Origin of the sequence: Streptomyces sp. Y7, assembly GCF_043195415.1 — a bacterium.
Taxonomy (GTDB): domain Bacteria; phylum Actinomycetota; class Actinomycetes; order Streptomycetales; family Streptomycetaceae; genus Streptomyces.
The window spans coordinates 57,672-222,820 of record NZ_JBIDDQ010000012.1 but is presented as its reverse complement, the minus strand read 5'-3'; the positions used below and the strand labels follow the sequence as shown (position 1 = coordinate 222,820).

The following is a 165,149-nucleotide window of genomic DNA, read 5'->3' as shown; positions in this document are numbered from 1 at the left end:
CACCCGCCCACCCGTGCAACACTCGTCGCCGACTGCGGGTGGCCCCGGAGGGTGCTGGTCACCGTCGGCGACTGCGGGTTCGAGGGGCCGGCCATCTGTCGCGGGCGCGTGGGCTTGCCCCTCCGCCACGGAGTCGAGGCCGACTGTCCGCCGAGGGCTCGTCGGCGGCGGCTGCGGACGAGCGAGGCCGACCGGTCGTCGAAGGCTCGCCGGCGGCAACCGCGGGTTCAGGGACGGCCGGCCGGTCGTCGAAGGCTCATCACCGTGGACGACCGCGGGTGCAAGGGGCGGCCGACCGGCCATCGAAGGTTCATCGCCGTGAACGACCGCGGGTTCGAGGGGCGGCCGACCGTCCGTCGAAGGCTCATCACCGTGGACGACCGCGGGTTCAAGGGGCGGCCGGCGGGCCGTCTGAGGCTCAGCGCCATCGGCGGCCGCGGGCGCGTTGGCCGGTCATCCCGGCGGGGTTCGTCGCCGTGGCGGGGTGCCTCGGGCCTGTTGGCCCGCCGTTTGCCGGGTGTTTGCCGAGCGCTGGGGCGCGGGGGCTGAACATGGGTGCGGGCCGGCCCGTACGAGGAGATGGCGGGCCCTCAGCCTCCCCAGCGAGGCCCGCCACAACTCCAGCAGGGGCCTCGCACGGAAGGACCTTCGGGTGCCTGTCTTCACGCGCTTTCGTCAATCCACCAGCACGAACGACGACTTGACCGACGAGGCCCCCACCGAGAAGAAGTCCCCGGAAGACCCCCCACCGGACGAGCAGCCGAACGAGCCCGCAGCGGCCGGTGACGAGCCCCCGACAGCCGCTGAGCCTCACCAGCCCACGGCGGACGAACCGCCTCAGCAGCCCACGGCGGACGAACGGCCTCACGAACCCGCGTCGGCAGACGGTCAACCCCACGCACCCGCGACAGACGACCGGGCCCTCGAACCCGCAGTCGCCGACGGCGACGAGCCCCCCACGGACCAGCAGCCCCACACACCCGCAGCCGGCGCCGGCGACCAGCCCGCCACGGACCAACAACCAGCCCACACCCCCGCGGCCGCCGACGGCGATCAGCCCCCTGTGGGGCCACCCGCAGTCGGCGACGAGAGTGGCACGGGTGGGGCGGGTGGGCCCCGTGGGGGTGCGTCGGGTGAAGGCGGAGCCGAGGAGGTGCGGGCCCGGCGTCCCTACCTCCGCTGGACGCTCACCCTCCTCGCCGCCGCCCTCATCTACCTCTGCCTCCAGATGCCGAACACCCTCGGCAACCTCAGGCTCAGGGAGTTCGTACGCCTCCCCGCGGAGGCCGTCATCGGCGCCGCGATCCTCCTCAGCCTCCCCCGCCGCCCCCGCATCGTCGTCGCGGCGACGACCGGCGCGTTCCTGGGCGCCCTCACCATCCTCAACCTGCTGGACATGGGCTTCAACGAGTACCTGGGCCGGCACTTCAACATCGTCCTGGACTGGGAACTCCTCGACGACGCCCAGTCGTACATGAAGGACTCGATGGGCGACACGACGACCGTGCTGCTCACCGTCGGCCTAATCGTCCTCGCCGTACTCCTGATAGCCCTGGTCGCCCTGTCCACCGTCCGCGTCGCCGACGTACTGGCCCGCCACAAGGCGGACGCGTCCAAGGGCGCCCTGATAGCCGGCACCGTCTGGATCACCTGCACGGCGTTCGGCATCCAGGTCGCCGGCGTGCCGATCGCCGCCGACCACACCGCCGGAGTCGTCAAGGTGCACGCCCGCCGGGCGATGGACACCCTGCGCGACGAGGCGCAGTTCGCGAAGGACGCCAGGGCGGACACCTTCGGCAGCACCCCGCCCGCCCAGCTCGTCCCCGACCTGCGCGGCAAGGACATCGTCTTCACCTTCATCGAGAGCTACGGCCGCAGCGCGATCGAGGACCCGGAGATCGCCCCCGGCGTCACGAGCACCCTCGACACCAGCACCGAGGCCCTGGCGAAGGCCGGCTTCCACGCGAAGAGCGGCTGGCTGACGTCGGCGACGTTCGGCGGCAACAGCTGGCTGGGCCACTCCACCACCCTGTCCGGGCTGTGGATCGACAACCAGCAGCGCTACCGCACGGTCATGGCCAGCGACCACCTCAGCCTCACCAAGGTCTTCAAGAAGACCGGCGCATGGGACACGGTCGGGGTGATGCCCGGCGTGCAGAAGAGCTGGCCGGAACAGAAGTACTACGGCCTGGACAAGGTCTACAACGCCTTCCAACTCGGCTACAAGGGACCGAAGTTCAGCTGGTCGACGATGCCCGACCAGTACGCCCTGGAAGCCTTCCAGCGCCAGGTGCACGGCAAGGAGCGCGACAAGCCCCTGATGTCGGAGATCATCCTGACCTCCAGCCACCAGCCCTGGGCGCCGATCCCGAAGATGGTCGACTGGGACGACCTGGGCGACGGCTCGGTCTTCAAGGCCATCCAGAAGGCGGGCGTCGAGCCGGCGGACATCATCTCCGACTCCACCCGCTCCAAGCAGGAGTACGGCAAGTCCGTCTCGTACTCCGTCACCAGCCTCACCCAGTGGCTGGAGCGCTACGGCACCGACGACACCGTCCTCGTCTTCCTCGGCGACCACCAGCCGATGTCCCGGGTCAGCGGCGTGCGGGCCAGCCGGGACGTGCCGATCTCGATCGTCGCCAAGGACCCGAAGGTGCTGGACAGGATCGCCGACTGGAACTGGACGGACGGCCTCCAGCCCGCGCCGAAGGCCCCCGTGTGGAAGATGAGTTCCTTCCGGGACCGCTTCCTGACGGCCTACGGCTCCACGCCGAGCCCGACGAAGTAGCCCCGCCGCAGCGCACCCGGCCCGTCAGCCGCCGGAGGTGTCCAGCTCCGCGTCCTCGCCGACGCCCGCGCAGTCGTAGGGGTCCTTCAGCCAGCCGTCCGGCAGCACCACCCGGTTGTTGCCGGACGTACGGCCGCGGGGCCCGTCGGCGCCGGCGGGCCAGGGCTGGTCGAGGTCCAGCTCGTCCAGACCGCCGCGCAGTTCCGCCAGCGAGGACGTGATGGCGAGCCGCTTGCGCATCTCGGAGCCGACCGCGAAGCCCTTGAGGTACCAGGCGACGTGCTTGCGGAAGTCGATGACGCCCCGCGCCTCGTCGCCGATCCACTCGCCGAGCAGGGTGGCGTGCCGGACCATGACGTCGGCGACCTCGCGCAGGGTCGGCCTCGCGATGTCTTCCGTACGTCCTTCGAAGACGGCGACCAGGTCGGAGAACAGCCAGGGCCGCCCGAGGCACCCGCGGCCGACGACCACGCCGTCGCAGCCGGTCTCGCGCACCATGCGCACCGCGTCCTCGGCCGACCAGATGTCGCCGTTGCCGAGCACGGGGATCTCCGGCACATGCTCCTTGAGCCGTGCGATGGCCTCCCAGTCGGCGGTGCCGCCGTAGTGCTGGGCGGCGGTGCGCCCGTGCAGCGCGATGGCCGTGACGCCCTCCTCGACGGCGATCCGGCCGGCGTCGAGGTAGGTGATGTGGTCGTCGTCGATGCCCTTGCGCATCTTCATCGTGACCGGCAGGTCGCCCGCGCCGCTCACGGCCTCGCGCAGGATCGCGCGCAGCAGGTTCCGCTTGAACGGCAGCGCGGAGCCGCCGCCCTTGCGCGTCACCTTCGGGACCGGGCAGCCGAAGTTCAGGTCGATGTGATCGGCCAGGTCCTCCTCCGCGATCATGCGGACGGCCTTGCCGACGGTGGCGGGGTCGACGCCGTACAGCTGGATCGAGCGGGGCTTCTCGGTCTCGTCGAAGTGGATCAGCTGCATGGTCTTCTCGTTGCGCTCGACCAGCGCACGAGTGGTGATCATCTCGCTGACGAACAGCCCCTTGCCGCCGCTGAACTCCCTGCACAGGGTGCGGAAGGGCGCGTTGGTGATCCCGGCCATGGGGGCCAGGACGACGGGCGGCCGGACGGTGTGGGGGCCGATCTGCAAGGGCGAGGCGGTCGTGGGCATCCACCCATTCTCACGTACCGGACCGGGTGCGGCGAAATTCATTAGTTAGGCGTACTATTCAAGAATGCCGGAGCTCAGCCCCCGCCGCCGGATGCTGGTCCTCGCGATCTGCTGCATGAGCCTGCTGATCGTGAGCCTCGACACCACGGCCCTCAACGTCTCCCTCCCCGCGATGCAGCGCGACCTCGGCGCGAGCACCTCGGGTCTGCAGTGGACGATCGACGCCTACACCCTCGTCCTGGCCTCGCTGCTGATGCTGGCCGGCTCCACGGCGGACCGGATCGGCCGCAGACGCGTCTTCATGACCGGCCTGGTCCTGTTCACCATCGGCTCGGCCCTGTGCTCCCTCGCACCGAGTCTCGACTGGCTGATCGTCTTCCGGATGGTGCAGGCGGTCGGCGGTTCGATGCTCAATCCGGTCGCGATGTCGATCATCACCAACACCTTCACCGACCCGCGTGAGCGGGCGCGGGCGATCGGCGTGTGGGGCGGGGTCGTCGGCATCTCGATGGCCGCGGGACCGCTGGTCGGGGGCCTGCTCGTGGACGCGGTCGACTGGCGCGCGATCTTCTGGGTCAACCTGCCGGTGGGCCTGACGGCCCTGCTGCTCACCCTGCGGTTCGTCCCCGAGTCCAGGGCCCCCAAGGCCCGCCGCCTGGACCCGGTGGGACAGCTGCTGGTGATCGCGCTGTTCGGCGCGCTGACGTACGCGATCATCGAGGCGCCGAACACCGGGTTCGCCTCGGTGCTGCCGTTCGCGGCGGTCGCGGCGGCGGCCCTGCTCGGCCTCCTCTGGTACGAGCCGCGCCGTGCCGAGCCCCTGATCGACCTGCGGTTCTTCCGGTCGGTGCCGTTCAGCGGGGCCACGCTCATCGCGATCGGCGCGTTCGCCGCGCTGGGCGGGTTCCTGTTCCTGTCGACGCTGTACCTGCAGAACGTGCGCGGCCTCGACGCGCTGCACGCCGGTCTGTGGATGCTGCCGATGGCGACGCCGATGTTCCTGTGCGCGCCGCTGTCCGGGCGGCTGGTGGGCACCCGGGGGCCGCGGCTGCCACTGCTGGTGGCGGGCGTGGCGATGACGACGAGCTGCGCCATGTTCGCCCTGTTCGAGGCGGAGACGTCCAATGTCACGCTGCTGCTCGGGTACGTGCTGTTCGGCATCGGCTTCGGGTTCGTGAACGCGCCGATCACCAATACGGCGGTGTCGGGGATGCCGCGGGCCCAGGCGGGGGTCGCGGCGGCCGTCGCGTCCACGAGCCGGCAGCTCGGGCAGACGCTGGGGGTGGCGGTGATCGGGGCGGTGCTGGCGGCGGGCGTCGGGACGTCGTCGTACAAGGAGTCGTTCGTGTCCGCCGCGGGGCCGGGGTGGTGGGTGCTCACGGGGTGCGGGCTGCTGGTGCTCGTCGTGGGGGCGGTCACGAGTGGGCCGTGGGCGCGGAGGACTGCTGAACGGACGGCCGAGACGCTGGAGTCGGCCGAGATTCGCCATGCGTCCCGGGTTGTCGCGTAGTCCGTCGGCCATCGGTGCGTCGGGGCTGGTCGCGCAGTTCCCCGCGCCCCTTCAGGGCCGCGCCCGGCGCCGTTCCGTGCCCTTCAGGGCGTTGCCCTCGTCAGCGTCAGTGCGTGCAGCTTCTCCAGACGTACCCTCGACTCCTCGTCCGCCGGGACGTACGTCACCATCCTCGGGCCGACGTCCGGGCTCAGCCACAGGTCGGTGTGGTCGACCAGGATGCGGCCCACGTGGCGGTTGAGGAACTCCTTGCGCTTGCTGCGGTGGGACACCACCTCGTGGCGCTCCCACACCTCGCGGAACTCGGGGGACTCCGTGCGCAGGCGTCCCAGGAGCATCTTCCAGGCGGGCTCGCCGAGATGACCGGCCATCGCGGCCCGGAAGCGGGCGGCCATCAGGCGCTGGGTCTCCTCCAGGTGCACGATCGAGGACTGCCAGTCCTGGTGGGTGTACGACAGGATCATGCAGTTGCGGTCCTCGGGCGGCACCGCCTCCAGGTCGCACAGCAGCAGGCCGTAGGTGCGGTTGTGGGCGAGGATGTCGTACCGGCTGTTCTGCAGGCACGCCGGATACGGCTCCAGCTGCTCCAGTACGGCACGCATCGCGGGCGTCACCGACGGGCAGGCCGTCGCGGGAGTCGGGTCCACCGCACCGGCGAGCTGGAAGAGGTGCGACCGCTCGCTGGGGTCCAGCATCAGGGTGCGGGCGAGGGCGTCGAGGACCTGGACGGAGACCTGGATGTCCCGGGCCTGCTCCAGCCACGTGTACCAGGTGACCCCGACCGCGGCGAGCTGCGCGACCTCCTCGCGGCGCAGGCCGGGTGTGCGGCGCCGGCTGCCCCGGGGCAGGCCGACCTGCTCGGGGGTGATGTGCTCGCGGCGGTGGCGCAGGAAGGCGGCGAGTTCATGGCGCCGGATCTGCGATGCTGCCGGAGCGCGAGGGCCTGTCGTCTCCTGTGCCACGGTCGTCATGCCTCCAGCCTGCAGCCGCTCGCACCCTGTTTCCAGGTGCTTCCGCTACCAGGATAAGGACACTCTGGTACCCGTCTCGGAACGGGCGCAGGCTCGAGAGCGTGACCGAAACCATCATTCCGCTCAAGGCCCGGACCGCCGACGCACCACCCGCACTCGGCACTCTCGGCCTCTTCACGGTGCTGCTCGCGGCAGCGCTCCCCCTCATCGACTTCTTCATCGTCAACGTGGCGCTGCCCACCATCGGCCACGACCTCGCGGCGAGCGAGGCCGTGCTCGAACTCGTCGTCGCGGGCTACGGGTTGGCGTACGCCGTACTGCTCGTCCTCGGCGGGCGGCTCGGTGACCTCTTCGGCCGGCGGCGGCTGTTCCTCGGCGGTATGGCGGCCTTCGGGCTGACGTCGCTGGCGTGCGGTCTCGCGCCCAGCGCGTGGACGCTCGTCGCGGCGCGGGTCGCGCAGGGCGCGGCGTCAGCGGCGATGCTGCCGCAGGTCCTGGCCACCATCCAGGCGGCCACCAGCGGCCCGCGGCGCGCGAAGGCCATGGGGCTGTACGGCGCGACGGCCGGCCTGTCGATGGTCGCCGGGCAGATCCTCGGCGGCGTCCTGGTCGCGGCGGACATCTGGGGCACCGGCTGGCGCTCGGTGTTCCTGGTGAACGTGCCCGTCGTCCTGGTCGGCCTGTTCCTGGCCGCCCGCGCGGTCCCCGAGACCCGCTCCCAGCACCCGGAGCCGCTCGACGGCCCCGGCACGGTCCTGCTCGCCGCCGCCCTGATCACGCTGCTGGCCCCGCTCACCGAGGGCCGCGCGGCGGGCTGGCCGCTGTGGACGTGGCTGTCGCTGGCGGCGTTCCCGTTCGTGGCGGCGGCGTTCTACGCGGTGGAGCGCAGGGCGGACCGCAGGGGCCGTACGCCGCTCGTGCCGCCGAGCCTGTTCGCCCTGCTGTCGCTGCGCCGCGGTCTGGTGATGATCGTGCCGTTCTCGATCGGCTTCAGCGGCTTCATGTTCGTGATCGCGGTGGCGTTGCAGCAGGGCGCGGGGCTCGGTCCGGTCGGGGCGGGGCTGGCGCTGGTGCCCATGGCGGTGGCGTTCTTCTGCGTCTCGCTGGCCGGCCCGCGGCTGGTGGCCCGCCACGGCACCCGGATCGTGACCGCCGGCGCCGCGATCCAGGGCGTCGGCGTGGCCCTGATCGCGCTGGCCGTCTGGCGTTCCTGGCCCGACCTGAGCCTGCTCGGACTGCTGCCCGGCGCGGCGATCGCCGGTGCCGGTCAGGCTCTTCAGCTGCCCGTCGTCTTCCGGATCGTGCTCTCCGAGGTGCCGCCGGCCAGGGCGGGCGTGGGCAGCGGCGTGATGATCACGACCCAGCAGTCGGCGCTGGCGCTGGGCGTGGCGACCCTGGGCACGCTGTTCCTCTCCCTGGTCCCCGGGGCGGGCATGCGGGACGCGCTGGTGACGACGCTGCTGGTCCAGCTGGCCGGGGTGGCGCTGACGGGCCTGCTCAGCCTGCGTCTGCCGCGCACGATCTCCTGATCGAGTTGTGAGGGTGTGGCCACAGGTTGGTCAACTCGCCGGGGCGGAGTCCCTGTTGATGTTGGTCTTGCTGCACACTCCTTGCTGCGCAAGGCCGCGCACACAGACTCGATGTCCTCGGACGCTGGAGGCGTCATGCTGGAGATCAACACGAGCAAGGTGAGCCGCTGGGACCACCACGGACGAGAGCACGTCGTACGGGTACTCCGCAGGGGCACGCAGCGCACGGTCAGATGTGACACCTGTGGCTGGCGCAAGGGCGCGCAGTTCCTGCCCTGGCTGAAGGCCGAGGAGCATCTGGCCGAGGCGCACCAGGCCACGGTGGACCCGAGCGAGGAGCATTCCGACGGATGACGCACGTCCGCCTCTACCGGCCGGGGGACCGCGAGGCCGTCGAGGACATCTGTGTCCGCACGGCGCACGTGGGCGGCGACAGCCGACCGCACTACCGGGACCCCGGCATCTTCCCCGCGACCTTCGCGATCCCGTACGCCGTCCTGGAGCCGGAACTGTCGTTCGTCCTGGACGACGGGGACGGGCGGGCGGTCGGCTATGTCGTGGGCGCCGCGGACACCGCGCGCTTCGTGACGGCGTTCCGCACCGAGTGGCTGCCGTCGGTCGCCGGCCGGTATCCCCTGCCGGACGGGCCGCCGCGCACGCCGGACGAGGAGATGGTCGGGCTGCTGCACCACCCGGAGCGGATGCTCGTCCGGGAGGTCGCGGCCTACCCGGCCCATCTCCACATCGACCTGCTGCCCGACTGGCAGGGCCGGGGCCACGGGCGCGCGCTGATGCGCGCCCTGCTGCGGGCCCTCGGGGACAGGGGCGTCGCGGCCGTGCACCTGTCGATGGTCACGGCCAACAAGCCCGCGCGGGCGTTCTACGACCGTCTCGGCTTCCATGAGATCGCCGTAACCGACCCGGGTCCGGTGACCTACCTCGGCCGCGGGACGGGCGCACTCGACGCCCTGTGACGGCTCAGCCGCGCACCCGCAGTCCGCGCAGCAGCAGGTCGACGAGGGCCTCGAAGTCGTCCTCCGCGCCCGGCTGTTCCCACTCGCGCGCGTAGTGCGGGTCGTGGAAGGGGGCGGTCGCCCGGAACAGGGCGCCCGCGGTGACGGCCGGGTCCTCGGCGGTGAAGGCTCCGGCGGCGACGCCCGCGCGCACGATCTCGGTGAGCTGGCCGGTGAGTTCGGCGATGTGCTCGCCGACGACCGTCTCGGCGGTCTCGGTGGTCAGCACCGTGTACGTGGCGAACAGTTCCGGGTCGTCGAACGCCTTGCGGCGCTTGGCGGCGAAGAGCGCCGCGAGCCACTCGCGCACCCGGCTCTCCGGTGCCGGGCCGGGTGCCGCGACGATGGCCGCGAGGACCTGTGTGGTCCGGTCCAGCCACCGCTTGGTGACCGCTTCGCGCAGCGCCGCCTTGGTCCGGAAGTGCCGGTAGACGCTGCCATGGCTGACGCCGAGCGCGCGGGCCACGTCGACCACGGTGGCCTTGGCCGGGCCGTGGCGGCGCAGCACCTCCTCGGTGGCTTCGAGGATGCGCTCGGCGGTCAGGGTCTGGGGCGTCGGTGGCATGCCCTAGACCGTACCTGGCACGGGACTGGTCACTTGCTGCCCAGGTGGGCCATCTGCGGGGCCGGGTAGCGGTCGCCGGCCGCCGCGTCCGCCGGCACCGCCCGCTCGATCGCCGCGAGGTCGGCGTCGTCCAGCGTGACGTCCAGGGCGCCCAGCGACTCGGTGAGCCGCTCGCGGGTGCGGGCGCCGACGAGCGGCACGATGTCGTCGCCGCGGGAGAGCACCCAGGCGATGGCGATCTGGGCGACGGAGACGCCCTTCTGCTCGGCGATCTTCCGCAGCGCCTCGACGAGGTCGAGGTTGTGCTGGAGGTTCTCGCCCTGGAAGCGGGGCGAGTAGGCCCGGAAGTCGTTGGCGCCGAGCTGCCGGTCGCGGGTGAAGTGGCCGGAGATCAGCCCGCGGGACAGCACGCCGTACGCGGTGATGGAGATGCCCAGCTCACGGGTGGTCGGCAGGACCGACTCCTCGATGCCGCGGGAGATGAGCGAGTACTCGATCTGGAGGTCGGCGACGGGGGCGGTGGCGGCGGCCCGGCGGATGGTGTCGGCGCCCACCTCGCTGAGGCCGACGTGGCGGACATAGCCCTTCTCGATCAGTTCCGAGATCGCGCCGACGGTCTCCTCGATCGGTACGTCGGGGTCGAGCCGGGCGATCCGGTAGACGTCGATGTGGTCGACGCCCAGGCGCTGGAGGGAGTAGGCGGCGAAGTTCTTCACGGCGGCCGGGCGGCCGTCGTAGCCGGCCCAGTCGCCGTCCGGGGAGCGCAGGGCGCCGAACTTCACGCTGACCAGGGCCTGTTCGCGCAGGGCTGCGGGCGCGGTGCGCAGGGCCTCGCCGACCAGCATCTCGTTGTGGCCCATGGCGTAGAAGTCGCCGGTGTCGAGCAGTGTCACGCCCGCTTCCAGGGCGGCGTGGACGGTGGCGATCGACTCGGTCCGGTCCGCGTCGCCGTACAGCGCGGACATGCCCATGCAGCCGAGGCCGAGGGCGGAGACCTGGGGGCCGGTGGTTCCGAGGGTGCGGGTGTGCATCGTCATGCCTCCACCATGCCCTAACAGCTGACAGATTTCAATATCTGTCATTCCATATTTGTCCGCGACCTCTCCCGGCGCACCTCGTGTGGTCCAGACCTATTGACGAAAGGTCTGGACCACGAGCACTGTCATGCCTACGACATCGCCCGCCCCGACCCCCACCGGGAGGCCCCGTATGCTCCGACGCGCCCTCAGCCTGCTCACCGCGGCACTGGCGACCGCCTGTCTCACCCAGCTCCCCACTGCGGCCCCCTCGTCCGCCGCCGACACCTGCGCGGTCAGGTCCAAGCCGTCCGGCAAGGTCCTTCAGGGCTACTGGGAGAACTGGGACGGCGCCGCCAACGGCGTCCACCCGCCCTTCGGCTGGACCCCGATCACCGACTCCCGGATCGCCGCGCACGGCTACAACGTGATCAACGCGGCGTTCCCGGTCATCCGCTCCGACGGCACCGCCCTGTGGGAGGACGGCATGGACAGCGGGGTGAAGGTGGCCACCCCTGCGGAGATGTGCGCGGCCAAGGCGTCCGGCCAGACGATCCTGCTGTCCATCGGCGGCGCGACCGCCGGCATCGACCTCAACTCCACGGCCGTCGCGGACAGGTTCGTCGCGACGATCGTGCCGATCCTGAAGAAGTACAACTTCGACGGCATCGACATCGACATCGAGACGGGCCTGGTGGGCAGCGGGAACATCAGCCGGCTCTCCACGTCCCAGGCCAACCTGATCCGCATCATCGACGGGATCCTGGCGCAGATGCCGTCCAACTTCGGCCTGACGATGGCCCCGGAGACGGCGTACGTCACCGGCGGCAGCGTCGTCTACGGCTCGATCTGGGGCGCGTACCTGCCCGTCATCAAGAAGTACGCCGACAACGGCCGCCTGTGGTGGCTGAACATGCAGTACTACAACGGCAGCATGTACGGCTGCTCCGGCGACTCCTACTCGGCGGGCACCGTCGCCGGCTTCACGGCCCAGACGGACTGTCTCAACAAGGGCCTTGTAGTGCAGGGCACCACCATCAAGGTGCCCTACGACAAGCAGGTGCCCGGCCTGCCCGCGCAGCCCGGCGCGGGCGGCGGCCACATGTCACCGTCCCTCGTCGCCCAGGCCTGGCGGCACTACGGCACCTCGCTCAAGGGCCTGATGACCTGGTCGATCAACTGGGACGGCTCGAAGAACTGGACCTTCGGCGACAACGTCAGGTCGTTGCAGGGCCGTTGATCAGCCCGGGGTGCCCGCGTGCAGGGCGGCGAACAGGCCGTGCGCGCGGGTGCCGTCCGGCAGCTGCCAGGCGCCGCCGACATGGCCCAGGGCTCCTTCGGGCAGCAGCGGCTCGCCCTGCGGGGCGGGCCGCAGGACGCGGTGCAGCCGCAGGGTCGTCCCGTCCGGCGCGGCCAGCAGCGTGCCCTCCGCCGAGTCCTCCACGGCCGGAACGGCACCCTGCCCCGTCGCGAGTCCCGAGCCCGTGTACGAGCGGGTGACCTCGCGGTCGACGGCGTCGGTGACGCTCTGCGCCTGCGCCTGCACCCGCCCCTCGATCAGCGCCCACAACTGGGCGGCCAGCACCGGGTCGTGGCAGCCGTCGTAGGCCCAGCGCGGTCCCAGCACCCCGTGTTCCATGGTCCCGACGAGGGCGTGCTCGGCGCCGTCGAGGGGCGCTCCGCGATAGGTCAGCGGGGTCAGATGGCAGACCGCCTCGGGACCGGAGTCATCGCTGATCACCATGAACTCGATCCCGACCTCGCCGTCGGGGTCGTCCAGCCGGAAGCCGCCGGCCTTGGCGAGCCGGGGTTCACCTGCACCGGCGTACCAGGGGCGGGAGGGCAGCCACGCGGTGAGCAGTTCCAACTTCGTCGGCTTGAGGGTGGTGTGGTGGATGATGGCCATGCCGCAGGCTCTCACGGAAACCTGTCCGACTGATACGCTTTTCGATCATGATGACGACCTCCTTCTTCCCCCTGCGCTAGCCGCTCCGTCGGCACGACGCGGAACACCCCGGCGCCGGCGATGCGGGACGGTCCTCCACCGTCCCGGGCTTCGACGTGGGAGAAGACGGCATCATGCGCACACCGCGCGTGTTCCTGGTGGCTCGGTGCGTACGCGGGCTGGAGTCCGCCCTCGGCACCGAGATTCTGCGGACGGGTTCCGCGACCATCGACTGGATCGGCCACCGCGAGGTGGGTTTCTCGTCAGCGGACGGCATCGCCCTTCGGCTTCGGACCGCCGACGATGTCTTCCTGCTGGCCCACCGCCGGCACGACGTCGGCCCGCACCGGAGCGACCTGACCGGACTGACCGAACTGGCCCGCGCGGTCGACCTGGAGGGACTGGTGCGGGAGCGCGTCAGGCACGGCGGCCCGCCCGGCCTCGGCGACGGCATCGAGATCTCGGCGTCCTTCCTGGGACGCCGGACGTACAACCGGTACGACGTCGAGGACACCGTCGGCCGGGTGCTGGCCGAGCGGGCGGGGCTGCCGTACCACTCGCGGCGGCACGGCGAGCCGCCCCCGCCCGGTCACAGCGGCTGGCGGCTGACCCTGGACGGCACCCACGCCGGCCTGCTGCTGCGCCTGGGCCGGCGTCCGGCGCACCGGCGCGCCTACAAGAACGCGACGATCCCGGGGACCCTGCATCCGCCGGTCGCCGCCGCGATGGCCCAGGCGGCCGAACTGCGGCCGGGACAGCGGGTGCTGGACCCTTGCTGCGGCGCGGGCACGCTGCTGATCGAGGCCCACCACAGGGCGCCGGGCACCACCCTGCTCGGTTTCGACCTCGACCCGACGGCGAGAAGGACGGCGCGGCAGAACGCGGCCGGGCTCCCGATCACCGTCGATCACGGCGACGCCGGCGCCCTCCCCCTCCCCGACCGCAGCGTCGACCGGGTCCTGTGCAACCCGCCCTGGGGAGAACAGGTCGGCGCGGGCGGCCGGCTCGCCGGGCACCCGGAGCGCTGGTGGCACGAACTCGCCCGCGTCCTGACCGACGAGGGCCGCGCCGTCGTCCTGCTCCCCGAGGCGGCCGGCCTGGGCCACGCCCTGCCCCTCGGCCTTTCGCCCGTGCACGTCCAGCGCCTCAGCCTGTTCGGCAGCAGCCCACTGCTGATCCACTTGGAACGCGGGCGCGGGATCGGGCGCAGGCGGAGGCTCGCCAAGCGGACTTGACGAACCACCGCACCGCCGCCACCACGGCATTCCTCTTGTAGTGGGCCGTGACCCCGAGGGTGACGATCTTGTAGCTCGCGTCGCACCGCAGGGTCTCGCGCTCCACGGCCTTCAGGATCCTGTCGGCCGACTCGGTGACCGGGACGACATTGGCGCGGTGGCCCGCACCCTTGACGCCGGCGGGGATCATCCGCGCGCCGGCGTGCCAGAGAGGGAATGAAAGGGGAAGAGGCTTCTCGCTACCGCGCCGCGCGGTAGGCGGCACCCACACGGTTGGCCCTCGTGCCGTTGTAGAGGCCGGTGCCATGGCCTCGCTGCGTGGAAAGCGTGAACCACGCATACCGCTTGACGTACGGCAGCTTCTCCAGCATCGCGGTCGACTTCTTCACGAAAGCGGCCTGCCGTTCCTCGGTCGGATACTTCGGCGTACCACTGGAGAAGTCGATCAGCGCGTACTCGGTCAGCCAGATGGGCTTCTTGTAGCGCTGGTGCACGGCACGGAGATAGCTCTTCAAGTGACCGGTCGCGGCTTGGGCGTTGAAGTCCGAGCCGTACCAATGCAGGGGAATGAAGTCGACCCGGTAGCCGCGGGCGGCGGCGCCTTTCATGAAGCGGTCGAGCCAGCCGCCGGCCAGGTCACCGCCGGTGGCCACCGCGGGTGCTCCGAGGCGCATTCCGGTCGACTGCAGCCGGGGCCACAGATCGAGGGCCTCCTTCACGGACATCCCCGCCTGGTCCGCCCGGTCGGGTTCGTTGAATCCGAGCAGGGTCCTGCCCTGTGCCTTGGCTCGTGCGAGATGTGGTTCGGTCACGAAGTCACGGCCCCAGATCATGGGTACGAACTCGACGCCGGGCGGGGGCTTGATCTTCTGCTTGTCCGAGGCCCAGGTGTAGAACCAGCCGACGTTCGCGTCGGCCATCGCCCCGGTGACGCCGTTGAATTTCCAGGCGCTGACGCCCTTCTTCTTCGCAGCGGCGGTGGACGCGCTCGCGTCGGCCTGGTTGCTCCCGGTGGAGGCGAACGTGGCCAGGACGGCGAGCAGCACCACGAGTAAGCGCAGCTTGCGCATGGCTTTCACGCTCCCGTGTCAGAACTTGGCGCCGAAGTCCTGCGTCCCGTACGTCCCGTGCGCGGTACCGGCCCTGACCCGTTCGACGTTCGTCAGCTTGAACACGTCTGCTCGCAGCGATGCAGCGGACGGTGCCGTCGAGGCCGAGCCGGCGGAGGTGGCCGACCACGCGGTGGTGGCCGCGGTGACCGTAGGAACCGTGGCGAGGTACCTGGATATGCGCATTCTTTTCCGTTCCCATCCGGTCGGAGTTCGGGTGATGAGCAGCCCGAACGGCGCGAGCCGAGGACTGATTCGACTCATTCGAGCTTTCCATTCCAGATCGAATGCGGTCAATTAAATCCGGTTCTGCCGGTCTTTAATTCGCGCGCAGCCCGCCCGACATTCCGACCGCCGCGCCAAGTCCTTTTCCGACGGCATGTGAAGGAGCCCTGCCGGGCTGCCGCAGGAGTGCCGCGGCCCCGAGGGCGGCGGCATGGTCGCCCAACTCCGCGGGCCGGACGAGCGGCGACGGCCGCGAGCCGCACCGTACGACGTTCGCCAGCAGTTCACGCCGCACCGACTCCATCAGGGTCGGGCCGACGGTGACGAGTTCGCCGCCCACGACGACGATGCCGGGTTCGAGCGCGTTGACCAGACCCGCCAGGACCCTTCCCACGTGGGTGCCCGCCCGGCGTAGCACCGCATGGGCGGCCGGGTCCCCGGAACCCGACGCGGCCAGCAAGTCAGGTAGGTCCGCCCCGGGTCGGTACGCGTCCAGCATGGCCGTGGTCGAGGCGACGGTCTGCAGACAACCCCGCCCACCGCAGGGGCACTTCGCGCCTCCGGGCTCCGCGGTGATGTGCCCGAACTCCCCCGACCGGCCGTGTGCGCCACGGTGCAGCACGCCACCACTGACCAGCGCCCCACCGACCGGGTCCGAGAGTTCCAGGTACAGCACGTCTCGCTGTCCGCGCGCCGCACCCCAGACCGTCTCGGCCAGGGCCGCGAGCCGCGCGGCGTTGTCGATCCGCACCCGGGTGCCGAGGCCCCGCCCCATCATCACCGCCATGGCCCGCTGGTCGAGCGGGGCGCGCGCGTCGGTCGCCGGGCCCGTCACCGCGACTCCCACACCGCTCAGGGCATCGAGTCGCGGTCGTCCGCCGGTCAGGGTGCCGACGAGCCGACGCGCGATGACGAGACGGTCCTGCCACCGGGCCGTGGGGGAATGCGCTTCACTCGCCGTACTGATGGCGTCGTGGTGCTCCAGGGAGTCGCGCCCCGAGTCGTCGCGGTCTCCCGCCACCGCGACCACGCGAACCGCCCGCCGTCCGAAGTCGACCCCGAGCACGCGGCCGGCCTCCGGGTTCACCATCAGCTTCTCCGCCGGACGGCCCCGCCCGCGCGGAGTGCTGTCCGGCACCGCGGCGATCACCTGGCCACTGTCCACGAGCCTGCTGACGACCTCGTACAGGGTGGTGCGCGACAGTCCTGACAGCTCCCCCAACTCGCTCCGCGTCAGCGGGCCGAACTCGCGGAGCAGGCCCAGCATCCGGTCCCCGTACTGCCCCCGTGCCCATGTGGTGTTGCGTGTCGCGTTCGGCATGTCTCCCCCCTCCTCGCGGCAACCCCCGCCGCCGCAAAGAGGAAAGTAGGGACCGTTCTTGTGGAATCTTTGTGATCGCGACCCGCCCCTCCTGAACCGCCCCTCCCGGCACGGTGGACGGGCGGTCAGCTCGGGCCGTTGTCCACCCGCAGCACGAAACCGACACCGCGCACCGTGTGCAGGATGCGGGGACGCCCCGCTGCCTCCGTCTTGCGCCTCAGATAGCTGACGAACGTGTCCACGGCGTCCGTCCGGACACGGGCGTCGTAGCCCCAGACGTGTTCGAGCAGTTGGCCGCGGGTGAGGACCAGGCCCGCGTTCCGGGCCAGCATCTCCAGGAGGTGGAACTCGCGGGGCGTCAGGTGCAGGAGCTGCCCGTCCAGCCACGCCTGGCTGGCGGACGGTTCCACGACCAGGCCGCCCACCCGGACCCGGTCCGTCGCGGCGGGGGGACGCCGTCGCAGGAGGGCGTGCAGGCGCAGCGTCAGTTCTTGCAGAGCGAAGGGCTTGACCAGGTAGTCGTCGCCGCCGGCCTGCAGCCCGGCGATCCTGTCGGCCACCTCGTCCAGTCCGGAGAGCATGAGCACGGGCACGTCGTCCCCGTTCTCGCGCAGTGTCCGGCACACGTCGATGCCGCTCAGGTCGGGCATGCAGACATCGAGGACAACGATGTCCGGACGGAGTCTGTTCATCGACTCCATCGCGGAACGGCCGTCACCGGCCAGCGTCACCTCGAAACCCCCCAGCCGGAGTCCGCGTTCCAGCGAACGTCGTGTGCTGACGTCGTCGTCGGCCACGAGAACTCGTCCGGCCCTGCCGGCCATGCGTCGCTCCTCTCAGGGCGTTGCCCACGCCTGCGGGCGCAACGCCTCGCGTGGCCCAACCGATCCCCGGTTCACTGCCCGTTGGTCCGAGACCGCTCGCCACTCATCGCGTGCATCCCGCTGCCGCGATAAGCGTATGCAGGGGAGGCAACGCTCCGAAGCGACGGGGACTCTACGCTGGAGCGTGCCCCGCCGCAGGCGATGCGAGCCGTGTCGCGCGGTACTGCGACGGTGTGCAGCCCATGACCCGGCGGAAGCTCCGGGAGAAGTGCTCGGAGCCCGAGAAGCCGCAGCGCTGGCCGATGGCCGCGATGGTCTCGGTGCCGTTCTCCAGGTGTGTTCGCGCCGACGCGATCCTCAGCTCGGTGAGATACCGGTAGGGCGTGGCGCCCGTGGCGTTCTTGAAGCAGCGCAGGAAGTGGAAGCGGCTGAAGGAGACCAGGGCGGCGAGGTCGTCCAGGGTGACGGGCCGCGCGAAGTTGGCCCTCATGTACGAGGTGACGGTGTCCAGTTGCTGGTGGGTGAGACCGCGCGCCGGCTCCTTCGGGGCGGCGGCGCGCGACCGCGGAATGCCGAGGTGGGCGAGGATGAAACGCGCCGCCGAGTCCGCGTACACGTCGTCGGCGCCGAGTTCACCGGCAGCCACCACCGCCTTCACCATCTCGGCGAGCACCGGGTCGGAGGTGACAGCGGGACAGGGGTGCGGGGACTGCCGCTCCCCCATCCGGAATTCCTCGCCGGCGAACCGGCGCACCATCGCCTCGGGAATGGCGAGGGAGGCGATCACGGCGGGCCTGTTCCCTCTCGGGGACACGACCAGCGGCCGGTCCTGTTCCGCGGGGGTGAGGCAGACGTCCTCCGGCAGCAGGACCGTCTCCCGCGTGTCCCCGCGGCCCCCGTGGACGGCGAGAATGCCGCTCACCTGCACACTCAGCCCGATACCCGTCGTCGGCGGCACCGGAAGTGTGTGCACGCCCTTGCCCAGCGTCCGCTTCCACACATGCAGCGCCCGCCACATCGTGTGGGCCACCGCGGTGGTTCCGTCCAACGTCGGCGTTCCTCTCTTCCCGGGATCCGACCGTGTCTCTGAAACCATGACGAGGAGGAGGTGCCGTTCTCAAGGAATCCGCGCGGGAAAAATCGACGCCGGGCGGGATTAATTCAGCGCAGTAATGACCGATCCCTCATTCGTCGCCCCCGGGTGAGGCGAATTCGAGCCGGAATTAATCAGTCTCGGCCGGGATTAATTCCGGATGCCTCCGCCGTGCCGCTCAACCAGTCGCGGCGCAGCAACGGCAGTGTGTGCTCGAACTCCCGCACGCCGGTCAGCGGCAGCCGTACCTCGCAGCGGGTGCCGCGCTGCCCGTCCGGACGGTCCGACATCGAGACCTGCCCCTGGTGCAGGGTGACCTGCTGGGCGACGAGGGTGAGGCCGAGGCCGGAGCCGGGGCTGTCCGGACCGTGCCAGAAACGCTCGAAGATCTTCTCCCGGCGTTCGGGCGGGACGCCGGGGCCGTCGTCGTCCACGGTGAGTACCGCGGTCCGCTCACCCGGCCGGCCGGACTGCCGCAGGGTCACCGCGATGGTGGCGGCGCGTTCGCCGACCCTGCCGTGCACCCGGGCGTTGGTCAGCAGGTTGTCCACGGCCGAGCGCAGCCCCTCCGCCCAGCCGTGCGCGATCAGTCCCGACGCCGCCCGCACGGACACCTCGGTCTCGGGATGGGCGCGGCGCAGTCCGGCAACGCAGGAGTGCACCAGCTCCCCCAGGTCCAGCGGCGCGAACGCCTCCGCCTCGACCAGATCGCCCTGCGCCAGGGTCCGCAGCATGGTGAGCAGGCCGACCAGCCTCTCCTGCTCGACCACCAACTCGGCCAGTACCTCGGCCCGTTCCGCCGGATCGAGCTCGAACGGGCCGGCCAGGACGTCCAGGTTGGCGCGGATGCTGGTCAGCGGATTGCGCAGCTCATGGGAGGCCGCCGCCGCGAACGACCGGGCCGTGGCCAGAGCCTCCCCGGTGCGTGCCACCTGCTCGTCGTAGCGGTTGAGCACGGTCTGCAGGGTGAGCGCGAGGTCGTCGACCTCGGCGATGCGCGTGGGGCGGTGCTCGAGGCGGGCCGAGCTGATGCGCGGGTCGAGTCCGCTGGTACGCCGTTGCAGCCGGCGCAGCGGCAGCACGGCCTGGTTCGCGATGGCCCAGGCCGCCGCTCCCGCCGGCGGCAGGGCCAGCGCGGCCCCGACGTAGACACGTCGGCGCACCAGCGCCAACTCCTCCTCGACGGTGTCCGGTGCGTACAGCCAGAGGTTGGGCCGGTCCCGCTTCCGGTCGATGGCGACGGGCAGCGACAGGACCAGCCAGTCCCGGCCTTCGACGGTCACCTCCAGCGGCTTCGGGGCGCTGTACGGCAACTGCGCGGGCGGGAGTTGGGGACCGGCTCGCAGCGTGGCCGTGGGTCCGGTGACCCGTACGCCCATGCCGCTGGTGGACTTGATGAGCCGCTGCCGGCGGGCCTTCTCGACCACCGGCTGCCCGGTCCCGGCCGCGTCCAGGTAGTTCTTGGTGTTCTTGGCCACGACGGTGGCACGGGCTTGCAGCTGAGCGTCCTGCTGCTGGCGCAGGTCATCGCCTATGACGCTCAGCAGCAGCCAGCCGCAGGCCATGACCAGCACGGGTACGCCGCCGCCGACGGTGAAGGCGAGCCGGGTGGAGAGCTTCACCGGCCGCCACCGGACGTCCGCTCACCGGCATCCGTACGCAGGACGAGTCCTCCGTCGACCATCAGCACTCGTCACCCGCACTCCGCCGCCCCGGCCTGTCCCGTGCCTGCGGACGGCCCCCGCCCACACTACGCGGCGGGGGCGTCCCAGGGAGAGGATCTACGGGTTCCCGGCGCTCCAACAACCGTCGCCACGGCAGTTCTTGAGTCGGGTCAGCGCGTCGTGCAGGGTGTCGAGGCGGGCCCCGCTCAGCTGCCTCACGGTGTTGTGGAGCTGGTAGGGGTCGGTGCGGAGGTCGTAGTACTCCTTCTCTCCGCTGCCGTACTCGACGTAGGTGTGGGAGTTGGTGCGCAGGGCGTGGTAGTTCGGCGGGCTGATGCTCTCCCCGCCGTCGTTGTCGGGGTCGCCCGGCGACCTGTCGGCGTGGCGGTGCTCGATCAGGTTGGTCGTGCGCCAGCTGGAGTCGGGGCCTCCGTCGAGGAGCGGGAGCAGACTGTGCCCGTCCACCCGGGACGACACCGGGGCGCCGCCGATCCGCTGGAAGGTGGGCGCGAGGTCGATGTTCGACACCTGGGCGTTGCTCGTCCTGCCTTGCGCGACACCGGGTCCGGCGATCACCAGCGGTACCCGGACATCGGTGTCGAAGGCGGTCTGCTTGCCCGCCTTGAGGCGGTACTCGCCCAGGTGGAAGCCGTTGTCGGAGCCGAAGACGAGGTAGGTGTCGTCGGCGACGCCGGCCCGGGTCAGGGCGCCTCGCAGCTTCCCGATCATCTCGTCGACCGACTGGAGCGCCTGGGCGCGCTTGCGGAACTTCCGGTCGATCGTGTTCTTCTCCTGCTGGGTCAGCCGGTCCTGCCGGGCCAGCCATGGCGGGGCGTTGGTGGGCAGCTTGTCGAACGCGGGGCTGCGCGGGGCCTCGAGGCCGGGGAAGGCGTTCTCGTGGCGGGGCGCGGGCGTGGAGGGGCCGTGCGGCGTGAAGAGCGCGATCTCCAGCAGGAACGGCTTGTTCGCCGCCGCGGACTTCCTGACGAAGGCCGTGCCCTTCTTGCTCAGCACGTCGGTCAGATAGTCCTTGGGCCGGTCGCCGTGCGACTCGATCCTGTGGTTGTGGGCGAGCTTGTAGTCGTAGCCCTCATAGCCACCGCCGACGACGTCCCACTGGTTCCAGCCCGGCGGTACGTACGGCTTCTGACCCGCGACGGTGTCGCTGGGGCTGTAGCCGTTCAGGTACTTGCCCATCATGGCCGTGCGATAGCCCTTGGCCTGCAGGGCCGTGGCGAAGGTGTCCCGCTCCTCTCCGGCGTCGTGGAAGGCGCCGAATCCGCCGTTCGGCCCCTCGTTGCTGAGGACTCCGGTGTTGTGGGGGTACCGGCCGGTGAAGAGGGACGCCCGGGACGGGCAGCAGAGCGAGTTGCTGACCACGAAGTCGCTGAACGTCATGCCCTGCGACTGGAGTTTCCGAACCTCCGGCATGTACGGCAGGAGATTCGAGGACATGTCGTCGGTGAGGACGAAGACAATGTTCGGCTTTTCCGCAGCGGCCGCGACCGGCTGTGTGGTGACGGCGGAACTGTTCTTTGCCCCGGCCATTCCACTCGGGGCCGCCAGAGCCAGTGCCGCTGCGCCGACCATCAGGGTCAGCAATTGACGAGTACGAATCATATCGAAAGCGTGGCAGCCGAATTCCGCGCCGGTCAACACCCATAAGTGCCGGGGTATTTATTCCGGGATTTATTCCGGCTCCGCGGCCAGTGGTTCCGGCACGCACATGAGGAACACCGGGCGCCGGCACGAAAACCCGTGCCGGCGCCCGGTGTTCCGGGAAGCCCAGAGGCGGGGAAGGGAGAGGAACGCCGCCCCGGGCGGGAATCAGGCCCTGCTCGCGGCCCGGTAGAGCTTGCGGGCGCGGTCGCCGAGACGCGGGTGGTACTCGCTCACGTCCGTGCCGACGGCGATGTTGCCGACCAGAACACCGACCCCCTTGTCGGCCTTGAACTCGGCGAGGAAGGCACCGCCGCTGGACCCGCCGGTCTGCACGCAGTCGATGCCCCACATGGTGGAGCCGGGGCGCCCGAGGTCGCGGTGTTCCTTGCCCTGGCAGTGGTTCAGCCGCTCGCCGTTGCCCTCGGCGCGCGAACCGCCGTAGCCGAAGGAATGGACGTAACGCCCGGTCGGCGCATTGAACTTGATGCCCTGCGCACCGCCCACGATCCTGGCCACCGGGCGGCCGTCACGCTTGCGCAGGGCGGCGAAGGCGACATCCCAGTTGGCGCGGTGGTCTCCGCGTCGGGGTGGACCACCGGCGGGACGGACAGTCGAGGCCCTCCGTCGTCGGTGGCGGACGACGTGACGGCCGGGGCCCGAGGGACGGTGACGGGCGCGGCCATCGCCTTGGCGGCGTTCAGCCGGGCGTCGGTCCAGAACTCCAGGGCCCTGTCCTGCTCCTGGTCGGAGAAGGAGGTGGCACGGGTCTCGTTGGCGGCGGGTGCGGGCGCCGCCTGCGCCGGCCCGACGGTGGCGCCCAGGGCGGCGAGGCTGAGGACGCTGACCAGCATCGCGGTACGTCTCATGGATTCGGCTCCGATGAAGGTGGGGGGTGCTACGGGCATGGTGTGGCGTCGGGGTGCCGACGCCCGGGGATTTCACGGGCGTCCGGCACCGGCTCAGCGGGTCAGCAGCTGAGATTCTTGCCCGGCTTGACGTCGAGGATCCTCGTGAACTTCTTGTACGTCTTCACCCGGCTCTGCACCTGGGCCGGGTTGCCCCCGTTGCACTCGATGGCGCCGTTGATGCTGCGGATCGTCTGGCCGAAGCCCTTGCCCTTGACCATGGCGTTGTGCGGGGTCATGGTGCCCGCGCCGGACTGGGTCATCCAGAACCACAGTCCCGTCTTCCACGCCACGACGGGGTTCTTCTGCACCAGCCCCGGCTTGTGGAGCAGGTCGATACCGAGCGCGTCACCGGCGGCCTTGTAGTTGAAGTTCCAGCTGAGCTGGATCGGCCCGCGACCGTGGTACGCGGACTGCCCCGCCGGGCAGCCGTACGGCTGCGTGGTGTCGCAGTACGACGGCCAGTTGGCCTCGTTCTGCTCGACGATGTAGCGCCCGCCGCCGGTCTCGTGGTGGACGTTGGCGAGGAAGGCGGCCGCCTCCCGCTTCTTGGTCCTGGCGTTGCCCTTGTCCGCGAAGGCCGGGTACTTCTTCATCGCCTTGACCAGGGCTTCGTAGTTGTAGAAGGGCTTGTGGTTCGGGAACATCCTGTTGTACTCCGCCTTGCTGACGACGAAGTCGCCCTGGGCGGCGGGCGCGGCGAGTTCGGCAGGCGCGGCGGAAGCGGTCGCCGCGGTGAGCCCGGCACCTGTCGTCGCCAGCAGCACGGCGGTCAGAAGGGCATGGGCGGTACGTATCTTCGGCATGGTGGAAACTCCCTGACTGAATGGGCTGTTGAACGGATGGAATGAATCGGTGGTCAGCGGGCGAGGGAGCGGGCCGGTCAGCGGACGAACTTCCACTTGACCTTGTGAATGACGCCCTTGGCGGGATTGGCCAGCTTCGCGAAAGCCGGCTGGCTGAGGTCGATGTGGTGCGGCCCGCATTCCATGCACTTGTCCTTGACCGGGACGGTGATGGTCTTTCCGCGGAAGGTCAGCCGGACCTTGGCGTGGCAGAGCGGGTCGCGGTTCGGGTTCTCGGCCTTCCACCACTTCGGTGAGACCGCCACGAGCATCTGGGTCGCGGCGTCGAGCGGCTTTCCGCAGGCCCCGGTGCCGGCGTCGTTGTAGAAAGTCGCCTTGCCCTGATGGACCTTGCCGAACGGGACGGCGGACGCCGGCGACGCCTGGGCGACTCCGAGAACGGCCGCCGCCAGGGTGACGGCGAGAACCGACTGCGTACGACGGATGACGGGCATGACAGATCGCCTTTCGTCAGTGGATCGGGAGAGGAGAGCGGCCGTACCGGCCCGTCAGAACGGGGTCAGCGTCAGGTGCATGGCCTGCGGCTGGGTGTCCTGGATGTACGACGCCCACTCGGCCACGTCGTCGAAGGCGAAGCCGTACGCCTTGCCGTTGCCCATCTGGGCGTGGATGGCCCGCGCGTAGTGGTTGGTGATCTCCGGCTTGTAGAAGTCCGCCGCGCGCGTGGTGGGCTGCCTCGGGTGGCTGAGCAGCGTGGAGCGGTTGAAGCCGGCGCCCAGGATCGCGGCGACCGGACCGGTGACCCCGTCGTTGGGCGCGGCGAGCGCGCCGTCGCAGAACAGCACGTCGCGGGTGGAGGGCTTGGCGAAGGAGACCGTCGCCGGGCCGTGAAAGGTGAGCCTGCCGTTGTCGACCCGGCCGGTGAACGCACCCGCGACGGTGCGGACATGGAGCGGCTGCTGCCGATAGGCCTGCCAGACCTTGTCGATGTACGGGTCGAAGTAGTGCTTGCCGAACCGGCCCGCGTCGAGGCCGTGACTCGGCGCGATGACCCGCCGTTCGCCGACGACCAGCCTTCCGAAGCCGGCGGTGTTCTCCATGGCCCGGAAGATGCGGGCCCGGCCGCCCTGCCGCATCCTGCCGGTGGTCTGGTCCCGGTTCCCGGAGAGCCGGATCATCAGCGGCACGCTGAACATGTCGACCATGGTGGTGTTGCAGAACATGCCGGACTCGTTGTGCGTGAACTCCACGAAGTCGTGCAGCACGGGGAAGTTGGGGTCGTTCTTCACCCAGCCCGCCGGATGCTGGAGCGCGGGCCGCCCGGCCCCGTCCTGGACGGCCTTGAGCTTGAGCTTGCCGCCCAGGGAGACGTAGATCCGGCCGGACATGTGCGGCAGCCGGATCCGCGTGGTGCCGCGGGCGTCGAGCGGGATGGCGTAGTCGGTGAAGCCGTTGTCCTTGTTGTCGGAGACCTTGACCGGCTCGACCGTGCCGCGGGGTGTGACCCGGACCTGACGGTCGCCCCGGCTGCCGACTATGTACAGGTGGATGTTGCGGTTGGCGTACTCACCGCTGTTGTTGTGGATGACCAGAGGCAGGCCGCCGGCGCGCTCCTCCGGCGGGGTCGGGCCGTCCCCGTCCGCGGCGAGGGCCGGAGGCGCACCCGCGGCGAGCGCGGCGCCGGCCACGGCGGCACCGGCCAGCGACGTGAGTGCCCTGCGGCGGGAGAACACCGGTGAATCAAGCGGCACCGTGCGGGAAATCCCTTTTTTGACCACGGACATGTCCTTTTCTTTTCTCGAACACTCCTTGCGTGAACGCGGTCAAACCTAGCCAGCGGTGTCCGGCGACAGTCATCAGAAATTGCTGTGGGACGGACGGTTGTTGCGGAGATCGCGAACAACAAAAGGGCTGTGCCTGCCCGGGGAATTTCCTGCACAAGGCCCATGCGCGCGGGTCAGCGACGCGCGGAGCTCGCCGCGTTCACCGTGTTCGCCATCCACCCGCTAACGCGCACTGACCGCCAGCTTCGCCCCCAGCAGCACGAACGATCCCGCGAAGGTCCGCCGCAGCCACGTCATCACCCGGGGCCGGGAGGTGACGTGGCTGCTCACGGAGGCCGCGAGGACGCCGTACGCCGCGAAGACCACGAACGTCACCGCCATGAACACCCCGCTGAGCGCGAGCATGCGCGCGGTTGCGTCCGCCCGGCCCGGGTCCACGAACTGCGGGAGGAAGGCGAAGAAGAACATCGTCAGCTTCGGATTGAGCACATTGATCAGTACCCCGCGCACGATCACCCGCCCCGCGGACAGGGACTCGCCGTCCTCCTCCACCACGAGGGCCTCCTTGTCCCGGATCGTCGCCCACGCCATGAACAGCAGATAGGCGACCCCGGCGAACTTCAGCACCTGGAACGCGGCCGCACTCGCGTGCAGCAGCGCGGCGACGCCGGTGACGGTGGCCACCATGTGCGGCACGATCCCGAGCGTGCACCCGAGTGCGGCCACCGCACTCGCCCGCCGCCCACGGGAGAGTCCGGCGGCGAGCGTGTAGACGACACCGGTGCCCGGAGTGGCCACGACGACAAGGGTGGTGAGAAGGAAGGCGAGACTCATGCGGCCGAGCCTGCCGCGGCAGCCGCATCCCCCTACAGGGCCAATCGACGACCTGGCTGCCGGACCAATCGGCTCCGTTGGACACCCCTGCGCACCCCTCGGACAATGGAAACTGTCGGCGTGCAGTGATCGCGGCGGCGCCTGCCGCCGGCCGCGCGGTAGTTCTGCGCCGCCCGAGGAGGCGCGCCATGGCCGTCCGTATCGCCACCTTCAACACCGAGAACCTCTTCCGCCGGCTCAAGGTCTTCGGGATGCAGGACCACAAGGAACAGCAGGAAGTCCTGGAGCACTACGCCGAGTTGGTCTCCCTTCTGGAGAAGGCGGACTACAAGCCCGACAAGGACCGGATCGCCGAACTCATCAAGAAGCACGGGATCTACGACGGCGACAAGGACAGCACTCGGCACTTCGTCATCAACGAGACCCGCGGCCAGCACACGCTGTTCACCTCACGGCGGGTGCAGGACGACATCGCCATCACCCTCAAGGCGAAGGGCCGCGCCGACTGGACGGGATGGGTGGACCTCGTCCGCGACAACCTCGACTGGACCGCCGTGCACAACACCGGCCGGGTCGTGGCGGAGGTCGACGCCGACATCCTGCTCACCGTCGAGGTCGAGGACCGGCTCACCCTGGAGCGCTTCAACACCCAGGTCCTGGGCGAGTCCCTGGGCAGGCGACCGTACCCGTACAGCATGCTGATCGACGGCAACGACCCGCGCGGCATCGACATCGGGATCCTCAGCCGCCACCCGATCACGACCATCCGCTCCCACGTCTTCGACACCAACCCCGAGCGCGCCGACAAGCGCCTCTTCAGCCGCGACTGTCCCGAGTTCGAGATCGAACTGGACGACACGAACCTCGTGGTCCTGGGCAACCATCTGAAGAGCATGGCCGACGACAACCCGTTCCTGCGGCTGGCCCAGGCGAAGCGCGTCGCGGAGATCTACCGGGCCGCGCTGGAGCGCTCCCCGCACGTCATCGTCGCCGGGGACCTCAACGACTTCCCCGACAGCGAACCGATCGCGGTGCTGCGGGACACCGGTCTGCGCGACGTGATGGACCACCCCGCCTATCACGGGAAGCCCGGCACGCACGGGCAGTGCAAGAGCGAACGGGACAAGCTCGACTACCTGATGCTGCCGCCGTCGTTGTGGAAGGAAGTGCAGCACGTGGGCCTCGAGACCCGTGGGATCTCCGCCACGGGCATCGATCACTTCGACACGGTGAAGACCAGGGCGGATGCGGCCTCCGACCACGCCGCCCTCTACACCGACCTGGACCTGTGAACGCAGAGTTCCCCGCGCCCTGAGGGGCGCGGGGAACTCTGCGACCGGCCGCGTCGAACCCGCGGCCTGCACATGAACCGAGCTAGCAGCCGATCAGGCGGCTCGCCAGGTAGCCCTCGATCTGGTCCAGGGAGATGCGTTCCTGCTTCATGGAGTCGCGCTCGCGCACCGTCACGGCGTTGTCCTCGAGGGTGTCGAAGTCGACCGTCACGCAGTACGGGGTGCCGATCTCGTCCTGGCGGCGGTAGCGGCGGCCGATGGCGCCGGCGTCGTCGAACTCGATGTTCCAGTTCTGCCGCAGGGCCTGGGCGAGGCCCTTGGCCTTGGGCGAGAGCTCCGGGTTGCGGGACAGGGGCAGGACCGCGACCTTCACGGGAGCCAGGCGGTGGTCCAGGCGCAGCACCGTGCGCTTCTCCATCTTGCCCTTGGCGTTCGGCGCCTCGTCCTCGACGTAGGCGTCGAGGAGGAACGCCAGCATCGCGCGGCCGACACCGGCCGCGGGCTCGATGACGTACGGCGTCCAGCGCTCGCCGGCCTCCTGGTCGTAGTAGGCGAGGTCCTGGCCGGAGGCCTTGGAGTGGGCGTTCAGGTCGTAGTCGGTGCGGTTGGCCACACCCTCCAGCTCGCCCCACTCGTTGCCGCCGAACTGGAAGCGGTACTCGATGTCAGCGGTGCGCTTGGAGTAGTGGGAGAGCTTCTCCTTCGGGTGCTCGTACCACCGCATGTTCTCCTCGCGCAGGCCCAGGCCGGTGTACCAGTTCCAGCGCTGCTCCATCCAGTACTCCTGCCACTTCTCGTCCTCGCCCGGCTTGACGAAGAACTCCATCTCCATCTGCTCGAACTCGCGGGTGCGGAAGATGAAGTTGCCGGGCGTGATCTCGTTGCGGAAGGACTTGCCCATCTGCGCGATGCCGAACGGCGGCTTGCGACGGGAAGTCGTCTGCACGAGGGAGAAGTTGGTGAAGATGCCCTGGGCGGTCTCGGGGCGCAGGTAGGCGATGGAGCCGGAGTCCTGCGTCGGGCCGAGGTGGGTGGAGAGCAGGCCCGAGAACTGCTTGGGCTCGGTGAACTGGCCCTTGTTGCCGCAGTTCGGGCAGTTCACGTCCGCGAGGCCGTTCTCCGGGAGGTGACCCTTCTTGGCCTCGTACGCCTCCTCCAGGTGGTCCGCGCGGAACCGCTTGTGGCAGGAGGTGCACTCGGTGAGCGGGTCGGTGAACGTGGCGACGTGGCCGGAGGCGACCCAGACCTCGGGGGCCAGGATCACGGACGAGTCGATACCGACGACGTCCTCGCGCGACGTCACCATGTAGCGCCACCACTGGCGCTTGAGGTTCTCCTTGAGCTCGACACCCAGCGGCCCGTAGTCCCAGGCGGCGCGCTGGCCGCCGTAGATCTCACTGCAGGGGAATACGAAGCCACGGCGCTTGCTCAGGCTGACGATGGTGTCGATCTTGTCGGCGGCCACGGTGCTCTCTTCATTACGACGACGGGCGACGAAGCGAGGCGCTTCACAGCGAATGCTTCAGGGTACCGGCGGGCACTCCCCCTCAATCAAATCGGTAGCCCTCTGTGGACGGCCGCTCACGCTTGTTGACAACCGTTTCCAACTTTGCTGAAAATGACTGTCATGAACGTACGACGACCTCACATATCCGGGATCGCCCTCGCGGCCGTCACCGCAGTCGGTATCGGCACCCTCTCCGCCTGTTCCTCGGACAGCGCCGCCGCGGGCAACACGGACAAGTTCGACGTCGTCGCGTCGTTCTACCCGATGGCCTTCCTCGCCGAGCAGATCGGCGGCTCGCACGTGAAGGTCACCAGCCTCACCGAGCCCGGCCAGGAGCCGCACGACCTGGAGATCAGCGCCCAGCAGCGGGCCCAGCTCGAGGACTCCGACGCGGCCCTCTACCTCAAGGGCCTCCAGCCCTCGGTCGACGAGGCCATCGGCCAGGCCGGCCTCGACACGAAGATCGACGCCGCCACGCTGACCGCGCTGGAGGACCACGGCGACGTCGAGCACGACCACGCCGGCGAGGAGGCCCACTCCGAGGAGGAGGGGCACGCCCTCGACCCGCACGTCTGGCTGGACCCGGTGAAGTACGCCGAGATCGCCAAGGGTGTGGGCAGCGCCTTCGAGAAGGCCGACCCGGACCACGCCGCGGACTACAAGAAGAACACGGACGCCCTGGTCAAGAAGCTCGGCGAGCTGAACACCGAGTTCGCGGACGGGCTCAAGGACACCAAGTCCAAGGTCTTCTTCACCAACCACTCCGCCTTCGGCTACCTCGCCGAGCGCTACGGCCTGACCCAGGAGGCCATCACCGGCGTCGACCCGGACAGCGAGCCGAGTCCGGCCCGGATGAAGGAGCTCCAGAAGGAGGCCAGGGCCGACGGCGTGACCACCGTGTTCTACGAGACACTCGTCTCCGACAAGACCGCGAAGACCCTCGCCGACGACGCCGGCTTGAAGACGGACGTCCTCGACCCGCTCGAGGGCATCACCGACAAGTCCAAGGGCGACGACTACTTCCAGGTCATGGAGGCCAACCTCACGGCCCTGAAGACCGCCCTGGGAGCCAAATGACCGACCCTACGGAGGACGGCATGACCGAGCCCGTCATATCGCTGCGCGGCGTCCGCGCCGAGCTGGGCTCGCGCCCCGTCCTGCGCGGCATCGACCTCACCGTGCGCCGCGGTGAGGTCGTCGCGCTGCTCGGCGCCAACGGCTCCGGCAAGTCGACGGCCGTGCGCAGCGTCATCGGCCAGGTGCCGGTCAGCGCCGGCGAGATCGAGCTGTTCGGCACCGCGCGGGCCCGGTTCCGCGACTGGGCGCGGGTGGGCTACGTCCCGCAGCGCACGACGGCCGCCGGCGGCGTGCCCGCCACGGTCGGCGAGGTCGTCTCCTCGGGCCGCCTGTCGCGCACCCGCTTCGGCGTCTTCCGCAAGGCCGACCACGCGGCCGTACGGCACGCCCTGGAGCTGGTAGGCATGGCGGACCGGGTGAAGGACTCCGTGAACGCCCTGTCCGGCGGCCAGCACCAGCGGGTGCTCATCGCCCGCGCCCTGGCCTCCGAGCCCGAGCTGCTGATCATGGACGAGCCGATGGCGGGCGTGGACCTGGCCAGCCAGGAAGTACTCGCGCGCACGCTCACCGAGCAGGTCGCGGGGGGTGCGACGGTCCTGCTCGTACTGCACGAGCTGGGCCCCCTGGAGCCCTTGATCGACCGGGCGGTCGTCCTGCGCGACGGCTGCGTCATGCACGACGGGCCGCCCCCGAAGGCGCTCGGCCAGCACGCGCTGCCCGGCCACGACCACGTACACCCGCACGCGGCTCACGACGCCGAACCGATCCGGACGGGACTGCTGAGCTGATGGACTTCCTGAACTACGCATTCATGCAGCGGGCGCTGCTCGCCGCCGTCCTGGTCGGCATCACCGCCCCCGCCGTCGGCATCTACCTCGTCCAGCGCCGTCAGGCCCTGATGGGCGACGGGATCGGCCACGTCGCGATGACCGGCGTGGGCCTCGGCTTCCTGCTGTCCTGGTCACCGGTGTGGATGGCGACGCTGGTGTCGGTGCTCGGCGCGGTGCTGATGGAGCTGATCCGCTGGTACGGCCGCACCCGAGGCGACATCGCCCTCGCGATGCTCTTCTACGGCGGCATGGCCGGCGGTGTGATGCTGATCAACCTCGCACCGAACGGCTCGAACGCGAACCTGACGTCGTACCTCTTCGGCTCCCTGTCCACGGTGAGCGAGTCGGACGTGACGGCGATCATCACCCTCGCCGCGTTCGTGGTGCTCGTCACGCTCGGCCTGCGCCGCCAGCTGTTCGCGGTGAGCCAGGACGAGGAGTTCGCGCGGGTCACCGGGCTTCCGGTGCGCGCCCTGAACCTGCTGACGGCGATCACCGCGGCGGTGACCGTGACGGTCGCCATGCGCGTGGTCGGCCTGCTGCTGGTCAGCGCGCTGATGGTGGTGCCGGTGGCGGCGGCGCAGCAGCTGACCCGCAGCTTCGCGGCGACGTTCGCCATCGCCGTCGCGATCGGCATCACGGTGACCATCGGCGGCACCGTGACCTCGTACTACCAGGACGTGCCGCCCGGCGCGACGATCGTGCTGCTGACCATCGGGGCGTTCATCGCGCTGACCGCGCTGGCGACCCCGCTGGCCCGGCGCAGGGCCCGCGCCCTGGCGGCGGCGCAACCTTCCGGCGACCCGGCGGAGTGCGCGATTCCGGCCAGCAGGGAGAGCGACGGGAAGGTGAGCGTCTGACCGCGCTCGGCCCGGGCTGGCACAATGGCCCGGCAAGGCGCAGACGTGAGGAGGCATACCGGTGACGACCGCTGGACCGCCCGTGAAGGGCCGCGCGACGCGGCAGCGGGCCGCCGTGGCGGCGGCCCTGGACGAGGTCGACGAGTTCCGCAGCGCGCAGGAGCTCCACGACATGCTCAAGCACAAGGGCGACTCGGTCGGCCTGACCACGGTCTACCGCACCCTGCAGTCCCTCGCCGACGCCGGCGAGGTGGACGTCCTGCGCACGTCCGACGGCGAGTCGGTCTACCGCCGCTGCTCCAGCGGTGAGCACCACCACCACCTCGTCTGCCGCATGTGCGGCAAGGCCGTCGAGGTCGAGGGCCCGGCCGTGGAGAAGTGGGCGGACGCGATCGCCGCCGAGCACGGCTATGTGAACGTGGCGCACACGGTGGAGATCTTCGGCACCTGCGCGGAGTGCGCGGCCGCCAACAACTGAACAATTTCGGCCAGCTGGCCAGAACATGAACTCCCAGTGACCTCTTCGCGATCTCTTCACGGCGGCGGCGACGGCAACACCGCCACCACGAAGGCCGGCATGGACGGCAAGTACGACCTGGGTCGAGCCGGACACAGCCGAAGGGCCCCGCTCCACCTCGGTGGAGCGGGGCCCTTCGGCTGTGTCCGGGAGATCAGCTCTCCTCGGTGCGGCCTTCCATGGCGAGCAGTTCCTCGTTCGGGATCGCGCCGCCGAACCGCCGGTCGCGCGAGGCGAACTCCACGCACGCGCGCCACAGGTCACGCCGGTCGAAGTCCGGCCACAGCACGTCCTGGAAGACCATCTCGGCGTAAGCGCTCTGCCAGAGAAGGTAGTTGGAGGTGCGCTGCTCACCGCTCGGGCGCAGGAACAGGTCCACGTCCGGCATGTCCGGGTAGTAGAGGTACTTCGCGAAGGTCTTCTCGCTGACCTTGGAGGGGTCCAGCCGCCCGGCCCGTACGTCCTCGGCCAGGGCCTGCGCGGCGTCCGCGATCTCGGCCCGGCCGCCGTAGTTCATGCAGAAGTACAAGGTCAGCTTGTCGTTGTCCTTGGTCTGCTCCTGGGAGATCTCCAGCTCCCTGGCGACCGACTTCCACAGCTTGGGCATCCGGCCGACCCAGCGCACCCGCACCCCCAGCTCGTCGAGCTGGTCCCGGGTCTTGCGGATGAAGTCCCGGTTGAAGTTCATCAGGAAGCGCACCTCGTCGGGCGAGCGCTTCCAGTTCTCGGTGGAGAAGGCGTACAGCGAGATCGCGCCGACGCCCATCTCGATGGCCCCCTGGAGGACGTCCAGCACACGCTCGGCGCCGACCTTGTGGCCCTCGGTGCGCGGCAGACCGCGCTCCTTGGCCCAGCGGCCGTTCCCGTCCATGACGATCGCCACATGCTTCGGGATCAGCTCACCCGGGAGCTTCGGCGCGCGGGCGCCGGACGGGTGCGGCTCCGGCGTGCTGTACTCGCGTCGCCGGCGCCCGAGGAACCCACTTACCGCCATGTGCTTGTCGTCTCCCTCTACTTTTCCACGTACCGAAGCGACCGCAGCCCGCGCTCCAGGTGCCAGTGCAGATAGGCCGACACCAGCCCGCTGCCCTCCCGGACGTGCCGCGGCTCGCAGGCGTCCGCGGTCTCCCAGTCTCCCGTAAGCAGCGCCCCGAGCAGTTCCAGGGTCTGCGGCGACGGTACGACGCTACCGGGCACCCGGCAGTCGACACAGACCGAGCCCCCGGAGGCGACCGAGAAGAAGCGGTTCGGGCCGGGCATGCCGCACTTCGCACAGTCGCTGAAGGTCGGGGCGTAGCCGTTGACGGCGAGCGACCGCAGCAGGAAGGCGTCGAGAACGAGGTGCGGCGCGTGCTCGCCGCGGGACAGGGTCCGCAGGGCCCCGACCAGCAGCAGATACTGCTGCACCGCCGGCTCGCCCTCATGGTCGGTGAACCGCTCGGCGGTCTCCAGCATGGCCGTCCCGGCGGTGTAGCGGGTGTAGTCGCTGACGATCCCGCCGCCGTACGGAGCGATGGTCTCGCTCTGCGTGCACAGCGGCAGACCGCGCCCGATCAGCTCGCTGCCTCGCGCGAAGAACTGCACGTCGACATGGGAGAACGGTTCGAGCCGGGCACCGAACTTGGACTTCGTGCGCCGCACGCCCCGCGCCACGGCCCGCACCCGCCCGTGCCCCCGGGTGAGCAGCGTGATGATCCGGTCCGCCTCACCGAGTTTCTGGGTGCGCAGCACGATGCCGTCATCCCGGAAGAGACTCATCGCCCGCCTCCGCGCTGTTCCGGCCGGGGGTCCGGGGGTTGTCCCCCGGGAAAGCACAGCATGATCCGGTCCGCCTCACCGAGTTTCTGGGTGCGCAGCACGATGCCGTCGTCGCGGAACAGACTCATGGGGTCATTCTCGCGTACGGCACGACTCAGCGGGTGCGGTCGGGGTGGCTTATGGCGTCCCAGGGGGCCTGGTTCCACGGGCTGGCGCGGTTCGCCGGGTCCAGGAGGGCCCTCAGATGCTCGTCGGCGACCGCCTGCGAGGCCGGCAGATCGGACTCCGCCGCGTCCCGCAGCCCCTCCCGCCACACCCGCCGCCCGAGCAGATAGTGATCGGCGTACTCCTGCCAGGAGGCGTACTGCCGCACCACCGTCGGCACGATGTTCTTCAGCGCGGTCCAGGCGTCGCCCTCGCCGATCAGCCCGCAGGCGAAGCCACGCCGGGTGATGTCCACGTACAGCGCGGCGTCCCAGGCCAGCGGCGAGACGCCGATCTGCCGGTACGCCCGCGCCCGGTAACCACTGCGCGACAGGTCGTCCAGCCGACCGACCAGCTCCTCACGTGAGGTGATCTCCCACTGGTCGGCCAGCCAGCGCCGGGCACTGTCGTCGTCGATCCGCACATACGGGTACAGCGTCGTCCGCGAGGCGCTCCTGTCCCGGCTCACCGGCGCGCTCAGCGACACCATCCACAGCTGGTGCGTGGTGAGCGGCACGGGGTAGCGGCGGGCCGCCTTCACACCACGCCTTCTCCATCTCCACAAGGCCATGCCGCCGCACCCTATGCGCACCCCCCTACGTCAAGGAACCTCACCCCTGCTGCGTGCGTTCGCGTAGGCCGTCGCGGCGCGCAGCCGCTCGGCGGGCGTCGCGTTGCGCACGGCCGCCGGCTCCGCGTCCCACTCCTTGCCGCCGCCGTACGGTCTCAGCTGCACATACGGTCCCTCGTGTCCCATCACGATCCCGATCCGACCCGAACGAGTGTCGATCACGTACGACCCGATGGGCGGCTTCATCGCAGTGCCGCCGCGAGCCGCCTCGCGGTCTCCACGGAACATCGGCCCAATTCGACGAGCGGGCAAGGAGCTTCTCGCGCAAGACTCGCCGGATCGATCCGGAGTGTCGGGAGCGTAATTCCTGCCTTCTCCAGCGCCGCCCGCAATTCCTTCACTACTTCCTCCGCTTCTTCGACGCAGCGCGCCGAGTGTCGTGCCGTCACCTGACTCCCCTCGAATTCGGGTTTCACCCTTTCCATCTCCATGGTGACCTGCGGCGCCTACACTCGGCAGGAGTCTGTGCCCTACAAGTGCAGGGCAGCGCAAGGGGGTTGGCCATGGCCAACGGTTCACGTCAGGCGGCGTGGGAGTTCTTCGGAGCGGAACTGAAGCGGCGCCGGGAGAACGCCGGGATCACTCAGGTGGAACTGGGTTCCCGGGTATTTGTCTCCGGTGGATACATCGGCCAGTTCGAACAGGCAATTCGAAAGCCACAACGAGATGTCGCCGAGCGGATTGATGAGGCCCTGCAAACCGACGGTATTTTCGAGCGACTTTGGCGAAAGCTCATCAAGGAACAGCGGTACGCGGAGTATTTCGCGCACGCTGCCGAGTTGGAGCGACTGGCAACCAGGATCTGCGACTGGGCGCCGGCTGTCGTGCCAGGGCTTCTCCAGACGCCCGCCTACGCCCGCGCCATCTACTTGGCGAGCAACCCGCTCGCGACGGATCAGTACATCGAGCAGATGGTCGGGCTGCGCCAGGAACGCGCACAGATCCTCTCGGACGCCGCCAGGCCGGTGTACTGGGCGATCCTGCACGAGACGGTCCTGCGCGTCCCTGTCGGCTCCTCCGCAGTGATGGCCGAGCAGTTGGATCATGTGGCGACGATGGTGCGGGAGCGCAAGGTACTGGTCCAGGCGCTGCCCTTCTCGGCGGGGGCCCATCCCCAGATGGGCAAGATGATGACCCTGATGCGGTTCGAGGACGCCCCACCAACTGCCTATACAGAGGGCGTGTTTTCGGGGAGTCTGTTGGACGATCCGGCTGTAGTGAACCAAACACAGGCGGATTACGATCTTCTGAGGGGCGCTGCACTGTCGTTGGACGCGTCCCTGGCACTGATCGAGTCGGTGGCGGAGGACTACAGACGATGCAGGCGTACGACCTGAGCAAGGCCCGTTGGCGCAAAAGCACCTACAGCGGGGGCAGCGGCGGCGAATCCTGCGTCGAGGTAGCCGACGGAGTCCCCGGCATCATCCCTGTCCGAGACTCCAAACTGGCCTCGGACAGCCCCGTACTCCTCGTCCCCGCCTCTGCCTGGGCAGGTTTTCTCACATCTCTGAGGTGACCCGCGGAGCCGTCTGCTGACGTTCCGCCTCCGCCCACAGCTCGGTGAACTGGGTGATGTGGTCCTCGATGTGGTCCGGCTCTGTGCTCAGCAGCGTGCTGTCCGGGTTGTTCTCCTGGTCCGGCTTGGTCTCGTGGCAGAGCTCCCCGTCGAAGACGATGAAGTCGCTCACCCTGGGGTTGGACTGCATCAGGGACCGCACCGCGATCCGCGCGTCGATGCCCCGCCGGCGATGGCTGTCGCACAGCGCTCTGAGTTCGGGCGTGACCTCGTCGGGGTCCCGCACGATGAACAGCCGCCGGATCTCCACACCGCGCCGCTTGATCGCCTTCTCCTGCGCGGCGAGGTACCGCTCGGCCGGCCCGCTGTTCCAGAACTCCCGGTCCACCGAGGTACTGGTGGCGTCGAGGGTCATCTTCACGCAGTCGGTGATGTCGATCAGCCACTCGTGGTTCTCGCCGGGGCAGTCCGCGCTGCCGCTGCCGAGCCCCTCCATCATCTTGGCGAGCCGGCCGAGCTCCTTCTCGGCGAAGGCCTGCACGATGTCGCCGCCCTGCTCCCGGACCTTGGTGTAGCCGAGGACCAGCCGGGTCACCTCGTCGGACCGCAGCACCGAACCGTCGACCTGGCTGAACAGCGTCGTCGCCGCCAGAATCTCGTTGAAGCGGGTGTCGACCTTCTCGAAGCGCTCGCCGAAGTCGATGAGGAACTGCACGATCAGCGCCGCGCTGCCGATGACGATGGACGCCACCCACTGCCAGATGTTGCCGTCGTCCTCGCTGAGAATGCTGGTGAGCAGGAAGGCGCCGCCCGCCGCTCCGGCCGTGATCAGGATCCGCCAGAACATCTTCGGCATGCGCTGATCCTGGCGCGGTACCGCGTGTCCGTTACTTCCCGCTCCTAACGATGACGCTCCACTCATCTCTCTTCCCCCGTCGGGTGTCTCTTCCGGTACCGGTCCCTCAGCGTGCGCTCAGCGCCTGGTGCGGCGTCGCCACGGCCTGGAGGGCCAGTCGATCTCGGATGCGCCGGCTCAGGTTCTCCCACTGTCGGGAGAACCCCGGTTTCTCTTCCAGCACGTCCCACACATGACCCAGCGCGGGGTCCACGTGCGCGCGCGGCATCCACAGATGCAGCAGATGTACGACGACCGGTTGCAGCGTCTCGACCACCGAGGGTCCGTCCGCCGCACCGAGCCGACTGTTGTCAAGCATGTGCTGAACAGTCGTCAAAAGCCAGTCGTGCAGGGCGAGATCTTCGCAAATGCCCGCCACGGATGCCGCCGGAACATGCTCCGGCAGGCGTAGCTCGATCATGCGCAGCCCGCCCTCGGCCACCGTGAAGTTCACCAGCGACGCCCGCTCCCCGTCGGAGGTGCGCCGCGCGACCCACCGCAGCCTCGTGGGACTGGACTTGAACGGCACCCGGCGATCCAGCAGCGGGTGCCGGCGCAGCTCGGCCAGCAGCCCTTCGGCGATCATCCCGAGGTCCAGCTCGCCACGCCCCGCTCCCCGCAACACCCCGTCGGCGGTGGCCTGTTGGGGCAGCTTGCCGAAGGGCTCGACCAGACCGGGGCGGACCAGATACTGACCCCAGGGGCGACGTGTGTCGGGGCCGGAGGCCGGCAGGCTGAAGTAGGCCGTCGACTGCAGCAGTCGGCCCTCGGTCAGTGCCGCGCGGGCGGCCACCGTACCGACGGCCCGGACCTTGGAGCCGTTGGCGGCGGGCAGCCTGCAGTCCACGCCGGTCAGCACCTCGGGCGACACGGCGTACATCGACGGCCGCTCGGAGACCCGGACGTGTTCGTCGGCGCGCAGCCTGAGCAGCTGGGCGGCGGCCCGGATGTCCAGCGCCTGATGGGACGGCAGCAGACAGGTGCGCACCTCGCCGCAGGCGAGGACCGAACGCGCGGGTTGTCCGAGGGCCGCCGTCATCTCAGGTCCCCTCAGCCTCGGAGGAGTCGCCGGGCTCCTCGTAGAAGACGTAGGTGGCGCGCTGGGCGACCGCCGGGGGCACCGGCATCCCCTCACCGGCGGACCGCTCGGCGACCTGCTGGAGCGCGCCGGCGTCGACGTCTATCTGGTCCAGGATGAGCCGTACGGCGTCCTCGACGGCGAGGAAGCGGTTCGGCATCAGGGTGCAGGTGCGGTAGGCGCTGAAGGCCGCCTTGGTGTCGGTGAGCCTGATCAGCGGATCCAGCCGGTCCCAGTCCTGCGGGAACTCGCCGCCCTCCCACTGGGTGGGGGTCAGCACGGCGTCGCCGAGGTGTCGTAACAGGCCGAGCCGGGCGAGCTGCCAGACGGCGGCCAGGAACGGGCAGGACCACAGGCGCCGGCCGTCCTTCTCGGACCACAGCTCGACGTCCATGAAGATGGAGTGGTTGCGGGCCGCGGTCTCCTGGGGTGGCTCCCAGCCCTTGACCTGGCCGAGCGCGCTGCGGGACGTCGAGGGGGTGCGCTGGCCGTTGGCGAGCCAGCCGCTGTGGCTGACGGACGGGCGGGAGCCGTAGCTGCCGGGCGGCGGTGACTCGACGAGGCGGTGCATGACCGATTCGGCGAGCTCGATGCGGTCGGCCACCGCGCAGGCCGACTCGCGGGCCAGGTAGTCGATGGCCAGGCCCGCCTTCTCGGCCTCCTTGAGCACCATCGGGATCAGCTCGGCGGGGGTGGAGAAGCGGGTGAAGTAGTCGTCGACGAGGAAGCAGGTGCTGATCCGGGGGCGCTTGCTGCGGCGGGCCGCCGAGGCGCGCACGGCGTCCACCCAGATCCGCACTTCGGCGAAGTGCTCGGCCAGTCGCTCCGGACCCGCCTCGAAGTCCTCCATGTAAAGGTGGCCCAGCTCCAGCGAGAGGTGGGCCAGCGGAACGGACTGGGTGCGCCGCTCCGCGGTGGTCTCCTGGAACACGGCCTCGCTCACGCCTGCTCCCAGTACTTGTCGTCGGTCAGGCGCCCGGCGAGCTGGCTGAGCGCCTGCCAGGTCTCCTGGTTGGCGATCTGACTGTCGAGGACGTCCTCGTCGGTGATGAGCTGCTCACGCCACTGCAGGACCGGTTCGAGCGGCACCGAACCGAGGACCTGGCTGTAGCCGATGCCGTGCGTGGAGGCGAGCTGCTTGAGGTCGCCGTCGGTCTTGCGCATCCACGCCGACTGGGTGGGCGAGACCTGCGACCACAGCGGCGACTCGGGGTCGGGTACGGCGGCCCGCACGAAGCGGATCGAGTTGCGCAGGGCGTCCTCGCCGTGGCCGCGCTCGACCCCGCCGGCGACGATGCCGCGCTTGCCGAACACCAGGCTCGCGGCGGCTCCGACGTGCTGGCGGGTCCAGCGGTGGAAGACCAGCCAGCGGGCCGTGACCTCGCTCATCTCGGACTGTGCGGTGGCCTCCAGGACCATGTCGACGGCGTAGGAGCGGCCGGCGCTGAGGTCGACGATCACCAGGTCGAACTCGTAGTACAGCGTCATCAGCAGGTCGACGCAGCGGCGCAGGTTGTCGTCGCTGGTGGCGAACTCGCCGCCGCTGACGTCACCCGGCATCAGCACCAGACGGCCGCTGCCCGGTGGCGGGAACCGCAGCACCTGGTGCTCCGTCTCGGCCCACACGTCGATCCGGGCCGGTTCGCTGACCTCTCCTATGAGGTAGGCGTGCAGTCCGCGGTCCTCGGTGGCCTGACGGGCGTCGCCCACGTCGAAGACGGCCGCCGCGGTGGGTGAGCCGAAGTCGAAGTCCAGGTAGCAGACGTCGTCCCCGGCCATCGCGCGGTGGTAGGCGAGGTTGGCGCTCGTGACGGAGCGGCCCGTGCCTCCTTTGTCGGAGGCGGCGAAGATCAGCACGGTTCACACTCCCCGGTCCGCGGCTTCGCGGGCGCGGGCGAGCGAGTCGAGCTGTCCCAGCACGTCGAGCGTCAACGCGTAGGCGGTACCCGGCTGTTCGTCCACCAGGCTGCGGGCCCGGCGCAGCTTGACCTCGATGTTCCTGAGCTGCATGCCGTGCCGGCCGGCGTCCGAGGGCGCGGGTTCCATCTGTTCGTTGCCCAGCAGGTGCGCGGACTCACTGAGCAACGCCCTTGCCAGCTCGGTGAGTTCGAGGCTGCGGATCGGGGGCTGGCGGTACATGGCGTGGGCCTGCACCATGACCTCGGTGACACGCTCGGTGATGCTCCAGGACACCGGTACGCGCCGTTTGTGGATCTCCGCCTCGGGATACGCGGCGTGCACGTTGTCCCACAGACCGGCGCCCTCGCCGTCCCGGATACGGCGGCGCCACATGTGGTCGAAGATGTCCTCGGAGAGCCGCAGCAGCCGGTCGTGCGAGCCGAGGTTGCGCGACAGCGTGCACAGCTGGACGGTCCGCTTCAGCAGCTGGGCCGAGAAGTCGGTCATGGCCCAGGTCATGGGCGGCCCGAGCCGCTCGCTGCCCTGCAGCGGCAGCGCGACGCCGACGTTGTGCAGCTGGTGCACCATGGGGTCGTCGCGGGTCATCCGGCTGGTGATGCGGCCGCGCTCGGCGAGGCGCTCCATGATGCCGACGGTGCGGGTGAGGTCGTCGTCGGTGGCCCGGCGGCGCATCAGGTCGTGCACGAGGATGGCGGCGACGGAGAGGGAGAAGTACTCGGACTCCAGCTTCTGTCCCGTCGTACGCCAGGGGATGTCCTCCAGGGGCCAGCGGTCGTCGTCGAAGCGGGCGATGCGGGACCAGTACTGCTGGGTCAGTTCCCACCGCAGGCGGAGCGCCTCCGCGAGACGCTGCTGTTCGTTGTTGAGCAGGCCGAGGGTGAGGGTGCGGTCGGAGAAGAGGTCCTGGATACCGTCGAGGGCGACCACGGTGAAGTACAGGTACGGCACCGCGTTGGCGACGCCCTCGGGCTGCGGTCCGACCGGTTCCGTCGTCTCGACCTCGGGCGAGTCCTTGACCATGGTCCAGGCCCAGCCGCACTCGAACAGCTGGTTCTCGTCCTTGAGGCCCTCCTGGACGTCGATGCCGAGGTACACGCTCTCGACGATCGCCGCGCGTAGCGCGCGGAACCGGCTCTGGAACATGTTCAGCACCTGGCGCTGCGACAGCCGCCCCTGGCCGAGGAGTTCGGAGAGCGTGCGGCCCTGCGAGGAGTCGGTGTCGAAGACGTTGACGACGAAGGAGCGCAGCAGGCTCACCATGGCGGCGGTCAGCCGGTTGCTGGTGGCCTGGCGCAGTTCGGCGATGGTGTCCCGGACGTCGCTGCGCCGGGTTCTGGTCTCGTAGACCTTGAGGAAGCCGAGGGTCGCCAGGCACAGGGTGATCGACATGGAGAAGGAGTCGACCACGCCCAACTGGCGTTGTTCCTCGGTGACTTCCTTCTTCTTGTCCGCCGAGCCGAAGTAGTAGCCCCCGGCGAAGGTGGGCCGCTTGTCGTCACCGGTGTGGGTGCGCATGAAGTCGGCGGCGGCCGTCACGAGGTTGGCCGGGATGTCCAGCCGTCCGCCGGCCTTCTTCAGGACCTGCTGGACGTCCTCCTGGGTGGTGTCGGGGTCGTCGAGCCGGAACGCGGGGATCTCGGTTGCCGGGTACAGCAGGCAGAGCAGCCGCTCGGCGTCGGCCACACTGCTCTCTCCGCCCCATTCGCCCCATTCCCACTCTCCCCCGTCGAAAGAGTGGCGAGCGACTCCCTGCCAGATGTCCAGCAGATGCTGGCGTGGCTTGATCTGCATCCCATGCCCCTCACACAGGCCGCACTGCCATCAGTTGAGGAATATCCCTCTTCTGTTGTGAAGATTCACTGCGACGATTCACTGGTCAGTCGATCGGAATGATCGAGTCCGAATTATTGCGCCATCCGTAGGCGATGATCATTCCTGAATATCCGTCCCGTACTTCGGCCGCGGATTCGAGCCGCTGGACCTTGACGTCGCCCACGAACTCCTCAAGACTCGCGCGCACCTCGGATTCTCCCACGTCACAGGCCGGGAAGAAATGCTCACCCGCGTGATAGCCCTTCGAATGTTCCATGAAGGCCGCCGCGAAGGGCGCGCCCGGGGCCAGGGCGCGCAGAAAACGCTCGACGCCGAGGCGGAACTCCTGGTGGGACGTGGTCATGGACTCCGCGACGAAGAACATGGTCCCCATGGACCACCGCCGCTCGTGCCGCGCCAGGTCGAAGAGGTCGCCCTGCTCGACCGAGACGACCTTGGAGAACCGCTCACGCGGGTCCACACCAAGGGAGTTGTACGCCTCGTGCTCGCACAGAGAGGTCCAGAACTGGTCCCAGTTGCGGTCGTAGGACCCGACCTGGCTTCTGAGGTAGCCGACGTTGGCGGACGAGCGCTCGAAGAGCGTGATCTCGTCGCACCACGGCATCATGGAGAGAGCGGGATAGAGATTGGCGCCGGCACCCACATCGATACCGGATACGGGGCCGCTGCCCTGCTTCCGGAAATGATCGCCGAAATGATCCCGTAGCATGTGCAGGATCTCCGCGTCCTCTGCCTGTAAGTCGCGGTAGTTGTGATCAACGTAGGCGATCGGGTCGAATGCCGCCCAGCGCACCTCAGCGTTCTTCAACTGGACGCCCCCCGACGATCTCTGGGTCATTCACTCACGGTACCAAAGGAAGGCGCACTGGGAGCGCGTCGAGGCATAAGCATCTCGCACTCTTGAACCACCGGATTGCCCTGCTCAAGATGGGCGGATCTCCAACTGAGCACCCAAAACGACCGGCAACGGGTGCTCACCCGCACGAGTGACACCATTCCATCACATAGGGGGCAGTTGATGGCTGTACCGGAGGAACGTTTCCCTCTTCTGGGTCGCCGCGCTGATCAGGCATTCCTCGCCGACAGCAGCGATCGACCGCTGACGATGAGGGGCGTCACCGATACGGACCTGCCCGAGCTCCTCAGGGTCGACCGGGAGGTCTTCCCCGAGGACCCGTACCCGTACTTCGTGCTGCGCCAGCACATCGACGTGCACGGCGACCGGATCCTGGTCCTCGACGACGGGGAGTACCTGCACGGCTATGTCCTCTTCGTGACCACGTCGGACGGCTATGTGTGCTGGGTGCTGAGCCTGGCCGTCAGCGCCGACCAGCGCGGACGCGGGCTGGGCAAGCGGCTGATGCTGGAGGTGCTGCGGCAGCTGCGCAGGGAGCGGGTGCACGAGGTCCGGCTGACGGTCGAGCCGACCAACGCCGCGGCGATCATGCTCTACCGCACCCTGGGATTCGGTACCGACGGAGGCGTCCACCGGGACTATCTGGGACCCGGCGAGGACCGGATCATCATGGTGCTGGGGTTGGGTTCCGCGTAGCGCGGGCCGGGGGTAATCCCCAGGGAGGATCCGGGAGTTGGCCGGATGTGACGCTCCGTCACGGTCCGTCAGGCTGCTGTGCATGAAGCAGATCACGAAGAGTGCCGCCCTGATCGCCGCCGCCTCCGGGGTCGTCTTCGGACTCGTCACCCCGCTCACCGCGTCCGCCACCGGCGCGCCCGCGCCGCTGAAGTGGACCAAGTGCGAGGGTGACGGGCTCGACCCGCGCCAGGAGTGCGCGACCGTGTCCGTGCCGATGGACTACGCCGACCCCGGCGGCCCGAAGATCGACATCGCCGTCTCCCGTCTCCGCAGCGAGAACCCCTCCGCCCGCCGGGGCGCGCTGCTGATGATCCCCGGCGGGCCAGGCGGGGACAGCCTCGCCCATCCGTCCGACAAGGGAAAGCTGATGCCGCGCGAGGTGCGGGACGCCTACGACCTGGTCGGGTTCTCACCGCGCGGCAACGCGCCGTCCACGCCCGTCAGTTGTGAGGTCGACTCCGGTGACCTGTCCGCGACCAGCCTGCTGCCCTGGCCCGCGCCCGACGGTTCCGTCACCGGGAACATGGCGATGGGCCGGCGGCTGGGGGACGCCTGCGCCCGCAACGGCGGTGAGCTGATGCGGCACATCACCACCCTCAACAACGCGCGGGACGTCGACAGCATCCGGGCCGCCCTCGGCGAGCGCAAGCTGTCCGCCTGGGGCGTCTCCTACGGCACGTATGTCGGCGCCGCCTACACCGAGCTGTTCCCGCAGCGCACCGACCGGATCGTGCTGGACAGCAGCGACAACCCCGACCCCGTGCAGGCGGAGCGCGCCTGGCTCCGGGCGTTCGAGGTGGGCGTCGAGGACAACTTCCCCGAGTTCGCCAAGTGGGCGTCCAGGCCCGGCAATCCGGACCGGATCGCCGGTACGCCGGACCGGGTGCGCTCCCGCTTCCTCGCCCTCGCCGCCCGCCTGGACCGCGAGCCGATTCCCTGGCCGGGTGCGAACCCGGCGGAGCTGAACGGCAACGTGCTGCGGCAGACCATGCTGAACAGCCTCTACGACCCGGACGACTATCCGGTGCCGGCGAAGCTGATGCGGGCCGCCGAGAGCGGCACGCTGCCGGCCGCTCCGCCGCGCCCGCCGGAGTCCGCGCTCCAGAACTACCTGGCGGTCGGTGCCGCGACGATCTGCAACGACGTCGCGTGGCCGAAGTCGGCGGCCGTGTACGAGAAGGGTGTCGCCGAGAGCCGGGCGAAGTACCCGCTCACCGCGGGCATGCCGCGCAACGCCCTGCCGTGCACGGCGTGGCCGTGGCAGCCGCGGGAGGCGCCGCTGCGGGTGACGGACCGAGGGCCGTCGAATGTGCTGATGATCCAGAACGAGCGGGATGTGGCCACGCCACTCAGTGGGGCGTTGCAACTGCGTGAGGCTCTTGGGCGGCGGGCCGTCATGGTCACCGTGAACTCCACGGGGCATGACGCCTATCTGGAGAACGGCAACGCTTGTGGGGACGCTGCGGTGTCCCGGTATCTGGTGACGGGGAAGCGGCCGGGGCAGGACCTGTACTGCGAGTGAGGGTCGTCGGTCGGGTGCGGCGCCGCTGTGGCTGGTCGCGCCCGCGCGGCGGAGCCGCATATCAATACAGCCCCGCGCCCCTAGGGATGCTGTGCGTAACGGTGTGCCAGGGCGCTGTGGGCCTCCTTCGGTTCCCAGTGCCAGGGTGAGTTCGGGTCGTTCGGGTCCTTTCTGATCGGCTTGGTGATGGCGTAGCTCGCCAGGTCCAGGTCGTAGCGGGGGTGGTCGGGGCGGTGGGGGGCGTCGGGGGTGACGAACTCGAAGGCCATCGCCCCGTAGAGGTCCATCGCCCCGTAGAGGTCCATCGACTCGAAGACGTCCAGCAGATCGAGCAGGTAGGCGGCCTGGGTGCGCGTGCAGGTCGTCGCGGATGAGGCGGACGTCCCGGCGCATCCGCGCGGCGCTCCAGGCCGTGCCGGGCGTCTCCCCCGCGCCGACGACGGTGTAGACGACGCCCCGGTGCTTCAGGCCCCGCCGCTCCCGGGGGGCCGCGACGGCCCGCCCCGCGGGCAGCGCCACCGCCCCCGCCAGTCCCGCGGTGGCCCCCCCCCGCGAGAAACCGTGCCCTGCTGATGCCCTTGGTGTTCTCCATACCGGCCACTTTGGCGGGCGCGGGCACCGTCGACTGTCGGCCGATGGTCTACGACACGGCAACCAAGGAATGACGTACGGCGTCGATCACTGAAGAGATCGTCACCACCGTCGGACGAGATCGTCACCATCCGTCTGACGAAATCGAGCGAAGGAGACCGAGATCCTAGGCCGACGCACCCTGCTCACCGCGGGCACCGCCACCGCCGCCGCGCTCCTCACCGGCGCCCCTGCCCACGCCACCCCCGACCGCCTGCGCGAACTGGAGCGGCAGCACGGCGCCCGGCTGGGCGTGTTCGCGTACAACGTCCGTACGAGAAAGACCGTCACCCACCGCGCCGACGAGCTGTTCCCGATGTGCTCGGTGTTCAAGACGCTCGCCTCCGCGGCCGTCCTGCGGGACCTCGACCGGGACGGCGCGTTCCTCCGCCGCCGTATCCACTACACGGAGGCGGACCTGCCGAAGTCCGGCTCCGACAAGACCAGGGAGCACCTGGCCGAGGGCATGACCGTCGCCGAGCTGTGCGAGGTCGCCATCACCTTCAGCGACAACGGCGCGGGCAACCTCCTGCTGCGCGAACTCGGCGGCCCCACCGCCATCACCCGCTTCGCCCGCTCCCTGGGCGACCCGGTGACCCGCCTCGACCGCTGGGAGACGGAGCTCAACTCGGCGGAGCCGTGGCGGGTCACGGACACCACGAGCCCCCGCGCGATCGGCCGCACCTACGGCCGGCTCGTCCTCGACGACGACGCCCTGAACCGCCCGGACCGCGGCCTGCTCACCCACTGGCTGCTGAGCAACACCACCAGCGGCAAACGCTTCCGCGCGGGGCTGCCCAAGACCTGGACCGTCGCGGACAAGACGGGTTCGGGCTCGTACGGCACCACCAACAACGTCGGCGTCGCCTGGACCCCCGACGGCGCGCCGGTCGTCCTCGCCGTCCTGTCGACCAAGCCCGCGCAGGACGCGGCGTGGGACGACGCCCTGATCGCGGAGACGGCCGCGCTGCTCTCGGACATGCTCGTCTGACCCACCGGGCAACCGATTCCTCGCCCTCGGTGGTCTGGAGGGCGAGGGAGGGTGCTTGATGAAGGCCGAACAAGAGGCCCAGTTCCAGGAGTTCGTCAGGGCGCGGTGGTCCCACCTGGTGCGGACCGCGTATCTCCTCACCGGTGACGCGCACCACGCCGAGGACCTGACACAGACGGCGCTGGCGAAGGCGTACCGCTCATGGCGGCGGGTGGCGCGGGCCGACAACCCCGAGGCGTACGTCCGGCGGATGCTGGTCAGCTGCAACAGCGACCGGTTCCGCAAGCGGCGGGTCGCCGAGGCGCTGACGGCCGCGCCGCCCGAGGTGGCGGGGCGCGACGAGGGCTACACGGGTGTGGACGAGCGCGGTGCGCTCGTGAGCGCGCTGGCCCAACTGCCGCCCAGGCAACGGGCGGTGGTCGTCATGCGCTACTGGGAGGACCTGTCGGAGTCGGAGGTCGCCGAGGTGCTCGGCTGCTCCGTCGGCACGGTCAAGAGCCAGGCGTCGAAGGGGCTGGCGAAATTGCGTGCGTGTCCGGGGCTCGACCGGATGACGCCGTCCGGGCAGGGAGGCACCAGGTGAACGACGACGAGCAGCGGCAGGAAGCGGACGACGAGCGGGACTTCGAGGGGCGGCTGCGGGAGCTGCTCGCCGAGGACGCGTACACGATCCGGCCCTCGCCGGCGCCGTATCCGGCGATCCGCGGGCGGGGCGTGGTCGAGCGGCGGCGCCGGGTGGCCGCGGCGGGGGCGGTGCTGGTCACGCTGGTGGCGATGCCGGTCGGGGCGTACGCGCTGAGCGGCGGGGGGCCGGGCACGCACACGGCCGCGACCCCGACGCCGTCGGCCAGTGCCTCGCGGGCCACCACGCCCCCACCGTCCCCGACACCGACCGGGCCGGCGCGGCCGGCCACGCCGGGGCAGTTGCTGGACGGCATCACCTTCGAGCAGGCGACGGACGGGCTGGAGAGCTGCCTGGACTACAGCCGGTCCGGGCCCACCCACCCCGGCGACACCGACCTGGGCGGGGCCGACGGCTACCGGATCGTCCTGGCGATGAACTCGACCGGTGACTCCAACGCGCCGGGCGACGGCATGTACGTCGTCGCCGTGAAGGACGAGCCGCGGATGACCCGGCTGATCTGCAACATCAAGGACGGCGAGACCCAGGGCCTGAACACCAGCGTCGGCAACGACGCCGACGCCATCCCGGACGAGGGCCCGGTCTTCGTCGACCCCAACAACGGCAAGCTCTACCAGCAGTCGTTCCTCGACCGAGGGAACTGGAAGCTGCCGTTCCGCTGGGGCCTGATCGGCACGGTCAAGCCGTCGGTGGCCAAGGTGACGGTCTCCTACGGCGACTCCGCCGCCGAGGCCGTCCTCGACCATGGCTGGTTCGTGGCGTCCGGCGTCCTCGACGAGCAGGTCACCCTGGCACCCCACATCAAGGGCTACGACGCGGGCGGCAAGCTGATCTACGACTCCGACGAGGACAAGTACTACGAGCGGACCCTGCCGTAGCGGCACTGCGCGCACGGCACCGACGGGTCGGGGGCGCCGCACCGGGGACGGCGCCCCCGACCCGTCGTCATGCCGAGCGCTGACCGTCGTCCGGCGCCACTCCGTTGACCGCGGCCGCGAGGCTGAACGGCGCCGGCCGGTTCCTGAGCGGCCTGGTCACCTGCTTGGCCACGCACGACGGCATGCCGTCCGTCGCGTCCGCCGCCTGCCGCCGGTAGGCGCTGGGCGACATGCCGACCAGCTCCGTGAAGCGGGTGCTGAAGGTGCCGAGGGACGAACAGCCGACCTCGAAGCACACCTCGGTGACGCTGCGGTCACCGCGGCGCAGCAGGGCCATGGCCCGCTCGATGCGCCGCGTCATCAGGTAGCTGTAGGGCGACTCGCCGTACGCGGCCCGGAACTCGCGGCTGAGGTGGCCCGCCGACATGTGCACGCCCCGTGCCAGCGCCTCGACGTCCAGCGGCTGCGCGTACTCCCGGTCCATCCGGTCACGGACGCGGCGCAGCGCGACGAGGGTGCTCAGGCGCTGTTCGTCGGACGTCGATCGGCTGGATCCCACACCCGTATCCTCCCGGGCCGGCTCCCACCCCGTCCACTCCCGCGACCGGCGGGAGCGGGACGAGAGCAGGGCCAGCACCGGTGCGGCGTCTATGCACATCGCCGCTCAGCCGCCGACGTAGGCCGCGAGGTGCTCACCGGTGAGGGTGGAGCGCCCTGCGACGAGGTCGGCGGGGGTGCCCTCGAAGACGATCCGGCCACCGTCGTGACCGGCGCCGGGACCGAGGTCGATGATCCAGTCGGCGTGCGCCATCACGGCCTGGTGGTGCTCGATGACGATGACCGACTTGCCGGAGTCGACGAGCCGGTCGAGCAGGCCGAGCAGTTGCTGGACGTCGGCGAGGTGGAGGCCGGTGGTCGGCTCGTCGAGGACGTAGACGCCGCCCTTGTCCCCCATGTGCGTGGCCAGCTTCAGCCGCTGCCGCTCACCGCCGGACAGCGTGGTCAGCGGCTGGCCGAGGGTGAGGTAGCCGAGCCCGACGTCCGCCATCCGCTCGACGATCTTGTGCGCGGCAGGGATGCGCGCCTCGCCCGCGCGGAAGAACTCCTCCGCCTCGGTCACCGACATCGCGAGCACCTCGCTGATGTCCCGGCCGCCGAGGTGGTACTCCAGCACCGAGGCGTCGAACCGCTTGCCCTCGCAGTCCTCGCAGGTGGTGGCGACGGACTGCATGATCGCCAGGTCGGTGTAGATGACGCCGGCGCCGTTGCAGGTGGGGCAGGCGCCCTCGGAGTTGGCGCTGAACAGGGCCGGCTTGACGCCGTTGGCCTTGGCGAAGGCCTTGCGGATCGGGTCGGCCAGTCCGGTGTACGTCGCCGGGTTGCTGCGCCTGGAGCCGCGGATCGGGGTCTGGTCGACCGACACGACACCCTCGTCGGAGGGGATCGAGCCGTGCACGAGCGAGCTCTTGCCGGAGCCGGCGACGCCGGTGACGACGGTCAGCACGCCGAGCGGGATGTCGACGTCGACGTCCTGGAGGTTGTTCGCGCCCGCGCCGCGGATCGCCAGCGTGCCGGTGGCCTTGCGGACCGTGTCCTTCAGGGTCGCCCGGTCGTCGAGGTGGCGCCCGGTGACCGTGTCACTCTTGCGCAGCCCCGCCAGCGTGCCCTCGAAGCACACGGTGCCGCCCGCCGTGCCCGCGCCGGGGCCGAGGTCCACGACATGGTCGGCGATGGCGATCGTCTCCGGCTTGTGCTCGACCACGAGCACGGTGTTGCCCTTGTCCCGCAGGCGCAGCAGCAGGTTGTTCATGCGCTGGATGTCGTGCGGGTGCAGACCGATGGTGGGCTCGTCGAAGACGTACGTGACGTCGGTGAGCGAGGAGCCGAGGTGGCGGATCATCTTGGTGCGCTGCGCCTCACCGCCGGACAGCGTGCCCGAGGCCCGGTCGAGGGAGAGATAGCCGAGACCGATCTCCACGAACGAGTCGAGGGAGTGCTGGAGCTTGGCGAGCAGCGGCGCGACCGAGGGCGCCTTCAGCCCGCGCACCCATTCGGCCAGGTCACGGATCTCCATCGCGCAGGCGTCGGCGATGTTCACCTTGCCGATCTTCGAGGAGCGGGCCAGCTCGCTGAGCCGGGAGCCGCCGCAGTCGGGACACTCGGCGAAGGTGACCGCCCGGTCCACGAAGGCCCTGATGTGCGGCTGCATCGACTCGCGGTCCTTGGACAGGAAGGTCTTCTGCAGCTTGGGGATCAGGCCCTCGTAGGTGAGGTTCACCCCGTTGATCTTGACCTTGGTCGGCTCCCGGTACAGGAAGTCGTGCCGCTCCTTCTTGGTGTACTTCGCGATCGGCTTCTCCTTGTCGAAGAAGCCCGACTCGGCGATGACCCGCACGACCCACCCGTCTCCCGTGTAGGTGGGGATGGTGAACGGGTCCTCGGACAGCGACTTGGTCTCGTCGTAGAGCTGCGTGAGGTCGATGTCGGAGACCCGGCCCCGGCCCTCGCAGTGCGTGCACATGCCGCCGGTGCGGCTGAAGGAGACCTTCTCGGTCTTGGTCTTGTCGGCGCCCCGGTCGACGGTGAAGCCGCCCTGCGCCGAGACCGAGGCGACGTTGAAGGAGTACGCGGCCGGCGGGCCGATGTGCGGCTTGCCGAGCCGGCTGAAGAGGATCCGCAGCATCGCGTTGGCGTCGGTGGCGGTACCGACGGTGGAGCGCGGGTCGGAGCCCATGCGCTGCTGGTCGACGGTGATGGCGGTGGTCAGGCCGTCCAGGACGTCGACCTCGGGCCGCGCGAGGTTCGGCATGAACCCCTGCAGGAACGCGCTGTACGTCTCGTTGATCAGCCGCTGCGACTCGGCGGCGATCGTGTCGAACACCAGCGAGCTCTTGCCCGAGCCGGAGACCCCGGTGAACACCGTCAGCCGGCGCTTGGGGATCTCGATGCTGACGTCCTTGAGGTTGTTCTCCCGCGCGCCGTGCACCCGGATCAGTTCGTGGCTGTCGGCAACGTGCGGCTCGGTCATCGTGAGGTCTCCATCTGCAACTCGGTCGGGAACGCGGCCGGCGAGGGCGCGGGGCGGGACGGGCTCAGCCCCGCTGCTGGATACGGACCAGGTTGCCCGCGGGGTCGCGGAAGGCACAGTCGCGGATGCCGTACGGCTGGTCGGTGGGCTCCTGGACGACCTCGGCGCCGCTCGCCTGCACCTTCTCGAAGGTGTCGTCGACGTTCCCGGTGGCCAGCAGGATCCAGCCGTAGGTGCCCTTGGCCATCATCTCGGCGATGACGCGGCGCTCGTCGTCGGTGACGCCGGGGTCCGCGGCGGGGGGCGCGAGCAGGATGGACGTGCCGGGCTGGCCGGCCGGCCCGACCGTGATCCAGCGCATCTTGTCCTGTCCCACGTCGGTGCGCACCTCGAAGCCGAGGGCGTCACGGTAGAAGGCCAGGGAGGCGTCCGGGTCGTCGTGCGGAAGAAAACTGGCGTGAATGCTGATGTCCATGCCCGTCACGCTAGCCGTGGCCCGGTGGCAGCGCTTCTCGATTCCTGACCCCCTTCTCCCCGGGGGCTGGCGCCCCCGGACCCCCGCATCGGCCTGAACGGCCTCGTCCTCAAACGCCGGACGGGCTGAAGAAACCCAGCCCCTCCGGCGTTTGAGGAGCGGGGTCCGGGGCGGAGCCCCAGAAGGACGGGACGGGTAGGGGCGGCGGGGGCGAGGAGGACTCCCGGGGGCTCTGGTTCACCCCGGCTCGCGCCCCGCCCTCGCCGCGATCCCCCGGAAATGGACGGCCATCGCCCGCTGCGCTCCCTCCACGTCCCCGGCCCGCAGCGCCGTCACGATGTCGCGGTGCCATCGGGCCGTGAGGTCGGGGGACGGATCGTCCGGACGGCCGCGGGCCCCGTTCACACGACGGAAGACCGTCCAGAACGCGGCGAGCAACTGCGGCACCAGGTCGTTGCCGAGACAGGCGTAGAGCAGCTCGTGGAACTCGCGGTCCAGCTCGGGAAAGGGCCGCCCGGCCCGCCCCGCCGCCTCCATCCGGGACACGACCGCTTCCAGCCGGTCCAGCTCGCCCTCGCTCACCGTCGCCGCCACCCGCCGGATCAGCCCCTCCTCCAGTACCTCGCGCACCTGGAGGATCTCGGCGAGGGCACCGGTGTCGTGGTCGTGCCGGGCGAGCGTGCGGAAGGTCAGCCCGTCGATCAGCGGAGTGAGCGAGGCCTGGCCGACATACGTCCCGTAGCCGTGCCGGATCTCGACGATGTCGAGGGCCTGGAGCGCCTTGAGCGCCTCGCGCACGGAGTTGCGGCTGACGCCGAGGTCCTCCATGAGCTCGGCCTCGGTGGGCAGGAGAGCGCCCGCCTGGAGCCTGCGGTCGATGATCAGCTGCATGACCTGGCGCTGGATCCGGCTGTTCCTGGACTCCTCGGACGTACGACTGTTCCTGGGCTGCCCGGGCATGCGGCGCATCGTACGCGCACCCGGACGTCCCACGTCCCATGTCTCCCGTAAACGCCCCTGACGGGGGGTCAACTCGCGCCATTTCACTACGCCATTGGTCCGACCTGTGGCAGATGCGCCATTCGTGTGAGATCCCTTGACCGCCCTCATCGCCCCACCTATGGTCGCGCTGACCGTCAGGACGTAGGACGTCGTATCTCCTCGCTTCTCCTCGCACCACCCATCGCCGGAGCACACCACCCACCGCTGGAGGAACCGTGCGCGACGTGACCCACGACGTGCCGGCGCTGCACCGCCGGTCGTTCCTGAAGTACACCGGCGCGCTGGGCGCGGCCGCCGCCGTCTCCGCGTCGCTGTCGGCCTGCTCGTCGGGGCCGGAGTCCACGAACGAGACCGGTGGGGGCGGTGGCGCGAACCGGACCCTCACCGCAGTGATCGGCTACGGCAACGACGGCAGCTGGGACCCCACCCAGACGGCGTCCGCCTTCTGCATGGCCGCCAACAACCACATCTACGAGGGTCTCCTCGACACCGACCCGATCTCCCGCGAGCCGTACGCCGCGCTCGCCACCCAGGTGCCGGCCGACCCGAACGCCACGTCGTGGAAGTTCACCCTGCGCGCCGGCGCCAAGTTCCACGACGGCAAGCCGGTCACCGCCGACGACGTGGTCTTCGTCTTCGACCGGATCCTCGACCCGAAGACCCAGACCCTCGCCAAGGGCTTCTTCGTGAGCTGGCTGAAGGAAGTGCGCAAGATCGACGCGCAGAACGTCGAGCTGGTGCTGAAGTTCCCGTTCCCGGACGGGCTCTCGCGGCTCACCCTCGCCAAGATCATGCCGAAGCACGTGTTCTCCCAGCCGGGCGCCTGGGACGAGGCCATCAAGGGCAAGGCGATCGGCTCGGGGCCGTACATCCAGTCCGCGCACCACCCGAAGTCCAACACCACTTTCGAGGCGTTCGCGGACTACAACGGTCCGCGCAAGGCCGCCTTCAAGAAGATGAACTGGCTGACGATCGTGGACGCCGCGCCGCGCGTGGCGAGGATCTCGGGGGCCAGCGCCGGCGCGCAGATCGCCGACAACATCCCGTACGCCAACGTCGGGCAGCTGGAGAGCGGCGGGCTGACGGTCGCGGGCGGCGCGGGGATGAACAACCTGTTCCTGATGTTCAACACCAAGCACAAGCCCTTCGACGACGTGCGGGTCCGCCAGGCCCTGCACTACGCCATCGACACCGGCAAGATGATCGAGGTCGCCCTCAAGGGGCACGGGAAGCCGTCGTCGTCCTTCCTCAACCAGTCCAACCCCAGCTTCCGGCCCGCCAAGACGGTCTACGACTACGACCCGGACAAGGCGAAGGCGCTGCTGAAGGAGGCCGGGGTCAGCGGGCTGGAGATCGAGATCCTGGCGGTGAACGTCAGCTGGATCGTGGACTGCCTGCCGACCATCAAGTCGTCCTGGGACGCGATCGGCGTCAAGACGACCCTCTCCCCGCAGGAGACCACGGCCGTCTTCACCAAGATGGACCAGAAGCAGGACTACCAGGTCGTCGCCGCCGCCTCGAACCCCAACCAGTTCGGCCTCGACGCCGATCTGATCATGCATTACAACTACGGGCCCGAGAACCTGTGGATGCAGTACACGCGGTGGGCCGACAACTCCGTCGCCAAGGCGCTGTTCAAGGACATGGACCGGGCCACCCAGGAGTCGGACGCCGAGAAGAAGAAGACGATGGTCCAGGACTACATCGACATCGTCGCCGAGCAGGCCGTCCTCTACCCGGTCGTGCACAACGAGCTGATGACCGCGTGGAACCCGAAGGAGCTCACCGGGATAAGGGCACAGCCGTACCCCGGCATCAACCTCCTCCAGGCCAAGTGGGCCTAGGAGCCACTGAGTGATCACCGTCGTCAGGATCCTGGCCAGGCGCGTTCTGCTGCTCGTGCCGCTGATGCTGGGCATCGTGCTGTTCGTGTTCCTGGTCATGCGGTTCTCGGACGTCGACCCGGCGTCCGCGTTCTTCCAGGGCGCCAACCCGACGCCCCAGCAGCTGCACGACTTCCGTGAGCAGAACGGCCTGCTGGATCCCCTGCCCGTCCGCTACGTCGCCTTCATCGGTGACCTGCTCCACGGCGACATGGGCACCAGCGCCCTGACCCGGGGCGCGGTCGTCGACCAGGTCATGACCGCGCTGCCGCTGACCATCCAGCTCACGTTCCTGGGCCTCGGCATCGCGGTCGTCCTGTCGCTGGTCGGCGGCGTCACCGCGGCCATCTACCGCGACCGCCTGCCCGACCAGATCATCCGCGTCGTCTCCCTCACCGGGGTCGCCGCCCCCGGCTTCTGGCTGGCGCTGCTGATGATCCAGTACCTCGCCGTCGACCTCGGCTGGTTCCCGACCGGCGGCTACATCAACCCGGCCGACTCCTTCACCGGCTGGCTGAAGACGATGACCCTGCCCGCCCTGGCGCTGTCGCTGCCGGTGGCCGCGCAGCTGACCCGGATCGTGCGCACCTCGGTGGTGGAGGAACTGGACAAGGACTACGTCCGCACGGCGATCGGCAGCGGCCTGCCGCCGCGGGTCGTCGTCGGCCGGAACGTGCTGCGCAACGCCCTGATCAATCCGCTGACCGTGCTCGGACTGCGCGTCGGCTATCTGCTGGGCGGCGCGGTCGTCATCGAGACGATCTTCTCCCTGCCCGGGATGGGCAAGCTGATGATCGACGCGGTGAAGAACGGTGACCCGGCCGTGGTCCAGGGCGTCGTCATCACCACGGCGATCGGCTTCGTCGTCGTCAACCTCGTCATCGACATCCTGTATCTGCTGGTCAACCCGCGACTGCGGGAGGCGACGTGACGTTCAACCGCAAGCGCCTGGCCGAGGCACTGTCCCGGCCAGGCATCCGGCTGCGCGGCTGGCGCAAGCTGCCGCCGCTGTCGAAGGTGGCCGTCTGCTTCCTGGCCGTCGTCGTCCTGGTGGCGCTGTTCGCCCCGCTGCTCGCCCCGCACGACCCGCTCGACCAGCAGCCGCCGGTCGACGGCACCGGTCATCCGTCCGCCGAGCACTGGATGGGCCAGGACAGCCTGGGCCGCGACATCCTGAGCCGGCTGATGTACGGGGCCCGCTGGTCGCTGGCGATCGGGCTCGGCGCGACCGCGCTCGCGCTCGTCGTCGGCGCCCTGATCGGCGCCGTCGCGGCGACTTCGCGCAAGGCGGTGGACGAGACGCTGATGCGCTGCCTGGACGTGGTGATGGCGTTCCCGGGCATCGCGCTGGCCGCCGTGCTCGTCGCCGTCTTCGGCGGCGGCATCACCGTCCTGATCTGCGCAATCGCCTTCCTGTTCACCCCGCCCGTGGCCCGGGTGGTCCGGGCGAACGTCCTCGACCAGTACGGCGAGGACTATGTGACGGCGGAACGGGTCATCGGCGCCCGCACCCCGCACATCGTCATCAAGCACGTGGCGATCAACTGCGCCGCGCCGGTGCTGGTGTTCTGCACCGTGCAGGTGGCGGAGGCGATCGTCTTCGAGGCGTCGCTGTCCTTCATCGGCGCGGGCGTGCGGCCGCCGGACCCGTCCTGGGGCAGCGTCATCGCGGACGGCAAGAACATGGTGCTCACCGGCGGCTGGTGGGCGACCGTCTTCCCCGGGCTGCTGATGCTGGTGACGGTCCTGTGCCTGAACATCCTCTCCGAGGGCGTCTCGGACGCGTGGGCGGCGCCGTCCGCGCGCGAGGTCGACGTGCAGGAACAGCACGACCGGCTGGAGGCACCCGAGCCGGGCAGCGGTGAGGTGCTCCAGCTGCCCGGGCTCACGCAGGCGGCGGCCCGGCTGCGGTCCCGGGCCCGGCCATTGCCCGCGGGCCGGCTGCCGGTGCTCGCGGTGGAGCACCTGGCCATCGGGTTCGAGGGCCGGCACAACGGTGTGGACATCGTCGACGGCATCAGCTTCGAGGTGCAGCCGGGCGAGGTGCTGGGCCTGGTCGGCGAGTCGGGCTGCGGGAAGTCGCTGACCGCGCTCGCGGTGATGGGCCTGGAGCCGAAGGGCGCCCGGGTCCGCGGCCATGTGCGGTTCAACCAGCGCCAGTTGGTGGGCGAGCCGATGCGCGTACGGCGCAAGCTGCTGGGCCACGAGATGGCGATGATCTACCAGGACGCCCTGTCGTCCCTGAACCCGGCGATGACGATCCGCTCACAGCTCAAGCAGGTCGTGCGCCGCGGCGGCCGGCGCGGCCCGCACGAACTGCTCACGCTGGTCGGACTCGACCCCGAACGCACCCTGCGCAGCTATCCGCACGAGCTCTCCGGCGGCCAGCGCCAGCGCGTCCTGATCGCCATGGCCCTGTCCCGGGACCCGAAGCTGATCGTCGCCGACGAACCGACGACCGCGCTGGACGTCACCGTGCAGGCGCAGATCATAGAGCTGCTGCTCAGGCTGCGGGAGGAGCTCGGCTTCGCCCTGATCCTGGTCTCGCACGACCTCGCGCTGATCGCGGACGTCACCGACCGGGTGGTCGTGATGTACGGCGGGCAGATCGTGGAGACCGGCGTGACCTCCGACCTGGTGGAGGCGCCGGCGCACCACTACACCCGCGGTCTGCTCGGCAGCGTGCTGTCGCTGGAGTCGGCGCAGGAGCGGATGACACAGATCAAGGGCGTGGTCCCCTCCCCCGCCGACTTCCCGGCGGGCTGCCGCTTCGCGGACCGCTGCCCGCTGGCGAGCGAGGAGTGCCGTACGAACGCGCCGGTCCTGGTGGGGACACCGACGCACACGGCGGCCTGCCATCACCCGGCGATCCTTCTGGCGCCGACGGACCGCTCGGAGAGCGAGGCGGTGACATGAGCGCGAGCGAGATCGACGCGGACGGCACGGGCGACGTGGGCGGCACGGGCGACGTGGCCCTGGGCAAGGTGGGCACGGCCGGCGCGGAGCGGGGGGCGGGCGCGCTGGTGGAGCTGTCCGACGCGCACGTCGTGCACAAGGCGCGCAGCGGCGGGCTGTTCACCCGGGACAAGGTGTACGCCCTGACCGGCGCCGACCTCACCATCGCGCCCGGCGAGACGGTGGGCGTGGTCGGCGAGTCGGGGTGCGGCAAGTCGACGCTGGCGAAGGTCCTGGTGGGCGTGCAGCGGCCGACGTCGGGGAGCGTGGCGTTCCGGGGGCGTGACCTGTGGGCGATGACGCCGGCCGAGCGCAGGACGGCGGTGGGGGCCGGCACGGGCATGATCTTCCAGGACCCCTCGACGGCGCTGAACCGCCGGCTGCCGGTCCGCCAGATACTGCGGGACCCGCTGGACGTGCACGAACGCGGCACGAAGCGCGAGCGTGAGGACCGGGTGCGGGAACTGATGTCCCTGGTGGGCCTGCCGCGCGCGCTGACCGACGCCCTGCCCGGCCAGTTGTCGGGCGGTCAGCGCCAGCGCGTCGCCATCGCCCGCGCGCTGGCCCTGGACCCCGACCTGGTGGTGGCGGACGAGCCGACGAGCGCCCTGGACGTGTCGGTGCGCGCCCAGATCCTGAACCTCCTGCTGGACCTGAAGGAGCGGCTGGGTCTGGCGCTCGTCTTCGTCTCGCACGACATCCAGACGGTGCGGCGGATGAGCGACCGGGTGATCACGATGTACCTGGGCAGGATCGTCGAGGAGGCCCCGGCGGCCCGCGTCACCGACGGCTCCCGGCACCCGTACACCCGCGCCCTGTTCTCCGCCACCCCCGGCCTGCTGGACCCGATCGACCCGATCCCGCTGGTCGGGCCGGTCCCGTCGGCGACCCGGCCGCCGAGCGGATGCCCCTTCCGGACGAGATGCTGGAAGGCGGACGGGGTATGTGCGGACGTGATGCCCGAGTTCTCGGCCACGTCGAGCCCCGCGCACCGTTACAGGTGTCACCATCCAGTGGAGGAGGGCGAGGCCACCCGCGACCTCGTACGACAGAGCCACAGTTCCAGGGAGCCCTGACCATGATCCCCACCCCGCTCACCGGTGTCGTCCCGCCTGTCTGCACGCCCCTGACACCGGACCGCGAGGTGGACGTCCCGTCACTGCGCAGGCTGATCGACCATCTGACGGACGCCGGGGTGCACGGCCTGTTCGTGCTGGGCTCGACGTCGGAGGTGGCGTATCTGACGGACCGGCAGCGGCGGCTGGTGGTGGAGACGGCCGTGGAGCACACAGCCGGCCGGCTCCCGGTCCTGGCCGGCGTGATCGACATGACGACGCCGCGGGTCCTGGACCACGTACGGCAGGTCACGGAGGCGGGCGCGGACGCCGTCGTGGCGACCGCGCCCTTCTACGCGCGCACCCATCCCGCCGAGATCGCCCACCACTACCGCCTGATCGCGGCCGCCTGCCCGGTCCCGGTCATCGCCTACGACCTGCCGTCCGCCGTGCACACCAAGCTGCCCGCCGAGGTGGTCCTGGACCTCGCCGCCGAAGGCGTGCTGGCGGGGCTGAAGGACTCCAGCGGCGATCTGGCCGGTTTCCGCGAGGTCGTCATGGGCGTGCGCAACCGGCCCGGCCTCAAGGGCTTCAGCGTGCTCACCGGCTCCGAGCTCATGGTCGACGCGGCCCTCGCGGTCGGCGCCGACGGGGCGGTGCCGGGGCTCGCCAACGTCGACCCGGCCGGGTACGTCCGCCTCGACCGCCTGTACCGCTCCGGCGACCGGGAGTCGGCCCGTGCCGAGCAGGAACGCCTGTGCGCCCTGTTCGGCATGGTGACGGTCGGCGACCCGGAGCGGATGGGCGGCAGCTCGTCCGCGCTGGGCGCGTTCAAGGCGGCCCTGCACCTCAGGGGCGTCATCGACTGCCCGGCGACAGCGGAACCCCAGGTACCGCTGTCGCCGGAGGAGGTGGAACGGGTGGGGAAGTTCCTGGCCGGAGCGGGGCTGCTGTAGCCGCTAGCCCAGATCGCTCACCGGCAGCCGACGGAACTCGATGGTCTCGTACGTGCCCGCCTGCCCCGTCTCGTACAGCAGCCCCACCGTGTGCCGGTCGAGCCGCACCAGGTCGGAGTAGGCCGCCCGCTGCTGGGACAGCGTCAGCACCTTCGTGAAGGTCGCCCCGCCGTCCGTGCTGCGCCACACCGCCATCGACTGGCGGGCGGTGGGGACGGACGGGCCGGAGAAGAGCAACGGGGCCCCGGTGCCCGGGAGTTGGAGGACGCTGCCCTCCACCACCGGCACGTCGTTCAGCGTGGGCTGGACCGTGTAGGGGCGGTCCAGGGTCTCGCCGCCGTCGCTGGAGACGCTGTCGAGGCGGTTGCCCGCGCTCGTGCCGAGCTGGTCGCGGGAGTTGAAGTACACCCTGCCGTCGGGGAGTTCGGCGGCGGTGGACTCGTTGGCGTTGCTGTAGCCGTCATAGGTCTCGTCGACGAAGCCGGTCTGCCAGGTGCGTCCGCCGTCGTCGCTGTAGATGGCGTGGGCGCCGTAGTACTTGGCTTCCTGCCCCGTGTCGGAGGAGCCCGCCGGCGGGGCCACCGAGTGGTTCGACGGGACCACCAGGCGCCCCGCGTGCGGGCCGCGCCGGAGCGCGATGGCGTGCCCGGGGCCGGTCGCGTACCAGCGCCAGTTCGCCGGCTTCACGTCCGTCGTGACATCGCGCGGGGAGCCGAAGGTGCGGCCGTCGTCCGTGCTGCGCTGCACGAACACCCGGCGGCTCTGCTCCGCCGTCGCCTCGCCCCGCATGATCTGGGCCTCCGTCACATCCCCGCTGTTGTAGGACGTGACCAGTACGACCGCGCCGGTGCGCGGATCGACCACCGGCGCCGGGTTGCCCCGCGTGTCGCCCTCCCCGGCGGCGACCACGGACTGCGCACCCCAGGTGCAGCCGCCGTCGAGGGACCGTCTGAGGACGACATCGATGTCGCCGGTGTCACCGGCTCCGTCGTGCCGGCCCTCGGCGAAGGCCAGCACCGTGCCCCGCGCGGTCGTGATCGTGGCCGGGATGCGGTACGTGTCGTAGCCGCCCTCTCCCGAGACGTACGGGACGGAGGACGTGCAGCCGGTGTCCGCCGAGGCGGTTCCGGCGGCGGTGAGCGGAGTGGTCAGGAGTACTGCGGTGGCCAGGAGTGTGCGGCTCAGGATGGTCATCGAGCTCCCTTGACGGAGGGTCAGACATTACCTGTCCGTCACAGGCTCCCCGGTGTCACCATCCCTGACTCATACGCCACGATGACCAGCTGTGCCCGGTCCCGCGCCCCCAGCTTGCCCATGATGCGGCTGACATGGGTCTTGGCCGTGAGGGGACTGAGTCCCAACGCTTCCGCTATCTCCGTGTTGTTGAGTCCACGCGCGACCAACGTCAGCACTTCGCGTTCACGTTCGGACAGACATTCGGGTCCACCGGCCGCCGGTGCGGAAGGGCTGCGCAGGAACCGCTCGATCAGCCGTGCCGTCGGCCCCGGCGACAGCAGGGAGTCGCCCGCGGCCACGGTACGGATGGCGTCGAGGAGTTCGGCCGGGCGGGTGTCCTTGACGAGGAACCCGGAGGCGCCGGCGCGCAGCGCGTCCACGATGTTCTCGTCGGTGTCGTAGGTGGTCAGGACCAGCACGCGCACCCCGGCCAGGTCCTCGTCGGCCGCGATCAGCCGGGTCGCCTCGATGCCGTCGAGGTCGGGCATGCGGATGTCCATGACGACGAGGTCGGCGCGCGAACCGCGGGCGAGTTCCGCGGCTTCCCGGCCGGTGGCCGCCTGGCCGACGACCTCCATGTCCGGGGCCGACTCGACCAGCATGGCGAACGCCTCCCGCACGAGCGTCTGGTCGTCGGCGAGCAGGACGCGGATCACCGCTCCCCCTCCGGGCCGGTCCCGACGGGCAGTCCGGTCTCCCTGGGCAGTCCGCTGCCGCCGCGCGGCCCGGTCTCCGTGGGCAGTCGGGTCCCGCTGTGTGGCCCGGTCTCCTTGGGCGGTCCGGTGCCGGTGTCCGACTCGGCCTCCTTGGGCACTCCGGTCCCGCTGCCTGACCCGGTCTCCTTGGGCGGTCCGGTGTCCGACCCGGTCTCCTTGGGTGGTCCGGTGCCGGTGGACGGGCCGGTGCCCGTGGGCAGTACGGCGCTCACCTCGAAACCCCCCTCGTCGCGCGGCCCGGCGTCGAGTGTGCCACCGACGCTGCGGGCCCGCTCACGCATCCCGACCAGGCCGTAGCCCGGGGACCGTCCGGCGGGGGCGGGGCAGGGGCCGTCGTCGGTGACCGACAGACGCAGGGCGCCCCGCTCCTCGTACAGCGCGACGCGCACGGCCGGTTCGGGCCCCGCGTGCCGGACGGCGTTCGTCAGCGCCTCCTGCACGATCCGGTAGGCCGCGGCGCCCACGGCGGGCGGTGCCTCCCGCACCCGTACGTCCGAGACGACCCGCGCTCCCGCGAGCCGCGCCGTCTCCACCAGGTCCGGCACTCCGTCCAGCCCGGGCAACGGGCCGCGGGTGTCCCCCGAGACGCCCTGTTCGCGCAGCACGTCCAGCGTGCCGCGCACCTCACCGCGTGCCGTCCGGCAGGTCTCGGCGATGTCGTCGAGCGCCTTGGCGATCGTCGCGCGGTCCAGCCGCTCCGGGTCGGCCGCCAGTACATGTGCGGCCACCGACGTCTGCACGCCGATGAGGGTGATGCTGTGGGCGAGCAGGTCGTGCAGGTCCCGGGCGATGCGCAGGCGCTCCTCGGCGACGCGCCGGCGGGCCTCCTCCTCGCGGGTGCGTTCGGCGCGTTCGGCGCGCTCGACGATGGCGGCGACGTACTGGCGGTAGTAGCGGACGTCGATGCCGCAGAAGAGGACGGCGATGATCCAGCCGGAGATGCGCAGGAGTTCGAGGGCCTGGTGCGTGTTGACGGTGAGCATCACGCTCAGGGAGACGCCGAGCACCGTGGCCCCGGTCAGGACCGTGCGCAGGGGGCGCTGGGTGACGGCGACCGTGTAGAGCGCGACGTAGGACGCCGGGGTCGGCGCGAGGTGGTTGTTGTCGAGGCCGTGGTACGGCACGACCAGGGCGACGAGCGCCGCGAGCACGAGCAGCGGGTGCCGGCGCCGCCACACCAGCGGCACGTTGCAGGCGATCAGCAGCGTCCAGCCGAGGGCGTCGGGGCGCCGGCCGTCGTCGGTGAACAGGGCCATGCACACGGCGACGACGACGAGCACCGCCGCGAGCACGGCGTCGTTGCGGGTGCCGTGCGGGGCGGTGCGGGGGTCGCGGTTGATCGCCGCCATGATCCGGTCGCCGACGCCGGGCCGTTCCTGTGTCCTGTCTGCCTGCACGGGCTCATCCTCCGCGATGGGGGCGCCCCTCCGGGAGGGAGGGGCGCCCGTGGGTTCAGTGGGCGGACGCGGCCATGCGCTCCGGTTCCTTCGGCGGAACCGGCTGCTGCACCCGGGACAGCGGGCCCGGCCACCACACCTTGCGCCCGAGCGCGACGCTGGCGCTGGTGACCAGGTAGGTGCGGACCAGGAAGGTGTCCAGGAGCACGCCGACCGCGATGACGAAGCCCAGCTCGACGAGTGGCACCAGCGGCATGCTGGTGAGCACGGCGAAGGTGGCGGCGAGGACGAGTCCGGCGGAGGCGATGACGCCGCCCGTGGTGCGCAGCGCGGTGAGTGCCGCGGAGACCGGTTCGGCGCCGTTCAGGCACTCCTCGCGCATCCGGTGCATCAGGAAGATGCCGTAGTCGACGCCGAGGGCCACGAGGAACACGAAGGAGAGCAGTCCCAGCCCCGGATCGGTGCCCTCGAAGCCGAAGACCGGCCCGAAGACGAGTCCGCCGATGCCGAGCGCCGCGGCCCACACCGCGACCACGGCCGCCACCAGGATCAGCGGGGCGACGACCGAGCGCAGCAGGGCGACGAGGATCAGCAGCACGGACAGCAGCACGATCGGTACGACGACGAGGCGGTCGCGGGCGTTGGTGTCCTTCAGGTCGAGTTGCTGGGCGCTGGGCCCGCCGACGTAGGAGCCGTCGAGCCGCTCGCGCAGGGCCTCGATGGTGGCGGTCTCCCCGGCGGACTGGGGCGGTGCGGTGGCCAGGACGGAGATCTCGGTCCAGCCGTCTCCGGTACGGCCCTTCTGTGCGCTGTCGACGCCCCGCGTGTCCCGGATCGAGGCGAGGCCGGCCTCGGCCCGGTCCTCGGGTGTGATGACGCTGATGGGCTGGGTGCCGCGCTCGGGGTAGGCCCGGGCGAGGGTCTCCATGGCGGCGACCGCGTCGGGCTTGGAGGTGAAGGAGTCCTCCTGCTTGAGGTTGCCGGGCAGGCTGAGGGTGCCGAGGGCGAGGGCGCCGAGCAGGACGGCGCCGCCCGCGAGGACGGTGAGGGGCCGGCGTCCGGCCGAGCCGCCCATCGCCGTGAACAGGGACCGGCGGGCCTTGGGGGTGCTGCCGAAGCGGGGCACGAGCGGCCAGAACACGCGCCGGCCGAGCAGCACGAGGAGCGCGGGCAGCAGCGTCAGCATGGCGAGCAGGGCGCACAGCACGCCGACGGTGCCGAGCGGGCCCATCCCCCGGCTGGAGTTGAGGTCGGCGGCGAGCAGGCACAGCAGTCCGGCGGCGACGGTGCCGGAGGAGGCGAGCACGGCGGGGCCGCAGCCCTTGAGCGCGGCGACCATGGCGTCGTGGGGCCGCTCGATGCGCCGCAGTTCCTCCCGGTAACGGGAGACGAGCAGCAGCGCGTAGTCGGTCCCCGCTCCGAACACGAGAATCGTCATGATCCCGGAGCTCTGGCCGGAAACGGACGTCCCGAATCCCTGGTTGAGCCCGTAGGCGACGCCCATGGACAGGTAGTCGGCCATGCCCGCGACGGCGAGCGGCACCAGCCACAGGAACGGGCTGCGGTAGATGAGGATCAGCAGCAGCGCGACGACAGCGGCGGTGGTGTAGAGCAGCGGCCCGTCGAGCGAGTTGTAGACCTCGCTCGCGTCGGTGGCGAGCGCCCCCGACCCGCCGACGTCCACGCTCAGCCCGTCGTTCCCCCGCGCGATGTCCCTGATGTCGTTGACGAGCCGGTCGCGGGCGTCCTCGTCGGTACCCGGCTCGGTGCTGGCGACCGGGTACATCACCGTGGTCCCGTCCCGCGACGGCACACCCCGCGGCTCACCGGTGAGCTTGTGCTCCCCCGCGATCCGCTCGATCTGCGCGGCGGCGGTCGCCCTGTCCTCCGCGGTCAGCCCGCCGTCGCGGTGATACACGACGACCATCTCGGTGGCCTCCCCGCCGGGCAGCCGCTCCTGGATCCTGGCCACCTGCGTGGAGTCGGCACTGGCCGGCAGATAGTCGACGGCCCGGTCCCGCTGCACGTCCGCGAGCTTCGACGCGAACGGCGACACGACCGCCAGCACCACGATCCACAACCCGAGCACGAGCCAGGGCACACCCCGCCGCCGCACACTCGTCCCTACGGCCCCCATGAGACGGGCCCCCTTCCGGTCGGATGTCTGAGTCACTTCAAGACTTCCGGCCGGGGGGTGGTGAATCGTCGGGCGGGAGGGCGAGTTGGGGGCTACTGCGCGGGGTGTCCCGGCGCGGGGGTTACTCCCTGGGGAGTACTGCGACGGAACGCGGCAACCGCTTGGCGGGGGTGGCCGGTGGCCAGCGCGAGAAGAGCGAGTCTGCGCGGGCCCCAGCGTGCGTCGGGGTGATCTGCACCGAGCGTGCGGATGCCGTCGGCGTGATTCCCAGGCTTCGTTGCCGCGGGGGCTGCCGACAGAGGAGCGCTACGGGGCTGCGTTGCGTGGGCGGCCGGCGGAGCGTCAGGCTCCGCCACTCTTCACGGCGTTGCCCGCCAGGAGAAGCGCAGCAGCTGTCTCGATACCGCGGATCTCATGCCCGATTTTGCCGAGTGCTTCCGTCAGCGGCAAGGAGCACACGCTCATATCGAAATACTTCTCGATCAGCGTGTCACCGGGAGGAGCTGTGGTACCGACAAGTACAGAGGGGGCGAGAAAGAGATGGGCGTTCCTATTCGTCTCCGAGGGGAGGACGAAGTAGTCGCCGAGATCAACCAGGGTAGATTCGCGGGCTAGTTTGAACCCGGTTTCTTCCCATAGTTCGCGGAGGGCGGCGTCCCTGGGACTTTCTCCGCGCATGACAGTGCCAGCCGGAAGCTCAAGGGTGTACTTCTTGAGGTTGTAGCGGTATTGGCGGATGAGCACGACGTCTCCGTCGGCCGTGATCGGAACGATCATGACGCTGTGCGGCGTGTCGACGTAGTACCAGTCGATGTCTTCGCCGTCTGGCATACGGAGCTTCTCGCGGATGAACCGCTTGGGCCCTCCGGTGATCACCTCGGACTCCACCAATTCAGCATCGTGCATGGTGAGACCCGCAGCCGACTTGCGTGAGCGCCGTTTCAAAATATTCATCTTTCACCCCTTCCATGGCCTTGAATCGTCCCATACTTTCCGAAAGTGGCGGGCATAACGACCGAACATGCCATTGGATTCCGCGCTTTCTAGCTCAAATGTGGGCGTATTGTCACCCGAGATGTATCGAACATACGGCGTGATGAGAATGCGGTCGTCGCCTCGCACGATACTGACTGTGGGTGGCCCTTCATACACGTGCACCTGCATGGCGTCGCCGCATTCGCCGGCCATGACTTGGAAGCGGGCTAAGGCTGCCCTGATCCGCGGCGCAATGGTTCCCGAGGGATTCCCCTCTTCTCGATCAACCATCAGGGTTCCACTGTGAGCCGGGTCCAGGAGAAGTACACGAATTTTGCACCCCCTCCGGGCCGCGCTAGCCAGGAGTTCTGGGACGTCGTCGTCGTCAGCGTAACCGTGCTCGGCCATGCCGTAGAGCCAAATGTGCTGGCTGGCGCCACGCAATATCTCGTTCCACGTATACCGCGTCACTGACTTGCGTATCGGGTACGCCTTGATCAGGTCCGGAACACCGGGTGCTCGCACAGGAGATATCTTCGCCGCCTCCAGACCTCTCAAGACCTGATCTGCGGCGCCGCGGACTGCATCCGTCAGTTGCTTCAAGTAGGCGATCGGATCCGTTGCCGAGGAGGCCCCGTTGCACCGCGGGTTGTAGAACGTGAGCCACGTGACACCCAGGAGGTCAGTGGGTAGGGCCAGGGTGTTGGCGCAGTGGCTGCACATCAGCCCGAACGTACGGTCCCTGCCTACGGCTCCGATAAAGAGCCCCAGCTCGAATATGACGTTATCGCGGGGCGTCAGGGTCGCGTTTCCATCCCGCTCGCGAAGGTCATCGGCGGTCAGGACCAGGACGGCGCCGTCGATCTCAGACTGCGCGATTTCGTCCAGTCGCTCGATGGTGGTCTTGGAGACGGTGAAAGCGTTGTCGAACCAGGCGATTGGGGCCGCTGAGACAGATAATGCTTGGCGAAGCGAGTGCGCGATGTCCTTGGCTTCACCCGAGGAGCCGATGAAGATCCTCGGCTTGAATGTCACCATCGTCAGCGCCCCCTCGCCCGATGCCAGTACTCAGCCCACCTCGACAGTCTCACACCCAGGTGCCCGTTTTATGCATTTGAGAGAGAAGTGGAAGACAGGCTTAACACTGCTCGAGGCCCCGACCAGCTTGTCTGTCGACTTGGCGACCATGATCAGTCCTGTAAGGACGGCTGCCCCTGAGGCTCTAACCATCAATCGGCCGGCGCAAGCCGCATGACGCCTCCGTCGCGGGCGGAGCCGCACGAGGCAGAGCAGCCCACGTCTTCGGCGCGCTGAGGACCTTCCGGACCTCGACAAGGCGCTCAGGCAACCGTGACGCGATCGCCCCTCCGGCGCACGGCACGATTGTGCGGGAGCGTGGGCGGCTCAGGAAGGCGAACGGCCAAGACGGACCTGTGAAGCTCAGGACGGTGTTCGGGCCGCTGCCGCCAGGAGGCTTGTCACGTCGTCCGTGCAGATGGTGAGGGCCGCTCCCACCGTCGCGAGGGCGTCGCGTTCGGCGGGGGTGTAGGGGCCGTCGGCCAGGGCGATGCGAGCTCCCTGGAGGAGGATCGATTCGCGGCCGGCGGGGGCCAGGTGGGGGGCGAGGGGGTCCAGGGCCTCGTGGAGCTCTATGGCGAGGCCGGCGCCGCACGGCTCGGAGAAGACGCGGCCGGTGTCGGCGGCCAGGGCCTCGACCAGGGCGTTCAGCTGGTCCTCCGTGCAGTCCTCGAAGCCGGCCGCGCGCACGGTGGCCGCGGCGGTCTCCAGGGAGGGGCGGGCGCAGGTGCCGCCCGCCGCCAGCACCGCGAGGGCGACCGTGTGGACGGCGTCGCGGAGCATCGCGGAGAAGCGGGTGGTGGTCGGATGGTCGAGGACCTCGGTGCCGAAGTGACGGCGGCAGGCCGCGCACTCCACGACGGGGGCGGTCTCGCCGCGCGGCAGCACGGGCACGCCGAGCAGCGTGAAGCGGCGATGGCCGGTCAGCCGCTGGTAGTTGCGGTCGCCACCGCACCCGGGGCAGAAGAACTCACCGTCGCCCACGGCCGACCATGCGGTGCGGGTGCCCAGGATGCGCGCAAGCCTGGCGGCACGGCCGTCTCGTCCCCGTCCTGGCAGCACGTCGCACCTCCGTAACGCCGCGGCAACATCGCCGCGCTTGCGTGATGTTAGCCACATCGTGGACGTGGAGTCAGTACCCCGGACGAGACCTTTCCGTGACCTGCACCGATCGATGGCCGGAAATGAGCGGGCCCCGCCCACCGAAACATGGTGGACGGGGCCCCGGAAACTCCGGGTGCGACTACGCCCTCGAGGGGCGCGGGGAACTGCGCGACAAGCCACGACGGCGCCGCGGACGGCCGACCGGGCGCGCCCCCGCGGAGCGAACCGTCAGCGAGCCGCCCGGTTGACGGCCGACACGACCGCCTTCAGCGAGGCGCGCGTGGTGTTGGCGTCGATGCCGATGCCCCACAGGACCTTGCCGTCGATCGCGCACTCGATGTACGAGGCGGCCTGCGCGGACGCGCCCTCGCTCATCGTGTGCTCCTGGTAGTCCAGCAGCCGCGCGTCGATGTCGATCTTCGCCAGGGCGTCGAAGAAGGCCGAGATCGGACCATTGCCGGTACCGGTCAGAACCGTGTCGACGCCGTCGACCGTGGCCTCCACCTTCAGCGTGTCCACGCCGTCCGTGTCGGTCGTCGACTGACCGTTCTTGACCTGGACCCGGCCCCACGGGTTCTCGGGGTTCGGCAGGTACTCGTCCTGGAAGACCGCCCAGATGTCGCCGCCGGTGACCTCGCCGCCCTCGGCGTCCGTCTTGGCCTGGATCAGCTTGGAGAACTCGATCTGCATCCGGCGCGGCAGGTCCAGCTTGTGGTCGTTCTTCAGGACGTACGCGATACCGCCCTTGCCGGACTGCGAGTTGACGCGGATGACGGCCTCGTAGGAGCGGCCGACGTCCTTCGGGTCGATCGGCAGGTAGGGCACGGCCCACTCGATGTCGTCGACGGTGACGCCGCGGGCGGCCGCGTCGGCCTCCATCGCGTCGAAGCCCTTCTTGATGGCGTCCTGGTGGGAGCCGGAGAAGGAGGTGTAGACCAGGTCGCCCACGTACGGGTGGCGCGGGTGGACCTCCATCTGGTTGCAGTACTCCCACGTACGACGGATCTCGTCGATGTCGGAGAAGTCGATCTGCGGGTCGACGCCCTGCGAGAACAGGTTCATGCCCAGGGTGACCAGGTCGACGTTGCCGGTGCGCTCGCCCTGCCCGAACAGGCAGCCCTCGATGCGGTCGGCGCCGGCCATCAGCGCCAGCTCGGCGGCCGCCACGGCCGTACCGCGGTCGTTGTGCGGGTGGACCGACAGCACGACGTGCTCGCGGCGGGACAGGTTGCGGTGCATCCACTCGAAGCGGTCCGCGTGCGTGGACGGCGTCGAACGCTCCACCGTGGCGGGCAGGTTGAGGATGATCTCGCGGCCGGGACCGGGCTGGTAGACGTCCATGACCGCCTCGCAGACCTCCAGCGCGAAGTCCAGCTCGGTGTCGGTGAAGATCTCCGGGCTGTACTGGTAGCCGAACTCGGTCTCCGGGCCCAGCAGCTTCTCGGCGTACTCGATCACCAGGCGGGTGCCGTCCACGGCGATCTGCTTGATGTCGTCCTTGGAGCCGCGGAAGACCACGCGGCGGAAGACGGGGGCCGTGGCGTTGTACAGGTGGACGGTCGCGCGCTTGGCGCCCTTGATGGACTCCACGGTCCGCTCGATCAGGTCCTCGCGGGCCTGGGTCAGGACGGAGATGGTGACGTCGTCGGGGATGGCCCCGGGCTCCTCGATGATGGAGCGCACGAAGTCGAAGTCGGTCTGGCCCGACGCCGGGAAGCCGACCTCGATCTCCTTGTAGCCCATCTTGACCAGCTGGTCGAACATCCGGCGCTTGCGCTCGGGCGACATCGGGTCGATCAGGGCCTGGTTGCCGTCACGCAGGTCCGTGGAGAGCCAGCGGGGGGCGGTGGTGACGCGCCGGTCCGGCCAGGTCCGGTCGGGGATGTCGACCTGCTCGTAGCGGCCGTACTTGTGGATCGGCATGGTGCTGGGCTGCTGGCGGTTCGCCATGTCTGCGGGGCTCCTCAGGATGTCCGAAAGGACGGCCGACGACGCAACGCGAAGCTCCGCGGGGAGGGAGTCGACCTGGACTACAGGCCCTCGCCGCGGCAGCTAAGAAGAAGCAGCCCGAAACGCATGATGCGAAGCATGCTAGCCGAGCCTCTCCGGATGCGGGGCGCTGTATCAGTATGCGGGACCCCGGGGACGAAAAGGGCAAAACGTGCGCCATACCACTTCGTCACGGAGAGTGCTGCTCCCTATCCGCATATTTCACCAATCATGGTTGCGACTAGTGACAGCGAGCTAACGCAGTGCAATGGTGCCGCACATGACGACCAACGGGGGCTTCGAGCCCGTCTTCTGCACCGTCGTACCGCCACACGTCCTGGACAAACTGGCCCGCAACGACGACCCCGCACTGTCCGGCCCGGCTCGCCGGACCCTGATGCGCGACAGCGAGCTGCGCGGCAGGCGCCGCGTCACGACCGAGTTCGCCCTCGCGGCCGCCCCGACGGCGAAGGCACCGTCGGACCAGCCGCTGCGCACCATCTACGACGCCGGGCACGGCACCGCCCTGCCCGGCACCGAGGTCCGCGGCGAGGGCGCGGACCCCGGCCAGGACGCCACGGTCAACCGCGCCTTCTCCGGGCTCGGCGCCACCTTCGAGCTCTTCCTGAAGGCCTACGCCCGCCACTCCATCGACGGCGACGGCCTGCCGCTGGACGCCACCGTCCACTACGACGAGAACTACAACAACGCCTTCTGGAACGGCGAGCAGATGGTGTTCGGCGACGGTGACGGCGAGATCTTCCTCGACTTCACCATCCCGATCGACGTGATCGGCCACGAGCTCACCCACGGCGTCACGCAGTACACGGCCAACCTCACGTACTACGGCCAGCCGGGCGCGCTGAACGAGTCGATGTCGGATGTCTTCGGCGCCCTGATCAAGCAGTACACGCTCGGCCAGACCGCCGCCGAGGCCGACTGGCTGATCGGCGCCGGACTCCTCGCCCCGAGCGTCTCCGGCAAGGCCCTGCGCTCCATGAAGGAGCCGGGCAGCGCGTACGACGACGACGTCCTCGGCAAGGACCCGCAGCCCGCGACCATGGCCGACTACGTCCGCACCGGCCGCGACAACGGCGGTGTCCACATCAACTCCGGCATCCCGAACCACGCCTTCTACCTGGCCGCGACCGCGCTCGGCGGCCACGCCTGGGAGAAGGCGGGCCAGGTCTGGTACGACGTGCTGACCGGCGGCGAGCTGTCGGAGAGGGCGATGTTCACCGACTTCGCGGCGCTGACCGTCAAGGCCGCGCGCGAGCGCTTCGGCGACGGCGGCGAGGAGCTCCAGGCCGTGTCGAAGGCGTGGGAGCAGGTCGGGGTGCGGATCCCGTAAGTCCGTACTAGACAGGGACCCATGCGTATTCAGGTACGGCGCACGGGCGGCTTCGCGGGCATCGAGCGGTACGCCGAGGTGGACACCTCGGGACGGCCCGACGCGGCGGAGTGGCAGGCCCTGGCCGAGAGCGCGGTCGCGTCCGGCCGGGGCACACCCCCGGTCGGGGTTCCGGACGGCTTCAGCTACCAGATCACCGTGGACGGCAGGACGGTGTACTGCGCGGATCCCCGGCTCACCGAGGAACAGCGCAGGCTGATCACCAGGGTGCTCAAGGAAGGCGCGTAACGGGCAGTTCACGCCGGGGCGTTGACTTCCGTTACCGCCGGTACGGATGATCCGGCGCATGGCGATCGATGAGCGCGACGCGCAGAGTCCGATACCCCGTTTCCCGGCCGGTTTCCTGTGGGGCGTCTCGACGTCCGCCCACCAGATCGAGGGCGCCACGGACGAGCGCGAGCGGTCCGTGTGGGACGCCTTCACGGCCGAGCCGGGCACGGTGAAGGACGGCTCCACGGCCGAGGTGGCGTGCGACCACTACCACCGCTACCGCGAGGACGTGGCGCTGCTGGCGGGCCTGGGGGTGGACGCGTACCGCTTCTCGGTCTCCTGGCCCCGGGTGAACTCCCCGCAGGGCCTCGACTTCTACGACCGCCTGGTGGACGAGCTGTGCGCGGCGGGCGTACGGCCGGTCCCGACGCTCTTCCACTGGGATCTGCCCCTCACGCTGGACTGGCTGGAGCGGGACACGGCCGCCCGGTTCGCCGAGTACGTGTCCGTCGTCGCCGAGCGCCTCGGCGACCGGGTGCAGAAGTGGATCACGCTCAACGAACCCGCCGAGCACACCCTGCTCGGCCACGCCCTCGGCACCCACGCGCCGGGCCGGCGGCTCCTCTTCGACGCCCTCCCGGTCGCCCACCACCAGCTGCTGGCCCACGGCCTGGCGGTACGGGCGCTGCGCACGGCCGGCGCCACCGACATCGGCATCGCCAACTCGCACGGGCCGACCTGGCCGGCCTCCCGCGAGCAACCGGACCTGGAGGCGGCCGACTTCTACGACCTGCTCCTGAACCGGCTCTTCGCCGACCCGCTGCTGCTCGGCCGGTATCCGGACGGCATCGGCGAGTTGATGCCCGGGGACGTCGAGTCGGACCTGAAGGTCATCGCCGAGCCGATCGACTTCTACGGCGTCAACTACTACGCCCCGACCCGCGTGGGCGCCCCGCAGGGCACCGAGATCGAGTTCGGCGGAGTGACGATGCCCGCCGAACTGCCCTTCTCGGTACGGGAGATCGAGGGCGTGCCGACGACGGACTTCGGGTGGCCGGTGGTCCCCGAGGGCCTGACGGAGCTGCTGACCGGCTTCCGCGACCGCTACGGCGACCGACTCCCGCCGATCGTCATCACCGAGAACGGCTGCTCGTACGAGGGCGTCGACGACCAGGAGCGGATCGCCTACCTGGACGGCCACATCCGTGCCCTGCACCGGGCGGTGGCGGCGGGCGTGGACGTACGCGGGTACTTCGTGTGGTCGCTGCTGGACAACTTCGAGTGGGCCGAGGGGTACGCACGCCGGTTCGGGCTGGTCCACGTGGACTACGCGACGCAGGAACGGACGCCCAAGGCGTCGTACGGCTGGCTGCGGGACGTGCTCCGGGCCCAGGGATGACGGCCGGCGCCCTGGCCGAGCCGACCGACCGGGTCGGCGGGGGCTGGACGACGGCGCTGGGGCTGGCCAACGTGGCGATCTGGGTGGGCTGGTACGGGCCGCTCCAGATCCTGCTGGCCCGGCAGGCGGAGGACTTCGCGCCCGGCACGGGGATGTCGAAGGAGACCCTGCTGGCCTGGGTGACGGGTGCGGGCGCGGTGGTGTCGCTGGCGGCGAACCCGTTCTTCGGCGCGCTGTCGGACCGCACCACGGCCCGCTGGGGCCGCCGTACGCCGTGGATCGTGGCCGGGGCGGCGGGCGGCGCGCTGTCGTTGCTGCTGCTGGCGGGCGCCGACGGGCTGTGGCTGATGACGCTCGGCTGGTGCCTGGTCCAGCTGACCCTGAACGCGGCCTTCGCGGCGGTGACGGCGGGTGTGCCGGACCGGGTGCCGCGGCTCCAACGGGGTGTCGTGGGCGGCTGGCTGGGGGCCGCGCAGATCCTCGGCGCGGTCGCCGGGACGGGCCTGGCGACGGCCGCGGGCGGGATCGCGGCGGGGTACGCGGCGTGCGCGGTGTTCGCGATGGCGGGGGTGCTGCCGTATGTGCTGCGGTACCGGGACCTCCGGCTGGACGCCGCGGACCGGCCGGCGTGGTCCTGGCGCTCCTTCGTCCGCGGCTTCTGGCTGAGCCCGCGCCGCCATCCGGACTTCGGCTGGGCCTGGCTGACCCGCTTCCTGATCAACCTCAGCAACGCGCTGGTGATCCTCTACCTGCTCTACTACCTCCGCGACCGCCTCCACCACGACGACCCCGAGCAGGGGGTGCTGATCCTGACCGCGGTGAACGCCGTGTCCCTGCTGGCCACGGTCGTGGTGGGCGGGGTCTGGTCGGACCGGGTGGGCCGCCGCAAGCCCTTCGTGCACTGGTCCGGCGTCCTGATGGCGGCGGCCACCGCCCTGCTCGCCGCCTGGCAGACCTGGCCGAGCGCGATCCTCGTGGCGGCCCTGCTCGGCGTCGGCCTCGGCGTCTTCATGTCGGTCGACTTCGCCCTGATGACGGACGTCCTCCCGAAGGCCCGGGACCGCGGCAAGGACCTGGGCGTCATCAACGTGGCCAACGCCCTGCCCCAGGTCGCAGCGCCCGCCCTGGCCGCCCCGATCGTCACGTACCTCGGCGGCTACCGGGTGCTGTACGCGGTGGCGGCGGTGATCGGGGTGGCGGGGGCGGTGCTGGTGGGAAGGATCAAGGGCGTGGACTAGACGGTTCCGTCCGGATGGCGGCCGGCGGCGAACCGGCTAGGGGCGCTGCCTCAAGCGGTCGACGATCGCCCAGTCCACCACGTGCGACAGCTGGATGTACGTCTTCTTCCCCGAACGCGAGGTCCGCTCGCCGCGGAAGCCCAGGAACGCGTACGACTCCGGGTCGAAGATGAGGTACTTGCCCCTCTCGGACGCGTGCCCGGGGTAGGAGATCCCCACTCCGGTGCGCCCGGCGGAGTCCTTCATCCCCGGGGTCGCCTTGACCCCGGGCACCAGGGCCAGCGCCTCGTACGCTGCGGGGCGCAGTCCCTCGGGCAGCACCGGCCACTTCAGGAGCTCACCGAGCATGAAGTAGGCGTCGTACCAATCCCACGCGGTGAAGTCGTCGATCGACTTGTCGGACGTGCCTACGCCGACGATGCCCGAGAGGAGTTTCTCCGGGTCGGTGGGCAGCTTGCTCAGCCCGCTCCACTGCCGAGGCGGCCACACGCCCTCGTTCTTGCCCATGGGCTCCTCCCAGATCACCCGGCCGAGCTCCATGGTCAAAGATCGCTTGGAGCCGTCCACCGAGTCCCAGTTCACGTCCACGTAGGTCTTGACGGCGCCGGTCCCCCGCTCCGTCTCCTCGATGATCCGCTTCGAGTAGATGAACTGGTCGTCGCGCGGCGCCACGGGCTTCTCGTACTTGCTCTCCCGTGCCGCCGCCCCGTTCAGCACGGTCACGGCGGCGACGTTGCGCATGGGCGGAGTGTTCGTGCCCGCGCGGCCGCCCGTGCCGGGCCCGTCCTCGGCGATCAGCACCGCCGTGCCCGTGAGCGCCACGGCGGCCACCGCGGCTGTCGCGAGGCGCAGCGCGTGGCGGCGGCCGGGCGCGGGGGCGGAGCGCTGCTCCGTGCGCGCAATGGTGTTGAGCAGCCGGTGGCGGGCCTGTGCTCGGGCCGGTTCGGAGAGCGGGGACGCGTCCGCGTCCCAGTCGCGCAGGAGTTCGAGTTCGTCAATCATGGCCGGATACCTCTCGCAGTCTCGTCGGATCGGATCCGCCCAACGCTTCGCGCAGTTTGCTGCGAGCCCGGTGCAGCCGTGATCTGACCGTGCCGATGGGGACACCCAGGGCCTGGGCCACCTCCTCATAGCCGAGGCCGCCCCACGCCACCAGCAGCAACACGTCCCGGTGACGCGCGGGCAGTGCGGCCAGCGCCGCCGCCAGTTCGCGGCGCACGGCCTGCGCCCCTACCCGGGCCGCAGCCCGGTCGGCCAGCGGCTCCTCGTGGTCGGCGGGAGCCGGGACGCGGGACAGCGCCTTGAACCGGCGGGCCTCGGCCCTACGGTGCCGGCCGACCAGGTTGGTCGCTATGCCGAGCAGCCACGGTCGGGCGTCGTCACCCGTGGCCCGGGCGGGGTCGTACCGATGGCGCTGCTGGAAGGCAGTGGTGAAGGTCTCCGCCACGAGGTCGTCGGCCGGCTCGCCGCCGAGCCTCCGTGCCAGATAGCGGTGTACCGCATCCGCGTGCCGGTCGAACAGCACGGCGAACGCCTCGGGCTCATCCCGGGACCGTGCAATCACCGAGGCATCTCTCTCCGCCCCCGTGCGGACGCCTGGCTCGACGGTCATCGGGGCTCCTCTCGTCCTGAGCAACGCTTCGAAGGTTTGGGCTTTCATCTCTCCTTCGCCGGTCGCCCACGACGAGTTCCCTCAAGGCCGCTGACTGCCGGCCCTCAGCGTGCCAGTCCCCCGCGCCCCGGCAAGATCCCCGGTCACCCAGGGTTCGACGACGCCACTGAAGGCGCGGGGAACTGCGCGGCGAGCCGCGACGCACCGGCAGGCGCCCGATGGCCGGTCGCGGCGCTGTCTCACAACGCTCCGGCCTCCCGCGCCGCGTAGACCGACGGGAACACCGGTCGGTATCCCAGATCCCGCCGGATCCGCTCGGTGGACATGACCGCCAGCCACGGGTCGGGGTCCGTGCGGGTGTACAGCTCCTCGGGGATCTCGGCCCCGTTCAGCTGGTGCAGCTCGACCGCCGTCACCGGCACGTCGTCGGCGATGTTGTACACCCGGCCCGCGATCCCCGGCGCGTGCAGCAACCGCAGCAGTCCCTGCGCGACATCCACGTGGTGACCCATGTGCAACCGCTGGGTCGCCGCCCAGTTCCCGGCCCACATCAGCGACTGGGCAAGATGCGGATCGCCCTCGCCGTAGACGAAGGGCAGCCGGCCGACGCGTACGTCCATCCCGTCCAGAGCCAGCAGCGCCCGCTCGGCCTGCGCCTTCGACTCCGGATAGGCGCCCCACATCGTCCCGCCGGGCCGGCTCTCGTCGTCCTCGGTCAACGCCCGGCCCCTCCCCGTGCCGTACACCAGTCCCGTGCTGACCTGCACGAACCTGCGCACACCGGCGGCCTGGGCGGCGCGGCCCAGTTCGATGGCCGCGTCCCGGTTGACCGCCCGCGCCTCCTCGTCGGGCACGCCCCGGAAGGCCGCGGCCACGTTGACGACGGCGTCGACCCCGGCGACCGCCTTGCCGAGCACCTCCGCGTCCCGCAGGTCGCCGACGACGACCTCGGCGCCGAGATCGGCGAACGGCTCGCCGCGCGCCGCGTCCCGGACCAGCACCCTGACGCGCTCCCCCGCCCTTGCCTGCGCCAGCAGCCTCGGTACGAAGCGCCGGCCGACCTGTCCCGTCGTACCCGTCACCAATGTCTGCATGATGTGCTCCTCTCGTCACCGACCACCCTCGGACGGCGCCGGCGGGGGCGGGAGAGACCCGTTGATCAGGGGATCGGCAGTCCCTGGATAACGCGCGCGCCGTGCCGCAGGCTGGAGGGGTGAACCGAGCCGAACTCGCCGACTTCCTGCGCCGCGGCCGCGCCCGGCTGACCCCGTCGGACGTGGGCCTCACGCCCGGCTCCCGGCGCCGCACGCCGGGCCTGCGCCGCGAGGAGGTGGCGCAGCTCGCGGGCATGTCGGTGGACTACTACACCCGGCTGGAACAGTCCCGGGGTCCGCGCCCGTCCCGGCAGATGCTGACCGCGCTGGGCCGCGCGCTGCGGCTGACCGCCGTCGAGCAGGACCACCTGTTCCACCTGGCCGGCGAGGAACCCCCGCGGCGCGAGACGGCGTCGGCGCATGTGCGCCCGGGACTGCTGCTGATCCTGGACCGGCTGCACGACACCCCGGCGCAGGTGGTGAACGACATCGGTGAGGTGCTGGCGCAGAACGCGATGGCCAAGGCACTGGTCGGCGACGTGATGTCCCGCCCGCGGCGCGAGCGCAATCTGATCCGGCTGTTCTTCCTCGACCCCGCCGCGCGCACCCTCATCCCGGAGGAGGACTGGGCGGGCCACGCCCGGGCCCATGTGTCCAGCCTGCGCGCGGTGGCCGCGGCCCGTCCCGACGACCCGGAGCCGGCCGAGCTGGTCGCCGAACTGCGCGCCGGCAGCGCGGAGTTCGCCCGGCTGTGGGACGAGCACGAGGTGTCCCGGCGCGACCAGGCGACCAAGCGCTTCCTGCACCCGCTGGTCGGCCTGCTGGAGCTGGACTGCGAGGTCATGGTCAGCCATCAGCACCACCACCTGCTGGTCGTCCACTCCGCCCGCCCCGGCACGGACGCCCACGAGCGCCTCCAACTGCTGCGCGTGGTGGGCCTGCAGGACATGTCGCCGAGCAGGACCTGACCACCTCGGTACCCGTTGGTTGACCCGTCGGTAGTTGAGGCCGGAAATCACCCTTGCCGACCCACGTCCCAGGCGCATCAATGGAAACGACGGATCCGACGGACCGTCAGATCCCGGTTCCCGGATCCGGCTGTCAGCTCTCGGAACTCAGCTCGCCTCGCAGTGTGTCCGCACCCACCTGCCGAGCTGTCCCCCCACGGAATTCCCCCACCCCGAAAGGGAGCAATCCCATGAGACGCACACGCATCGGAGCAGGTGCGGCCCTGACCGCCGGGGCCCTCGCCCTCGCCGGCCTCGCCTTCGCGCCCGCCGCCCTCGCCGTCACCCCCGCCACCGCGACGATCACCGCCGACTGCGGCAGCTTCGGCGGCGGCGAGGCGAGCATCACCGCGACGCAGAGCGGCACCTCCGCCACCGTCACCGTCAACTCGTCCGCGATCACGGCGCCGATCGCGCTGTCCGAGGACTCGATCGCCTCGACGCTCACCCTGGTGAGGGCGAGCGGCGGCACCGTCGCCTTCTCCGGCACCGAGAACCCGGCGATGGCCGCCGGCGACCCCGTCCAGGTCGGTCCGCTCAACGGCACCGTCGCCTCCCGGGACAGCCTGGAGGCCTTCGGCGGCTCGCTGCAGATGACCGTCTTCGGCATCACCATCACCTGCACGGCGACCGGGCCGCAGTCGCCGGGCCCGTTCGTGTTCGACTGAGGCCCACGACGTACCGAGGGCGCGGTCCCGGCGCCGTTCTGGCCGCTACAGCGCGTCGGGGCCGCGCTCGCCGGTGCGCACCCGTACGACGGTGTCCACGGGCAGCGCCCAGACCTTGCCGTCGCCGATCTTGCCGGTGTGGGCGGCCTTCACGATGGCGTCGATGACGTCCTCGGCCGCCGCGTCGTCCACGACGACCTCGATCCGGACCTTCGGCACCAGGTCGACCTGGTACTCCGCGCCCCGGTACACCTCGGTGTGGCCGCGCTGCCGGCCGTAGCCGCTGGCCTCGGTCACGGTCAGGCCCTGCACGCCGATCTCCTGGAGAGCGGTCTTGACCTCGTCGAGCCGGTACGGCTTGACGATCGCGGTGATGAGCTTCATGCCTGCTTCTTGACCTTCTGCGCGGCGGGAGCGGACGAGGACACGGACGCGGTGACCGGGGCTCCGTGCCCCAGGACCCCGTGATCGTAGGCGGTCTCGGCGTGCACCGTAAGGTCCAGGCCGGTGTGCTCCTGCTCCTCGCTCGCCCGGAATCCCATGACCTTGTCGATCAGCTTGCCGATGCCGTAGGTGACGAGGAAGGCGTACGCCGCCACCGCCACGACCGCCACCAGCTGCTTGCCGAGCTGCCCGAACCCGCCGCCGTGCAGCAGGCCCTCGGCGCCGCCCGTCATGGTGGCCGTCGCGAAGACGCCGATCAGCAGGGTGCCGACGACGCCGCCGACCAGGTGGACACCGACGACGTCCAGGGAGTCGTCGTAGTTCAGCTTGAACTTCCAGCTCACGGCGTAGGAGCAGACGACGCCCGCGGCGAGGCCGATGACCAGCGCGCCCAGCAGGGAGACCGAGCCGCAGGACGGTGTGATGGCGACGAGTCCGGCGACCGCGCCGGACGCCGCGCCCAGGGTGGTGGGGTGGCCGTCGCGCTTGTGCTCGACCAGGAGCCAGCCGAGCAGACCGGTGCAGCCGGCGGCGAGGGTGTTCAGGAAGACGGCGGCGGCCACACCGTTGGCGCCGAGAGCCGACCCGGCGTTGAACCCGAACCAGCCGAACCAGAGCAGACCGGCGCCGAGCACGACCATCGGCAGGTTGTGCGGCCGCATCGCGTCCTTCTTGAAGCCGAGCCGCGGGCCGAGGACCAGGCACAGCGCGAGGCCCGAGGCGCCCGAGGTGATCTCGACGGGCAGACCGCCCGCGAAGTCGAGGGCACCGAGACCGTCGAGGATCCAGCCACCGGGACCCCAGGTCCAGTGGGCGACGGGAACGTATACGAGCAGCGCCCACACCGGCACGAAGACCAGCCACGCCCCGAACTTGGCCCGGTCCGCGACGGCACCGCTGACCAGGGCCGCGGTCACGATCGCGAAGGTGAGCTGGAAGGTGGCGAAGAGCAGGGTCGGGACGGTCCCCTGGACGCTGTCCGGTCCGATACCGGCCATGCCGAGGTGGTCGAGACCGCCGATCAGCCCGCCGCCGGCGTCGTCCCCGAAGGCGAGCGCGTACCCGCAGGCCAGCCATACGACGGTGACCAGCGCGATGGACACGAAGCTCATCATCAGCATGTTGAGGACGCTCTTCGTGCGGACCATGCCGCCGTAGAACAGGGCCAGGCCCGGGGTCATCAGCAGGACGAGCGCGGTGGCGGCGAGCAGCCAGGCGGTGTCGCCGGTGTCGACGCTTGCGGCGGCGAGGGGCACGATGGTCTCCAACGGTGTGGGGGCTCGTCAGAGATTCACGGGCGCGGGTTTCCGCTCGCGTACGGATGTGTTTCCGCGAGGTTTCGTTGCGCGAGGGTTTCCGGAAGCTCACACGACGGGGTGCGGTCGCTCCCTTGTGCGGCGGGGGGTTGTGGATCAGGGAGAATGGGCCCCATGAGCGTTCGCCATCAGTCATCCGAGCCGTCCGAGGCCTCCCACCGCGCCGGCTTCGCCTGCTTCGTGGGCCGCCCCAACGCGGGCAAGTCCACCCTCACGAACGCTCTGGTCGGCCAGAAGGTGGCGATCACCGCGAACCAGCCGCAGACGACGCGGCACACGGTGCGGGGCATCGTGCACCGGCCCGACGCCCAGCTGATCCTGGTCGACACCCCCGGACTGCACAAGCCGCGCACGCTGCTGGGCGAGCGGCTCAACGACGTGGTGCGCACCACCTGGGCCGAGGTCGACGTGATCGGCTTCTGCCTGCCCGCGAACGAGAAGCTCGGTCCCGGCGACCGGTTCATCGCGAAGGAGCTGGCGTCGATCAAGAAGACGCCGAAGATCGCGATCGTCACGAAGACCGACCTGGTGGACAGCAAGACCCTGGCCGAGCAGCTGATCGCGATCGACCAGCTCGGCAAGGAGCTCGGCTTCGAGTGGGCCGAGATCGTGCCCGTCTCGGCGGTCGGCGACATGCAGGTGGGGCTGCTGGCCGACCTGATCGTCCCGCTGTTGCCGGAGGGGCCCGCGCTCTACCCCGAGGGCGACCTCACCGACGAGCCCGAGCAGGTCATGATCGCGGAGCTGATCCGGGAGGCCGCGCTGGAGGGCGTCCGCGACGAGCTGCCGCACTCCATCGCCGTCGTGGTGGAGGAGATGCTCCCCCGCGAGGACCGCCCCGCCGACAAGCCCCTCCTCGACATCCACGCCTTCGTCTACATCGAGCGCCCCAGCCAGAAGGGCATCATCATCGGCCCCAAGGGCAAGCGCCTGAAGGACGTCGGCATCAAGTCCCGCAAGCAGATCGAGGCGCTGCTGGGCACCCCGGTCTTCCTGGACCTGCACGTGAAGGTGGCCAAGGACTGGCAGCGGGATCCCCGGCAGCTGCGCAAGCTGGGCTTCTGAGAGCCCGCCCGCGTCCCCGCTGCCCTGGGTGACCGCGGGCCCACCCGGTGTGCGCCGGGGCGCGGCTCGTGAAAACCCTCCCCGCGAAAAGCCCTACGGCACTGTCAGTCCCCCGGCGTACCCTTGAAATCGCCAGGCCGCCCATGTGGCGGGCGAGTCATATCGAGGAGGACGAGCAAGGCCTACGAGCCGGCCCATGACTCAGACACCCACAGCTCACACACCCGCGCAGGGGCAGGCGAGAGCACATTTCACCGTCCCCGCCCAGCACCCCATGGTGACCGTGCTGGGGTCCGGCGACTCCCTGCTGCGCGTGATCGAGACGGCCTTCCCGGCGACCGACATCCATGTCCGGGGCAATGAGATCAGCGCCGTCGGCGACTCAGCGGAAGTCGCCCTCGTACAGCGCCTGTTCGACGAGATGATGCTGGTGCTCCGCACCGGGCAACCGATGACGGAGGACGCAGTGGAACGCTCGATCGCGATGCTCAGAGCCAGTGACAACGGGGAGGGGCCGGAGGAGACCCCGGCCGAGGTGCTCACGCAGAACATCCTCTCCTCCCGCGGCCGCACGATCCGTCCGAAGACCCTCAACCAGAAGCGCTATGTCGACGCCATCGACAAGCACACCATCGTCTTCGGTATCGGCCCCGCCGGCACGGGCAAGACCTACCTCGCCATGGCCAAGGCCGTCCAGGCCCTGCAGTCGAAGCAGGTCAACCGCATCATCCTGACCCGCCCCGCGGTGGAGGCGGGCGAGCGGCTCGGCTTCCTGCCCGGCACGCTCTACGAGAAGATCGACCCGTACCTGCGTCCGCTGTACGACGCGCTGCACGACATGCTCGACCCGGACTCCATCCCCAGGCTGATGGCCGCCGGGACGATCGAGGTCGCGCCGCTCGCGTACATGCGCGGTCGCACGCTGAACGACGCCTTCATCATTCTCGACGAGGCCCAGAACACGAGCCCCGAGCAGATGAAGATGTTCCTCACCCGCCTCGGCTTCGACTCGAAGATAGTCATCACCGGTGACGTGACCCAGGTCGACCTCCCGGACGGCACCAAGTCCGGTCTGCGGCAGGTGCAGGACATCCTGGACGGTCTGGACGACGTCCACTTCTCCAGGCTGTCGTCGCAGGATGTCGTCCGGCACAAGCTGGTCGGCCGTATCGTCGACGCCTACGAGAAGTACGACAACACGCACGGCACCCAGAACGGCACGCACAAGGGCCGCGGCAAGGCCGGGCACAAGGGGAAGTAGAAACCGCACGACCATGTCGATCGACGTCAACAACGAGTCCGGAACCGAGGTCGACGAGCAGGCGATCCTCGACATCGCCCGCTACGCGCTCGCGCGGATGCGCATCCACCCGCTCTCCGAGCTCTCGGTGATCGTCGTGGACGCCGACGCCATGGAGCAGCTCCACATCCAGTGGATGGACCTGCCGGGGCCCACGGACGTCATGTCCTTCCCGATGGACGAGCTGCGCCCGCCGTCGAAGGACGACGACGAGCCGCCGCAGGGGCTGCTCGGCGACATCGTGCTCTGCCCCGAGGTCGCCGCCAAGCAGGGAACCGAGGCGCCCACGCAGCACACCATGGACGAGGAGCTCCAGCTGCTCACCGTCCACGGTGTGCTGCATCTCCTCGGGTACGACCACGAGGAGCCCGACGAGAAGGCCGAGATGTTCGGTCTCCAGGCGGCCATCGTGGACGGCTGGCGTGCGGAGAAGGGCCTGACCGGTCCTTCCCCGGCCCCGACCGTGTCATGAGTCTCGCACTCGTCTCCGGCGCCATCGCCCTGGTGGTCGTCGCCTGGCTCGCCGCCTGCGCGGAGGCGGGACTGGCGCGCGTCTCCAGCTTCCGCGCCGAGGAGGCCGTACGCGGCGGGCGGCGCGGCAGCGAGAAGCTCGCGCTCGTCGCCGCCGACCCGACGCGCTATCTGAACGTGGCGCTGCTGGTGCGCGTGGCCTGCGAGATGGCCGCCGCCGCGCTGGTGACGTACGCCTGCCTGCAGGAGTTCGACAGCACCACCGAGGCCCTGCTGGTCGCCATAGCCGTCATGGTCCTGGTGTCGTACGTCGCCGTCGGGGTCTCCCCGCGCACCATCGGCCGCCAGCACCCGCTGAACACGGCGACGGCGGCGGCGTACGTCCTGCTGCCGCTGGCCCGCATCATGGGCCCGATCCCGTATCTGCTGATCCTCATCGGCAACGCGCTCACCCCCGGCAAGGGCTTCCGCCGCGGCCCGTTCGCCTCCGAGGCGGAGCTGCGCGCCCTGGTGGACCTCGCCGAGAAGGAGTCGCTGATCGAGGACGAGGAGCGCCGCATGGTGCACTCGGTCTTCGAGCTCGGCGACACCCTCGTCCGTGAGGTCATGGTCCCGCGCACCGACCTCGTCGTCATCGAGCGCTACAAGACCATCCGCCAGGCCCTCACCCTCGCCCTGCGCTCCGGTTTCTCGCGGATACCGGTCGTCGGGGAGAGCGAGGACGACGTGGTCGGGATGGTGTATCTGAAGGACCTGACCCGCAAGACGCACATCTCCCGGGACGCGGAGAGCGAACTGGTGTCGACGGCGATGCGGCCCGCGTTCTTCGTGCCGGACACCAAGAACGCCGGTGACCTGCTGCGCGAGATGCAGAAGGAGCGCAATCACGTCGCGGTCGTCATCGACGAGTACGGCGGCACCGCCGGCATCGTCACCATCGAGGACATCCTCGAGGAGATCGTCGGCGAGATCACCGACGAGTACGACCGTGAGCTGCCGCCGGTGGAGGAGCTGGGCGAGGACCGCTACCGCGTCACCGCCCGCCTGGACATCACCGACCTGGGCGAGCTGTACGGCCTCGACGAGTACGACGACGAGGACGTGGAGACGGTCGGCGGTCTGCTGGCCAAGGCGCTGGGCCGGGTCCCGATCGCCGGGGCGTCGTCGGTGGTCGAACTGCCCGACGGGCGCACCCTGCGGCTGACGGCGGAGGCGGCGGCCGGCCGCCGGAACAAGATCGTGACCGTGCTCGTCGAGCCGGTGGGTCCCCTGGTGCCCCCGGAGGAGCAGAAGGAGTCCGAGTGACCCCCCAGGAGCTGCGCACCTTCTGCCTGTCCTTCAACGCGGCCGTGGAGGACTTTCCCTTCAACCCGGAGACCTCGGTCTTCAAGGTCCTCGGCAAGCTCTTCGCCCTGACGAACCTGGACGCCCGGCCCCTGACGGTCAACCTCAAGTGCGACCCGGACGACGCGGTCCGCCTGCGCGGCGAACACCCCGGCCTGATCGTCCCCGGCTACCACATGAACAAGCGTCACTGGAACACCGTCACGGCCGACGGCGAGCTCCCGGACCAACTGCTCAGGGAGCTGGTGGAAGACTCGTACGACCTGGTGGTGGCGGGTCTGCCCAGGGCCGACCGACTCCGGCTCGACCGTCCTTGAGGGCCTTTCGCGGTGGCCCGGAAGGGTGCTTTCCGCGCCACACCTCACCAACCCACTTGCGATGCCTCGCCATAGCGCGTGGAGAGCGGCAGAATGGAAGGACTGGCGGAACCGAGACAGTCCCACTCCGGGCTGCCGGCCAGGGAAACTCGGAGTGGAACATATGCGTTGGCGTCCGCCTACTTGGCCCCGGCCGTCAGGTCGGGGCCACTTTCGTCACACGCGGGGTAGCACCCAGTCCACCATCTGCTGGATCGCGATGAGCAGACTGAACCAGGGAAGCGCGAGTGCGAGCCTCTGGTTCCATGTGCGATTGTTGCGACGCCCCGGCGGCTCTTCCTCGGCCATGGGGCTGCTCTCCTTCCTGGTCCCCATAGGTCACGGAGACCGCGGCGCTCCATGACGCTCGCGACCTGAGGGGATGAGACGCCCGACGGCTGAGCCGACGTCAACTTCGATGCTGCTGTCCTCAACCTCCCTTTGGGTTCCGCCGGTTGGGGTCATACGACCGGTCCAGTCCAGCGTAGCCGGGCCGTGCTCACCTGGGTAGGGCTCTTTGCCAGGTCGCCAATGTCACCCGGATGACTGATGGGTCACGTCCGCGAGTTGACAAACTGCCATGTAGCTTTCTGCTACCTGATGGGCAGGAACGGCTGTGGTGTACACCGAGTTGCCGACCTGCACCTTTCGGGTTCCGCTGGAAAGAAGACAACCGGACCGGAAGGTCTCGATGAGTAAGCAGCTATTCTGCTATGTTGCACCCCGCCAGGTCCATTTGGGGGTGGAGCCAACATGAGCGCGCCAAGTGCGGCACTGCAGCGGCTACGACTGCGCACGGAGCTCCGCAGGGCGCGGACCAGTGCGGACCTCACGCAGCGCGAAGTGGCGAAGATGATGGAGTGGAGCCCTTCGAAGCTCATCCGCATCGAAGCCGGCGAGGTCGGCATCTCGATCAACGACCTCCGCTCACTGTTGGCCGCCTACGGGATCACCGACCGCCGCAAGATCGACGCACTGCTCGACCTCGCTCGCGGCAGCCGCAAGATGCCGTTCACCGAGTACCGGGACCTCTACGGCAAAGAGGTCCTGCAGTTCCTCGCACTGGAGTCGGCGGCCACGATCATCCGTCAGTACAGCTCCCTGGTACTTCCCGGCCCCCTGCAGACCGAGGAGTACGCTCGCGCGATCATGCGTGCCTACGACAAGGGAATCGCCGACGAGAAACTGGACCGGGCCGTCGAGGCCAGGCTCGCCCGGCAGGAACAGCTCACGTCGGGCGCAGGCAGCGACCGTCAGCTCTTCTACATCCTCGACGAGGCCGTCGTGCGGCGTCAGGTCGGTGGACGCGGCGTGATGCGCGCCCAATTGGAGCGGCTCTCCGAACTGGCGACTCAACCCGGGATCACCCTGCAGATCCTCCCACTCAGCGTCGGAGCGCACCCCGGCATCATGGGTCCGTTCACGCTCTTCGAGTTCGAGACCGACGAGATGCCGGACTCGCTCTTCATCGAGAACTCCCGCGGCGACACCTACAGCACCAACGCCCCCGAGGAGAGCGGGCGTTACCTCGAAAGGTTCTGGGAACTGGAGGACCTCGCGCTCAAGGACGGCGTCGACAGCCTGTTGCGTCTGCTGGCCGCTCGAGTGGACGCCGGCTCCGACGACCTGGAAGCGCTGCTGCGTACCGAATCAGGAGAGGCCGCCTAACCCACGCTGTCACAGGGGACGTTGGCGAGAATTGGGTCATCCACATTCCAATGGCGGCCCGATACTCTGGAAGAGGTGCTGCGTGTACCTGCACCAGCCGTGGGGAAGACGACCGAGCCGAGTCCCAGATGTCGTCCTTCTCTCCCGCTGACAGCCGCGGCTGGCCTTCCGCACCCGGGCTGGAGGAGAGGCGTGGGCGGTTCGTGGGCGTGGCGCAAGAGCAGCGCGAGCAATCCCGACGGGCCGGCGTGTCTGGAAGCGTCCTGGACCGGTGAGGAATTGCTGGTGCGTCATTCGACCCGCCCGCAAGCGGCGGTGCTCGCTTTTCGCCGCGCGGCCTGGTGCGCGTTCCTCGATCACATGAAGGATTCCGCCGAGCCCTCGTCCGTGGGCCGCAGTTGACGCGATGGCCCGCCTCCTCCGTCGGAGGTGGGCCGTCGCGTCTACGGGCCCTCGGTCAGCGGCGAGCCGCGCCCCGCAAGCCCAGCGCCACCAGGGCCGCCGCGGTCAGGACGATCGCCGCGTTCAGGGCCATCGTCGTGCGGGTGCCGGAGAGGAGGTCGTCGGCGGTGGTGGCGAGGACGCCGAGCAGGGGGATGCCGACGGTGAGGCCGATCTGCTGGGTGGAGGTGACCAGGCCGGTGGCCAGGCCCTGTTCCTCGTCGGGGACGCCGGAGGTGACCGTCAGGCCGTAGGAGATGATCGCGCCCAGGTGGAACATGCTCGCCAGCGAGACGGCGGCCGTGGCGAGCCAGACGGACCAGGTGGCGGTGTTCAGGAACACCAGGGCGGAGATGAAGGCGCCCTGTCCCGCGAGGGAGACAACCAGCGTGCGGCGGGCGCCGAGACGGCTGACGAACCGCGGGGTGAGCGCGCCCGCGACCACCGAGACCATGCCCTGGACGCCGAAGACCAGACCCGTCTCCCAGGCCGACAGGCGCAGGATCTCCTGCAGGTACAGGGTCAGCACGAAGATCACCGTGGACATCATCGAGAAGGTGACCAGCCCGCCGATGTTGCCCCATGCCACCGTGCGGCGGCGCAGCATGGGCAGCGAGACCAGGGGCGCTGTGGTGCGGGACTCCACGACCACGAAGGCCGCCAGGAGCGCGAGGCCGGCGATCAGGGTCGCGATGACGTCGGCGCGGGCGAAGCCGTGGTCGGCGGCCGTCGTCAGGGCGTAGATCAGGGACAGCAGACCGCCGGTGACGGTGATCGCGCCGGGGATGTCGAGGTGCGGGCGCTGAGGGGTGCGGGACTCGGGCAGCAGGCCGGGGGCGAGCGGCAGCACGATCAGGGCGAAGACCGCGAGCAGGCCCATCGTGGAACGCCAGCCGAGCGCGTCGGTCAGGATGCCGCCGGCCACCATGCCGATGGTGAAACCGAGGGACATCAGCGTCCCGGAGATGCCGAGCGCGCGGTCCCGGGCGGGGCCCTCGGCGAAGGTGGTCGTCAGCAGGGACATGCCGGTCGGGACGATGACCGCCGCGCCGAGGCCCTGCAGGGCGCGTCCGGCGAGGAACGACGCCGGGTCCCAGGCGAACGTCGCGAGCACCGAGGCGGCGGCGAACAGGGCGAGGCCGGTCAGGAACAGCCTGCGGCGGCCGTAGAGGTCGCCGATGCGGCCGAACAGGAGCAGGAAACCGCCGGACGGCAGCGCGAACGCGGTGACCGCCCACTGCAGGGCCGACTGGCTCATGCCGAGGTCGGCGCCGAGGACGGGCAGGGCGACGTTCAGCACGGAGAAGTCGAGCGCGACCATGAACTGGGCGGCGCACAGGACGAACAGGACGAGCCTGTCGCGCGTCGACATCCCGGGGGTGTCGAACGGGGGCGCGGGGGTGGGTGTGGAGGTGGGAGAGGGAGTGTCGATCGCCATGGGCAAGAGCCTGCTGGCATCGGAATAGCCGTGGGGAGCGGGAAGTTGTCCTGGTGGTGGCACCACCAGCCGACAGAACCGGGGGGATCCGTACGTGTCCGAGGGCACGCTGAAGAGTCATCGGCGGCGCGAGCTGCGCGAGTTCCTGATGAGCAGGCGGGCCCGGGTGACCCCGGGCGAGGCGGGACTGCCCGACGGTGGCGCGCGGCGCCGGACACCGGGGCTGCGGCGCGAGGAGGTCGCCGTGCTGGCCGGGGTGGGCGCCTCCTGGTACCAGTGGCTGGAGCAGGGGCGGGAGATCTCCGTCTCGCCGCAGGTGCTGGACTCCGTCGGGCGGGTGCTGCGGCTGAGCAACGCCGAGCGCCGGCACCTGTATCTGCTGGCCGGGCTGAATCCGCCGGCGCCGGAAGTGGCGCCCGGGAAGCAGGACATGTGCGACGGGCTGCGGCGGCTGATCGACGCGTGGATGCCGTATCCGGCGCACATCATGGACAAGTACTACAACGGCGTGCTGCACAACGACGCGGCCGCGACGGTGCTCGGCATGCGGCCCGGCAAGCGGTGGAACTGCCTGATCGACTTCTTCACCGACCCGATGTATCGCTCGCGCTCCCGGAACTGGGAGGCGAACGCGGCGACGGTCGTGGCGCAGTTCCGGGCCGTGTGCTCGGCCTCCCCCGACGACGAGGGGTTCCAGGCCGTGCTGGCCGAGGCGAGGGAGTCCAGCGCGGAGTTCACCGCGCTGTGGGAGCGGCGGGACATCGAGGACGCCGGGCAGATCCGCAAGGAGCTGGATCATCCGCTGGTCGGCCTGCTGTGTATGGAGTCGAGCGTGATGCAGATGCCGGTGCGGCCCGATCTGTCGATCGTGCTGCACACACCGCTGGACGAGGCGGACACGGCGGCCAAGCTGGAGTGGCTGGCGTCGCCGGAGGGACGGCGCGGGGCGATGTACCCCGTGGCCGGATAGGGCCGGTGGCGCTCCGTATGCTCAGCTCATGACCGACAACAGCGCGCTCGACCCCGAGGACCGCAAGATCGTCACCCTGGCCCGTTCCGCGCGGGCCCGCAACGGTGTGCCCGAGGGTGCGGCCGTGCGGGACGAGACGGGCCGTACGTATGTCGCCGGGACGGTCGCCCTGGACTCCCTGAAGCTGAGCGCGCTGCAGACGGCGGTGGCGATGGCGGTGGCGTCGGGGGCGACGTCGCTGGAGGCGGCCGCGGTCGTGACGGAGGCGGAGAGCGCCTCGGACGCCGATCGGGCCGCGGTGCGCGATCTTGGCGGGGCGCAGACGCCGGTGCTGGTGGCGGGGCCGGACGGCGCGGTACGTACGACGGTGACGGCGGGCTGAGGTCCTGAGCGCCTCGCCCCGCCGGGGGCGAGGAAGGCCGACGGGCGAGTGTCGGTGGGCGATGTCACGCTGAGGGCATACAGGATCGGCGGAAGGGAATCTTCATGATCACCACCGACCAGGCCCCGGGCTCCCCCTGCTGGCTCGACCTGGGCGCTCCCGACGTACGGGCCTCCGCGGCCTTCTACGGTGCGGTGCTCGGCTGGGAGTACGAGTCCATGGGTGAGGACGAGGAATTCCAGGGCGGCATGTTCAAGAAGGACGGCAAGACCGTCGCCGGACTCGGCAAGCTCACCGAGGAGGGCGCGCGTTCGGCCTGGATGATCTATTACACCGTCCCGGACGCGGACGCCACGACGCAGGCGGTGCAGAGCGCGGGCGGCACGGTGCGGGTGGCGCCGATGGACCTGGAGGACTGGGGACGGATGGCGCAGTTCACCGATCCCCTGGGCGGGCAGTTCGCCGTGTGGCAGCCGGGGAAGAACGCGGGCTTCGAGTTGGCGGACGCATCGGGTTCGCTGTCCTGGACCGAGCTGTACACGACCGACGCCGCGGCGGCGAAGGAGTTCTACGGCGGCGTCTTCGGCTGGCAGTACAGCGACATGGAACTGCCGGGCGGCGGTGGCGCGTACACCATCATCACGCCCGCCGGGCTGCCCGAGGAGCGGATGCAGGGCGGCCTGATGGAGCTGCCGCCGGAGAACCTCGCGCTGGCGGGCGGACGGCCGTACTGGCACCCGGTGTTCAACGTCGACGACTGCGACGCGGCGGTCGCCAAGGTCACCGAGAACGGCGGCAGTGTGCAGATGGGCCCGGAGGATGCCGAGGGCGTCGGCCGCCTCGCCGTGTGCGTGGACCCGTCGATGGCGGACTTCGTGGTGCTGACCCCGGCGACACCGAGCTGACCCCGGCGACACTGAACTGACCGTGTCGCTCTCACGCCGGTCGCGCGAAGCCCGTTCGTGGGGCTGGCTCCGGCGACCCCCTCCTGAACCGGCCCGTGCTCACGCCGACCGTCGGAACCCGATCGTCGGCACCGCCCTGCGCAGCGGCCAGGGTCGTCCCGCGTCCTTCGGCACCAGGTCCGTCAGGAACGCGTAGCGGCGCAGGGCCTCGGGGTCCTGCCGGTCGAGGGACTGGACCTGCCGCCACCAGGCGCCGATCTCGGCCCAGCCGGGGGCCGAGAGGGAGCCGCCGAACTCCTGGACGGAGAGGGCGGCCGTCAGGCCCGCGAAGGCCAGCCGGTCGGCGAGCGGCCAGTCGGCCAGGGTGCCGGTGACGAACCCGGCGACGAAGACGTCACCGGCGCCGGTCGGGTCCAGGGCCTCGACGGCGATGGCCGGGACCACGGCCGTCTCCCCGGTCCTGCCGTCCACCGCGTACGCGCCCTCCGCGCCGAGGGTGACGACCGCCAGCGGGACGTGCTCGGTCAGCGCGTGGGCCGCCTCGCGGGGGCACTCGGTGCGCGTGTACCGCATCGCCTCCTGCGCGTTCGGCAGGAACGCCTCGCAGTGCTCCAGGTCCGCCAGCCCGGCCAGATCCCACGCCCCCGTGTCGTCCCAGCCGACGTCGGCGAAGATCCGGGCGCCCTTGCTCGCGGCCTGCGCGATCCAGGGGGCGCGGGTGCCGGGCACCAGGGAGGCGACGGCGGCACGGGCGCGGGGCGGGCACTCCGGTGCCCCCTGCGGGACGGGCACGGGCTCGGGGGGCGGCTCATGGCCGTGGGAGACCATCGTGCGCTCCCCCTCGTACGCCATCGACACCGTGACCGGCGAGTGCCAGCCGGGGACCGTGCGCGACGGCGAGAGGTCGATGCCCTCGCCCTGCTCCAGCGCGTCCCAGCAGTAGTCGCCGTAGTGGTCGTCGCCGAAGGCGGCCGCGAGGGACGTCCGCAGGCCGAGGCGGGCCAGGGCGGTGGCCATGTTCGCCACGCCGCCGGGACTGGAGCCCATCCCGCGCGCCCAGGACTCGGTCCCGCGCACCGGCGCGGAGTCGAGGCCGGTGAAGATGATGTCCAGGAAGACGGTGCCCGTGAGGTACACGTCCCAGGGCGGGTCGGCCGGTGCGCGCAGCCCGGCGAGAGGGTCGACCTGGGCGCGGCGGTACGGTCCCGCCGCCATGGCCGACGGCCGCTGGGGCGAGGGTCCCTTTCCGGTGGGCGCGGTGGGCGTGGTCACGGTGCGCTCCCTGACGTGGTGCCGATCTGGCCAGTGTGCACCAAGCCACTGACAACGCCACCACGATCTTGCGTGCGCCGCCCGTCCGTGCGGGCGGGGCGGCCTCGGGCCCGGCCCGGCCGGCCGCCGTCCGGCTCCGGCTGCGCCCGGCCCCGGAGCGCTCGGCAGGTCCGGCACCCACCGCACCCCGGCCGACCAGCAGGTTCCCGGGCCGTGGGCCGTGGGCCAGGCCCGCGGCCCGCGCCGCGGACCTCAGCCGCCACCCCGTCCCGGTCGCCCTACCAGCGCGGCACCGGCGGCGTCACCCACTCCGGTTCCGCGACCCGCATCGCCGCCGCGTCGTCGCGGTCGCGCAGGGTGCCGTCGTCATCCAGCCACCGCTGGTGCAGTGCCGCGAGGCGGGTCCGGTCCAGTTCGACGCCGAGTCCGGGGCCGTCCGGTACGGCGACCTTGCCGGCCTCGAAGGTCGGGCGCTCGGTGAGGACGTCCTCGGACTGCCAGGGGTAGTGGGAGTCGCAGGCGTGGTGGAGGTCCGGCACGGTCGACGCCACGTGGGTCATCGCGGCCAGGGAGATGCCGAGGTGGGTGTTGGAGTGCATGGACACCCCGACGCCGAACGTGCGGCAGATCGCCGCCAGTTGCTGGGTGTTGCGCAGCCCGCCCCAGTAGTGGTGGTCGGAGAGGACCACCTGCACGGCGTCCGACGCGTACGCCTCCTTGATCTCGGCGAACGTCGTCACGCACATGTTGGTCGCCAGCGGCACCCCGGTGCCCGCCGCGACCTCGGCCATGCCGGCCGTGCCGAGGGTCGGGTCCTCCAGGTACTCCAGGACGTCCCCCAGCTCCCGTGCCACCCGCAGCGAGGTCTCCACCGACCAGGCCCCGTTGGGGTCGAGCCGCAGCGGATGCCCGGGGAAGGCCTCGGCGAGCGCCCGCACGGCCGCGATCTCCTCGTCCGGCGGGAAGACACCGCCCTTGAGCTTGAAGGACGTGAAGCCGTACCGCTCCTTGAACCGGCGTGCCTGCTCGACGACCCCGGCCGGGTCGACGGCGGCAGCCCAGTCGTCCTTCTCCGCGCGCACGCCCTCGGGGTGGCCGGCCCACTTGTAGAACAGGTAGGCGCTGTACTCGACCGCGTCGCGCACCTTGCCGCCGAGCAGCGCGTGCACGGGCAGCCCGAGCGTCTTGCCGAGGGCGTCGAGGCAGGCGACCTCGAAGCCGGAGACGACGGACAGCCGCAGCTTGTCGGCGCTCTGGATGCCGCGCAGCCCGCCGACGTCGACCTGGCCGGAGACCCGGGCCCGGTCGACGGCCACCTCGTCGGCGACGGCGAACAGGCCGTTCAGGTCCGTGACCTCGCGGCCGATCAGCTTCCGCGCGAACGGCCGCGCGAGTTCCAGGTACTTGGTGTCGCCGTACGTCTCGCCGACGCCCGTGATCCCGTCGGCCGTCTCGACCTCCACGATCAGTCGGGGCGTGTACGGCTGGTGGACGCCCTGGGTGTTCAGCAGCGGCGGGTCGGCGACCAGGACCGGGGTCAGGCGTACGTCCGTGACGGTCAGGTTCACGGGGTGGCTCCCACGAGATCGAGTCCGGTGCCGAGCAGGGCCCTGAGTTCGGCCAGGTCGCCGGGCGACGGGTCGGTGAGCGGGGCGCGCACGGGGCCGACGGGGCGGCCGCGCAGCCGGGCCGCGGCCTTCACCAGGGAGACGGCGTACCCGGGCACCCGGTCGCGCAGTTCGACGAGCGGGACGTAGAAGTCGCGCAGCAGCTTGTCGGTGAGGCTCCGGTCGCCGTCGCGCAGGGCGGCGAAGAAGGCGTTCGCGATCTCGGGGGCGAAGGCGTGCACGGCGGAGGAGTAGGCGGGGACGCCGACGGTGGCGTAGGCGCGGGCCTGGATCTCGGCGGTGGCGGCTCCGTTGAAGAACAGGAAGCCCTCGGGGGCGGCCAGGGTGAGGCGCTGGAGGCGGTCGAGGTCGCTGTGGCCGTCCTTGAGCCCGATGACGCCGGGGATGCGCGCGATGCGGCGCAACGAGTCGGCGGTGAAGGTGACCTGGCCCCGCTGGTAGGCGATGAGCGGGAGCCTGGTCCGGGACGCGAGCTGTTCCAGCTGGGCGACGAGGCCGTCCTGTGGGGCGGCGACGAGGTAGTGCGGCAGGACGAGGAGGGCGTCGGCGCCGGCCTCCTCGGCGATCCGCGCGAACCGGGCGGCCTGTGCCCAGCCGTAACCGACCCCGGCCACCACGGGCACCCGGCCGCCGGCCTCCTCGACGGCCGCGGTGACGACGACGCGGTACTCGTCCTCGTCCAGCGAGAAGAACTCGCCGGTGCCGCAGGCGGGGAAGAGCGCGCCGGGTTCGGTGGCGAGCTGGGCGGCGAGGTGGGCCCGGCAGCCGTCCGGGTCCAGCGAGCCGTCCTCGTGGAAGCTCGTGAGCGGGAACGACAGCACGCCGCGTGCCATGCCGTCCCGCAGCCGGCGGATCGTGTCCGTGTCCGTATCGAGGCTCACCCTCGTCATCTCCCCATGTAGACGTCTTCCACGTATAAGAATGGAGATTAGATACGCGAACCGTGACCGTCAATCGCACGCTCCGTCCGATTACGATCGGCCCATGTCAGAGACAGGCGGCGTGCGCGAGGTGAAGTCCGCGGCGCGCACGGTGGAGCTCCTCGAACTCCTCGCCGCGCGCGGCGACCGCCCCGCGCGCCTCCAGGAGCTGGCCGACGAGCTGGAGGTGCCGCGCAGTTCCATGTACGCGCTGCTCCAGACCCTGATCTCGCGCGGCTGGGTCCGCACCGACGTCACCGGCTCGCTCTACGGCATCGGCATCCACGCCCTGCTCACCGGCACCAGCTACCTCGACTCCGACCCGCGCGTGCGTCTGGTGCGCCCGTACCTGGACGAGGCGTCGCAGGCGCTGGGCGAGACGATCCATCTGGCGCGACTGGACGGCCGCGACGTGGCCTATCTGGCGACGCGCGAGTCGCACGAGTACCTCAGGACGATCAGCCGGGTGGGCCGACGGCTGCCGGCGCACGTCGGCGCCCTGGGCAAGGCGCTGCTCGCCGAACGGCCCGACAGCGACCTGCCCGAGGGCCCCTACCGGGCGCTCACCCCCAACACCCGCACCAGCCGCGAGGCGCTGGCCGCCGACCTCGCCGAAGTGCGGGCGCGCGGCTGGTCGATCGACCGCGAGGAGGGCGTCCTCGGCATCGTCGGCTTCGGCTTCGCGCTGCGCTACGACACCCCGGCGCAGGACGCGATCAGCTGCTCGGTTCCGGTGGCCCGGCTGTCCGCCGCGCACGAGGAACGGATCGTGGCCGTGATGCGGGAGACCCGGGCGAAGATCGAGGCGAGGGCCCCCGGCGGCCGGGGCGGTTCGGTGCACTGGCGCAGCTGAGAGCGCCTGAGGAAGGCCCGGGCGAGCACCTCCGCTACCCCCCTTCCCCCACCCCAAACGGAATGTGCCTCAGATCACTCCGCCCCCACTTCTTCGCGGCTCCCTCGGCTTGATACAAATTGCCCGCGCGGTCCTGTCCGTCGACGGCATGCGCCCCTCCCCCTCATCTGTGCCTCTCCTTTCGCATGCCCTGGGACCGCCCGTGTTCGCCCCCCGCACCACCCCCTGGCCTCTCGTTGCCCTTTTCACGGCCGGGTACCTCGCTCCGTATCTGCTGCCGACCGTCGTCGGCAGGCTCGACTCCGGACTTCCGCTCTCCCCCACCCAGGCGGGTGCCGTCGGCAGCGCGCTGCTGCTGAGTTCCGCCGCGGCCGGCTTCCTGCTGGCCTCCCGCGTCGATCGCGTCGGCGCCCGCAGGCTGGCCCGGATCGGCCTCACCCTGGCCCTGCTCGGCTACGGCGGCGCGGCCCTCGCGCACGCCGTCCCGGCCGTCGTCCTCGGTGTGCTGGTCGGCGGCTTCGGATCCGGTACGGCCACCGCGGTCGCCGCCACCCGGATCGCCGCCCATCAGGACCCGCACCGGACCACCACCGCCGGTCTGCTCGGCGTCTCCGCCCTCGCGGGCGCCGTCTATCTGACGGTCCCGCACCTCGGCGCGGGCCATGGCCAGCCCCTGGCCGCCATCGCCCTCACCGCGCTCGCCGTGTGGCCGCTGACGGGCCGTATCCCCGTCGACGCGCCGACGGTCGCGTCACGCCGGCCCGCCGCACGTCTCCCCCATCGCCGTGCCGGCCTGGTCCTGGCCGCCTGCATGCTGTGCTGGTCGCTGGCCCAGAACTCCCTGTGGGGCGTCAGCGGCCGGATCGGCCTGACGCAGGCCCAGTTGACGGAGGCCACGGTCGGCGCCGTGTTCGCCATCGCGCTCGGCGCCGGGCTGCTCGGCGTGACCGGGGCGGGCGCGCTCGGCCCGCGGCTCGGCCTCGCCATGCCGATCGGCGCCGGCACGGTCCTCATCGCGGGCTGCATCGCAGTCAGCGCGTCCGCCACCGACCTGCCGACCTTCGCGACCGGCGAGATCGCCTGGAACACGATCTACCCGATCGTCCTGTCGTACGTCATCGGCCTCGCCGCCTCCCTCGACCCGCGGGGCCGCTGGGCGGTGCTCGTGGGTTCGGCGGCGTCGCTGGGCACGGCGGCGGGCCCGCTGGCCGGGAGCGTGCTGTCGGCGCAGGCCGGATTCCCGGTCATGGGTGCCGTCCTGGCAGTGGGACTGCTGGTCGTCTCCGTGCCCATGACGGCGGTGGCGCTCCGGGCGGGCAGGCCGACCTTGCCGGTGGTGGAGATTCCGGTCGACGCGCGTGCCGAAGAGACCGCCTACGAGACGGCGACTGCCGCGTGAGCGCGACTGCCGACTGCATCGTGGCTGGTCGCGCCCACGCGGCGGAGCCGCACATCCATACTGCCCCGCGCTCTTCAGGGGGTTTCAGAACACGTACGCCTCCACCTCGGCCAGGTACCGAGCCCGCAGTTCCTCGTCGTCCTCCAGGAAGGAGGCGAGGAAGGAGTTGCGGGCCAGCTCCCGGAGCCGTTCCCGGTCAAGGCCCAGCGCCGAGCGCACCGCGTCGAAGTTGTCGCCCGCGTACCCGCCGAAGTAGGCCGGGTCGTCGGAGTTGACCGTGCACATCAGGCCGGCGTCGAGCATCGCGGGCAGCGGGTGGTCGGCGAGGGTGTCGACGGTCCGCAGCCGCACGTTGGACAGCGGGCACAGGGTCAGCGGCACCCGCTCCCGCACCAGCCGCTCGACCAGCGCCGGGTCCTCCATGCAGCGCAGCCCGTGGTCGACGCGCTCGACACCGAGGACGTCCAGGGCCTCGGTGATGTAGGCGGGCGGGCCCTCCTCGCCGGCGTGCGCGACGCGGCGCAGGCCGAGCGCGGCGGCCGCCTCGTAGACCTCGCGGAACTTCACCGGCGGATGGCCGACCTCGGCCGAGTCCAGGCCGATGCCGGTGATCCGGTCGAGATACGGTTCGGCGGCCCGCAGCGTCTCGCTCGCCGACTCGGCGGAGTCGTCGCGCAGGAAGCACATGATGAGGCGGGTGGAGATCCCGTGGTTCGCCTCGCTGCCGCCCAGCGCCCGCCACAGCCCCTCGACGACGGTGCCCAGCTCGACGCCCCGCTTGGTGTGCGCCTGCGGGTCGAAGAAGATCTCCGCGTGCCGCACGCCCTGGGCGGCGGCTCGGGCGAGATAGGCGTTCGCGAGGTCGGCGAAGTCCTGCTCGGTGCGCAGGACGGCCATGAGTTCGTAGTACAGGTTCAGGAAGGACTGGAGGTCCTCGAACCGGTAGGCCTCGCGGAGCGCGTCGGTGTCGCCGTACGGCAGCGTGACACCGTTGCGGGCGGCCAGCTCGAAGGCGAGCTCGGGTTCGAGGGTGCCTTCGATATGGAGGTGCAGTTCTGCTTTGGGGAGGGGCATCAAAGCATCGTACGGCGGTATTACCGACGTTTCGGTAGCGGGACCCGGAGCAGGTCGTGCGCGACCGTCAGCTCCCCGTCGAACCCGGCGTCCCGTGCCTGCCGCTCGAACTCGTCCGGTTCGGTGTACCGCTGGCTGAAATGGGTGAGCACGAGATGCCGTACGCCGCTGTCGAGCGCGACGCGGGCGGCCTGACCGGCGGTCAGATGACCGTGCTCGGAGGCGAGTTCGCCGTCCTCGTCCAGGAAGGTGGACTCGATGACGAGCATGTCGCAGCCCTCGGCGAGGGTGTACACCCCGTCGCACAGCCGGGTGTCCATGACGAACGCGAACCGCTGTCCGCGCCGGATCTCGCTCACGTCGTCCAGCGAGACCCCGTCGAGCACGCCCTCGCGCTGGAGCCGGCCGACGTCCGGGCCCTTGATGCCGTGCGCGGCGAGCCGTTCGGGCAGCATGCGGCGGCCGTCGGGCTCGACGAGGCGGTAGCCGTAGGACTCGACGGGGTGCGACAGCAGGGCGGTGTGCAGCGTGTAGCCGCCGGTGTCGGCGATGACGCCGTCGGTGTCGACCGGGGCCTCGGTGAGGTCGACGGTCTCGCGGTAGGCGGTGGCGTACCGCAGCCGGTCGAAGAAGCGCCGGCCGGACCGCGGGTAGTGGGCCGTGACGGGGTGCGGGACCTTGTCGAGGTTGATCCGCTGGATGACCCCGGCGAGGCCCAGCGAGTGGTCCCCGTGGAAGTGGGTGACGCAGATCCGGTTCAGGTCATGGGCCGCGACGCCGGCCCGCAGCATCTGGCGCTGTGTGCCCTCGCCGGGATCGAAGAGGATGCCCTCGCCGTCCCACCGCAGCAGATAGCCGTTGTGGTTCCGGTGCCGGGTCGGGACCTGGCTCGCCGTCCCGAGGACGACCAACTCACGTACGGACATGACGGCTTCGTGACCTAGCCGGGCGGCCACTGCAGGCCGCGGCCGCCGAGGACGTGGGCGTGCGCGTGGAACACGGTCTGGCCGGCGCCGGCGCCGGTGTTGAAGACGACGCGGTAGCTCTCCAGCTGGTCCTCGTCGGCGACGGCCCGGGTCTCGCGCAGGACGTCCGCGACGAGGGCCGGCTCGGCGGCGGCGAGGGTGGCGGCGTCCTTGTAGTGCGCCTTGGGGATGACCAGGACGTGGGTGGGCGCCTGGGGGTTGATGTCCCGGAAGGCGACGGTCGTCTCCGTCTCGCGCACGATCGTCGCCGGAACATGCTTCGCGACGATCTTGCAGAACAAGCAGTCGTCCTGCGGCTCCCCTGCCATGTTCCCTCCGGGGGTCGGGCCGGTCCGGTTTACGGGAGGCATCGTATCGTCGCTGGGTGCGGGTGCGTGGGGGTTGATCGCGCGCACGCGGCGGAGCCGCACATCGATACGGCCCCCGCGCCCCTATGAGGTCGGCAGAGCCGGCGGTGTTTTCGCCGGGCTGGTCTCCAGTCCCTCCAGTGCGATGCGGATCGCCTCGTCCAGTTGGGCGTCCCTGCCCGCCATCCAGTCCTGCGGGCGCTGGAACACCTCCACGTCCGGGTCGACGCCGTGGTTCTCGACGTCCCAGCCGTAGCCCTCCAGCCAGATGGCGTACTTCGGCTGGGTGATCAGCGTGCCGTCGACCAGCCGGTAGCGGCTGTCGATGCCGATCACTCCGCCCCAGGTCCGGGTGCCCACCACCGGGCCGAGGCCCAGCGCCTTGATCGCCGCGTTGACGATGTCACCGTCGGAGCCGGAGAACTCGTCCGCCACCGCCACCACGGGACCCCGGGGAGCGTCCTGCGGATAGCTGTACGGCCGCATCCCGCGCGGCAGTTCCCAGCCCACGATCCGCCGGGCCAGCTTCTCCACCACGAGCTGGGAGGTGTGTCCGCCGCCGTTCTCGCGGACGTCCACGACGAGTCCCTCCCGGGCCACCTCGATCCGCAGGTCCCGGTGGATCTGGGCCCAGCCCGGCGCCTGCATGTCCGGCACGTGGAGGTAGCCGAGCCGGCCGCCGGACTTCTCGTGGACGTAGGCCCTCCGGTCCGCGACCCACGCGTGGTAGCGCAGCGGCTGCTCGTCCGCGATGGGCACCACGACCGCGTGCCGTACGTCCCCGCCGCCGGCCGGGGAGACGGTCAGCTCGACCGCCTTGCCGGCCGTGCCGACGAGCAGCGGTCCGGGCCCGGTCACCGGGTCCACCGGCACGCCGGCCACCGCGACGATCGCGTCGCCGGCCCGGATCGCGACGCCGGGCGCGGCCAGCGGAGCCCGTGCCTCGGGGTCGGAGGTCTCCGACGGCAGGATGCGGTCGATGCGCCAACTGCCGTCGGCGTGCCGGGAGATGTCGGCGCCGAGCAGGCCCTGGCGGGGCCCGCCGCCGTACCCGCCGCGTGAGGAGACGTAGGCGTGCGAGGTTCCCAGCTCGCCCTGCACCTCCCACAGCAGGTCGATCAGGTCGTCGTGGGTGGCGACGCGGTCCAGGAGGGAGCGGTAGCGGTCCAGGACGCCCGGCCAGTCCACGCCGCTCATGTCGGGCCGCCAGAAGTGGTCCCGCATGATGCGGCCGGCCTCGTCGAACATCTGCCGCCACTCGGCGGCCGGGTCGATCCGCTGCCGGACCCGCGTCAGGTCGACCGTGATGTTCGAGTCGCTGTCGTCGTCGCCGGAGGCGCGCCGGTCGCTGGGGACGACCTTGAGCCTGCCGTCGGTCCACAGCAGCACCCGCTTGCCGTCGCCGCTGACCTCGAAGTCGTCGGCGTCGTCGGCGAGATGCTCGACGCGTCGCTGGAGGAGGTCGTAGCGCTCCAGCTCGGTCTTGGGCTCGGGGTCCTCGGGGGTGGCCCGGGAGGAGCCGAGCGCGCCCTGCACGGGGTGGCGCAGCCACAGCACGCCGTCCTTGGCGGCCCGCAGCTGTGTGTAGCGGGCGGCCTCGACGGGGAACGGCACGATCCGGTCGGCGAGCCCTTCGAGGTCGATCCGGGTGGTCGGGGTGCCCTCGCTGTCGGGGGTCTCCTCCTTGTCCGGCGCGTCGAAGGGGCGGCCGTGCCGCTGCGGGCCGAAGGGGGACGGGGTGGTGGCCGCCAGGGTGATCAGGTGCGGGCGGGAGCCGACCACGAAGGCCAGGTCGAAGACGTGCTCGTCGTAGACCGGGTCGAAGGCGCGCGTGGACAGGAACATCAGGTGCTTGCCGTCCTGCGTGAACGCGGGCGCGTAGTCCTGGAAGCGCAGCGGGGTCGCCTCGGAGACCGACAGGTCGGTGGTGTTGGCGAGCTTGAGCTGGGCCAGCGGGCGCGGGCCGGGGTGCGACCAGGCCAGCCAGGCCGAGTCGGGCGAGAAGACCAGCCCCGAGACGTCGCCGTCCACGCTGCGGTCGACCTCGCGGACCTCGCCGCTCTCCCGCTCGACGAGCAGCAGCCGGCCGTCGTGCGCGGCGACCGCCGCCCGGCTCCCGTCGGGTGCCATGGCCAGTTCCAGGACCCGCCCGAGCTGCCCCGCGGCCAGCCTGCGCGGGGTGGCCCCGGGCGCGAGTCCGGTCGCGGGGGCGAACTCCAGCGCGTCGTCGCCCTCGGCGTCCGTCACCCACACCACCCACTCCTCGCCGTCCGCCCGGAAGGTGCGCGGCGAGCGGGCCCGTACGCCGGGCTCGGCGGCCAGCGCGCGGGCGGGGCCGGAGCGGTGGGTGACCCAGTGGACGGTGCCCCGGACGCAGACGGCGCTGCCGCGCGCGGTGTGGTCGGGCGCTGCTTCCCCGAAGGAGCGGGCGGCGTTCAGCGCGTAGGGCCGGCGGTCGGTGCGCTGCCCGCCGAGCCGGATGTCCAGCGGGCGCGGCTCGGCCCCGTCGAGGTCGTCCAGCAGCCAGAGTTCACCGGCGGACGCGTAGACGACACGGGTGCCGTCGCTCGCGGCGTGCCGGGCATAGAAGCCGCTCTCGGCACCGCTCGAGCCGGAGGTGCTCGCCACAGGGGTGTGCCGGCGCAGATCGGAGCCGTCGGCGAGGGAGGAGTACACGGCCCCCACGCCCTCGTGGTCGGAGAGGAAGGCGAGCCGCTCCCCCACCCACACGGGGTCCTCGAGGTTCCCGTCCAGCTCCTCGTGGAGCCGTACGAAGTCTCCCTCGCCCTCCCGGTCGATCCACAGCTTGCCCGCCGTACCGCCCCGGTAGCGCTTCCAGCGGGCCGCCTCCAGACCCATCGGCGCGGAGGCGAGCACCAGGTGCGGCCCGTGCACCACGTCACCGACGGGGCCGTACGGCAGGGTGGTCGCGGGGCCGCCGTCGAGCGGGACCGTGTGGGCCCAGGTGCGGCGGCTGCCCGCCTGGCCCTGGGTGCTGATGGCGAGGACCCGGCCGTCCGGGGTCCAGCCGCGCACCCTGGTCTGCCAACTGCCCCAGTGCGTCAGGCGCTTCGAGGGCCCGCCGTCGACGGGCGCGATGTGCACCTCGGGGGCGCCGTCGCGGGTGGAGGTCCACGCGACGGTCGAGCCGTCGGGCGAGATGCGCGGCCGGGAGACCGGCACGTTGTCGGCGCTGACGCGCCAGGCGCGGCCGCCGTCGAGGGGGGCGAGCCAGACGTCGTCCTCCGCGGTGAAGGCGACCAGGTCACCGCACAGGTGCGGGTATCGCAGATACGAGGCCGGGGGGCGGGGAGCCGAAGTCGAGGCAGACGTCGCGGACTGTGTCACCCGATCACCCTAAGCAAGCGCGGCGTGCGCGAACAGCCCTTTGGATCACTTGCCCGCTCCGGCCGGGGAAAGCGGTCACTTGCCCTCCGGCCAGCAGTTCGGGCGCTGCTCGCAGTAGACGGTTCTGGTGACGGTCACCGTGACGGTGGGGCCGGGCTGCTGTCCGCCGCCGGGGTTCACCGGCGAGGGGGTGGCGTTGCAGTTGCCCAGCCCGTTGACGTGGAACCACTCCTTGCCGTCGATCTTGGCGACGAGGTCGCCGCGCACACAGGCGCCGCTGACGGCGCGGGTGATCCGGCCGGTGACGACGATGTCCTTGCCGTCGCCGGTCTCGCCCTCGCAGTCGACCTTGACCACGGTGTTCTCGCTCGCCGTGGCGCTGGAGTTGCTGCCGTTGCCGTCGTAGGAGCCGGTGCAGTTGAGCCACTGCACATCGGCCTTCTGCCGTTCCAGTTCCGCGGTCACGGTCTGGTCGGTGGTGAACGCGACGGTCGCGCTGCTCAGTCCGCCGGGGTCGCAGGCGCCCAGCCCGCCGACCGCGATCACGGCGAGCGCGGCGGCACCCGCCGCCCGCGTCCCGCGCCCGCGGCGCCCCGCACGCCGGTCCGCGCGACCCCGAATCCTCCTCAATGCCCCCATGGGAGGGGAGCCTGCCACTGTCCCGGCCGACGCGGTAGAGCGCATACGGCCACTGACGGCTCGGGCACGTCACAATCGGGTGTCACCCAACCCGCCCCGCCCGGAGGACCGTTGTCCCCTTCACGGACCCCCTCTCGCGCCCTGCCCGTGCCCCGCGCCTCGGACGACCCCGACCGGTCCGGGACGGACACCGCCGCCGACCCCGCGGCGGGGCCGCCCGCGCCACCGCGCCGGCGGCGGGTGCGGATGCTCGTCGACGTGGTCGCCCACGAGGATGAAGTGACCTATGCGACAGCCCTGTTCGAGGAGCGCGGCTGGACCGTGCGGGCGGCGCGGGAGGACGAGGCGGCGGCCTCCGCCGCACACCGCACCACGCTGGTCGTCGAGGTCCGGCTGCACGGAGCCCGTCTCGGCGCCCTGCGCACGGCCACCCTGGCAGTCGAACGCCTCGCGCAGCAGGCCGAGTTGGGCGCATGGGTGCGGGACGCGGCGCTGGTCGAGCACGAGCGCCCGGCGCGCACCACGTACGCCGTGCACCGCGCCCTGCCGACGCTGGGGCGTCTGTGGATCCGGCTGGGCGGCGCGGACGAGCAGCGTGCGGTGACCGTGCCGGCGGGCCCCCGCTCGCGGGAGGCGGCGGCAACCGAGCTGGCGGCGCGCACGCTGGGCGGCCGCTCCTACGATCCCGAGGCGCACGGGCTGCGGGTGCCGGGGCACTCGGACCCGGACCCGCCACGCGACGAGTCCCCGCACGAACGCCGGGTCCGGCTGGTCTGGTTGACGGCGGGCGCGGCCGGCCTCGTTCTCGCGATCGTCTGCGGGATGTACGTCGTGTGGGCCGACGGCGCCTGGAAGGTGCTGCCCGCCCTGCTGAGCACGGCGGGCGCGCTGCCGCTCGGCCGGACCCTGAAGGAGACGCGGGCCCGTGGACGGGGCGTCCAGTGGGCCGCGGGGGCCGCGGGCACCACGGCGCTGGCGGCCTTCGGCGCACTGGTCGGCCGGGACACCCCGCCCCGGGTGCTGTGGGCGTGCGCGCTGCTGCTGGCCGTCGGCGTGTTCACGGGCGCGGGGGTGGTGCTGGCGCTGCGCCGCACCTTGTTCACCCGGCACGCGGCCTGGCTGGTGCCGCTGTCGGTGCCGGTGCTGTGGTCGATGGTGGGCTGGCTGGGCGGACAGATGCACGACGCCTATCTGGACCGCTTCGACATCCGCGTGGAGGCGGTGCCCGCGCCGCGCCTCGGCACCTATCTGGTGGCCGCCGAACCGATGGGGCTCGCGCTGGGCAGCGCGCTGTTCTTCGTGGCGATCGTGGGCTGGCTGCGCCACTTCCATCTGGGCCGGGACGCCAGCAACCGCTTCTTCGCCATCGTCCTGGCGACGCTGATCATCGTCGTGTACGCCCTGAGCGCGATCGCCCTGGGCACCGGCCAGGCGGCGAGCGCGGCGGGACGGGCCGCGGAGGACGCCGCCCGGCAGGGCACCGCGCCACCCGCCTACTTCGGCATCCACGGCCACTTCATGTGCGTGCGCCCGGTGCCGTCCGACGGGACCGTGGCGGTGGAGAACGGCCCCGTGGCCACCGGCCACCCGGTGCTCTCCTTCGGCACGTCCGGCGACTGGATCTGGCTGTGGGACCCGGCCCGCAACAACGGCACGGTCCAGGAGTCCTTCGCCGTCCGCCGCGAGGACGTCCGGCTCATCCCGGCGGCACACCCGGGGTCACGGCGCTGCCCGGCGCCGTAGCGAGGTCAGCCGCGCAGCAGCAGCCACTCCTGCAGCTCCACCAGGTTGCCCTCCGGGTCCTTGAGGTGGGCGACCCGCATGCGGTCGGCCATCGGGGCGGGGCCGTGCATGAGGGTCGCGCCGCGGGAGGTGATCTGGGCGCAGTAGGTGTCCAGGTCGTCCACGCGCAGGACGACCATGGAGCGGTGGCCGGTGGCGCCGTCGCCGAGTTCGCCGAGGACCTCGGCCATCATGACCCGGTCCTGGAGGGCGATGCCCGCCGACCCGGTGGCGGGGCTGAACTTCTCGTACGGCCCGTCCGTCGCCCCGGACTGCGGCTTGAGACCGAGGACGTCGGCGTAGAAGCGGTAGCACGCGGCGAAGTCGGTGACCAGCAGCCGTACTTGGGCGAGTTCCACGGCGGACGTGCCTCCCGGTGTCAGGACCAGCGGCCGGTGCGGCCGAGGAGCAGTGCCGTCGCCGCGGTTCCGGCGGTGGAGGTGCGCAGGACGGTACGGCCCAGACGGTACGCCTTCGCTCCCGCCGCCTCGAAGAGCGCGAGCTCCTCCGGGGCGACCCCGCCCTCGGGCCCGACGACGAGCACGATCTCGCCCTCGGCGGGCAGCTCCGCGGTCGCGAGCGGCTCGCTGCCGTAGTCGCGGTCCTCGTGCAGTACGGCGGCGAGGTCGGCCGCCGCGAGCAGCGCCGCGACCTGCTTGGTCGTCGCCGCGTCCGCGACCTCGGGGAAGCGCACCCGGCGGGACTGCTTGCCGGCCTCGCGGGCGGTGGCCCGCCATTTGCCGAGCGCCTTGACGCCCCGCTCGCCCTTCCACTGCGTGATGCACCGGGACGCCGCCCACGGCACGATCGCGTCGACGCCGGTCTCGGTCATGGTCTCGACGGCGAGTTCACCGCGGTCGCCCTTGGGCAGGGCCTGTACGACGGTGATCCGGGGCCGCTCGGGGGCCTCCTCGGCCACGGCACCGAGCTCCAGCACCAGCCGGTCCTTGCCCTCGGCCGCCTTGACGACGCCCTCGGCCCAGCGGCCGAGCCCGTCGGTGAGGACGACCTCCTCGCCGGCCCGCAGCCGCTTCACCGAGACGGCGTGCCGGCCCTCGGGCCCGTCGAGCACGAACTCGGTACCGCCGGCCCGCTCCAGCGACTCGACGACGAACACCGGCGCGGTCATCCGGCGGCACCGCCCTTCGGGAAGGCGGACAACGCTGTCGACGCCGCGTCCAGTTCCGCGACCAGGACCTCCACCAGCCGCCCGGCGGCGAGTTCGCGTGCCATCCGGTGCCCCTGTCCGGCCCACAGCGCCATGCCCTGCGGGTCGCCGGACGCGGCGGCCTTCTTGCGCAGCGGCGAGGTGAGGTGGTGGACCTCGGGGTAGGCGGCGGGGGCGTACGGGCCGTGCTCGCGCAGGAAGCGGTTGACCAGGCCGCGAGCGGGACGTCCGGAGAACGCGCGCGTCAGCTCGGTACGGACGAACAGGGGGTTGGTCAGCGCCTGCTTGTGCAGGGCGTTCGCACCGGACTCGGGGGTGATCAGGAAGGCGGTGCCGAGCTGTGCGGCGCCGGCGCCGGCCGCGAGGACGGCGGCGATCTGGCTGCCGCGCATGATGCCGCCCGCGGCGACCAGCGGCAGGCTCACGGTCTCGCGGACCTGGGCGAGGAGTGACAGCAGGCCGATGCCGGTGCCGTCGGTCTCGGGGTGGTCGCGATGGGTGCCCTGGTGGCCGCCGGCCTCGACGCCCTGCACGATGACCGCGTCGGCGCCGGCCCGCTCCACGGCGAGGGCCTCGTCCGGGGTGGTGGCGGTGACGAGGGTGACGGTGCCGGCGCGGCGCAGGGCCTCCAGCACCTCGGCAGCGGGCACGCCGAAGTGGAAGGAGACGACGGGCACCGGGTTGTCGAGCAGCACGGCGAGCTTGGCGTCGTAGCCGTCGTCCCGGCCGCTGTCCGGGTCCCCCAGCTCGACCTCGTACCAGGCGGCCTCACCGGCGAGCTGATGGGCGTAGACCTCCACGGCCGCGGCGTCGGCGTACTCGGGCTGCGGCATGAACAGGTTGACGCCGAAGGGCCGCTGGGTCAGTCCCCGCAGCTGCTTGATCTCCTGGTACATCCCGTCGGCGGTTTTGTACCCGGCTGCGAGAAACCCCAGCCCACCGGCCTCGGACACGGCGGCGGCGAGATGCGGCACGGAGACGCCGCCCGCCATGGGGGCCTGCACGATCGGATGGGGGAAAAGATCGGTCAGCGCGGAGGACATGACGGCATGTTGTCACGTCCTCCGAACAAGTCCGAATCGGGTCTACCGCTTGGCACGGGCCTGCACCGACCAGCCCGTCCGGCGGGTCAGGACGAGGCCGTTCAGGCCGACAGCGGGGGCCTGGGGGCGGCAGCCCCCAGCACGGCGAGCAACCCCTACAAACGGTCAGCGACCATTGAACGCGTCCTTCAACCGCGAGAACAACCCTTGCTGGCCCGGCTGGAACTGCCCCTGCGGGCGCTCCTCGCCGCGGAGCTTGGCCAGCTCGCGCAGGAGGCGTTCCTGTTCGGGGTCGAGCTTGGTCGGGGTCTGGACCTCGACGTGCACGATGAGGTCGCCCCGGCCGCCGCCCCGCAGATGCGTGACACCGCGCCCGTGCAGCGGGATCGACTGGCCGGACTGGGTGCCGGGCCGGATGTCGACCTCCTCCATGCCGTCCAGCGTCTCCAGCGGCACCTTCGTGCCGAGCGCCGCCGCGGTCATCGGGATGGTGACCGTGCAGTGCAGGTCGTCGCCGCGCCGCTGGAACGTCGAGTGGGGGAGTTCGTGGATCTCGACGTACAGGTCACCGGCGGGACCGCCGCCGGGCCCGACCTCGCCCTCACCGGCGAGCTGGATCCGGGTGCCGTTGTCGACACCGGCCGGGATCTTGACCGTCAGGGTGCGCCGGGACCGGACGCGGCCGTCGCCGGCGCACTCGGGGCACGGCGTCGGGACGACGGTGCCGAAGCCCTGGCACTGCGGGCAGGGGCGCGAGGTCATGACCTGGCCCAGGAAGGACCGCGTCACCTGCGACACCTCACCGCGGCCGCGGCACATGTCACACGTCTGGGCGGAGGTGCCGGGTGCGGCCCCTTCGCCGTTGCAGGTGTTGCAGACGACGGCCGTGTCGACCTGGATGTCCTTCGTGGTGCCGAAGGCCGCCTCGTCGAGCTCGACCTCCAGCCGGATCATCGCGTCCTGGCCGCGCCGGGTGCGCGAGCGCGGACCGCGCTGGGACGCCGTACCGAAGAAGGCGTCCATGATGTCCGAGAAGTTGCCGAAGCCGCCCGCGCCGAAGCCGCCCGCGCCCGCGCCGCCCGCCTGGGACAGCGGGTCGCCGCCGAGGTCGTAGACCTGCTTCTTCTGCGGGTCCGACAGCACCTCGTAAGCGGCGTTGATCTCCTTGAACCGCTCCTGGGTCTTCGGGTCCGGGTTGACGTCCGGGTGCAGCTCGCGGGCGAGCCGCCGGAAGGCCTTCTTGATCTCTTCCTGCGACGCGTCGCGGCGCACGCCGAGCACGGCGTAGTAGTCCGTGGCCACTTACGACTCCGCCAGGATCTGTCCGACGTAACGTGCCACTGCGCGTACCGCTCCCATCGTTCCCGGGTAATCCATGCGGGTCGGTCCGACCACGCCGAGCTTGGCGACTGCCTCGCCGCCCGAACCGTAGCCCACCGAGACCACGGAAGTGGAGTTGAGTCCCTCATAGGCGTTCTCGTGCCCGATCCGCACGGTCATGCCCGAATCCCCGGCCTCGCCAAGCAACTTGAGGAGGACGACCTGTTCCTCCAGGGCTTCCAGGACCGGCCGGATGGTGAGGGGGAAGTCATGTCCGAAGCGGGTGAGATTGGCGGTGCCGCCGATCATCAGCCGCTCCTCGTTCTCCTCGACGAGTGTCTCCAGGAGGGTGGAGAGCACGGTCGAGACGGTGCCGCGGTCCTCGATGTCGAAGGCCTCGGGGAGGTCCTCGACGAGCCGGGGCACATCGGTGAAGCGCCGCCCCGCGACCTTGCTGTTCAGCCGCGCCCGCAGATCCGCGAGCGAGGCCTCGCCGAACGGCGCCGGGCAGTCGACCATCCGCTGCTCGACCCGTCCGGTGTCCGTGATCAGCACCAGCATCACCCGAGCGGGCGCCAGCGAGAGCAGTTCGACGTGCCGGACGGTGGACCGGGTCAGCGACGGGTACTGCACGACGGCGACCTGCCGGGTGAGCTGCGCGAGCAGCCGTACGGTCCGGGCCACCACGTCGTCGAGGTCGACGGCGCCGTCGAGGAAGTTCTGGATGGCGCGTCGCTCGGGCGGGGTCATCGGTTTGACGCCGGCGAGCTTGTCGACGAACAGCCGGTAGCCCTTGTCGGTGGGGATGCGCCCGGCGCTGGTGTGCGGCTGGGCGATGAAGCCCTCGTCCTCCAGGGCCGCCATGTCGTTGCGGACGGTCGCCGGGGAGACGCCGAGGTTGTGCCGCTCGGTGAGCGCCTTGGAGCCGACGGGCTCCTCCGTGCCGACGTAGTCCTGGACGATGGCGCGCAGCACCTGGAGCCTGCGTTCACTCAGCATCTCGCGCACACCTCCAGAAGGTCGTTCCCCTTGGCATCTTTCCTGGCACTCTGTCCATCCGAGTGCCAGCCGTCCCCGGCCAGTGTACGGCGGTGGGGTACACCCCGGGCAAGGCCGGGCCAGGTCCGCCGTGCTCGACGCGGGTGTCCCCGCTAGCGTCGCCGCATGACGGTGACTTGGGAAGAGCTGGGATGGGAGGAGCTGGCGTCCGGCGTGGGCCGGTGTCGGCTTCCGGGCTGGGACTGCACGGCGGGGCTGGTCGTGGGCGACGGCACGGCACTGATCGTCGACGCCGGTTCCAGCCTCGCGGAGGGCGTGCGGCTGCGTACGCAGGCGCAGTGGCTCGCCGGTCACCGTGTGACTCATCTCGCGCTGACGCACCCCCACTTCGACCATGTCTTCGGTGCGGCGGCGTTCGCGGGCACGGAGGTCTACGGCCCGGTCGGCATGGACACGGTGCTCGACGGCCGGCAGGCGCGCGAGGAGCTGCGGGACGACGCGGTGACCAACGGCCTGGATCCGGCCGCGGCGGAGGAGGCGGTGGACGCGCTGATCCGCCCGCACCACCAGGTCAGCGGCGAGTGGACGCTCGACCTGGGGGGTGGCCGCCAGGTCCTGCTGGCGAACGTGGGCCCGGCCCACACCGCCCACGATCTGGTCGTGCTCGTGCCGGGCGACACCCCCGGCGACCGGGAGGTGGTGTTCTGCGGCGATCTGGTGGAGGAGTCGGGTGAACCCCAGGCCGGTCCCGACGCGGTGCCGTCGCGCTGGCCGGCCGCCCTGGACCGTCTCCTCGCCCTGGGCGGCGAGGACGCGCTGTACGTGCCCGGTCACGGAGCGGTGGTGGACGCGCGGTTCGTCCGGCGCCAGCGCGAGGCCCTGGCCACCCGTTTCGGCGTGTCGCGCTGATCCGCCGGACGGGTGGGCCGCGCTTCTCCTATCGTCATCCGAATGCGCCAGTACTCCCCGGACCTGACCCCGCCCTGGAAGAAGAAGCCCGGGCCCGTCCCCGAGGTCCCCGCGGAGCCCGGCCTCGTGGTCGAGGAGCCCGGCACGGGGTTCTGCGGCGCGGTGATCCGCTGCGAGGCGGGCACGGTGACCCTGGAGGACCGCTTCGGCAAGCACCGGGTGTTCCCGATGGAGCCGCGCGGGTTCCTGCTGGAGGGCAAGGTGGTGACGCTCGTCCGGCCGACGGGCGCGGCCCCGGTACGCCCCACCCGTACGGCCTCCGGTTCGGTCGCCGTCCCCGGGGCACGCGCGCGGGTGGCCCGCGCCGGCCGTATCTACGTGGAGGGCCGGCACGACGCCGAGCTGGTCGAGCGCGTGTGGGGCGACGACCTGCGCATCGAGGGCGTGGTGGTGGAGTACCTGGAGGGTGTCGACGACCTGCCGTCGGTCGTCGCGGACTTCGCGCCGGGCCCGGACGCGCGGCTGGGCGTCCTGGTCGACCATCTGGTCCCCGGCTCCAAGGAATGGCGCATCGCCGAGTCCGTGACCAGCGAGCACGCCCTGGTGGTGGGCCACCCGTACATCGACATCTGGGAGGCGGTGAAGCCGTCGTCCCTGGGCATTGCGGCCTGGCCGCGGGTGCCGCGCGGGCAGGACTGGAAGACGGGGGTGTGCCGGGCGCTGGGATGGCCGGAGAACACCGGTGCCGCCTGGCAGGCGATCCTGGGCCGGGTGCGCTCCTACAAGGACCTGGAGCCGGAGCTGCTGGGACGCGTGGAGGAGCTGATCGACTTCGTCACGGCTCCGGCGTAGGACGCCCGCCCGGCTCAGTCCACGAGGTCCCGCACCACCGCGTCCGCCAGCAACCGGCCCCGCAGCGTCAGCACCGCGTGCCCCTCGTCGTACGGACCCTGCTCCAGGAGCCCGTCCGTCAGGGCGCGGCGGGCCGCCCGCAGGCCGTCCGGCCGCAGCAGCGCCAGGGGCACGCCCTCGCGCAGCCGCAGCTCCAGCAGGACGCGCTCCACCCTGCGGTCCTCGTCCGACAGGAGTTCGCGGCCGGCACCGGGTGACCGCCCGGCCGCCAGCGCCGCCGCGTACGCGCCCGGGTGCTTGACGTTCCACCAGCGCACCCCGCCGACGTGCGAGTGGGCTCCGGGGCCCGCGCCCCACCAGTCGGCGCCGCGCCAGTACAGCTCGTTGTGCAGACAGCGGGCGGCCTCGGAGGTCGCCCAGTTGGAGACCTCGTACCAGTCGAAACCGGCCGCCGACATCACCTCGTCCGCGATCAGGTAGCGGTCCGCGTGGACGTCGTCGTCCGTCATCGGGACCTCGCCGCGGCGGATCCGGCGGGCCAGCTGGGTGCCCTCCTCCACGATCAGGGCGTACGCGCTGACGTGGTCGGGGCCGGCGCCCAGCGCCGCCTCCAGGGAGGCCCGCCAGTCGTCGTCCGACTCGCCCGGGGTGCCGTAGATCAGGTCCAGGTTCACATGCTCGAAGCCCGCGGCACGGGCCTCGGCGACGCAGGCCTCGGGGCGGCCGGGGGTGTGCGTGCGGTCGAGGATCCTCAGCACGTGCTGCTTCGCGCTCTGCATGCCGAAGGAGATCCGGTTGAAGCCGCCCTCGCGGAGCGTGGCCAGATAGGCCGGGTCCACCGACTCGGGGTTCGCCTCCGTGGTGATCTCCGCGTCCGGCGCCAGCCCGAACTCGTCGCGGATCGCCCCCAGCATCCGTACGAGATCGTCGGCGGCCAGCAGGGTGGGCGTACCGCCGCCGACGAAGACCGTGCGGACCTCGCGGGGGTCGTCTCCGAGGACCTTGCGGGCCAGGCGGATCTCGTCGACGAGCGTCTCGGCGTAGTTGTCGCGGGACGCCAGCACTCCGCCGGTGCCGCGCAGCTCGGTGGCGGTGTAGGTGTTGAAGTCGCAGTAGCCGCAGCGGGTCGCGCAGTACGGGACGTGCAGATAGAAGCCGAGGGGGCGGTCGGCGGTCCCGGTGAGCGCGGAGGCGGGCAGCGCGCCGTCGTCGGGAACGGGCTCGCCGTCGGGGAGTGCGGAGGGCATGGGTTCCATTGTCCAGCACGCGCGGGTGATCTCCGGAACCCCTACTCGGCCTGGAGCACCAGCAGCGCCAGGTCGTCCTCCGGCGGGCGGCCGCCGAACTCGTGCACCAGCCGGCGGATCCGTTCCGCGATCAGCTGGGCGTTCAGGCCGACGCACCCGGCGAGCGCGGTCGCGAGGCCGTCGCCGTCGTCGAACTGGCGGGAGCCGCTGCGCCGCTCGGTCACGCCGTCGGTCACGCACAGCAGGGTGTCGCCGGGACGCAGCTCGAAGGTCTCGCTGGTGTACGTCGCGTCCTCGACGACCCCGAGGAGGGTCTGCGGCTGCGCGGCGGTGTGGACCTCGCCGTCCGCGCCGAGGAGGAGGGGCAGCGGATGGCCCGCGGAGGCGAGGGTGCAGCGGATGCCGCCCTCGAAGGGCGTGAGCTCGCCGTACAGCAGGGACAGGAACCGGGTCTGCGGGCCGTCGCCGGGCGCTGCCGGGCCGACGAGGGCGCGGGCGGCGGCGTCGGCGGCCTCCGTGGCGTCGTCGAGCAGGAGCTGGTTGAGGCGGTCCAGGACGTCGGAGACGCGGTAGCCCTCGCGGGCGAGGAGCCGCAGCCAGGGCCGCGCGATGCCGATCACCACGGCCGCCTCGGGGCCCTTGCCCTGGACGTCGCCGATGGCGAAGCACCAGCGGCCGTCGCGGGCCGGGAACAGGTCGTAGAAGTCGCCGCTCGGGCCGCCCTTGTCGCACGGCTCGTACACCAGCGCGCTGGCCACACCGGGGATCTCGGCGACGGCGCCGGGCAGCAGGCCGCGCTGCAGGACCCGGCTGATGGTGGCCTGCCGGGCGTACTGGCGGGCCGCGCCGATGGCGAGGGCGACGCGGCGGCTGAGGTCCTCGACCAGTCCGGTGACCTCGTCGGGGAAGCGCACGAGGTCGGCCCGCCCGATGACCAGCGTGCCCAGCGGATGGCCGCCGGCGATCAGGCGGTAGGCGAGCGCGGTGCCGTGGGTCTGGCGGCGGCCGAGCGCGTCGCCGGGCCAGGGGTAGGGCACGGGTCCGGTGCGGTGGTTGTCCGGCGGCAGCGGCGGCTCCTTCTCCAGGGCGCGGCGGAGTTCCTCGATGAGGTTCTCCGAGCCGTGCCAGACGCGGGCGAGCCGGGGCCCGGTCCCCGCGATGCCGTCCACGGCCCAGCCTCCCCCGCCGTCCGCCTCGCCGGAGCGGGCGTAGCCCCAGCGCCCGGCGACCTCGTCCTCCAGCCACACCGCGCACCAGTCCGCGAGGCGCGGCACGATCAGCTGGCCGGCGAGCGCGGCGACGAGGTTCTCGTCGAGCTGCCCGGCGAGCAGGTCGGAGGCCTCGGCGAGGAAGGACAGGGCACCCCGGTTGAGCCAGTCCCGGTCGCGCTCGGCCCGCTGGGGCTCCGGGGCGAGGATCTCCGCGACCCGCAGCCCGCGCTCCAGCGCGCGTTCCTCGGCGTACAGCTCGATGTCGTCCTTGGCCGCCACGGGGTCCTCGGCGGGCAGCCGCGCCCACACGGTCTTGGCGCCGGTTCGGTAGGTGACGCCCCAGGACTCCGCGAGCCGGGACACCAGCCGCAGCCCGCGCCCGTACTCCGGTGTCTCGTACGGCGCCTCCAGCTCCCCGTCGCGGGGTGCGCGTGAGGGGTGGTGGTCCAGGACCTCGACGAGGAGGGCGCCGTCCTCCTCCAGCCGGCAGCTGAGCTCGACCTCGGTGCCGGCGTGGACGACGGCGTTGGTGACGAGTTCGCTGACGGCCACCACGGCGTCGTCGAGGAGCCGCTCGCCGATGTGCTCGGTACCGGGCACTCCGGAGGCGGCCCAGTCGCTGAGGGCGGCGCGCACGAGGGTGCGGGCGGAGCCCGGGGAGAGCGGGCTGCCGGGGAGGACGGTGCGGGTCTGCGCGCCGCCGTTCTCGGGCGCGGGCGCATCACAGGCACGGGTGACGGTCTCCCGTTGCACCGGAATGGCCCCCATGTACAGCTCCCCGAGCGGTTCGGACGAATACGCCTCAGTCGACGCCGACAGAGTGACAGACTGGCCTCGCCCATAAGCACCGAGTTACCGAAGTGGGCCGCCATGAGTGAGAACCGTGCTACGCGTGTGCTCGAAGAAGGACAGAAAGACGGTCACATTCGAGCATCGGATCTGCGCCCGCTGCTCGCCGCGATGACCGCGGCCCGGGACGGGGACTTCCGCCGGGTCCCGGAGACCGGTGAGGGAGTGGTGGCCGAACTGACGGCGGTCTTCAACCAGATCATGGACCGCAGTTCGCACTTCAACGGGGAAGTGCAGCGCGTCAAAAGGGAGTTGGTCCGGCACGGCAGGCTGGACGAGCGGCTGTCCGCCAGCCCGGGCCAGGGCGACTGGACGACCCGCGTCAACGACGTCAACCATCTGCTCGACGCCCTGGTGGCGCCGGCGGCGAACGCGACACGCGTGCTCGACGCGGTGGCGGGCGGCGACCTGACCCAGCGCGTCGATCTGCACGACGGCAGCCGGCAGTTACGCGGCGACCTGCGCCGTCTGGGCCGGGCCGTGAACAAGATGGTCGACCAGCTCTCCCTGTTCACCGGCGAGGTCACCCGGGTGGCCCGCGAGGTCGGCACCGAGGGCCGGCTCGGCGGCCGGGCCAAGGTGACGGGTCTGTCGGGCAGTTGGCGGGACGTGACCGAGGCGGTCAACGCGATGGCGTCCCGGCTGACGGCGCAGGTGCGCGACATCGCGGCGGTGACGACGGCCGTGGCGCGGGGCGACCTGACCCGTACGGTCACCGTCGAGGCGACCGGCGAGCTGCTCGAACTGAAGCTGACCGTGAACACGATGGTGGACCAGCTCTCCGCCTTCGCCGACGAGGTCACCCGCGTCGCGCGCGAGGTCGGCACCGAGGGGCAGCTGGGCGGGCGCGCGCAGGTGCGGGGCGTCTCCGGTGTGTGGAAGGACCTCACCGACAACGTCAACTTCATGGCGTCGAACCTGACCTCGCAGGTGCGCAACATCGCCCAGGTGACCACCGCCGTGGCCAACGGCGACCTGTCGCAGAAGATCACGGTGGACGCCCAGGGCGAGATCCTGGAGCTGAAGTCGACCATCAACACGATGGTGGACCAGCTCTCCGCCTTCGCCGACGAGGTCACCCGCGTCGCCCGGGAAGTCGGCACCGAGGGAAACCTCGGCGGCCGGGCGCAGGTCCGGGGCGTCTCCGGCGTCTGGAAGGACCTCACCGACAACGTCAACTTCATGGCGGACAACCTGACCTCGCAGGTCCGCAACATCGCCCTGGTCTCCACGGCCGTCGCCCAGGGCGACCTCGGCAAGAAGATCACCGTCGAGGCGAAGGGCGAGATCCTGGAGCTGAAGTCGACCATCAACACGATGGTGGACCAGCTCTCCGCCTTCGCCGACGAGGTCACCCGCGTCGCCCGGGAAGTCGGCACCGAGGGAAACCTCGGCGGTCAGGCGCAGGTCCGGGGCGTCTCCGGCGTCTGGAAAGACCTCACCGACAACGTCAACTTCATGGCGCTGAACCTGACCTCCCAGGTCCGCAACATCGCCCAGGTGACCACCGCCGTCGCCAACGGCGACCTGTCCAAGAAGATCACCGTCGACGCCCGCGGCGAGATCCTGGAACTGAAGGACACCGTCAACACGATGGTGCAGCAGCTGCGCGCCTTCGCCGACGAGGTGACCCGGGTGGCCCGCGAGGTCGGCACCGACGGCCGGCTGGGCGGCCGGGCACAGGTGCTGGGCGTCTCCGGCGTGTGGCGGGACCTGACCGACAACGTCAACTACATGGCGGACAACCTCACTTCGCAGGTCCGCAACATCGCCCAGGTCACCACCGCCGTCGCCAACGGCGACCTGTCCAAGAAGATCGACGTGGACGCGCGCGGCGAGATCCTGGAGCTGAAGACCGCCATCAACACGATGGTGGACACGCTCTCCTCCTTCTCCTCCGAGGTCACCCGCGTGGCCCGCGAGGTCGGCTCCGAGGGCCGGCTGGGCGGCCAGGCAAGGGTCGAGGGCGTGTACGGCACCTGGAAGCGCCTGACGACGAACGTGAACGAGCTGGCGTCGAACCTGACCACCCAGGTCCGTGCGATCGCCGAGGTCGCCTCCGCGGTGGCCCAGGGCGACATGTCCCGCTCGATCACCGTGGAGACGCAGGGTGAGGTCGCGGAGCTGAAGGACAACATCAATCTGATGGTGGCCAACCTCCGCGAGACCACCCGCGCGAAGGACTGGCTGGAGTCCAACCTGGCCCGGCTGGCCGCTCTGATGCAGGGCCACCGCGACCTGATGGAGGTCGCCGACCTGCTGCTGCGCGAGCTGACCCCGCTGGTGAACGCGCAGTACGGCGCGTTCTTCCTGGCCGACCCGGACGAGGAGAGCGCGTCCCTGCGCACCACCGTCCCGACGAAGGGCCTGGCGTTCATCGCCGGGTACGGCTCCGCGCAGGGCGCGACCGTCGAGACGGGCGGCCTGCCGGTGCACGGCCTGGTCCGGCAGGCGGCTCGGGAGAAGAAGCGGATCCTCGTGGAGGAGGCACCGCCGGACTACATCAAGATCAACAGCGGTCTCGGCGAGGCGGCCCCCACCAGCGTCGTCATCATCCCGATCCTCTTCGAGGACAAGCTCCTCGGCGTGATCGAGCTCGCGTCCTTCTCCCGCTTCTCCGATGTGCACCTGGCCTTCTTCGACCAGTTCGTCAACACCATCGCCGTCGCCATCAACACGATCATCGCCAACTCCCGTACGGAGTCCCTGCTCGGCGAGTCCCAGCGGCTGGCGATGCAGCTCCAGGAGCGCACGGACGAACTCCAGATGCAGCAGGCGGAGCTGCAGCGCTCCAACGCCGAGCTGGAGGAGAAGGCCGCCCTGCTCGCCACCAGTTCCCAGTACAAGTCGGAGTTCCTGGCGAACATGTCGCACGAGCTGCGCACACCGCTGAACTCCCTGCTCATCCTGGCCCGCCTCCTGTCGGACAACCCCGACGGCCATCTCACCGACCAGGAGGTGCAGTTCGCGACGACCATCCACCGTTCCGGCTCGGATCTGCTCCAGCTGATCAACGACATCCTGGACCTGTCGAAGATCGAGGCCGGCCGGATGGACGTACGCCCGAAGAAGCTGCCGCTGATCAAACTGCTCGACTACGTCCACGCCACCTTCCGCCCGCTCACCCTCGACCGGGGGCTGGCCTTCGAGGTGTCGGTCGGCGAGGACGTGCCGCGCGAGATGTACTCGGACGAACAGCGGCTGCAGCAGATCCTGCGCAACCTGCTGTCCAACGCGATCAAGTTCACCGCGACCGGGCGGGTCGAACTGCGGGTGGGGCGGATCAAGGATCCCGAGCACCTGCACGCCCTGGAGGGCGACGAGGTGATCGCCTTCGCCGTCACCGACACCGGCATCGGCATCGCGGCCGAGAAGCTCCCGGTGATCTTCGAGGCGTTCCAGCAGGCCGACGGCACCACCAACCGCAAGTACGGCGGCACGGGACTCGGCCTGTCCATCAGCAGGGAGATCGCGGGCCTGCTGGGCGGCCGTATCGTCGCCGAGAGCGAGCCCGGCAAGGGCTCCACGTTCACGCTGTACGTCCCGGTCGTCAGCCCCGGTCACTCGGCGACCGGCCCGGTGCCCGAGGACCGTCTCCTGCCGGTCCCGGAGCAGTTGTCGGCCGAGCCGTACGCGGCCACCCACGACGCGGACGACTCATGGCCGACGCCGACCAAGCTGGAGGCGTGGCAGTCGGGCCGGGCGGGCCAGGTGCTGCCGGGCCGGCGGGTGCTGATCGTGGACGACGACATCCGTAACGTCTTCGCGCTGACCCATGTGCTGGGCCGGGTCGGCATGCCGGTGCTGTACGCGGAGAACGGCCGCGAGGGCATCGAGACGCTGGAGCGCACACCGGACGTCGAACTCGTCCTGATGGACATCATGATGCCGGAGATGGACGGATATGAGACGATCTCCGCCATCCGCCGCACCCCGCGGTGGGCTCATCTGCCCATCGTCGCGCTGACCGCGAAGGCCATGCCCGGAGACCGGGAGAAGTCCATCGCGCGGGGCGCCAACGACTACGTACCCAAGCCGGTGGACGTGGATCAGCTCCTCACCGTCGTCTGCGACCTCCTGGACCCCGAGGCCGCGCAGCCGGAGGGCCGTTCCGCGCACCCGGATCACACCGCAGGACCGGGACCGGACACTTCCGAGAGGGAAGAGGTCCCGCCGACCATCACCGAATGAGGCCACTTCACCATGAGCGCTGAGGCAACGACCGACGAGCGTGCGGGAATCCTTCTGGTCGACGACATGGAGGACAACCTGATCGCGCTGGAGGCCGTCCTGGGGTCCCTCAACGAGCCGCTGGTCCGTGCGCGTTCGGGCGAGGAGGCCATGAAGGCGCTGCTGCGACAGCGCTTCGCCCTGGTCCTGCTCGACGTCCGGATGCCGGGCATGGACGGCTTCGAGACCGCGACGAACATCAAGCGGCTCGACCAGACCAAGGACGTCCCGATCATCTTCCTGACCGGCGCGGAGGACGAGCCCGGCTACGCCTTCCGCGGCTATGCCACCGGCGCCGCCGACTATCTGACCAAGCCGTTCGACCCCTGGGTGCTGCGTGCCAAGGTGTCGGTGTTCCTCGATCTGCACCGCAAGACCCGGCAGTTGGAGCACCTGCTGAGCCGCGTGCACGTCCAGAGCAAGCAGCTGAGCACACAGTTGGCGGACCTGGCGGACCAGCTCTCCGACGAAACCCCTCCGGATCTGACGGACCTGCGCGCGCGGGTCCATGAGATACGCCGGCTCGTGGGTTAGGGCCCCGCTGCCCGCCGTGCGAGGGCGCGGGGAACTGCGCGACGGGCCACGACGAACCCGCGGCGGCGCACAGTCCCCCGCCCTCCCCTACGCTTCGCGCGTACCGGCGTACATCTCCTCGATCAGCGCCTTGTACTCCCGCTCCACCACGGGCCGCTTCAGCTTCAGGCTCGGCGTGATCTCACCGTGCTCGACGTCGAGGTCCCGCGGCAGCAGCCGGAACTTCTTGATCGTCTGCCACTTCTGAAGCCCCTCGTTGAGCTTCTTGACGTAGCCGTCGACCATCTCGACGGTGGCCGGCGCGGCCACGATCTCCGCGTACGACTTCCCGGACAGCCCGTTCTCGTCGGCCCACGCCTGGATCGCGACCTCGTCCAGCGCGATCAGCGCGGTGCAGAAGTTCCGGTCGGCCCCGTGCACCAGGATGTTGGAGACGTACGGGCACACCGCCTTGAACTGTCCCTCGACCTCGGCGGGCGCGATGTACTTGCCGCCGGACGTCTTGATGAGGTCCTTCTTGCGGTCGGTGATGCGCAGATACCCGTCCGGGGACAGCTCGCCGATGTCACCGGTGTGGAACCAGCCGTCGGCCTCCAGCACCTCGGCGGTCTTGTCCGGCAGCCCGTGGTAGCCCTCCATGATGCCGGGGCCGCGCAGCAGGATCTCGCCGTCGTCGGCGATACGGACCTCGGTGCCGGGCAGCGGCTTGCCGACCGTGCCGGTGCGGTAGGCCTCGCCCGGGTTCACGAAGGAGGCGGCGGAGGACTCGGTGAGGCCGTAGCCCTCCAGGACGTGGATGCCGGCGCCGGCGAAGAAGTAGCCGATCTCCGGCGCGAGGGCGGCGCTGCCCGAGACGCAGGCGCGCAGGTTGCCGCCGAAGGCCTCGCGGATCTTGGCGTACACGAGGGTGTCGGCGACCTTGTGCTTGGCGGCGAGGCCGAACGGCGCGGAGTGGGTGCCGGTGCGCCGGAAGTTGTCCTGGGTGACCTTGGCGTACTCGCGGGCGACCTCGGCGGCCCACTGGAAGATCTTGTACTTGGCGCCGCCGCCCGCGCGGGCCTTGGCGGCGACCCCGTTGTAGACCTTCTCGAAGATGCGCGGCACGGCGGCCATGTACGTCGGCTGCACGACCGGCAGGTTCTCGATGATCTTGTCGACGCGGCCGTCGACGGCGGTGACGTGGCCGACCTCGATCTGGCCGGAGGTGAGCACCTTGCCGAAGACGTGCGCGAGCGGCAGCCACAGGTACTGCACGTCCTCCGCGCCGACCAGGCCGGTCGCGGCGATCGCCTTCGCCATGTACGACCAGTTGTCGTGCGGCAGCCGCACGCCCTTGGGGCGGCCGGTGGTGCCGGAGGTGTAGATCAGTGTGGCGAGCTGGTCCTTGGTGATCGCACCGACCCGCTGCTTGATCAGCTCGGGGTCCTTCTCCAGCCGGGCCGCGCCGCGGGCCTCCAACTCGGCGAGGCTGAGCACCCAGTCGCCGGTCTCGACGCCGGTCGCGTCGATGACGACGACATGGGTCAGGTTCGGCAGCTCGGCGCGCTTCTCCTGCGCCTTGGCCACCTGGGCGGCGTCCTCGGCGATCAGCACCCGGCTCTCGGAGTCGGAGAGGATGAACGCCGACTCCTCGGCGTTGGTCTGCGGATAGACGGTGGTCGTCGCGGCGCCGGCGCACATGATGCCGAGGTCGGCCAGTATCCACTCGATCCGGGTCGAGGAGGCGAGGGCGACCCGCTGCTCGGGCTGGACGCCCAGCTCGATGAGTCCGGCCGCGATGGCGTAGACCCGCTCGGACGCCTGCCCCCAGCTCAGCGACTTCCACTCCTCGGGGCCCTGCCCCGAGGCCGCCGGCACGGGATAGCGGTACGCCTCGGCGTCCGGCGTGGCGGCCACGCGCTCCAGGAAGAGGGTCGCCACGCTCGGCGGGCGGTTCTCGATCAGTGTCTGTGTGTCGCTCAAGACATCCTCCGGGGGCCCGCGACGATGCGGCTGGCTCAGTGCGGCTGGTTCCTACGCGCGAGACGTTGTTTAACTCGCGAGTAACTATCGAGCAGGGATCAGGTTAAAGGTCGACAGGCCAGTGCGTAAGGGCCCGCGCCCTGTCGTTTCCTCCAGAGGGTCACCTGGCGTACACAAAGAGGCCCGTCGCACTTGCGTGCGACGGACCCCTGTTGCGGTGTTTTGCCGGGCCACCGGGTGTTACCTGCGGTTACTTCTTGCCCTTGCCCGACCCCGCGCTGTCATCGCTGCTGAGCACCGCGATGAAGGCCTCCTGCGGAACCTCCACGGAACCCACCATCTTCATGCGCTTCTTGCCTTCCTTCTGCTTCTCCAGCAGCTTGCGCTTACGCGAGATGTCGCCGCCGTAGCACTTGGCGAGGACGTCCTTGCGGATGGCGCGGATGGTCTCGCGGGCGATGACCCGGGAGCCGATGGCGGCCTGGATCGGCACCTCGAAGGCCTGCCGCGGGATGAGCTCGCGCAGCTTGGCGACCAGGCGCACCCCGTACGCGTACGCGGCGTCCTTGTGGGTGATCGCCGAGAAGGCGTCCACCTTGTCGCCGTGCAGCAGGATGTCGACCTTGACCAGGCTGGAGGTCTGCTCGCCGGTGGGCTCGTAGTCCAGCGACGCGTAACCGCGGGTCTTGGACTTCAGCTGGTCGAAGAAGTCGAAGACGATCTCCGCGAGCGGCAGGGTGTAGCGGATCTCGACGCGGTCCTCGGAGAGGTAGTCCATACCGAGCAGCGTGCCGCGCCGGGTCTGGCACAGCTCCATGATCGAGCCGATGAACTCGGTCGGCGCGAGGATCGTGGCGCGCACGACCGGCTCGTAGACCTCGTTGATCTTGCCCTCGGGGAACTCGCTGGGGTTGGTGACGGTGTGCTCGCTGCCGTCCTCCATCACCACGCGGTAGACCACGTTGGGCGCGGTGGCGATCAGGTCGAGCCCGAACTCGCGCTCCAGTCGCTCCCGGATCACATCGAGGTGCAGAAGCCCCAGGAAGCCGACGCGGAAGCCGAAGCCGAGGGCCGCGGAGGTCTCCGGCTCGTAGACGAGCGCGGCGTCGTTGAGCTGGAGCTTGTCCAGCGCCTCGCGCAGCTCGGGGTAGTCGGAGCCGTCCAGCGGATACAGGCCGGAGAAGACCATGGGCTTGGGGTCCTTGTAGCCCCCGAGCGCCTCCGTGGCCCCCTTGTGCTGGCTGGTGACGGTGTCACCGACCTTGGACTGGCGGACGTCCTTCACACCGGTGATGAGGTAGCCCACCTCACCCACGCCGAGGCCGTCGGCCGACAGCATCTCGGGCGAGTTCGTCCCGATCTCCAGCAGCTCGTGCGTGGCGCCCGTCGACATCATCTTGATGCGCTCGCGCTTGTTGAGCTGGCCGTCGATGACACGGACGTACGTCACGACACCGCGGTAGGAGTCGTAGACCGAGTCGAAGATCATCGCGCGGGCGGGCGCGTCCTTGACGCCGACCGGGGCGGGGACCTCGGCCACGACCTTGTCGAGCAGGGCGTCGACGCCCAGACCGGTCTTGGCGGACACCCTGAGCACATCGCTCGGGTCGCAGCCGACCAGGTTGGCGAGCTCCTCTGCGAACTTCTCGGGCTGCGCGGCCGGCAGGTCGATCTTGTTCAGTACGGGGATGATCGTGAGGTCGTTCTCCATCGCCAGGTAGAGGTTGGCGAGGGTCTGGGCCTCGATGCCCTGGGCGGCGTCGACGAGGAGGATGGTCCCCTCGCAGGCGGCGAGCGACCGCGAGACCTCGTAGGTGAAGTCGACGTGCCCGGGGGTGTCGATCATGTTCAGGATGTGGGTGTTACCGGGCTCGTGGGTCGGAGCCCAGGGCAGCCGCACCGCCTGGGACTTGATCGTGATGCCGCGCTCGCGCTCGATGTCCATCCGGTCGAGGTACTGAGCACGCATCTGCCGCTGCTCGACCACGCCGGTCAGCTGGAGCATCCGGTCGGCGAGCGTGGACTTGCCGTGGTCGATGTGCGCGATGATGCAGAAATTGCGGATCAGAGCCGGGTCGGTACGGCTCGGCTCGGGCACATTGTTAGGGGTCGCGGGCACGCAGGGTCCTGTCTCTTGAGGCGCCTTATGCCTCGGGTCGGATCGATACGTAGGTTCCATGGTCCCATGGGCGGCGACCGGGGACCGTTTTGGGCCGTCGGCCGGGCCACTGGTAGTCTGGGTGGCTGTGTCTCATGCCCTCTCAGCGCGAGGCACACCCCGAAAAAATCACCGGTGCGGGTCCTTCGCGGTCCCGTGCCTGAACCTGAAAAGGCTCAATCAGTGGCGAACATCAAGTCCCAGATCAAGCGGATCAAGACCAACGAGAAGGCTCGGCTGCGCAACAAGGCCGTCAAGTCCTCCCTGAAGACCGCGATCCGCAAGGCCCGTGAGGCCGCTGCCGCGGGTGACCAGGAGAAGGCCGTCGAGTACCAGCGCGCTGCCGCGCGTCAGCTCGACAAGGCCGTCTCCAAGGGCGTCATCCACAAGAACCAGGCCGCCAACAAGAAGTCGGCGCTTGCTTCGAAGGTCGCTGCCCTCAAGGGCTGAACCCCTTATCTGGTCTGATCGGATCCGGCTTCCCGGATCCAGCCGCCGGTAGGACCCAGAGCGGGCCCTCTCTCATCCGCTCCCGACCGGCACCCCGGATTCGCACGCGGCCTGCGTTCGCCACGCGGGTGCGGATCCAGCAGCTTCAATCGAAGGCCCCGGCACCTCGCCCTTCCCCAGGGCGGGCGCCGGGGCCTTCGGCACGACCGCGTCAGGACCAGAAGTCGTTGCCCTTCTCGATGTCCGCGACACACTCGTCGAGATCGGTGATCTTGTCGCCGACGATCCGGAAGACGATGCCGCCCATCTCGTCGATGTGCTTGCCGCCCCGGTCGGCGGTGAAGTGGTGCACGGACATCGCGTGCCCGCGGCCGTCCACGAAGATGTTGCGCGGCTCGACCCGGAACGTTCTGTCCGTCTCCGAGAAGAGCCGGCCGTAGTACCCCTCGAAGATCGAGTCGAGCCCCTTGTAGTCCCCCGACAGAGGGTGGGAGCCGGGCACATGGTGCGTGCAGTCCCCGGTCATCAGGCCCCGCAGGGTGTCCATGTCTCCGTTCTGGAAAGCCTCGTAGCCCCTGCGGACGAGAGCCGCGTGCGGGTGTTCAGCCATCGTGCTCGCCACCTTTCCCAGTCCGGCGAAATACGGCTGATACGCCCGATTCTCCTCTTCCGCCGCTAGCCGCGCCCTCTGGACCGCGCGGCCCGCGCGATGGCCACGACCGCCTTCTCCAAGGCGTACTCGGGATCGTCCCCGCCGCCCTTCACACCGGCGTCGGCCTCGGCGACCGCACGCAGCGCGAGGGCGACTCCGTCGGGCGTCCACCCGCGCATCTGCTGGCGGACCCGGTCGATCTTCCACGGCGGCATGCCCAGCTCGCGCGCGAGATCGGCGGGGCGGCCGCCGCGCGCGGAGGACAGCTTGCCGATCGCCCGGACGCCCTGGGCGAGCGCACTGGTGATCAGGACGGGGGCCACGCCGGTGGACAGTGACCACCGCAGCGCCTCCAGCGCCTCGGCCGCCCGGCCCTCGACGGCCCGGTCGGCGACCGTGAAGCTCGACGCCTCCGCACGGCCGGTGTAGTACCGCCCGACGACCGCCTCGTCGATGGTGCCCTCGACGTCGGCGACCAGCTGGCTCACCGCGGACGCCAGCTCCCGCAGATCGCTCCCGATGGAGTCGACCAGCGCCTGGCACGCCTCGGGCGTCGCCGAGCGCCCGGTCGCCCGGAACTCGCTCCTGACGAACGCCAGCCGGTCCGCCGGCTTGGTCATCTTCGGGCACGCCACCTCCCGCGCCCCCGCCTTGCGGGCGGCGTCGAGCAGCTTCTTGCCCTTGACTCCGCCGGCGTGCACCAGCACCAGCGTGATCTCCTCGGCGGGCGAGGAGAGATACGCCGTCACGTCCTTGACCGAGTCGGCCGACAGATCCTGCGCCCCGCGCACCACCACGACCTTGCGCTCCGCGAACAGCGACGGGCTGGTCAACTCGGCCAGCGTGCCCGGCTGCACCTGGTCGTGGGTCAGGTCCCGCACGTCGGTGTCCGCGTCGGCGGCACGGGCGGCGACCACCACCTCCCGCACGGCACGGTCCAGCAGCAGGTCCTCCTGACCCACCGCGAGGGTCACGGGGGCGAGGGGGTCGTCGTTCGCACTCTTCTTGGCCATCGCGACAAGGATGGCACGGGCCACTGACAACCCCTACCGGGCGACCGTGCGGTGCGGCAACGCCCAGGGGCGGAGGAACTGCCCAACCAGCCACAACGGGCCCCGCAGCCGAACGACGGCCCCTCGCCGACCCTGCCCGGCGCAACGCTACGACTCCTCGCCGTGCGGCAACGCCCAAGCGGCGCGAGGAACCGCCCAACCAGCCACAACGGGCCCCGCAGCCGGACGACGGCGCCTCGTCGGCCCTGCCCAGCGGAACGCTACGGCTCATTGCGGTGCGGCAACGCCCAAGGGGCGCGGGGAACTGCGCAACCAGCCACAACGGGCCCCGCAGCCGGACGACGGCGCCTCGTCGGCCCTGCCCAGCGGAACGCTACGGCTCATTGCGGTGCGGCAACGCCCAAGGGGCGCGGGGAACTGCGCGACTAGCCACAACGGGCCCCGCGGCCGCACGACGGCCCCTCGCCGACCCTGCCCGGCGCAACGCTACGGCTCATTGCGGTGCGGCAACGCCCAAGGGGCGCGGGGAACTGCGCGACTAGCCACAATGGGCCCCGCGGCCGCACGACGGCCCCTCGTCGGCCCTGCCCAGCGGAACGCGTTACGGCTCCTCCCGCCACCCGTCCCACTCCCCCGCGAACTCGTCCAGCGCCCCCGGATCGAGCCGCCCGCCCTCGTCCCGCAGCACGACGAGCCACTGCGCGTCCTCGGCGTCGTCCTCGCCGGCCAGGGCGTCCCGCACCAGGCGCGGCTCCTCGTCGGTCCCGAACCGCTCCCCGAGCGCCTCCGCCGCCTCCTGGGCCGCGTCTCGGTCGGGCAGCACCAGCACATGTCTCACATCGCTCACGGAGCCATTCTCGGGCACCCGGCGCGAGGCGAGTCCCGGGTCGGCCCCGGGCACATCAGCCGCACCTCCCGCTCCACCGGGATGCTCGCCCCCACCACCACGATCCCCCGTGCCACCACGATCCCCCGTGCCGGCACGGTCAGCCGGCTCAGCAGCGCAGCACCGGGCCGGCCCCGGGACCCTGCCGGGTCAGCCGCCCCGGTCGGGCTTGCTCACCGTGGGCACCCGGTCCAGCTCGATCCCGAACCGCTCCCGGTACACCCGCAGCACCTCCTCGTCCGTGCCCAACTCCCGCTCCTCACGCGTCCCGTCCGCCGCCGTCGTCTTGAACGTGCGCCCGCTCAGCGTGATCCGTCCGCCTTCCTCCGTCACCCGCGAGCACACCAGCGACTGCGTGAAGTGCGACAGGGGCGAGGTGCTGTGCCACCACGCGCCGGCCACGAAGTCACCGAGCGCCCGGGGCCGCCGGTCCAGCCGGTACTGCGGTCTGCCGTCCATCACCACGTCCAGGTCCCCCACCTCCGCCGAACCCGGCCCGCCGCGTACCCCGGCCGCGTCGGGCCCCGACTCCACGACCCGGAACACCCCCGCCGGATCCACCTGCTCACCCCGCGCCTCGAACGCCAGCGGATAGTGGCTGTGCGCCCCGAAGCCGACGTCCGCCAGCCACGCGCCGCCGTCCACCGTGCCCACCTTCAGCGCCATGTGGTCGTAGGGGATCCCGAGCCGCTCCTCCTTGCCGTAGACACGCGCGGCGAGCAACGTCACATCGAAGCCCAGCGCGCGGAGCAACGCCCCGAACAGGCCGTTCAGTTCGTAACAGAACCCGCCCCGCCGCGCGCCCACCACCTTGTCCAGCAGCCGCTTCTCCTCCAGCACGATCTCCTCGCCGAGGTGCACCGACAGGTTCTCGAAAGGCACGGTCTGCAGATGGCGCAGTTGCAGCTCACGCAGTACGTCCACGGTGGGCCACGCCGGGTGCTCTGCTCCCAGGCGCCGGAGGTAGGCATCAGCCTCTACGGAATCCATGCCCTCAGTCTCCCGCCACCACGAGCTCCGCGCCCGTACCCGCGACCGCGAGCGCCCCGTCCTCGTCCGTCCGCAGCACGACGGCGCCCTGTGACCGCAGCGCCGCGACCGTGCCGGGAGCCGGGTGACCGTAGGGGTTGTCCGCTCCGCAGGAGATCAGCGCCAGCCTCGGCGCGGCCCGGCGTATGAGCTCCGGATCCTGGTACGCCGAGCCGTGGTGGGCGACCTTCAGCACGTCCACCCCGCCCAGCAGCGAACCCGCCGGTGATCTCAACAGCGCCCGCTGCGCCGGAGGTTCCAGATCGCCGAGCAGCAGGAACCGCAGCCCCGCCGACCGGACGAGCAGGGTGACACTGGAGTCGTTCGGGCCCTCCGGGGCGTCCGGGGTCAGGGCCGGGTGCGGCGGCGGCCACAGCACCCGCCAGCCCAGGCCCCCGGTGCGGCGCTCCTCCCCGGCGGCGGCCCGCGTCACCGGAATCCGCCGGGCCGCCGCCTCCCTGCGCACGAACTCCACCTGGTCCACCGGCTCTTCGTGACCCGTCGTCTCGATCGCGCCCACCGCGCGCCCGCGCAGCACACCGGGCAGGCCCGCCACATGGTCGGCGTGGAAGTGGGTCAGCACGACGAGCGGGACCTTGGTGATCCCGAGCGTCCGCAGGCACCGGTCGACGAGCGTCGGATCGGGTCCGGCGTCCACCACCACTCCCGTCCCCTCGCCCGCCGCGAGCACCGTCGCGTCGCCCTGCCCCACATCGCACATCGCCAACCGCCACCCCGGCGGCGGCCACCCCGTGACCACCCTCGTCAGCGGTGGCGGCTGCACCACCGCCAGCAGGAGCAGCGCCCCGCACACCCCGCACCACCACGGGTGCCGCAGCAACCGCCGGCCGGCGAGCACGACGACCACCGTGACGAGGGCGAGCAGCGCCGCCCCGGTCCAGCTGCCAGGCCAGTCCACACCCGCGCCCGGCAGCGCGGCACCCGTCCTCGCCACGCCCGCGAGCCACCCGGCCGGCCAACTCGCGCACCAGGCCGCCGCCTTGGCCACCGGCATCGCGAACGGCGCCGCCGCCAGCGCCGCGAAGCCCAGCACCGTGGCGGGCGCGATGGCGAGCTCCGCCAGCAGATTGCACGGCACCGCCACGAGACTCACCCGGGCCGACAGCACCGCCACGACCGGCGCGCACAGGGCCTGCGCGGCAGCCGCGGCCGCCAGGGCCTCGGCGAGCCGCGGCGGCACTCCGCGCCCGCGCAGTGCCGCGCTCCAGCGGGGCGCGAGGGTGAGCAGGGCGCCGGTCGCCAGGACGGAGAGCAGGAAGCCGTAGCTGCGGGCCAGCCACGGGTCGTACAGCACCAGCAGCAGTACGGCGGTCGCCAGCGCCGGGATCAGCGACCTGCGGCGTCCCGTCGCCAGAGCGAGCAGCGCGACGGACCCGCACGCCGCCGCCCGCAGCACGCTCGGATCCGGGCGGCACACCACGACGAACGCGAGCGTGAGCGCGCCGCCGAACAGCGCGGTCGTCCGCAGTGAGATACCGAGACGGGGCGCGAGCCCTCGGCGCTCGGCCAGCTGGGAGAGGCCGGGCGGGCCGATGAGCAGGGCCAGGATGATCGTGAGGTTGCTGCCGGACACCGCGAGCGTGTGCGCGAGGTCCGTCTCCTTGAACGCCTCGTCCAGCTCCGGCGTGATCCGCGAGGTGTCTCCCACGACCAACCCCGGCAGCAACGCCCGCGCATCCGCCGGCAACCCGTCCGTCGCCTCCCGCAGCCCGCCCCGCAACCGCCCCGCCAGCCGCTGCACCGCCGACGGCTCCCCCACGACCACCGGCCCGCCCGACTCCCGCACCCGCAACACGGCCGCGATCCGATCCCCGTCCGACTGGGCGGGAGCAAGCCGGGCGGTGACACGCACCCGGGTTGAGGGGAGCAGGGGCAGCCAGGGGGAGGGACGGGTGACGGAGGGGTCGGACGAGGAGGGGTGAGACGAAAGGGGGGAGGAGGGGGGAGTGGAGGAAGGGTAGGTCGCGAAGGGATGAATGGCGGAAGGGTGGGTCGCGGAGGGATCGGTGGCGGAGGAGTGGGGCGCGGAACGTTGTCCCCAGCCCGCGTCGACGATCAGCAGCACTGGCGCCCGCGTCTCCACGGCCGTGCCGTCCCGCTTCTCCACGCGGCGAACATCGGCGTTGACCAGCACGGCGGTCGGCGCCATGTGGTTTCCCTTGACCCTGGGCCGGGTGAGCCGAGGGTCGGAGGTGATCTCGACCTCGGCGGTGACCGTGGCGTACTCCCGCGCCAGCTCCGGCACCGGCCCACGCCGCAGATCGGCCCCGTGCAGAGCGGCGGAGAGGGCGGCCGCCGCAACGCAGAGCAGCACGGCGGCGGCCGAGACGCGGGGCCAGGTCGAGCGCAACGGTGACAGGAGGCTCGGTGCGCCCGTCCCGCCCCGCCGCATGAGCAGCAGGACGACTGCCGCGAGCAAGCAGATCGCTGCCGCGCCGGCTCCCCACTCCCACGAGGCACCCAACATCAGCGCCGCCGTCGCCCAGGCCGCGAGGGCCGGCGGCACCAGACGCAGGTCCGTCGGACCTTCCTGACGGGGGTGGGCCGCGCCCAGCCGTCGTCCGGACGCGACGTGAACAGCGGCTCGGGCGGGCGGCCGGTCAGGGGCGAGACTGTCGTGGCCGTCCCGACGGGGGTGACCCGCGCCGAGCCGACGTCCCGACGCCGCATGAACAGCGGCTCGGGCGGGCGGCCCGTCAGGGGCGAGACTGTCCTGGCCGTCCTGCCTCATGGCCGTACGAGGTTTCGTAGATCGGCGAAACGGCGGTCGCCGATGCCGTTGACCTCGCGCAGTTCGTCCACCGAGCGGAAGCCGCCGTGCTGGGTGCGGTAGTCGATGATGTGCTGGGCCAGTACCGGGCCGACGCCCGGCAGGGTGTCCAACTGATCCACGGTCGCGGTGTTGAGGGGGATCGGCGCGGCGGGTGCGGCTCCGGGGACGGCTGCGCCGCCCGTGCCCGTACTCGTGCCGGCCCCAGGTGCCGGTGCCGCCGGAGCGCCGACGATCACCTGCTCGCCGTCCACCAGGAACCGTGCCCGGTTGAGGGCGTCGGTGTCGGTGCCGGGGCGCACTCCGCCGGCCGCATGCAGAGCGTCCGCGACGCGCGAGCCCGCCGGGAGGCGATGGATCCCCGGCTCGCGCACCTTGCCGCTGACGTCCACCACGATCTCGGGCGCCGCCGTACCCACTGCCCCGGGCGCACCGCCCGCCGAGGCACCGGTGCCCGACGCAAGGGACCCGGGCTCGCCGCCCTTCTCCCCCGTCGGCTCCTCTCCTCCGTACGGTGCCGCCGCCCGCACCACCTCGGGCGCCCTCACGGACTGCGCCCGCCCGGCCCAGAAGTGCTGCACCGCAAAGCCGGCGGCGAGCACGAGCACGACGGTGAGCGCGACCACGTTCCGCCGCTCCAGCCCACAGCGCGCCTGCAGCCACACCGGCATCCGCTCCCGCAACGCCGACGCACCCCGCGCCCGCCACTCCCCCGGACCGACGCCCGCCGCCACGCCCCGAGCCAGGCCCTCATCACCAGCACCCGCCCGGCCGCCGGCATCGCCACCGCCATCGGCCCTTCCGCCGACAGCGACACCGACACCGACACCGACACCAGCACCTCCGGCATCAGCCCCGGCACCAGCAGCCGCAGCCGCAGCCCCGGCCCCGGCCCCGGCCCCGGCCCCGGCCAAACCAACACCCTCCTCAGAAGCAGCCCCAGGCCCCTCCCCCGGACCCTCCTCCCGACCCGCCCCACTGCCCACACCCGCATACGCCAGTTCCGGATCGCGAGCGAAGCCCGAGCCCCTCTCCGCACCCTCGTCCCAGCCCGGCGGCCCCGCCCCCGACTCCCGCCACTCCCCGACCCGTTCGGCGAACATCACCTCCGCCCTGCGCCGCAGTTCCTCCGCCGACGCATGGCGCTGACGCGCCCTCCCGGTGACCTGTGTGCCTCGCCGGTGACGGGTGCGCCCGTCGGAGTGCGGGCCGCGCCCCGGACCGCTGGTCACCGTCGCTGTGCGGGCGGCCCGCGTGCCCGTGCCCGGACGCGTGACGCTACGTGAACGTGTACGTGATCGAAGTGCCATGCGACGAGGATCGGACACCCCGCCCGACCCACGATGATCTTGCTCAATTCCCGGGGATTACTTCCCAGTTGTGGAAAACCCAGCCACCCGCACGAGTGATGACACACGCATGCAAAGCCCTCTCACCACGTGCGACCCCCCGAGGGAGGCGGCCCCCACCAGGGAGGCGGCCCCACGAGAGAGGCGACCCACAAGAGACGCGCCCCACGAGGAGTCACCGAGTCCCCGTCACCAGCCACCCCCGCCTCACCGCCTCACCACACCGCCCCCTCACCGAGGCGAAACCACAACCCCCAGCAACCCGGGCCCCGTGTGCGCCCCGATCACCGCCCCGACCTCACTGACATGCAGGTCGGCCAAGCCCGGCACGCGCGCCCGCAGACGATCCGCCAGCGCCGCCGCCCGGTCCGGGGCCGCGAGATGGTGGACCGCGATGTCCACCTGTGCGCTGCCCGCTCGGTCGGCCGCGATCTCCTCAAGGCGGGCGATCGCCTTGGAGGCCGTGCGGACCTTCTCCAGGGGGCCGATCCGGCCGCCCTCCAGCTGCAGCAGCGGCTTCACCGCGAGCGCGGAGCCCAGCAGGGCCTGCGCGGCGCCGATACGGCCGCCGCGGCGCAGATAGTCGAGGGTGTCGACGTAGAAGTAGGCGGCCGTGGCTCCGGCCCGCTTCTCGGCGGCCGTGACGGCCTCGTCCACCGTGCCGCCCGTCTCCGCCGCCTCGGCCGCCGCGAGCGCGCAGAAGCCGAGTGCCATGGCGACCATGCCGGTGTCCACGACCCGCACCGGCACCGGCGCCTCCCGTGCCGCGAGGACGGCCGCGTCGTAGGTGCCGGAGAGCTCGGCGGACAGATGCAGGGAGACGATGCCGGTGGCGCCGGACTCGGCGACCTCGCGGTAGTGCCGCGCGAAGACCTCGGGGCTGGGGCGCGAGGTGGTGACAGGGCGTCGCTTCTGCAACGCCTGTGCGAGGGAACGGGTCGAGATCTCGGTGCCCTCGTCCAGCGCCTGGCCGCCGACGACCACGGTCAGGGGTACCGCTGTGATGCCGTGGCGCTCCATCGTCCGGGGCGGCAGGTAGGCCGTTGAATCGGTGACGATAGCGACATGGCGGGACATGAGCTGGAGGTTACCTGGCGTAGCGCCCGGGCGGCAGCCCGACCCCGCTCAGGCGGTGAAGCCTTGACCGGAGCGGCGCGGCATCGTGCGGGCTCAAGTCGTGCTCTCGGGACGGGGTTTCTTCTGCCAGGGGTAGGTCTGGCGGGGGCCCGGCGGGTTGATCGCGGGCCTCGTCGGCTCCTCGGCCCGCTGCCGCTGAGGGCTGTCCGGCCAGGTCTGCTCGGTCGTGTCAGCGGCGTCGGCGGCGGGTGCCTCGGGCCACGGGGGTGGCGGGGAGGACGGACGCTCAGCCGTCGGCCCCGCCGTGGAGGCTTCCGCCTTCGAGGATCCCGTCCCTGAAGGCCCCGTCGCTGATGATCCGGGGGCGGTAGATCCCGGGGCCGAAGATCCGGTCGTCGAGGGCCCGGCCGAGGACCCGGTCGTCGTGGATTCCGTCGTCTGCCAGTGCCGCAGGGCGCCGGACTCCAGGTCTATCTGCGCGCTGAGGCTGTCCAGGTCGTCGTCGGCGAACCGGCGGGCCCGGTCGCGGACCGCCCAGCGCAGCGAGTCCGCCGCCTCGACGATGCGCTCGGTGCGCTCGCGCAGCTCCGGCAACCGGGCGCCGAGCGTCGTACGGTCCGGCTCGGACTCCAGGCGCCGGAGCTCCGCGTCCAGTTCGTGGCCGTGCGCGCTGAGGCGCTCGAAGAGGCCCAGGGACTCCTTGAGGGACTCGTCCTCGCTCACGCCCGCGTGCAGGGCGTCCTGGGTGGCGCGCATCGAGGTGCGCAGCTTCAGCCGCAGCTGCGCCAGCTCGCCGGCCGCGCCGGGCTGCGCGAAGGACTTGGCCCGCAGGGTGTGGTCCTCGACCGTGCGCCGGGCGTGGGTGATCGTCTCGTCCACGCGGCGCTTGGCGGCACCGACCACCTTCACCGTGGCGTACACGCCGAGCACGACGAAGAGCACGAAGAGCAGGGCGACGACTGCGATCACTGCTTCCACGAACTCCTCCTCCGACCGGCCACGACCCGTGCCAGGTCACTCTTCAACGGTAAACGCAGCGGGCAGGCCCGGAGTTCCAGCGGAACCCCGAACCTGCCCGTAGGGGATCACCCGGAGCCGTCCGCCGAGGTCACGACGTGCGGCCGGGTCAGGCTCCCGAAGACCTAGGCCGGGACGATGTTCACCAGCTTCGGCGCGCGCACGATCACCTTCCGGATCCCGGCCCCGTCCAGTGCGGCCACGACCTTCTCGTCGGACAGCGCGGCCTTCTCCAGCTCCTCCTCGGAGATGGCCGGCGAGACCTCTAGGCGGGCCTTGACCTTGCCCTTGATCTGCACGACGCACGTGACCGTCTCGTCGACCACGTAGGCCGGGTCGGCGACGGGGAAGTCCTCGTGCACGACCGAGCCGGTGCGGCCCAGCCTGCGCCACAGTTCCTCGGCGATGTGCGGGGCCAGCGGCGCGACCATCAGCACCAGCGACTCGGCGACGGAGCGCGGAACGGCCACCCCCGCCTTGGTCAGGTGGTTGTTCAGCTCGGTGACCTTGGCGATCGCGGTGTTGAACCGCATGCCCTCCAGGTCCCCGCGCACGCCGTCGATCGCCTTGTGCAGGGCACGCAGCGTGTCCTCGTCGGGCTCGGCGTCCACCACGGTGACGGCGCCGGTCGACTCGTCGACGACGTTGCGCCACAGTCGCTGCAGCAGCCGGAACTGGCCGACCACCGCGCGCGTGTCCCACGGCCGGGAGACGTCCAGCGGGCCCATCGCCATCTCGTACAGACGCAGCGTGTCGGCGCCGTACTCCGCGCAGATCTCGTCCGGAGTGACCGCGTTCTTCAGGGACTTGCCCATCTTGCCCAGCAGTCGGGAGACCTTCTCGCCCTGGTAGTAGTACGCGCCGTCGCGCTCCTCCACCTCGGCGGCCGGCACCGCGATGCCACGGCTGTCGCGGTAGACGTAGGCCTGGATCATGCCCTGGTTGAACAGCTTGTGGAACGGCTCCGCGGAGGAGACGTGCCCCAGGTCGAACAGGACCTTGGACCAGAAGCGGGCGTACAGCAGGTGCAGCACGGCGTGCTCGGCACCGCCGACGTACAGGTCGACGCCGCCGTGCGGCTGGCCCTCGCGCGGGCCCATCCAGTACTGCTCGATCTCGGGGTCGACCAGCTGCTCGCTGTTGTGCGGGTCCAGGTAGCGCAGCTCGTACCAGCAGGAACCGGCCCAGTTCGGCATGGTGTTGGTCTCACGCCGGTAGCGCTTCGGGCCGTCGCCCAGGTCCAGCGTGACGTTGACCCAGTCCTCGTTGCGCGACAGCGGTGTCTCGGGCTCGGTGTCGGCGTCGTCCGGGTCGAAGGTGCGCGGGCTGTAGTCCTCGACCTCGGGCAGCTCCAGCGGCAGCATCGACTCGGGCAGCGCGTGGGCGATGCCGTCCTCGTCGTAGACGATCGGGAAGGGCTCGCCCCAGTAGCGCTGGCGGCTGAACAGCCAGTCGCGCAGGCGGAAGTTGACGGTGCCCTCGCCGACGCCGGACCGCTCCAGCCACTCGGTGATGCGCGCCTTGGCCTCGACGACGCCCAGGCCGTCCAGGGAGACCTCGTCGTTGGAGGAGTTGATGATCTTCGCGTCGTACGACCCGAAGGCGTCCTCCCAGGTGGAGGTGTCCGTGCCGCGCCCGTCGGTCGGCTCGACGATGCAGACGATCGGCAGCTCGAAGGCGCGCGCGAACTCGAAGTCACGCTGGTCGCCGGCCGGTACGGCCATGATCGCGCCGGTGCCGTAGCCCATCAGGACGTAGTCGGCGATGAAGACCGGGACCTGCTCGCCGCTGACCGGGTTGGTCGCGTACGCGCCGATGAAGACGCCGGTCTTGTCCTTGGCCTCGGCCTGGCGCTCGACGTCGGACTTGGAGGCGGCCTGCGCGCGGTAGGCGGCGACGGCCTCGGCCGGGGTCGCGTGACCGCCGGTCCACACGTCGTGCGTGCCCTCGGGCCAGGCGTCCGGGGTGAACTTCTCGACCAGCGGGTGCTCGGGGGCCAGCACCATGTAGCTCGCGCCGAACAGAGTGTCGGGGCGGGTGGTGAAGACCGTGATGCGCTCGCCGTCCACGGGGAAGTCGACGCGGGCGCCCTCGGAGCGGCCGATCCAGTTGCGCTGCTGCAGCTTGATGGCCTCGGGCCAGTCCAGCTCGTCCAGGTCGTCCAGCAGCCGGTCGGCGTAGGCGGTGATCCGCATGTTCCACTGGCGCAGCTTGGCCTTGAAGACCGGGAAGTTGCCGCGCTCGGAGCGGCCCTCGGCGGTGACCTCCTCGTTGGCCAGCACGGTGCCCAGGCCGGGGCACCAGTTGACCGGCGCGTCGGAGGCGTACGCCAGGCGGTACTCGCCCAGGATGTCGGCGCGCTCGCCGGCGGTCAGCGCGTCCCAGGAGCGGCCACCGGGAACCGCACGCTCACCGGACTCGAACTGCGCGACCAGCTCGGCGATCGGGCGTGCCTTCCTCGCCTCGTCGTCGTACCAGGAGTTGAAGATCTGCAGGAAGATCCACTGGGTCCACTTGTAGTAGTCCGGGTCGATCGTGGCGAACGACCGGCGCTTGTCGTGGCCCAGGCCCAGCCGGCGCAGCTGGACCTTCATGTTCTCGATGTTGGCCTCGGTGGAGACACGCGGGTGCGTGCCGGTCTGCACGGCGTACTGCTCGGCGGGCAGGCCGAAGGCGTCGAAGCCCAGGGTGTGCAGGACGTTGTGGCCGGTCATGCGCTGGAAGCGCGCGAAGACGTCGGTGGCGATGTAGCCCAGGGGGTGACCGACGTGCAGGCCCGCACCGGAGGGGTACGGGAACATGTCCATGATGAACTTCTTGGGCTTGGCGACCAGCTCGGGGTCGCCCGCCAGGTCACCCTTGGGGTTCGGCGCCGCGTACGTGCCCTCGGCGTCCCAGAAGTCCTGCCAGCGTGCCTCGATCTCGGCGGCCACGGCCGCCGTGTAGCGGTGCGGCGCGGCCACCTCGGCGGCAGCGGGGTTCGTCTCGCTCATGATCCTCAAAGCTCCATCGATCGTCTCTGCCGGCGGCTGCGATTCCCTGGAAACGAAAAATCCCCTCGCACAGGAGGGGACGCCGCGCCGATGCCGACCATCCGATTCGCCCGGTGGTCGGGATTGATCAGCGCGGCTCGCTAAGCAGAAGGCGTACGGCACGCATGGCGTCAGGGTACCGCAGCGCCGCAGCGGGTCGCGACGGGCTTCCCGGGGGCGCGACGGGCTCATGAGAGGGGTCACACATGAACAACCGCGCCCCCCGTTCCGTACCTGAGAGTTGTGAAGACATGGAAAAGCTGAACAAGGTTCAATTGTTACCTGGCGTAACAGTCGCTAAGGGACATCGCCAGCCCCTCGCAGCCCGTAGATAACAACGCAATAACTCAAACGCCGTACCCCCCGGTATGGAGCCACTTAGAGTGCGGCACCGGGACCGCCTTCCCGAACCGCTCGGAGTTGCCCCCATGAACCCTCGTCGTAGTAACAGTTCGCTCCCCAGGACGGGCCGGTCGGCCTACGGGGTGGCGACCGCCGCTGTTCTGCTTCTCATACCCCTGGTCGTGCTGCTCGGCGGCACCTGGCTCCAGGAGTTCCTCAACTTCGGTGCCGGTGTCCTCTCGCTCGTCTGCCTCACCTGCTCGGTCATCTGGGGCCTGGTCGCCCAGGACCGGATGATCCTCAACACCCGCCAGCGGATCATCGCGCAGGGCATCCACCGGGTGACCGCCGTGGCCGCGATCGCGTTCCTCCTGGTGCACATCGGCGTCAAACTGGCCCTGGACCACGCCACCCCGATCGCCGCGCTGATCCCCTTCAGCCTGGTGTTCGCCGGCGGCAGCGAGATCCCGGGCAGCGCGTTCCTCATCGGCCTGGGCTCCCTGGCCGCGCTTCTGATGATCTTCGTCGGCGTCACCGGCGCCCTGCGCAACCAGTTCGCCTCCCCGGCGCCGGTCGCCGCTCGCTGGCGCGCGATGCACATGCTGGCCTACCCGGCCTGGTGCGCGGCCCTGATCCACGGCCTGTTCGCCGGCCGCCCGGCGAAGACGTTCTTCATGGTCAGCTACGAACTCTGCGTCGTCGCCGTGGCCGCGGCCCTCGCCCTGCGCGCCGCCCCGCGCCCGGTCAAGCGCAAGGTCGCCGACCGCCTCGCCCAGATCATCGGCAACGACCCGGGAGCCCGCGAGGACCTGGAGGAGAGCCGCGCCCGGGCGGCGTCCGGCTCGCTGCCCGGCTACGAGAGCCGGCGCCCGGCGCGCGGCTCACGCGAGGAGCGCCCGTCCCGCAACGAGCGCCCCGGCCCGCTGCCGGGCATGCCCTCCCAGGCCCCCTCGGCCGCGGAGACGACGGGTGGCTTCGCCGCCGCCTATCGCGCCGTCAACCCCCGCTCGCGCGGGCAGCAACAGCAGCCGTACGCCGACCAGACCTCCCGCATGGACCTGCCCATGGACATGCAGCCGACCGAGGCGATCCCGCGCGTCGACGGCGGCTCGAGCAGCACCGGCAACTGGCCCATCCCCTCCCCGCCGCCGGTCGGCGAGGCACCCCCGTCCGCCTACGACCCGCTCAACGACACCAGCTACAACATCCCGGTCTACGACAATTCCGGCACCACGACCTACGGTTCGAACACGTCGGGCTACGGCTCCAACGCGGCCGGCTACGGGTCGAGTGATGTGTACGACACCTCTGAGACAAACGCCGTCTTCGGTACGTACAACCAGAACGACACGTACAACAACAGCGGTCCCGCCACTGAAACATTCCCCGGTGCCCCCTACGACTTCGAGGCACCGGGTTCGGGCGAACCTTGGAACACGCCTTCCGGAGGCTTTAAGTGAACGAGGCCCTGCCCGACGTACCAGAAGTCCGCGTGGTCGGTCTTCCTCAGCTCACGTCGGGCTTCGACCTTGTCGAAAGACTCGATCTGCCCATGCATCTGAAGGTGCACGGGCCGCTCGAACCGATGGGCGGCGAGCAACTGGCCAAGCTCGCCGAGAACATCAACCTGAGGGGCCGCGGCGGCGCGGGCTTCCCCTTCCACAAGAAGCTGCGCTCGGTGGCGGAGGCCGCGATCAAGCGCGGCGTACGGCCGGTCGTCGTGGTCAACGGCAGTGAGGACGAACCGGCCTGCCGCAAGGACACGGTGATGATCAACCGTGCCCCGCATCTCATCCTGGACGGCGCGCTGCTGTGCGCCGAGGCCATGGGTGCCCGCACGCTCGTGGTGGCGGTCACCCGGGAGTCCACCCAGCGGTCCATGGAGGCCGCCCTCGCCGAGCGCGGCCTGAGCAACAGCCGCCGCTCGGCGCTGCGCGCGTTCGTCCAGCGCAACCCGGTGCGCATGGTCACCGGTGCCGCCGCGTCCGTCATCCGCTCGATCGACGGCGGCCCGGCGATCCCGCCCGGCCGCAAGGTCAGCGCCTCGCAGAACGGCGTCGGCGGCGCCCCCACCCTGCTGTCCAACGCCGAGACTTTCGCGCAGCTCGCCATCGCCGCCCGCATCGGACCGGAGCGCTACGGCAACACCGGCCTGTACGACGAGCCCGGCACCGTGATGCTCACGGTCTCCGGCGCGGTCGCCCGCCCGATGGTCATCGAGGTCCCCACGGGCGTGCCGCTGCGCTACGTCCTCCAGCTCGCCGGCGCCCCGCCGGTGCCGCAGGGCGTACTGACCGGCGGCTACCACGGCAAGTGGATCGACGCGGCGACGGTCAACGAGGCGATCGTCTCGCGCAACTCCCTGGACGCGGTCGGCGGCGCGCTCGGCGCCGGCGCGGTTCTGCCGATCACTCAGGAGACCTGCCCGCTGGGCGAGTCGCTGCGGGTGGCGCAGTGGCTGGCCGAGGAGAGCGCGGGCCAGTGCGGCCCCTGCTACCTCGGTCTGCCGGCCGCCGCGCGCGGCCTGGAGGACATCCTCAACGGCGGTGGCCCGGCCGCCCTGGAGGCGCTCAAGCAGGTCGCCAAGAACGTGAAACGGCGCGGCGCGTGCTCGCACCCGGACGGCTCCGCGATGTTCCTGGAGTCGACCATCAAGGCGTTCACCGACGACCTCGCGGCCCACGTCCTCGGCAACGGCTGCGGACGGCCCGTGGAGGGCGTTCTGCCGCTCTTCGAGGGCGGCAGGGCACCCACGGGCATACCGGGCGGCGCCGAGGAGGAGGAGAACGGCCCCAGCCGCCAGAAGATCTACGTCGACTGGACGCTGTGCCGCGGCCACGGCCTGTGCGCCGACATCCTCCCGGAGGTCTTCCAGCTCGGCGCCGACGGCTTCCCGACCGTCGCCCAGGCGATGGTCCCGCGCTACGCCGAGGCCAAGGCCCTGCGCGCGGTGCGCCGTTGCCCCGCTCTCGCCCTGCGCATCGAGGAGGACACGCGCGGCCAGGACACCTCCCGCAACAACCTGCCGGTCCTCTCCCAGGGCCGCGGCAGGCGCGCTCTGGGCCGCTGAGGCCGGGGGCCGTCCCACCGGGGCGGCCCCCGCAACCAGCGGTGTTCGCACACGAAAAAGATCCCGCCGGATGGATTCCATCCGGCGGGATCTTCTTGTCTCACTGTGGAGCTAAGGAGAATTGAACTCCTGACCTCCTGCATGCCATGCAGGCGCTCTACCAACTGAGCTATAGCCCCGTGCGGCCCTGCGGCGGAGCCGCATTTCTACCGCTGTCGCCCGGTTTCCCCGGCGGCGACGCCAACATTACCGGTCGACCGGGCGCAGCACCAAATCGTTTACCGTCCAGGGCAGTACGACCCGAAATGTCGGAATCTACGACCCGGGAGTCATGCCGTGACGAACGAATAGAAGCGCTTGAGCGTGCAGTGCTCTTCGAGCAGCCGGCCGTAGATCGGCTCGCCCTCGAGCTCACGGTAGGTCTCGATCGGGTCGCCTTTTATGATCAGCGCCCGCGCGCATTCCTCGCACCAGTACTGGTAGTCGGGGTTCACCGGTTCCATGTCACGGACGATCGGCGTTCCGCTGCCGCACCAGTCGCACTTTCGCCTGTGTGCACCCATCGATCAGCTCCAGCTGTGGCCGCAGGCCGTGCACACGTAGGAAACACCGCCGTTGTCACCGAGAAGCTGGGCGACATGGACGGAACCGCAGGAAGGGCAGCTGAGGCGGGTGATCGTATCCCGTGTCAGTGCTGCTTCGGAGAGGTGACCGACCTCTCCGCGGATGCTCGCAGGCATCGCTACTCCCTCCCGTCGGGCCGCGCCCCCTCCGGCCGTTTGATTCTGCCACGGCCGGACCAATACGGTCAGCGACGCCTCAGTACCAGTCCGGCCACGGCAGCCTCCGTGGCCATGCGGACCATCCGAACTCGCACCCCAACGCGCCTCTCCTGAGAGGTATACGCCTGCGAGGCCCAAGTGACTCAAGCCGGACCCGAACAGTTCGGATACCAGAAGATCCCGCCGATCTGAGCGATCGACGGGATCTTGTTGTCTGACTGTGGAGCTAAGGAGAATTGAACTCCTGACCTCCTGCATGCCATGCAGGCGCTCTACCAACTGAGCTATAGCCCCTTGCGTTCCTCCCCGTGCGGCGGGGCGAACAAGAAGAACTTTAGCCTGCGACCTGCCAGAAAGTGAAATCCGGGTCCCGGGTCGTCCCGGCCGGGACCCGTGCGTCAGTCGTCGTCGCCGAGCACCGGCTCCGGCAGGGTGCCGGCGTTGTGCTCCAGCAGGCGCCAGCCGCGCGCACCCTCGCCCAGCACGGACCAGCAGCAGTTGGAGAGGCCGCCCAGGCTCTCCCAGTGCCGGGCCTGGAGGCCGAGGAGGCGGCCGATGGTCGTACGGATGGTGCCGCCGTGGCTGACCACCACGAGCGTGCCGTCGTCGGGGAGCTTGTCGGTGTGCCGGAGCACCACGGGCGCGGCGCGGTCGGCGACCTCGGTCTCCAGTTCGCCCCCGCCGCGGCGCACCGGCTCACCGCGCTTCCAGGCGGCGTACTCCTCGCCGTGCCGGGCGATGATCTCCTCGTGCGTCAGGCCCTGCCAGACACCGGCGTAGGTCTCGCGCAGGGCCTCGTCGTGCGTCACCTCGAGGCCGGTGAGCCCGGCCAGCTCGGCCGCCGTGGCGGCGGCGCGCTGGAGGTCGGAGGCGATGATCGCGTCGGGCTTGAGGTTGACGAGCAGCCGGGCGGCGCGGCGGGCCTGGGAGATGCCCGCCTCGGTGAGCGGGACGTCCGTGGAGCCCTGGAAGCGGCGCTCCACGTTCCAGGAGGTCTGGCCGTGCCGCCACAGGATGACGCGGCGGCCCCGGCCGGGCCTGCCCGCGGACACCTCGCCGGTGGCACTCATCGCCACTCACCGCCGAGTTCGGCGGCCTCCTCGGCGGCCTGGAGCTTGGCGTGCTCGGCGGCCTTGCCGCGGGTGGCCCTGGCGTCCTCGGGCAGTTCGAGCTCGGGGCAGTCCTTCCACAGCCGCTCCAGGGCGTAGAAGACACGCTCCTCGCTGTGCTGGACGTGGACGACGATGTCGACGTAGTCGAGCAGCACCCAGCGGGCCTCGCGGTCGCCCTCGCGGCGCACCGGCTTGGCGCCGAGCTCCTTGCTGAGCCGCTCCTCGATCTCGTCGACGATCGACTTGACCTGGCGGTCGTTGGGTGCGGACGCCAGCAGGAAGGCGTCCGTGATCGACAGGACGTCGCTGACGTCGTAGGCGATGATGTCGTGCGCGAGCTTGTCGGCTGCGGCCTGGGCGGCGGTGTTGACGAGCTCGAGGGAACGGTCGGTAGCGGTCACTACAAGGCTTTCGATCGGCGGACACTTGACTTCACTCGACATCAAGGGTCTCACGGACCGGTGACAGCACCCCACGTGATTATCGCTTCACGTGGGGTGGCCTGCGGTGATGTGCGGGGTGCGGGCTACGAGGAGGACGGTTCGTAGTCCTGGCCCAGGACCACGGAGACGTCGGCGTTCGCGGACACGTCCCCCTTGGCGACCGCGTCGGCGGACAGCCCCAGGGTCTTGGCGACCTCGGCGGCGTCGTCCTTGTCGGCGGCATCGGCGTAGACGACCTTCGACGTGGCCTCGGCGGAGGCGGTGCCGCCCTCCAGGAACGTGAAGCCGCCGTTCAGCAGCACCACGCGGGCCTTGCCGGTGTTGTCCTTGACGCCGCTGGCGTTGCGGACGGACACCCGGATCGCGGCGTCCTTGTCGGGGCTTTTCGCGGTCCCGCCGAGGACGTCCTTGACGACGCCGGCGCTCGCCTGGGCGCTCAGCGTGCCGTCGGTCCGGACCGGCAGCAGGGCCGTCTTGTAGTCGCCGCCCTTGGCGAGGTCGGCGAGCCGGGCGAGGAAGGCGCCGAGGTCCTTGTCGGTCAGCGGCGGCTCGATGATCATGCCCAGCGTCTGCACGGTGGTGGTGGCGCCCTGCGCGTCCGAGGTCAGCTTGCGCAGCACGGCCTGCATGACCTGCCCGAACCGCTCCAGCTGGGCGTTCTGCGCCTCGCCCGAGCCCTGGTAGGTGGCGTAGGCGACGGCCGACTTGCCGCTGAGGGTCTGGGCCTTGCCCTTGCGCACCAGGGGCGCGGTGCCCTTCTTGGCGTCCGGGTCGGGGACGTTCACATCGGTGTCGACCTCGATGTTGCCGATCAGGTCGACGAGGTTCTGGAGGTAGGGGGTGTCCAGCCGCCAGGTGCCCTGGATCTCGGTGCCGAGGACGGTGTCGATCTCGTCGCGGGTCCCCGAGGAGCCGTCGTCGTCGACCGACTTGGCCAGCGTGGTCGTGCTGCCGTCGTCGCCGGAGAGGGCGAGGGAGTTGGGCAGCAGGACGGTGGTGCCCTGCTTGGTGGTGGTGTTGTCGACGAGCAGCGCCGTGGAGGTGCCGCCCTTCTTGGTGTTGTGCAGGTGGACGACGATCACGTCGCGCTTCTGCGCGCCGACGGGCGTCGCGGTGTCCTTCTTGTCGTCCGAGGCCGTGAGGCCGGGCAGCTTCCCTGCGTACCAGAGGTAGCCGACGCCGCCGGCCGCGGCGAGCGCCAGGACGACCACGAGGGCGACCACACGCGCGCGTGCCCGTCGCTTGGCCTCCTCGCGGCGCTCGGTGCGGTTCTCGGTGAACTTCAGCCAGTCGATGACGTCCTCGGAGTCCTGGTCGGGCTCCTCGACGAAGGCGAACTGCTCGGTGCGGTAGTCCCGCTCGCCCCGCTCCTGGCTCACCGGCTCCTCCACCGGCCCGGCCTGGTGCGGGATGTACGCGGTCTGCTCGGCGACCCGCGGCTGCTGGCCGCTGGTGGCGGTACGGCCGTAGGGGTCGTACTGCGCCGCGTGCTGCTGGTGGGTGCCGGTGTGCTGCTGCTGGTGCGTACCGGTGCCGTACGGGTCGTAGGACGGCGTGGGCGGCTGCTGCCCGGTGTCACCGCCGGCGTACGGGTCGTAGTGCTGGGGCTGCTGCGAGCCCGTCGCGTACGGGTCGTAGCCGTAGCCCTGCTGCTGTGCGTAGGTGTCGTACTGCTGCTGCGTCTGCTGCTGCGGGACCTGTCGGTACACCGGCCGTCCGTACTCGTCGTAGCCGACGAGTTCGTACTGGTCGGCGCCGTGTCCTGCCGCCCCCGCGTCGTATCGGTCGTTCACCGGTAGCCCCTCTCGGCTCACTGCCTCACTCGCCGCGGTACAGCTCACGTTTGTCGATGTAGCGCACGACTCCGTCCGGCACCAGATACCAGATGGGATCTCCCTTTGCGACTCTCGCGCGGCAATCGGTGGACGAGATGGCCAGCGCGGGAACCTCGACCAACGACACGCCGCCCTCCGGGAGGCCGGCGTCGTCCAGGTGGTGGCCGGGCCGGGTGACGCCGACGAAGTGCGCGAGGGAGAACAGCTCCTCCGAGTCGCGCCAGGTCAGGATCTGACCGAGGGCGTCGGCGCCGGTGATGAAGAAGAGGTCCGTGTCGGGGTTGAGCGCGCGCAGATCGCGCAGCGTGTCCACCGTGTACGTCGGACCGCCGCGGTCGATGTCGATGCGGCTGACGGAGAACTGCGGGTTCTCGGCGGTGGCGATGACCGTCATCAGATAGCGGTCCTCGGCCGGGGAGACATGCCGGTGGCTCTTCTGCCACGGCTGGCCGGTCGGTACGAACACGACCTCGTCCAGGTGGAACTGCGCGGCGACCTCACTGGCCGCGACGAGGTGCCCGTGGTGGATCGGGTCGAAGGTTCCGCCCATCACGCCGAGACGGCGCTTGCCGGGGTTCGACGGGCCGTTTCCGGGGCCGGTAGGCATGTCCTGCTCTCCCATGCGTGCAGACCCTACCGGCCCCGCCTGAGAGCTCCGGCCGGCTGTCGCGCGGGCGGAGCGGGGGCCTGGCCGGGACTCAGCGGTCGCGGTTGAAGCGGGTGGTGATCCACAGCAGCAGAAGAAGGATGATGAACGCGCCGCCGCCGGTGGCCAACGGGCTGATGCTGTCGTGACCGCCGCCATGCTCCTCGCCCTCGGCGGCGAGGGTGACCAACTGGGCAGCTGCGCTGTGGAAGCTCATCTTCGGCGTGACCTATCGGTGTGGGCGGGATAAAGATGTCGGCCCATCGTAAGCGGGCGCCATGACGGCGATCACGCCGACTCCACCGTTGGGGCGCCGCGGAGGACCGACGGGCAACCTTCCCGGCGGTTCAGTCGTCCTTCTGCCTGTAGCCCCGCAACAGGAACCACGCGGTCAGCACACAGCCCACGACCATCACGATCAGTACGACCCGGAGCAGATTTCCCGCTCCCTGCTGCTCGGCGGCCCGCGCGGCCTCGGTGAGCCAGGCGGCCGAGGGGTTGTGCTCCATGACGCGGAACTCCTTCGCTGTAGTGCCCGTCCAAGGTAACTCCGCCTAGGCTGGGCTCTGCTTCGGGGGGCGCAAAGGGCGGAACAAGGCTCCGCAAAGGGCCGCGAGAGACCCACTCCACACGCACATGGGGGAAAGACATGTCCGACGGCCACGAGCACAACGGGCACGAGAACGTACCGAGCAGGCAGCGCAGGCGTTTCCCGGGGATCTCCTCGCGGGCGTACGAACACCCGGCGGACCGTTCGGCCCTGGTGGCCCTGCGCAAGCTCAGCGGCTTCGACACGGTCTTCAAGGCGCTCAGCGGGCTGCTGCCCGAGCGCAGCCTCCGGCTGCTGTTCCTGTCCGACTCGGTGCGGGTGTCGGACCAGCAGTTCGCCCACCTCAACGACATGCTGCGGGACGCCTGCTACATCCTGGACCTGGAGAAGGTCCCGCCGATGTACGTCAACCAGGACCCCGTGCCGAACGCGATGTGCATCGGTCTGGACGAGCCGATCATCGTCGTCACGACCGGACTGGTGGAGCTCCTCGACGAGGAGGAGATGCGGGCGGTCATCGGCCACGAGGTGGGCCACGCCCTCTCCGGCCACGCGGTGTACCGCACGATCCTGCTGTTCCTGACCAGCCTCGCCGTCCGGGTCGCGTGGATCCCGCTGGGCAACCTCGCGATCATGGCGATCGTGACGGCGCTGCGGGAGTGGTTCCGCAAGTCGGAGCTGTCCGCGGACCGGGCGGGCCTGCTGGTCGGCCAGGACCTGAAGGCCTCGATGCGCGGCCTGATGAAGATCGCGGGCGGCAATCACCTCCACGAGATGAACGTGGACGCCTTCCTGAAGCAGGCCGAGGAGTACGAGGCGGGCGGTGACCTGCGCGACTCGGTGCTGAAGATCCTGAACGTGCTGCCGCGCTCGCACCCCTTCACCACGGTCCGCGCGGCCGAGCTGAAGAAGTGGGCCGAGTCCCGCGACTACCAGCGGCTCATGGACGGCCACTACCCGCGCCGCAGCGAGGACAAGGACACCTCGGTCACCGACTCCTTCCGCGAGTCGGCGTCCCACTACGCCACCCACGTGAAGTCCTCCAAGGACCCCCTGATGAAGCTGGTGACGGACATCGCCGGCGGCGCGGGGGACCTGGGCGGCCGGGTGCGCCGGGGCTTCGGCGGCTTCACGAGCGCGCCGCCGAGGGACGAGCCCGGGCAGGACGGCACGGGCACGGACGGGGCCGACGGCACGGACGGCTCGGGCGGCTCGGGCGACGCCGGACGGAACTGAGGCCACCGCCGCCTCCGAGCACCGGTCCGGGCGATCACAGGGTGCCCGGGCCGACGCTCACACCTTCGGCTGCGACCCCGTCGCCAGCGACCCGCACAGGGCCGTCGCGCCGCCCGTGGCGTACGGGTCGGTGCCGGCCGGGCCGCCCTCCTTCGCGGTCTGGCCCGCGAGCAGCGGATGCAGCCGGTTCGTGGAGTCCTCGGCGCAGGACAGCGGACCTGCCTGCACGTAGGAGACGACCAGCTGGGTCTGGTGCAGCCGCAGGTCCTCGCGGTCGAAGCGGAAGTGCAGCTCCCGGCGGACGGTGAACAGCGACGCCTCGACCGGCTTCGCCGCGGCGTCCGCCTTCTCGCCGCCCTCGGCCGTCGCCGGTCGCAGCGCGTACACGAACGTGTGGTCGGCCGTGACCTCCAGCGTCGACGCGTCGGTCTCGGCCGCCTGGAGCGTTCCCTGCACCCGGACGCCGCGGTCGGCCAGCTCCGCCTGCGCGGAGTCGAAACGCACCAGCCACCCCGTCGGCGCATGCCGGCCGTCCGCGGCCGGGTGCCCGAAGCTCTGGTCGAACTGGTCCAGTTGGTCGGGGTCCAGCAGCACCCGCACCGGCCGGATCTGGTCGCCGGTCAGCACCTCGGGGTACAGCGAGGACCGCACGATGTAGTCCTTCGCGATGCTCAGCGCGTTCGTGACCTGCCCGTCGGAGAAGTGGGCGGTGCGCCGCGCGGCCGGCAGCGGTATGCCCTCGGCGCCGATCCGGAACTGCGCGGCGGGGCTGCTCGCGAACAGGTGGTCGGTGTCGCTCGCCCCGGGCACCTGTCCCTCGGGGGCGAGCGGGATGACGGTCATCCGCAGGGGCTCGGCGGGCGGTCCGGACTCGGCGGGGCCCTGGTAGGGGTGCCGTACACCCATGTAGATCGCCGTACCGAAGGCCACGGCGATCAGCAGGACGAGGACGAGGGCCTGCCGGGACAGCCCCCGGCGCATGGGGGCACGGCGCCGTACGGCGGGGGCGTGGTCGGCCATCCGCTCCTGCGCGGAGAACTCCTGGAGGCGGGCAGCACGGATGAACGACTCGTCGAAGACGACGGATCGGTACTCTTCCTCGCCACCTCCGGGGCCGCCTTCGGGTGTCCCCTCGGGTGGGTCTCCAGACCCTCCCATATCTTCAAGGGTAGGTCGCGGAGAGCTCGGGTAAACGCCCCGCTGCGCGACAAGTTCTGACAGGTTCTCACCAGGTTCGCCCGGCGGCTCTCCGTGGTGCTCAGGCCCTCGATCGACTCCGCGTCAGGGCGTGCGCGGGGTCGCCGGGACGGCCGGCGGCGAGTAGTCGGCGGAGGCGGACGGAGCCGCTCCACTGCCCTGCTCCAGGCCGGTGGAGGCCGGGGGCGGGACCTGGTCCCGGCTGCCCGAGGAAGCGCCGCGGTAGACGGCCGTGAAGGCCAGCGCGACCATGCCGATGCCCATCACCAGGGCGAGCATCCAGGCGACGGGACGGTGCCAGCGGACCTGCTTGCCGTACGCCCCCGGAGCGCCGTAGGGGCCTTCGAGGATGTCCGTGTCGTCCAGATCGTCCAGGTCGGGATCGTGGCCGAATCCGGTGCGGCCTTCGGGGCCGTACCCCTCCTCGTACCCCTCGCCCCGGCCGTGGGCCCGGCGGGCCTCCGCCTCGGAGGCCTCCGCTCTGGCCTGCGCGGCGGCCAGGAGGCGCTCGACGGCGGTCGGCTCGTGCACCGCGGCCGCCTGTACGAAGGCCTCGTCGAAGACCACGGAGGCGAACTCTTCGTCCGACACCCCGCGGTCGTGGTCGTCGTCGGGCTCCCAGCCGTCAGGGAACGGCGTGCCCCCCACGTCCTCCGGCACGGGATCCAGAGTAGTCCTGGGGGGTCAATTTGGGCAGACGGTAGGGAAATTCATCCGCCCTGTGAGACACCCGTCCCGCGGCACGGGGTCATTCCGGGGGCGCGTGTCGGGCGCATATGCCCTGGCCGCACGCCGTGCGCCCCGGGGCCCGCCGACGCGCCCCGAGGGCCCCAGGACGGCTTGATTCAGCGCCGTACGTGCCCGTCGCCGGTGACGATGTACTTGGTGCTGGTCAGCTCCGGCAGTCCCATCGGGCCGCGGGCGTGCAGCTTCTGCGTGGAGATGCCGATCTCCGCGCCGAAGCCGAACTGGCCGCCGTCGGTGAAGCGGGTGGAGGCGTTCACCGCGACCGTCGTGGAGTCGACCAGTTGGGTAAAGCGGCGGGCGGCCTGCTGCGAAGTGGTGACGATCGCCTCGGTGTGACCGGACGTCCACAGCCGGATGTGCTCGACGGCCTTGTCCAGCGAGTCCACGACCGCGGCGGCGATGTCGTACGAGAGGTACTCGGTCTCCCAGTCCTCGGCCGTGGCCTCGACGACGGTCGCCTTGGAGTCCTTGGCGTACGCCATCACCCTCTCGTCCGCGTGCACGGTCACGCCGGCCTCCGCGAGGGCGTCCAGAGCGCGCGGCAGGAACTCGGGGGCGATGTCCTGGTGGACCAGGAGGGTCTCGGCGGCGTTGCAGACGCTGACGCGCTGGGCCTTGGAGTTGATCAGGATCTCGATGGCCATGTCGAGGTCGGCGTGGGCGTCGACGTAGACGTGGCAGTTGCCGGTGCCGGTCTCGATCACGGGGACGATCGACTCCGAGACGACCGTCTGGATCAGCGAGGCGCCGCCGCGCGGGATGAGCACGTCGACCAGGCCGCGGGCCCGCATCAGCTCGCGCACGCTCTCCCGGCTCTCGCCGGGCACCAGCTGCACGGCGTCGGCGGGCAGCCCGGCCCCGCCCACGGCGTCCCGGATCACCCGCACGAGGGCGCTGTTCGACTCGTACGCGGAGGCCGAGCCGCGCAGCAGCACCGCGTTGCCCGACTTCAGGCAGAGGGCGGCGGCGTCCACGGTGACATTCGGACGGGCCTCGTAGATGATCCCGACGACGCCCAGCGGGACGCGGACCTGGCGCAGGTCGATGCCATTGGGGAGGGTCGAGCCGCGCACGACCTCGCCGACCGGGTCGGGCAGCGCGACGACGTCCCGCACATCTGCGGCGATGGCCCGCACCCGCTCCGGCGTCAGCGTCAGCCGGTCGATGATCGCCTCGCTGGTGCCGGCCTCGCGGGCCTTGGCGATGTCCTTGGCGTTGGCCTCGACGATCTCGCTCGTACGGACTTCCAGGGCGTCCGCGATGGCGAGCAGCGCGTCGTCCTTCTCGGCCCGCGGCAGCGGGGCGAGGTCGGCGGCGGCGGCCTTGGCGCGGTAGGCGGCCCGGTTGACCGGGGACATGGAGTCGTACGGCGAGAGCGTGGTCATGAAAGAAGGGTAGTGCGGTTGCCGGGCCGTTCCCCCGCGCATTCCGAACCGCGAGACAAGCCGCCCAGGGGCGCTCAATAGGGATGGACGCCCACGGGGGTCGCCGGTGGTGGTCCGTAGCCCTCGGCGACGCGCTGGTGATAGGTCTCGCGGTCGATGACCTCCAGGCCGACGATCTCCCAGGGCGGCAGCCCCGCGCTCTGCCGGTGCTCGCCCCACAGGCGCAGGGCGACGGCGGCCGCGTCGTGCAGATCGCGGGCCTCTTCCCAGTAGCGGATCTCCGCGTGGTCGCCGGCGTACCGGCTGGTCAGCAGAAAGGGGTGGTCGTGGGCGAGCTGTTCGAGGGCGCGGCGGACCTCCTTCAGCGGGGCTTCCCGGCCGGAGACGGAGAGGGTGACGTGCCACAGGCGGGGCAGGTCCTCGGGCTGCTCGTACCGGTCGCCGGCCGCCACGCTGGTCAAGGCACGCTCCTCACCGGCCGCACGGGACGAGCCCCCACCGGCACTGCGGGACGCCGTCCCAGGGCGCACTCGTCTCACGACGGCCTCCTTTTCGCAGTGACCGACCAGCTGGTCGTGCGGAATGTGTCCCTGGGACAAAGTTCAGCAGGCCGCAAGGGCTCACGGGGCGATTTTGCGGAACGTCCACCTCAGGGCGACGTTTGAAACGGGGCGTTCCCCCTGTTTTCGGCAAAGTCAGCCGTCGGGGCGCCGGCCGGTCGCGGACCTACGGCTCCAGGATCACCAGGTCGTCGCGGTGCACGACCTCCCGCTCGTACTCCGCTCCGAGCTCCCTCGCCAGTTCGCGAGTGGAACGCCCGAGCAGCTGGGGGATCTCCTTGGCGTCGAAGTTGACGAGTCCGCGTGCGACCGCGTGGCCGGAGGTGTCGCGCAGCTCGACCGGGTCGCCCGCGCTGAACTCGCCCTCGACGGCCGCGATCCCGGCCGGGAGCAGGGACTTGCGGCGCTCCACGACCGCCCGTACGGCGCCGTCGTCCAGGGTGAGCGACCCCTGGGGCGTGGAGGCGTGCTGGAGCCACAGCAGCCGGTCGGCGGAGCGCTTGCCGGTGGCGTGGAAGTAGGTGCCGGTGTCGCCGCCGGACAGCGCTTCGGCGGCGTGGATCGTGCTGGTCAGGACGACCGGGATGCCGGCGGCGGCCGCGATGCGGGCGGCCTCGACCTTGGTGACCATGCCGCCGGTGCCGACGCCCGCCTTGCCCGCGCTGCCGATCTCGACGTGGGCCAGGTCCTCCGGTCCCCTCACCTCCGCTATGCGCGAGGTCCCCGGCCTGCTGGGGTCGCCGTCGTACACACCGTCGATGTCGGACAGCAGCACCAGCAGGTCGGCGCGGACGAGGTGGGCGACGAGGGCGGCGAGCCGGTCGTTGTCGCCGAAGCGGATCTCGTCCGTGGCGACGGTGTCGTTCTCGTTGACGATCGGGAACGCGCCCATCGCCAGGAGCTTGTCGAGGGTGCGCGAGGCGTTGCGGTGGTGGGCACGGCGGCTCATGTCGTCGCTGGTCAGCAGCACTTGGCCGACGCGGACGGCGTAGCGCGCGAAGGAGGCGGTGTACCGCGCGACCAGGAGGCCCTGACCGACGCTGGCCGCGGCCTGCTGCCGGGCCAGGTCCTTGGGGCGGCGCCGCAGCCCCAGCGGGGCGAGGCCGGCCGCGATGGCACCGGAGGAGACCAGGACGATCTCCCGCTCCCCGCCGCTGCGGCCCTTCGCCAGGACGTCGACCAGCGCGTCGACCCGGTCCGCGTCCAGACCGCCGGACGCGGTCGTCAGCGACGAGGAGCCCACCTTGACGACGACCCTGCGGGCCTCGTGCACACCCTTCCTTGCCCCTGCCACCTGTGCTCTTTCCCCTCGCGTACGTCCGGTTCCCTGCTCGGCAATCTACGCGAAATGGATCGTGCGGCGCGCGGGGATTCCAGCCCCCGGACAGGCGGGCGGTAACGGTTCGCTCACGCGTCGCATACGGCAAAAAGGTTGCGTCGGTTGCCTGTAGAAAACAAAGACACGGCAAATCTAAGTTGAACGCTGTGTCACACATTGCTCACGACGTTCAGCGCGGGAAGCGCATCCTCCTCCGCTCGGGCAAGAGCCCCTACGACGTCGTTCCGGTCGAAGAGGCCCTCCATCGGGATGTCATCGCCACCAACTCCGGCAACCTGATCTTCAGCGACGCCACGCACAAGATCCTCGAGACCCCGCACACCGAGGTCGTCTCGAACGGCATCCGCACCGACGTCTCGGCGGCGGGCCGGATCAACGAGGAGTACGACGCCTTCGTCGTCCCGCTCGCCAACGCGTTCCGCCCGTCGTTCGAAGGCCAGTTGAAGCGGCTCACCCGGCTGATCACCAAGCTGCGGATCCCCGTGATCGTGGTGGGCGTCGGCGCGCAGGCCGGCCTCGGCTACAACGCGGCGCGGCTCAAGGGCATCGAGCCCGCGGTGCGCGACTTCGTCTCCGCCGTGCTCGACCGCAGCGCCTCGATCGGGGTCCGGGGCGAGTTCACCGAGCAGTACCTGTACGACCTCGGGTTCCGGGACGTGGAGGTCATCGGCTGTCCCTCGCTGTTCCTGTGGGGCAAGGAACTGACCGTCACCAAGCGGGAGCCGGCCCTCGTCCCCGGTTCCCGGATCGCGGTGAACGGCTCGCACAGCGCGGTGAAGTCCCAGGGCCTGGACCGGGTCATCACCCGCGCCCACGCCCGCTACCCCGGCCTGCGCTTCATCGGCCAGAACCTCAGCGACGCACGGCAGTTGCACTGGCGGGACCTGTCCGACCCGAACTGTCTGGTCACCGCCATGCCGACGCACCCCGACCACCCGATGTACCGGGAGGACAAGGTCCGCGTCTACGTCGACCCGATCACCTGGATCGACGACCTGCGGGCGTTCGACTTCTCCTTCGGCTCCCGCATCCACGGCAACATCGCCGCACTGCTCGCGGGCACACCGGCGACCGTGCTGTGCGGCGACTCGCGCACGCTGGAGCTGTGCCGCTACTTCGGCATCCCGCACCGCCGGATCGACAAGCTGCCCGAGGACCTGGACCCGGCGTCGCTGTACGAGGAGGCCGACTTCGGCGCGCTGACGAGCGGGCACCAGGAGCGGTTCGAGCGGTTCACGGGGTTCCTGGACCGCAACGGCCTGGAGAACACGTTCACGCACGGCGACGGCGGCGCCGCCTTCGAGGAGCGGATGCGGTCGCTGTCCTTCCCGGCGGGCATCCGCCCCTGGAACGACGCGGATCTCACTTCGCTCACCAGCCGGTTCGGCTTCCTGCAGAGCCGTATCGGGGAACTCGCGGCCGACAACGAGCGGTTGAGACGCGAGCTGACCCGCGCGGGCATGGGCGCCGGGGCGCTCCCCGCGACGTCCGTCTACCGGCGGGCACGCCGGGTGGTCGGCGCCCCGATCCGCAGGGCGTTGCAGCAGGGACGGTAGCAAGGGCGCCCGAAGGGGGCGCGGGGCTGTGTCGATAGGCGACTCCGTCGCGTGGGCGCGACCAGCCACGACGACGCCGCGGACGACCGGGTACGAGACGCACCCCTCTCGGCGAGGCGTCACGTGCGTGTCGTCGGAAGGCCGCCGCGCGTTAACCCGGGCGCAAGCCCCCCGCGCCGACCTTGGAGTGACCGCAGTTGCCCACACCCCTGTCCCGCATTCCGGCCAGAGCCCTGGTCGCGGCACTCCTGGCCGCGGCCTTCTGCGCCCAGGCCGTGGCCGCGTTGCGCCCGCACGTCCCGCTGCTGCTCGCCTCGACGGTCGTGTCCCTGGCCGTCGAGGGCGTGCTGTACCGCTGGCACCGCGGCCTGCTGTCGGTGTTCGCCAAGTCGCACGCGGACATCACCGTGCGCCATGTGCTGCGGGACCTGTTGCTGGTCGTCGCCCTGCTGCGGCTCGGCGAGCAGCACCGGGAGACGCTGTACACGCCGGTCGTCGCGGGCCTGCTCGGCTGCTACGCGCTGCACTGCGCGATCCAGGCGGTGTCGGTGCTGGTCCGCCGCACCCGCACCCTGCCGGTGGTCACCCGCAACATCGACGCCTCCGCGCTGCGTCTGTCCCCCGCCCCGCCGGTCCTGCTGCGCCGCCCCGGCCACCGGCTGCTGGTCTTCGGCCTCCCCGCCACCGCGGGCCTGCTGGCCACGGCCGCCACGGACGACCCGCGCTGCGCGGCCCTCGGCATCGCGCTGTCCCTGGGACTCGGCCTGCTGGGCCTGCACGACCTTCTCGTACGGCTGCTGCCGGGCCGGCGCCCGGCGGGCGAGCGGGAGGTGCTGGAGTGGCTGGACGCCTGGCTGGCGGAGTACCGGCCTACGGCCGGGCTGTACTTCTCCGGCGGCGCCTCCTCGGCGTACCAGGCGAACATGTGGCTGGAGCCGCTCGCCCAGCTCCGGGGCCGTCCGCTGATCGTGCTGCGCGAGCGGTTCATGGTGCAGAAGATCGGCCCGACCGACGTGCCGATCCTGTGCCTGCCGAAGGTCTCCACCCTGATGCGTCTCGAGGAGTCCTCGCTGGAGATCCTCATCCACCCCTCGAACTCCGGCAAGACCTCCCAGGTGCTGCGGATCCCCACGCTCAAGCACACCTTCGTCAACCACGGGGAGAGCGACAAGCTGTCGTCCTGCAACCCGTACGCGAAGGCGTACGACGAGGTGTGGGTGGCCGGTCCCGCGGCGCGGGAGCGGTACGCGCTGGCCGAGGTCGGCGTCGAGGACAAGGACGTGGTGGAGATCGGCCGGCCGCAGCTGGACGCGGTACGGCCGTACGAGCAGGCGCCGGCCGGCGCGTTCACGACGGTCCTGTACGCGCCGACCTGGGAGGGCTGGGACGGCAACCCCGGCAACACGTCGGTGATCGAGGCCGGCGAGAACCTCGTACGGGCGCTGCTCGCGGATCCGGGCGTACGGCTGCTGTACAAGCCGCATCCGCTGACCGGGTCGGTCGATCCGCGGGCCGGAGCGGCGGACCTGCGGATCCGCGAGCTGATCCGGGCGGCGGTCCGGGAGCGGGCGGGCGAACGGCCGCGTGACACGGGCGAACTCGCCCTCCTTACCCGGGAGTTGGACCGGCTGACCACGACCGCGACGCGGGCGGGCGCCGATCAGGTCGAGCGGATGCTGCTGCAGTCGGCGCCGGAGCCGGGGCGGGCGGACGCGGTGGCGGCGGCCACGGCGGCCTGGGAGGAGGCGTACTGGGCCTCGCTGCCCGAGGGGGAGCACCAGGTCTTCACCGATGCGCGGCCCTCGCTGTACTCCTGCTTCAACCGGGCGGACCTGCTGATCAGCGATGTGTCGAGCGTGATCAGCGACTTCCTGGCGAGCGGGAAGCCGTACGCGGTGGCGAACACCGGTGGACTCGCGGAGGACGTGTTCCGCAAGGCCTGCCCGACGGTGCGCGCGGCGACCGTGCTGACGCCGGACGCCGCCGGGGTGCCGGACCTGCTGGAGACGGTACGGCACCCCGAGAAGGACGAACTCGTTCAGGCGCGGGCCGAGTTGAAGCGGCATCTGCTGGGCCCCGACGAGCCGGCGGCGCAGGTGCGCTTCGACGCGGCGGTCCAGGCGCTGTGTGCGGCGGCCAGGGAGCACCGGGCGCGGATGGCGGAGCGGCTCGCGGCCGAGGTCGCCACGGAGATCCCCGACCAGCGCCGGTCGCCTACGCCGCCGCAGCCCGCCCACCCGGCGTAGCCCCGCCGGACGGCGTCAGCATCCGGCGCGCCTTGCGCACCGCGCGCCGCAGGAACGAGTCCGCGCCGCCCTCCCGGTAGCCGGGGTAGGCGCGGGCCTGGCGCGGCCCGGCGAGGTAGACGGCGTCGGGAATCCCCGCCGCCGCGTCCCGGAAGTGCGGGTAGGCGAGATACACCCGGCGGCCCTTCTTCTCCAGGAGGGCCGCCGGCTGCTTCTTGGCCTTGACGAACTCCACGACGGGCAGCAGGAGTTCGGGGCGCTGCTCGGCGACCAGGTGCAGCCGCAGCCGCTCGTCGACCTTGAGGCGGCGGGCGATGCCCGGCGTCCAGAACGCCTCCATGAGGGGCTTCGCCAGTTCCAGCTTGTGCCGGCGGACCTTCTCGCTGTCCTTGGCGTACTTGGGTCCGAACTGCGGCAGCAGGGTGATGAGGAAGGGCCGGAGCATGAGTTGGTCGCGGCGGTCACCCGCGGGCACGTGCTCGGCTATCAGGTTCATCAGGGCGCGTGCGGAGTCGAAGCGCAGGCTGTAGCCGCCGCTCTGGGTCACGTGCTTGCCGTCGTCGCGGCCCACCAGGTAGTAGCAGGTGTAGTCGGCGATCACGGAGACGCCGTCGGCCCGCAGATAGGCCTCCATCGTGAACAGCGCGTCCTCGCCGGTCCACAGGGACTCGTCGAAACGCATGGCGTGCCGGGTCAGCAGGTCGCGGCGGAACAGCTTCTGCGCGCTCAGGGTGAACTTGATGTTGGAGGAGAAGACGTCCGTCCGCTCCAGCGTCCTGCCCCACATCGACTTGGGCGCGGTGCGGTTGACGCCCTCGATCCGGCCGAGCACCACGTCCGTGCCGTGCTTGTCGGCCATCGCGACCATGCGCTCCAGGGCCTCGGGGCCCAGCCGGTCGTCGGCGTCCAGGAAGAAGACGTAGCGCCCGGTCGCCTTGCCCAGTCCGACGTTGCGCGGGCCGCTGGGCCCGCCGGAGTTGTCCTGCCGGATCACGGTCACCTGCATGGGCACCCGGCCCGCGAACTCCTCCAGGCACTCCCCCGTGCCGTCCGTCGAACCGTCGTCGACGGCGATGACCTCGATGCGCCCCGGGTCGATGGTCTGTGCCTCGACCGACGCCAGGCACTCGACCAGGTACGGCATCGCTTCGTACGCCCCGATGATCACAGTCACATCAGGCTGCGTGACGGTCACGTTTCCCCCCTGTCAATGGGATATTTCCCCCGTATCAGCTCATTCGCTACCTGATAGACGGGTGGGCGTGGAGAGCGGTTGCCTCACGGGCATGCTTTGGTGAGTCAGATCACATGGGGAACTGACATGGAGTCACGTCATGCGGGCAACGTAAGAGGCCGACGAGAACGGCGCGGCCCCCGAGGAGTGCTCCTCGGGGGCCGCGCCGTTCGTGCGGTGGCGGGGATCAGCCGTTCAGGTCGTCCCCGTCCGCCGTCGGACCCTGTGCCGGCACGGTCGCCGGCTCCGGGTCGGGCTCGGGCTCGGGGTCCGCGTCGGCTCCGGTCGCCGTCCGCGCGTCCTGGCCGGCGTTGCGGGTCTCGGCCTTGATCGCGAGCTTGCCCACGGCGGCGTTGAACTGCTCGATGGACGTCGGCTCGTCCGGTCCCAGCAGGTACCGCTTGAGGTCACCGCGGTCCTCGGCCAGCGGGTCGGCCGCCGGGTCGCGCACGGCGTCCAGCAGGCCGTCCAGCTCGGTGGCCGCGTTGGACAGGATCACCGCGGCGCGCACGGCCGTGTTCTGCCGCTTGAACTCCTCCACGCCCAGCTCGCCGGAGTCGGTGACGGCGTACGGCTTGCCGCTGGCGATGAAGTCGGAGACCACGCTGGAGATGTCGGAGACCATCGCGTCGGAGACGTTGAAGCAGTCGTACAGCCGCGGCTCGGCGCCCGTGACGACGCGGTGCTCGTGGCTGCCGAAGGAGTTCCAGTACGCGGTGTTCCACTCGGCGCGCAGCCGGGCGGCCTCCTCGTAGCGGGCGAGGTCGACCACGCCGTCGCGGGTGGCCTCGGCCTCGTCGCCCTTGGCGTTTCCGTTGCCCTTGCCGGCCAGTTCGGCGAGACGGGCCTCGATCCGGGCGAGCTCGGCCTTGGCGGCGGTGCGCTCGGCGGCGTCGGCGGTGAAGCGGGGGTCGGTGGCGCGCTCCACGGCGGCCTGCTCGACCAGGGCGGTGATCCGGCGGTGCGCGGCGCCGGCCTCCTTGCTGACGGTGCCGGTGAACGGGTGCGGCTTGTACAGCACGCGGACCGGCGGGTCGGCCTTCACCAGCCGCTCGACGATGTTCTCGCCGGCCAGCACGATCGAGGTGTTGCCGGGGTTGCCGTCCCAGCCCTCCCAGGTCGGGGCGTACAGCACCGTCGGGATCCGGCCCTCGGGGACCCCGCTGAAGCCCTGGATCGGCGCCAGTTGCGGGCGGCCGACCTCGACGATGTCGTCGTCGCGGACGCCGACGTCCGCTATGGCGTAGCGGTCACGGCCGGCACGGCCGGCGGTCCACACCTCGTCGTAGACCTTGCTGTACGGGTTGACGCTGGCGAGCTTGTCGCTGTCGCCGTGGCCGATGAAGACGTGCTTCATGGTGGGCACGCGCAGCAGGTGGATGTTCTTGCCGACGTTCGCGGCGTACAGGGCGACGCGGACGTTGCTCAGGTCCAGGTTCATCAGGTGGACGCCGCCGGGCACGCAGATCACGGGGACCGTGGTGGGCGCCAGGTTGTTCAGGATGACCCGCTCACGCAGGATGATCAGCGGCTTGGAGTCCAGCTGCTCCATGGTCTCCAGCCACATGTTGACCTGGTAGGCGGAGTCCTTGGAACCGGAGAAGTACAGCACCGTCTCGGGCCGGTACTCGGCCAGCCACTCGTCGACGGCGGCCAGGACCCTCTCGGCGTTCGGCGGGATCTTCGCGCCGCGCACGTAGGGCACGAGCGCGAGCACGTACAGGCAGCCCAGGCCCACGGTGAGGCCGATGCCGATGAACCCGGCGACGGCGGACCCCAGCGCGGCCGAGACGAGGATGCCCGCGACGGCCGCGAGGTCGAGGTGCAGCATCTTCTCGGCGGAGCGGTGCAGCAGCACGCGCGGCGGGGCGTCCGGGATGCGGATGCGCGAGGCGAGGTCGATGTTGCGGGTGGCGACCGGCATACGGCGGCGGTTGCGGATCAGCGTGACCAGTGCGCCGTGCGGGGCCTGGAGGCCGTAGAAGGCGATGAAGCAGGCGATCGCGCCGTAGTAGATCAGGTCGTCCGCGAGGCCCAGCCGCGCCAGCAGCAGGATCAGCAGCAGCTGCCGGATCAGGAAGCGGATCGACAGACCGGCCCGGACCTTGCTCAGGCGGTTGACCAGGTAGCTGCCCTTGCGGTGCAGATAGTGGTCCGCCAGGTACGTCACGGCGGCCGCCGCCGCGAAGGCGGGAGTGCTCGGGACGAGCGCGGCCAGCATGAGTGCCGGGAATCCCAGCACCATGAGGGCCGCCGCGGCCAGCTCGGCCGCGCTGCCCACCCGGGCGACGCGAATAGCAGTGGATATCACGTAGAACCTGCTCAGGAGAGGGGCCGGTCTGAAGGGGGAAGGACTCAGGCCCCTGTGAATTCTTCGTGAACGAAGATTCCCAGAGGCCTGAATTCCATGAGGCTATTAAATCTTGATTATGCCATGCCGTCCTGCCGGTCCAGGACGCTGGCCAGCGCCTGCTCGAAGCCGGAGGCCTGGCCGGCGGCGGCCGTCGGGTCCTGCTGGCGGACGTCGATGACGTGGCCGGTGAGCTCGGAGAGCAGCACGTCGAGGGAGGTCCGGGCCACGGCCTCGGAGGAGAGCAGGCTGCCCGCGGGCTCCTGGCCGAAGGCCTTGGTGCGCATCGGCGTGGCGGTGCGCTCCGGGTTGATGCAGTTCACCCGAATGCCGTCACCGGCCCACTCGTCGGACAGGGCCTGGGTGAGGTTCACCATGGCGGCCTTGGTCGAGGAGTACAGGCTGTACTCGGCGCGACCGCGGGTGTAGCTGCTGGAGGTGTAGAGCAGCAGCTGGCCGTTGGTCTCGGACAGGTACTTGTACGAGGAGCGCGCGATCTGCACCGGGGCCAGGTAGTTGACCTTCAGCGCCTCCTCGATGGTGGCGTTGTCGGTCTCGGCCAGCTTGCCGATGCGCAGCACACCGGCGGTGTTGACGACGTAGTCGATCCGGCCGGTCTCCGCGTACGCCTTGGACAGCGCGTCGTCGACCTCCTCCGGGTTCTCCACGTGCGTGCCGGTGGTGGAGCGGCCCAGCGCGTACACCTTGGAGCCGTAGGACTCGGCGAGCTCGGCGATGTCCTTGCCGATGCCGTAGCTGCCGCCGAAGACGACGACGGTCTTGCCGGTCAGCAGCTCGCGGTAGGCCTCCTCGCTCACCTGCTCGGGAGCGGCGGTGGAGGCCAGCTGGAAGAGCTTGTCGGCGATGAAGACGTCGACCGGCTGGGTGACCTTCATGTTGTACTCGTCACCCGCGACGACGTGGATCGGCACGTCCGGCAGGTACTTGAGCACGACGGAGCAGTCGTCCGTGGCCTGGAAGTTGGGGTCGCCGGCGGCGACCTCGTAGGCCCGCTTGATCGTGGACAGCTTGAAGGCCTGCGGCGTCTGGCCGCGGCGCAGCCGGGAGCGGTCCGGGATCTCGGTGATGAACTCGCCGTCCTCGCCGTGCGTGCGCGTGACGATGATGGTGTCCGCGGACGGGATGGCGACGTCGACGGCCTGGAAGCGCTCCAGCGCCACCACGCAGTCGTCGATCACACGCTGTGACAGCAGCGGGCGCACGGCGTCGTGGAACAGGACGTTCAGGTCCTCGCCCTCGGCCAGGCCCTCACCGAGGGCCTCGATGGCCCGCTCGGTGGTCTCGTTTCGCGTCGAGCCGCCTTCAATGATCTTCTTGACCTTGGTGAACCCGGCCTTGGCGACGATCTTCTCGATGTCCGGCACGTAGCCGGGCGCCATCAGCACGATGATGTCGTCGATCGAGTCGGCCTGCTCGAAGGTGGTCAGCGTGTGCTCGATGACTGCCTTGCCGGCGATCTTCAGCAGCTGCTTGGGGATCGACAGACCCACCCGCTGACCGGTGCCACCGGCCAGGATCACTGCGGTGGTACGGGGCTTGGCTATGTGCTGGGACACAGGTGACCTACCTTGTGGCGACTGGGAACCCGGAAATGGTCCCACTTGTGGTTACCGCAGTGCAAGGTGAGCGTCCCCGGCTGCATATGTGCGCGCAACCTGTCATTCACCTTGTACGCATGGTCAATGGCGAGCGCCCCTCCGGAGGTTCCGGGTAATAGCTGTGAGTAACCGCACAGGCTCAGCGAAGCCGCAGCCGCTTGAGGCAACGGTGCCCGAGTACCCGCACGAGTTCACCCGACGACGTCTGATGGACGGTGCGCGACCTGGCGGGCGCGGTGTGCCGTACGGGCGCCGCCGCGGCGGCCGCGAGGGCTCCGTACAGCGCCTGGGCCGCGGCCTCAGCGGAGATGCGCGGCTCGACGCCGGCGCCGGACCCGGCCCGGTCGACGGCGGACAGCAGCCGCAGGTCACCGAGGACCCCGACCCCCATCCCCCCGACACGCTCCGCCATCTCCGCGCCGATCGCGGCGGCGGCCTCGACGGCCCACCGCGGGGTCCCGATCTTCACATCGCCGGGACCGGGGGTGCACGTGTTCTTCATATGCATCACGGCGCCGTTCCGGACGAGCTGTGAATACAGCTCCGGAGGCAGTTCATTGGCGCGGAATTCCTTATTAAGATTCCGCAGCATTTCGGTCTCGGCGAGGGTGAGTGAGCGATTCGCCGCGTCCGGAACGGGACGCAACAGACCTTTCGGCAACCCGAGCAGCGCCTCGAAGGTACGCATCAGTCCCTCGCGGTCGGTGCCGTCCACCACGACGACGGTGACCCTTTCGGCCCCGGCCACCCGTGCCCAGCGCTCGACGAGCCGGTCGTGCCGGTGCCGGTGCCAGAAGCTGGGATTGGGCTTCTCGTACGGCGGCTTCCTGAGCAGGTGGACGAGCCAGTCCTCGTAGCCCATGCGCAGGCCGTTCTGCACGTACTGCTGCCACTGCGAGGGCATGATCCGCGCGAGCGGGCGCAGGGTGACGAGGACGTGCACACGGTCGCCGCCGAGCTGCTCGACGATCCGCCCGATCGTCTCGTCGTCGGGGGCGTCGGCGAAGAACTCGCTGCTGATCACGCCGGTGCGCCCGCCCGTGGCGCGCACCTGCTCCAGCAGCCGCTGCCAGTGCCGCTCGGTGGGCGCGGTGTCGCCCATCATTCCGGTGCGGGCGCAGGCGGCGAGGACCGCCTCCATCGGGTGCCGGGTGGCGCCGGCCGGCCACGCGACACCGTGCCGGGCCATCTCGTCCCTCGCCGCGAACAGCGCGCCCTGGATCGAGGTGGTGCCGGTCTTGTGCGGGCCGATGTGCAGCAGTCGGGTCCCGGTGGGCAGCGAGGCGACCGCGGCGGCGTTGCCCCGGAGTTCATCTCTCGTACAGTCCGTCTCCATGGTCAGAGGACGGTAAGAGAGGTTCCTGAGACCGCGCTGAGAGTGACCTGGGACACGGATGAGTCCCAGGTCTCCCACCGGCCGTTTCGGCGGTTACACGACCTCGACGCCCGGCCTGCCCGCCTCCACCCGCAGCCGCGCGAGCGTGCTCGGCGTCGCCGTCTGCGCGCGGACCGTGTCCACGACCCTGACCTGTGCGTCGATGCCGTCACGGCGGATGTCGAAGAGGTGGTAGCCGCGGTGGGCGTCGAGCAGCTTCCAGTGCGGGTTGTCCGGCAGGCGCGGGTCCCACTCCTTGTGGAACGCGGCCTGGTCCTGGTCGCCGTTGCTGGAGATGGACGTACCGACGAACTCGGCGCCGACGACGGCGGAGTCGGGGTCGGCGTAGTCCTCCTTGAGGTCGCTGATCATCGTCAGATGGCGGTCGCCGGTGAACACGACCGGGTTGCGCACGTGCTTGAACTCCTCCATCAGCTCGTTGCGCTCGACCTGGTAGCCGTCCCAGGCGTCGTAGTACCAGAGCTTGCCCGGGCCGACCTGGAGGTCGGTCTCGGCCATCATGATCTGCGAGCCGATCATGTTCCAGCGGGCCGGCGAGTGGCGCAGCCCGTTGACCAGCCACTCCTTCTGCTCGGCGCCCAGCATGGTGAGCGCGGGATCCTGGGCCGCCTCCTGGCTGGTGACCTGGTCGCTGCGGTACTGCCGGGTGTCCAGCACGCTGAGCCGGGCCAGCCGGCCGAACTCCAGACGGCGGTACATCTGGATGTGCGGGCCGTTCGGGATGGCGCTCGCCCGGACCGGCATGTGCTCGTAGTACGCCTGGTAGCCGGCCGTCAGCCGGGCCACGAAGGCGTCGTGCGACTGCTTGTCGGGGTCCTGGGGGATCTCGCCGGCGAAGTCGTTGTCGACCTCGTGGTCGTCGAAGGTCACCACGAAGGGCGCGTTCGCGTGCATCGCCGCGAGGTCCGGGTCGGTGCGGTACTGGGCGTACCGGTTGCGGTACTGCACCAGGCTGTACGGCTCACCCGTGCCCTCGTGCCGGCGCACGCCCGTCGACGAGGGCGTGGACTCGTAGATGTAGTCGCCGACGAACAGGACGAAGTCGGGGTCCTGGTCCAGCATGTCGGCGTACGGCGTGAAGTAGCCGTGCTGCCAGTTCTGGCAGGACGCCAGCGCCATGCGCAGCCGGCCGCCGGAGCTCGCCGGGTGGGGCGCGGTGCGGGTGCGGCCGGTGGGCGAGAGCTGGCCGCCGGCACGGAAGCGGTACCAGTACGTACGGCCCGGACGCAGCCGCCGTACGTCGACGTGCACGCTGTGCCCCAACTCGGGCCGGGCCTGGGCGACGCCACGGCGCACCGGCTTGCGGAACCGCTCGTCCTCCGCGATTTCCCACTCGACCGTGACGACCGCGTCGGGCATGCCGCCGCCGTTGAACGGGTCGGGGGCGAGCCGCGTCCACAGCACGATGCCGTCGGGCAGCGGGTCGCCGGACGCCACGCCGAGGCTGAACACGCCGTCGGGCAGCGGGGTTTCGGCGGCCCGGGCGGCGGTCGGCAGCCACAGCTGGGCGGAGGCCGCGGCGCCGAGCACGGCGGCCCCGGCGGTCAGGAAACGGCGTCTGTCGGTCGACACGGATCCGGTCTCTCCGGTCATCGGCGAACTCCCTTGCCTCGCTGGCCTCTTGGACACTTCGGATGCTCATGCTTCAGGGCGGTCCGCCCGTTGAACGGCATACTTCGCGTGCATGACAAACAGGGAGACAACAGAAGACCCGTCGCAGTGGTGCACGAACGTGCCCTGACCGCGACGGGTCTGCCGGTGGATCAGTAGGTGAACCCGACGCCGAGCCTGGCCTTCGCCGCCACCGTGCCGAGGGTTGCGGCCCCGAAGGTGAACGAGCCCGTCGGGGTGATCCCGTCGGAGGTCGGCCTGAACACCCACACCGAGCCGGCGTCGGCGTTCTCCCCCGGTGCCCCTACGGCCAGTTCGGCACGGCCGTCGCCGTCGCCGTCGACGAGGCGGGTGGCGGTGCCGAAGACGTCGCGGGTCTCCGCCACGCCCGGCACACCGGCGGTGTTCTGGTTGACGCCGGTGGCCCCCGCGCCGGTCAGGCCGCCCGCGCCGCCGCGCAGGACGACGGTGCCGCCGGCGTCGCTCAGGCCGTCGAAGTCCTCCCCCGGTACGCCGGTGGCGACGTCGGCGTACCCGTCGCCGTCGACGTCGGCGACCGAGATGTCGGTCCCAAAGCCGTCGCCGCGCTCGGCGGCGCCCGGGACTCCGGCGCTGTCCTGGTTGACGTACTTCACTTTCGTGCCGACGGGCCCGTTCGCGGAGCCGGGGATGAAGGCGACCCGGCCGCCCTTGGGGAGCGGGGTGTCGAGGTCGCTGTCGTAGCCGTCGACCGGACGGCCCACCACGATGTCCGCGTACCCGTCCCGGTTCACGTCACCGACGCCGACGGACTCGCCGCCCTGCACCCGCCAGTCCCTGCCGTCCCGGAGCACGACGCCCTCGGCCGCGAGCCCGTCGGCCGTGCCCTGCCAGTAGGTGACGCGGCGGGCGTCGTACTCGTCGCCGTCGTTCATCGTGCCGACGACATCGTCGATGCCGTCGCCGTCGACATCACCGGTGGCCAGATCCAGGAACCGGGGGTCGGAGTCTTCGACGACGGT

The 165,149-nt window shown here is 70.8% G+C and carries 145 protein-coding genes, 2 tRNA genes and 1 pseudogene (1 of these 148 only partly in view); 53 read left to right on the top strand and 95 right to left on the bottom strand.

What is annotated here, in order from left to right; translation table 11 throughout:
* The first annotated feature begins 1,063 nt into the window (after positions 1 to 1,063).
* The gene (locus ACGFW6_RS27580) at positions 1,064 to 2,788 is read left to right on the top strand and encodes a CDP-alcohol phosphatidyltransferase (protein WP_393515262.1); all 1,725 of its coding nucleotides are present in this window, start codon (positions 1,064 to 1,066) and stop codon (positions 2,786 to 2,788) included.
* A 24-nt stretch (positions 2,789 to 2,812) separates the two neighbouring features.
* On the opposite strand, the gene dusB is transcribed toward ACGFW6_RS27580, so the two are convergent.
* Positions 2,813 to 3,955 (bottom strand): tRNA dihydrouridine synthase DusB, encoded by a 1,143-nt coding sequence (gene dusB / locus ACGFW6_RS27575; protein ID WP_393515259.1) that lies wholly within the window; start codon positions 3,953 to 3,955, stop codon positions 2,813 to 2,815.
* Between the two features lie 64 nt (positions 3,956 to 4,019).
* Here dusB and ACGFW6_RS27570 point away from each other — a divergent pair, with 64 nt between their 5' ends.
* The gene (locus tag ACGFW6_RS27570; protein WP_393515256.1) at positions 4,020 to 5,465 is read left to right on the top strand and encodes an MFS transporter; all 1,446 of its coding nucleotides are present in this window, start codon (positions 4,020 to 4,022) and stop codon (positions 5,463 to 5,465) included.
* An 83-nt stretch (positions 5,466 to 5,548) separates the two neighbouring features.
* On the opposite strand, the gene ACGFW6_RS27565 is transcribed toward ACGFW6_RS27570, so the two are convergent.
* Positions 5,549 to 6,436: a helix-turn-helix transcriptional regulator gene (locus ACGFW6_RS27565; RefSeq protein ID WP_393515253.1), complete on the bottom strand. Its 888-nt coding sequence runs from the start codon at positions 6,434 to 6,436 to the stop codon at positions 5,549 to 5,551.
* Between the two features lie 101 nt (positions 6,437 to 6,537).
* On the opposite strand from ACGFW6_RS27565, the gene ACGFW6_RS27560 reads away from it, so the two are divergent.
* The 3 genes from ACGFW6_RS27560 (at position 6,538) to ACGFW6_RS27550 (ending at position 8,939) form a co-directional block, all read left to right on the top strand.
* Positions 6,538 to 7,965, top strand: coding sequence for an MFS transporter (locus tag ACGFW6_RS27560; RefSeq protein WP_393515250.1), 1,428 nt, complete (start codon positions 6,538 to 6,540; stop codon positions 7,963 to 7,965).
* A gap of 135 nt (positions 7,966 to 8,100) precedes the next feature.
* Positions 8,101 to 8,319, top strand: coding sequence for a hypothetical protein (locus ACGFW6_RS27555; protein WP_393515286.1), 219 nt, complete (start codon positions 8,101 to 8,103; stop codon positions 8,317 to 8,319).
* Positions 8,316 to 8,939 (top strand): GNAT family N-acetyltransferase, encoded by a 624-nt coding sequence (locus tag ACGFW6_RS27550; RefSeq protein ID WP_393515247.1) that lies wholly within the window; start codon positions 8,316 to 8,318, stop codon positions 8,937 to 8,939. Before ACGFW6_RS27555 ends, ACGFW6_RS27550 begins: the two co-directional genes overlap by 4 nt.
* Before the next feature lie 4 nt (positions 8,940 to 8,943).
* Here the strand turns inward: ACGFW6_RS27550 and ACGFW6_RS27545 are convergent, their stop codons facing one another.
* Both ACGFW6_RS27545 and ACGFW6_RS27540 read right to left on the bottom strand, forming a co-directional pair.
* A complete protein-coding gene (locus ACGFW6_RS27545; RefSeq protein ID WP_393515244.1) occupies positions 8,944 to 9,543 on the bottom strand; it encodes a TetR family transcriptional regulator in 600 nt (199 codons plus the stop codon).
* Between the two features lie 29 nt (positions 9,544 to 9,572).
* Positions 9,573 to 10,580, bottom strand: a complete 1,008-nt coding sequence (locus ACGFW6_RS27540; protein WP_393515241.1) for an aldo/keto reductase — start codon at positions 10,578 to 10,580, stop codon at positions 9,573 to 9,575.
* A gap of 172 nt (positions 10,581 to 10,752) precedes the next feature.
* Here ACGFW6_RS27540 and ACGFW6_RS27535 point away from each other — a divergent pair, with 172 nt between their 5' ends.
* On the top strand, positions 10,753 to 11,799 hold the full coding sequence (locus tag ACGFW6_RS27535) for a chitinase (protein ID WP_393515238.1): 1,047 nt from the start codon (positions 10,753 to 10,755) through the stop codon (positions 11,797 to 11,799).
* On the opposite strand, the gene ACGFW6_RS27530 is transcribed toward ACGFW6_RS27535, so the two are convergent.
* On the bottom strand, positions 11,800 to 12,465 hold the full coding sequence (locus ACGFW6_RS27530) for a 1,4-alpha-glucan branching protein (RefSeq protein WP_393515236.1): 666 nt from the start codon (positions 12,463 to 12,465) through the stop codon (positions 11,800 to 11,802).
* A 173-nt stretch (positions 12,466 to 12,638) separates the two neighbouring features.
* On the opposite strand from ACGFW6_RS27530, the gene ACGFW6_RS27525 reads away from it, so the two are divergent.
* A complete protein-coding gene (locus ACGFW6_RS27525) occupies positions 12,639 to 13,739 on the top strand; it encodes a TRM11 family SAM-dependent methyltransferase (RefSeq protein ID WP_393515233.1) in 1,101 nt (366 codons plus the stop codon).
* A gap of 239 nt (positions 13,740 to 13,978) precedes the next feature.
* Here the strand turns inward: ACGFW6_RS27525 and ACGFW6_RS27520 are convergent, their stop codons facing one another.
* The 12 genes from ACGFW6_RS27520 to ACGFW6_RS27465 all read right to left on the bottom strand — a co-directional run bounded on the left by ACGFW6_RS27520 (position 13,979) and on the right by ACGFW6_RS27465 (position 25,966).
* On the bottom strand, positions 13,979 to 14,809 hold the full coding sequence (locus tag ACGFW6_RS27520) for a glycoside hydrolase family protein (RefSeq protein ID WP_393515230.1): 831 nt from the start codon (positions 14,807 to 14,809) through the stop codon (positions 13,979 to 13,981).
* 18 nt (positions 14,810 to 14,827) lie between these two features.
* The gene (locus ACGFW6_RS27515) at positions 14,828 to 15,034 is read right to left on the bottom strand and encodes a hypothetical protein (protein WP_393515227.1); all 207 of its coding nucleotides are present in this window, start codon (positions 15,032 to 15,034) and stop codon (positions 14,828 to 14,830) included.
* 133 nt (positions 15,035 to 15,167) lie between these two features.
* Positions 15,168 to 16,394 (bottom strand): ROK family protein, encoded by a 1,227-nt coding sequence (locus ACGFW6_RS27510; RefSeq protein WP_393515224.1) that lies wholly within the window; start codon positions 16,392 to 16,394, stop codon positions 15,168 to 15,170.
* A 125-nt stretch (positions 16,395 to 16,519) separates the two neighbouring features.
* Positions 16,520 to 17,218: a response regulator transcription factor gene (locus tag ACGFW6_RS27505; protein WP_393515221.1), complete on the bottom strand. Its 699-nt coding sequence runs from the start codon at positions 17,216 to 17,218 to the stop codon at positions 16,520 to 16,522.
* A 172-nt stretch (positions 17,219 to 17,390) separates the two neighbouring features.
* Complete coding sequence (locus tag ACGFW6_RS27500; protein WP_393515218.1) at positions 17,391 to 18,266, bottom strand: helix-turn-helix domain-containing protein; 876 nt, start codon at positions 18,264 to 18,266, stop codon at positions 17,391 to 17,393.
* 179 nt (positions 18,267 to 18,445) lie between these two features.
* A complete protein-coding gene (locus tag ACGFW6_RS27495) occupies positions 18,446 to 19,933 on the bottom strand; it encodes a sensor histidine kinase (RefSeq protein WP_393515215.1) in 1,488 nt (495 codons plus the stop codon).
* A 159-nt stretch (positions 19,934 to 20,092) separates the two neighbouring features.
* Positions 20,093 to 21,595, bottom strand: coding sequence for a sulfatase (locus ACGFW6_RS27490; RefSeq protein WP_393515212.1), 1,503 nt, complete (start codon positions 21,593 to 21,595; stop codon positions 20,093 to 20,095).
* 207 nt (positions 21,596 to 21,802) lie between these two features.
* Entirely contained in the window at positions 21,803 to 22,153 is a 351-nt protein-coding gene (locus ACGFW6_RS27485) for a hypothetical protein (protein ID WP_393515209.1), read from the bottom strand.
* A gap of 451 nt (positions 22,154 to 22,604) precedes the next feature.
* Positions 22,605 to 23,348: a chitinase gene (locus tag ACGFW6_RS27480; protein WP_393515206.1), complete on the bottom strand. Its 744-nt coding sequence runs from the start codon at positions 23,346 to 23,348 to the stop codon at positions 22,605 to 22,607.
* Between the two features lie 77 nt (positions 23,349 to 23,425).
* A complete protein-coding gene (locus ACGFW6_RS27475; protein WP_393515203.1) occupies positions 23,426 to 23,842 on the bottom strand; it encodes a cysteine/serine endopeptidase inhibitor in 417 nt (138 codons plus the stop codon).
* A 54-nt stretch (positions 23,843 to 23,896) separates the two neighbouring features.
* Positions 23,897 to 25,132: a beta-1,3-glucanase family protein gene (locus tag ACGFW6_RS27470; RefSeq protein ID WP_393515200.1), complete on the bottom strand. Its 1,236-nt coding sequence runs from the start codon at positions 25,130 to 25,132 to the stop codon at positions 23,897 to 23,899.
* Positions 25,133 to 25,354: 222 nt separating this feature from the next.
* The gene (locus ACGFW6_RS27465) at positions 25,355 to 25,966 is read right to left on the bottom strand and encodes a LysE family translocator (protein WP_393515197.1); all 612 of its coding nucleotides are present in this window, start codon (positions 25,964 to 25,966) and stop codon (positions 25,355 to 25,357) included.
* Between the two features lie 188 nt (positions 25,967 to 26,154).
* Here ACGFW6_RS27465 and ACGFW6_RS27460 point away from each other — a divergent pair, with 188 nt between their 5' ends.
* Positions 26,155 to 27,258 (top strand): endonuclease/exonuclease/phosphatase family protein, encoded by a 1,104-nt coding sequence (locus ACGFW6_RS27460; RefSeq protein WP_393515194.1) that lies wholly within the window; start codon positions 26,155 to 26,157, stop codon positions 27,256 to 27,258.
* An 82-nt stretch (positions 27,259 to 27,340) separates the two neighbouring features.
* Here the strand turns inward: ACGFW6_RS27460 and ACGFW6_RS27455 are convergent, their stop codons facing one another.
* Complete coding sequence (locus ACGFW6_RS27455; protein ID WP_393515191.1) at positions 27,341 to 28,723, bottom strand: glycine--tRNA ligase; 1,383 nt, start codon at positions 28,721 to 28,723, stop codon at positions 27,341 to 27,343.
* A 162-nt stretch (positions 28,724 to 28,885) separates the two neighbouring features.
* On the opposite strand from ACGFW6_RS27455, the gene ACGFW6_RS27450 reads away from it, so the two are divergent.
* The 4 genes from ACGFW6_RS27450 (at position 28,886) to ACGFW6_RS27435 (ending at position 32,010) form a co-directional block, all read left to right on the top strand.
* Complete coding sequence (locus ACGFW6_RS27450; RefSeq protein ID WP_393515188.1) at positions 28,886 to 29,842, top strand: metal ABC transporter substrate-binding protein; 957 nt, start codon at positions 28,886 to 28,888, stop codon at positions 29,840 to 29,842.
* Positions 29,839 to 30,630 (top strand): metal ABC transporter ATP-binding protein, encoded by a 792-nt coding sequence (locus tag ACGFW6_RS27445; protein ID WP_393515185.1) that lies wholly within the window; start codon positions 29,839 to 29,841, stop codon positions 30,628 to 30,630. Before ACGFW6_RS27450 ends, ACGFW6_RS27445 begins: the two co-directional genes overlap by 4 nt.
* Entirely contained in the window at positions 30,630 to 31,532 is a 903-nt protein-coding gene (locus ACGFW6_RS27440; RefSeq protein WP_393515182.1) for a metal ABC transporter permease, read from the top strand. The genes ACGFW6_RS27445 and ACGFW6_RS27440 overlap by 1 nt, the downstream gene beginning before the upstream one ends.
* A gap of 61 nt (positions 31,533 to 31,593) precedes the next feature.
* Complete coding sequence (locus ACGFW6_RS27435) at positions 31,594 to 32,010, top strand: Fur family transcriptional regulator (protein WP_393515179.1); 417 nt, start codon at positions 31,594 to 31,596, stop codon at positions 32,008 to 32,010.
* Positions 32,011 to 32,203: 193 nt separating this feature from the next.
* Here the strand turns inward: ACGFW6_RS27435 and ACGFW6_RS27430 are convergent, their stop codons facing one another.
* The 5 genes from ACGFW6_RS27430 to ACGFW6_RS27410 are packed head-to-tail and all read right to left on the bottom strand — an operon-like array spanning position 32,204 to position 34,828.
* The gene (locus tag ACGFW6_RS27430) at positions 32,204 to 33,043 is read right to left on the bottom strand and encodes an isoprenyl transferase (protein WP_381576046.1); all 840 of its coding nucleotides are present in this window, start codon (positions 33,041 to 33,043) and stop codon (positions 32,204 to 32,206) included.
* A gap of 17 nt (positions 33,044 to 33,060) precedes the next feature.
* Positions 33,061 to 33,807 carry a DNA repair protein RecO gene (gene recO / locus ACGFW6_RS27425; RefSeq protein WP_393515175.1) on the bottom strand — a complete coding sequence of 249 codons (747 nt, stop codon included), beginning with the start codon at positions 33,805 to 33,807 and terminating at the stop codon, positions 33,061 to 33,063.
* Entirely contained in the window at positions 33,804 to 33,935 is a 132-nt protein-coding gene (locus ACGFW6_RS27420; protein ID WP_393515172.1) for a hypothetical protein, read from the bottom strand. The genes recO and ACGFW6_RS27420 overlap by 4 nt, the downstream gene beginning before the upstream one ends.
* Before the next feature lie 26 nt (positions 33,936 to 33,961).
* Positions 33,962 to 34,582 (bottom strand): DUF1266 domain-containing protein, encoded by a 621-nt coding sequence (locus ACGFW6_RS27415; RefSeq protein WP_393515169.1) that lies wholly within the window; start codon positions 34,580 to 34,582, stop codon positions 33,962 to 33,964.
* A gap of 30 nt (positions 34,583 to 34,612) precedes the next feature.
* Positions 34,613 to 34,828, bottom strand: coding sequence for a hypothetical protein (locus ACGFW6_RS27410; RefSeq protein ID WP_126898451.1), 216 nt, complete (start codon positions 34,826 to 34,828; stop codon positions 34,613 to 34,615).
* Positions 34,829 to 35,145: 317 nt separating this feature from the next.
* On the opposite strand from ACGFW6_RS27410, the gene ACGFW6_RS27405 reads away from it, so the two are divergent.
* Together ACGFW6_RS27405 and ACGFW6_RS27400 are read left to right on the top strand one after the other, a co-directional pair.
* A complete protein-coding gene (locus ACGFW6_RS27405; protein ID WP_393515166.1) occupies positions 35,146 to 35,979 on the top strand; it encodes a helix-turn-helix domain-containing protein in 834 nt (277 codons plus the stop codon).
* Positions 35,961 to 36,158 (top strand): DUF397 domain-containing protein, encoded by a 198-nt coding sequence (locus ACGFW6_RS27400; RefSeq protein ID WP_393515163.1) that lies wholly within the window; start codon positions 35,961 to 35,963, stop codon positions 36,156 to 36,158. Before ACGFW6_RS27405 ends, ACGFW6_RS27400 begins: the two co-directional genes overlap by 19 nt.
* On the opposite strand, the gene ACGFW6_RS27395 is transcribed toward ACGFW6_RS27400, so the two are convergent.
* The 6 genes from ACGFW6_RS27395 to ACGFW6_RS27370 all read right to left on the bottom strand — a co-directional run bounded on the left by ACGFW6_RS27395 (position 36,142) and on the right by ACGFW6_RS27370 (position 42,722).
* Positions 36,142 to 37,014, bottom strand: coding sequence for a DUF6879 family protein (locus ACGFW6_RS27395; protein ID WP_393515160.1), 873 nt, complete (start codon positions 37,012 to 37,014; stop codon positions 36,142 to 36,144). The two genes, ACGFW6_RS27400 and ACGFW6_RS27395, sit on opposite strands and share 17 nt — an antisense overlap.
* Positions 37,015 to 37,120: 106 nt before the next feature.
* Positions 37,121 to 38,092: an SCO2521 family protein gene (locus tag ACGFW6_RS27390; protein WP_393515157.1), complete on the bottom strand. Its 972-nt coding sequence runs from the start codon at positions 38,090 to 38,092 to the stop codon at positions 37,121 to 37,123.
* A gap of 1 nt (position 38,093) precedes the next feature.
* On the bottom strand, positions 38,094 to 39,074 hold the full coding sequence (locus ACGFW6_RS27385) for an SCO2522 family protein (protein ID WP_393515154.1): 981 nt from the start codon (positions 39,072 to 39,074) through the stop codon (positions 38,094 to 38,096).
* The gene (locus tag ACGFW6_RS27380) at positions 39,071 to 39,988 is read right to left on the bottom strand and encodes an SCO2523 family variant P-loop protein (protein WP_393515151.1); all 918 of its coding nucleotides are present in this window, start codon (positions 39,986 to 39,988) and stop codon (positions 39,071 to 39,073) included. Before ACGFW6_RS27380 ends, ACGFW6_RS27385 begins: the two co-directional genes overlap by 4 nt.
* A gap of 3 nt (positions 39,989 to 39,991) precedes the next feature.
* The gene (locus ACGFW6_RS27375) at positions 39,992 to 41,842 is read right to left on the bottom strand and encodes an SCO2524 family protein (RefSeq protein ID WP_393515148.1); all 1,851 of its coding nucleotides are present in this window, start codon (positions 41,840 to 41,842) and stop codon (positions 39,992 to 39,994) included.
* 85 nt (positions 41,843 to 41,927) lie between these two features.
* The gene (locus ACGFW6_RS27370) at positions 41,928 to 42,722 is read right to left on the bottom strand and encodes an SCO2525 family SAM-dependent methyltransferase (RefSeq protein WP_393515145.1); all 795 of its coding nucleotides are present in this window, start codon (positions 42,720 to 42,722) and stop codon (positions 41,928 to 41,930) included.
* A 180-nt stretch (positions 42,723 to 42,902) separates the two neighbouring features.
* Here ACGFW6_RS27370 and ACGFW6_RS27365 point away from each other — a divergent pair, with 180 nt between their 5' ends.
* Positions 42,903 to 43,436, top strand: coding sequence for an N-acetyltransferase (locus tag ACGFW6_RS27365; protein ID WP_030947843.1), 534 nt, complete (start codon positions 42,903 to 42,905; stop codon positions 43,434 to 43,436).
* A gap of 82 nt (positions 43,437 to 43,518) precedes the next feature.
* Positions 43,519 to 45,000, top strand: coding sequence for an alpha/beta hydrolase (locus ACGFW6_RS27360; protein ID WP_393515142.1), 1,482 nt, complete (start codon positions 43,519 to 43,521; stop codon positions 44,998 to 45,000).
* A gap of 80 nt (positions 45,001 to 45,080) precedes the next feature.
* Here the strand turns inward: ACGFW6_RS27360 and ACGFW6_RS27355 are convergent, their stop codons facing one another.
* The gene (locus tag ACGFW6_RS27355; protein ID WP_393515139.1) at positions 45,081 to 45,305 is read right to left on the bottom strand and encodes a hypothetical protein; all 225 of its coding nucleotides are present in this window, start codon (positions 45,303 to 45,305) and stop codon (positions 45,081 to 45,083) included.
* Positions 45,306 to 45,754: 449 nt separating this feature from the next.
* On the opposite strand from ACGFW6_RS27355, the gene bla reads away from it, so the two are divergent.
* The 3 genes from bla to ACGFW6_RS27340 are packed head-to-tail and all read left to right on the top strand — an operon-like array spanning position 45,755 to position 48,142.
* Complete coding sequence (bla, locus tag ACGFW6_RS27350) at positions 45,755 to 46,621, top strand: class A beta-lactamase (RefSeq protein ID WP_393515283.1); 867 nt, start codon at positions 45,755 to 45,757, stop codon at positions 46,619 to 46,621.
* A 58-nt stretch (positions 46,622 to 46,679) separates the two neighbouring features.
* Complete coding sequence (locus tag ACGFW6_RS27345) at positions 46,680 to 47,204, top strand: SigE family RNA polymerase sigma factor (protein WP_393515136.1); 525 nt, start codon at positions 46,680 to 46,682, stop codon at positions 47,202 to 47,204.
* Positions 47,201 to 48,142, top strand: a complete 942-nt coding sequence (locus ACGFW6_RS27340) for a hypothetical protein (RefSeq protein ID WP_393515133.1) — start codon at positions 47,201 to 47,203, stop codon at positions 48,140 to 48,142. The genes ACGFW6_RS27345 and ACGFW6_RS27340 overlap by 4 nt, the downstream gene beginning before the upstream one ends.
* A gap of 67 nt (positions 48,143 to 48,209) precedes the next feature.
* Here ACGFW6_RS27340 and ACGFW6_RS27335 read toward each other — a convergent pair whose 3' ends face one another.
* The 4 genes from ACGFW6_RS27335 to ACGFW6_RS27320 all read right to left on the bottom strand — a co-directional run bounded on the left by ACGFW6_RS27335 (position 48,210) and on the right by ACGFW6_RS27320 (position 52,614).
* Complete coding sequence (locus tag ACGFW6_RS27335) at positions 48,210 to 48,626, bottom strand: helix-turn-helix transcriptional regulator (RefSeq protein ID WP_393515280.1); 417 nt, start codon at positions 48,624 to 48,626, stop codon at positions 48,210 to 48,212.
* 180 nt (positions 48,627 to 48,806) lie between these two features.
* A complete protein-coding gene (locus ACGFW6_RS27330; RefSeq protein WP_393515130.1) occupies positions 48,807 to 51,170 on the bottom strand; it encodes an ATP-binding cassette domain-containing protein in 2,364 nt (787 codons plus the stop codon).
* 64 nt (positions 51,171 to 51,234) lie between these two features.
* Entirely contained in the window at positions 51,235 to 51,645 is a 411-nt protein-coding gene (locus tag ACGFW6_RS27325) for a VOC family protein (RefSeq protein WP_393515127.1), read from the bottom strand.
* Positions 51,646 to 51,882: 237 nt separating this feature from the next.
* Positions 51,883 to 52,614, bottom strand: a complete 732-nt coding sequence (locus ACGFW6_RS27320) for a FadR/GntR family transcriptional regulator (RefSeq protein WP_393515124.1) — start codon at positions 52,612 to 52,614, stop codon at positions 51,883 to 51,885.
* Between the two features lie 248 nt (positions 52,615 to 52,862).
* Here ACGFW6_RS27320 and ACGFW6_RS27315 point away from each other — a divergent pair, with 248 nt between their 5' ends.
* The 5 genes from ACGFW6_RS27315 to ACGFW6_RS27295 are packed head-to-tail and all read left to right on the top strand — an operon-like array spanning position 52,863 to position 59,496.
* A complete protein-coding gene (locus ACGFW6_RS27315; protein ID WP_393515121.1) occupies positions 52,863 to 54,491 on the top strand; it encodes an ABC transporter substrate-binding protein in 1,629 nt (542 codons plus the stop codon).
* A gap of 10 nt (positions 54,492 to 54,501) precedes the next feature.
* Complete coding sequence (locus ACGFW6_RS27310) at positions 54,502 to 55,461, top strand: ABC transporter permease (RefSeq protein ID WP_393515118.1); 960 nt, start codon at positions 54,502 to 54,504, stop codon at positions 55,459 to 55,461.
* Entirely contained in the window at positions 55,458 to 57,446 is a 1,989-nt protein-coding gene (locus tag ACGFW6_RS27305) for a dipeptide/oligopeptide/nickel ABC transporter permease/ATP-binding protein (RefSeq protein WP_393515115.1), read from the top strand. The genes ACGFW6_RS27310 and ACGFW6_RS27305 overlap by 4 nt, the downstream gene beginning before the upstream one ends.
* Positions 57,443 to 58,561, top strand: coding sequence for an oligopeptide/dipeptide ABC transporter ATP-binding protein (locus ACGFW6_RS27300; protein ID WP_393515112.1), 1,119 nt, complete (start codon positions 57,443 to 57,445; stop codon positions 58,559 to 58,561). The genes ACGFW6_RS27305 and ACGFW6_RS27300 overlap by 4 nt, the downstream gene beginning before the upstream one ends.
* Before the next feature lie 2 nt (positions 58,562 to 58,563).
* On the top strand, positions 58,564 to 59,496 hold the full coding sequence (locus ACGFW6_RS27295; protein ID WP_393515109.1) for a dihydrodipicolinate synthase family protein: 933 nt from the start codon (positions 58,564 to 58,566) through the stop codon (positions 59,494 to 59,496).
* 3 nt (positions 59,497 to 59,499) lie between these two features.
* Here the strand turns inward: ACGFW6_RS27295 and ACGFW6_RS27290 are convergent, their stop codons facing one another.
* The 8 genes and pseudogenes from ACGFW6_RS27290 to leuA all read right to left on the bottom strand — a co-directional run bounded on the left by ACGFW6_RS27290 (position 59,500) and on the right by leuA (position 70,088).
* Complete coding sequence (locus tag ACGFW6_RS27290) at positions 59,500 to 60,690, bottom strand: exo-alpha-sialidase (protein ID WP_393515107.1); 1,191 nt, start codon at positions 60,688 to 60,690, stop codon at positions 59,500 to 59,502.
* A gap of 38 nt (positions 60,691 to 60,728) precedes the next feature.
* The gene (locus tag ACGFW6_RS27285) at positions 60,729 to 61,334 is read right to left on the bottom strand and encodes a response regulator (protein WP_393515277.1); all 606 of its coding nucleotides are present in this window, start codon (positions 61,332 to 61,334) and stop codon (positions 60,729 to 60,731) included.
* A 287-nt stretch (positions 61,335 to 61,621) separates the two neighbouring features.
* A pseudogene (locus ACGFW6_RS27280) lies at positions 61,622 to 62,797 on the bottom strand (sensor histidine kinase); the annotation flags it as partial.
* A gap of 103 nt (positions 62,798 to 62,900) precedes the next feature.
* A complete protein-coding gene (locus ACGFW6_RS27275; protein WP_393515105.1) occupies positions 62,901 to 64,982 on the bottom strand; it encodes an MMPL family transporter in 2,082 nt (693 codons plus the stop codon).
* A gap of 342 nt (positions 64,983 to 65,324) precedes the next feature.
* The gene (locus ACGFW6_RS27270) at positions 65,325 to 65,870 is read right to left on the bottom strand and encodes an NUDIX hydrolase (RefSeq protein ID WP_393515103.1); all 546 of its coding nucleotides are present in this window, start codon (positions 65,868 to 65,870) and stop codon (positions 65,325 to 65,327) included.
* 69 nt (positions 65,871 to 65,939) lie between these two features.
* On the bottom strand, positions 65,940 to 66,995 hold the full coding sequence (locus tag ACGFW6_RS27265) for a TIR domain-containing protein (protein WP_393515101.1): 1,056 nt from the start codon (positions 66,993 to 66,995) through the stop codon (positions 65,940 to 65,942).
* A gap of 402 nt (positions 66,996 to 67,397) precedes the next feature.
* Entirely contained in the window at positions 67,398 to 68,096 is a 699-nt protein-coding gene (locus tag ACGFW6_RS27260; RefSeq protein ID WP_393515098.1) for a TerB family tellurite resistance protein, read from the bottom strand.
* A 270-nt stretch (positions 68,097 to 68,366) separates the two neighbouring features.
* Positions 68,367 to 70,088: a 2-isopropylmalate synthase gene (gene leuA / locus ACGFW6_RS27255; RefSeq protein ID WP_393515095.1), complete on the bottom strand. Its 1,722-nt coding sequence runs from the start codon at positions 70,086 to 70,088 to the stop codon at positions 68,367 to 68,369.
* A 319-nt stretch (positions 70,089 to 70,407) separates the two neighbouring features.
* Between leuA and ACGFW6_RS27250 the strand changes: the two genes are divergently transcribed.
* From ACGFW6_RS27250 to ACGFW6_RS27235, 4 genes are read left to right on the top strand one after another with little or no spacing between them, the layout of a single operon-like run.
* The gene (locus ACGFW6_RS27250; protein WP_393515092.1) at positions 70,408 to 71,478 is read left to right on the top strand and encodes a M4 family metallopeptidase; all 1,071 of its coding nucleotides are present in this window, start codon (positions 70,408 to 70,410) and stop codon (positions 71,476 to 71,478) included.
* 21 nt (positions 71,479 to 71,499) lie between these two features.
* Positions 71,500 to 71,766, top strand: a complete 267-nt coding sequence (locus tag ACGFW6_RS27245) for a protealysin inhibitor emfourin (protein ID WP_393515089.1) — start codon at positions 71,500 to 71,502, stop codon at positions 71,764 to 71,766.
* Between the two features lie 46 nt (positions 71,767 to 71,812).
* Positions 71,813 to 73,147, top strand: a complete 1,335-nt coding sequence (locus tag ACGFW6_RS27240) for a GH1 family beta-glucosidase (RefSeq protein WP_393515086.1) — start codon at positions 71,813 to 71,815, stop codon at positions 73,145 to 73,147.
* Positions 73,144 to 74,385 carry an MFS transporter gene (locus ACGFW6_RS27235; protein WP_393515083.1) on the top strand — a complete coding sequence of 414 codons (1,242 nt, stop codon included), beginning with the start codon at positions 73,144 to 73,146 and terminating at the stop codon, positions 74,383 to 74,385. The genes ACGFW6_RS27240 and ACGFW6_RS27235 overlap by 4 nt, the downstream gene beginning before the upstream one ends.
* A 36-nt stretch (positions 74,386 to 74,421) precedes the next feature.
* Here ACGFW6_RS27235 and ACGFW6_RS27230 read toward each other — a convergent pair whose 3' ends face one another.
* The 3 genes from ACGFW6_RS27230 to ACGFW6_RS27220 all read right to left on the bottom strand — a co-directional run bounded on the left by ACGFW6_RS27230 (position 74,422) and on the right by ACGFW6_RS27220 (position 77,091).
* The gene (locus ACGFW6_RS27230; protein WP_393515080.1) at positions 74,422 to 75,387 is read right to left on the bottom strand and encodes a CU044_5270 family protein; all 966 of its coding nucleotides are present in this window, start codon (positions 75,385 to 75,387) and stop codon (positions 74,422 to 74,424) included.
* Complete coding sequence (locus ACGFW6_RS27225; RefSeq protein ID WP_393515077.1) at positions 75,380 to 75,997, bottom strand: RNA polymerase sigma factor; 618 nt, start codon at positions 75,995 to 75,997, stop codon at positions 75,380 to 75,382. Before ACGFW6_RS27225 ends, ACGFW6_RS27230 begins: the two co-directional genes overlap by 8 nt.
* A gap of 239 nt (positions 75,998 to 76,236) precedes the next feature.
* The gene (locus ACGFW6_RS27220) at positions 76,237 to 77,091 is read right to left on the bottom strand and encodes an NAD-dependent epimerase/dehydratase family protein (protein WP_393515074.1); all 855 of its coding nucleotides are present in this window, start codon (positions 77,089 to 77,091) and stop codon (positions 76,237 to 76,239) included.
* Positions 77,092 to 77,210: 119 nt separating this feature from the next.
* Between ACGFW6_RS27220 and ACGFW6_RS27215 the strand changes: the two genes are divergently transcribed.
* Positions 77,211 to 78,059, top strand: a complete 849-nt coding sequence (locus ACGFW6_RS27215; protein WP_393515071.1) for a helix-turn-helix transcriptional regulator — start codon at positions 77,211 to 77,213, stop codon at positions 78,057 to 78,059.
* 230 nt (positions 78,060 to 78,289) lie between these two features.
* Positions 78,290 to 78,766, top strand: coding sequence for a hypothetical protein (locus ACGFW6_RS27210; protein WP_393515068.1), 477 nt, complete (start codon positions 78,290 to 78,292; stop codon positions 78,764 to 78,766).
* A gap of 45 nt (positions 78,767 to 78,811) precedes the next feature.
* On the opposite strand, the gene ACGFW6_RS27205 is transcribed toward ACGFW6_RS27210, so the two are convergent.
* Positions 78,812 to 79,150 (bottom strand): P-II family nitrogen regulator, encoded by a 339-nt coding sequence (locus ACGFW6_RS27205; protein ID WP_030949199.1) that lies wholly within the window; start codon positions 79,148 to 79,150, stop codon positions 78,812 to 78,814.
* Positions 79,147 to 80,466 (bottom strand): ammonium transporter, encoded by a 1,320-nt coding sequence (locus ACGFW6_RS27200; protein ID WP_393515065.1) that lies wholly within the window; start codon positions 80,464 to 80,466, stop codon positions 79,147 to 79,149. The genes ACGFW6_RS27205 and ACGFW6_RS27200 overlap by 4 nt, the downstream gene beginning before the upstream one ends.
* Before the next feature lie 165 nt (positions 80,467 to 80,631).
* Between ACGFW6_RS27200 and era the strand changes: the two genes are divergently transcribed.
* From era to ACGFW6_RS27175, 5 genes are all read left to right on the top strand, one after another.
* Positions 80,632 to 81,591 (top strand): GTPase Era, encoded by a 960-nt coding sequence (gene era, locus ACGFW6_RS27195; protein WP_393515062.1) that lies wholly within the window; start codon positions 80,632 to 80,634, stop codon positions 81,589 to 81,591.
* Positions 81,592 to 81,787: 196 nt separating this feature from the next.
* Positions 81,788 to 82,852: a PhoH family protein gene (locus ACGFW6_RS27190; protein ID WP_393515059.1), complete on the top strand. Its 1,065-nt coding sequence runs from the start codon at positions 81,788 to 81,790 to the stop codon at positions 82,850 to 82,852.
* Positions 82,853 to 82,865: 13 nt separating this feature from the next.
* Positions 82,866 to 83,363 (top strand): rRNA maturation RNase YbeY, encoded by a 498-nt coding sequence (ybeY, locus tag ACGFW6_RS27185; RefSeq protein WP_030949212.1) that lies wholly within the window; start codon positions 82,866 to 82,868, stop codon positions 83,361 to 83,363.
* Positions 83,360 to 84,667 (top strand): hemolysin family protein, encoded by a 1,308-nt coding sequence (locus ACGFW6_RS27180; protein ID WP_393515056.1) that lies wholly within the window; start codon positions 83,360 to 83,362, stop codon positions 84,665 to 84,667. Before ybeY ends, ACGFW6_RS27180 begins: the two co-directional genes overlap by 4 nt.
* Complete coding sequence (locus ACGFW6_RS27175) at positions 84,664 to 85,023, top strand: MmcQ/YjbR family DNA-binding protein (RefSeq protein WP_393515053.1); 360 nt, start codon at positions 84,664 to 84,666, stop codon at positions 85,021 to 85,023. Before ACGFW6_RS27180 ends, ACGFW6_RS27175 begins: the two co-directional genes overlap by 4 nt.
* 216 nt (positions 85,024 to 85,239) lie before the next feature.
* Here ACGFW6_RS27175 and ACGFW6_RS27170 read toward each other — a convergent pair whose 3' ends face one another.
* A complete protein-coding gene (locus ACGFW6_RS27170) occupies positions 85,240 to 85,371 on the bottom strand; it encodes a hypothetical protein (RefSeq protein ID WP_393515051.1) in 132 nt (43 codons plus the stop codon).
* Positions 85,372 to 85,815: 444 nt separating this feature from the next.
* Between ACGFW6_RS27170 and ACGFW6_RS27165 the strand changes: the two genes are divergently transcribed.
* A complete protein-coding gene (locus tag ACGFW6_RS27165) occupies positions 85,816 to 86,730 on the top strand; it encodes a helix-turn-helix domain-containing protein (protein WP_393515048.1) in 915 nt (304 codons plus the stop codon).
* 192 nt (positions 86,731 to 86,922) lie between these two features.
* On the top strand, positions 86,923 to 87,132 hold the full coding sequence (locus ACGFW6_RS27160; protein ID WP_393515046.1) for a DUF397 domain-containing protein: 210 nt from the start codon (positions 86,923 to 86,925) through the stop codon (positions 87,130 to 87,132).
* Positions 87,133 to 87,187: 55 nt separating this feature from the next.
* On the opposite strand, the gene ACGFW6_RS27155 is transcribed toward ACGFW6_RS27160, so the two are convergent.
* On the bottom strand, positions 87,188 to 88,609 hold the full coding sequence (locus tag ACGFW6_RS27155) for an MFS transporter (RefSeq protein ID WP_393515043.1): 1,422 nt from the start codon (positions 88,607 to 88,609) through the stop codon (positions 87,188 to 87,190).
* Between the two features lie 148 nt (positions 88,610 to 88,757).
* On the opposite strand from ACGFW6_RS27155, the gene ACGFW6_RS27150 reads away from it, so the two are divergent.
* From ACGFW6_RS27150 to ACGFW6_RS27140, 3 genes are all read left to right on the top strand, one after another.
* The gene (locus ACGFW6_RS27150) at positions 88,758 to 89,579 is read left to right on the top strand and encodes a helix-turn-helix transcriptional regulator (RefSeq protein ID WP_393515274.1); all 822 of its coding nucleotides are present in this window, start codon (positions 88,758 to 88,760) and stop codon (positions 89,577 to 89,579) included.
* A 28-nt stretch (positions 89,580 to 89,607) separates the two neighbouring features.
* The gene (locus ACGFW6_RS27145; RefSeq protein ID WP_393515041.1) at positions 89,608 to 89,961 is read left to right on the top strand and encodes a cytidine deaminase; all 354 of its coding nucleotides are present in this window, start codon (positions 89,608 to 89,610) and stop codon (positions 89,959 to 89,961) included.
* Between the two features lie 104 nt (positions 89,962 to 90,065).
* Positions 90,066 to 90,866 (top strand): VOC family protein, encoded by an 801-nt coding sequence (locus ACGFW6_RS27140; protein ID WP_393515039.1) that lies wholly within the window; start codon positions 90,066 to 90,068, stop codon positions 90,864 to 90,866.
* A 99-nt stretch (positions 90,867 to 90,965) separates the two neighbouring features.
* Here the strand turns inward: ACGFW6_RS27140 and ACGFW6_RS27135 are convergent, their stop codons facing one another.
* The 3 genes from ACGFW6_RS27135 to ACGFW6_RS27125 all read right to left on the bottom strand — a co-directional run bounded on the left by ACGFW6_RS27135 (position 90,966) and on the right by ACGFW6_RS27125 (position 94,599).
* On the bottom strand, positions 90,966 to 92,081 hold the full coding sequence (locus ACGFW6_RS27135) for a carbohydrate kinase family protein (protein WP_393515271.1): 1,116 nt from the start codon (positions 92,079 to 92,081) through the stop codon (positions 90,966 to 90,968).
* Positions 92,082 to 92,416: 335 nt separating this feature from the next.
* Entirely contained in the window at positions 92,417 to 93,706 is a 1,290-nt protein-coding gene (locus ACGFW6_RS27130) for a glucarate dehydratase family protein (RefSeq protein WP_393515036.1), read from the bottom strand.
* Entirely contained in the window at positions 93,703 to 94,599 is an 897-nt protein-coding gene (locus ACGFW6_RS27125) for a 5-dehydro-4-deoxyglucarate dehydratase (protein ID WP_393515268.1), read from the bottom strand. The genes ACGFW6_RS27130 and ACGFW6_RS27125 overlap by 4 nt, the downstream gene beginning before the upstream one ends.
* 151 nt (positions 94,600 to 94,750) lie before the next feature.
* Here ACGFW6_RS27125 and ACGFW6_RS27120 point away from each other — a divergent pair, with 151 nt between their 5' ends.
* Both ACGFW6_RS27120 and ACGFW6_RS27115 read left to right on the top strand, forming a co-directional pair.
* Positions 94,751 to 95,539: an IclR family transcriptional regulator gene (locus ACGFW6_RS27120; RefSeq protein ID WP_393515033.1), complete on the top strand. Its 789-nt coding sequence runs from the start codon at positions 94,751 to 94,753 to the stop codon at positions 95,537 to 95,539.
* A gap of 202 nt (positions 95,540 to 95,741) precedes the next feature.
* Positions 95,742 to 96,938, top strand: a complete 1,197-nt coding sequence (locus ACGFW6_RS27115; RefSeq protein ID WP_393515030.1) for an MFS transporter — start codon at positions 95,742 to 95,744, stop codon at positions 96,936 to 96,938.
* Between the two features lie 84 nt (positions 96,939 to 97,022).
* Here the strand turns inward: ACGFW6_RS27115 and ACGFW6_RS27110 are convergent, their stop codons facing one another.
* The 5 genes from ACGFW6_RS27110 to ACGFW6_RS27090 form a co-directional block, all read right to left on the bottom strand.
* A complete protein-coding gene (locus ACGFW6_RS27110; RefSeq protein ID WP_393515027.1) occupies positions 97,023 to 98,012 on the bottom strand; it encodes an adenosine deaminase in 990 nt (329 codons plus the stop codon).
* 20 nt (positions 98,013 to 98,032) lie between these two features.
* Positions 98,033 to 98,938 carry a ribonuclease Z gene (locus ACGFW6_RS27105; protein ID WP_393515024.1) on the bottom strand — a complete coding sequence of 302 codons (906 nt, stop codon included), beginning with the start codon at positions 98,936 to 98,938 and terminating at the stop codon, positions 98,033 to 98,035.
* 14 nt (positions 98,939 to 98,952) lie between these two features.
* The gene (locus ACGFW6_RS27100; RefSeq protein ID WP_393515021.1) at positions 98,953 to 99,306 is read right to left on the bottom strand and encodes a histidine triad nucleotide-binding protein; all 354 of its coding nucleotides are present in this window, start codon (positions 99,304 to 99,306) and stop codon (positions 98,953 to 98,955) included.
* A 123-nt stretch (positions 99,307 to 99,429) separates the two neighbouring features.
* The gene (locus tag ACGFW6_RS27095) at positions 99,430 to 102,693 is read right to left on the bottom strand and encodes a S41 family peptidase (protein WP_393515019.1); all 3,264 of its coding nucleotides are present in this window, start codon (positions 102,691 to 102,693) and stop codon (positions 99,430 to 99,432) included.
* Positions 102,694 to 102,768: 75 nt separating this feature from the next.
* The gene (locus ACGFW6_RS27090) at positions 102,769 to 103,332 is read right to left on the bottom strand and encodes a hypothetical protein (RefSeq protein WP_393515016.1); all 564 of its coding nucleotides are present in this window, start codon (positions 103,330 to 103,332) and stop codon (positions 102,769 to 102,771) included.
* A gap of 111 nt (positions 103,333 to 103,443) precedes the next feature.
* Between ACGFW6_RS27090 and ACGFW6_RS27085 the strand changes: the two genes are divergently transcribed.
* Positions 103,444 to 105,075: a hypothetical protein gene (locus tag ACGFW6_RS27085; protein WP_393515014.1), complete on the top strand. Its 1,632-nt coding sequence runs from the start codon at positions 103,444 to 103,446 to the stop codon at positions 105,073 to 105,075.
* A gap of 5 nt (positions 105,076 to 105,080) precedes the next feature.
* On the opposite strand, the gene ACGFW6_RS27080 is transcribed toward ACGFW6_RS27085, so the two are convergent.
* The 5 genes from ACGFW6_RS27080 to hrcA all read right to left on the bottom strand — a co-directional run bounded on the left by ACGFW6_RS27080 (position 105,081) and on the right by hrcA (position 109,644).
* Complete coding sequence (locus tag ACGFW6_RS27080; protein ID WP_393515011.1) at positions 105,081 to 105,473, bottom strand: VOC family protein; 393 nt, start codon at positions 105,471 to 105,473, stop codon at positions 105,081 to 105,083.
* Positions 105,474 to 105,493: 20 nt separating this feature from the next.
* Positions 105,494 to 106,243 (bottom strand): 16S rRNA (uracil(1498)-N(3))-methyltransferase, encoded by a 750-nt coding sequence (locus ACGFW6_RS27075; RefSeq protein WP_393515008.1) that lies wholly within the window; start codon positions 106,241 to 106,243, stop codon positions 105,494 to 105,496.
* A complete protein-coding gene (locus ACGFW6_RS27070) occupies positions 106,240 to 107,325 on the bottom strand; it encodes a nitronate monooxygenase (RefSeq protein WP_393515005.1) in 1,086 nt (361 codons plus the stop codon). Before ACGFW6_RS27070 ends, ACGFW6_RS27075 begins: the two co-directional genes overlap by 4 nt.
* 165 nt (positions 107,326 to 107,490) lie before the next feature.
* Entirely contained in the window at positions 107,491 to 108,627 is a 1,137-nt protein-coding gene (dnaJ, locus tag ACGFW6_RS27065) for a molecular chaperone DnaJ (protein WP_380857040.1), read from the bottom strand.
* Positions 108,628 to 109,644 carry a heat-inducible transcriptional repressor HrcA gene (gene hrcA, locus ACGFW6_RS27060; protein WP_393515003.1) on the bottom strand — a complete coding sequence of 339 codons (1,017 nt, stop codon included), beginning with the start codon at positions 109,642 to 109,644 and terminating at the stop codon, positions 108,628 to 108,630.
* A gap of 165 nt (positions 109,645 to 109,809) precedes the next feature.
* Between hrcA and ACGFW6_RS27055 the strand changes: the two genes are divergently transcribed.
* Positions 109,810 to 110,553, top strand: a complete 744-nt coding sequence (locus ACGFW6_RS27055) for an MBL fold metallo-hydrolase (RefSeq protein WP_393515000.1) — start codon at positions 109,810 to 109,812, stop codon at positions 110,551 to 110,553.
* A gap of 42 nt (positions 110,554 to 110,595) precedes the next feature.
* Positions 110,596 to 111,405 (top strand): DUF3097 domain-containing protein, encoded by an 810-nt coding sequence (locus ACGFW6_RS27050; protein WP_393514998.1) that lies wholly within the window; start codon positions 110,596 to 110,598, stop codon positions 111,403 to 111,405.
* Positions 111,406 to 111,419: 14 nt separating this feature from the next.
* Here the strand turns inward: ACGFW6_RS27050 and hemW are convergent, their stop codons facing one another.
* Together hemW and ACGFW6_RS27040 are read right to left on the bottom strand one after the other, a co-directional pair.
* Positions 111,420 to 112,652, bottom strand: coding sequence for a radical SAM family heme chaperone HemW (hemW, locus tag ACGFW6_RS27045; protein ID WP_393514995.1), 1,233 nt, complete (start codon positions 112,650 to 112,652; stop codon positions 111,420 to 111,422).
* Positions 112,653 to 112,693: 41 nt separating this feature from the next.
* Positions 112,694 to 114,631 carry a SpoIIE family protein phosphatase gene (locus ACGFW6_RS27040; RefSeq protein WP_393514992.1) on the bottom strand — a complete coding sequence of 646 codons (1,938 nt, stop codon included), beginning with the start codon at positions 114,629 to 114,631 and terminating at the stop codon, positions 112,694 to 112,696.
* 102 nt (positions 114,632 to 114,733) lie between these two features.
* Here ACGFW6_RS27040 and ACGFW6_RS27035 point away from each other — a divergent pair, with 102 nt between their 5' ends.
* Positions 114,734 to 118,903: a HAMP domain-containing protein gene (locus tag ACGFW6_RS27035; RefSeq protein WP_393514989.1), complete on the top strand. Its 4,170-nt coding sequence runs from the start codon at positions 114,734 to 114,736 to the stop codon at positions 118,901 to 118,903.
* Between the two features lie 12 nt (positions 118,904 to 118,915).
* The gene (locus tag ACGFW6_RS27030; protein WP_393514986.1) at positions 118,916 to 119,476 is read left to right on the top strand and encodes a two-component system response regulator; all 561 of its coding nucleotides are present in this window, start codon (positions 118,916 to 118,918) and stop codon (positions 119,474 to 119,476) included.
* A gap of 87 nt (positions 119,477 to 119,563) precedes the next feature.
* Here the strand turns inward: ACGFW6_RS27030 and ACGFW6_RS27025 are convergent, their stop codons facing one another.
* Both ACGFW6_RS27025 and lepA read right to left on the bottom strand, forming a co-directional pair.
* Complete coding sequence (locus ACGFW6_RS27025) at positions 119,564 to 121,438, bottom strand: AMP-dependent synthetase/ligase (protein WP_393514983.1); 1,875 nt, start codon at positions 121,436 to 121,438, stop codon at positions 119,564 to 119,566.
* Positions 121,439 to 121,688: 250 nt separating this feature from the next.
* A complete protein-coding gene (gene lepA, locus ACGFW6_RS27020; RefSeq protein WP_393514980.1) occupies positions 121,689 to 123,557 on the bottom strand; it encodes a translation elongation factor 4 in 1,869 nt (622 codons plus the stop codon).
* 222 nt (positions 123,558 to 123,779) lie between these two features.
* Between lepA and rpsT the strand changes: the two genes are divergently transcribed.
* Positions 123,780 to 124,046: a 30S ribosomal protein S20 gene (rpsT, locus tag ACGFW6_RS27015; RefSeq protein ID WP_393514973.1), complete on the top strand. Its 267-nt coding sequence runs from the start codon at positions 123,780 to 123,782 to the stop codon at positions 124,044 to 124,046.
* 211 nt (positions 124,047 to 124,257) lie between these two features.
* Here the strand turns inward: rpsT and ACGFW6_RS27010 are convergent, their stop codons facing one another.
* The 9 genes from ACGFW6_RS27010 to leuS form a co-directional block, all read right to left on the bottom strand.
* Entirely contained in the window at positions 124,258 to 124,656 is a 399-nt protein-coding gene (locus ACGFW6_RS27010) for a nuclear transport factor 2 family protein (RefSeq protein WP_393514970.1), read from the bottom strand.
* A 65-nt stretch (positions 124,657 to 124,721) separates the two neighbouring features.
* Positions 124,722 to 125,711, bottom strand: a complete 990-nt coding sequence (holA, locus tag ACGFW6_RS27005; protein WP_393514967.1) for a DNA polymerase III subunit delta — start codon at positions 125,709 to 125,711, stop codon at positions 124,722 to 124,724.
* 601 nt (positions 125,712 to 126,312) lie between these two features.
* Positions 126,313 to 126,558 (bottom strand): hypothetical protein, encoded by a 246-nt coding sequence (locus ACGFW6_RS27000; protein WP_381640212.1) that lies wholly within the window; start codon positions 126,556 to 126,558, stop codon positions 126,313 to 126,315.
* Between the two features lie 189 nt (positions 126,559 to 126,747).
* Entirely contained in the window at positions 126,748 to 127,587 is an 840-nt protein-coding gene (locus tag ACGFW6_RS26995) for an arylamine N-acetyltransferase (protein ID WP_393514963.1), read from the bottom strand.
* A 4-nt stretch (positions 127,588 to 127,591) separates the two neighbouring features.
* Positions 127,592 to 130,378: a ComEC/Rec2 family competence protein gene (locus ACGFW6_RS26990; RefSeq protein WP_393514960.1), complete on the bottom strand. Its 2,787-nt coding sequence runs from the start codon at positions 130,376 to 130,378 to the stop codon at positions 127,592 to 127,594.
* Positions 130,375 to 131,727 carry a helix-hairpin-helix domain-containing protein gene (locus ACGFW6_RS26985; RefSeq protein ID WP_393514957.1) on the bottom strand — a complete coding sequence of 451 codons (1,353 nt, stop codon included), beginning with the start codon at positions 131,725 to 131,727 and terminating at the stop codon, positions 130,375 to 130,377. Before ACGFW6_RS26985 ends, ACGFW6_RS26990 begins: the two co-directional genes overlap by 4 nt.
* 270 nt (positions 131,728 to 131,997) lie before the next feature.
* Positions 131,998 to 132,843 (bottom strand): DegV family protein, encoded by an 846-nt coding sequence (locus ACGFW6_RS26980; protein WP_393514954.1) that lies wholly within the window; start codon positions 132,841 to 132,843, stop codon positions 131,998 to 132,000.
* Between the two features lie 93 nt (positions 132,844 to 132,936).
* Positions 132,937 to 133,821 (bottom strand): hypothetical protein, encoded by an 885-nt coding sequence (locus ACGFW6_RS26975; protein ID WP_393514951.1) that lies wholly within the window; start codon positions 133,819 to 133,821, stop codon positions 132,937 to 132,939.
* Between the two features lie 164 nt (positions 133,822 to 133,985).
* Positions 133,986 to 136,853: a leucine--tRNA ligase gene (leuS, locus tag ACGFW6_RS26970; RefSeq protein ID WP_393514948.1), complete on the bottom strand. Its 2,868-nt coding sequence runs from the start codon at positions 136,851 to 136,853 to the stop codon at positions 133,986 to 133,988.
* Positions 136,854 to 137,320: 467 nt separating this feature from the next.
* Here leuS and ACGFW6_RS26965 point away from each other — a divergent pair, with 467 nt between their 5' ends.
* Entirely contained in the window at positions 137,321 to 138,694 is a 1,374-nt protein-coding gene (locus tag ACGFW6_RS26965) for a cytochrome b/b6 domain-containing protein (RefSeq protein WP_393514945.1), read from the top strand.
* A complete protein-coding gene (locus tag ACGFW6_RS26960) occupies positions 138,691 to 140,304 on the top strand; it encodes an NADH-ubiquinone oxidoreductase-F iron-sulfur binding region domain-containing protein (protein WP_393514942.1) in 1,614 nt (537 codons plus the stop codon). Before ACGFW6_RS26965 ends, ACGFW6_RS26960 begins: the two co-directional genes overlap by 4 nt.
* 106 nt (positions 140,305 to 140,410) lie before the next feature.
* Here the strand turns inward: ACGFW6_RS26960 and ACGFW6_RS26955 are convergent.
* The 9 genes from ACGFW6_RS26955 to ACGFW6_RS26915 form a co-directional block, all read right to left on the bottom strand.
* Positions 140,411 to 140,483 (bottom strand) — tRNA-Ala (locus ACGFW6_RS26955).
* Between the two features lie 150 nt (positions 140,484 to 140,633).
* On the bottom strand, positions 140,634 to 140,867 hold the full coding sequence (locus ACGFW6_RS26950; protein ID WP_003976229.1) for a hypothetical protein: 234 nt from the start codon (positions 140,865 to 140,867) through the stop codon (positions 140,634 to 140,636).
* 440 nt (positions 140,868 to 141,307) lie between these two features.
* A tRNA-Ala gene (locus ACGFW6_RS26945) sits at positions 141,308 to 141,380 on the bottom strand.
* A gap of 104 nt (positions 141,381 to 141,484) precedes the next feature.
* Positions 141,485 to 142,156, bottom strand: a complete 672-nt coding sequence (locus ACGFW6_RS26940; protein WP_393514939.1) for a histidine phosphatase family protein — start codon at positions 142,154 to 142,156, stop codon at positions 141,485 to 141,487.
* Entirely contained in the window at positions 142,153 to 142,599 is a 447-nt protein-coding gene (rsfS, locus tag ACGFW6_RS26935) for a ribosome silencing factor (protein WP_393514936.1), read from the bottom strand. Before rsfS ends, ACGFW6_RS26940 begins: the two co-directional genes overlap by 4 nt.
* Before the next feature lie 125 nt (positions 142,600 to 142,724).
* Positions 142,725 to 144,434 (bottom strand): LCP family protein, encoded by a 1,710-nt coding sequence (locus ACGFW6_RS26930; protein ID WP_393514933.1) that lies wholly within the window; start codon positions 144,432 to 144,434, stop codon positions 142,725 to 142,727.
* A 25-nt stretch (positions 144,435 to 144,459) separates the two neighbouring features.
* Positions 144,460 to 145,098 carry a nicotinate-nucleotide adenylyltransferase gene (gene nadD, locus ACGFW6_RS26925; protein ID WP_030948193.1) on the bottom strand — a complete coding sequence of 213 codons (639 nt, stop codon included), beginning with the start codon at positions 145,096 to 145,098 and terminating at the stop codon, positions 144,460 to 144,462.
* A 76-nt stretch (positions 145,099 to 145,174) separates the two neighbouring features.
* On the bottom strand, positions 145,175 to 145,339 hold the full coding sequence (locus ACGFW6_RS26920) for a hypothetical protein (RefSeq protein WP_393514929.1): 165 nt from the start codon (positions 145,337 to 145,339) through the stop codon (positions 145,175 to 145,177).
* Between the two features lie 130 nt (positions 145,340 to 145,469).
* Positions 145,470 to 145,631 carry a hypothetical protein gene (locus ACGFW6_RS26915; RefSeq protein WP_093745985.1) on the bottom strand — a complete coding sequence of 54 codons (162 nt, stop codon included), beginning with the start codon at positions 145,629 to 145,631 and terminating at the stop codon, positions 145,470 to 145,472.
* A 140-nt stretch (positions 145,632 to 145,771) separates the two neighbouring features.
* Here ACGFW6_RS26915 and ACGFW6_RS26910 point away from each other — a divergent pair, with 140 nt between their 5' ends.
* Complete coding sequence (locus ACGFW6_RS26910; protein ID WP_393514926.1) at positions 145,772 to 146,908, top strand: M48 family metallopeptidase; 1,137 nt, start codon at positions 145,772 to 145,774, stop codon at positions 146,906 to 146,908.
* 57 nt (positions 146,909 to 146,965) lie between these two features.
* Here ACGFW6_RS26910 and ACGFW6_RS26905 read toward each other — a convergent pair whose 3' ends face one another.
* From ACGFW6_RS26905 to proB, 5 genes are all read right to left on the bottom strand, one after another.
* On the bottom strand, positions 146,966 to 148,066 hold the full coding sequence (locus ACGFW6_RS26905) for a hypothetical protein (RefSeq protein ID WP_393514923.1): 1,101 nt from the start codon (positions 148,064 to 148,066) through the stop codon (positions 146,966 to 146,968).
* A 123-nt stretch (positions 148,067 to 148,189) separates the two neighbouring features.
* Positions 148,190 to 148,765, bottom strand: a complete 576-nt coding sequence (locus tag ACGFW6_RS26900) for a hypothetical protein (protein ID WP_393514920.1) — start codon at positions 148,763 to 148,765, stop codon at positions 148,190 to 148,192.
* A gap of 185 nt (positions 148,766 to 148,950) precedes the next feature.
* The gene (locus ACGFW6_RS26895; RefSeq protein ID WP_393514917.1) at positions 148,951 to 150,237 is read right to left on the bottom strand and encodes a glutamate-5-semialdehyde dehydrogenase; all 1,287 of its coding nucleotides are present in this window, start codon (positions 150,235 to 150,237) and stop codon (positions 148,951 to 148,953) included.
* 74 nt (positions 150,238 to 150,311) lie between these two features.
* Positions 150,312 to 150,776 carry a hypothetical protein gene (locus ACGFW6_RS26890; RefSeq protein ID WP_393514914.1) on the bottom strand — a complete coding sequence of 155 codons (465 nt, stop codon included), beginning with the start codon at positions 150,774 to 150,776 and terminating at the stop codon, positions 150,312 to 150,314.
* Between the two features lie 187 nt (positions 150,777 to 150,963).
* Entirely contained in the window at positions 150,964 to 152,091 is a 1,128-nt protein-coding gene (gene proB, locus ACGFW6_RS26885; protein WP_393514911.1) for a glutamate 5-kinase, read from the bottom strand.
* Positions 152,092 to 152,291: 200 nt separating this feature from the next.
* Here proB and ACGFW6_RS26880 point away from each other — a divergent pair, with 200 nt between their 5' ends.
* The gene (locus ACGFW6_RS26880) at positions 152,292 to 153,692 is read left to right on the top strand and encodes a polysaccharide pyruvyl transferase family protein (RefSeq protein ID WP_393515265.1); all 1,401 of its coding nucleotides are present in this window, start codon (positions 152,292 to 152,294) and stop codon (positions 153,690 to 153,692) included.
* A gap of 197 nt (positions 153,693 to 153,889) precedes the next feature.
* Positions 153,890 to 155,938 carry a hypothetical protein gene (locus ACGFW6_RS26875; protein WP_393514908.1) on the top strand — a complete coding sequence of 683 codons (2,049 nt, stop codon included), beginning with the start codon at positions 153,890 to 153,892 and terminating at the stop codon, positions 155,936 to 155,938.
* Here the strand turns inward: ACGFW6_RS26875 and ACGFW6_RS26870 are convergent.
* From ACGFW6_RS26870 to ACGFW6_RS26845, 6 genes are all read right to left on the bottom strand, one after another.
* Positions 155,907 to 157,133: a glycosyltransferase family 2 protein gene (locus ACGFW6_RS26870; RefSeq protein ID WP_393514905.1), complete on the bottom strand. Its 1,227-nt coding sequence runs from the start codon at positions 157,131 to 157,133 to the stop codon at positions 155,907 to 155,909. The two genes, ACGFW6_RS26875 and ACGFW6_RS26870, sit on opposite strands and share 32 nt — an antisense overlap.
* A gap of 226 nt (positions 157,134 to 157,359) precedes the next feature.
* The gene (locus ACGFW6_RS26865; protein WP_393514902.1) at positions 157,360 to 159,483 is read right to left on the bottom strand and encodes a hypothetical protein; all 2,124 of its coding nucleotides are present in this window, start codon (positions 159,481 to 159,483) and stop codon (positions 157,360 to 157,362) included.
* A gap of 116 nt (positions 159,484 to 159,599) precedes the next feature.
* On the bottom strand, positions 159,600 to 161,099 hold the full coding sequence (locus ACGFW6_RS26860; RefSeq protein ID WP_393514899.1) for a D-ribitol-5-phosphate cytidylyltransferase: 1,500 nt from the start codon (positions 161,097 to 161,099) through the stop codon (positions 159,600 to 159,602).
* Between the two features lie 181 nt (positions 161,100 to 161,280).
* Positions 161,281 to 162,477 (bottom strand): hypothetical protein, encoded by a 1,197-nt coding sequence (locus tag ACGFW6_RS26855; RefSeq protein ID WP_393514896.1) that lies wholly within the window; start codon positions 162,475 to 162,477, stop codon positions 161,281 to 161,283.
* 93 nt (positions 162,478 to 162,570) lie between these two features.
* Positions 162,571 to 164,130, bottom strand: a complete 1,560-nt coding sequence (locus tag ACGFW6_RS26850; RefSeq protein WP_393514893.1) for an alkaline phosphatase D family protein — start codon at positions 164,128 to 164,130, stop codon at positions 162,571 to 162,573.
* A gap of 170 nt (positions 164,131 to 164,300) precedes the next feature.
* Positions 164,301 to 165,149: the 3' portion of a VCBS repeat-containing protein gene (locus ACGFW6_RS26845; RefSeq protein ID WP_393514890.1), read on the bottom strand. The gene runs 639 nt beyond the window's last position; 849 of the gene's 1,488 nt are visible here — the last part of the coding sequence; its start codon lies beyond the right edge, outside the window — the gene reads right to left on this strand; it ends in the stop codon at positions 164,301 to 164,303.

Coding starts and splice junctions, on each gene's coding strand:
- ACGFW6_RS27505 (WP_393515221.1), bottom strand. CDS start 17,218: ATGGCCGGCAGGGCCGGACGAGTTCTCGTGGCCGACGACGACGTCAGC.
- ACGFW6_RS27510 (WP_393515224.1), bottom strand. CDS start 16,394: ATGCCGAACGCGACACGCAACACCACATGGGCACGGGGGCAGTACGGG.
- ACGFW6_RS27545 (WP_393515244.1), bottom strand. CDS start 9,543: ATGCCACCGACGCCCCAGACCCTGACCGCCGAGCGCATCCTCGAAGCC.
- ACGFW6_RS27335 (WP_393515280.1), bottom strand. CDS start 48,626: ATGGACCGGGAGTACGCGCAGCCGCTGGACGTCGAGGCGCTGGCACGG.
- ACGFW6_RS27365 (WP_030947843.1), top strand. CDS start 42,903: ATGGCTGTACCGGAGGAACGTTTCCCTCTTCTGGGTCGCCGCGCTGAT.
- recO (WP_393515175.1), bottom strand. CDS start 33,807: ATGAGTCTCTTCCGGGATGACGGCATCGTGCTGCGCACCCAGAAACTC.
- ACGFW6_RS27035 (WP_393514989.1), top strand. CDS start 114,734: ATGAGTGAGAACCGTGCTACGCGTGTGCTCGAAGAAGGACAGAAAGAC.
- ACGFW6_RS27235 (WP_393515083.1), top strand. CDS start 73,144: ATGACGGCCGGCGCCCTGGCCGAGCCGACCGACCGGGTCGGCGGGGGC.
- ACGFW6_RS27105 (WP_393515024.1), bottom strand. CDS start 98,938: ATGTCCGTACGTGAGTTGGTCGTCCTCGGGACGGCGAGCCAGGTCCCG.
- ACGFW6_RS27320 (WP_393515124.1), bottom strand. CDS start 52,614: ATGCGCCGCATGCCCGGGCAGCCCAGGAACAGTCGTACGTCCGAGGAG.
- ACGFW6_RS27030 (WP_393514986.1), top strand. CDS start 118,916: ATGAGCGCTGAGGCAACGACCGACGAGCGTGCGGGAATCCTTCTGGTC.
- ACGFW6_RS27090 (WP_393515016.1), bottom strand. CDS start 103,332: ATGGGGGCATTGAGGAGGATTCGGGGTCGCGCGGACCGGCGTGCGGGG.
- holA (WP_393514967.1), bottom strand. CDS start 125,711: ATGGCCAAGAAGAGTGCGAACGACGACCCCCTCGCCCCCGTGACCCTC.
- ACGFW6_RS27460 (WP_393515194.1), top strand. CDS start 26,155: ATGGCCGTCCGTATCGCCACCTTCAACACCGAGAACCTCTTCCGCCGG.
- ACGFW6_RS26850 (WP_393514893.1), bottom strand. CDS start 164,130: ATGACCGGAGAGACCGGATCCGTGTCGACCGACAGACGCCGTTTCCTG.
- ACGFW6_RS27525 (WP_393515233.1), top strand. CDS start 12,639: ATGCGCACACCGCGCGTGTTCCTGGTGGCTCGGTGCGTACGCGGGCTG.
- ACGFW6_RS27430 (WP_381576046.1), bottom strand. CDS start 33,043: ATGGCGGTAAGTGGGTTCCTCGGGCGCCGGCGACGCGAGTACAGCACG.
- ACGFW6_RS27165 (WP_393515048.1), top strand. CDS start 85,816: ATGAGCGCGCCAAGTGCGGCACTGCAGCGGCTACGACTGCGCACGGAG.
- ACGFW6_RS27210 (WP_393515068.1), top strand. CDS start 78,290: ATGAGACGCACACGCATCGGAGCAGGTGCGGCCCTGACCGCCGGGGCC.
- era (WP_393515062.1), top strand. CDS start 80,632: ATGGGCCCCATGAGCGTTCGCCATCAGTCATCCGAGCCGTCCGAGGCC.
- ACGFW6_RS27395 (WP_393515160.1), bottom strand. CDS start 37,014: ATGCCGAAGATGTTCTGGCGGATCCTGATCACGGCCGGAGCGGCGGGC.
- ACGFW6_RS27445 (WP_393515185.1), top strand. CDS start 29,839: ATGACCGACCCTACGGAGGACGGCATGACCGAGCCCGTCATATCGCTG.
- ACGFW6_RS27540 (WP_393515241.1), bottom strand. CDS start 10,580: ATGACGATGCACACCCGCACCCTCGGAACCACCGGCCCCCAGGTCTCC.
- ACGFW6_RS26950 (WP_003976229.1), bottom strand. CDS start 140,867: ATGGGTGCACACAGGCGAAAGTGCGACTGGTGCGGCAGCGGAACGCCG.
- ACGFW6_RS26895 (WP_393514917.1), bottom strand. CDS start 150,237: ATGACCACGCTCTCGCCGTACGACTCCATGTCCCCGGTCAACCGGGCC.
- ACGFW6_RS27470 (WP_393515200.1), bottom strand. CDS start 25,132: ATGTCCGTGGTCAAAAAAGGGATTTCCCGCACGGTGCCGCTTGATTCA.
- leuS (WP_393514948.1), bottom strand. CDS start 136,853: ATGAGCGAGACGAACCCCGCTGCCGCCGAGGTGGCCGCGCCGCACCGC.
- ACGFW6_RS27370 (WP_393515145.1), bottom strand. CDS start 42,722: ATGACCCAGAGATCGTCGGGGGGCGTCCAGTTGAAGAACGCTGAGGTG.
- ACGFW6_RS27325 (WP_393515127.1), bottom strand. CDS start 51,645: ATGGACATCAGCATTCACGCCAGTTTTCTTCCGCACGACGACCCGGAC.
- ACGFW6_RS27180 (WP_393515056.1), top strand. CDS start 83,360: ATGAGTCTCGCACTCGTCTCCGGCGCCATCGCCCTGGTGGTCGTCGCC.
- ACGFW6_RS26910 (WP_393514926.1), top strand. CDS start 145,772: ATGTCCGACGGCCACGAGCACAACGGGCACGAGAACGTACCGAGCAGG.
- ACGFW6_RS27490 (WP_393515212.1), bottom strand. CDS start 21,595: ATGATTCGTACTCGTCAATTGCTGACCCTGATGGTCGGCGCAGCGGCA.
- ACGFW6_RS27170 (WP_393515051.1), bottom strand. CDS start 85,371: ATGGCCGAGGAAGAGCCGCCGGGGCGTCGCAACAATCGCACATGGAAC.
- ACGFW6_RS27135 (WP_393515271.1), bottom strand. CDS start 92,081: ATGGCGGCGGGACCGTACCGCCGCGCCCAGGTCGACCCTCTCGCCGGG.
- ACGFW6_RS26855 (WP_393514896.1), bottom strand. CDS start 162,477: ATGGAGACGGACTGTACGAGAGATGAACTCCGGGGCAACGCCGCCGCG.
- ACGFW6_RS27145 (WP_393515041.1), top strand. CDS start 89,608: ATGACCGACAACAGCGCGCTCGACCCCGAGGACCGCAAGATCGTCACC.
- ACGFW6_RS27420 (WP_393515172.1), bottom strand. CDS start 33,935: ATGAGTCTGTTCCGCGACGACGGCATCGTGCTGCGCACCCAGAAACTC.
- ACGFW6_RS26995 (WP_393514963.1), bottom strand. CDS start 127,587: ATGGATTCCGTAGAGGCTGATGCCTACCTCCGGCGCCTGGGAGCAGAG.
- ACGFW6_RS27050 (WP_393514998.1), top strand. CDS start 110,596: ATGCGCCAGTACTCCCCGGACCTGACCCCGCCCTGGAAGAAGAAGCCC.
- ACGFW6_RS27245 (WP_393515089.1), top strand. CDS start 71,500: ATGCGTATTCAGGTACGGCGCACGGGCGGCTTCGCGGGCATCGAGCGG.
- ACGFW6_RS27530 (WP_393515236.1), bottom strand. CDS start 12,465: ATGGCCATCATCCACCACACCACCCTCAAGCCGACGAAGTTGGAACTG.
- ACGFW6_RS27345 (WP_393515136.1), top strand. CDS start 46,680: ATGAAGGCCGAACAAGAGGCCCAGTTCCAGGAGTTCGTCAGGGCGCGG.
- ACGFW6_RS27475 (WP_393515203.1), bottom strand. CDS start 23,842: ATGCCCGTCATCCGTCGTACGCAGTCGGTTCTCGCCGTCACCCTGGCG.
- ACGFW6_RS27440 (WP_393515182.1), top strand. CDS start 30,630: ATGGACTTCCTGAACTACGCATTCATGCAGCGGGCGCTGCTCGCCGCC.
- ACGFW6_RS27550 (WP_393515247.1), top strand. CDS start 8,316: ATGACGCACGTCCGCCTCTACCGGCCGGGGGACCGCGAGGCCGTCGAG.
- ACGFW6_RS27140 (WP_393515039.1), top strand. CDS start 90,066: ATGATCACCACCGACCAGGCCCCGGGCTCCCCCTGCTGGCTCGACCTG.
- ACGFW6_RS27535 (WP_393515238.1), top strand. CDS start 10,753: ATGCTCCGACGCGCCCTCAGCCTGCTCACCGCGGCACTGGCGACCGCC.
- ACGFW6_RS27275 (WP_393515105.1), bottom strand. CDS start 64,982: ATGGGGGCCGTAGGGACGAGTGTGCGGCGGCGGGGTGTGCCCTGGCTC.
- ACGFW6_RS27055 (WP_393515000.1), top strand. CDS start 109,810: ATGACGGTGACTTGGGAAGAGCTGGGATGGGAGGAGCTGGCGTCCGGC.
- ACGFW6_RS27400 (WP_393515163.1), top strand. CDS start 35,961: ATGCAGGCGTACGACCTGAGCAAGGCCCGTTGGCGCAAAAGCACCTAC.
- ybeY (WP_030949212.1), top strand. CDS start 82,866: ATGTCGATCGACGTCAACAACGAGTCCGGAACCGAGGTCGACGAGCAG.
- ACGFW6_RS27010 (WP_393514970.1), bottom strand. CDS start 124,656: ATGGCTGAACACCCGCACGCGGCTCTCGTCCGCAGGGGCTACGAGGCT.
- ACGFW6_RS27110 (WP_393515027.1), bottom strand. CDS start 98,012: ATGCCCCTCCCCAAAGCAGAACTGCACCTCCATATCGAAGGCACCCTC.
- ACGFW6_RS27285 (WP_393515277.1), bottom strand. CDS start 61,334: ATGCTGGTCGAGTCGGCCCCGGACATGGAGGTCGTCGGCCAGGCGGCC.
- ACGFW6_RS26915 (WP_093745985.1), bottom strand. CDS start 145,631: ATGGAGCACAACCCCTCGGCCGCCTGGCTCACCGAGGCCGCGCGGGCC.
- ACGFW6_RS26920 (WP_393514929.1), bottom strand. CDS start 145,339: ATGAGCTTCCACAGCGCAGCTGCCCAGTTGGTCACCCTCGCCGCCGAG.
- ACGFW6_RS27220 (WP_393515074.1), bottom strand. CDS start 77,091: ATGCAGACATTGGTGACGGGTACGACGGGACAGGTCGGCCGGCGCTTC.
- hemW (WP_393514995.1), bottom strand. CDS start 112,652: ATGCCCTCCGCACTCCCCGACGGCGAGCCCGTTCCCGACGACGGCGCG.
- ACGFW6_RS26990 (WP_393514960.1), bottom strand. CDS start 130,378: ATGAGGCAGGACGGCCAGGACAGTCTCGCCCCTGACGGGCCGCCCGCC.
- ACGFW6_RS27360 (WP_393515142.1), top strand. CDS start 43,519: ATGAAGCAGATCACGAAGAGTGCCGCCCTGATCGCCGCCGCCTCCGGG.
- ACGFW6_RS27515 (WP_393515227.1), bottom strand. CDS start 15,034: ATGCGCATATCCAGGTACCTCGCCACGGTTCCTACGGTCACCGCGGCC.
- ACGFW6_RS27155 (WP_393515043.1), bottom strand. CDS start 88,609: ATGGCGATCGACACTCCCTCTCCCACCTCCACACCCACCCCCGCGCCC.
- ACGFW6_RS27375 (WP_393515148.1), bottom strand. CDS start 41,842: ATGCAGATCAAGCCACGCCAGCATCTGCTGGACATCTGGCAGGGAGTC.
- ACGFW6_RS27240 (WP_393515086.1), top strand. CDS start 71,813: ATGATCCGGCGCATGGCGATCGATGAGCGCGACGCGCAGAGTCCGATA.
- ACGFW6_RS27480 (WP_393515206.1), bottom strand. CDS start 23,348: ATGCCGAAGATACGTACCGCCCATGCCCTTCTGACCGCCGTGCTGCTG.
- ACGFW6_RS27040 (WP_393514992.1), bottom strand. CDS start 114,631: ATGGGGGCCATTCCGGTGCAACGGGAGACCGTCACCCGTGCCTGTGAT.
- ACGFW6_RS27075 (WP_393515008.1), bottom strand. CDS start 106,243: ATGACCGCGCCGGTGTTCGTCGTCGAGTCGCTGGAGCGGGCCGGCGGT.
- ACGFW6_RS27330 (WP_393515130.1), bottom strand. CDS start 51,170: ATGACCGAGCCGCACGTTGCCGACAGCCACGAACTGATCCGGGTGCAC.
- ACGFW6_RS26965 (WP_393514945.1), top strand. CDS start 137,321: ATGAACCCTCGTCGTAGTAACAGTTCGCTCCCCAGGACGGGCCGGTCG.
- ACGFW6_RS27250 (WP_393515092.1), top strand. CDS start 70,408: ATGACGACCAACGGGGGCTTCGAGCCCGTCTTCTGCACCGTCGTACCG.
- ACGFW6_RS27150 (WP_393515274.1), top strand. CDS start 88,758: ATGAGCAGGCGGGCCCGGGTGACCCCGGGCGAGGCGGGACTGCCCGAC.
- ACGFW6_RS26905 (WP_393514923.1), bottom strand. CDS start 148,066: ATGGGAGGGTCTGGAGACCCACCCGAGGGGACACCCGAAGGCGGCCCC.
- ACGFW6_RS27295 (WP_393515109.1), top strand. CDS start 58,564: ATGATCCCCACCCCGCTCACCGGTGTCGTCCCGCCTGTCTGCACGCCC.
- ACGFW6_RS27125 (WP_393515268.1), bottom strand. CDS start 94,599: ATGGCACGCGGCGTGCTGTCGTTCCCGCTCACGAGCTTCCACGAGGAC.
- ACGFW6_RS26940 (WP_393514939.1), bottom strand. CDS start 142,156: ATGAGTGCCACCGGCGAGGTGTCCGCGGGCAGGCCCGGCCGGGGCCGC.
- ACGFW6_RS27120 (WP_393515033.1), top strand. CDS start 94,751: ATGTCAGAGACAGGCGGCGTGCGCGAGGTGAAGTCCGCGGCGCGCACG.
- ACGFW6_RS27570 (WP_393515256.1), top strand. CDS start 4,020: ATGCCGGAGCTCAGCCCCCGCCGCCGGATGCTGGTCCTCGCGATCTGC.
- ACGFW6_RS27190 (WP_393515059.1), top strand. CDS start 81,788: ATGACTCAGACACCCACAGCTCACACACCCGCGCAGGGGCAGGCGAGA.
- ACGFW6_RS26980 (WP_393514954.1), bottom strand. CDS start 132,843: ATGTCCCGCCATGTCGCTATCGTCACCGATTCAACGGCCTACCTGCCG.
- ACGFW6_RS27520 (WP_393515230.1), bottom strand. CDS start 14,809: ATGCGCAAGCTGCGCTTACTCGTGGTGCTGCTCGCCGTCCTGGCCACG.
- ACGFW6_RS26985 (WP_393514957.1), bottom strand. CDS start 131,727: ATGGCACTTCGATCACGTACACGTTCACGTAGCGTCACGCGTCCGGGC.
- ACGFW6_RS27265 (WP_393515101.1), bottom strand. CDS start 66,995: ATGGTGACATTCAAGCCGAGGATCTTCATCGGCTCCTCGGGTGAAGCC.
- nadD (WP_030948193.1), bottom strand. CDS start 145,098: ATGGGAGAGCAGGACATGCCTACCGGCCCCGGAAACGGCCCGTCGAAC.
- leuA (WP_393515095.1), bottom strand. CDS start 70,088: ATGGCGAACCGCCAGCAGCCCAGCACCATGCCGATCCACAAGTACGGC.
- ACGFW6_RS27225 (WP_393515077.1), bottom strand. CDS start 75,997: ATGACCGTCGAGCCAGGCGTCCGCACGGGGGCGGAGAGAGATGCCTCG.
- ACGFW6_RS27565 (WP_393515253.1), bottom strand. CDS start 6,436: ATGACGACCGTGGCACAGGAGACGACAGGCCCTCGCGCTCCGGCAGCA.
- ACGFW6_RS27205 (WP_030949199.1), bottom strand. CDS start 79,150: ATGAAGCTCATCACCGCGATCGTCAAGCCGTACCGGCTCGACGAGGTC.
- ACGFW6_RS27415 (WP_393515169.1), bottom strand. CDS start 34,582: ATGGCCTTGTGGAGATGGAGAAGGCGTGGTGTGAAGGCGGCCCGCCGC.
- ACGFW6_RS27410 (WP_126898451.1), bottom strand. CDS start 34,828: ATGAAGCCGCCCATCGGGTCGTACGTGATCGACACTCGTTCGGGTCGG.
- ACGFW6_RS27290 (WP_393515107.1), bottom strand. CDS start 60,690: ATGACCATCCTGAGCCGCACACTCCTGGCCACCGCAGTACTCCTGACC.
- ACGFW6_RS27230 (WP_393515080.1), bottom strand. CDS start 75,387: ATGATTGACGAACTCGAACTCCTGCGCGACTGGGACGCGGACGCGTCC.
- hrcA (WP_393515003.1), bottom strand. CDS start 109,644: ATGCTGAGTGAACGCAGGCTCCAGGTGCTGCGCGCCATCGTCCAGGAC.
- ACGFW6_RS27300 (WP_393515112.1), top strand. CDS start 57,443: ATGAGCGCGAGCGAGATCGACGCGGACGGCACGGGCGACGTGGGCGGC.
- ACGFW6_RS27450 (WP_393515188.1), top strand. CDS start 28,886: ATGAACGTACGACGACCTCACATATCCGGGATCGCCCTCGCGGCCGTC.
- ACGFW6_RS27405 (WP_393515166.1), top strand. CDS start 35,146: ATGGCCAACGGTTCACGTCAGGCGGCGTGGGAGTTCTTCGGAGCGGAA.
- ACGFW6_RS27555 (WP_393515286.1), top strand. CDS start 8,101: ATGCTGGAGATCAACACGAGCAAGGTGAGCCGCTGGGACCACCACGGA.
- ACGFW6_RS27355 (WP_393515139.1), bottom strand. CDS start 45,305: ATGGACCTCTACGGGGCGATGGACCTCTACGGGGCGATGGCCTTCGAG.
- ACGFW6_RS27465 (WP_393515197.1), bottom strand. CDS start 25,966: ATGAGTCTCGCCTTCCTTCTCACCACCCTTGTCGTCGTGGCCACTCCG.
- dusB (WP_393515259.1), bottom strand. CDS start 3,955: ATGCCCACGACCGCCTCGCCCTTGCAGATCGGCCCCCACACCGTCCGG.
- ACGFW6_RS27100 (WP_393515021.1), bottom strand. CDS start 99,306: ATGGCAGGGGAGCCGCAGGACGACTGCTTGTTCTGCAAGATCGTCGCG.
- ACGFW6_RS27390 (WP_393515157.1), bottom strand. CDS start 38,092: ATGACGGCGGCCCTCGGACAACCCGCGCGTTCGGTCCTCGCCTGCGGC.
- ACGFW6_RS27070 (WP_393515005.1), bottom strand. CDS start 107,325: ATGTCCTCCGCGCTGACCGATCTTTTCCCCCATCCGATCGTGCAGGCC.